Source organism: Glycomyces halotolerans, from assembly GCF_054779575.1.
Genome location: NZ_BAAGXZ010000003.1, coordinates 1 through 224,794, shown reverse-complemented (window position 1 = coordinate 224,794; position 224,794 = coordinate 1). Strand labels below are relative to the sequence as shown.

Genomic DNA, 224,794 nt, shown 5'->3' with positions numbered 1-224,794 from the left:
CATAGGCGGGCAGATGGCCCCAACTGGGGCTTCTCCGCCGAGTCCACGCCGAACAGCGGTGAGGCACGCATCGTGTATGATTTGCATCACTGCGTGAACCGGTTCAGAAATCTCCGCCGCAGAACCGCTGGGAGTGCCGCCGCTCGGCCCGTCTCGCGACCGGTCGGTATGGGCATCCGGGGCAGCCCTCCTCAGATTGTTGACCGCCATAAATATTTATGCTTGTCTATACTCAGGTTGGGATTAACCGATTCACCTCAGATCGAAGGATCCATAATGAGTACCGAAGAACCCACGGGCCGCACGGTCCGCGGCGGGCGCTCGTGGCGCCGTTGGCTGCTCGCCGCCGGCACCGCGCTCGCCGTCGCCGCCACCGGGATGTGGGCACTCCTGCCCGCCGGCGCCCAGACGAACGGCTTCTCCGTAGACGGCACCCGGCTCATCGACGCCAACGGCAACCCGTTCGTCATGCGCGGCTCCAGCCACCCGCACGTGTGGTACCAGAGCGAGTTCGACAGCTACGGGGAACTCAGCGATCTGGGCGCCAACACCGTCCGCGTCGTCCTCGGCTCCGGCCAGCGTTGGGGGCCGACCCCGGCATCCGAGGTCGCCGACATCATCGACGAGTGCAAAGCGCACCAGCTGATCTGCGTCCTCGAAGTCCACGACACCACCGGATACGGCGAAGAGGGCGCCGCCGCCACGCTCGACCAGGCCGTCGAGTACTGGAAGAGCGTCAAGAGCGCCGTGGACGGCCAGGAGGCCTACGTCCTCATCAACATCGGCAACGAGCCGTGGGGCAACCAGAACACCTCCGGCTGGACCGAGGCGACCAAGAGCGCCGTCCAAGAGATGCGCTCGTCCGGATTCGACCACACCCTCGTGGTCGACGCCCCCAACTGGGGCCAGGACTGGGAGGGCGTCATGCGCGACAACGCCCCCGAGGTCGCCGCCGCCGACAGTCACGGCAACACCGTCTTCTCGGTCCACATGTACGAGGTCTACGGCTCCTCGCAGAGCGTCACCGACTACTTCGACGCCTTCGCGGCGATGAACCTGCCGCTCATCGTCGGCGAGTACGGCCACACGCACAACGACCAGCCCGTCGCCTGGCAGACCGTCCAGAGCGAGGCCCAGGCCCGCGGCATCGGCTGGATCGCCTGGTCCTATTCGGGCAACAGCGGCGGCGCCGAGGACCTCGACCAGGTGCTGAACTTCGACCCGAACCAGCTGACCGCCTGGGGCGACGACGTCTTCAACTCGCAGTACGGCGCCGTCAACACCGGCCAGCGCGCCAGCGTCTTCGGCGACCCGCCGGACGAGACCACGCCGCCCGACGAGACGACCCCTCCGGACGAGACGACTCCCCCGGAGGAGACCACGCCACCGACCGGGGGCGACTGCACCGCCGAGATCACCGTCGTCAACGACTGGGGCTCCGGCTGGCAGGGCAACGTCACCGTCACCGCCTCCGGCGGCGCCCTCGACGGCTGGAACCTCAACTGGACCTGGCCCGGCGGCCAGACCGTCCAAAGCCACTGGAACGCCGACCTGACCCAGTCGGGCAACCAGGTCACCGCCGGCGACGTCGGCTGGAACGGCTCCATCGCCGGCGGCCAGAGCCGCGAGGTCTTCGGATTCATCGCCAGCAGCGGCGGCGTCTCCCCCGCCGTGACCTGCAACGCCGCTTAACCGAGCCATAGAGCGAACGGGCGGCGGGTTCTCACCCGCCGCCCGTTCTCATGCAACGCGGTCAGCCGTTCTTGGTCGGCAACTGGAACTTGCCGACCCCGCCGTTCGGCAGCTGCGAGCGGAAGTTCGACTTCTTGGAGCCGATCGGCTGCTTGCTCTTGCCGGCCTTGCCCTTCTTGCCGCGGGCCTGCGCACGGCGCTCTTCGCGGTTGAGCGGCTCGGCGGCCTCTTGCGGCTCCGCTGCCTCTTGCGGCTGGGAGGATTCGGCGGTCATGGTGGGATCCCTTCTGCAGTAGCGCTGAAATGACGGAGCGGGGCTCGACGTCGAAAAAACCGGGCATTCGGCGCGACGCGCGTCGGCGCTCGCAATGCCAACATATGGCTCGCCGTCGCCGTCACCAGGGAGGCGGCGCACACAGCGGCCGAATCATCTCTAAAGGATCATGTCCCACACTCTAGCGGTCCCGGCCGCCGAGGGCAACGGAGTTTGCGGCCCGGGCGCCGGTGACTAGGCTCGAGGCATGAGCGCTGCCCCACGGCGGGGCCCGCGAGCCGCCGGTGCCCCCCGCCTCGCCCGCGTCCGCACCATCGCCCAGGACGCCATGCGCGGAGGGCGCTGGTGGACGCTGCTGGACCTGGAGAAGACCCTCCGCGCCGACACCGACTTCTGGCGGGACCTGTGGGCCCCCAGCCTGGCCATAGCCGCCCACAAGGTCGGCCTGCCGAGCGCCCGCGAGCACCTCGACGAGGCCGTCGACGCCGGCTTCCACCAGCTCGACCTGTTCGAGCCCGAGCTGTCGGCGGCGTTCGGATCCGACGCCGACTGGCACCGGGTGCTCGAACGTGCCCGCGCCAACGTGCCCGGGCCCGCCCTGCGGATCACCTCCTGGCCCGAGCCGGGTCCCGCCGCGGCCCTCCGGCTCGAACGCATCGCGCCGCACCGCGAGGCGGCGCTGCGCCGGCGCCTGCCGCCGTCGAAGCCCAGCGCCTGGCAGACCGCCCGAGACCTGCTCGCCTGGACCAACGGGCTGTGGCGGCACGCCAACGCCTGCATCAACGCCGGCGACTCGCTCGACATCCTCGAACAGGTCGCCAACGGCGCCCGCTACTCGTGCGTGGAGTACGCCACGGTCCTGGCACAGGCCCTCAACGCCCTGAACATCCCGGCCAGGCGGGCCGACCTGCGGCGCGGCGACTACCACGACGGCGTCGGCAAGGGCCACGCCGTCGCCGAGGCCTGGATCGACGACCTCGACGCATGGGTGCTGCTCGACGGGCAGCACGGCTCCTACTGGGTCGACGAGCGCTCCCGGCCGCTGAGCCTGCCCGAGCTCCAGGAGCGGACGCGCCCGGCCCGACCGGTGAGCGTGGGACCGCGCGACGGGATCGACGATCCCGCCCTGTGGTCGGCCTACTTCGCGCACGCCTCGGTCACCGGCGCGGCGTGGGCGCCGGAGGGCTTCGTGCCGGTCTTCCAGGGCCGGTTCACGCTCGAGACCGAACGGCTCCTGCGGGACCCGGCCGACGCCTATCCGCGCCTGTCCGACCTCGCCGTGGCCGTCACCTCGATCGACGGCGCGCCGGCCGTCCAGGTCGAGCCGAGCCACCCGTACGCCGTCGGCGGCGCCATGGACGGCCAGACGAGCCCCAAGGGCGCCTGGCGGCTCGATCCGGGTCCCGGCGAGCACCGCGCCGACATCGCCGCGGTGACGCCCTACGGCGTCCTGGCGGCGCGCGAGCTGTGCTGGACCGCGAGTTAAGCACCCCGTAAGGCCAATTTGTGATCCCACTCACAGTCGGGGCCGTGACCGGCACGCAGAATGGGGCCATGCAGGAACTGCCCTTCGCCCTCGCGCTCGTCGCCGGAGCCGTGGCCGCGGTCAACCCGTGCGGATTCGCGCTCCTGCCGGTCTACGCCGGCTTCCTCATCGCCGGAGAGCGCGACGAGGAGGTCTCGCGGTGGCGGGCGCTGGGCCGGGCCGGGCTGTTCACCCTGGCGATGACGATCGGGTTCGTGGTCGTGTTCGGCGCCTTCGGGCTGCTGGTCTCCACCGCGGCGGTCGGCGTCACCTCGTTCCTGCCGTGGATCACCATCGTCGTCGGCATCGCGGTCGCCGGCGCGGGGGTGTGGCTGCTGCTGGGCCGGGAGCTGCCGACGTTCATGCCGAGGCTCGGCGGCCGTGAGGTCAAGCGGTCCATGGGCTCGATGACGATGTTCGGGCTGTTCTTCGCGCTGGCGTCGCTGTCGTGCACCGTCGCCCCGTTCCTGGCGCTGGTGGCCCAGACGTTCCGATCGGCCTCGGTGCTCGGCGGCACGGCGATGTTCCTCGCCTACGCGCTGGGGATGACGCTGGTCATCGGCGCGGTCTCGGCGGCGATCGCGTTCGCCCGCGAGGGGATGCTGAGGTGGATGCGGCGGCAGTTCCCGAAGGCGATGCGCCTCGTGGGCTTGCTGCTGGTCGTCGCCGGGGTCTACGTCGCCTACTACGGCTGGTGGGACCTGCGGGTCATCGGCGGCGGCGATCCGAGCGACCCGGTGATCGAGGCGGCCATGTCGGTGCAGCGGTTCTTGGAGGAGCTGGTCAAGTCGGGATTCGGGCGCTGAGGCGCCGCGTCCCGGCATCGGGCCGCGGCACTCGAGTCCTCAGAGCAGTGACTCGACGGCCTCGTCGAGGTCGCCTTCGCTGAGCGATCCGCTCTCGACGATCTCGCCGTCGGCGTCGAGCACGACGAAGGTGCTCTGGCTGACCACTCCGAAGGCGTTCCGGAGCTCATAGTCGCGGTCCTCGATGTGGACGATGTCGCCGGTGCCGGTCCGGTCGACGAAGGCCCTCCTGTCGTCGTCGCCGCCGGCGGCGTACTGGCCCGCCCCGGAGACGCCGACGATGTCGATCCGGTCGCCGTGCTCGTCGAAGAGGCCGGAGACGGTTCCGCCCTGGCTCTGGCAGATCGGGCAGTCGTACTCCCAGAACCACAGCACCGTCGGGTCGCCCGCCAGCACGGCGCCGTCGAAGTCGTCGCCGTCGACGGTGGCGGCGGAGAAGTCGAGCAGTTCGGGCACGGGCACGGCCTCCTCGGCGGGCGCCGAGGCCGCGGCTTCGGTCGTCTCCTCCCCCGCGGCCTCCTCGGTCGCGGGCGCCTCATCGGGCGGCTCCTGCTGGGAGCCGCATGAGCCCAGTACGACGACGGCGGCGATCAGACCGGCGCCGATGGCGATGCGTTTCAACTGACGATTCCTCCCAGGGGTTGCTGGCCTTGCCTCCATCGTCGCGCGAGGAGCCCGTCGCGAGCGCGTGAGCGGACCTTACAAGGCGGTGAAATCCGGACCGGTCGGGAATCGACATATGGCGATGTATTGACAGGCAAACGCTCGCTCGGTATGTTGGGCTTCAATTCCCTCGAAACCCTTCGATACCCGATCGGTCAACGAACCACGAGGCTCCCGTCTCCGAGCGGTTTGGGAGCGCTCCATTGTGGCACCGCATCGCAGATGCGGGACCGCGTCCGTGCCATCGGCACCCTCCGACCAGTGGTGGGGGCATCCGTCGACTCCCGGCTCGCCGGCGGGCCCTCACCACTCCCCTAGCGCAAGGCCTCGTCCAGCTTGTAGCGCTCGGCGTCCAGCAAACGCAGGTCGCGCGCCGGCCGCCGCAGGTGCCCCTTCTGCACGATCCGCTCGAAGGTCGGGTCACCGGCCTGCGCCATCCGCCTGATGCCCTCGATGTGGTCGACGATCCGCTTGCGGATCACCTTGATGAACCGCGACCGGTCCCGTTCGGACAGCCCGTAGGAGTCGGCGAACAGCCGCAGCCGGCGCGCCCGGTCCGGCTTCTTCCAGCCCAGAGTCATCGAATCGCGGTCGGTGAAGACCGGCACCCACGTCCACGCCGCATACGCGACGTCGTAGATCCGCGCGCCCGGACTGGCCAGGTCGAAGTCGATCAGCGACAGCGTCCCGTCGGGACGCCAGACCACGTTGTGCGGCGCCGCGTCGTGGTGGCAGATGACCTCCGTGTCCGGCGGCGGCGGCCCGAACGACCGCCACGTCGCCCCCGGCGGAGTCCGGAAACCGTACTGCGCGTCGTGGAACATCCGCAGCATCTTCCCGACCGCGACCAGCGTCTCGTCGGTGGTCCAATGCGGAGCCAGCGGGTACTTGCCCGGCTCGCCCTCGACGAACGACAGCACCTCCCGGTCGTGCTCGTCGATGCCCAGGGGCCGCGGAGCGCCGGTGAAGCCCGCCTGGTCCAGGTGACGCAGCAGGGCGTGGACCGCGGGAGTCCAAGGGCCGGTGTTGCGCCGGACCGTGTCGCCCAAACGGACCACAGTGCTCGTGTTGCCGCCGATCAGCGGAATCTCGTCTTGGCTCACCGGTCCCCGCCGTGCCCGAAGTGTCTCTGACCTCAGTCGCCCGCGCCATCGACGACGGCGTCGACGAACTCCCCTACCTCGAACGGGGCGAGGTCGTCAGGACCCTCCCCGAGTCCGACCAGCTTAACCGGTACCCCCAACTGCCGCTGAACCGCGATGACGATACCGCCCTTGGCGGTCCCGTCGAGCTTGGTGAGGACCACGCCGGAGATCTGGACGACCTCGCCGAAGACCTTGGCCTGCTGCAGGCCGTTCTGGCCCGTCGTCGCGTCGAGGACCAGCAGCGTCTCGGCCACCGGACCCTGCTTCTCGATGACGCGCTTGACCTTGCCGAGCTCGTCCATCAGACCGGTCTTGTTCTGCAGGCGGCCCGCGGTGTCGACCAGGACCACGTCCGCGCCGTCGTCGGCGCCGGCCTTGACCGCGTCGAACGCCACCGACGCCGGGTCGGCGCCCTCGTCGCGGCGAACCACCGTGGCGCCCACTCGCCCGCCCCAGGTCTCCAACTGGTCGGCGGCCGCGGCCCGGAACGTGTCGGCCGCGCCGAGAATGACCGAGTGCCCGTCGGCGATGAGCACTCGCGCGATCTTGCCGCAGGTGGTGGTCTTGCCCGAGCCGTTCACGCCCACGACCATGATCGTCGCCGGACCGTCTCCGGCGGGCGGCTCGGTCGCGATCGACCGGTCGAGATCCGGCTCGAGGGCGAGGGTCAACTCATCGACCAGCAGCCCGCGGAGTTCTTCGGGGCTGCGGGTGCCGAGGACCTTCACGCGCTCCCGGAGCCGCTCCACGATCCGGGTCGTGTCGGCCACGCCGACGTCGGCGGTCAGGAGGGTGTCCTCGACCTCCTCCCAGACCTCGTCGTCGAGCTTGTCGCTCGACAGCAGGGACAGCAGGCCCTTGCCGAGGGCGTTGTTGGACCGGGACAGGCGCGAGCGGAGCCGCACCAGACGCCCGGCGGTCGGCGCGGGGACCTCGACCGCCGGCGCCTCGGGTTCGGGCACCCTCTCCGGCTCGACCTCGGGCTTCGGCTCGACCTCCGGTTCGGCGCGCTCGCCGAGACGGGCGGACTTCGACCGGCGGTAGGCGATGAGCGCCACTCCGCCGACGGCCACCACCAAGGCGATGGCCACGATCAGCCAGACAGCCAGGTCGTTCACAGAACCCTCCAGTAAGTCGCAGTGCACCATCACTGTACTGGGAGCGCCTCAGTCCTCGTCGCGGGAGAACTTCTGGCTGATCACCTGTGTCACGCCCGAGCGCATCGTGACCCCGTACAGGGCGTCGCCGATCTCCATCGTGCGCTTCTGGTGGGTGATCACCAGCAGCTGCGAGTTCTCCCGGAGCTGCCTGAGCAGGTCGAGCAGGCGCCGGAGGTTGACGTCGTCGAGCGCGGCCTCGACCTCGTCCATGAGGTAGAACGGGCTCGGGCGGGCGCGGAAGATCGCGCACAGCAGCGCCAGCGCCGTCAGGGACCGCTCGCCGCCGGACAGCAGCGACAGCCGCTTGACCTTCTTGCCGGGCGGTCGCGCCTCGACCTCGACGCCGGTGTGGAGGAGGTCGTCGGGCTCGGTGAGGACCAGTCGGCCCTCGCCGCCGGGGAAGACGGTCTGGAAGACCTGCTCGAACTCGCGCGCGGTGTCGGCGTAGGCCTCGGCGAAGACGTTCTGGATGCGGTCGTCGACCTCCTTGACGACCGTGTGGAGGTCGGCGCGGGTCTTCTTGACGTCCTCGAGCTGCTCGTTGAGGAACTTGTAGCGCTCCTCCAGCGCCGCGAACTCCTCGAGCGCGAGGGGGTTGACCTTGCCGAGGAGCTTGAGCTCGCGCTCGCCGCGGGCGGCGCGCTTCTCGACGATCGCGCGGTCGAACGGCGCCGGGTCGGGCGCCGGCCGTCCCTTGTCCTCGGCCTTGGCGACCTCTTCGGCGCTGGGCGGGACCGGCCGGTCGGGGCCGTACTCGTTCAGCAGGGTCTCGATGTCGATGCCGAAGTCGGTGCCGGCCTTCTCCTCGAGCTGCTCGATGCGCAGCCGCTGCTCGGCGCGGGCGACCTCGTCGCGGTGGGCGGCGGAGGTGATGCGCTCGAGCTCGGCGGCGGTCATGCCGGCGCGTTCGCGGAGGTCGGCGAGCGCGGCTTCGCGCCGGGACTGCTCGGCGGCGATCCGGTCGCGCTCGATCGCGGCCGCTTCGAGGGACTCGGTGAGGCGGACTCCGGCGGTCTCGGCGGCGTCGAGCATGAGGCCGGCGACGGCGGCGCCGCCGGCGAGGGCTGCCCTGCGGGCTTCGGCGCGGGCGCGGGCGGCGCGCTCGGACTGGGCCTGGCGGTCGAGGGCGTCGGCGCGGCCGGCCAGCGCTGCGGCGCGCTCTTCGGCGGTCCGGACCGACAGGCGGGTCTCCATCTCGTTCTGGCGGGCGGCTTCGAGTTCGCGGGTGAGCCGGTCGCGTTCATCGGTGGAGGGCTCCTCGATCTCGGGTTCGGCTTCGAGGGCTTCGAGCCGGGCTTCGAGGTCGGCGAGGCCGGCGGTGTCGGTCTCGCGGGCGCTCTCGGCGCGTTCCTTGGCCTGGGCGAGCCGCGCGACCTCGGCTTCGGCGCCGCGGGCGGCGGCGCCGAGTTCGGCCAGCCGGCGGTTGACGGCGTTGTGGGCGGCCTCGGCCTGGCGCTTGGCGGCCTGGACCTCGTCGGCCGCGGCTTCGGCCTCGGCGTGGGCGTCGCGGGCGTGGTCGAGCTGCTCGCGGAGCTGCGCGGCCAGGGATTCGGCGGCGATCTTGCGGTCGCGGGCCTCGTCGACGGCGGCCTGGACCTCGATGTAGGACTGGCCTTTGGAGGAGCCGCCGTGGGCGGTGGCGGCGCTGAGGACGTCGCCGTCGCGGGTGACCGCGGTGAGCTCGGGGTGGGCGGCGAGGATGGAGCGGGCGGCGTCGAGGTCGTCGGCGACGACCATGCCGGCGAGGACGGCGCGGACGGTGCCGGTGAGTTCGGCGGGGGCCGAGACGACGTCGGCGACGGCCTTGTACTCGGGCGGGACGGCGACGTGCGGGGCGGGCGCGGCGATGTGGCCGTTCTCGACCAGGAAGGCGGCCTGGCCGCCGTCCTCGTCCCGGAGGACTCTGAGCGCGGCGGTGGCGCTGTCGGCGTCGGTGACGGCGACGGCGTCGGCCAGGCGGCCGAGCGCGGCGGCGAGGACGGCCTCGTAGCCGGGTTCGACGGTCAGGAGCGCGGCGACGGACCCGAGCATGCCGGGGAGTCGCTCGTCGCGGGCCAGGAGCGCCGCGGCGCCGTCCTTGCGGCGCAGTCCGACGGCGAGGGCCTCCTCGCGGGCGGCCTGCTGCGAGGCGTCGCGGTCGGCCTCGCGCTCGGCTTCGGTGAGGCGGTCTACTTCGGACTTGGCGGCGGCGATACGGGCCTTGGCCGCATCGAGCCGCTCGTCGAGTTCGGCGTCGGCTTCGACGGCCTCGCCTTCGGCCTCGGCTTCGGCGTAGGCCTCGGCGGCGGTCTCGGCGCGCTCCTTCGCTTCGGCCAGCGCGATGCTGGCGCGTTCGAGCTCTTCGGCGGCCGCGGCGGTGCGGCTGCGCAGGGAGTCGACGCGGCCTCGGAGGGTCGCGAGGTTCTCGCGGCGTTCGGCGGCGGCCTTGACGGCGCCGACGATGCGCTGCTCGGCGTCGGCGAGCGCCGCTTCGGTCTCCTCGCGGGCCTCGACGGCCGAGGCGAGGCGCTCGGAGTCCTCGGCGATGCCTTCGCGCAGTTCGATCTCCTGCTCGCGGATGCGCTCGGCCTCGGTCTCCAGGACCTCGGGGTCGCGTCCGGGGCGGTCGTCGCCGCCGTCCTCGGAGAGGTAGCGGCGGCGCTCGGCGGCGACCTGGGCGGTGGAGCGGAGGCGTTCGGCGACGGCTTGGAGCCGGTACCAGGTCTCCTGGAGGCGGGCGAGCCGCGGCTTGTCGGCGGCGTGCGCGGCCTCGATCTCGGTGATCTGCGCGGAGAGGCGCTCGTGCTCCTCGGCGAGCACGGCCTTGCGTTCGCGCAGGGCCTCCTCGTCGGCGAGGTCTTTGGCGATGTTGTTGCGCAGGCCGGTCAGGTCGTCGGCCAGCAGTCGCAGGCGGGCCTCGCGCAGGTCGGCCTGGATGGCCTGGGCGCGGCGGGCGAGTTCGGCCTGGCGGCCGAGCGGCTTGAGCTGGCGGCGCAGTTCGGCGGTGAGGTCGGAGAGACGGTCGAGGTTGCCCTGCATGCCTTCGAGCTTGCGCAGCGCCTTCTCTTTGCGCTTGCGGTGCTTGAGGACTCCGGCGGCCTCTTCGATGAACGAGCGACGGTCCTCGGGGCGGGCGTGGAGGTAGGAGTCGAGCTTGCCCTGGCCGACCAGGACGTGCATCTCGCGGCCGATGCCGGCGTCGGAGAGGAGGTCCTGGACGTCGAGGAGTCGGCAGCGGTCGCCGTTGATCTCGTATTCGCCCTCGCCGGAACGGAACATGCGGCGGGTGATCGAGACTTCGGTGTAGTCGATGGGGATGGCGCCGTCGGTGTTGTCGATGGTGAGGGTGACTTCGGCGCGGCCGAGGGCGGGGCGCCCGGTGGTGCCGGCGAAGATGACGTCCTCCATCTTGCCGCCGCGAAGGGATTTCGCGCCCTGCTCGCCCAGGACCCACGCGATGGCGTCGACGACGTTGGACTTACCGGAGCCGTTGGGGCCGACGACGCAGGTGATGCCCGGTTCGAAGCGCAGGGTCGTGGCCGAGGCGAAGGACTTGAAGCCCTTCAGCGTGAGGCTCTTGAGGTACAACGATCTACTCCCTGGCGCGGGTCTGCCTGGTCGGCGGGTCGGTCTAAGACTACAAGCCCGCACCGACCAGGGCTGACATATCGTGTCGGGCTCCGGCGGGGGCGGCGGGTCCGGTGGAGATTCCCCGCAGGGGGCGTGGGGAAACCGGCGAAAGGGCCCGAACACGACAATGCGCGCCGGCTGGCCTGCAGCTGGCGCGCGTGTTCTGCGGTGTGCGAGAGACGACTAAGTCAACGCGGGCTCGGACAGCCGCATCAACTCCTCGGCTTCATCGTGGTGAACCTCGTTCTCCCGAGCGCGGAGCTCGGCGAGTTCGGTCTCGAGGCTGCGTACTCGCGCACGTAGTTGGACCACTTCTTCGAGCAGGCGCTTGTTCGGCGCCTGGCCGATGTGGCCATAGAGGGCTTTCGCCATAGTTTCTCCTTGCGATCGCGTCGTTTGGTGACGGTGGTGTACGCACCATGAATAACGTCGCATCTACTGAGTGAATTTTTTGGCTTCCAGGGCCAGGTGCCCTGGCCGGGACCAGCGGAGCACGGCTCGTGAACACTGATCGCCTGTGAACATCATCCGCCCGCGCGGCCGTCCTCGTCAAGGTTTACACATCCTTTGTCCCCCGAATTCGACGGGGGTCACACCCGGCGGTCCACGTCACGTCTTCGCTGCTGATATGGTGCCCGACAAACCGGAATTACCATCATCTAACTCCCCGTGATGAGGCCGTTTCACTCCGATGAGCCGACCGAAGGGCGGGCGTCACCGCAACGCCGCCGACAGTCGTCGCCGGATGTTCCTCGCGATCATCCTGGCCTTCGCGCTCAGCGGCGCCGCCATCTCACTTTGGGCGCTCGACTCCCCACTCGATGACACCGCGGCCCCCGCCGGTGACCACCCCACCTCGAGGCTGGGCGACTCGGCCGCCGGCGACGACGCCCGCACGGACGTCCGGATCGACGACGCGTCAATCCGACCGCAGGAGGCAGAGGAAGCCCCCACCACCGCGGCGCCGAGAGAAGAGGAACCGACCGCCGACCCCGAGCCGGATCCGGAGCCGGAACCCGACCAGAACGGCGGCGGCGAGCCCGAGCCGGACCGCACCCGCGAGGACGCGATCGTGCAGCTGGTCAACGACGAGCGCGCCGAGGCCGGATGCGGGGAGCTGCGAACGGACGGCCGACTCGACGACGCGGCCCGCCTCCACGCCGAGGACATGGCGGCCAACGACTACTTCGCCCACGAGTCGCGTGACGGCCGCGGCCCGACCGACCGCGCCGCCGAACAGGGCTACGAAGGCGGCGTCGGCGAGAACATCGCCATGGGCTACCCGGACCCGGCCTCGGTCATGGACGCCTGGATGAACTCCGAAGGCCACCGCGCCAACATCCTCAACTGCGGATACAGCGTCATCGGCGTCGGCATCGCCGAACGCGGCGGCACGATCTACTGGGTGCAGAACTTCGGCTGAGGCACGAAGCCGAACGGAGGGTGCAGCGGCTGAGGTACGAAGCCGAACGGAGGGTGCAGCGGCTGAGGCACGAAGCCGAACAGGAAGCGCAGCGGCCGAGGTACCGGGTGGACTGGCATTATCCCAGCTCGGATTCGGTCGTAACCCCTTAGTGTCGGCCATCTGACTCAACGCTGGACTCGGCGATTACAAGCGGTCATCCTGGGATAGCCGCCTGAATGGGCGAGCGACTGGGGAGGCGTGCAAGAAACCTGAAGGACGAGGTGCCAACCGTGCGTGTGATGCTGTACGACCCCAATCAGGTGTTCTCAGCCAGCATTCGACCCTTGCTCCACCGGCGCGGCGACATCGCGGTCGAGGCCAAGAGCGCCAGAGTCCTCGCGTCCAGCGACGACCAAGTGGACTGCTGCCTGGTCGCTCTGGAGGCGGTCTCCCGGAATCGGGTCCTGACCGACTGCAGGCGACCGGTGTTCCTCATCACCGACCGCGACGACGGCTCGGTGCTCCGCAAGGCCGTCTCGGTGGCGGCCTGCGGCATCGCGAGCACCCACATACTGCCGAAGGACCTGCTGCACGCGATCGACCGGGGCCTGGCCGATCCTCCGTACTACGACCCCCAGCTGCTGCGGGCCGCGCTGCAGCCCGCGCCGCTGCTCGGGGCCCAGGACGCGCACGAACTGGCCGACCACCTGACCCCGCGCGAGGACGACGTGCTCCGCCGCATCGTGCGCGGCGAGGCGACCAGCCACATGGCCGCCGCGATGGGGGTCTCGGTGTCCACCGTCCGCTCCCACGTGCAGAACGTGCTCGGCAAGCTCGGCGTCAACTCGCGGCTGGCCGCGATCGCCTTCGCGATCAACTACGGCCTCGAACCGACGATCCGGGAGAAGCACGCCCAGTTGAACTGATTCATAATGGGTCGGTGCCCGAACTTCCCGAAGTAGAGACCGTCCGCCGCGGCGTCGACGCGGCGTTCCGCGGCGACCGCATCAGCTCGGTCGAGGTGTACAACCCGAGGACGGTGCGGCGGCACGCCCCCGGCGTCGACGATTTCACCGCCACTTTGAAGGGTCTGAAGCTCACCGGCAGCGGCCGGCGCGGCAAGTTCATGTGGCTGCATCTCGAGGACGGCCGCGCCCTGGTGTGCCACCTGGGCATGAGCGGCCAGTTCCGAGTCATGGACGCCGGCGACGAGCCGCACCGGCACCTGCGGGCCCGGCTGTGCTTCGGCGACCGGCGGGAACTGTGGTTCGTCGACCAGCGGACCTTCGGGTTCCTGGAGGTGGCCGAGCTCGAGGGCGCGGTCCCGGCGACGCTCGCGCACATCGCACCGGACGTGTTCGAGACGGCGTTCGATCCCGAGCTGACCGCGGCGCGGCTGCGAGCGCGGCGCATCGAGGTGAAGAAGGCGCTGCTGGATCAGACTTGGATCAGCGGCGTCGGGAACATCTACGCCGACGAGGCGCTGTGGCGGGCCGGGATCCGCGGACGCCGGCGCGGCGAGAGCCTCTCGGCCGCCGATGCCCGCGAGCTGCTCGACTGCGTGGCGGCGGTGCTGGCGGAGGCGATCGAGGCCGGAGGGACCTCGTTCGACGAGCTCTATGTGCGGGTCAACGGGCAGTCGGGGTACTTCTCGCGTGAGCTGGCGGTGTACGGCAGGGCGGGCCAGCCGTGCCGGCGGTGCGACACGGCGATCCGCCGCGAGGTGATCGGGGACCGCTCAGCGCACTACTGCCCGAGCTGCCAGCGCTAGCGTCTTCTGGGGCGTCGACCTCAGCGGGGTTCGACGCCGAGGCGTTCGGACAGGACGCGCCAGGCCAGTTCCGCGGCGATCTGCTCGGCGTCCTTCTTGGAACCGCCGGTGCCTTCGCCGAACTCCTCGCCGGCCACGACCGCCCAGGCGGTGAACTCCTTGGCGTGGTCGGGTCCGGACTCGCTGATCCGGTACTCGGGGACGCCGAGCCCGGAGTCGGCGGTGAGCTCCTGAAGGCTGGTCTTCCAGTCCAGGGCGGCGCCCTGGCCGGCGGCGCGCTCCATGAGCGGGTCGAAGTAGTGGTGGACGACGCGTTTGGCGGTCTCGACGCCGTACTGGAGGTAGACGGCGCCGAGCAGCGCTTCGACGGCGTCGGCCAGGATCGAGTTCTTGTTCCGGCCCCCTGAGGACTCCTCGCCTTTGCCGAGGTACAGGTGCGGGCCGATGCCGCCCTCGCCCATGCGGCGGGCCACGGTGGCCAGCGCCTTCATGTTCACCACCGACGCCCGCAGGCGCGCCAGCTGCCCCTCGGGCAGCTCGGGGTGCGTGCAGTAGAGGGCGGTGGTGACCACCAGGCTGAGCACCGAGTCCCCGAGGAACTCCAAGCGCTCGTTGGTGGGGATGCCGCCGTGCTCGTAAGCGTAGGAACGGTGGGTCAGGGCGAGACGCAGCAGTTCGGGGTCTATGTCGTCGACCCCGAACACCGCTTCGAAATGTTGTACTGCCTTGTCGCCCATAAGCCTCCCACCCGGGTTCGACACACGAAAAGGTCAGCCTGCCCCGGGTCCGAACGGACCTCGGGTCCGTTAGGCCTCGAGGACCTGGCGGCCCTTGTAGGTGCCGCATACGTCGCAGACCTGGTGCGGACGCTTCTTGGCGTGGCACTGCGGGCACTCGACGAGGCGCACGGGGGCAGCCTTCCACTGGGAACGACGGTGCCGGGTGTTGCTACGCGACATACGACGCTTCGGAACAGCCACTTTAGAACTCCATACTCATCGCTGTGCTACTCGGGCCCGTCTTCACCGTCGGCGTCGACGAACCGCAATTTGTCCAATGCCGCCCAGCGCGGGTCCACCGACTCGTGCCGGTGGTCCGCGGGCAGCTCGTCCCAGGGGACGCCGCATTCGGCGCACAGCCCCGGGCAGTCTGGCCGGCACAGCGGGGTGACCGGCATTGCCAGCACCAGCGCGTCCCGAACCGCGGGCTCCAGATCGAGCAGATCCCCCCGCAGCCGCAGAATCTCGTCGGCGTCGGTGGTCTCTTCGGTGACGGAGCCTTCATAAGCGTACAGCTCCTGGACCTGGACCCTGAGGGCGTCCTCGATGGGTGCGAGGCACCTCGCACATTCGCCCTCGACGGGGGCCTCGACCTCGCCGCCGACGAGGACGCCCTCGCTCACGGCGGTCAAGTGCAGGCCGAGTGACAGCGGCGCCGAACGCGGGACCTTGAACACCTCGAGTCCGAAGGACTCGGGCGCGGCGACCTCGCGCACGACCTCGGCGGTCGCGCCGGCGCTGCGCCCCAGCTCCGCGGTGTCGACCACCAGCGGCGCGGCGGGGTCAAAGGCGGTGTTCCTCATGGGTGAGCTGCTGTCCTTCGTCAGGGAGGCACGCCTCGATCGAGGCCGGCCGACAATGCTACCTCAGGCGCGACGGCCTGCCCAAACGAGCCCGCGGCGCGTACGGCGGCCCGACCGGACCGGTCCGCGGGGCCTAGAACTGCGGGAGGGGCTTCTCCTCTTCGGCGTGCTCCGGCGCCGAGAAGCTGCCGATCTCCCGCAGGGTGTGCATCTTGTCGCGACCGCGCTCGACACCGGAGAGGGCGCGGTGCAGGAACTGCTCGAAGTTGGCGAGGGTGGTGTCCACGTACTCGTCGACCTCGTCGCGCAGCCGCTGCGCCTCCCCTCGGGCCTCGCCGATGATGCGGTTGCCCTCGTGCTCGGCCGAGACGGTCACTTCGTGCCGCGAGACGAGCCGAGCGTGCTCGGCCTCGCCTTCGGCGATGATCCGTTCGGCCTCCCTCTCACCGGCCTCGATGATCTTGTCGCGCTCCTGCAGCATGGCTTCCGCGCGGCGGATGTCGGCGGGCAGCTCGCTCTGGAGCTCCTCGAGCATCGCGATCAGTTCTGCGCGGTCGACCTTGCAGCTGCGAGACATCGGGACGGCCTTCGCCGCCTCCACATAGGCGATGATCTCTTCGATCCTGTCGAGCGGACCCACCGATTTGCTCCCGTCGATATCTGTCATGGGGTTATTGTCCCGTATCGGGACAGGATTTACGGTCAATCCTGTCGCATACGCTCCACCAGTCGCCTTTGGACGACCTCGGGAACGTGCGGTGAAATGTCCCCGCCCCACTTGGCCGCGTCTTTGACCATGGAGGACGAAAGGAAAGAGTACAGCGGGTTGGTGGGCATCATCACCGTCTCGATGCCGGCCAACCCATAGTTCATCTGGGCCATCTGCAGTTCGTAGTCGAAGTCCGACACCGCGCGAACGCCCTTGACGATGACGCCGACCCCGTGCTCCCGGCAGAAGTCGACGACGAGCCCTCGGAACGAGGCCACCTTGACGTTCGGAATGTCCTTGGTGGTCTCGCGCAGCAGCTCCACTCGTTCCTCGACGCTGAACACCGCATTCTTGGAGGCGTTGTGGAAGACCGCGACCCAAGCTTCATCGTACAGCTCCGAGGTGCGGCGGATGATGTCGAGATGACCGTAGGTCACCGGATCGAACGACCCGGGGCACACAGCGTGCCGAGCTTCAGGTTTCACAGCCGGTGACCGTAGCAAAGTGCGGTGGTCCCGTACCGCCGGACGCGGTCCTCTGCGATCTCGGCGGGCCAGTGCACGGCCGCGTCCTTGCCGGACCGCTCGATCACCACGTCGGCGTCGGGAGCGAGCCAGTCGTAGGCCACCAGCGACTTCAGGAGCGAGGCGACGGCCTCGTCGGTGACCGCGTACGGCGGGTCGGCGAAGACGATGTCGTAGGGCTCGGCGGGAGGGTTCGTCACGACCTTCTCCACCGGGGCGCAGATCACATGGGCCTCCTCGACGGCCATATCGGCGACGTTGCGTCGCAAGAGCTTGGCGGTCACCGCGTGGGACTCGACGAAGAGCGCGTGGTCGGCGCCCCGGGAGAGCGCCTCGAGGCCGACCGCGCCGGATCCGGCGTACAGGTCCGCGAAGCGCAGTCCCTCCAGGTCGCCTCCGGGGGCGAGTGCGTTGAACAGGGCCTCGCGTACACGGTCGGAGGTCGGCCGGGTCCGGTCCCCCGACGGTGTCGCGAGGCGGCGGCCCTTGAGGGCGCCGGCGATGATCCGGGTCACCCGGCCCAGTCTAGTCCAGAGGGCCCGCCTAGCCCTTCTCCAGATATTCGCCGCGGTCGGACGCCAAGTCGTCGACGAGCGCGGCGAACCCGGGGTGGCTCGCCAGCTTCGGGTCGGCTTCGAGGAGTGCGAGCGCTTCGCGCCTGGCGGCCTCGATGATGTCCGCGTCGCGCAGCAGCGACAGCAGCTTGACGTGCGACTTCGTGCCCGACTGGATCGCGCCGAGCACGTCGCCCTCGCGGCGCTGCTCCAGGTCGAGTTCGGCCAGGGCGAAGCCGTCGGTGGTGGAGGCGACCGCGTCGAGCCGCTCCCGCGAGGTGGTGCCCTCGGCGGCCTCGCTGACCAGCAGGCACAGTCCCGGGTGGCTGCCGCGGCCGACGCGGCCGCGCAGTTGGTGGAGCTGCGAGATGCCGAACCGCTCGGCGTCGAGGACGACCATCGCCGTCGCGTTGGGGACGTTGACGCCGACCTCGATGACTGTGGTGGCGACCAGGACGTCGAGGTCCCCCGCGGCGTAGGCCCGCATGACGCGGTCCTTCTCCTCGGCCTCCAGCCGTCCGTGCAGCAGTCCCAGGCGCAGGTCCCGCAGCGGCCCGCCGCGCAGCTGCTCGATGGTGTCGACAACCGCCAGCGGCGGGCGGCGGCCGTCGGCCCCGCCGTCGTCGCCGTCGTCGCCGCCGACTCGCGGGCACACGACGTAGGCCTGCCGCCCGGCGGCGACCTCTTCGCGGATCCGCGCCCAGGCCCGGGCCATCCACCGCTGGTCGGTGTAGGGCACCACGTGGGTGGCGATCGGGCTGCGCCCGGCCGGCAGCTCGGTGAGGCGGCTGGTCTCCAGGTCGCCGTAGACGGTCATGGCGACCGTCCTCGGGATGGGGGTGGCCGTCATGACCAGGGTGTGCGGCGGACGTTCGGCCTTGGAGCGCAGGGCGTCGCGCTGCTCGACGCCGAACCGGTGCTGCTCGTCGACGACGACCAGGCCGAGGTCGGCGAAGTCGACCCCTTCGTAGAGGAGCGCGTGGGTGCCGACCACGATCCCGGCCGCGCCGCTGCCGATGTCCTCGAGCGTGGCGCGGCGCTGCGCGGCGGTCGCCGAGCCGGTCAGCAGCGCGACGCGGGTGGCCTCCTCGGGCGCGCCCAGCTCGCCGCCGCGCGCCAGGTCCCCCAGCATCTCGACGATGGACCGGTGGTGCTGGGCCGCGAGGACCTCGGTGGGGGCCAGCAGCGCCGCCTGGCCGCCGTGGGCGACCACCTGGAGCATGGCGCGCAGGGCCACCAGCGTCTTGCCGGAGCCGACGTCGCCTTGGAGGAGCCGGTGCATCGGAGGACAGGGTTCACTCCGGTCCGGGCGGTGGTGGGAGACGGGCGGGCAGTCGCCGGCCAGTTCGGCGGCGATCTCGTCGCCGACTCGGCGCTGCCCGGCGGTGAGCTCGAACGGCAGCCTCGACTCGAAGGACTCGGCGATCGCCCCGCCGCGCGGGTAGGGCGTGGCCGGCTCTACGGCGGCCTCGAGCTTGCGGCGCACCAGCGCCGCCTCGAGGACCAGCGCCTCCTGCCACTTCAGGCGGCGTTTGGCGGCCCCGAGCGACTCGAACGAGTCGGGCCGGTGGATCTGGCGCAGCGCCGTGGCGTAGTCGGCGAGGTTCCGCTCGGCGCGGATCGGGGACGGCAGCGGGTCGGGCAGGTCCTCGACCAGGTCCAGTGCGATGCGCACGCATTGGGCGAGCTTCCACGTCGGCAGGTCGGCGGTGGCCGGGTAGACCGGAATGAGGGCCCCGGCGAACTCCTCGACCGCGTCGGCCTCGTCGGCGGTCTCGTCGTCGAGCAGCTGGTACTGCGGCGAGTTGAGCTGGAGGCGGCCGCGGAACTGGGCGACCTTTCCGGCGAACAGCCCCCACCGGCCGGGGGTGAGCTTGCGGTCCTGCCACGGCTGGTTGAAATAGGTCAGGGCGAGGGTGCGCCCGGACTCGTCGGCGACGACGACCTCGGTGAGCATCCGCTTGGGCGGGCGCTTGCCGCCTTTGCCGGGCTTGCGCGGCAGTTCCCGAGTCAGGGAGCTGCGGACCTGCGCGAAGACGGTGACCTCCTCGCCGATCTGGAGCGCGCCCAGATCAGTGTGCTCGCCGCGCTGCGCGTAGCGGAACGGGTAGTGCCCCAGCAGGTCGCCGACGGTCTCGAGCCCCAGTCCCTTGTCGAGCGCGGCGGCGGTCTTCGCGCCGACGACGTCTCGCAGGCGGGTGTCAAGCCCAACAGTCAACGGTCACCTCTCAACAAGCGGCCTCTCGCGTACCGGATCGTCACTCGGCTCCGATGAGGAGCAGCGGGCGGTCCTGGCCGGCGGGGAGCTGCTGCAGTTCCACCAGCGGCCACGCCTTGCCCACATGATCGCTCAGAGCTGTGACAGTCTCGGGGTCCGACTCGGCTCCGGCCAGCAGCGTGATCAGTTCGGCGCCTGCCGAACAGAGCCGGTCGACCAGATCCAGGGCGGCCACGGCGGGGTCGGTTCCGGTGTGGACGACGTCGCCGTCGACCAGGCCGAGAACGGTGCCGCCGTCGAAGCGGACCTCGCCGACGCGGCACGAGGCGGCGGCCTCGGCCATGGCGATGACGTCATCGTCGAACCGGCGGTCGGGGTCGTGGACGGCGAAGGCCGCCAGGCTCTGCATGATCGATCCGGTCGGGATCACCGCGACGCGGTAGCCGTCGCCGCGCGCGGCGTGCGCGGCTTGCCGGACGGTCTCGACGGACTCGGCGTCGTCGACCAGCACCATGGCATTCGGGCCGCCGCCGGCGCGGATGGCCATGAGCACGTCGTCGAGACCGCCGGAGGCGGCCACGCGGCAGCCTTCGGCCTCGAGCAGGCCGCGCAGCTGCGGCAGCGCGGTCACGGCGACCACGGCGCGGTCGAGGTCGGCGCCGTGGTGGCGCGAGTAGGCGTCGTCGAACCTGGTGACCGAGATCCGGTGGACCCGGCCGCGCTCGATCCCGGCCTCGATGGCCGCGCCGACGTCGTTGACGTGCACGTGGACGTTGAAGGTGGTGACGTCCTCGGCCGCGCGCGAGCCGATGATGACCACCGAGTCGCCCACATCGGTCAGGCGGTTCCGCAGTTCCGCGGCGGACTCGGCCGACGATTCGAGCAGGTACTGGACCTCGTAGTCGTAGGCTTCCGAACCGGTCTCGCGCGGCACCTCCTCCACGGGTCCGTCGGTCCGGGTCCGTTGCCCGGCCAGCAGGTCGAGCGCACCGGTCGAGGCCGAGCCGGTCAGCGCCTCCACCAGGGCCTCCAGCAGCAGCGCCAATCCCAGTCCGCCGGCGTCGACGACTCCGGCGCGGGCGAGCGCGGGCAGCTGCCCCGGCGTGGCGGCGACGGCCTCGGCCACGGCCTTGGCGGCGGCGCGAGCGGCCGAGACGAGTCCGAACGGGGCGGCCTTCGCGGCGGCCGACGCCGCGGCTTCGGCGACGGTGAGGATGGTGCCGGCGGTGGGCACGGCGACGGCCGCGACGTCGCCGACGGCGGCCGAGCGCAGTCCGGCGGCGAAGCCCTTGGCGTCGACGGTCTCCGAAGTCCAGGCGTCGGCCAGGCCGCGGAGCATCTGGGCGAGGATCACGCCCGAGTTCCCGCGGGCCGACAGCAGCGCCTGACCGGCGGCCTCGTCGAGCAGCTCTGGCAGCGCGAGCCCGGGCGAGGCGCCGTTGAAGGCGGCCTGGAGGGTCGCGACCATGTTCGTCGCGGTGTCGGAGTCGGCGACGGGGAACACGTTGAGTTCGTCGACGCCGCGACGGTGACGGGTCAGCGTGTCGATGCCGCGGACGGTCCAAGCGCGGACCGCGGCGGCGTCGAGGGTCTGGGGGCCGTGCTCACGGATGTCTGCCACGGCCCACAAGGTTACGCGTCCGTCGCCGCCGCCGGGGTCACAGCTGCGGCTCCCCGAACTGGAGCGTGCCGCGGAAGGCCTCGAGCGTCTCGACGTGGTCGCCGGTGCCGAAGGCCGCGAAGCCCGCGAAGCTGCCGGTGTCGAGTTCGATGATCGCGGCGACGACGGTGGTGTCGCCGACCGTGAAAGTGCGGAACTGGGCGGGTCGGGCGTCGATCCAGTAGCTCTGGGCCTCGGCGTCGCCGGCCTCGCCGCCGAGGTGCTCGGCGAGCGCGGCGTCGAATCCGGCCGCGACATCGCCGAGGACGGAGTCGTCGTCCCCGCCGACGGCGGCCGTGTCGATCTCGCCGACGAACGCCGAGGCGCCGCCGTCTTCGAGGCTCACTCCGGCGGCGCTGGAGAACGCGGACGGGGCTTCGGCCGATTCGGACCATGCGGCGCCGTCGGCGATCACGAAGTTGAGGCCGGCGGCGGCGTCGCCGACGGCCGCGGGTTCGGGCGCGGCGGGGGTCTCGATGGTGCCGGTCTCGACGTCGGACGGCTCGTCGGACATGGGGCTGAACAGGATGAAGCCGCCCGCGGCCAGTGCGGCGGCGATGACGACGACGCCCCCCAGGAGGATCCACATGGGAGCCTTGTTGGACTTCTTCTTGCGCTGGATCTGGCCGGGCCGGCCTCCTCCCCACGGCTGCCCGCCGGGGGTCCCGGAGACCGGCACCAGTTGGCCGCCTTGGGGTCCGAACTGTCCCTGACCGGGCGAGACGGGGACTCCGGAGGCGGGCACCGAGGAGACCGGCGGCATTCCCGGGGGCGGCCCCGAAGGCGGCATGCCGCCGGGGTAGTGGGGCGGGGTGTCGAACGGGGAGACCGGCACTCCGGGGGGCGGTCCGAAGGGGGCCTGCGGTCGGCCGGGGCTGCCGGGGGGGTATTTGACGGTGCCGTCGACGTCTTCAACGGGGACCTGCCGGCTCGGCGGCGACACACGCTGGCTCTCTGGCGACCACGGCGCAGGCTCCTCGGCCGGCGGCTGCTCGTTCGGCCGATAGACCGGCGGCTCCGAGGGGGGAGACTGCGGCGGCTGCCAACCGTCGGCAGGCGGCTGCGGGGGGTTGCTCATGATCGACTCACCAAAGAACTTATGGGCATCGGCACACTCACTGTATGTGGGTAGCCTACGGGATCTGCACCAATCGTAGAGTGGTCGAGTGCGGCCTCCGGCGGCAGTGGCCACAGCGCACGGCCGCGTCGACGAACGCGCCCCGGCGGCGTCGCGAGGGCTGTGACGCAGGCCCTTGGACCTGGATGCGGCCTGACCGGCCAGGTCCGTTAGAATTGCCGGGTTGCCCGCCGTCGGAGCGGGCTCTCAAACGTCAACGCAGGAGTTTGGATTATGTCGAGCGTGTGTGAAGTCTGCGGCAAGCGCCCGGGCTTCGGCAACAACGTCCCGTGGTCCCACAAGAAGACCCGTCGTCGTTGGAACCCGAACCTGCAGACCATTCGCATCGCGACTGGCTCCGGTGACAACAAGCGCCGCGCCAAGGTCTGCACTTCGTGCATCAAGGCCAACAAGGTCAGCCGCTAGGCGTTCGACGACTAGGGCTGTCCGGCCGGACCGCAAAGGCCACGACGCCGCTGGGGCACCGCCCCGGCGGCGTTTCGTCGTCTCGGCCGCTCACGGCCTGAAGTGGTCCCAGCCGGCCGGCCCCTCCCAGGGCGCGCCGTCGACGGTGACGCCGCGGCCGTCGGCGATCGTGCCGATGCGCCGCCAGCCGTCGGGCAGGATCACATCGGCGGGGAAGGCGGCCGCGAGGGCGTGGTCCTCGCCTCCGGTCAGCAGCCATCTGCGGGCGTCGGCGCCGAGCGCCTCCGCGGCGTTGGCCATCGGCTCGGGAATGTCCATGGAGCCGGAGTCGACGTCGATGGCCACGTGCGAGGCTTCGGCCATGTGCCCGAGGTCGGCCAGAAGCCCGTCGGAGACGTCGATCATGGCGGTCGCGCCCATCAGAGCCGCGTCGCGTCCGGCCGCGTACGGCGGCTGCGGTCGTCGGTACGCCCCGACCAGCACCCCAGGGGAACGGAAGCCGCGCGAGAGGATCACCAGGCCGGCCGCGGCCCAACCGGTCTTGCCGGCCAGCGCCAGCACGTCGCCGGGCCGTGCCCCGGATCGGACGATCGGAGCGCGTCCTTCGAGGTCGCCGAGGGCGGTGACGGTGACCGTCAGCTGCGGGCCGCGGGTGGTGTCGCCGCCGATGACGGCCGCTCCGATGCTCGCGGCCTCGGTGGCGAGGCCGGAGGCGAGACCTTCGAGCCAATCGGCGGGCGTGTCCTGGGGCGCCGAGACCGCGGCGAGCAGCGCGGTGGGGCGGGCGCCCATCGCGGCGATGTCGGCGAGGTTCGAGGCGGCGGCGCGGTGGCCGACGTCGGAGGCCGAGCACCAGTCGCGTCGGAAGTGGTTGCCTTCGACGAGCATGTCGGTGCAGGCGACGACTCGGCCGTCGGGCGCCAGGGCGACGGCGGCGTCGTCGCCGGGGCCGAGCACGACCGCCTCGGTGGTGGTGAAGTGCCTGGTGAAGCGCTCGATCAGTTTGAACTCGCCGACTTCGGCGACGGTTTCGCTCACGAATGGCTCCAGTCCCGGAAAGTTGACGCTGGTGTCAGTACTGCGTAATCTTCGCTCAATGGCGATCGGGAGCCGGTCAGGCCCGCCGGTGTCGCTTTCGGCAGCCGCTCCCCCGAGATGCCACGAGCCTTGGGGAGACCTTCGATGGTGCAGGCGTACATTCTGGTGCAGACCGAGGTCGGGATGGCGCGGCAGGTCGCCGCCTCGGTGTCGCGGATCGACGGCGTGGTCCGGGTCGACACGGTCACCGGCCCGTACGACGTGGTGGCCCTCACCGAGGCCGACACCGTCGATGAGTTGGGGGCCTTCGTGGTGAGTAAAGTTCAGCGGGTGCCGGGCATCACCCGCACGCTGACGTGTTCGATTCTGCAACTCTGAGGAGCGCCCCGTGGGCAAGTCGAGGCTCCCCGCCGTGGTGGCCACGCTCGTGGCGGTGCCGGCGGCGGTCGTGGCCGGCGTCGTCGTGTTCAACCTGGTCGCGCCCGCGGCCGAGGAGCCGCGGTTCGACGGGGACCGGTCCGCGGTGACCGTGGAGGCGCCCGAGCTGTCGGACGACGAGGCGGTGGTGTGCCTGGCGGTGACCGCTTCGGCGCCCGAGGAGGTCGGCGGGCTGCCGGCCCGGCCGGTCGAGGGCGGTCCGCGCGCCGCGGAGTCCGTGCTGGCCTACGGTGATCCGGCGGTCGTGGCCACGTGCGGGGCCGAGCGGGTCGAGATCGAGGACACCGCGCCGATCTTCCTGCTCAACGGCGTCTGCTGGTTCACCGAGGAGGACGGCGACGGCCGCGAGTGGGTGACGATGGACCGGACCGTGCCGGTGGGGGTGTCGTTCCCCGAGGAGTACGAGCAGACTTCGGACGTCCTCAATGAGCTGTCGGTCGTCGTCGAGGAGAAGGTGCCGGTCGTCGAGGACGGCCCCTCCAACTGCTGATGCTCGATCGCTCGTTCTTCGCCCGGGATCCGGTGCGGGTGGCGCCGGAGCTGCTGGGCTGCCTGGTCACCGCGAACGGGGTGACGGTGCGGATCACCGAGGTCGAGGCCTACCGCGAGGACGATCCGGCCTCGCATTCCTTTCGCGGTCGCACGGCTCGGACGGCGGTCATGTTCGGCCCGCCCGGCCACCTGTACGTGTACTTCACTTACGGGATGCACTATTGCGGGAATCTCACCTGCGGGTCCGAAGGCCGTGGGGCCGGGGTGCTGCTGCGGGCCGGGGAGATCGTCGACGGCGTCGAGGCGGCGCGGGAACGGCGGGGGCGCCGGGTCACGTTCCGCGACCTGGCGCGCGGGCCGGCGCGGTTGGCGCAGGCGATGGGCTGGGACCGCGATGACAACGGCGCCGACATGGTCGGGTCCGTCGCGGCCGGCGACCGGGAACTGGCCGTCCAGGTGGGGCCCCGTACGGGCATCAGCAAGGCCGCCGAGGTCCCGTGGCGGTTCTGGATCGCCGGCGACAGCTTCGTCTCCCCTTACAAGCGGCACCCGAGGGCCCCGGTCGCTGATTAGGCCGCTCCTATTCGAGCTTGACGTCGAAGTGCCGGGAGGCCATGAGGTCGCGGAAGGCCGCCAGCGTGTCGGCGTCGTTGTCCACCTGGGAGTCGCGTCCCTCGGCGTCCGGCGAGGAGAAGTACACGACGGCCTTGAGCCGCGGGTAGTAGGCGAACTGCTCGGCGGCGGCGCGGTACACCGTCTCCTGGTGCCGCGGGTGGCCGTCGACGTCGAACACGCCCCATTCGGCGAGCATCACCGGCTTGTCGGGGTGGTGGAGGCCGGTCCAGTGGTAGAAGCCGGGCCAGCCGGCCGACTCCCTGCGCTGGTCGACGATCTCGGTGAAGTCGGAGTGGCCGTCGTCGTCGAGGGACTGGCCGTAGCCGGACAGCCCGATCCAGTCGACCACGTCGTCGCCGGGGTAGAGCTCGCCGTGCCAGGGCTTCTCGACCCATTTGAGGTAGCCCATGTAGTTCATGACGGTGACGAGGTTGTCCACGCCCTGGGAGCGCAGGAAGCCGACCACGTATCGGAACATCTCCGGGTAGTCCGAGGCCTCCATGCCCGAGCCGTCCCGCTGCACGACGTCGTTCTCGGGCTCGTGGTGGACGGTGAAGAGGAAGGGCCGGTCGAAGTTGGCCTTGATGTGGTCGGCCAGGCGCAGCAGGAACGCGTCGACCTCGGGGTCGCCGGCGGCGATTTCGGCCCAGGAGGCCATCCGCGGCTTCCAGTTGATGAACAGGGTCCGCGGCTTCGCCGAGTCGCTCGCCAGCTCGATCTGCTCGGGGGTCGGGAACAGCCGCCGGTCGCCCCGCTCGTAGGCGTGGTAGAGGTGCTGGGTGCGGCCGACGGTCTCCTCGAATTCGAGGAAGGCCCGTTCTTTGGACCGGTCGGTGTGGGCTCCGGCGGCGGCGCCGACCAGTGCGCCGCAGGTGGGCACGAGCCGTTCGCCGGTGCGGCAGGCGGCCAGGTTCGTCTCGGCCTGGCCGGCCTCGCCGCGTTCGGCGCCGCCGGCGGCGGGCACCTCGGAGGGCGTCGGGCGCGGTGACACGGGCGCGGTCGGCTCGGGTTCGGGAGCCGAGACGGTGCGCAGGACCGGGCCTCCCATGTCGACGCCTTCGAGTTCGAGGTAGGCGCCGCTGTCGGGCGTGGTGATCGCGAAGCCGTGGCGTCCGGGCGCGTCCAGGGCGCCGGTGACGTCGAAGACCACTTCGGTCGCGTCGGCGTCGACCACGACGGTGTCCCAGACCGTGCCGTAGGAGGGGGCCGCGTCGGAGGTGAGCGCGCACAGGCAGCCGACCGGCCGCACCGAGGCGACTTCGAGCATCGTCCCGTCCTGTTCGGGCCCGACTAGGACCGGCACTCGCAGTTCGGCGGTGTGCTCGGGCCTCACTGTGGACTCGTCGACGACGTACTGGAGGTGGGTGACGGCGATGCCCAGGCCCTCGGAGGTGCCGACCGGGAGCGCGGCGGACCGGTGCGGCGCGGAGCCGTCGACGCCGGTGGCGGTGTAGGTGGCGGCGACCGGCGGGTGGTCGACCGTGGTCGCGGTCGACCTCGAGGCGGGGTCGGCGCCGACTGCGCTGCCCCGGTCGAAGCCGACGCCGTACCCGACGGTGAAGGCGGCCAGCGCGAACGGGATGACCGCGAGGAAGGCGACGAGCCCTCGGCCGGTCCAGACCGGTTGGCCCTGCTGCGGATTCGGCTTGCCCATATTCCCCACCCCACGAGCGTCCGTTTGCGACTCGCGCTCAATTGCCGCGAATCAACATGATAACCCCACAGATGCTTTTTACTAGCTCGTCGGCACAAAGGCAACCCTCGTAACGTCGCTGTTCGCACTGGCGAGGAAGGGGCACCGTCACCTCAGGTCCCTTTCGATCGTTATCAACGCGGAAGCCCATGGATCAGAAAGGCATTCGCGTTGAGGACCCCCGCCGCCCGCACTCTCGCCGACTACGGCGCCATCGCCCGCCGCTCCTGGTGGCTCATCGCCGGCACCGTCGCCATCGCGCTCGCGGCCGGAGCCGGATACACGGCGGTGACCGACGAGGTCTACGAATCCACCACCTCGGTCCTGGTCATGTCCGTCCCCACCGATGCCGACGTCGCCGGAGCCCGCACCGCCGGACAGGTCAACCTGGACACCGAGGCCCAGCTCGTCAAGTCCACCGAGGTCGCGCAGGCCGCCGCCGAGCGCCTCGCGGCCCCGTCCACGTCGGAGCTCGCCGAGCAGGTGGCGGTGACCGTGCCGCCGAACACCTCGGTCCTGGAGATCAGCTTCCGCGCCGCCGACCCCGAGTCGGCGCGGGCCGGCACGATCGCCTTCAGCGACGCCTACCTCGACCACCGGCTCACCGCGGCCACGGCCTCGATCCAGCGGGCGATCGCCACCGAGGAGACCCATCTCGGCTCCCTGGAGTCGGAGGTCCTCCGGTTGGAGGCCGAGCTGGCCGACCTCGGCCAGTTCGACCAGGGCCGCGCCTCGCTCGAAGCGGGCCTGGACGACCTGTCGCGGCAGGTCGGCGAGGCCGAAGCCGAGATCGCGGCCCTCGAGGCCCGGCGGGACGCCATCACGCCGGGGCGGGTCATCAACCAGCCCGTCCTGCCCGACTCGCCGGTCACGCCCGACCCACTGCTGAACCTCGCCGGGGCCCTCGGCCTCGGCCTGCCGCTGGGGCTCGCGCTGGCCTGGGGCCGGCACCGCCTCGGCCGCCGGATCGCGATCCCCTCGGACCTGGTCGAGCGGTGCGACCTCGACGTGATCGGCGCGGTCCCAAAATCGGTCAGGTTCCAGCGCCGCGAGGTCTTCGGCGCCTACAGCCCCGGCGGTCGCGTCTTCGCGCAGCTGCGCAACGCCATCGCCTCCCAGCTGCCCGATGAGCAGCGGGTCGTGGTCGTCGCCGGGGTCGCTCCCGGGCCCGCCGCGAGCGTGGTGGCGGCGAACCTGGCCACCGCGATGGCCCGCGCCGGCGACCGCGTGAACGCCGTCGCCGCCAACCCCAGCACCACCGTCGGGCTGCCGGAACTGTTCGGCACCGAGTCGGTCCCGGGCCTGGCCGACGTCTGGTCGGGCCGCATCGACCTGTCCGAGACGGTGCAGTCGGCGCCGCGGCAGCCGAGCCTGTCGGTCGTCGGTCCCGGCGCCGCCGCCCGAGCGACCGGCCCCACCAGCGAAGCCGCCGCCGAGACGTTCGCGGGGCTCGCCGAGACGGCCCGGTTCGTCGTCGTGGACGCCCCGCCGCTGTCGTGCTCGGCCGACGCGCAGCTGCTGGCCGGGCACGCCGACGCGGTGATCCTGGCCGTCCAGGCCCACCGCGACTCGGTCGCCGAGACCGCGGACGCCGCCACTGCGATGCGTCAGATCGACACGCCGCTGCTCGGCGCGGTCCTCCTGCCGAGCTCGCTGGGTCCCATGGGCAACGTCACGGTGGCCGAGGAGCGGCGCGAACTGCCGGCCGCGCCCGCGCGACCGGCCGCCGCCCGGGCCGACGACACCCCGACAGAATCGCTCGACGTGGTCCAGGAACCGGCCGCGACCCGACCGGCCGAGACCCGATGACCTTCACCGGTGCGCGGGCCGCCGCCACGGGCGTCCGCGACGCCGCCTCGCGGGAGGGCGCGGCCCTGACCTGGCTCCTGGCCGCCTATCCGGTGTGGTGGGCCCTCGGCATGGGCGTCCTGGTCATACCGTTCGTCGCCGCCGTCGCCGCACTGCGCCTCGCACGAGCCCGCTCGGTCGCCGCGCCGCCAGCGTTCGGCTGGTGGCTGCTGTTCCTGCTCGCCGTCGTCCTGAGCACGCTGAACCTCGGGTTCGACCCGCCCGGCACCGTCGCCGGCACCTGGCTGTCGAACCTGCCCGGCGCCGCCTTCCGCATCGGCTTCTACGGCTGCGCCACCGTCATCGCCCTGTGGGCCCACCACCTCGTCACCACCGGCCGCTACCCGATCGAGCGCCTGATCCGGCTGCTGGCGTGGCTGTTCGTCGTCACCGTCGCCGGAGGACTGCTCGGCACCTTCGCCGGCGGCTTCGAGTACACCTCCCCGGTCGAGGCCCTGCTGCCCGCCTCGGTGGCCGGCGACGGCTTCGTCCAGTCGCTGGTGCATCCGTCGGCCGCGCAGACCATGGACATCCTCGGCTACGAGACCCCGCGCCCCTCGGCCCCGTGGGGCTACACCAACACCTGGGGCAACAACTTCGCCATCACCGTCGTGTGGCTGGTCGTCGCCGCGTTCTGCCTGCCGGTCGCGACCCGCTGGCGCGTCGCCGCCACCGCGCTGCTGGCCGTCTCCCTCGTCCCCGCCGTGTACTCGATGAACCGCGGCCTGTGGCTCGGACTGGCCGCCATCGCCGTCTTCGCCGCGCTGCGACTGCTGATCTCGGGCCGGCCCGCGGGGATGCTCGCCCTGGCCGGCGCCGGATGCGCCGCCCTCCTCCTGGTCGTCCTCACTCCCCTGGGGACCGTCGTGGCCGCGCGGCTCGACAACGGCCACTCCGACGACGGACGCGCCTTCTCATCCGAGCGCGCCACCGAGCTGACCCTCGAGCACTCGCCGGTGCTCGGCTTCGGCTCGACCCGCAAGACCCTCGGCTCGGGCGACTCGATCGCCGTGGGTCCCACGCCCGACTGCCCGCGCTGCGGTGCCCGGACTCTCGGCGGCAACGGCCAGTTCTGGCAGGTCCTGTTCGCCCACGGGCTCGCCGGGACGATCGCCTACCTCGGCTTCTGCGCCTCCGCGCTCTGGCGCTTCCGCTCCGACCACTCGCCGATCGGCATCGCCGGGTCGGCGGTCATCGGGCTGTCGCTGCTGTCGATGTTCTACTACAACGCCCTCGTGACCCCGCTCCTGCTCACGCTCCTCAGTTATGTCCTCCTCTCCGCCAACCAAACGAGAGTTCCAACGGAGTAGTCATGAGCAGAGCGCTGCACACCGCCGACGACCTGCGCCGGCGGGCGACCTACCTCGCCGAGGTGGTCCGTCAGCTCTATCCGGGGCCCGACCGGACGCGCCGGCCGCGTGCCACCGCGCCGGCCGAGCCGGAGACCCGCCCGTACATCGTCGTGCCCAACCGCCGCAGGCCGCGCGTCCTGATTCCCGCCGCCGACCGCAGGATCGCCGCCGGGGCCCTGGCGCGGTACTCCAGGCCGGCGGCCCGAACCGCGCGGGCCAAGCGCGACGCCGCCGTGTGGGCGCTGCGGCTCGGCCTCGACCGGCTGCTGCTGCCGCACCGCATCGAGGTCTCCTCCACCGAGGGCATCGACGACCACCTCAGTGCCGTGCTCGGGCACGAGGTCCACCTCAGCATCCACATCGGACCGGCGCGGGCGAATCGGAAGCCGGTGCTCCAGATCCTCGACGGGCACGGCCGCACCGTCGCCTTCGCCAAACTCGGCGTCAACGCGCTCACCCGCGAACTGGTCGAGGCCGAGACCGCCGCCGTCCGCCTCCTCGGCGACGGCTGCCGGTTCCGGCACCTGCGGGTGCCCGCGCTGCTCCACGCCGGGACCTGGCGCGGCCACAGCGTCATGGTCACCTCCGCGCTCCCGGCCTGGAACGAGCCGGTCGAGGGCTGCGAGACCCGCCGCATCGAGGCGATGCGCGAACTCGCCGCCGTCATGGGCGTCGTCCGCTCGCCGGTCGCCGAATCCGACTACGCCGCCCGGCTCCGCAGCCGCCTCAAAATGCTCGGCCAGCGCAGCGACAACGACGCCGGCACCCTGGCCGCGGCGGGGACGACCCTGCTGGACCGGTACTCCGGACTCGAACTGACCTTCGGGAGCTGGCACGGCGACTGGTCGCCGTGGAACACCTGCGAGACGGCCGAGACGATCTACCTGTGGGACCTGGAGCGGTTCGAGATCGGCGTCCCGTTCGGCTTCGACGCCGTCCACTACCGGCTCCAAGACGACATCGTCACCCACCAGGTGGACCCCACCACGGCGGTGCTGCTGCTTGTCGCCGGCGCGACGACGGTGCTGGCCCCCATGGGCGTCGGCCCCAAGGAGGCCGAGCCGACCGCGCTGCTGTACCTGGTCGACCTCGCCGCCCGCTACATGAGCGACCAGGCCGAGCAGGCCGGGGCCGCGCTCGGCGCGCTCGGGCGGTGGCTGCTGCCGACCCTGCTGCGGCACATCGCCAGGCAGTACGACTGACCGTTCCCCACCGAGCTATGCGGACTGTAAGGAGCTTCGTTTGAGCGTGCGAACACTGCGCGAACGCGTACCGGCCCCCGTCAAAGCGGCGGTCGGCCGCTCGGCCCGTACCTTCGGGCGCCTGACCGCGTCGTCGCGGATCCTGCCGGGCCTGCTGCTGTGCGGCGGGCAGCGGTGCGGCACCACCTCGCTGTACCGCGCCCTGGCGCAGCATCCGGCGGTCCTCAAACCCGTCTTCCACAAGGGCGTCCACTACTTCGACACCGCCTACGACCGGGGCCCGTCCTGGTACCGGGCCCACTTCCCCACCAAGGCCGCCGCCAGGCGCGTCGCCGAGCACACCGGGCTGGCGCCGATCGCGTTCGAATCGAGCCCGTACTACCTGTACCACCCGCTGGCGGCGCGGCGCTTCGTCCGCGACCTGCCCGACGTCAAGGTGATCGTGCTGGTGCGCGACCCGGTCGAGCGCGCCTGGTCCCACCACGCCCACGAGGTCGCGCGCGGATTCGAGGACATCACCGACTTCGCGGACGCCGTCAAGGCCGAACCGGACCGCCTGCTCGGCACCGAGGAGCGCCTGCGGATCGACGAGGGCCACTACAGCTTCGAACACCAGCACCACGCCTACATCGGACGCGGACGCTACACCGACTACCTTGAGCCGCTGGCGGAGCTGATCGGCCGCGACCGGGTCCTGGTGCTCGACTCCGGGGAGTTCTTCACCAGGCCCGAGGACGCCTTCGAGCAGGTGCTGCGGTTCCTGCGGCTGCCGTGGGTCGGCGAGTTCTCGTTCGCCCGGCACAACGCCCGCGGCCGGCCCTCGCCGATGTCGGCGTCGCTGCGGCGGCGTCTGACCGAGCACTTCGAGCCGTACGACGCGAGACTCGCCGACTGGTTGGGCGGTACGCCGAGTTGGCGACGCTAACGGTCGGTCCACCCGCCGAGACGGCGGGCGCGGAGCTGCGCGGCACCGCGCGCGGCGGCCTGGTCAACCTCCTCGGCGCGGCGGTCGCCGGCGGCGGCGGACTGGTGGTCACCTGGCTGGTCGCGGTGGCGCTCGCACCGGCGCAGGCCGGCGCGTTCTTCGCGGTGACCTCGGTGTTCCTGCTGGTGAGCGCGCTGGCGCGGCTCGGCACGCCGACGGGGCTGGTGTACTGGGTGGCTCGACTGCACAAGTCCGGCAGGGACGTGGCGATCGACTCGGTGCTGCGGATGGGGCTGTGGCCGGCCGTGATCGCCTCGTGCGCGGCGGCGTTCGCGCTGTTCGCGGCGGCGCCGCTGTTCACCCGGCCGGAGCTGGTGCGGCTGGTGGCCGGGTTCCTGCCCGCGGCGGTGGCGCTGGAGGCGTTCCTGGCCGCGACGCGCGGCTACCGGCTCATGGGCCCGACGGTCGTGGTCGACAAGTTCGGGCGGACGCTCGCGCAGTTGGCGGCGCTCGCGGTGGTGACCGTCGGCGGCGCGGCCTCGGCGGTGACCGTGACCGCGGCCTGGGCGCTGCCCTACCTGCCGGCCGCGGCGGCCGCGGGCTGGTACCTGCACCGGCACCACCGTGCGACCGCGCCGGTGCGGCCGTGGTTTCCCGACCGGGTCGAGGCGCGGGCGTTCTGGGGCTTCACCGCGCCGCGGGCGGTCGCCGCGGTGGCGCAGATCGGTCTGCAGCGGCTCGACATCATCCTCGTGGCGGCCCTGGCGGGGCTCGGGCCGGCGGCGGTGTACACGGTGGCCACGAGGTTCGTGATCGTGGGCCAGCTGGTCGCGGGGGCGGTGGGCCAGGCGGTGCAGCCTCGCGCCGCCGCGGCGATGGCCGCCGGCGAGTCGTTCTCGGCGCTGCGGCTGTACCAGGAGTCGACGGCGTGGATCGTGGTGCTCACGTGGCCGGCGTACCTGTCCGTGGCGCTGCTCGCCGACTGGTATCTGCGGCTGTTCGGCGCCGAGTACGCCGTCGCCGAGGCTCGCACGGTGGTGTGGCTCCTGGTGCCGGCCATGATGATCGGTTCGGCGTGCGGCGTGGTCGACTCGATGCTGGCGATGGCCGGGAAGCCGTCCTGGCAGCTCGCCGACGTGTCGGTTTCACTCGCAGTCAACGTGGCGTTGAACCTGGCGTTGATTCCGTCCCTCGGCGTCGTCGGCGCGGCGATCGCATGGTCGGCGGCGGTTCTCGTGAATAATCTGATTCCACTCGCGCAGTTGTGGCGGACGTTCGGACTGCATCCGTTCGGCGCGTCGGCGAGGCGGGCGCTGACGGCCACCGGGATCGGCTTCGGGGCGCTGCCTCTGGCGGCAGGTCTGCTGGGGGCGCCGTGGACACTCGCCGCGTTGGGGGCCGCCGCCGCAGCGTGGGCCGCCACGCTGCTGCGGTATCGACGCATGTTCTCAGGCTCCAGTTGAAGGGGAGATTCGTGGCCAGCAACTACACCGAGGTGTTCCAGGACCCGACGGCAGTGGAGAAGTACGCCGAGCGCATCTACGCGCCGGGCACGTTCTCGTCGATCGTGAGCTCGCGCCAGACCGGCTGGCTGCGGGGCTTCGTGCCGAGGGCCTTCAGCGTGCCGCCGGTGCACCACGACTTCGCCTGCGGCACCGGCCGGGTGGCGAGGATGCTGTCGGGTCTGGTCGAGGTCTCCCACGGTTACGACACCTCGGAGGCGATGCTCTCCAAGGGCCGCGAGCTGGGGACGCCGGGGTATTCGCACCTGGTCGGCCCGGGCGGGGCGGCGCCGGAGGTGGTGCCGGGCCGCCCGGCGCTGGTGACGGCGTTCCGATTCGTCCTCAATGTCGACGAGGAGCTGCGGGACCAGCTCATGGAGTTCGCCTCGGCGGCCCTCCCCGACGCGGACGCGGGGCTGCTGCTGGTCGAGAACCACGGCAATGCGTCCTCGCTGCGCCGCCTGCGGAAGACCTTCGGGCGGCTGGACGCGAGCATATGGTTCCAGGAGCTGTCGCACGAGCGGATGGAGGCACTGTTCGACCGGCACGGCTACGAACTGGTGGGCGTGCAGGGATTCACGCTGTTCACCCAGGGCTGCTACCGCCGGCCGGTGTCGTGGTTCGCGCGCGGGATCGACGCGGTCCTGGCCTCACCGCTGTCGAAATGGGCCACGGACGTCGTCTACGTCGCCAGGCGCCGCTGATCCGGAGCGGGTTCAGGCCGAGCGGCGCGTGCGCGCCGCCTCGGCCATGAGGCGCGCGACCTCGGGCACGTCGTCGACCAGGTAGCGGCGGGCCAGTCGACGCGGCTCGGAGCACAGGCGGAACAGCCATTCGGTGCCGCTGCGGCGCATCCACTGCGGGGCGCGCCGACGGTAGCCGGCGATGAAGTCGATGCTCGCCCCGCAGCCGAGGAACCACGCGCGCGGGGCGACGGCGCTCAAGCGCTCCATGACCCGCTCCTGCTTCGGGAATCCGAGTCCTACATAGACCAGATCGGGTTCGGCCGAGGCGAACCGGTCCACCAGTGCCCGCCACTGCGACTCGTCGCGGTCGAAGCCCATCGGCGGGCACCACGCGCCGACCACTTTCAGGCCCGGGTAGCGGGTCTCGAGCCGCTCCGCGGCCCGCTCGGTCGGCCGGGCGGCCCCGTCGGGCGTGCCGCCGAGGAGCGCGAGCCTCATGCCGCGATTCGCCGCCGCCTCGGCGAGGGCCCAGACCAGATCCGAGCCGGGCACCCGCGCGGGCAGCGCCGTCCCGGCGGCACGGGAGACCCACACCAGCGGAGTCCCGTCGGCGACCACGAGGTCCGCGGTCTCGACGAGCTCGCGCAGCTCGGGCCGGCGCCGCGCGGCGGCGACGATGTCGACGTTCGGAGTCACGATCCGGCCGCCCCGGCCGGACTCCACGGCGCCCAGGACCCGGTCCACCGCTTCGGGCTCGGTCACGGGGTCGAAGCCGATGCCGCCGAGTCGGATCCTGCGGGGCGCGGGGCTGTACGGGCGCGTCGGGCCGAAACGCTTCATGTCATCAGACGTTATGCGCCCGGATCGGCTTTTCCGGGTTTTTTCACTCCAGGGCGTGTCCTCGACCGTACCCAGAGTCGTTATTCAGACAGGAGAGACGATCGAGCAGAGCGGGAGAGGTATCAGTGAGCGTCAAGATCGCCGACACGGCCGAGCAGTCCGACGACCCCGTCCGGGTGGTGTTCATCGGAGGACTGGGTCGCAGCGGCACGACGCTTCTGGAGCGTCTGCTCGGGCAGCTGCCCGGCGTGATGCCGCTGGGCGAGATCACGCACCTGTGGGAGCGGGACCTGGTCGGCAACGAGATGTGCGCCTGCGGGGCGACGTTCTCCTACTGCGAGTTCTGGCAGCGTATCGGCAAGGCCGCCTTCGGTTCCTGGGAGAGCGTCGACGTCGAGCGGCTGTCCGCGCTCAAATCCACCGTTGACAGGACCAGGCACATCCCGGCGCTGGCCGCCAAGAAGCTCGCCCCCGAACAGCACCAGTTGATCCGGGAGTACGTCTCCTATTTCGAGCGGGTCTACCGGGCCGCCGCGGCCGACACGAACGCCCGCGTCGTGGTCGACTCCTCCAAGCACGCGTCGCTGGCCTACTGCCTGCGCTGGTCGCCCGACATCGACCTGCGGGTGCTGCACGTGGTGCGCGACTCGCGGGGCGTGGCTTATTCGTGGACCAAGCAGGTGCGCCGGCCCGAGTCGCAGTCGGGCGACCAGATGACGCGCTACTCCCCCGCCAAGGCCGCGATGCTGTGGAACGCGCAGAACGCGGCGTTCAGCCTGCTGGCGCGCCGCGGCGTCCCGGTGCGGCGGGTGCGCTACGAGCGGATCATCCAGCGCCCCCGCAAGGTCATCGCCTCACTGGCGCGCTTCTGCGACCTCGACCTGGCCGAGTCCGACCTGAACTTCATCGGCGAGGACTGGGCCGACCTCGGACCGAGCCACTCGGCGGCGGGCAATCCGATGCGCTTCACCGTGGGCCGCATCCCCATCAGGTCCGACGAGGCGTGGTCCGAGGACATGCCCGAAGGCACCCGCCGGATGGTCGCCACGCTGACCCGGCCGCTGCTGGGCCGCTACGGCTACCTGAACGAAGACGACGAGCCCGCTCCCGGGGCCGAGCCGGCGGACGGCGAGGCCTGCGGAGCGGTGAACGCGCGAGGAGGCGGCGAATGAGCGACTGGCCATCGGTCGGAGTGGTGATTCCGACCCACGACCGGCCCCGGCAGGTCCGCGAGGCGATCCGTTCGGTCGTGGGCCAGTTCTACCCCGGCAGGCTCGAGGTGGCGGTCGTCTTCGACCGCGCCAAGCCCGACGAGGCGCTCGCCGAGCGGGCGCCGATACGCGACGCCGCCGGCGAGGTCGTGGACGAGCGCCCGGTGCGGGTGATGAAGAACCGGCGCACCCCCGGCCTGGCCGGGGCGCGCAACACCGGCATCGCCGCGCTGGAGACCGACCTCATCGCCTTCCTCGACGACGACGACGAATGGCTCCACGGCAAACTCGTCGCCCAAGTCGCCGCGCTCGGCACCGAGGCCGAGATGTGCACCGCCGCGATCGAGGTCGACTACCGGGGACGCCGCAACCCGCGACTGGCGGGCCGGGCGACGGTGCGGCACGCCGACCTGCTGCGGTCGCGGATGATGATGCTCCACTCCTCGACGTTCCTGTTCCGCCGCTCGGCCCTCATGGGAGGCCTCGGACTGGTCGCCGAGGACGCGCCGGGCAGCCAGAACGAGGACTGGGACATGCTGCTGCGGGCGGCCCGGCGGCGTCCCATCGCGCACGTCGACACCCCCTACGCGCTGATCAACTGGGCCGGATCGCACTTCGAGACCCGTTGGGACACCAAGATCTCCTCGCTGCGCTGGATCCTGCACCGGCACCCGGAGATCCACGGCAGCCCCGAGGGCGCCGCCCGCGTCTACGGGCAGATCGCCTGCTGGCACGCCGCCGTCGGCGACCGCCGGGAGGCCCTGCGCTGGGCGGTGAAGGCCACGCGCGCGAACCCGGGCGAGCCTCGCGCGGCGGTCGCCGCGGCCGCCGCCGCCGGCGTCGTCGGCATCCCGACGGTCATGTCGGCGCTGCACCGCCGAGGCCGCGGCATCTGAGGCCGCGGCCGTGCGGTGTTGAGGTGGACGTCCACGGTCTTGTCGGCACCGCCGAAAGGCAAGTCCCACACGTCGGTCAGCAGCCGCCGTTTTGCGACGACCTCGCCTGCCCGGCCGGCGAGGTCGAGGGCGCGGGCGAGGAGGAGTACGACGTCTCGTGCGTCGACGGCCGGCCACGGGCCGGCGGGCCTTCGGACGATGACGATGGCGGCGACTACGACTAGACTTCCGGCAATCGGGAGGCCAGAACCGGGGCGAGGAACTCCGAATAGGTCGCGTTGATGTGGTGGGAGTCACGGAAGGCGAGCATGTTCCCCACGATCACCGGGCAGAAGCCGTCGGCGCAGAACCAGTCGGCGACGTCGATCGTGTGGACGCCCAGCTCCTCTGCCTGCTCCAAGACCCGGCGCTCCCGATCGGCGTTGCGGATCACCGAATCCGGCGGTCCGCCGCACACCGACGGGTCCTGCACATGCGTCGAGACGCACTCCGGGGGGTCCTCGCCGAACTCCGGCGGATTCGAGGGCAGCACGATCTGCGCCCCGCTCGCCTGGAGGCGCTCCAGGGTGGTCCTCCACCCGTCGAGCCAGGCCCGGTCGGGATCGCCGCCGTCCTCCACGATCGGCTCGACCTTCTCGCTCGAGCCGACCACCACCAGGTCGGGACGCAGTTCGACGATGTGGTCGAGGACCAGTTCGCGCCACTCCTCGCACTCGTAGTAGCGTCCGCCGATCACCGAGTTGCTCTTGATGATCGTCGGCGCCGAGCAGGCGCTCTTGGTGAGCGGACGGAGCTCCCATCCGCGCTCCTCCGACAGCCGCTCCAGCGCCGGGAACCACGAGGCGGCGTGCGAGTCGCCGAACAGGACGACCTTCGTGTCGCTTCCCTCCTCGCCGAATACGCAGTCCTTGAACTGGACGACCCGGATGTCGGTGTGGCAGCCGTCGTCGTAGATCGCCGGCAGGTCGCCGGTCGCCTCCAGCAGATTGGGGACCAGGTTCGACGGCGTCCCCTCGTAGGCGACACTCTGGGCGACCATGGCGTTCAGCTCGGCGACGCTGTCGACCGCAGTGGCCTCGACCGGCTCCCCGTCGCCGGCGACCTGCGGTGCGAAGAAGGCGCCGGCGGCGAACGCCGCGGCGGCCGACACGCCCGTCAGCGCCGCGCCGAGGCCGACCCCGCGCCAGGCGCGGCCCTTGAAGAACGACGCGAACCGCACCGGGTTCTCGACCGCCTCGTGGGTGACCGCGGTCAACCCGAGCGCCGCCGCCACGAGCACGAGGTTCATCCGGATCGTCGGATCGACCCCGAGGGCGGCCGGGCCGATCAGGAGGATCGGCCAGTGCCACAGGTACAGGCCGTAGGAGTACCTGCCGAGGACCTGGAACGGCGGCGTGCCCAGCAGTCCCCCGGCGCCCAGCCGCGGCGCGGCGCAGCCGCCCGCGATGACCGCGGCGGCGCCGAGGACCGGCACGGCCGCGGCGGTGCCGGGAAAGACGGTGCTCTCGTCGTAGGCGAAGGCCGACCACACGATCGCGGCCAGCCCGCCCCACATCAGCAGCGCCGCCGGCAGGTTCGGCAGTCGCGTCAGTCCGGCCGCGCCGACGGCCGCGAGGGCACCGATCGCCAGTTCCCATCCGCGCGTGTGCAGTCCGAAGTAGGACCACACCGGGTCGGCCTCGGAGAGCACTGCCGAGGTGGCGAACGTCCCGCCGACGATCGCGACGAGCAGCACGGTGAGACCGTCGCGGATCAGCTCGGGGCGGCGGCGCAGCAGCAGGGCCACCGCCAGCAGGAGCAGCGGCCAGACCAGGTAGAACTGCTCTTCGACCGCCAGCGACCAGTAGTGCTGGAACGGCGAGGGCGGCGCGTCGGCGTTGAGGTACTCGGTGCCCTCGGCGGCCAGGCGGTAGTTGACGAAGTACACCGAGCTCGCCAGTGCGTCGCCGACGACCGCGGCGAATCGAGTGGGCGCCAGCCACAGCCATGAGGCCACCAGGGTCGCGACGGTGACCAGGGCCGCCATCGGCAGCAGCCGGGTGGCGCGGCGGGCGTAGAACCCCGCCACGGAGATGCGGCCGGTGTTCGTCAGCTCCCGGAGCAGCAGCGAGGTGATGAGGAAACCGGAGATGACGAAGAAGACGTCGACGCCGATGTAGCCGCCTTCGAGCAGCGGGAAGCCGGCGTGTCCGAGGACGACGAGTCCGACCGCGATGGCGCGCAGGCCTTCGATGTCGGGCCGGAAGGCGGCCTTCGGCTTCGCCGGCTCCGCCGGCGGAGCCGCGTGCCTCGGTGAGGGCGGGGCCGCTTTCGGTGTCGTGGCAGTGCTGGACATGGTTCCTTCGGATCGCTCGATGTGGGTCTGGACCGACTGCCGCCGATCTCAGCCGCCGCGGGAGAACCTGGCGCGGGCCCTGCGGCCGACGGCCGCGAACAGCGATCCGCCCCGCTGCCGCTGCACCGGGATGTCCGCGGACGCGGCCTCACGCTCCTTCAGCGCCACCGTCATGCAGCCGAGGATCGCCGCGGCGGTCAACGCCGGGTCGAGGTGGAGGCCGCCGGGCGGCTCCGCCTCGACCTCGCCGCGGAGCAGCTCGAGGTCGCCGATGACGCGGACACCGGAGGCGGCGACGCCTTCGGCGATGGACGCGCCGATCTCCGCGGCCCGCATTCGAGCCCACTCCGGGGTCGCGATCCGGGCCTCGCCCGGGAGGGGCCGGCGGCCGGTCTTGATGCGCGGGACCGCGCCGTATCGCACGTATCTGCGGAAGAACTCAAGGCTCCAGCCGCGGCGCAGCCGAGCTTCGGCGCAGAGCCTGACCGCCTCGATCTCGCCGGCGGTCAGGGACCGGTTGGCGGCGTTGTCGGCCGCGACGAGCGTCCGCTCGGGGACGCCGAGCATCGCCTCGAAGTCGCGCAGCAGGCGATCGGGCCTGGAGTCGTCGACGACCAGGACGGTGACCCTTTCGGGCCCGGCCGCGTCGGCCCAGCGCCGGACGAACCGGTCGTGTCGGTGGCGGTGCCAGAACACTCTGGCGGCCCGATCGTCGGGGTCGTCCTTCAGCAGCTCGGTCAGCCAGTCCTCGTACTTGGTGGACATCCCGCTCTGGACGTGCTGCTGCCACTGGGAGGGAAGGATCTTGGTCAGGGGCCGCAGCGTGACCACCACGTGCGCCCGCTCGGCGCCGAGGTCCTCCACGACCCGCCCGGCGGCCTCCGCGTCGGCGTCGGCGAAGTACTCGCTGCTGACGACCTTCGTCTCGGTGCCGTCGTCTCGGGCGAAGGCCGCGGCCAGGCCGCTCCACGTGGGGCGGGCCGGGTCGCGGGGTGCCGGCGCGACGCCTTCGCCGACCTCGTCGACGGGGTTCCGCTTGGGGCTCGGCAGCCGAACGCCGTGCTCGGCGAGACGGTCGCGGGCGGCGTGGAGAGCCGCTTGGACCGCCGTGGTCCCGGTCTTGTGCGGGCCGACGTGAATGACGCTCGTGCCCGGCGGGAACGGTTCGACCCGGTCGTGCCCGCCCGGGTGCTCATTGGCGTCGCGCATCGCCAGAGATTAGCAGGGAAACTGCAGGTGAACGGGGACGCTGGGCCGACTGCGGCCACGACTCACCCGCACGGACGACCTCGAGTCCCAATCGCATGAGGATGACCAGAGCCGATACCCCGGCCCGGTCATCGCCGATAAGGGCCGACTCTTGACTGCCGCATCGAACACCAACGACAGGTCATCCGCATCTACCACTGCAGATCGAGCTCCTCGTCCACGGCGGGAAGATCGCCCGGGCCTGCGATCTGGCCCCGCATCATTTCGACCGCGCGACTGGAAGTGATATATCCGCCCTCATAAGCCTGCAACACTGCATGTGCCACCAATGGGCTCACGCGCAGCTTCTCAAGGTCGGGCTGCGGCACCCAACCGAGCGAGTCCATGAATTCAGCATGTGTCGGGCGACATCCGCCCCATTCCTTCGCCTGCGCCTCGTCCACGGCCCCGGCCAGTTCGGCCTGTCGGATCGCCAGGCTCCAGGAGACCTGGTAACCGGCGGCGATGCCTACCAGATCACTCCGCTTCAACGGCTCGGCCTTACGAGTGAGCACCCTAGACGGAAGGAGGAACTCCGAGGCGAACGCGTCGATCAGGGCCTCTTTCTCGTCCTTGGCGGTGTGCACGGCTATATCACTGGAGTACTCGTCTCCCAGAAAGACATGGCCGAGTTCATGGGCGGCGGTTGACCGGCGTCTTCCGAAGTCCTGTCCTAGGTTGACGACCGAGACCGCGTAATCACCGTTGATAACACTCGCTCCGTCGCCGTCAAGATCCACTACCGAGTACAGCACTCCAATCCGTTCGGCAATAGACATCAAGCTTCCGGTCGGCCCGGCTCCCATCCTGAGCTGGCGACGAAGCCACATGGCGGCGTCGCGAGCCGCTGACGGCGAGTCCACGGATCCGGCCGAGTAGGTGACCAGCTTCGGCATTCGGAGCACCCTCACCTCACACAGGTGGCGAACATCGTCGAGCCAGGACACGAGTGCAGTCTGTACTCTGAACGCCGCGCGTTCCCCGCGGGTGGTCTCTTCCGCGACGAGTCCGCTGCGGCGAGATATCACCTGAGGTGGGTCCTCTAGGAACTGATTGAGGGGCATGCGCAGAACTCTGGACAGCCTCGCGAGCTCCATCCCGTCGATACGGCGCTCGCCCCGCTCGATCTTGGAGACGACGGTCCGGTCGTCCAGGCCTATCCGCTGTGCGAGCTCCTGCTACGACAGGCCCTCTGCCACTCTGGCTCGCCTGACCCGCTCGCCGACAGCCGACCATTCCTGCTCAAGCTTCATGTAGCGATAATCGCACACATGGCGGCGCCGCATGGGCGAGGAGGGCGTTAGATGCGGGAGCTCTATGAGATAACTGTCGGCGTACCGGCGAAAACGTCCCAAACATGCTAAGGAATCAATTTCATCCCAGACAACCCAGATACCACATCTTGCCGGTGGAGCAGCCGGTCGTCCCGACGCACCACCGTTCGAGAATCACCGCGGCCCCCGGACCGGTGGTCCGGGGGCCGCGGTTCGGCGTTAGCCGGTCCTAGGACTTCTTGCGGAGCTCTTCTTCGTTCCGGTGAAGGTCGTCCAGGCCGCCGCACATGAAGAAGGCCTGCTCGGGGAAGTGGTCGTACTCCCCTTCGGCGATCTTCTTGAAGGCCTCGACGGTCTCCTTGACCGGCACGAAGGAACCTTCGACGCCGGTGAACTGCTTGGCCGCGTAGGTGTTCTGCGACAGGAACCGCTCGATCCGGCGGGCCCGGCCCACCGTCAGCTTGTCCTCTTCCGACAGCTCGTCCATACCGAGGATCGCGATGATGTCCTGCAGCTCGTTGTACTTCTGCAGGATCTGCTTCACCTGTCCGGCCACGGCGTAGTGCTCGCTGCCGACCACCTCGGGCTCGAGGATGCGGGAGTTCGACGCCAGCGGGTCGACCGCCGGGTAGATGCCCTTGTCGGAGATCTTCCGCTCCAGGTTCGTCGTCGCGTCCAGGTGGGTGAACGCGGTGAACGGCGCCGGGTCGGTGTAGTCGTCCGCGGGGACGTAGACCGCCTGCATCGAGGTGATGGCCTTGCCGCGGAGCGAGGTGATCCGCTCCTGCAGCTCGCCCATCTCGTCGGCGAGGGTCGGCTGGTAACCGACCGCCGAGGGCATGCGGCCCAGCAGGGCCGAGACCTCGGAGCCGGCCTGGGTGAACCGGAAGATGTTGTCGATGAACAGCAGCACTTCCTGGTTCTTGACGTCCCGGAAGTACTCGGCCATCGTCAGCGCCGACAGGGCCACGCGCAGACGCACGCCCGGCGGCTCGTCCATCTGGCCGTAGACCAGCGAGGTCTTGTCGAGCACGTCGGCCTCGTCCATCTCGAGGATGAGGTCGTTGCCCTCACGGGTGCGCTCGCCGACGCCGGCGAACACCGACGAACCGCCGAAGTTGTGGGCCACGCGGATGATCATCTCCTGGATGAGCACCGTCTTGCCCACACCGGCGCCGCCGAACAGGCCGATCTTGCCGCCCTTCACGTACGGCGCGAGCAGGTCGATGACCTTGATGCCGGTCTCCAGCATCTCCGTCTTCGGCTCCAGCTCGGCGAACGCGGGCGCGTGCCGGTGGATCTCCCAGTGGTCGTCGGCCTGGAGCTCCTCGCCCTCCTTGAGGTTGAGGCAGTCACCGAGGACGTTGAAGACCTTGCCCTTGATGCCGTCGCCGACCGGGACCTTGATCTGCGAGCCGGTGTCGCGCACCTCGGTGCCGCGGATCAGGCCGTCGGTGGGCGCCATGCAGATCGCGCGGACCTGGTTGTCGCCCAGGTGCTGGGCCACCTCCATGGTCAGGGTCTGCGTTTCGCCGCCGTAGTCGATGTCGACGTGCAGCGCGTTGTAGATCTCGGGCATGGCGTTGCGCGGGAACTCGACGTCGACGACCGGCCCGATGACCCGTACGACGCGCCCCACTCCATCAGTGTCAGTCATCGTCACTCTCTTCCTGCGGCGGAAAGGGCACTGGCCCCGCCCACGATTTCGCTGATCTCCTGCGTGATCGCCGCCTGCCGCGCCGCGTTCGCGCTCCGCCGCAGGGTCTTGATCATCTCTTCGGCATTGTCGGTGGCGGCCTTCATGGCTCGACGCCTGGACGCCGACTCGCTGGCCGCCGCGTCGATGAGCGCCGCGTAGATGCGAGTCGTCAGGTACTTCGGCAGCAGCGCGTCGAGCAGCGCCTCCGGGTTCGGCTCGAAGTCGTAGTCGGGGAGCAGCACGTGCTCGTCGAGCTCGTGCTCCTCCACTTCCTCGACCTCGAGGGGAGCCAGCTGCCGCGGTTCGGGGGACTGCGTCAGCAGCGAGACGAACCGGGTGTGGACAATGTGCAGTTCGTCCACTCCGAGGATACCGTCTTCTCCCGGGTGCTCGCCCTCGTCGTCGGCTCCCGACATGAACGCCGACAGCAGCGTCCTGGTGATCTCCTGGGCGTCCGAGACCTTCGGCTGCTCGGAGAACCCCGTCCACGACTGCTCGATCGGGCGGTCGCGGAACTGGTAGTAGGCCACGCCCTTGCGGCCGGCGATGTACAGCACCGGCACCTTGCCCTCCTCGGACAAGCGGGTCAGCAGCTGCTCGGCGGTCTTGATCACGTTGGCGTTGTACGCCCCGCACATGCCCTTGTCCGAAGTCACCAGCAGCACGCCCGCCCGCCGCACCTGCTCGCGCGGCTTGAGCAGCGGGTGGTCGATCGAGGCGTTGGACGCCAGCGACGTCATGACCCCGGTCATCGCGCGGGCGTACGGCAGTGACGCCTCCACCCGTTCCTGCGCCTTGGCGATGCGGCTCGTGGCCACCAGTTCCATCGCCTTGGTGATCTTCTTGATGGACTGGGTCGACTTGAGCCGCTGCCGCAGCACTCGAAGCTGCGCTGACATGGCTAACCCTTCTTGACGCGTTTGACGGTCTCGACGTCGACTTCGCCCTCGAGCGCTTCCTCGGGCTCCTCGTTCACGTTGACGTCGTCGGACGAGGCCTTGAACATCTGCTTGAACTTGGCGATGGCGCTCTTGAGGGTCTGCTCGATGTCGCCCTCGACCTTGGTCTTGCCCTCGCCGAGGGTCGCGATGACGTCGGCGTGGTTGGACCGCATGTAGGAGAGGAACTCGGATTCGAAGCGCCGGACCTCGCCCACGGGGATGTCGTCGATCCCGCCGGAGACGCCCGCCCAGATGGAGATGGTCTCCTCGCCCATCGGGAGCGGCTCGGCCACGCCCTGCTTGAGCAGTTCGACCATGCGCAGGCCGCGCTCGAGCTGGGCCCGGGAGGCCGCGTCCAGGTCCGAGGCGAAGGCCGAGAAGGCCTCCAGCTCGCGGTACTGGGCCAGGTCGAGTCGCAGCGAACCGGCCACCGAGCGCATGCCCTTCGGCTGGGCCGCGCCACCGACACGGGACACCGACGTACCGACGTTGATGGCCGGACGGACGCCCGAGTTGAACAGGCCCTCTTCGAGGAAGACCTGGCCGTCGGTGATGGAGATGACGTTGGTCGGGATGAACTGCGAGATGTCGCCGGCCTTGGTCTCGATGATCGGCAGACCCGTCAGGGACCCGCCGCCGAGCTCGTCGGACAGCTTCGCGCAGCGCTCCAGCAAACGGGAGTGCAGGTAGAACACGTCACCGGGGAAGGCCTCGCGGCCCGGGGGACGGCGCAGCAGCAGCGACACGGTCCGGTAGGCCTCGGCCTGCTTCGACAGGTCGTCGAAGACGATGAGCACGTGCTTGCCCTGGTACATCCAGTGCTGGCCGATGGCCGAACCGGTGTAGGGGGCCAGGTACTTCAGGCCGGCGGGCTCGTCGGCGTTGGCCGCGACGATGGTGGTGTACTCCATCGCGCCGTGGGCCTCGAGCATCGCCTTGACGCCGGCGACGGTCGAGCCCTTCTGGCCGATCGCCACGTAGATGCAGCGCAGCTGCTTCTTCGGGTCGCCCGACTCCCAGTTGGCGCGCTGGTTGATGATCGTGTCGATGCAGACCTGGGTCTTGCCGGTCTTGCGGTCGCCGATGATGAGCTGGCGCTGGCCGCGGCCGATGGCGGTCATCGAGTCGATGGCCTTGATGCCGGTCTCGACCGGCTCGGTCACCGGCTGGCGGCTCATGACGTTCGGGGCCTGCAGTTCGAGCTCGCGCTCGGTCTCGGCCTCGATGTCGCCCAGGTCGTCGATCGGGGCGCCCAGGGCGTCCACGACACGGCCGAGGAACTTGTCGCCGACCGGCACGGACAGGACCTTGCCGGTCCGCTTGACCGTCTGGCCCTCGGCGACCTTGACCGGGTCGCCCAGGAGGACGACGCCGATCTCGCGGACGTCGAGGTTCAGGGCCAGGCCCATCACGCCGCCTTCGAACTCGAGGAGCTCGTTGGCCATGGCCGAGGGCAGTCCCTCGACGAAGGCGATGCCGTCGCCGGCGCTGGTGACGGTTCCGACCTCTTCGCGCGAGACGTCCGGCCGGTAGGACGAGACGTAGTCGTCAAGCGCGCTACGGATCTCATCAGAGGAGATGGTCAATTCAGCCATCTGAACGTTTCCCTTTCTATGGTTACCGGCTGGATCTCAGCGTCCGGCCAAGGCTTGGCGGGCTTCGTCGAGGCGCCGGGAGACGGTGCCGTCCCACAGGTCGGAGCCGACCTGCACCCGGATGCCCCCGACGATCGCCGGGTCGACGGTGATCTTGACGCCGACCGGGCGGCCGTATACGAGACTGAGCTTGGCGGCGAGCTTGCGTTCGCCGGACTCGTCCAGGGGCTTCGCCACGGTGATGTAAGCCACCGCCTCGTCGCGGGCCGCCGCGGCGGCCTCGACGAGGTGCTCCAGCGACGCGTGGAAGCCGCGACCGCCGATGCCGTAGCAGGCGGCGGCTGCGAGCTTGACCGTCACCGGCTCGGCTTTGCCGTCGAGCAGGCGCTCGACCAGGATCGCCCGACCTTTGGAGTCGGACCCGGACGAGTCCAATACTGACGACAGTTCGGCGTCGCCGTCAACCAGGCGCCCGAAGCGGAACAGCTGGTCCTCGATCTCGGGCAGGGTGCCTTCCTTCGCTCCGGCTCCGAGCAGCGCCTCCACGGCGAGCCTCTCGCAGCCGTCGACGAGCTCGGCCGGGCTGCCCCAGCGGCCTCGCACCAGCGTGGCCACGACGTCGGCCGCGGCCTCGCCGACCTGGTCGGCGAGCAGTCGCCGGACCAGGCCCTCCCGGTCGTCCGCCTCACGGGCGGGGTCGGACAGGGCGCGACGCAGCCGAGGCTGGTCGACGAGGAACCGCGTCACGTCCAGCAGCTGATCGCCGCACTCGGTGAGCTGCTCGGCCGTGGCCCCGGAGGCGAACGCCTCCAGGGTGGCACGGCCGGCCTCGATGCTTTCGCGTCCAGTCGTCGACATCAGCGCGCTCCGCTCGCTTCGCTGGCCGCGTCATCGCTCATCTCGGCGAGGAACTGGTCGACGGTCGCCTCGGTGGCGGCGTCCTCGTCCAGTCGCTGCGCGATGATCTTGCCGGCCAGGTCCACGGCCAGGTTGCCGACCTCGCTGCGCAGCTCGCGGACGAGCTGCTGGCGCGAGGCCTCGACCTGCGCGTGGCCGGCCGCGATGATGCGGTTGGCCTCCTCACGGGCGGAGACGAGGATCTCCTCCTTCGAGGCGACCGCGTCGGCGCGGGCCTCGTCGCGGATGGCCGCGGCCTCTTCCTGGGCGGTGGCGAGCTTGCGGCGGTACTCCTCGAGCGTCTGATTGGCCTCTTCCTGAGCCCGCTCAGCCCGCTCGATCCCTCCTTCGATCGCGTCTACTCGTGCTTCGAAGGTCTTCTCCATACGCGGGAAGACGAACTTCATCAGCACGAAGCACAGCAGACCGAAGGCGATCGCACCTACGACGATCTCTTGCCAGACCGGGATGAGGATCCCGGCCCCTCCTTCGGCGGCGTGAATCATGATCGCTCCGTTTGTCGATTAAGAGAGGGCGAAGGCGAGGACCAGGCCGAACAGCGCCAGCACCTCGACCAGGGCGAAGCCCATGAACAGCATCGGGCGGGTGATGCCGGCCGACTCGGGCTGGCGGGCGGTGGCGGTGATCCACGCGGCGAAGATCAGGGCAACACCGATACCGGGGCCGATCGCAGCGAGGCCGTAACCGACGACGTTGAGAGTGCCTTCCATGGCGTTTTTCTCCTAGGTGTCAGCGTGGCGTGTCCGTCACGCGCACGATTTTTTCAATTCGAAACCTTGTTGGGGCGGACGCCCGTTCCGAGCGGGCGCTCAGTGCTCGTCCGCGAGGGATCCCTGGATGTACATGCCGGTCAGCAGCGTGAAGACGTAGGCCTGCAGGAGGATGACGATCAGCTCGAAGAAGGTCATGGCGATGCCCATGGCGAAGGAGAAGACCGACAGCCCCTGGATGAAGACGTTGCCGGAGTTCAGCAGCTCGAATCCGCCGAGGATGAACACCAGCAGGATGAGGTGGCCGGCGAACATGTTCGCGAACAGACGCAGGGCGAGCGTGACCGGGCGCAGGATGAGGTTCTGCAGGAACTCGATCGGGATCAGCAGCGGGTAGATGAACCACGGCGCGCCCGGCGGGACGCAGGTCTGCTTCATGTAGCCGACGAAGCCGTGCTTCCGGATGCCCACGTAGTTGTAGACCATCCAGGAGATGATGCCGAGTGTCGCGGGGAATGCGATGTGCGCGTTCGGGGAGATCTGGATGCCCGGGACGATCGCCCAGAAGTTCATGATCAGGATGAAGAAGAACAGCGTCGCCAGATAGGGCGCGAAGCGCACGCCGACTTTCTTGCCGAGCAGGTCGATGGCGACCGTGTCGCGGATGAAGCCGTAGGCGGACTCGGCCATCCACTGCCGCTTGGTGGGGACGATCCGCGGCTTGCGGTAGGCCCAGAGGAAGAACGCGACGAGAACGGCGACGGTGAGCCACACCGCGAAGGTGATCGTCGTGAACATGTTGGCGAGCGCAGTGTCGCTCAGACCCGTGAACCAGTCACGGAAGTCGAAGCTCCCGATCCCGGGAGGGAAGTGGCTCTCTTCAGCGGCCAGCACCTTGGCTGAGTCGGTCACCGAGTCACGCCTCTCAGTCAGTGTCGGTCAATTACGGCGACATCTGCTTGATCAGCAGGAACATACCTGCTGCAGCACCGACAAGCATCCCTACCAGGAGCCCGACTTTGGGCAGTCCGAGCCACAGGTCGACGAGATAGCCGACACCACCCCAGAAGATGATGCCGGACAAGAGATATCCCAGAGCTCGCCAGCCCATCTCCGAACCGTCGGGCTGAGGCTTGTCATCGGGGGAATTCCTGTCGGCCATGTCGCGATGAACTCTAACAGGACCTGCGTGGCAAGCGCCCGCCGGGCTCACTGGGGGTGAGCAGTGCCAGGGCGCTTTTGTCAACCTCAATGCAACCGGCGTGTAATGGAAATCAGGGCCGATCGTCAAGTTCGATATAGGGGATTTTCGCCCTGTATAGCCAAATACCTTGCGCGATGAGCCAGGCCAGCGCCCCCGCGATGATGCCGAAGGCCATCGGCCACACCACATCCCAGCCGGTGACGCGGACCGCCCACAGTGCAGTGCCGAATAGCGCCAACTTGACCATGTACGTGAGCAACGCCACGGGAAGAGTGAGACGAAGATCTATCTTTTCGGCCGCGGCGACGGCCCACACCGAGCCGGCGAAGCCGCCGGCGGCGAGGACGACGCCCGTCGCGGCCCCGACGGCGCCGCTCGGCCCGTCGGCGATCAGGGCCGCCGCCGAGGCGGCCGCGGCCGTGGCCGCCGACACGATCAGGCACGGTCCGAGGAAGCCGCGGGAGGCCTTCACTGGCGCCCTTCGAGTGCCTCGGCGACCGGTTCGAGCGCCTCCACGAGCTGGTCGGCTATGGCCGCGTAGGTCGGCCGGCCCAGGCCCCACGGGTCGGACAGGTCCGACTCGGGGAAGTCGCCGCGCCGTTTGGCGGCCGCGGCGACCAGCGCCGGCCCGCGCTCGGTCGGGCCGCCCTCGGGCAGCTCGTCGCGGCAGGCGGCGGCGATCTCGCCGAACTGGCGGACCAGGAAGGTCTTGTCGACCGCCTCGGGGAACCGGTCGGCGATGTACTCGACGTGACCGACGGTGGCGACCAGGACCAGGTCGGCGCTCTCGAGGTGGGCCCGCTCGATCTGCCTGGCGATGTGGCCGCCGGGTTCGAAGCCGCGGTCCTCGAGTTCGAGGCGCGAGTTCTCCTGCATCGGCTCGCCCTGGTGGTAGCTGGAGGTGCCGGCGCCGTGGTTGAGCACGTCGTCGCCGGTCAGGCCGTCGAGGATGCGCTCGGATATCGGCGAGCGGCAGATGTTGCCGGTGCAGACGTGCAGCACCGTGAACGGCGCGCTCATCCCTCGCCTCCCAGTTCGGCCTCTTCGAGGTCTTCGGTCCGGTCCTCGGGGCGCTCGCCGGGGCCGTAGCCGTCGGCGTCGAGGACCTCGGGCACGACCTTGCGGATCTGCTCGAGGCTCAGGGCTCCCCCGCGCAGGAGCTGCGGCGGCTCCGAGACGCAGTCGACGATCGTCGACGGCACGCTCTCTTCCGAGGGACCGGCCTCCAGGTACACGGTGACCGCCGAGCCGAGCTGAGTCTTCGCGTCGGCGGCGGTCGCGGCGGGCGGACGGCCGGTCTTGTTGGCCGAGGAGACGGCCATCGGGCCGGTCTGCTTGAGCAGTTCGAGCGCGAGCGGGTGCAGCGGCATGCGCACCGCGACCGTCCCGCCGGTGTCGCCGAGGTCCCAGGTCAGGGTCGGGGTGTAGGGCACGACCACGGTCAGCGGGCCGGGCCAGAAGGCGTCGATGAGCTCCTTGGCCGAATCCGAGATGTCCGAGGCGATGCCGTCGAGGGCGCGCTTGGAGCCGATGAGCACCGGCGGGGCCATGTCGCGGCCGCGTCCCTTGGCTTCGAGCAGCGCCCGGACGCCGTTGTGGGAGAAGGCGTCGCAGCCGATCCCGTAGACGGTGTCGGTGGGAATCACCACGAGTTTGCCGCCGGAGACGGCCCGGGCGGCGGACTTGAGTCCGGTGGCTCGGTCTTTGATCTTCCTGCAGTTGAACAGCCTCACGGCGTCAAGCCTAGCTTTCCGGTCGCGAAGCGCGGACGGCCCGCCAGGTCCGAGTGGTCGCGGACGTCGACGAACCCCGACATCCGCAGGATCTCCGGTGCGGCCTTCTCGTGCGTGTCGTCGTGCTCGAAACCGAACCAGCCGCCGGGCCGGAGCCAGCGCGCGGCGCGCGCGGCGAGCGGCTGGATGACCGCGAGTCCGGCCTCGTTGGCGTAGACCGCGCCGCTGGGGTCGTACGTGACCTCCGGGGCGACCTCGATGTCGATCGGCACGTACGGCGGGTTGGCGACCACCAGGTCGACGCTGCCGTCGAATTCGGCGAGCGTGGTCGCGGCGACCGCGTCGGCGAGGACGGCGGTCGCCCCGGTCTCGCTCAGGTTGGCCTGGGTCCACTCGAAGGCGTCGGGGTCGTGCTCGACGGCCCAGACCCGGGAGTCGGGCCGTTCGGTCGCGATGGCGTGGGCGATCGCGCCGGAGCCGGAGCAGGCGTCGATGACCAGGCCGCCTTCGGGCAGGTGCTCCAGCGCCCAGTCGACCAGCAGCTCGGTCTCGGGCCTGGGCACGAACACGCCCGGGCCGACGGCGATCTCGCCGTAGCGGAAGGGCGCCGATCCGGTCAGGTGCTGGAGGGGGACGCGCTCGCAGCGGCGGCCGATGAGGGTCTCGAACCGGGCGAACTGGTCCGGATCGGGCGCACCGGAGGCGAGCAGCATGCCGCGGGTGCGTCCGGTGACGTGAGCGGCCAGCAGCTCGGCGTCGACTCGAGGCGAGGGCACGCCGGCCCGTTCGAGGAGTCGGGCGGCCTCGGCGATGAGCTCGGGCCAGGCGCGGCCGGTCATCGGCCCCCGGCCAGTCGCTCGGCGCGGTCGGCGGCGGCGAGGGCGTCGAGGACCTCGTCGAGTTCGCCGTTCATGACGTGGTCGAGGTTGTAGGCGGTGAAGCCGATGCGGTGGTCGGTGAGCCGGTTCTGCGGGAAGTTGTAGGTGCGGATGCGCTCGGAGCGGTCGGCGGTGCGCACCTGCGAGCGGCGGGCCTCCCCGGCCGCCGCTTCGGCCTCCTCCTGCTGCTTGGCGAGCAGGCGGGCGCGGAGCACGCGGAGGGCGGCCTCCTTGTTCTGCAGCTGGCTCTTCTCGTTCTGGGAGGTGACGACGATGCCGGTGGGCTCGTGCGTGAGCCGCACCGCCGAGTCGGTGGTGTTGACCGACTGGCCTCCGGGGCCGGAGGAGCGGTACACGTCGATGCGGACGTCGTGCATGTTCAGTTCGACGTCGACCTCCTCGGCCTCGGGCATGACCACCACCGCCGCGGCCGAAGTGTGGACGCGGCCCTGCGACTCGGTGACCGGGACGCGCTGGACGCGGTGGACGCCGCCTTCGAACTTCATGCGCGACCACACGCCGTTGCCGCCTTCGGGCGTGCCCTTCGTGCGGACGGCGATCGAGGCGTCCTTGACGCCGCCGAGGTCGGTCGGGGCGTGCTCCAGGGTCTCCACCGTCCAGCCCTGCCGCTCGAAGTAGCGCAGGTACATGCGCAGCAGGTCCCCGGCGAACAGGCCGGACTCCTCGCCGCCGGCACCGGCCTTGATCTCGATGATCACGTCCTTGGAGTCGTCGGGGTCGCGCGGGATCATCAGCTCGGCGAGCTTCGACTCGAGCTCGGGGATGAGCACTCGCAGCCGCTCGGCCTCGTCGCCGAAGTCGGCGTCCTCGCCGGCGAGCTCCTCGGCGGTCTCCAGGTCGCCCTTGGCCGACTCGATCTCGGCGGCGGTCTTGGCGATCGGCGTCAGTTCGGCGTAGCGGCGGCCGACACGCTTGGCCTGCACCGGGTCGGCGTGGAGGGCGGGGTCGCCCATCTGCGCCTCGAGGTCGGCGTATTCGGCCAGCAGCGAGGCGAGGCGGTTGTCGGCGACGGTGGTCATGGTGGTCCCTTCGTGGGAGGAGGCGGTCGGCAGTCGGAGACGAAAAAGCGCAGCGCCCGTGCCGTTGACACGAGCGCTGCGCACTGAAGCTACTTGCCGGCCTTGGCTTTCTCCTGGACCTTGGCGTAGCGGGCCTTGAACTTGGCCACGCGACCGCCGGTGTCGAGGATGCGCTGCTTGCCGGTGTAGAACGGGTGGCACTTGTTGCAGGTCGCAGCCTGGATCTTGCCGCTGGTCGCCGTCGAGCGGGTGGTGAAGCTGTTCCCGCAGGAGCAGGTCACCTCCGTGACGACGTATTCAGGGTGGATCCCCTGTTTCATGGTGTCCCTCTCTTTCGGTCGCCGGGTCGGCCCGCGCTGGTCGGGCCGTGAACCGGTACCGCATCGTGCCCCAGGGCCGGGGCGCTTGGCTGGGCCGGTCGTGGACCGCGGGGCGCCCGGGGGCGGCCCGCGAACCGTGGACAGGCTCGGTAACGACAGGTGCGCGACCTGCGCACCGATAATCGATCTTAAGCCGTGAGGCCGCTCTCAACCAGAGCGGCCTCACTACTCGGAAGGCATCGACTTGACGATCCCCATGAGGAACTCGGCGTTCGTCTGGGTCTTCTTGAGCCGGTCGAGCAGGAGATCGATGGCCTGCTGCGACTCGAGCGAGCCCAGGACCCGGCGGAGTCGCAGCATGACCGCCTGCTCCTCGGTGCTCATCATGAGCTCGTCCTTGCGGGTGCCCGACTGGTGCACGTCGATGGCCGGCCAGGTGCGCTTCTCGGCGATCTTGCGGTCCAGGCGCAGCTCGGCGTTGCCGGTGCCCTTGAACTCCTCGAAGATGACCGTGTCGCCCATGGAACCGGTCTCGACCAGCGCGGTGGCGATGATCGTCAGCGAACCGCCGTGCTCGATGTTCCGGGCCGCGCCCAGGAACCGCTTGGGCGGGTAGAGCGCCGTGGAGTCGATGCCGCCCGACAGGATGCGTCCCGAGGCGGGCGAGGCGTTGTTGTACGCCCGGCCGAGCCTGGTGATCGAGTCCAGCAGCACCACCACGTCGTGACCGAGCTCGACCAGACGCTTGGCGCGTTCGATCGCGAGTTCGGAAACGGTGGTGTGGTCCGTCGGCGGCCGGTCGAAGGTCGAGGCGATGACCTCGCCCTTGACCGAGCGCTGCATGTCGGTGACCTCTTCGGGCCGCTCGTCGGCGAGCACCACCATCAGGTGGCACTCCGGGTTGTTGGTGGTGATCGCGTTGGCGATCGCCTGCAGCACCATCGTCTTGCCGGCCTTGGGCGGGGAGACGATCAGGGCGCGCTGGCCCTTGCCGATCGGGGCCACCAGGTCGACGATCCGAGTGGTGTACGCGTTCGGCTCGGTCTCCAGGCGCAGGCGCTCGTTCGGGTACAGCGGCGTGAGCTTGTAGAACTCGTCGCGGCTCTTGGCGTCGTCGGGGCTCATGCCGTTGACGGTGTCGAGGCGCACCAGCGGGTTGTACTTCTCGCGGCGCTGCTTGCCGCCGCCACCGCCGCCGCCGTTGTCATCGCCGCCGCGGCCGGGCTTGACCGCGCCGGTGATCGCGTCACCGCGGCGCAGCCGGTGCTTGCGCACCTGCGACATCGACACGTACACGTCGTCCGGGCCGGCCAGGTAGCCGGTGGTGCGGATGAACGCGTAGTTGTCGAGGATGTCGAGAATGCCGCCGACGGGGACGAGCTGCTCGTCGTTGCCGCCGCGTTCGAAGTCCTCGTTGCCGCGGTTGTTCGACGAGCGGCGCCGGTCGGAGCGGTCGCGGCGCTTGCGGCGCCGTCCGTTGCCCTCGCCCTGCTGGTCGCCGCGCTGTTCGGAGCGCTGCTCAGTGCGCTGGTCGGTGCGCTGCTCGGTCTCGGAGACGTCGGTGTCGGCGCGTTCGCCCTGCTCGGCGCGCTCCCCGCCGCGGACGCGGCGGCGGCGGACCGGGCGTTCCTCTCCGGACTCGTCGGTCGCGGTGCTCTTGCCGTTCTCGCCGGCCGACTCGCCGCTCTCGGCGGCCGGCTGGGCCGCTTCGCGGTCGTCGGCGCGGCGGCGCGGCTGGGGCGGCCCTGCCGGACGCGTGGCGCGGCGGGCCGCGTTGCTCTGGCTCTCGGCGCTCTCGGACTGCTCGGCCGCGGGCGCTTCGACGGCCGCGTCGGACTCGGTGGTCGATGTGTGTTCGGTGTCAGGCACTGGCGGGGCCTCCTGTTCTGCGCTGGCACCGCCGGGCTCCGAGCCGTCCGCCTGCCGCGTCTGGATGGCCGCGATGAGCTCGCTCTTGCGCATCCGGCCAACGCCGGTGATGCCGAGCGATTGCGCCATCTGCTGGAGCTCGGGCATCAGCATGGATGCCAAACCGGTTCCTGCCCGGCGACGCTTCTTGGTCTCCGGGAGAGTTCCCGGAGCCGACGCCGCACTGTTCCGGTCCGACGTCGTGCCGGTGGTGTCGCTCAATGGATTCCTTCCCTGGCGGATAACTTCGAACGATATTCGAGGAGTTTCCGCTTCTTTCAAATAGCCGCAATGCCGATGTTCTGGTTTGCGTCCCGCCATCGCGTCGCCCACCTCGCGCTGCCGGATTGGTCGCGGTGGTGGTGGTGCAACAGCTGGTACCGGGTACACCCGGGACGTCCCGCGATGCGGGCGGCCCCTGTTGAGGCGGCGCCTCAGGTTCTGCGACTCGACGGCCTGCGATAGATGATCGACGCGCACGGTGTGACACGTGATTGCGATCCTCACCAGAGCCGGGGCTCAAGTGCCACAAGTGGAACTTCACGGATGCGAAGTCGGAGCTGTGCCATGTCACGCTGGAGCTATGCAAAGTCACAAATCCATGATTGAGGGTGATGACCCAAACAAGAGATCAGGCGTGCGCTGGATGCGCCGCAGCTGTTGTGACTACTAGCATAATCAAGGCTTCAAGCAGTCACGACACCGGGTGGTCGTCTACGAGGAATAGTAGCGCACTCTCACCATTCTCACCAACGGACCCGAGGATCACTCGTTTTCCGGCCGTCACCTCGCCCGCGGAACCGTAAATCGGCCCTGGTGGGCACTATCGTAGCGCCTCCGGCGACATCGAGGCGGAGCGCCTCGAAACCGGCGGGTTCGACCGGCACGGCCGCACCGTCCACGCACAGGGCGATCACCGTCGGCCCCGCCCCCGAGATCGCCGCGGCGACCCCGGCGGAACGCAACCGGTCCAACAAGTCGGCGCTCTCGGGCATTCCCGCAGCCCGATACGACTGGTGCAGCCGGTCGGCAGTGGCCTCGAACAGGCGCGAGGGCTTGCGCGTGATCGCCTCGACCAGCAGCGCCGCCCGCGACAGGTTGAACACCGCGTCGGCGTGCGGGACCTGCTCGGGCAGCGCCGCGCGCGCGGCCGCCGTCAGCCCCTCCGAGGCGGGCACGAACACCCACGGACGGACCCGAGGCGACGGATCGACGCCGACCGCCTGCGCACCGTCCTCCGTGGTGTAGGCGATGGTGAACCCGCCCAGCAGGCACGGGGCCACATTGTCGGGATGACCCTCGATCTCGCTGGCCAGCGCCAGCTTCTCGGCGCGGCTCATGCGCCCCGCGGCGAGTTCGTCGGCCAGCAGGATCCCCGCGATGATCGCGGCCGACGACGAACCGAGGCCCCGCGCGTGCGGGATCCGGTTGCGGCACTTGAGCCGGAGCCCGGGAGCCTCGACGCCGAGCGTCTCGAAGGTACGGAGCATAGTGGAGGCGACGAGGTGCCGCTCGTCGGTGGCCACGGCGCCGGCACCGTGGCCCTCCACTTCGACCACGACGGCGGAGTCGGTGGCCTCGGCGGTGACCTCGTCGGTCAGGTCGAGCGCCAGTCCGAGCGCGTCGAAGCCGGGCCCGAGGTTGGCCGAGGTGGCCGGAACGCGCGCGGTGGCGGTCCGACCGAGGGGGACCGCCGACATCACAGCCCCAGCGCGGTCGCGGTCTGGACCACGTCGACCGGGATCGTCTGCGGCTGCGGAGCGGTGGAAACCGCCCAATCGGGGTCTTTCAGACCATTTCCTGTGACAGTGCACACAACGGTCTGACCTTTGCCGAGCCAGCCGGCCTCGGCCTGTTTGAGCAGCCCGGCCACGCTGGCGGCGCTGGCGAGCTCTACGAAGACGCCTTCGCTGCGCGCCAGGAGCATGTAGGCGGCGTGGATCTCGCGGTCGGTGGCGGCGATGATCTTGCCGCTGGACTCCTTCTCGGCGTCGAGCGCCTTCGTCCACGAGGCGGGGTTGCCGATGCGGATCGCGGTCGCGATCGTCTGCGGGTGCTCCACGACGTGCCCGCCTACGATCGGCGCGGCCCCGGCGGCCTGGACGCCGAGCATCCGCGGCAGCTTGGTGACGTTGCCGGCCTCGTGGTCCTCGCCGTAGCCGAGCCAGTAGGCGGTGATGTTCCCGGCGTTGCCGACCGGGAGGCAGTGCACGTCCGGGGCGTCGCCGAGGACGGCGGCGACCTCGAAGGCGGCGGTCTTCTGGCCCTGGATCCGGTTGGGGTTCAGGTGGTTGACCAGTGTGACCGGGTAGTCCTGGGAGAGCTTGTCGGCGATGGCCAGGCAGTCGTCGAAGTTCCCTTCGAGCTGAAGCAGCTTGGCGCCGTGGACCAGCGCCTGCGCGAGCTTGCCGAGGGCGATCTTCCCGGCCGGGACGAGCACGGCGCAGGTGATGCCCGCGCGGGCGGCGTAGGCGGCCGCGGAGGCCGAGGTGTTGCCGGTCGAGGCGCAGATGACGGCCTTCGAGTCGGCTTCGACGGCCTTCGACACGGCCAGGGTCATGCCGCGGTCCTTGAAGGACCCGGTCGGGTTGAGTCCTTCGACCTTGAGGTAGACGTCGCAGCCGGTGCGTTCGGAGAGCACGGGGGCGGGCACGAGCGGCGTGCCGCCTTCGTGCAGCGTCACCACGGGGGTGGCGTCGGTGACCGGAAGCCGGTCGCGGAATTCCTCGATGAGACCGCGCCACCCCTGGCTCATAGCACTCTCGGACATGTCGTCCTATTCTCCTTCGACGCGCATGACGCTGGTGACCTGGTGCACCGACGCCAACTGCGACAGTTCCTCTACGGTGTCCGACAACTGGCGGTCGGAGGCGCTGTGGGTCACGACCACGAGCTGGGCCTCGTCCTCGCGGCCCGACTGGTGGACGGTCGCGAGGCTGACGCCGTGGTGGGCGAAGGTGGCCGCCACGCGGGCGAGCACGCCGGGCTCGTCGACGACGTCGAGACTGACGTGGTACCTGGTCTTGGCCTCGCCGATGGGTCGCACCGGCAGGTCCGAGTAGGCGGCCTCGGGCGGGAAGGCGGTGATGCCGCCGCGCTTGTTGCGCGCCACGGCCACGATATCGCCGAGAATGGCCGAGGCCGACTCGGTCCCCCCGGCTCCCGCTCCGTAGAACATCAGCTGTCCGGCCGATTCGGCCTGGACGAACACGGCGTTGTAGGCGCCGTTGACGTTCGCGAGCGGATGCGTGGCGGGGATCATCGCGGGATGGACCCGCACCGACACGCCGCCGTCCTCTTCGCGGGTCGCGATGCACAGCGGCTTGACCACGCGCCCTTCGGCGGCGGCCGAGGCGATGTCCGCCTGGCCGACCGCGGTGATGCCCTCGCGGTGGACCTCGGAGAGGTCCACGTGGGTGTGGAACGCCAGCGAGGCGATGAGCGCGGCCTTGGCGGCGGCGTCGTAGCCGTCGACGTCGGCCGACGGATCGGCCTCGGCGTAGCCCAGCTCGGTGGCCTCGGCGAGCGCCTCGCCGAAGGTCGCGCCGGTCTGGGACATCTGCGTGAGGATGTAGTTGGTGGTGCCGTTGACGATGCCGAGGACCTGGTTGATCGTGTCGCCGTGGAGTGACTCGCGCAGCGGCCGCATCAGCGGGATCGCGGCGGCGGCGGCGGCCTCGTAGTACAGGTCCGCGCCGCCGGCCTTCGCGGCGGCGGCCAGGGCGGGCATGTCCTCGGCCAGAAGGGCCTTGTTGGCGGTGACCACGGACTTGCCTTCGCCGAGCGCGGCGGTGATCCAGTCGCGGGCCGGCTCGATGCCGCCGGCGACTTCGACGACGATGTCGACGTCGGCGCGCTTGATGAGCCCGAACGCGTCGGTGGTGAACAGCGACTGGTCGACCGGCAGGTGCGAGCGGTCGCGGTCGGTGCGCCGGACGGCGATGCCGGCGATCTCGACGCTCTCCCCCACTCGGGTCGCCAGCTCTTCCCCGCGCATTCGCATGAGGCGCACGACTTCACTGCCGACGGTGCCGCATCCGAGTAGCGCGAGTTTCATCGCTGGTTACCTTTCTGGTGGTTTCTAGCCCACGTCGAGACGCAGGAGGTCGTCTACCGTCTCTCGGGCGAGGATCACTCGGGCCTGGCCGTGTCGTACGGCGATGACGGGCGGGCGCGGAACGTGGTTGTAGTTCGAGCCCATGGACCTGCAGTAGGCGCCGGTGCCGGGCACGGCGAGCAGGTCGCCCGGCGCGACGTCGGCCGGCAGGAATTCATCTTTAACAACAATGTCGCCGGCTTCGCAATGCTTTCCCACTACGCGGGCGAGAACCGGCGCGGCCGAGGAGGAGCGCGAGGCGAGGGTGGCCGAGTACGAGGCGTCGTACAGGGCCGGGCGGATGTTGTCGCTCATGCCGCCGTCGACCGACACGTACAGGCGCGAGGCGCCCTGCGAGAGCCTGACGGGCTTGACCGTGCCGACCTCGTAGAGGGTGAAGACGGCCGGGCCGATGAGGGTGCGGCCGGGCTCGATGGACAGGCGCGGCGGCTCGATCCCGGCCGCGGCGCACTCGGCCTGGACGATCTTGCCGAGCGAGGCGGCGATGTCGGCCGGGGGCTGCGGGTCGTCCTGGCTGGTGTAAGCCATGCCGAAGCCGCCGCCGAGGTCGAGTTCGGGCAGGGCGATGCCGAACTCCTCCTGGAGCCGCAGCTGGAGGCGGACCGCTCGGGCCGCGGAGACCTCGAACGCGGCGGTGTCGAAGATCTGCGAGCCGATGTGCGAGTGGAGCCCGGCCAGTTCGAGGTGCTCGGAGGCGATGACGCGGCGGGCGGCCTCGTAGGCGTCGCCGTCGGCGAGCGAGAAGCCGAACTTCTGGTCCTCGTGGGCGGTGGCGATGTACTCGTGGGTGTGCGCCTCGACACCGACGTTGACGCGGACCATGACGTCGGGGCGGGCGCCGGTCTCGGCGGCGATGCGGTCGATCCGCTCGATCTCGGTGAACGAGTCGGCGACGATGCGGCCGAGGCCGAGCTCGACGGCCTGGCGCAGCTCGGCCGGGGACTTGTTGTTGCCGTGCAGGCCCAATCGGGCCGGGTCGATCCCGGCCGACAGGGCTACGGCCAGCTCCCCGGCGGTGCAGACGTCGACGTTCAGGCCCTCCTCGACGGCGGCGCGGAGCACGGCCTTGGAGCAGAAGGCCTTGGCGGCGTAGTACACCTCGGCGCCGTCGAACGCCTCGACCCAGGCGCGGCAGCGGGCCCGGAAGTCGTCCTCGTCGAGGATGTAGGCGGGGGTGCCGAACTCGGCGGCCAGATCGGCGACCGGGATGCCGCCGACGTGGAGGACGCCCTCGTCGGAGCGTTCGACGCCACGGGCCCACAGCTGCGGGAGCAGGGCGTTGACGTCGTCGGGCACGCTCAGCCAGTGCGGGCTCAGGGAGGAGAAGTCGCCGTGCATCGCACCGGCTTCGTGGATGCGCATTACATCCGCTCCGGGGCCGTGACGCCGAGCAGGGCGAGCGCGTTGGCGATGACCACGCGGGTGGCCTCGACCAGCCACAGGCGGGCCCGTCCGGTGTCGGTGAAGTCCTCGCCGGCGCGCGGCAGGACGCGGCAGTCGTTGTAGAACCGGTGGTAGGCCCCGGCGAGGTCCTCGGCGTAGCGGGCGATGCGGTGGGGTTCGCGCAGTTCGGCGGCGGAGGCCACGACGGCGGGGAACTCGGCGAGCGCCTTGAGCAGCTCGTTCTCGCGTTCGTGGGTCAGCAGTTCGGCGTCGTAGCCCTCGCCGCGGCCGAGGCCGAGTTCGGCGGCGTTGCGCAGGACTCCGGCGATGCGGGCGTGCGCGTACTGCACGTAGTAGACCGGGTTGTCGTTGCCGTGCTTGGTCCACAGGTCGATGTCGAGGTCGATCGGCGAGTCGGCGGAGTAGCGGGTGAGCGCGTAGCGGGTCGCGTCGACGCCGACGGCCTCGACGATGTCGTTGAGGGTCACCACGGTCCCGGCGCGTTTGGACATCCGCACCGGCGTGCCGTCGCGCAGGAGGTTGACCATCTGGCCGATGAGGATCTCGAGGGTGCCCGGCTCGTCGCCGAAGGCCCGGCTCATCGCCTGCATCCGGCCGACGTAGCCGTGGTGGTCGGCGCCGAGCATGAGCACCAGTTTGTCGAAGCCGCGCTCGCGCTTGTCGAGGTAGTAGGCGCAGTCGGCGGCGAAGTAGGTCCAGGAGCCGTCCGACTTCCTCAGCGGCCGGTCCTTGTCGTCGCCGAAGGTGGTGGTGCGCAGCCAGGTCGCGCCGTCGGCCTCGTAGACGTGCCCGTGCTCGGCGAGGCGCTCCACGGCGGCGTCGAGCTCGCCCTTGTCGTGGAGCTCCTTCTCGTTGAAGTAGACGTCGAAGTGGGTGCCGAACTCGGTGAGCGTCGTCTTGATCTCGTTGAACATCAGCTCGACGCCGGCGGTGCGGAAGACCTCGCGCGGGTCGTCGGACTCGAGGACCTCGGGGTGCCGCTTGACGACCTCGGCGGCGATCTCGTCGACGTAGGCGCCGCCGTACCCGTTCTCGGGGGTCGGCTCGCCTTTGGCCCGGGCCAGCAGCGAGGAGGCGAACCGGTCGATCTGGGAGCCGGCGTCGTTGAAGTAGTACTCGGAGACGACCTTCGCGCCGGAGGAGCGCATGATGCGCGCCAGCGCGTCGCCGACGGCGGCCCAGCGGGTGCCGCCGGCGTGGACGGGACCGGTGGGGTTGGCCGAGACGAACTCCAGGTTGACGTGGGCGCCTTTCATGGAGTCGTTGTAGCCGTAGGCGGTGCCTTCGGCGACGATCTCGCCGGCGATCCAGCCGGCGGCACCTGCGGCGAGGGTGACGTTGAGGAACCCCGGTCCGGCGATGTCGGCCTTGGCGATGCCCTCGGTGGTGGCGAGCCTGTCGGCGATCTCCTGAGCGAGCGCGCGCGGGTTCGTCCCCGCCCTCTTGGCGACCTGGAGGGCGATCGTCGAGGCGTAGTCCCCGTGCTCGGGGTTTCGGGGTCGCTCCACTGCCGTCTCGGGGGGCAGGACGGAGGCGTCGAGGCCGAGGTCGGCGAACGCCCCGCGCGTGGCGGACAGCACTTTCTCTGCGAGCGTCTCAGGAGTCACCAGGCAATGGTAGACGTCGCGAATCGGCGCATGCGAGTGAGAAACCCCGGTGTGGCCCGGATGTGACGGACCCGCAGAGTGTTATGAAGCTCTCTCGTCGTAGGCCTCCCGAGTCGACCGGGTATGGTGACCTACGCGAGCGCGATCAGCCGGTCAGATCCGGCATTGCGCCCGCGCCCATCCCGAAGTCGACGAATAAGGCTCACCGCGCGAAATGGCATCGAAGAAGAAAACCTCCCCGACGGCCGGCAGGAAATCAGGCGGCAAGGGCCGCGCCGTCCAGGTGAAGCAGCCCAAGCCCTGGGGCCTCATCATCACCTTCTCCGTCGTGGGCGTGGTCGCCCTCGGCCTGATCGCGGTCGCCGCGTTCGTCGTCTGGGACCGCAGCCGTCCGCCCGAGGGCGACGTCGTCAGCTACTACGCGCCGTACGAGGACTACGCGTCGGCGCAGGAGGCGCTGTCCTCCGGCGAGATCACCGCGGAGGACCTCGAGCACCCGTGGGTCCTGCAGCAGGGCCACGTGGACGCCGACGAGGATCCCGCGAACGACACGCCGACCTACGAGATCACCCCTCCGGCGGGCGGCAACCACCTCAGCGCCTGGCAGACCTGCAGCGGCGTCGTCTACGACGACCCGATCGCCGACGGCAACGCCGTCCACTCCCTGGAGCACGGCGCGGTCTGGCTGACCTACGACCCGGAGATCGCCGGCGAGGACGAGGTCGCCGAGCTGGCCTCGAAGGTCGAGGGCCGCGACTTCAGCTTCATGAGCCCCTACCCTGGGCAGGGCGTCAAGATCTCCCTGCAGTCGTGGGGCAACCAATACCAGACTGAGGACGTCGACGACCCTAATATTGACCAGTTCCTGAATCACTTCATCCAGAACGCCGACTACGCGGCCGAGATGGGCGCGACCTGCTCGGACGGGGTCACGACCACCACCGCCGACGCGGCCGGCGACACCCAGATGACCGAAGAGGAATACCAGGAACTGCTGGACCAGATGGAGGAGAGCGCCCCCGAGGAGGGCGCCGAGGGAGAGGGCTAGTACCGAATGGCTTTGTGGCGTCGACCCGCTGTGCTGGTGGCGATGACGGCGGTGCTGATGCTCGCCGCCGGGTTCGCGATCGGATGGGCGAGCGCCGCTTCGGCGCCGGGGAACGACTCGCCCGAAGCCGGTTTCGCCCGCGACATGCAGACGCACCACCAGCAGGCCGTCGAGATGGCCATGTACGAGTGGCTCAACGGCGAAGACGAGGCCATGCGGACGATCGCCTACGACATCGCCACCGCGCAGAGCGCAGAGATCGGGATGATGCGCTCGTGGCTGCGGGAGTGGGACGTCCAGATGAGCGCCCCCGACCCGATGGCGTGGGCCGGCGAGGAGCACGACCACGGCGGTGAGGGCTCTCGCCCCATGGCGGGCATGGCCACCGACGAGGAGATGGCCGAGTACAAGGAGCTCCAGGGCCGTGAGTCCGACGTCAGGTTCGCGGAGCTGATGATCGCCCACCACATCGGCGGCATCGAGATGGCCGAGGCGTACCTCGAGGTGGGCGACCATGAGACGGTCGCCGACGCCGCGCGGCGGATGGTGACCGTCCAGCAGAGCGAGATCACCAACATGGAGGGCCACCTCGATCGGATCCTCTCGGAAGTCGAGGAGTAGGGGCCGATGAGCTTCGGCTGGGGACCGGGCTACGGCGATCCGTCGCATCCGACCACCGGCGAGCTGCCCACGGTCGGCGACGGGGTCCGCGGTACCGGGGAGAACCACACCGTTCAGATCGACATCGCCCGCGACGCCGGTTCGCGCCACCGCGCCGACACCGGCGGCTTCGCCCGCGTCGGCGACGGCGTTCGGGGCACGGTCGGGCCGGTGACGGTCCAGATCGACCGCGTCCCGGCCGCCGACCCCGCGGGCGTCCGAGGCGACACGCAGCTGCTCCCCCGCCTGAAGCCGAAACGTGAGGCGCCCGCTCCGGCGGCGCGGTCCGAGCGGCCCGACATCACCGGCGCGTCGCGCAGCATGCCGGTCACGCGCCGCCAGCTGGGGCCGGACTGGACTCAGACGCCGCTGCGTCTGATGGCCGCCGCGATCGTCGCCGTGGGCGTGCTGGGCGTATCGGCGGCGAGTCTGCTCACCATCGCCGAGTGGATCAATCCTTAGCGGGACCCGGGGCCTGTCGTCTCGGGCCTCCCTGTCGCACCCGTGCGGGAGCATGGAGCTGTCGAAGGGAGCCCAGATGCCGACATGGAACGAGGTCGTGGCGATCGCCTGCCGGTACCCGGAGGTCGTGGAGACCACGAGCTGGCAGACCCCGTCGCTGAAGGTCAAGGGCCGGTTCTTCGCCCGATTGCGGACCGAGGCCGAGGGCGGCCTGGCGATCGTCTGCGATCCGAGCGAGAAGGCGGCCCTGCTCGCCTCCGGAGACCCGGCCTTCTACACCACGCCGCATTACGACGGCTACAACATGATCCTCATCGACCTGGAGCAGGTCGACCGGGACCGCCTGGCCGAGCTGGTCGAGGACGCCTGGTACCTGAAGGCCCCGGTGGCGGTCCGCAAGGCCTTCGAGCAGTCCGCCGGGCGGTAGCCGGGCCGGTCGCCGCGGTGTCCGAGGCGACCCGCTCAGACGATGATGCCGGCGCCGACGGTGCGGTGGTCCGATTCGTCGATGACGATGAAGCCGCCGGTCAAGCGGTTGCGGCGGTAGTCGTCGCACAGCAGCGGCTTGGTCGTCCGCAGCGTCACGCGGCCGATCTCGTTGAGCTTCAGCTCGCTCGCGGTCTCATCGCGGTGCAGCGTGTTCACATCCAGCTGGTACTGCACGTCCTTGACGATCGCCTTCACGTCGGCGGTGGTGTGCTTGATCGAGTACCTGCCGCGCAGCCGCAGCGGCTTGGTCTCGTCCATCCAGCACACCAGCGCCTCGACGTCCTGGGTGACGCGCGGCTGGTTGTGCGGGCGGCACAGCATGTCGCCGCGCGAGACGTCCAGCTCGTCCTCCAGCCGCACCGTCACGCTCAAGGGCGGGAACGCCTCGTCCAGGGGACCGTCGGCGGTCTCGATCGCGGCGATGCGCGAGGTGAAGCCGCTCGGCAGGACCATGACCTCGTCGCCGGGCTTCATCACGCCCGAGGCGATCTGGCCCGCGTAGCCGCGGTAGTCGTGGTTGTCGTTCGAGTGCGGCCGGATCACGTGCTGGACCGGGAAGCGCACGTCCACCAGGTTCCGGTCGGAGGCGATGTGGACCCGCTCGAGGTGGTGCAGCAGGCTCGGGCCCTGGTACCAGTCCATGTGCTCGGAGCGGTGGACGACGTTGTCGCCCTTGAGCGCCGAGATCGGGATGACCGTCAGGTCCGGCACCTCGAGCTTGGTGGCGAACGAAGAGAAGTCGCGCTCGATCCGCTTGAAGACCGCCTCGTCGTAGTCGACCAGGTCCATCTTGTTGACGCACAGGACCATGTGCGGCACCCGCAGCAGCGAGCACAGGAACGCGTGGCGCCGCGACTGCTCGACCAGGCCGTTGCGGGCGTCGACCAGGATCAGCGCCAGATCGGCGGTCGAGGCGCCGGTGACCATGTTGCGCGTGTACTGGATGTGGCCCGGCGTGTCGGCGATGATGAACTTGCGCTCGGGCGTCGCGAAGTAGCGGTAGGCCACGTCGATCGTGATGCCCTGCTCGCGCTCGCTGCGCAGGCCGTCGGTGAGCAGCGCGAGGTCGGTGTACTCGTCGCCTCGGCCGGCGCTGACGGCCTCGACCGACTCCCACTGGTCCTCGAAGAGGGTCTTGGTGTCGAACAGCAGCCGCCCGATCAGGGTCGACTTGCCGTCGTCGACGCTGCCTGCGGTGGCGAAGCGCAGCAGCTCGGCGGTGTCCTCGCCTTTCGCGGCGGTCATGGTGGCGGCGTCCGTCATCAGAAGTACCCTTCCCGTTTCCGGTCTTCCATCGCGGCCTCCGAGGTCTTGTCGTCACCGCGGGTCGCCCCGCGCTCGGTGATGCGGGTGGCGGCGACCTCGGCGATGATCTGCTCGACGGTGGTCGCCTCGGAGCGGACCCCGGCGGTGAGGTTCGCGTCGCCGACGGTGCGGTAGCGGATCTTCTCGGTGAAGACCCGCTCGCCGTCGCGAGGCCGGATGAAGCGGTTGACGGCGTACAGCATGCCGTCTCGCTCGACGACTTCGCGCTCGGCGGCGAAGTACACCGGCGGCAGCTCGATGTCCTGGTCGCCGATGTAGTTCCACACGTCCAGCTCGGTCCAGTTCGACAGCGGGAAGACCCGGATCTGCTCGCCGGGGTGGACCCGGCCGTTGTAGAGGTTCCACAGCTCGGGGCGCTGGTTCTTGGGGTCCCACTGCCCGAAGTCGTCGCGGAAGGAGAACACGCGCTCCTTGGCGCGGGCCTTCTCCTCGTCGCGGCGCGCGCCGCCGAAGAGGGCGCCGAACTTGTACTTCTCGGCGGCTTCCAGCAGTACCGGGGTCTGGATCCGGTTGCGGGTGCCGTCCGGAGGCTCGGTGACCAGGCCGCGGTCGATCGCGTCCTGGACGGAGGCGACGATGAGCTGCACGCCGCTCTCGGCGACGCGGCGGTCGCGGAACTCGATGACCTCGTCGAAGTTCTGCCCGGTGTCGACGTGCATGACCGGGAACGGGATCGGCGCCGGCGCGAAGGCCTTCTGCGCCAGGTGGAGCATGACGATCGAGTCCTTGCCCCCCGAGAAGAGCAGCACTGGGTGCTGACAGGTCGCGGCGACCTCACGGAAGATGAAGATCGCCTCCGCCTCCAGCGCGGCGAGATGGCTGACGCGGTAATCGCTCACCGGCGCAACTCTCCTCTCAGCTTGAACCCGGACGGGTTCGGTTCGTTTCTTCCGGGCCCGGTCCGCCGGGCCGCGCTCACTTCGCCTCGCGCACTGCCGTGAGCAGCGGCTCGGCCAGATCGGGCCGGCAGACCAGCAGGTCTGGCAGGTATGGATCGGGGTTGTTGTACCGCAGCGGGCCGCCGTCGATCCGCGTCGCATGCCAGCCGGAGGCGAGCGCCACCGCGACCGGGGCGGCCGAGTCCCACTCGTACTGCCCGCCGGCATGCACATAGGCGTCAACCTTACCCGTGACCACGGCCATGACTTTCGCTCCGGCAGAGCCCCATGGGACCAGTTCGGCGTCCAGGGCCTCGGCGGCGGCCGCGGCTTCGGCGGGCGGCCTGGTGCGGGACACGGCGATGCGCGGGCGAGACGGGCGTGACCCGGTGGGCCCGTAGCGCTCGTCGGTGCGCAATGTCACACCCTGTGCGGGCAGGGCGACGGCCGAGGCGGTCAGCCCGAGGCCGCGCTGCCACAGCCCGACGTGGACCGCCCAGTCGTCGCGACCGGCTTCGGCGTACTCGCGGGTGCCGTCGAGCGGGTCGACGATCCACACCCGGTCGGCGTCGAGCCGCTCGGTGCCGATGCGACCGGACTCCCCGGTGCCCTCCTCGGAGAGCACGGCGTCGTCGGGGCGCTCCGCGGCGAGGCGGCCGAGCAGGTAGTCGTCGGCTCGGCGGTCGCCCGCGTCCTTGAGCGCGCGGGGGTCGGCGAAGCCGAGCTCGTCGCGCAGTTTGAGCAGCAGCTCCCCTGCACCGGTGGCCAGCTCGGAGGCCAAGCGCACGTCGTCCGGAGAGGCGGACTGGGGCGTGGCCGTCGGTGCTCCGTCGCTCGCGGGGGCGTCGTTCATAGCGGGCAGTCTACGCTGAACGGCACCGTCGTCCAAATGGTGGGCGAGCCGATCCCGTCATTCGGGAGGACTGCTCAGGTTCTAGTAGGCGCCCTGGGGCCGGAGCATCGCCGTCACGGTGCGCAGCAGGATCACGAAGTCCAGCGACAGCGTCCAGTGCTCGACGTACCGCAGGTCGAGGCGCACCGCCTCCTCCCAGGGCAGGTCGGAGCGGCCCGAGACCTGCCACAGGCCCGTCATGCCGGGCTTGACGACCAGACGCCGGCGCATGTCGGCCTCGTAGGCGGCCACCTCCGTGGCCAGCGGCGGGCGCGGACCCACCAGGCTCATGTCACCGCGCAGCACGTTCACCAGCTGCGGGAACTCGTCGATCGAGAACCGCCGCAAGTACTTCCCCACCGGGGTCACCCGCGGGTCGTCCCGCATCTTGAACAGCACGCCGTCGCTCTCGTTGAGGTGCGCCACGTGCGCCAAGCGCCGCTCGGCGTCGACGTACATCGTGCGGAACTTCCAGATCGTGAACGGCTGCCCGTCCTTGCCGATGCGCTCCTGCTTGAACAGCGCCGGCCCCGGCGAGGTGCAGCGGACGAGGAACGCCGCGCCCAGCAGCAGCGGCGAGAGCGCCAGCAGCAGCGCCGCGGCCCCGAGGCGGTCCACCGTGTTCTTGGCCCAGCGCCTGACACCGGTCAGGTTGGCGTGGTCCAGGTGCAGCATCGGCAGGCCGTCGACCGGTCGGACGGTCGTGCGGTCCCCCGCGACGTCCACCAGCGCCGAGGCCACGATCAGGTCCACATCGGAACGCTCGAGCTTCCAGGCGAGTCGCCGCAGCGCCGGACCGTCGAGCTCGGGGCAGGACAGCACGATCACCGTGTCGGCCCGCTCGGCGGCCACGGCGTCCGCGACCCGGTGGAAGGAGCCGCGCACGCGGGTGTTGAAGTCCAGCAACGCACCCCGCGGCTCCTCAGTGGGCAGACACGCGGCCACCACGTCGAGACCGTGGTAGTGCTCCCGCCGAAGCTGCACGATCAGCGCCGCCACGGAGGACTCGTGCCCCACCAGCACGACCCGCTTCATGCACCGGCCCTGCCGACGCATCCGGTGCAGCCACTTGCGCCAGGCGAAGCGCCCGGCGATCGAGGTGAACGCGGCGGTGGGAATCGCGATGAGGACGAAGACGCGGGAGGTCGGCAGCTCGAGCCCGTAGGAGGCGAGCGCGACCGCGGCGGTCAGCCCGACGGCGGCGTGGACGACGCGCTGGTACTCCTCGGTGCCCACGAACAGGTAGCGCTTCTCGAAGGCGCGCGAGAGCCCGAGCGCGGCCAGCCAGACGGCGGGCATCGCGATCAAGGCGAGCGCGTAGACCTGGCTGTGGTCGTTGAGGTTGCCGAAGCGCGCGAAGAAGGCGACCGCCGCGCCGAAGACCCCCGCGGCGACGTCGCTGCCGATGATGCCGGCGAAGTACTTGCGCTGCCACGAAGGCGGTCCGCTGTAGCGGTGGCCCGGCCGGTTGATGGTGTAGACGTGCCCTTGCGCGCCGATCGGCGACCGCGGCTCGAACCGCTCGATGTCCCCACGTGCCTCTGTAACCGTCACAATCGATCTAACGACCGACAGAACGAACAGTGACGGCCGAATCACTGTGCGGCATCACGTGTCGCCGCCACGGGTGGGCTCAGTCGCGCTGGTTGAAGGTGTTCTGCGCCGCCTCGAGGCCCTTCTCGATGATCGCCTCGACCGCGTCGGCGGCCAGTTCGACGTTGAGGTCGAGATCGGCGCGTTCGGCCTTGGAGAAGTCCTTGAGGACGTAGTCGGCCGCCTCCTGCCGTCCGGGCGGGCGGCCGATGCCGAACCGCACCCGGGCGTAGTCCTTGGTGCCAAGCGACCTCGAGAGCGAGCGCAGGCCGTTGTGGCCGCCCTCGCCGCCGCCGCGCTTGAGCCGCAGCCGCCCGTAAGGAAGGTCCAGCTCGTCGTGGACGGCGATGACCGACTCGGGTTCGATGCCGAAGTACTTGGCCACCGGGGCCACGGCGTCGCCCGAGAGGTTCATGTACGTCATGGGCTTGACGAGAACGAGGCGAGGCCCGCCTACCCCCAAGCGGGCCTCGCTGATTTCGGCGCGGGCCTTGCGGCTCACGGCGAACTTGGCGCCGGTGCGTCCTGCCAGCGCATCGGCGACCATGAAACCGACATTGTGACGGTTCGCGGCGTACTTCGGCCCGGGGTTGCCCAGGCCGACCACGAGCGCGGGGGTGTCGGTCATGTCTTCTCGCTGCTTCTACCGCTACTCGGCGGACTCTTCGCCTTCGGCCTCTTCCTCGGTCTCCTCGGCGGCGGCCTCGGCGCGCGGGACCGTCACGGAGGCGAGCACGATCTCCGGGTCGGTCAGGACGGTGATGCCCTTGGGCACGGTCACCTCGCCGGCGGTGCGCTGCGAGCCGACGGCCAGGCCATCGAGGTCCACCTCGATGGACTCGGGAATGTGGGTGGCCTCGGCTTCGACGGTGAGGGTGTCGACCTCGTGCACGACGAGACCGCCCTTCTCGACTTCGCCGGTCCAATGGATCGGGACCTCGGTGGTGATCTGCTCGCCGCGGCGCACGATCAGCAGGTCGGCGTGGACGATGTGGTCCTTCAGCGCGTCGCGCTGGATGTCCTTCGGGATGACCAGTTCGCGACTGCCGTCGGTGACCTCGACCTCGATGAGCTGGTTCAGGCCGCCCTTGCGGAGGATCGCTGCGAACTCGAGCTGGGGAAGAGAGATGTGACGCGGCTTCTCGCCGTGGCCGTAGACCACGGCCGGAACCTTTCCAGCCCGGCGTGTACGGCGCGCACCGCCCTTCCCGAAGTCAGTGCGAGGCTCTGCGCTGATACGAACTTCGGACACGGAAATACTCCCTGGTTCTCAAGCAAAAAATTCTCACGGCGCTCGACGTTCACGTCGGCATCAGAAGGACAGATCAGTCCCGCATAAGACCTTCGCCCTCGCGTCGATAACGGCGTCCGTCTGGAGGACACCCTCGCCGTCGGCAACCCCACCAGCCTACACCGAGCACGGCCCTCGCCCGCGGTTGGGCGTCGGGGTGTGAGCCGCGCGGCCCGGCGGCCGTCCCTGGGGGCGAGCCGCGTTCGGGCGTGCGGGCCGGCCGCGCCGCACGGCGCGGGTCAGGACAGCCCGCCGAAGAGGGTGGTCACCGAGCCGTCGTTGAAGACCTCCCAGATGGCCTTGGCGACCAGGGGCGCGATCGAGAGGACGGTGACCTTGTCGAGCCGCGCGACCGAGTCGGGCAGCGGCAGCGTGTTGGTCACGATGACCTCGCTGACCGGGGCCGCGGCGAGGCGCTCCCCGGCCGGGTCCGACATGATCCCGTGGGTGGTGGCGATGACGATGTCCTCGACGCCCTCCTCCTTGAGGAGTTCGGCGGTCGAGCAGATGGTGCCGGCGGTGTCGATCATGTCGTCGATGACCAGGCAGGTGCGGCCGTCGACGTCGCCGACGACCTTGTTGGCGACGACCTGGTTGGGTTTGAGCGGGTCGCGGGTCTTGTGCACGAACGCGATCGGGCAGCCGCCGAGGCGGTCGGACCAGCGCTCGGCCAGCCGCACGCGTCCGGTGTCGGGGGAGACGATCGCCAGACGGCGGTCGGCGTACTTCTCTTCGACGTAGCGCGCGAGCGTGCCCATGGCGAAGAGGTGATCGACCGGGCCGTCGAAGAAGCCTTGGATCTGGGCGGTGTGCAGGTCGACGGTGAGGATGCGGTCGGCTCCGGCCGTCTTCAGCAGATCGGCCACGAGCCTGGCGGAGATGGGCTCGCGGCCGCGGTGCTTCTTGTCCTGTCGCGCGTACGGATAGAACGGCAGGACCACCGTGATGCGCTTGGCGGACCCGCGTTTGAGCGCGTCGACCATGATGAGGGTCTCCATGACCCACTCGTTGATCGGGCTGGGCATGGATTGGACCACGAAGGCGTCGCAGCCGCGCACCGATTCCTGGTAGCGGACGAACAGCTCCCCGTTGGCGAAGGAGTAGGCGCTCATGGGAGTCGGTGCGACCCCCAGGTGCTTTCCGATCTCCTCGGCCAGCTCCGGGTAACCGCGCCCGGAGAACAGCATGAGCATCTTGGAGTTGACAGCGGACATGCTCGCCATGGCGATGGATCCCCCATAGGTCGTCACCTGAACCTCGACGGTTCAAGTGTCCCCTGCCCGAACAGCGCGTGCTCGTCGGCGGGCCATTAAATGTGCCGTTACTCTCCAGACGCCCGCTCGTCGCCGAGCGCGCGGCGCGCGGCCTCGTCGGTCGCGGTGCCCGGGCGCCGGGCGGCGACCCAGCCGGACTTGTTGTCCTGCCGGGCGCGGGCGACGGCGAGGTCGCCGGGAGCCACGTTGCGGCTGACGGTGGAGCCGGCGGCCACGTAGGTGCCGTCGCCGACGGTGACCGGCGCGATCAGAACGGAGTCGCAGCCGATGAAGGCGGCCTCGCCGATCTCGGTGTGGTGCTTCGCCAGCCCGTCGTAGTTGGCGACGATGACGCCGCAGCCGATGTTGGCCTTGGCCCCGACGGTGGCGTCGCCGACGTAGGACAGGTGCGGGATCTTCGCGCCCGCGCCGATCTCGGCGTTCTTGGTCTCGACGAAGGCCCCGACCTTGGCGGTCTCGGAGAGCTTGGAGGCCGGGCGCAGGTGGGCGAAGGGGCCGACCGCGGCGCCCTCGCCGACGGTGGCCTGGTCGGCGTGGCTTCGCACGACCGACGCCTCGGCGCCGACGATGGTGTCGGTGAGGGTGGTGTCGGGGCCGATCTCGGCGCCCGTGTCGACGGCGGTGGCGCCCTTGAGCTGGCATCCGGGGTGGACGAGCACGTCGGGGGCGACCTTGACGGTGACGTCGATCCAGGTCGTGGCCGGGTCCTCGATGGTCACGCCCGTGCGCATGAGCTCGGTGTTGACGCGGTCGCGCAGGCGGCGGCGCAGGTCGGCCAGCTGCGCGCGGTCGTTGCAGCCGAGGACCTCCTCGGGGTCGTCGGCGATGACGGCGCCGATCTGCCCGCCGGCCTCCCGCGCCAGTTCGAGCACGTCGGTGAGGTACTCCTCGCCCTGGTCGTTGGCGGTGGTGAGCTTAGCGAGCTGCTCGCGCAGCGACTCGACCTCGAAGGCGTAGATGCTCGAGTTGATCTCGCGGATGGCCAGTTCGGCCTCGTCGGCGTCGCGGTGCTCGACGTTGCGCAGGACGTTGCCGTCGGCGTCGCGGACGATGCGGCCGAAGCCGGTCGGGTCGTCGACGACCGCGGTCAGGACCGTGGCCGCGTTGCCGGCCTTCTCGTGGGTCTCTACGAGCCGGTCGAGCGTGTCCGCGCGCAGCAGCGGCGCGTCGCCGGCGGCCACGAGCACGGTGCCGGTCAGATCCGGCACGGCCTCGAGGGCGATGCGCACGGCGTGGCCGGTGCCGAGCTGCTCGGCCTGGAGAACGGTCTCGACATCGGGCGCGTGCTGCTCGAGGTGGGCCGTGACCTGCTCGGCCGCCGCTCCGACGACGACGATGCGGCGGTCCGGGCGGATCGCCTTGGTGCTCCGCAGCACGTGGCCCAGCAGGGTCCGGCCGAGGAGTTCGTGGAGGACCTTGGGCTTGGCGGACTTCATCCGGGTGCCGAGACCCGCGGCGAGGATGATCGCCGAACGCTCGCTGCTCATGATCGGCAATGGTAGTCGGTTATGGAGCGGGCGGACCTCCATACCCCCGTCGCCCTCCATTACCAAATCGTTACCGGTGAAACGGCATTACCACCCCGCCGACACTTGTGCGGCCTGCGTCACGCGTCATATGTTGCTGTCAGCAACAAATACCGGAGGTACCCCTATGAAGATCCTCAGAACTGCAACCGGCTCGGCCGCCGCGGTGCTCCTCGCCCTCACCGCCGCGTGCGGCTCCGGCGACGACGGCTCCGGCGGCGACGACGACACGCCGTTCATCGGCGTGATCCTGCCCGACTCCGCATCCTCGGACCGGTGGGAGACCGCCGACCGGGCCTACCTCGAAGCCGCCTTCGACGAAGCCGGCGTCGAGTACGAGATCCAGAACGCCCAGGGAAGCCGCGAAGACTTCCAGACCATCGCGGACCAGATGCTCACCAGCGGCGTCAACGTCCTCATCACCGTCAACCTCGACTCGGGCACCGGCGCGACCGTCATCGAGAACGCCAAGGCCCAGGGCGTGGCCACCATCGACTACGACCGCCTCACCGAAGGCGGCGGCGCCGACTACTACGTCAGCTTCGACAACGAAGCGGTCGGACGGCTCCAGGGCGAGACCCTCGTCCAGTGCCTCGAAGGGGCCGACACGCCCCTGGTCGCCGAGCTCAACGGCTCCCCCACCGACAACAACGCCACCCTGTTCAAGAACGGCTACGACTCGGTGCTCGACCCGCTCTACGACTCAGGCGAGTTCGAGAAGGGCCCCGACGAGTGGGTGCCCGACTGGGACAACGCCCAGGCCGGCACCATCTTCGACCAGATGATGACCGACACCGGCGCCGAGATCGACGGCGTCCTGGCCGCCAACGACGGCCTGGCCCACGCCGTGATCACCGTCCTCGAGCGCAACGGCCTCAACGGCACCGTCCCGGTCACCGGGCAGGACGCCACCCTCCAGGGACTCCAGAACATCCTCACCGGAGACCAGTGCATGACCGTCTACAAGGCGATCGAGCAGGAGGCCGACGCCGCCGCCGACCTGGCGGTGGCCCTCGCCAACGGCGAGCGCCCCGAAGCCGACACCACCGTCACCGACCCGGTGACCGGCGACGAGGTCCCGTCCGTGCTGCTGGACCCGGTCGCGATCACCCAGGACAACATCCAGGTCGTCATCGACGACGGCTACATCGCCTACGAGGACCTGTGCAGCGGCGACTTCGCCGCCCTCTGCGGCGAATTCGGCATCAGCGAGTAAGGATTCAGGCGTGCTGCTCGAACTCTCCCGACTCTCCAAGAGCTTCGGCCCGGTGGAGGTCCTCTCGGAAGTGGACCTCGCCGTCGACGCCGGCGAGGTCTGCGCCCTCGTCGGCGACAACGGGGCCGGCAAGTCGACGCTGGTCAAGTGCATCGCGGGGATCCACGACATCGACTCCGGGACCATCGCCGTCGACGGCGAGGCCCGCGAGATCAACAGTCCCCGCGACGCCGGCGCGCTCGGCATCGAGGTCGTCTACCAGGACCTCGCCCTGTGCGACAACCTCGACATCGTCGAGAACATGTTCTTGGGGCGGGAGAGGCTCCGTGGCGTCGTCCTCGACGACGACGCCATGGAGCAGCTCGCCGCCGAGACGCTCGACTCCCTGGCGGTGCGCACCGTGCGCAATCTCCGCCAGACCGTGGCGAGCCTCTCCGGCGGCCAGCGCCAGACCGTCGCGATCGCCAAGGCCGTGCTCTGGAACTCGCGGCTGGTGATCCTGGACGAGCCGACCGCCGCGCTCGGCGTGGCCCAGACCAGGCAGGTGCTCGAGCTCATCCGGCGCCTGGCCGACCAGGGCCTGGCGGTCCTCTACATCAGTCACAACCTCAACGACGTGTTCGCCGTGGCCGACCGGATCGCCACGCTCTACCTGGGGCGTATGGCGGCGGTGCTCGACGCCGCCGACACGACTCAGGCGCAGGTGGTCGAGCTGATCACCAGCGGGCGGTCGAAGAACGTGGGTCTCGCCGAACCGAACGGAGTCCGGCCGTGAGCATCGATGTCAAGACCCGGCCCGAGGCCGGGGCCGAGAACGCGGGCGCCTTCCGCGCCGTGATGGACCATGTCCGCGACTACGCCGCCCGTGTCCGCGGCGGTGAGGTGGGGGCGCTGCCGGCCGTGGCCGGGATCATCGCGCTGTGCCTGTTCTTCGGCGCGGTGGAGCCGGTGTTCCTCTCGGTGGGGAACCTGGCGAACCTGTTCGGGCAGGGCGCCGCGGTGACCTGCATCGCGATGGGCCTGGTGTTCGTGCTCATCATCGGCGAGATCGACCTGTCGGCCGGGTTCGCCTCGGGCGTGTGCGCGGCGATCATGGCGGTGATCCTGACCGACTGGGGCATGCCCTGGCCGCTCGGGATCGGGGCCGCCATCGCCACCGGCGTGCTCATCGGGCTGACGCTCGGGACGCTGGTGGTCAAGCTCGGCGTCCCCTCGTTCGTGGTGACGCTGGCGGCGTTCCTGGCCTTCCAGGGCCTGGCGCTCATCATCCTCAAAGAGGGCACGAACATCTCGATCAACAACGAGACGGTCAAGGCCATCGCCGGCGGGAACCTCCGGCCGTGGCAGGGTTGGCTGCTGCTGGCGGTGACCATCGCCTGGTACGCGGCGATCCAGTTGTCGCGGTGGCGCAGGCGCCTGAACCGCTCGCTCGTCACCGAGCCGCTGCCGGTGGTGATCACGCGGATCACGGCGCTCGGCGCGCTGCTGACGGCGACGGTGTTCCTGCTGAACCTGGAGCGCTCGGCCAACCCGCAGCTGGTCTCGCTCACCGGTGTTCCGGTGGTCGTGGTGGTGCTCGGGGTCCTGTTCGTGGTGTGGTCGTTCGTGTTGCACCGCACTCGTTTCGGCCGCCACCTCTACGCGGTCGGCGGCAACCGGGAGGCGGCGCTCCGGGCGGGCGTCGCGGTCGACCGGGTCCGCATCTCGGCGTTCGTGATCTGCTCGTCGCTGGCGGCGGTCGGCGGCATCGTCGCGGCCTCCAGGGCCGCGTCGGTCGACCCGAACACCGGCGGCTCCAACGTCCTGCTGCTTTCTGTGGGGGCGGCGGTGATCGGCGGTGCTAGCCTGTTCGGTGGCAAAGGGTCGGTTCGTGCGGCCCTGCTTGGAGGTGCGGTTGTGGCGATCATCAACAACGGCATGGGCCTGATGGGGTTGAGCGCCGGTGTCCGCTTCGGAGTCACCGGGGCGGTGCTGCTGTTGGCCGCCGCCGTGGACGCGATGTCCCGAGGCCGGGGTGCCGTTTTCGGCAGGCATTAGGCCGTGGCGAGACCGGCTACGGAGGAGCTGCGGCGTCGCAACCGCAGCCTGCTGCTCGACCAACTCCACCGCCGCGGTCCGCAGACGCGCGCCGAGTTGACCGAGGCATTGGGCCTCAACAGGTCCACGATCGGCGCGCTCGCGGCCGACCTGTCGGAGTCGGGCTATATCCATGAGACGACGGGACGGCCGACCGGCTCCGCCGGCCGGCCGTCCACTTTGGTGGAATGTGTGGCCGGGGCCGCGACCGTGGCCGCCGTCGAGATCCGCGCAGGCAGCGTCCGGCTGGCTGTGGTCGGGCTCGGCGGGTCGGTCCTGCGGCGGTCCGATGCCTCGCTCGAAACCGACTCGGACGCGCCCGCCGCCGCCGCGGCCATCGCGCGCCTGCTGGGCGACGCCGACGTGTCCGACGCGGTCGCGGCGGTGCCCGGGCTCGTCGCCGGGGGCATCGTGGCGCAGTCGACCGAGCTGGGGTGGAGCGGCCGGGACTTCGCCGCCGACCTTCGGGCGGCCACCGGGCGCGCCTGGCGGGTGGTCGACACGGCCACCGCGGCGGCGGTCGGGGAATGGTCGCGCGGCGACGCCGGCGCTTCGACGAACCTGCTGTACCTCCACGGCGGCAGCGGGCTGACCGCCGGCATGGTCGTGGACGGCCGGCCGCGGCGAGGCGGGTCGATCGTGCTCGGGCACCTGGTGGTCGATCCGGCCGGACCGAAGTGCCGGTGCGGGCTGAACGGCTGCCTGGAGGCGGAGATGAACGCCTTCGACTACGCCGAGACGATCGAGACGACCACGACCGCCGCGAGGATGGGCGACACGGCCGCGCGCGAGAGCGTGCGCCGGTCCGGCGGGTTCCTGGGCCGCGCCCTCGGCGCGGTGGTCACCGCGACCAATCCCGACGAGATCCTGTTCGGCGGGTGGCTGCGGGAGCTGTACCTGTCGTCGGCGGCGACCGTGCGCTCGAGCCTGGCGGAGACGACGATCCCGCAGCTGCGGGTGCGGCTGCGGCTGCGCACGCCCGCGCTCGGGAACGAAGGACCGCTGCTCGGTGCCGCGGAGACCGGCTTCGAAGCGCTCATCGACGACATGCGCTGACAGCGTGCGATCATCGACCGGCTGGCCCACCAGGACTCGAACCTGGAATGGCTGAACCAAAATCAGCAGTGTTGCCTATTACACCATGGGCCATCGGCCCTGAGGGCCGCGTGAGGCCGCCGCCCGGTGTCGGACACGGCCCGGTCAAGAATAGCGCCATCGGTTCGACCACACGTGCCGGGGCGCTTGGGTGTACACCTCCACCAGGAAGTCCGCGTAGAAGCAGACCTCCTACATCATGCGAGGCGAACCTAGTGCGCGCCCGCGCCGGCGGCTCAGGGCCCGATGTCACGGGACCGCGGTCAGGGTACGAGCGCGTTCTCCACCGCCGCGACCAGTTCGGCGGCGACCGACTGGGCGACCGGTTCCTCAGAGGCCTCCACCATGACCCGGACCAGCGGCTCGGTGCCCGAGGGCCGCAGCAGGACGCGGCCGTCGGAGCCGAGCTTGCGCTGCCACTCGGCGACGGCGGCGCGCACCGGCTCGGCCTGGATGACCGACTTGTCGGCGACGCGGACGTTGACGAGGACCTGCGGGGCCGGGGTGAACACCGAGGCCAGCTCGGCCAGGCTCCGGCCGGTCGCGGCCACGCGCGCCAGCAGCATCAGCGAGGTCAGCGTCCCGTCGCCGGTCGTGGCGTGGTCGGGCAGCACGATGTGCCCGGACTGCTCGCCGCCGAGGGAGAACCCGCCCTCGCCGAGCCGTTCGAGGACGTAGCGGTCGCCGACCTTGGTCGTCTCCAGGTTGATGCCGGCCGCGCCCATCGCCTGATGCAGGCCGAGGTTGCTCATCACCGTGGCGACGAGCGTCTCGCCGCGCAGCTCGCCGGCGTCGCGCATCGCCAGTGCGAGGATCGCCATGATCGCGTCGCCGTCGACGAGGTGGCCCTCGGCGTCGACCGCGAGGCACCGGTCGGCGTCGCCGTCGAGGGCGATGCCGGCGTCGGCGCCGTGTGCGACGACGGCTTCGCGGAGCCCGTCGATGTGCGTGGACCCGCAGTCCTCGTTGATGTTGAGCCCGTCGGGCTCGGCGTTGATGGCGATGACCTCGGCGCCGGCGCGGCGCAGCGCCTCGGGGGCCGCCTGGTAGGCGGCGCCGTTGGCGGGGTCGACGACGACCTTGAGGCCGGCGAGCGAGTGGGGGCAGACGGCCACGAGGCGCTCGACGTAGCGGTCGACGGCGTTCTGGGACTCGGCGATGCGGCCGATGCCGCCTCCCTGCGGGAGCGGCGCCGGCTCGCCCATGGCGCGTTCGATGGCGTCCTCGACCTCGTCGGGGAGTTTCCGGCCTCCGGCGGCGAAGAACTTGATGCCGTTGTCGGGCATGGGGTTGTGTGAGGCGGAGATCATGACGCCGAAGTCGGCTCCGGTCACGGCGGTCAGGTGGGCGACCGCGGGAGTGGGGAGCACACCGAGGTCGATGACCTGGGCTCCGGCGGCGGCCAGCCCGGCGGCGGAGGCGGCCTGGAGCATCTCGCCGGAGGCGCGGGGGTCGCGGCCGACGACGGCGGTCGGGCGGCCGTCCTCGCGCGCGCCGAGGACTCCGGCGGCCGCGATGTTGAGTCGGAGCGCCAGCTCCGGGGTGAGGTCGTCGTTGGCCCGTCCTCGGACGCCGTCGGTACCGAACAGTCGTGACACGGTGCTTATCCCTCTTTGCCGAGCCATTGATTGGCGCAGGTAGTGCTTCGGTCGACATGAAAATCGGGGCTGCCGAGGATGTCCTCCTCGGCAGCCCCGTCGCAAGTGCAGACTAGCGCGTCTCCCTGGGAAGGGAAACCGGTGCTAGCGCTTCGAGTACTGCGGCGCCTTGCGGGCCTTCTTGAGGCCGTACTTCTTGCTCTCCTTCTCGCGGGCGTCGCGAGTGAGGAAGCCGGCGGCCTTGAGGGCCGGGCGCGTGTTCGGGTCGATCTCGACCAGGGCCCGGGCGATGCCCAGGCGCAGCGCGCCGGCCTGTCCGGTGGCGCCGCCGCCCTTGATGTTGACCAGGATGTCGAAGTTGTCTCCGGCCTCGACGGTCACGAACGGTTCGGCGACGGTCTGCTGGTGGACCTTGCTCGGGAAGTAGTCCTCGAGGGTCTTGCCGTTGATGACGTAGCGGCCGGTGCCCGGAACCAGGCGGACGCGGGCGATGGCGCGCTTGCGCCGGCCCACGGTCTGGATGGGGCGGTCGGCCGGGACGGCCGGGATGCTCGGCACGGCCGGGGCGGCGGCCACGTCGGCGGGCACCTCGACAGGGACCTCGGCGGGGGCCTCGGGGGCCGCCTCGGCGACGGCCTCGGGAGTCTCGTTGGTCTCGGGGACCTGGTTCTCTTCGCTCACTGTGGTTCTACTCCTTCCGCCCGCGCCTACTGCGCGATCTTCTTGATCTCGTACGGCTTCGGCTGCTGGGCGGCGTGCGGGTGGCCGGGGCCGGTGTACACCTTCAGCTTCTTGAACATGGCGCGACCGAGCTTGTTCTTCGGCAGCATGCCGAGGACGGCCTTCTCGACGACCTTGTGCGGGGCCTTCTCCATCAGCTCCGCGTAGGACTTCTCCTTGAGGCCGCCCGGGTAACCGGAGTGGCGGTAGGCCTTCTTCTGCAGCAGCTTGTTGCGGGTGAGGACGACCTTCTCGGCGTTGACCACGATGACGTAGTCGCCGGTGTCCGTGTTCGGAGCGAACATGGGCTTGTGCTTGCCCCGGAGCAGTTGGGCTGCGTGCGTCGCGAGCCGACCCAACACCACGTCGGACGCGTCGATCACGAGCCACTGCCGGTCGATTTCCTCCGGCTTCGGGCTGTACGTGCGCACAGGTTTACCTAGCTTTCGTTGTCGGTGTGGAACGAACCCCGCGCAGAATGTCGCGGGATCGCCTGAATCCCGCCGGGCCTTGCGAGGGCCGCTCTGGGACGGGATTCGTTGGACAGTGCCTCGTGACGACGGCACTCGAACAACAGCTACCGAGTTTACGCGGTCACGGGGGCCGCTTCGACGGCGGCCACCGTGACCTCGGATACAGGCGCTGGGCGGGCGGCGGCTACTGGGCGTCGACCACCGGCAGGTAGACCTTGCCTCCGGACTCGAGGAACTCGTCGCTCTTGTCGGCCATGCCCTGCTGGGCGTACTCCTTGAGCTCCTGGCTGATCTTCATCGAGCAGAACTTCGGTCCGCACATCGAGCAGAAGTGCGCGGTCTTCGCCGGCTCGGCCGGGAGGGTCTCGTCGTGGTACTCGCGGGCCCGGTCGGGGTCGAGCGAGAGGTTGAACTGGTCCTCCCAGCGGAACTCGAACCGGGCCTTCGACAGGGCGTCGTCCCAGGCCTGCGCGGTGGGGTGGCCCTTGGCGAGGTCGGCGGCGTGGGCGGCGATCTTGTAGGCGATGACCCCTTCCTTGACGTCGTCGCGGTTCGGCAGCCCCAGGTGCTCCTTGGGGGTGACGTAGCAGAGCATCGCGGTGCCGAACCAGCCGATCATGGCCGCGCCGATCGCGGACGTGATGTGGTCGTAGGCGGGGGCGATGTCGGTCGTCAGCGGCCCGAGCGTGTAGAACGGCGCCTCGCCGCAGATCTCCTGCTGCAGGTCGACGTTCTCCTTGATCTTGTGCATCGGCACGTGGCCGGGGCCCTCGATCATGACCTGGACGTCGTACTCCCAGGCGATCTTGGTGAGCTCGCCGAGGGTGCGCAGCTCGGCGAACTGGGCCTCGTCGTTGGCGTCGGCGATCGAGCCGGGCCGCAGGCCGTCGCCGAGGGAGAAGGCGATGTCGTACTTCGCGAAGATCTCGCACAGTTCGCGGAAGTTCGTGTAGAGGAAGCTCTCCTCGTGGTGGGCCAGGCACCAGGCGGCCATGATCGAGCCGCCGCGCGACACGATCCCGGTGACGCGCTCGGCCGCCAGCGGCACGTAGCGCAGCAGCACCCCGGCGTGGACGGTCATGTAGTCGACGCCCTGCTCCGCCTGCTCGATGATGGTCTCGCGGTAGACGTCCCAATTGAGCTTCACCGGGTCGCCGTCGACCTTCTCGAGCGCCTGGTAGAGCGGCACGGTCCCGATCGGCACCGGCGAGTTGCGGACGATGTGCTCGCGGGTTTCGTGGATGTGCTTGCCGGTGGAGAGGTCCATCACCGTGTCGGCGCCCCACTTGGTGGCCCAGGTGAGCTTCTCGACTTCGGCGGCGATGGAGTCCGAGACCGCGGAGGTGCCGATGTTGGCGTTGATCTTGGTCAGGAAGTTCTTGCCGATGATCATCGGCTCGATCTCGGGGTGGTTGACGTTGACCGGGAGGATGGCGCGCCCGGCGGCGATCTCGTCGCGCACGAACTCGGCGTCGAGGCCCTCGCGGACGGCCACGAACTCCATCTCCGGAGTCACGACGCCCTCCCGGGCGTAGCGCAGCTGCGTGTTGCATTTGCCGTCCCGGCCGCGCTCGTCGATCCAGGCCTTCCGCAGCGCCGGGAGCCCCTGCTCGGGGTCCGATCCCGGTCCCGAGGTGTCGTAGAGCCGCACCGGCGCCTCACCGCCGTCGAGCTCGACCTCGGTGAACGGCACGCGGATGTCCGGCCTGGGACCCTCCGCATAGACTTTCTTCCTCGCTGGCATGTCGTCTCCTCCTCTTGGTTGGCGCTCTCGCGGCCGTGGCGGACTGGTTGCAAGGTGGTACTTGTGCGGCCCGTCTCGGCGAAGCTCGCGAGCCGTAAATTCGCGCAGTGATGGTGGACCGGTCCGGGCCCCGCGCCCAGCCTCCAGTCGGCCGCCGCTTTCAGGGCTTCGGTGACGTAGGTCTTGGCGCCGGCGACGGCCTGCGGGAGCGGGTGGCCGAGCGCCAGGCGCGCGGCGATCGCGGAAGCGAGCGTGCAGCCGGTCCCGTGCGTGTTCCTCGTGCCGACGCGAGGGGCGGCGAGATCGAGCATCCGGCCGTCGCACCAGAGCACGTCGAGACTGACGTCGTCGCCCGCGGCGTGTCCGCCTTTGACCATCACGGCCCGGGGGCCGAACGTCGCCAGCGCGCGGGCGGCCTCGCGCATCTCGTCCGGGCCGTCGATCTCGCGTCCGAGCAGTTGCTCGGCTTCGGGCAGGTTGGGGGTCATCACCGTGGCGAGCGGGCCGAGCCTGCCGAGGTAGGCGCCGGGGTCGCCGGAGAAGAGCGATTCGCCGCTCGTGGTGACCATGACCGGGTCGACCACCAGTTGTGGCAGCCGGTCGGCGGCGCCGTATTCGGCGACCAGGTCGAGGATCTCGTCGCCGCCGAGCATGCCGGTCTTGACGGCGGTGACGTCGAAGTCGCCGAGGACGGCGTCGAGCTGGGTCCTGACCAGGTCGGTCGGCGTGGCGCCGGCGGCGGTGACGCCGACGGTGTTCTGGGCGGTGATCGCGGTGATGACGCTGGTGCCGTGGACGCCGTGGGCGGCGAAGCTGTGCAGGTCGGCTTGGATGCCGGCGCAGCCGCCGGAGTCGGAGCCGGCGATGGTGAGGGCGACTGGTGGTTGCTTCACAGGTCGGCGATCCCTTCGAAGCTGGTGGAGGCCTGCGCGAGGCCGCGTTTGGGGATGCGTCCGGCGAGGCGGGCGGCGCGGCCGGCGGCGACGGCGTCGCGCATGGCCGCGGCCATGAGGGCGGGGTCGGCGGCGCGGGTGACGGCCGTGGCCAGCAGGACCGCGGAGCAGCCGAGTTCCATGGCCTGGGCGGCGTCTGAGGCGGTGCCGATGCCGGCGTCGCAGATGACCGGCACGCTCGCCTGCTCGCAGATGAGGGCGAGGTTGTGCGGGTTGCGGATGCCCAGGCCGGTGCCGATGGGCGCGGCCAGGGGCATGACGGCGGCGCATCCGGTCTCTTCGAGGCGGCGGGCCAGGATCGGGTCGTCGTTGGTGTAGGGCAGGACGGTGAAGCCGTCGGCGACGAGGGTCTCGGCGGCGTCGAGCAGTTCGACCGGGTCGGGCAGCAGGGAGTCCTCGTCGCCGATGACCTCGAGTTTGATCCAGTGGGTCCCGAAGGCCTCGCGGGCGAGTCGGGCGGTGCGGACGGCCTGTTCGGCGGTGAAGCATCCGGCGGTGTTGGGCAGGACGTCGACGCCGCAGCGGTCGATGAGGTCGACGATGGAGCCTTCGGCGTTCGGGTCGACGCGGCGGAGCGCGACGGTGACCAGTTCGGTCCCGGAGGCGGTGATGGCCTCGGCGAGCTGGGCGAGGTTGGCCGCGCCGCCGGTGCCGAGGATCAGGCGCGAGCCGAACGTCTTGTCCCCGATCTTGAGTTCGGCGCCCGTTCCGGTTCGGGCAGCGGCGACCGGTGCTGGATTGTCCACTGTCAGCCTCCCTGTGTGGCGGTGAGGACTTCGACGGCGTCGCCGTCGTCGAGCGGGCGGTCCCATTCGGAGCGCGGGACGACTTCGCCGTTGACGGCGACGGCGATGCCGCGGCCGGCTTCGGTGACGGCGGCGACCGCGTCGGCGACGCTGCCGATGTCCTCTCGCGCTTGGCCGTTGAGTTCGATCTTCACGTGCCCTCCTTGAATCGCAGGGGATCGAAAGCGTCGGGGATGGCGGCGTCCTCGCCGGCGACCAGCGCCGCGATGCGGTCGGCGGTGGCCGGGAGGAGCGCGATGCCGTGCCGGTAGTGCCCGGTGGCGGCGACGGTGCGGCCGTCGATGCGGCCGAGGAGCGGCAGATTGTCGGGGGCGGTGGGCCGGAAGCCGACGGTGACCTCGTCGAGGTGGTACTCGGCGATCTCGGGCACGAGGTCGATCGATCGGCGCAGCAGGTCGTGGGCGGCGCCGGCGGTGCCGGAGGTGGGGTCGAAGCCGCGCTCGTCGCTGGTGGCGCCGACGACGACTTCGCCGCTCTCGCGGGCGACGATGTAGACCGGGTGGCCGGCGACCCGGCCGCGGACGGTGGTGCGCGGGATCGGCTGGCCGCTGCCGGCGCGCAGGCGCAGGACCGCTCCGCGGACCGGCCGGATCGGCAGGCCGAACGCGGCCGAGCCGCATCCGGCGGCGATGACGACCTGGTCGGCGTCGAGTGCAGCGGTGTCGGCGACCTGTTCTGTCAGGATGCTGACGCCGGCGCGGTCGGAGGCCGCCAGGAGCGCGGCGTGGACGGCCCGGGGGTCGACGGCGTGGTCGCCGGGGACGAGGACGCCGCCGCGGGCGCGGTGGCTGAGCAGCGGTTCGGTCTTGCGGGAGGCCCGGGCGAGCAGCGGGACGACTTCACGGCCGGTGGATCGGTAGAGCTCGGCCTGCCGGTCGATCTCGGCGCGGTCGCCGTCTTCGATGCCGACCAGGAGCGTGGGTACGTCCCGGTAGCCGAGGTCTATTCCGGACTCGCCTTGGAGTTCGGCGGCGAATCCGGGCCAGGCGTCGGCCGACGCGGACATGAACGGGATCATGTCCTCTTCGCCGAACTGGGCTTCGGTGACGGCGGCGATCATGCCTGCCGCGACGCGGGAGGCGCCCGAGCCCGGATCGGTGTCGTGCACGGTGACCTGTGCGCCGCTCTGGGCGGCCCGCCAGGCGATGGCGAGACCGACCGAGCCGGCGCCGACGACGGCGATGCGCATCACTGCTGCTCCCCTACGGCTTCGAGGAGTTCGGCGGTGGCGCGCACGGGGTCCTCGGCGGTCGAGATCGCGCCGACCACGGCGACGCCGTGCGCCCCGGCGGAGCGGCAGTGCCCGGCGCGTTCGGCGGTGATGCCGCCGATCGCGATGACGGGAACGTCGACCGCCTCGCACACGGCGGCGAGGCCGTCGAGTCCGATCGCGTTCGGCAGACCGGTCTTGGTGCCGGTGTCGTAGACGGGGCCGACGCCGAGGTAGGTGGCGCCGGCGCGGCGCGCGGCGCGAGCGGCCTCGGGTTCGCGGCAGGTGCCGCCGACGATCGCCGCGCGAGGCAGGAGTCGCCGGGCGACGTCGATGGGGAGGTCGTCGTCGCCGAGGTGGACGCCGTGGGCGCCGACGGCCTGTGCGATGTGGACTCGGTCGTTGACCAGGCAGAGCGCGTCGTGCTCGTCGCACAGCTCGGTCAGCGCGGCCGCGAGGTCGAGCGCGGCGCGGTCGGTGTAATGGTCTTCGGGGCGCACCTGGACGAGCCTGGCGCCGGCCTTGAGCGCGGCGGTGGCCGCGGCGATCGGGTCGGCCGTGTCGGGACGCGTGTCGGTGATGACGTGGAGCCGTGGTAGACGTGTAGCGCTCATATCTCCTTCTCCCTGCGCCAGCATGATCTGGATCAGGTTCGACGGTCGGGACTACCGAGTCCCCTCTCAGCCCGATGCATCGGGCTCCCGTGGGTGTTCGCTTACGCCGGATACGTTACGTCATCACACGGAGCGATGACAAGCCCGCTGTCACAATGCGGACTCGCGTCGTTCCGCACATGACCGGCTCATTCGGATCGCTCGACGCGGATCACCCTGTAGCCCTTGGCACTGGCGTGCTTGCCGACGCTCCAGCCCTTGCCGCTCAGCCAACGCGCCAGCGAATCCGAGCCCAGGTGCTTGGAGACGACGAGCCAGGCGATGCCGCCGTCCCCCAGTCGCGGCAGCCACTGATCGAGCATCTCGTGCAGCGCGTCCTTGCCGACCTTGATCGGCGGGTTCGACCAGATCTCGTCGAACCGTGTCTCCGGCGGCACCTCGTCGGGTGTCGCCACGCGCACCTTCCCGGGCATCCGCTCGGTGTTGCGTCGCGTCAGGTCCAGCGCCCGGCGGTTGACGTCGACGGCCCACACTTCGGCGTCCTCCCGCTGGGCCAGCACGGCGCTGATGGGCCCGTAGCCGCAGCCGAGGTCGAGGAACACGCCGCCGGCCTCCGGCGGCGCGACCTTGTGGAGGAGCACGCTCGTGCCGGGGTCAAGGCGCGTCCCGGAGAAGACCCCGGTCGAGGCGGTCAGCTCGTATCGGACGCCGTCGAGCTCGAAGTCGATGGTGCGCTCGCGGTCGTCGACGGCGGGCCTTTCGCTGAAGTAGTGCTCTGGCTGCTCGACTGGGCCTTCTGACATGCCACCATTGTCACCCGCCGTCCGCGACGGTCCGCACCGATCCCGGCGAACCGATCCGTCCGGTCGCGTGACACGAGTTGCGGTGCGGTACTCCCGTTTCGGCGGCGCCGTTCCGCATACCCCGGTCGGGGGAAGCTTTCCCGGTTCCGGACCGCCCAGGGACTATGCTGCGATCCATGGCACACGGCCCGTCTCCCTTCGGTGTTCCCCAGCGAGAGCATGGGCGTCACGCGAGGACCGATGAGGATCACGACCGGATCGACCGGGCGCGGGTGACCGCGCCGACGATGCGGCTCAGCCCCGAGGAGCAGTCGCCGCGCTCTCCGGAGGACGACCTCGAGACGCACCTGGAGCGCATCCACGCCTCGCGTCCGCTCCGCCGCGCCGCGCGGCGCGCGCGGCGGCGGACCCGGTGGTGGCTCATCGCGCTGGCGGTCGTGAGCGGCCTGGCCGTGGTGGCGGCGTGCGGCGCGGGCGCGTACATCGTCTTGCGCGAGAGCGAGTCGGCGCCCGTCGCGCAGCCGCAGACCGATCCGGGCGCCGGGGACGAAGGCGAGTCCTCTGAGGACGATGCCGAGGCTCCGGCGGTGGTCGACCCGATCGAGAGCCGGGAGACCGACGCCGAGCCGATTTCGACGGAGGAGCTGTTCGGTTCCGACTCCATCACGCCGAGCGGCGCCGGGTCCTACGCGGTACTGGGCACCGACGAGCTGGCCGACTGCGCCGAAGCCGGCATCGACGCGGTCGCCGACCTGCTGGCGGAGGCCGACTGCACGCAGGTCGTCCGCGCGACGGTGGTGAGCCCTGACGGTGAGCACGCGGCCACGGCGGGCGTGCTCAACCTCGGCGACGCCGCCGAGGCCGAGGAGCTGCGCGGCGCGATCGAGGAGGGCCTGGACGGCGGTTTCGCGGCCCTGCGCACCGACGGCGCGGCCTCGGAACTGGGACACGCCAAGACCATGCTCGGCTACAACGCCTACGGCCACTACCTGATGTACGTGGTCATCGGCCGCACCGACGGCGAGCCGCTCGAGGAGGCCGATGAACCGGTCCTGGCGGTGGTGAACGACGTGGTAGACGTGTGGCTGGTCGATCAGCTCAGTCCGCGGCGGGAGATCGAGTAGTCCTTGCGCGTCGCTAGGGGTTGCGCAGCATCGCCTTGATGCCCGGCGGAAGTTCGGGGTCAGATCGGCATTCGGACCAGTCCGTGATGCCCCTCCTGGCGGACCAGGCCTGATGGCACCAGAAGACGGCCAGTGCCGCGGGAACCCAGAGCACATGGACGTCGAGTCGAAGGCCCGCCCAGACGAGCACCGCGGCCGTGGCCGCGTACCCGGCCTCGGCCCATATGAAGTCCCTCAACGGCGTCCGGTGAATGTGGCTGCCGCTTTCGTAGAACTCGTTGATGCAGATCCAGTTCAATATCACCAGCCCCAACATCGACAGGAAGCCGGCGGACAGATCGAGGCTGTCGCCGGTGAGCTCGTCCATCCGAAGCAGCAGCACCAGTCCGGCGAACCCCAGGAAGACGAGGTATGCCTTGTACAGCACCCAGACGACCAGATTGAAGATCAGGTAGCCGAGTTTCAGGTCCGTGAATTTCACTAGGTGCCGGCAGTGCTCTTGTTCGGGGCCCGCCCCTTCGGTCTCGCTGGTATCGGGAGCCGGGGACGGGTGCGGGGGAGCCTGTTGACCGCGCTTGAGCATGTGCGCGACGTCCCAGGGAAGCCCGGGATCCGTCCGACAGGTCGAACGTCTGGTCAGCTTTGCACCGAACCGGACGAATACCTGAGCGAGAATCAGCGATGGGACGAGTACGAGCGACGTCCAGTACCGCTCTTCATTGATCGCCGACTGGAGTGCCAATAGGAAGGCGGGCGCGACGAGGCCAAGGCAGGCGAGCCAGAACGTCAGGCCTCCCGGCCGGTGAAGCCGGTTCCAGGTTCTGACGGTCATGACCACACCGGAGGCCATCATGCATGAGCCGACAAGCATCGCCGCCGCTTCGGCCACGGCCAACGCGCTGCCATCGTCGAGGACGCGCTCAAGGTCGATGAGGCCCCATACGAATCCGGCGGCCGACGCCGCGGCACAGTATGCCGCTATCGCGGCGAGGAGGGCGAACTGCAGCTTGTACGCGAGCTCCAGTTCGGACCATCGGACTCGGTGGGTGCAGGTGCGAGGATCGTAGGTCTTCGCGGCCGGGACCCAGCCGGCATCGGGGGCTCCCGAGGCGGAGCCGAGGTGCGTCTCGACGTTGATCTCGTGTCGGCCGCCTGCGGCTCCGTCGTCTGCTTTCATGGCGCGCGCATTCCTCTCGAGTGGGCGAATCGAGACACACGGCGCGGGCGCGGTCCGGGCGAGACCGAGGGCGGGCGTCGGGGGTTGCGGCCCGGCCGATTTCCCGTAATCCAAGCATGTCTGTCACGTAAACACTCGACCAGGGTATTGACCGAACCGATCATCCCATGATTCGCTCTATTTGAGTGACAGGACCGATACGTCCCTCATGCGGAATTGATCCCCGGAACGTCCGCATCCCCCGCAGTCCCCCGCAGGAGCAGAACAATGCGCATCGCAAGGCATCTGGCGCGCCGCGCCCTCGCATTGGCGGCGGCCTCCGCCGTCGCCCTGACCACCGCCCTCACCATCCACGCCTCCCCGGCCGAGGCCGTCAGGCCCCCGGGCATCCCGTCCGCCTCGGTCGCGCAGTCCGAGCTCAACGGGCTGACCGTCGCGCCCGAGTCCCACAACTCCAGCTACGACCGCAGCCTGTTCCCGCACTGGTCGAGCGTCGGCGGCGGCTGCACCGCCCGCCAGTACGTCCTCCTGCGGGACGGACGGAACGTCGAGACCGGCTCGGACTGCCAGCCCGACTCCGGCTCCTGGCAGTCGGACTTCGACAACACGTGGACCAGTAACGTCTCCAACGCCACCATCGACCACGTCGTGGCATTGCACGAGGCCTGGGGCTCCGGCGCCTGGGCGTGGAGCACCTCCCAGCGGCAGGCCTTCGCCAACGACGTCGACTCCCCGCAATTGTGGATCGCGAGCCGATCGGCCAACAGCTCCAAGAGCTCCTACGACCCGGCCGAGTGGATGCCGTCGAACTCCTCGGTGCGCTGCGACTACGTCAAGGCCTGGATCCACGTCAAGCATCTCTACGACCTCACCGTCGACTCGGCCGAGAAGAATGCGCTCCAGTCGCACATGAGCGACTACTGCGGCACGGGAAGCCCGGGATCGAGCCAGTGCTCCGGGAGCTACGACGGGCCGACCACGATCACCGAGGGCCGGACGCTGAGCACGAGCGTCTCGCTGTCGTGCTCGCGCCATGCCTCCGGCTCCAGCCAGGTGTCGGTCGACATCTCGCACCCTTACCGCGGCGACATCACCATCGCCCTGGTGGCCCCGGACGGCTCGGTCCGGACTCTGAAAGGCTCGAGCTCCGACTCCGGGAACGACATCGACACGACCTACTACGTCGACCTCTCCAGCGAGCACGGGTCCGGGACCTGGACACTCCGGGTGACCGACACCTACTACGGCGGCTCGACCGGGACCTTGCACGACTGGTCGATCAACATCTGAGCCGGCCGCGCCGAGCGGGGCCGGGCCCCGGGGCCCGGCCCCGCTCGGCGCTCAGCGAGTGCGCACGCGGCGGGTGCGGTCGATGCGGGCTCGCCACTGGTCGGGGTCATCCGGATAGGACACCTCGACGAGAGTGAGTCCTTGAGGCCCGACGACGTGGACGTCATTGGCGCGCTCGCCGAGCGTCAGGAGCGACGCGAGCCAGTCCTCGTCGCGGCGGCCGTCGCCGACGGCCAGCGCGGCCCCGACGAGGCTGCGGACCATGGAGTGGCAGAAGGCGTCGGCGCGGACGGTCGCGACCGCGACCCCTTCGTCGTCGCGGGCCCAGTCGTATTGGAGGAGTTCGCGAATGGTGGTGGCTCCTTCGCGCTGCTTGCAGAAGCCGACGAAGTCGTGTTCGCCGAGCAGGCGCCGGCAGGCCGCGTGCATGCGCTCGACGTCGACGGGCCTGGGCCAGGCGAGGGTGTCGCTGCGACGCAGGGGGTTGACGCCCCAGGTGGCGTCGGCGACGCGGTAGACGTAGCGTCGCCAGCGGGCGGCGAAGCGGGCGTTGAAGGAGGGGTCGACCGCTTCGGCGGAGGTGATGCGGACGTCCGGGGGGAGGATGCCTCGCAGGCGCCACAGCAGCCGTTCGGACAGGGACTGCCATCTGTCGGCGGGGACGTCGACGTGGACGACCTGGCCGGTGGCGTGGACGCCGGCGTCGGTGCGGCCGGCGACGGTGAAGTCCTCGAGCTCGCCGAAGAGGATCTCGAGGCCGCGGATGACTTCGGCGGCGACGGTGCGCCTTCCGGGCTGCAGCGCCCACCCGGAGAAGTCCGCGCCGTCGTAGGCGACGCCGAGCCGCAGCCTGGTCTTGTCCACTCCTGCCCCCATTCGCAAAAATCCTATAGGATATATCCTATTTCCTATAGGGAAAGCAAAACCGCGCGCAAAGCGTATGCCCTGCGCGCGGTTCGAGCCGTGAATCGGCTCGGCGTCGCTAGTCGACCAGCTCGATGATCGCCATCGGCGCGTTGTCGCCCTTGCGGTTCCCGGCCTTGATGATCCGGGTGTAGCCGCCGTCGCGCTCGGCGAAGCGGGGGGCGACCTGCTCGAACAGGTCGTGCGTGGCGTCCTTGTTGCGCAGCTTGGCCAGCGCCAGGCGGCGGTGGTGCAGGCTGCCTTTCTTGCCGTACGTGATCAGGCGTTCGGCGTACGGACGCAGCCGACGAGCCTTCGTCAGCGTCGTCGTGATGCTGCCGTGCTCGAACAGCGAGGCCGCGAGGCCCGCCAGCATCAGCTTCTCGTGTGCCGGGGAACCGCCCAGGCGCGGGCCCTTCGAAGGTTTGGGCATTGTCTTGCTCCTCTGGTGTTGGCGCGGCCGGCCGTTTCACGGAACCGACCGCCACTGTTTCGCTCAGCGCTAGAGCTGCTCGGTCTCGCGGAGATCCTCACCGTCGTCTTCGTACTCATCGGCCTCGGCGGACTCCTCGGACCCGTAGGCCACCGCGGCCTCGGACGGGTCGAAGGTGCCGGGCGAGTCCTTCAGGCTCAGGCCCATGCCGGCGAGCTTCATCTTGACCTCGTCGATCGACTTCTGCCCGAAGTTGCGGATGTCGAGCAGGTCGGCCTCGGTGCGGTTGATGAGTTCGCCGACGGTGTTGACGCCCTCCCGCTTGAGGCAGTTGTACGACCGGACGGTCATGTCCAGGTCCTCGATCGGGAGCGCCAGGTCGGCGGCCAGCTGCTGATCGGCCGGGCTGGGCCCGACGTCGATGCCCTCGGCCTCGGTGTCGAGCTCGCGGTAGAGCCCGAACAGCTCGACCAGGGTCGAGCCGGCGGAGGCGAGGGTGGTGCGCGGCGAGGTCGAGGCCTTGGTCTCGACGTCGACGGTCAGCTTGTCGAAGTCGGTGCGCTGCTCGACGCGGGTGGCGTCGACCGAGTACGCGACTTTGAGCACCGGCGAGTAGATCGAGTCGACCGGGATGCGGCCGATCTCGTTGGTCTCGGCCTTGTTCTGCGGGGCCGAGACGTAGCCTCGTCCGCGCTCGACCACGAACTCCATGTCAAGCCGGCCCTTCGAGTTGAGGGTCGCGAGCTTGAGGTCCGGGTTGTGGACCTGCACGCCGGCGGGCGGCTGGATGTCGCCGGCGAGGACGTCGCCGGGGCCTTCCTTGCGCAGGTACATGGTGGCCGGCTCGTCGTTCTCCGAGGAGACGCAGATCTGCTTGACGTTCAGCACCAGTTCCACGACGTCTTCCTTGACGCCGGGGATGGTGGAGAACTCGTGGAGCACGCCGTCGATCTTGATCGAGGTGACCGCCGCGCCCGGGATGGACGACAGCAGGGTGCGCCGGAGCGAGTTGCCGAGCGTGTAGCCGAACCCGGGCTCGAGCGGTTCGATGGTGAACTTCGAACGGGTCGGGTTGATCTGCTGCTCAGTGAGCGTTGGCCGCTGAGTGATAAGCACTTCGGTGTTTCCTTCGTTCAGGGCGCCCGCTATATGACGCCTGCTGATGCTTTCGGTGGCCGGAGCGGACTCCGGCGTGACGGATGCTCCGTCAGACCCGGCGGCGCTTCGGCGGCCGGCAGCCGTTGTGCGGCTGGGGCGTCACGTCGTTGATCGAGCCGACCTCGAGGCCGACGGCCTGGAGGGAGCGGATCGCGGTCTCGCGGCCGGAGCCGGGACCCTTGACGTAGACGTCGACCTTCCGCATGCCGTTGTCCATGGCCTTGCGGGCCGCGGCCTCGGCGGCCATCTGGGCGGCGAACGGGGTCGACTTCCGGGAGCCCTTGAAGCCCACCTGGCCCGAGGAGGACCAGGAGACGACCGCACCGGTCGGGTCGGTGATCGACACGATGGTGTTGTTGAAGGTGCTCTTGATGTGCGCGTGCCCGTGGGGCACGTTCTTCTTCTTTGCGCGCGGGCTCTTCGATCCGCCGCGAGTCTTCGGTGGCATGTATGCGCTCCTCTGCCTAACGTGCCTTCTTCTTGCCCGCGACGGTCTTCTTCGGTCCCTTGCGGGTGCGGGCGTTGGTCTTGGTGCGCTGACCGTGGACCGGGAGGCCGAAGCGGTGACGCAGGCCCTGGTAGCTGCCGATCTCGATCTTGCGGCGGATGTCGGCCTGCACCTCGCGGCGCAGGTCGCCCTCGACCTGGTAGTGCTCCTCGATGAAGTCGCGGAGGCTGACCAGTTCTTCGTCGGTGAGGTCCTTGACGCGCTTGTCGCGGTCGAGGCCGGTGGCCGCGAGCGTCTCGAGCGAGCGCGTGCGGCCGATACCGTAAATGTAGGTGAGTGCGATCTCCAGGCGCTTGTCGCGCGGGAGATCGACTCCGACCAGGCGTGCCATCTAGGCGTTGCTCCTAGCGTTGTCGGAGGTCTGACCGCTGCCTTCCCGCGGCTCGTCGCGAGCTCCGCGGGCCCCGGCCTCCGCACCGAGGGTTGTGACTTGTCCGATCACTGGCAGTGGTTTCCCCTGCTGGGGCCTTGCTTCTGTGGCGTTGAGATCTAGCCCTGACGCTGCTTGTGACGCGGGTCGGACGAGCAGATCACCATGACTCGTCCGTGCCGGCGGATCACGCGGCAGTTCTTGCAGATCTTCTTGACGCTCGGTTTGACTTTCACGAGTCCTACTTAGCTGTAGTCGTCAGGTCAGCGATAACGGTAGACAATCCGACCGCGTGACAGGTCATACGGCGAGAGCTCCACCACGACCCGGTCCTCGGGGAGGATCCGGATGTAGTTCTGGCGCATCTTGCCGCTGATGTGGGCGAGTACTTTGTGGCCGTTGGTGAGCTCCACCCGGAACATGGCGTTCGGGAGGGACTCGACGACCTTGCCTTCAATCTCGATGGCACCGTCTTTTTTCGGCATGTCCTCCGCTACCGTGACAACTCGGTCCTACACCGCGCACCTGTGACAGGTGTGAGGCGACTGACATTGCCTGCCCGCGAGAGCGGGCGGGCGAGAGAATGCAGCCCGTTTCAGCTGCGTCCGGGTCCGCCGGAGCGCGTGGGGGCCCGGAACCGGGGCTGCACCACTGCATGAGTCTACTCGCGCCCGGAGGCCGCCTACCAGGGGGTTGACCGTGACAGGCGGCACTCGGGGCGGGCTTGACCGCTGCTCGGCCCGCAGGCTTCGCCGCGGCGGCCCTACTTCGAGTAGTACTCGACGATGAGCTGCTCGTCGCAGATCACGGGGATCTGCTTGCGTTCGGGCACCGACAGGAAGCGGGCGATGAGCCCGTCGAGGTGCGACTCGATGTACGCCGGGGTCTGCTCCCCCGCCCAGGCGCCGGCCGCGGCCAGCTGGAACGGCGTCATCGACCGGGACTTCTTGCGGACCTGCACGAAGTCGCCGGGCTTGAGCCGGTAGGACGGGATGTCGACCTTGCGGCCGTTGACCGTGAAGTGCCCGTGGTTGACGAACTGGCGCGACTGGTAGACGGTGCGCGCGAAGCCGGCCCGGAGCACGAAGGCGTCGAGGCGGGATTCGAGCAGGCCGACCAGGACCTCACCGGTCTTGCCGGGCTTGCGCACGGCTTCGGCGTAGGTGTTGCGCAGTTGGCGCTCGCTGATGTTGTACTGCGCGCGGAGGCGCTGCTTCTCAACGAGCTGGTTCTTGTAGTCCGATTCCTTCTTGCGACCGCGGCCGTGCTGCCCCGGAGGGTACGGACGGCGCTCCATGTACTTGGCGGCCTTCGGCGTCAGCGCGATGCCGAGGGAACGGGAAAGCTTGACTTTCGCCTTCGCTTGCATGCAAACTCCAGTAATTCATCGTTCATGCCTCGAAGGAGGCACAGGTCGCCTCTGAGCTGCAGAGACGCGGGAGTGTAACGCGCTCGAACGGCGCGCACACGGGTATGCGGCGGGGCGGGCGCACGCGACACCGCGGGCTCGCCACCCGACTAATCTACGCTGCCATCGGGCCGGCATCAACGCCGGGCCGCCGCCAGAGTGACGAGGCGCTCCACCAGGTCGCCGTAGGAGAGCCCGGCGGCGGCGAAGGCCTGCGGAACGCCGCTCATCGGCGTCATCCCCGGCATGGTGTTGACCTCGTTGAGGTAGACCGTCCCGTCCGGGGTCAGGAAGCAGTCCACGCGGGCCAGGTCGCGGCAGTCGAGGAGCCGGAAGACCCTCCGGGCCAGCTCCTGGGCGCGCTCGGCGACGCCCTCGGGGAACTCGGGCTCGAGGTCGAACGGCTCGGGGCTGCCGAGGTACTTGGCGTCGAAGTCGAACCAGCCGTCCTCGCCCTTGGCGAGCACTTCGAGCGGGTAGGTGATCTCCAGGTCGCCGTCGAGGGTGGCGACGACGCCCATCTCGATCTCGCGGACGTTCTCGAAGGCGGCCTCGAACACGATCTTGTCGTCGACCTGGCGGGCCTTGGCGACCGCTTCGATCAGCGCGTCCTGCGAGCCGACCTTGCTGATGCCCAGGCTCGATCCGGCGCGGGCGGGTTTGACGAAGATCGGAGTGCCGAGCCGGTCGACGATCTCCCACGAGTCCAGTTCCTGACCGGGTTTGAGGACCGCCCAGTCCCCCTGCGGGACGTTCTCGGCGTCGAGGAGCCGCTTGCTGAACTCCTTGTCCATGCACAGCGAGCTGGAGAGGACCCCGGAGCCGACGTACGGCAGTCCGGCCATCTCGAACAGGCCCTGGATGGTGCCGTCCTCGCCGAAGGGGCCGTGTAGGACCGGGAAGGCCACATCGGCCACCGGGTGCGACCCGGCGCCCAGGTCGACGGCCACGGCCTTGCCGGCCTCGGCGGTGACCTCGGGGAGCGCGTCGCCCGACTCGAGGGCGAAGGCGGCGTCGTTCGGCAGCTGCACCCAGTCGCCTTCGCGGGTGATGCCCACGGCGGTGACCTCGAACCCGCGCTCGCGCAGGGCCTGGGCCACGCCGGAGCCGGAGGCGCACGAGACGGGCTGTTCGACGCTGCGACCGCCGAAGAACACGGCGACGGTTGGCTTAGACATTGTTAGACCTCAGAGTGTCGGTTTCGGGTTTGGTCTCGCGGCCCATGAGTTCGGCGACGGCGCCCCGGGGATCGAGTCCCTCGTGGCAGACGCGCTCGACGGCGTCGCAGATCGGCATCTCGACGCCGACTTTACGGGCCAGATCGGTGATGGAGCGGCAACTCTTGACGCCCTCGGCGGTCTGCTTGGTGACTCGGGCGGCCTCCTCCAAGGTAGCGCCGAGACCGAGCTGTTCGCCGAAGGTGTGGTTGCGCGACAGCGGCGATGAGCAGGTCGCCACCAGGTCGCCGAGACCGGCGAGGCCGGCGAACGTGGCCGGGTCGGCGCCGAGGCGGATGCCCAGGCGCGTGGTCTCGGCGAGCCCGCGGGTGATGATCGTGGCCTTGGTGTTGTCGCCCAGGCCCATCCCGGCGGCCATGCCGTAGGCCAGGGCGATGACGTTCTTGGTCGCCCCTCCCAGCTCGCAGCCGACCACGTCGGTGTTGGTGTAGGGGCGGAAGTAGGAGGTGATGACCGCGCGCTGGATGGCGACGGCCCGGTCGTGGTCGCCGCAGGCGACCACGGAGGCGGTCGGCTGCTCCTCGGCGATCTCGCGGGCGAGGTTGGGTCCGGACAGGACCGCGACGCGTTCGGGGTCGGCGCCGGCGACCTGGGAGACGACCTCGGTCATCCGGAGCGTGGTGCCCAGCTCGATGCCCTTCATGAGGCTCAGGAGGGTCGCGTCGGGTTCGATGAGGCCCGACCAGGCGCCGAGGTTCTCGCGGAGCGTCTGGCTCGGGATCGAGAGGACCACGATGCCGGCGCCGCGGAGGGCCTCGGCCGCGTCGGTGGTCGCCGTGATGCGCTCGGGAAGGGCGATGTCCGGGAAGTAGTCGGGGTTGCGGCGTTCGCGGTTGACCGATTCGGCGACGCTCTTCCGCCTGGCCCAGAGCGTCACGGGGGTTCCGGCGTCGGCGAGGATCTTGGCGAACACGGTTCCCCAGGATCCGGCTCCCATGACCGCTGCTCTCACTCTGTCGGCTCGCTTTCTTCAGGTCGGTTCCGCTGCTGGTCGCGTGGATCGAACAAAGGGGGCGGGGCCTGGCCGCGCAGTTCGGCGACGCCCGAGCGCAGCGACTCCATGACCGCGTCGGTGACCGCGGCGAGGCGCTCGCGGTTCACCTCGGCGCCCTCCCATTCGGAGAGGTCGACGGCGGGGCCGGCGGCGACGACGACGGGTTTGCGGCGGCCGAGCTTGAACTTCGGCTTGCGGTGGCGGTCGTGGACCGCCAGCGAGCCCCATTGGGAGATCGGAATGACCGGAGCGCCGGTCTCCAATGCGAGCCGGGCGACGCCGGTCTTGCCGCGCATGGGCCAGCGGTCGGGTTCCTTGGTGACGGTGCCCTCGGGTGAGATCAGGACGCTGCCGCCGCGCTCGAGGACGCCGCGGGCCGCCCGCAGCGAGTCGGCGGCGTCGCTGCGTCCGCGGTAGACGGGGATCTGGCCGGTGGACTTGATGATCGGTCCGACGACGGGGATCTTGATCAGCGAGTGCTTGAGCAGGAAGCGCGGGTGGCGGCCGGCGTTGTAGACGTAGTGGGCCACCGGGAGCGGGTCGAAGTCGGAGTAGTGGTTCCACACGAAGATCGCCGGGCCCCGGAGGGGGACGTGGTGCATGCCGCGCCAGGTTCGCTTGGTCAGGAGCACCATGCCGAACTTCACGAGGCCGCCGATGATGTGGACCCCCCAGGGGAGGCGGTCGCCGCCGGACCGGCGGAAGGTGTATTTGGCCTCGACCATATCCTCGGTCACCTGGTCGCTCCCTCCATGGCGAAGCTTGCGAGCCGCACTCGGGGCGCAGCTATGGGATCGTCTTTGGAGAGCACACTCTATAGGCCGCCCCGGGCCCGACGGGAGACGGGAACCGGGCCGTCGGACCGATACGGGGCGTGAGAGCACGTGCACGACCTCGCGCGCTTGCGCGGACAAACGAATGATGTCATGATGGAGTCAGAATGACATCTGCCATGCCGACCCTCGCGGCGGCAACCACCACAACTCGACCGGAGTGAATCACATGAACTGGCGTCTCCTCGGATGGCTCGCGGCCCTGTTCGGCGGCGCGATCGTGGCGGTGTGGCTCGTGGCCAGCCTCATCGGCTTCATCTTCGGTGCCCTCGGCACCCTCATCAAATTCGCGCTCGTCGTCGGCGTCATCGGCGGCCTGGTCTTCCTCGGCTGGAAGGCCAAGACCGCCATCACCGGCTCCGACCGCCGACAGCTCCGCAAGTAGCGCCAGTGCAGGGCACGGTCGCAAGCTTCGACGAGGACGCCTCCGGCGAGGTCGTCCTCGACTCCGGCCGCCGCGTCGCCTTCGACGCGGCGGCCTTCGACGCCTCCGGGCTGCGCTTCCTGCGCCCCGGCCAGCGCGTCCACCTCGACCTCGACGAGGACGGCGACGTGGTCATGGTGCGCATACCCACGATGCACCCCTGAGAGTGTGGTGGTACCCGAACGTGGGTGTGTCCCAGTACCGTATTAGGCGTGAGCGGGACACAGAGGCGGGTGGCCGCGGCCGGTGGGGTGCTCTGGCGCGCCGGTGACCGCGGGTGCGTAGAGGTCGTGGCCGTGTGGCGGCCGGGGGTCGGCAACTGGTCGCTGCCCAAGGGCAAGCTCGACCCCGGCGAGCACCTCCTGACCGCGGCGTGCCGCGAGGTCGAGGAGGAGACCGGGGTCCCGGTGATCCCGCAGATGTGGCTGTGCCGGGCCGCGTACGTGCTGCCCAATCCCGCCGGAGACGTGTACAAGACCGTCGACTTCTGGTCGATGCGCACTGACAGGCCCGACGCCCCCTTCGCGGCCGACGAGGAGATCGGGGAGCGGCGCTGGCTGTCGCTGGAGGAGGCGCGCGAGTATCTGACCCGGCCGCGCGATCAGCAGGCGCTCAAGGTGTTCACGGCGCTGCCGTCGGTGTCGTCGACGACGCTGCTCGTGGCGCCGGCGGAGATGGACCGCGATTTCGACGGCCCCGCGGTGGCCCGGCCGCTGAGCGAGCGCGGCAGGGAGCAGGCGGTCCGTGTGGCGGCCTTGGCGGCCCTGTATCGACCGGACCGGGCGTTGAGCGCCACGGGTCGGGCGTGCGTGCAGACGGTGGAGCCCGTGGCGCAGGCGGTGCGGTGCCGCCTCAGCGGCGACTCGGCGTTCGACACCGACGCCCACGGGCGCAATCCGGAGCGGTCGAGCGCCCGGCTGCGCGAGCTGGCCGCCGGCGGCGGCTGCCGGATCGTCTGCGCCGGGCCGGAGGTCATCAGCGACACCGTGGCGATACTGGCCGACGAGGACGGGATGGCGGCCGCCGACGTGTCGACCCGTGCCGGTGAGGGCTGGGTGCTGTCGTTCGCGGGCCAGCGCCTGGTGGGTCTCGAGCGGCTCTGACCGGGAGCGGTGAGGGCGGTTCGGGGTACCGTTGCGACCCGTGAGTCTGTCTACCAGCAGGGCGTCTGTTCCCCGCAATCGCATACAAGGAGGCATCGTGCCGCAGAGTGCTCCCCCTTCGCTGACGAACTGGGCCGGGAACGTCGTCTTCTCCCCCGAACGGTTCGAGCGGCCCTCGACGGTCGAGGCGGCGCGGGAGATCGTCGCCGCATCGGAGCGGGTCCGCGTGCTCGGCTCGGGCCATTCGTTCAACCTGATCGCCGATTCGGAGGCCGTGATGCTGTCGCTCAGCGGCATCGAGCCGGTCGTGGCGATCGACGCCGAGGCCGGTCAGGTGCGCGCCTCGGGCTGGATCACGTACGCCGCCTTGAGCCGGGCCGTCCACGATGCCGGGTTCGCGCTGCACAATCTGGCCTCGCTGCCGCACATCTCGGTGGCCGGTTCGATCGCGACCGGCACGCACGGGTCCGGTGACGCCAACGGGAGCCTGTCGACGGCGGTGGCCGCGTTGGAGTTCATTTGCCCCGACGGCGAGCTGCGCACCGTCAGGCGCGGCGAGGCCGATTTCGACGGCTCGGTGGTCCACCTGGGCGCCTTGGGCCCGGTCACGGCCGTCACCTTGGACCTGCTGCCGGGCTTCACGATGCGCCAGTACGTCTACGACGCTCTGGCCTTCGAGCGGGCCGTGGCGCACTTCGACGAGCTGACCGCGTCGGCGTACAGCACGAGCCTGTTCACTCGGTGGGGCCCGGACCCGGACTTCCAGTTCTGGGCCAAGCAGCGCGTGGCCGACCAGGACAAGCCGTTCCCGCCTTCCGAGCGGTTCGGGGCGGTGCTGGCCGACGGGCCGCGCCATCCGATTCCGGGCGCCGACACGGCCGCGTGCACCGAGCAGCTGGGCAGGACGGGGGCGTGGCATGAGCGCCTGCCGCACTTCAAGCCGGAGTTCACGCCCAGCGCCGGTGAGGAGCTGCAGTCGGAGTATCTGATCGACCGGGCCCACGCGGGTGCGGCGCTCGAGGCGCTGCGGGAGGTGTCCGATGTGATGGGGCCGGTGGTGCAGATCAGCGAAGTGCGCACCGTGGCCGCCGACGAGCTGTGGTTGAGTCCGTCGTTCGGACGGGACACAGTGGGCTTGCACTTCACTTGGGTGCGCGACTACGAATCGGTCGAGCCGGTGATGGGAGTCGTGGAGGAGGCACTGGCGCCGTTCGATCCGCGGCCCCATTGGGGGAAATTGTTCACGATTCCCATTCCCGAAGTACGCTCGCAATATCCTCGAATGGGTGACTTCGAAAAACTGCGATACCGCGTCGATCCAGAGGAGAAGTTCGGCAACGACTTCTGCGCGACCGCGCTCGGCGGAATCACGCGATTACGCGTAGTGCCGACCCATCCGGACAGCGGCGCACTCCCCCGGACATAATCGAGGGCATTCAGGTGGCTCCTGAATGCCCTCTGTTCCCGTGCGAGTGCAATGCCGTGCCGCTTCGCGACGCCCGGAGCGACTCCCGGGCCGGTGGCTTTCAGCGGCGCCCGCGCTTGGCGGTCTTGCGTGCCGGCGCCTTCTTCGCCGACGCCTTCTTGGCAGTGGCCTTGGTGGCCGTCTTGCGCGTGGCCTTCTTGGCCGTGGCCTTCTTGGCCGCGCTCTTGTTGCCCGAGACCCTGGCGGTGGCGCCCGAACGGGTCCTGCTGGAGGCCGCCCGCGACGTCTTCTTGGCCGACGCCTTCTTGGCGGTCTTCTTGGCCGCCGTCTTCTTGGCGGTGGACTTCTTCGCCGTGGCGAGTCTGGGCAGCTTCCGCTTTCCGGTCACCAGTTCTTTGAAGCCAGTACCAGGTCGGAACGCGGGGATTACGGTCTTCTTGACACGGACCGCTTCACCAGTGCGAGGGTTCCGGGCCATTCGCGCGGCACGCTGGCGCTTCTCGAAGACACCGAATCCGGCGAAGGAGACCTTCTCCCCTTTCACCACCGCCCGCTGTATCTCGTCGATGGCCACATCCACTACTTCCTTCGCGGCCTGACGGTCGCCTGTGCGAGCGGCTATCCGATCGACGAACTCTGCCTTGTTCACGAGTCCTTCCCTCCCGATAAGGTTGTCTAGCTAAACCAGCCGTTAAGCGCACGGTATGACGTTTCGAAAGCGAACGCAACTGTTTCGAGGAAAAAACCCCTTGTGTCGCAGGCTTATTTATTCGGAGGGACGAAATCGACGCTCAGAACCCCGTTGGGGCGGGCGGAAACACGTCTGGAGCCGGTAGAAGTACTACCGGCTCCAGACGTGAAGAATTCGATTATCGGCGCGGCGCGCCTTAGGCTGGCATCGGGAGAGTCTTAGGCCGCCAAGCCTCCCGGTTCGATTCGTAGGCCGCGATCCGGTCCTCGTCGCGAAGCGTCAGCGCCACGTCGTCGAGGCCCTCCATCAGGCGCCAGCGCGCGAAGTCGTCGAACTCGAAGTCCCAGGCGCGAGCGCCCGCACGGACTTCGCGCTCGACCAGGTCGACGGTGACCTCCAGGGCCGGGTCGGCCTCCACCGCGTCCCACAGCGCCTCGACCGCCTCGGCGGGCAGTTCCACAGTCAACAGACCGTTCTTGAGCGAGTTGCCGCGGAAGATGTCGCCGTAGCGGGGCGCGATGACGGCTTTGAACCCGTAGTCCTTCAGGGCCCACACCGCGTGCTCGCGGGAGGAGCCGGTGCCGAACTCGGTACCGGCGATGAGGATGGAGACGCCCTGGTAGGCGTCCTGGTTCAGCACGAATTCGGGATCGTCGCGCCATTCGGCGAACAGCCCGTCCTCGAAGCCGGTCTTGGTGACCCGCTTGAGGTAGACCGCCGGGATGATCTGGTCGGTGTCGACGTTGGATCGGCGCAGCGGTGCGGCGGTGCCGGTGTGCGTGGTGACTTTCTCCATGTCGCTGTCCTCTCTTACAGGTCGGCCGGGCTGGCCAGGCGGCCGGCGACGGCGGTGGCGGCGGCGACCGCGGGGCTGACCAGGTGGGTGCGCCCGCCCTTGCCCTGGCGGCCCTCGAAGTTGCGGTTCGACGTGGAGGCCGCCCGCTGGCCGGGCGTCAGCTGGTCGGGGTTCATGCCCAGGCACATCGAGCATCCGGCGAAGCGCCAGTCGGCGCCGGCCTCGATGAAGACCTTGTCGAGGCCCTCGGCGACGGCCTGTTCGCGCACGCGGGCCGAGCCGGGCACGACCATCATGTCGACCGAGTCGGCGACCTTGCGACCCTTGATGACCTCGGCGGCGGTGCGCAGGTCCTCGATGCGGCCGTTGGTGCACGAGCCGAGGAAGACGACGTCGACGCCGACCTCGCGCATCGGCGTGCCGGCCTCCAGGCCCATGTACTTGAGGGCGTTCTCGGCGGCGGTGCGCTCGACCGGGTCGTCGAACCGGTCGGGGCTGGGCACGGAGCCGGAGAGCTCGACGCCCTGGCCGGGGTTGGTGCCCCAGGTGACGAACGGGCTCAGCTCGGCCGCGTCGATGACGATCTCGCGGTCGAATTCGGCGCCGGAGTCGGTGCGCAGGCTCTTCCAGTACGCCACGGCCGCTTCCCAGTCCTCGCCCTGGGGGGCGTGGGGGCGTCCCTTGACGTACGCGAAGGTCGTCTCGTCGGGGGCGATCAGGCCGGCCTTGGCGCCCCATTCGATGGACATGTTGCACACGGTCATCCGGCCCTCCATGGAGAGCTCCTCGATCGCCTGGCCGCGGTACTCGACGATGTGGCCCTTGCCGCCGCCGGTGCCGGTGATCGAGATGATCTTGAGGATGAGGTCCTTGGCGGACACGCCTTCGGGCAGGGAGCCGTTGACGGTCACGGCCATGGTCTTCGGCGTGGACTGCGGCAGCGTCTGGGTGGCGAGGACGTGCTCGACCTCGCTGGTGCCGATGCCGAAGGCGATCGAGCCGAACGCGCCGTGCGTGGAGGTGTGGGAGTCGCCGCAGACGACGGTCATGCCCGGCTGCGTCAGTCCCAGCTGCGGGCCGACCACGTGGACCACGCCCTGCTCGGCGTCGCCGAGGGAGTGGATGCGCACGCCGAACTCCTCGCAGTTGGCGCGCAGCGTCTCGATCTGCTTGCGACTGGTCGGGTCCGCGATCGTGAAGAGGTTGTCGGTCGGGGTGTTGTGGTCCTCGGTCGCGATCGTGAGGTCGGTGCGGCGGACCTTGCGCCCGGCCTGGCGCAGGCCGTCGAAGGCCTGCGGGCTCGTGACCTCGTGCAGCAGATGCAGGTCGATATAGAGCAGGTCGGGCTGGTCACCGTCGGTGTGGACTACGTGGTCGTCCCAGACCTTCTCCGCGAGGGTCCGCGGGCGCGTCTCCTCGACTCCTTGTGGTGTACGTGACATCTCTTATCCCAGTCGTTGGACTTCTCGAATAATGGGAGGTAATGTTCAGCTCGTGAGAACGAATACTATCAGCGGAGTGGGCGTCCTCGACAAGGCGGTGCTCATCCTCACTGCGTGCACCAACGGCGCCAGCCTGGCTGAGCTCGTGCACGAGACCGGCCTCCCCCGGGCCACCGCCCACCGCCTCGCCCAAGCCCTCGAAGCCCACGAGATGCTGCAACGCGACCACGAAGGGCGCTGGCGTCCCGGTCCCAAGCTCGGCGAGCTGGCCGGCTCGACCGCCGACGTGCTCCTCAGCGCCGCCGAGCCGGTCCTGAACCTGCTGCGCGATCAGACCGGGGAGTCCACGCAGCTCTACCGGCGCCGCGCCGACGAGCGGATCTGCGTGGCCGCGGCCGAGCGCGCCTCGGGACTGCGCGATACGGTCCCGGTGGGCGCGGTCCTGCCGATGACCGCCGGGTCCGGCGCGCAGGTGCTGCTGGCGTGGGAGCCGCCCGAGGGCATCCTGCCGCTGCTGCCGAAGTGCCGCTTCTCGTCCAAGACCCTCGCCGAGGTGCGCCGAAGGGGCTTCGCGCAGTCGGTGGCCGAACGCGAGGCCGGCGTGGTCAGCGTGTCGGCCCCGGTGCGCGACAAGACCGGCAGAGTGGTGGCCGCGATCTCGGTCTCGGGCCCCCTCGACCGCCTCGGTCGCCGTCCCGGCGACCGCCTCGGCATGGCCGTGATCCGAGCCGGCCAGAAGCTCTCCGGCCTGTAGCGAGCCGGGTCCGATCCACCACCGCCGCATCGGCGGGGGGCGACCCCCGCTGCGGCGCCGGGCCGACGACTCGCTCGGCATGCGGTGGCACCCGGCACATGGCCGTATCCGAGCGAGGCCGAAAGTCGTTGGCCTGTCCATGAGCGTGCTAGATTATGGTCAGAATGGTCAGACCTTCCGGCTGTTCGGAGGTGGGACGATGCATTGGCAAGTTCAAGACGCCAAGAAGCGCTTCAGCGAGCTCATCCGTGCTTCCAAGACCGACGGCGCGCAGTTCATCACTCGGCACGGCGAAGAGGAAGCGGTCATGCTGAGCGTCGAGGACTACCGGCGACTGGCCGGAGTGCCGTCCTTCAAAGAGCTGCTTCGCGAGCCGCCGTATATCGAGGACTTCCCCGAGACCTCCGACCTCCGCGCCGAGATGCCGAGCGAGACCGGTCTGGGGCTCGATCAATGAAGCAACTGCTCGACACCAACATCCTCAGCGAGCTGCGCAAGCCTCGCCCGAACCGCCTTGTCGAACGCTGGTACGACGCTACGCCGGACTCCGACATGTATTTGAGCGTCATGACGATCGGCGAATTCGAGAAAGGCCTCGCCCGCCTGCGGCGACGCGACCCGGAACAGGCCGCGGGACTCGCGCGCTGGCTGGATCGCCTGCTGCGCCCCTACGAGTCTCGGATACTGCCGATCACGCCGGAGATCGCGCGCTGTTGGGGCCGACTCAACGATCCCGAACCGCTCCCGGTCATCGACGCCTGCATCGCCGCGACCGCCATCGTCCACGACATGGTGCTGGTGACGCACAACGTCAAGGACGTCTCCCGCACCGACGCTCGCATCCTCGACCCCTTCGAACCGCGCTAGCCGAAGCCCGTCCTCACACGCTTTCGAGCGACGTGCGGTCGATGAACACGCCGCGGGCCGCCAATTCCGGCGGCGAGGAAGCGAAGGTCAACGCAGCCAGACCGGGCGATGGACGTCCGATGACGTCTTCGACTACGAACCAGCACCATCGGAGAAAACGGCCCGGCTCATTCGCCCGGTCGGGGACCGGCTGCCCCACACGATTGCTGACGTACTCGGCTATCCCAGCGAGCAGCGCATCCCAGCGCTCGTCTCCCGTGCTCTCCGGCTCGTCGCGAATCGCCGATGGAACGAGATCCGCTTCAAGACGCTCGACTTCATCGATGAACTGACTCACCTGGCGAAACGCGTCGTCGACACCTCGCTCGATCAACGAGCGACGAATATCCGCTGCGGTGCGTTCCAATCACGGCATGACCTCGATTATCAGGACGGGCACCAGGTCCCCCGGATTCGGTGCGGCAAGAGCAAGGTTCGGGCCGCTCGAGCGAGTACGGCGGATAAGCGCAGACGGCCGACGGCGGTCTCGATCTCGGCCCTGAGCCCCGGGCCGGTCAGCAGGTCCTTCACCTGCTCGACGACCGGGGCCATGAACTGGTCAGGGCACGGCTCCCCGGCGATCGGCGCGACCGCCCTGATCGCCGCCCGCGCCGCCGGAGAACCCGTCAGGGGCCTGCGCAACTGCAGCCCCCGCACCGCCGCCAGCAGCTCGATCGCCAGCACACTGCCGAGATTGTCGATGACCTCCCGCAGTTTGCAGCCGGCCGACCAGCCCATCGACACATGGTCCTCCTGCATCCCCGAGGTCGGCACCGAACCGACCGAGGCCGGATGCGCCAGCCGCCGGTTGTCCTCCACGATCCCCGCGGCCGTGTACTGCGCGATCATCAGCCCCGAATTCACGCCCGGATCCGGACTGAGGAACGCCGGCAGGCCCCGCGAACGCGTCACGTCCAGCAGCCGGTCCACGCGGCGCTCGGCGATCGAGCCGACGTCGGCCGCGGCGATCGCCAGGAAATCGGCGGCGTAACCGAGCGGCGCGCCGTGGAAGTTCCCGGTCGACTCGACGCGGCCGTCCGGCAGCACCACCGGGTTGTCGACAACGGACACCAGTTCGCGCTCCGCGACGGTCCCGGCGAAGGCCAGCACGTCGCGGGCCGCCCCGGCGACCTGGGGCGCGCAGCGCATCGAGTAGGCGTCCTGCACCGCGTGCATCATGTCGTCGCGGTGCGAGTCCATGATCTCGGACTCCTGCAGCAGCCGGTAGATGTTCGCCGCACTGGCCTCCTGGCCCGGATGCGGCCGCAGCTCGTGCAGCTCCGCCTGGAACGGCCGGTCCGACCCGAGCATCGCCTCGATCGTCAGCGCCGCGCACACATCGGCCATCGTCAGCAGATGCTCGGCGTCGGCCAGCGCGAGGACCAGCATGCCGAGCATCCCGTCGGTGCCGTTGATCAACGCCAGCCCTTCCTTGGAGGAGAGGGCGATCGGCCGCAGCCCCGCGTCGGCCAGCGCCGCCGATGCCTCGATGCGCGCGCCGTCCTTGCCGACGGCCCAGCCCTCGCCGAGCATGACCATGGCGCAGTGCGCGAGCGGGGCCAGGTCGCCGGAGGCGCCGAGGGAGCCGTGCCGCGGCACCCACGGGGTGACGCCGGCGTTCAAGAGCGCGGCCAGTGACTGCGCCACCTCGGGCCGCACGCCCGAGCGGCCCATGGCGAGCGACCGGAGCCGCAGCAGCATCATCGCGCGCACGACCTCGTCGCTCATCCGCTCCCCGACGCCGGCGGCGTGCGAGCGGATCAGGGCGTGCTGGAGTTCGGCGCGGCGCTCGGGCTCGATGAAGGTGCCGGCGAGCGCGCCGAATCCGGTGGTGACGCCGTAGACGGGGCGTGCCTCTCGGTCGATCTGGTCGACGATGCCGCGGCTGGCTCGCATGACCTCGACCGCGTCGTCGTCGACGGCGACCTTGGCGCCGTCTCTGGCCACGGCGATGACGTCGGCGGCGGTGACGCCGGTCTGCTTGATGTGGACGACGCTCATCGGTGCTCCCGGTGCTTGATCTTCCCGTCTTGTACGACGGCCCTGACAAGGTGCGTGCCCGGCCGGTAGGCCAGGTGCGCGTGCGAGGGGGCGTCGAGGACGACCAGGTCGGCGCGGGCGCCTGTGGCGATGCGGCCGATGTCGTCGCGGCCCAGGGCCTTCGCGCCGCCGGCGGTGGCGGCGGTGACGGCCTCGGCCGGGGTCATGCCCGTCTCGCGCACGGCCAGCGCGATGCAGAACGGCATGCTGCTGGTGTAGGACGAGCCGGGGTTGCAGTCGGTGGCGAGCGCGACGGTCGCCCCGGCGTCGATGAGCCTGCGGGCGTCGGGGTAGGGCGAGCGGGTGGAGAAATCGGCGCCCGGCAGGAGGGTCGCGACGGTGGGGCCGGCGGCGAGCGCTTCGACGTCGGCGTCGGTCAGGTGGGTGCAGTGGTCGGCGGAGGCGGCGCCGAGTTCGACCGCGAGGCGCACGCCCGGTCCGGCGGTGAGCTGGTTGGCGTGGACTCGCGGGCGCAGTCCGGCCGCGATGCCGGCGGTGAGGACTTGGCGGGCCTGGTCGCCGTCGAAGGCGCCGTGCTCGCAGAACACGTCGATCCATTTGCTGTACGGGGCGGCTTCGGCGAGCATGTCGCCGCACACGAGGCGGACGTAGTCGTCGGCGTCCCAGCCGGTGGGGACGGTGTGGGCGCCGAGGAAGGTGGTCTCGTCGGTGAACGCGCGGGCGACGCGCAGCTGGCGGGCCTCGTCGGCGACGGTGAGCCCGTACCCGGATTTGATCTCCACTGTGGTGGTGCCGCCGCGGAGCATCTCGCCGACCAGGCGCGCGGCGGTGTCGTGGAGGCGTTCTTCGGTGGCGGCGCGGGTGGCGGCGACGGTGGTGCGGATGCCGCCGCCGGTGTAGGGCTTTCCGGCCATGCGGGAGGCGAACTCTTCGGTGCGGTCGCCGGCGAAGACGACGTGCGAGTGGCTGTCGACGAAACCGGGCAGGACGGCCCCGCCTTCGGCGTCGAGGCGTTCGTCGGCGGCCGGGGCGTCGGCTCTGGGCCCGACCCAGCCGATCCGGCCTTCGGCGGCGACGATCGCGGCGTCGGCGAGGATGCCGTCGCCGGTGGCGGTGAACAGTTCGCCGATGTTGTCGACCAGGAGGCTCATGCCCACAGCTCCTCGATGGCGGCGGCCAGTTCGGCGGGGACGTCGACGGCGGTGTGGCGGCCTTCGGCGACGACGCGGCGCCCGTCGACGATGACGTCGGTGACGTCGGCGGCGGTGGCGGCGTGGAGGAGCCCTTCGGGTGCGATCCCCGCGGTGCGCGGCGAGTCGAGGGCGACGGCGACGAGGTCGGCGCGCTGCCCGACGGCGATGCGTCCGGCGTCGGGCCAGCCGAGGGAGTCGTGGCGGGTCATGGCCGCGAGCAGTTCGGCGCTCGTGAAGCGGCCGCGCCGCTCGCTGACGAGGCGTTCGTGCATTTCGACGGCGCGGGCCTCCTCGAACATGTCGATGACGGCGCCGGAGTCGGTGCCGAGCGAGAGCGGCACGCCGAACTCGGCCAGCGCGCGGGCTGGTCCGAGCCCGTCGGCGAGGTCCCGTTCGGTGGTGGGGCAGAGGCACACGGTCGTGCCGGAGCGGACGAGCAGTTCGATGTCGCGCCCGGCCAGGTGGGTGGCGTGGACGGCGGTCAGGTCGGGGCCGAGCATGCCGCAGCGCTCCAGCAGTTCGGTGGGGGTGCAGCCGTGCACGGCGCGGCAGTCGTCGTTCTCGGCGCGCTGCTCGGAGAGGTGGACGTGGACGGGACGGCCTTCGGTGGAGCAGGCGAACGCCTCGATCGCGGTGTCGGGGACCGCCCGCACCGAGTGGACGGCGGTGCCGGCGACCGCGTGCGGCGGGGTCTCGAGTTTGTCGACGCGGGCGAGCCACGCTTCGAGGCTGCCGTCGCCGAACCGGCGCTGGGCGCCTTCGAGGGGCCGGTCGAACCCGCCGGCGAGGTAGAGGGTGTCGAGCAGGGTGATGCGGACGCCGGCTTCGGCGGCGGCGGCGATCAAGGCGTGGCCCATGGCGTTGGGGTCGGTGTAGGGGCGCCCGCCGGGTCCGTGGTGGAGGTAGTGGAATTCGCCGACGCTGGTGATACCGGCCAGGGCCATCTCGGCGAAGACGGCGCGGGCGAGCCGGTGGTAGGAGTCGGGGTCGAGGCGGTCGGCAAGGGCGTACATGCCTTCGCGCCAGGTCCAGAAGGTGCCGCCGCGGTCGTGGGTGCGGCCGCGCAGAGCCCGGTGGAAGGCGTGGGAGTGGGCGTTGGCCAGGCCCGGGACGGTCATGCCGCGCAGCACCTCGCGGCCGGCGGGCGCCGCTCCGGTCGCTATGGCGCTGATGCGGCCGTCGTCGACGTCGATGGCGACCGCTTCGGCGGGGCCGTCGTCGAGGCTGGCCCGTTCGGCCCAGTAGGTCAGCACGCGAGCTCCCCGAGCACGTCGGCGAGGGCCTCGACGCCGGCGGCGCAGTCGTCGTCGGAGGCGGTCTCGGCCGCCGCGTGGGAGACGCCGGTGGGGTTGCGGACGAACAGCATCGCGGTGGGCACGTGGGCGGCCAGGACCGCGGCGTCGTGGCCGGCGGCGGTCGGCACGATCGGGACGCCGCCGAGCAGGCGGGCGATCCGGTCGCGCAGCCCGGCGTCGAATTCGACGGTCGGCGTCTGGGATTCGGCCGTCACCGCGACGCTCGTGCCGTCGCGTTCGGCCCGTTCGGCGGTTTTGGACTCGATGGCGTCGACGATCTCGCCGAGGACGGCCTCGTCGGGGGCGCGGGCGTCGAGCCACGCGTCGACGCGGCGCGGGATGACGTTGGTGGCGCCCGGATCGATCTCGGCGCGGCCGACCGTGGCGACCCCTCCGGCGAGTCGGGCCTCCTTGCGGGCGGCCAGGACGGTGAACGCGAACGTCAGCATCGGGTCGCGCCGGTCGGGCAGCCGGGTGGTCCCGGCGTGGTCGCTCTCGCCGGTGAAGGTGAAACGCCAGCGCCCGTGCGGCCAGATCGCGCTGGCGACGCCGACCGGCGCGTTCTCGGCGTCGAGGGCGCGGCCCTGCTCGATGTGCAGTTCGATGAACGCGGCGAGGCTTTCGATGCGCGCGAGGTCGGGGCCGAGCAGACTCGGGTCGGCGCCGGAGGCCTCCATCGCCGCCGCGAAGGTGACGCCGTCGGCGTCGGTGAGTTTGCGGGCCTGCTCGGGTTCCACCGCGCCGGTCAGCAGCCGGGTGCCCAGGCACGGGATGCCGAAGCGGCCGCCTTCCTCTTCGACGAACGCGGCGACGCCGATGGGGTGGCGCGGTTCGGCGCCGCGTTCGCGCAGCAGGTCGATCGCCAGGAACGCCGAGGCGATGCCGAGGGGGCCGTCGTAGGCGCCGCCGCCGGGAACGGAGTCGAAGTGGCTGCCGGTCAGGACCGCGTCGCCGTCGTGCCAGGAGCCCCACCAGGCGTAGAGGTTGCCGTTGCGGCCGGTCTCGACGCTCATGCCGCGCCGCTCGGCCTGGGTGCGGAACCAGTTGCGGCAGGCCTGGTCGGCGTCGCTCCAGGAGAAGCGCCGGTAGCCGCCCCCGGGGGTCCGGCCGATGGGCGTCAGCTCGTCCCAGAGCCGTCTGAACTCGGACGCGTTCATCAATGCCTCCAACGGGTCAGGGTTCTGTGCTCGGTATGCGGATGCCGTGCCGCTCGGCTACCCGTTCGGCGTTCTCGTAACCGGCGTCGACATGGCGGATGACGCCCATGGCCGGGTCGTTGGACAGGACCCGTTCGAGTTTGCGCGCCGCCAGATCCGTGCCGTCGGCCACTGTGACCTGTCCTGCGTGGAGGGATCGTCCCATGCCGACGCCGCCGCCGTGGTGGAGGCTCACCCAACTGGCGCCGGAGGCGGTGTTGACCATGGCGTTGAGCAGCGGCCAGTCGGCGATGGCGTCGGAGCCGTCGAGCATGCCCTCGGTCTCGCGGTAGGGGCTGGCGACCGATCCGCAGTCGAGATGGTCGCGGCCGATGACGATGGGCGCTTTGAGGGTCCCGTCGGCGACCATCTCGTTGAAGCGGACTCCGGCGCGGTGCCGCTCGCCGTGGCCGAGCCAGCAGATGCGCGCCGGCAGACCCTGGAACTCGACGCGTTCGCGGGCCAGCTCGATCCAGCGCGTCAGCGACCGATTCTCGCCGAAGAGCTCGAGGACGGCCTCGTCGGTGGCGGCGATGTCGGCCGGGTCGCCCGAGAGCGCGACCCACCGGAAGGGGCCCTTGCCTTCGCAGAACAGGGGCCTGATGTAGGCGGGCACGAAGCCGGGGAAGTCGAAGGCGCGCTCGCATCCGCCGGCGAGGGCCTCGCCGCGGATCGAGTTGCCGTAGTCGAACACTTCGGTGCCGGCGTCGAGGAACCCGACCATGGCCCGGACGTGCTCGGCCATGGAGGCGCGGGCGCGCTCGGTGAACTCGTCGGGGCGTTCGGCCGCATAGGCGGCGGCCTCGCGGTGGTCGACGCCGTCGGGCACGTACGAGAGCGGGTCGTGCGCCGAGGTCTGGTCGGTGACGATGTCGACTTCGGTCCCTCGCGCCAGGATCGCCGGCACGACGGCGGCGGCGTTGCCCACCAGGCCGATCGACCTCGCCTCGCCGGCGGCTTTGGCGGCCTCGGCCTCGGCCAGCGCCCGGTCGAGGTCGGGCGCGACGGTGTCGAGGTAGCGGTTGTCGAGGCGGCGGCGCAGCCGTTCGGGGTCGACGTCGACGATGAGGCAGACGCCGCCGTTCATGGTGACCGCCAGCGGCTGGGCGCCGCCCATGCCGCCGCAGCCGGCCGTGAGCGTCAAGGTGCCTTTCAGGCTGCCGCCGAACCGGCGTTCGGCGACGGTCGCGAACGTCTCGTAGGTGCCCTGCAGGATGCCCTGGGTGCCGATGTAGATCCACGAGCCGGCCGTCATCTGCCCGAACATGGTCAGGCCGAGCGCTTCGAGGCGGCGGAACTCGGGCCAGGTGGCCCATTCGCCGACGAGGTTCGAGTTGGCCAGCAGCACGCGCGGGGCCCACTCGTGGGTGCGCATGACCCCGACCGCGCGGCCGCTCTGCACCAGCATCGTCTCGTCGGCCTCCAAGGTCTGGAGGGTCCGCAGGATGCGGTCGAGGTCGGCCCGGCTGCGCGCGGCCTTGCCGGTGCCGCCGTATACGACCAGGTCGTCGGGGCGTTCGGCTACCTCGGGGTCCAGGTTGTTCTGCAGCATCCGATAGGCCGCCTCGGTCTGCCAGTCGCGGCAGTGCAGCTCGGATCCGCGTGGTGCCCGCATCGTCTCCGCCCCCGTCACAGGTTGCCGCGCCTGGCCTGCTCCTTCTCCAAGGCCTCGAACAGGGCCTTGAAGTTGCCCTTGCCGAAGCTCAGCGAGCCGTGCCGTTCGATGATCTCGTAGAACACCGTAGGCCGGTCCTGCTGCGGTTTGGTGAAGATCTGCAGCATGTACCCGTCTTCGTCGCGGTCGACCAGGACGCGATGGGCCTTGAGCTCCTCGATCGAGACGCGGACGGTGCCGATGCGCTCGCGCAGTTCGGGGTCGTCGTAGTAGGCGTCGGGGGCCTCCAGGAACTCCACGCCGTTCGCGCGCATGGCCTCGACGGCGGCGAGGATGTCGTTGGTGGCCAGCGCGATGTGCTGGACGCCGGGCCCGCCGTAGAACTCCAGGTACTCGTCGATCTGGGACTTCTTCTTGCCGGCGGCCGGCTCGTTGATCGGGAACTTGACCTTGCGGGTGCCGTTGGCGACGACCTTGCTCATCAGCGCCGAGTACTCGGTGGCGATGGCGTCGTCGACGAACTCGACGATGTTGGTGAAGCCCATGACGCGCTCGTAGTACTCGACCCATTCGCGCATCCGGCCCTCTTCGACGTTGCCGACGATGTGGTCGACGGCCTGGAAGTAGCGTTTCTTCGGCGGTGCCACGATCGGGTCGTGGGCGGCGAAGCCGGGCAGGAACGGCCCGGTGTAGCCCGAGCGGTCGATCAGGACGTTGCGGGTGTCGCCGTAGGTGCCGATGACCGCGACGCGGACGGTGCCGTGCTCGTCGGTGACGTCGTGGGGCTCCTCGAGGGCGATGGCGCCCTGCTTGACCGCGTAGCGGTAGTTCTCGTCCACATCGGGCACTTCGAGGGCGACTTCGATGACGCCGTCGCCGTGCTTGGCATGGTGCCTGGTGGCCTCGGAGTCGGCGGTGACGCCGCCGGCGAGGACGAACGTCACGCCCCCGGACTTGAGGGCGTACTCGGCGTGCTCGCGGTGGCCGGTCTCGGGGCCGCGATAGGCGAAGCAGGTCATGCCGAAGGCGGTCGAATAGTAGTGGGCGGCCTGTTTGGCGTTGCCCACGTAGAACCTGACGTGGTCCCAGCCCTTGATGGGAAAGTCGTCCTCGCGGAGGTCATGCTCGACCGCGCCCACCAACTGGGCGTCGTTCTGGGTCACGTTGCCTGCGATGTCGACCATGGCCGTCTCCTTGTGGGTGATCGGGTGCTGTGACCACGATCATCGTCCGCCGGCGGCGATTGGGCAAGTCTGCGCCGATCTGCTGCTCATAATGCACAGAACGGGCTCTCGAAAGCGCTATAGACTGGGCAACATGACCACCGAATCGCCGATCGACGACCTCGACGCCCGACTCATCGCCCTGCTGGAGGCCGAACCCCGGATCGGGGTCCTGGAGTGCTCCCGGCGGCTGGGAGTGGCGCGCGGAACGGTGCAGGCCCGCATGGACAGGCTGTCCTCGCGCGGCGTGGTGCGCGGGCACGGGCCGCGCGTGGACCCGGCCGCGCTCGGCTACCCGGTGATGGCGTTCGTGACCTTGGAGCTGCGGCAGTCGACCGGGCACGACAGCGTGGCCCGGCATTTGGCCCGGGTCCCGGAGGTGCTCGAGGCGCACACCGTCACCGGGAGCGGGGACCTGCTGTGCCGGATCGTGGCGCGCACCAACGCCGAACTGCAGGGCGTGATCGACCGGGTGCTGGCCAACGAGGGGGTGCTGCGGGCGGCGACGGTGATCGCGCTGGCCGAGCAGATCCCCTACCGGACGCTGCCGCTGGTGCGCAAGACCGCCGAGACCGACCGCCGCTGAAGACCAAATAGGATATAGGATATATCCTATAGGATCGTGCCGGTGACTTCGCCGAGGCCCATCACCGTCCCGGCCACGCCCGGGGCCGTGGCGGTGATGGTGACCGTGTCGCCGGATTCGAGGAAGGTGCGTTCGGAGCCGTCGTCGAGTTTGATCGGCTCCTTGCCGCCCCAGGTCAGTTCCTGGAAACTCCCCCACTGGTCCTTCTCGGGGCCCGAGACGGTCCCGGAGGCGAACAGGTCGCCGGTGCGCAGGCTCGCGCCGTTCGCGGTCATGTGCGCCAGCTGCTGCGCGGGCGTCCAGTACATCTGCGCGAACGGCGGCCGGGAGACCTCGGTGCCGTTGAGCGACACCGACAGCGTCAGGTCGTAGGCGAAGCGGTCCGACTCGGCCAGGTAGTCCAGCGGCGGCGGGTCCTGCTCGGGCGCGACGGTCCGGGCCTCGACGAGCGCCTCCAGCGGCGTCACCCAGCAGCCGATCGAGGTCGCGAACGACTTGCCGAGGAACGGCCCGAGCGGCTGGTACTCCCAGGCCTGGATGTCGCGGGCCGACCAGTCGTTGACCAGGACGGCGCCGAACACGCGCTCGGCGAACTCGTCCGGCCCGGCCGCGGTGCCCAGCTCGGTGCCGGGGCCGACCACGAAGCCGACTTCGGCCTCGATGTCGAGGCGGCGGCTGGGGCCGAACTCGATCTCGCCGTCGGGCGTCCGCCGCTGCCCCGAGGGACGGCGGATCGGCGTGCCGGAGGGCACGACCGTGCCCGACCGGCCGTGGTAGCCGACCGGCAGGCGCTTCCAGTTCGGCAGCAGCGGTTCGCTGTCGGGCCGGAACATGCGGCCGAGGTTCGCCGCGTGGTGCTCGGAGGAGTAGAAGTCGACGAAGTCGGCGACCGCGAACGGCAGGTGGAGCGTCGCCGCGCCGACCGGGACGAGCAGGTGGCGGTACTGGGCGGCGCAGGCGTCGTCGACGAGCATCTCCACCAGACGCAGGCGCGCCGTCCGCCACACGGTCGGGCCGGCGGCCATGAGCTCGCCGAGGTCGGCGGCGTGGAAGACGGGCTCGATCGACGATGCGAAGAAGCGGCTCGAGGCCAGGCCGTGCAGGTCGAGCACGTGGTCGCCGATGCGGACGCCGATGCGCGGCCGGCGGTCGTTCGCGGTGGAGAAGACCCCGTACGGCAGGTGGTGCACGCTGTACGGGCCCTCGTCGGCCCCTTCGACCCAGGTCACCGGTGTCCTCCTCTGGTCAGCAGCGACAGTTCGATCAGATCCTCCAGCGGCTCGTCGATGCTGCACGAGCCGAAACCGGCCCACGCCGGGCGCGGGCGGTCGATCATCGCACGGGCCCGCTCGGTCAGATCACCGGCGTCGGTGGAGGCGAGGATCCCGGCCACTTCGGAGACGTCGGCGCCGCGCGAGGCCTCGGCCGCGGCGGCGAGGACGTTGAGGAATCCGTGGTGGACGAAGCCGGTCGCCTCGTCGCGGTGGCGCACGGCCCGATGCAGCCCGGCGGTGAGCTTGAACCGCAGGGAGCGGCGCGAGCAGGCGACGATGGACTCGGCCAGGACCTCCGGCGGCGGGAAGAACTCCGCCGAGGGGCCGCCGGTGCGGAACTTCGGGATGAAACCGGTCCCGACGACCGCCTCGACGGCCTCCTCGCCGTAGGGCAGTTCGGCGTAGACCCGGGCGTCCCAGGTCTTCGCGGCCTTCGCCAGGTGGTGGAGGGCCGCGCGGGACTCGAACTGCACGACCTTGACCAGCGGGTTCAGCGAGGCGACGACCTCGTCGACGTACTCGGGCTCGCAGTCGACGACCACGCCGACGCGCAGCTCCGACCGGCCCGGATCGAGATCGTGCAGGCTCGTGGCGGGCACCAGCAGCGGCCCGACCATGTCCGCGTACCAGGAGGCCCGGTGGCCGCGATGGGCCGGGACCGCCTCCTCCAGTGAAGCGTTGCCGGGCGGGAACACCGCCGCGTCGTCGACCAGGCCCTGCATCATCGCGGGAATCGCTCCAGACATGCCCCTGAGCGTACGGGCGCGAATCGGCGTTGTCGACAGAATGCGGTCCCGGCGCCCGGAGGCGAGACGCGGCCCGGAGGGTTAACCTGAGGGCATAGCCACACGCCGCGGGCGGCCCACCGGACGTCCCGCAACGACAAAGGAGTCGCCGTGCCGTTCTACCGATCGGTCGGGCAGATCCCCGACAAGCGACACACGCAGTTCCGACAGCCCGACGGAAGCCTGTACTCCGAGGAGCTGATGGGCCAGGAGGGCTTCTCCTCGGACTCCTCGCTCCTGTACCACCGCCACCGGCCCACCGCGATCAGCTCAAGCGCCGAGCACCGCCCCGACGCGGCCGCGCCGGTCCCGAATCACCCGCTGAAGCCGCGCCACCTGCGCACCCACAAACTCGACGGCGCCGGCGACGCGATCTTCGACCGGAACCACCTGCTGTCGAACGCCGACGTCCGGATCTCCTACTCCGTGGCGACCAAGCCGTCGCCGCTGTACCGCAACGCGATCGGCGACGAGTGCATCTATGTGGAGGACGGCTCGGCCCGCGTGGAGACCTCATTCGGCGCGATCGACATCGGACAGGGCGACTACCTGATCGTTCCGATGTCGACGATCTACCGGATCGTGCCGACCGGCGGTGACCCGCTCAGGACGCTCGTGGTCGAGTCGACCGGGCACATCACACCGCCGAAGCGGTACCTGTCGGTGCGCGGGCAGTTCCTGGAGCACTCGCCCTACTGCGAGCGGGACCTGCGCTCACCGACCGAACCGCTGCTGGTCGACGGCGAGGACGTCGACGTCTACGTCCAGCACCGCGGCCGCGGCTCTTCGACGGTGTGGACCAAGTTCACCTACGCCCACCACCCGTTCGACGTGGTCGGCTGGGACGGCTGCCTGTACCCGTGGGTGTTCTCGATCCACGACTTCGAGCCGATCACCGGCCGCATCCACCAGCCACCGCCGGCGCACCAGGTGTTCCAGGGCCCGAACTTCGTGATCTGCAACTTCGTGCCCCGGAAGGTCGACTACCACCCGGACGCGATCCCGGTGCCGTACAACCACCACAACGTCGACTCCGACGAGGTGATGTTCTACTGCGGCGGCGACTACGAGGCCAGGCGCGGCTCGGGCATCGAGCAGGGATCGATCTCGCTGCACCCGTCGGGCTTCACGCACGGACCGCAGCCGGGCGCGCCCGAGCGTTCCATCGGCGCCGAGTACTTCGACGAGCTGGCGGTCATGGTCGACACCTTCCGCCCGCTGGAACTGTGCGAAGCGGCTCTGGACTGCGAGGACGGCGACTACGCCTGGACCTGGAACCGCGACCCGAACCTCTAGACCGGGCCGGTCCAGGTCGCCGGCCGCAGCGGCGAATCCGTCTCCGGCGCTGAAGGAGGCGCATTCGCCGTCACGGTGCGGCTCGACGAGCGCAACGGGACCCGACTACATCGTGTTGACGATGAGACCGATGTGCGTGAAGTAGTTCAATGCTCCGAACAGGAGGAACACCAGACCGGCGATGAACCAGGCGACGAGCATGACGGTGCTGAGCGCGCGCCGACCGGGTTTCAGCGCCATCGGGAACAGGACCGCCCCCAGCCCGGTCAAGGCGTACAGACCGGAGATGAAGACGGCCTCGACCATCGGGTAGTCGGCGAACTCACCCGAGATCGGTTCCTGCGGCGGGGCGGCGAAGAGCGTGTAATTGACTCCGGCCACGGCGATGCCGAAGCAGGACAGCCCCATGCCGAGCACGAAGATCGACACCGGCCGTGCCGCTGCGGCGATCGCCTCGAACCGGCCCGCAGGAGGCTCGAGCACCGCGGCGCGCCGCCACAGGAAGAACGAGGCGAACAGCAGCAGCACGCCGAAAGCGAGCGCCGGTTCGCCGAAGATGATGTTGTCGAACGCGAAGCCGCCGGCGGCGAGCGGCCAGGTGAGGGTCATGTGGAGTCCGGTGACGGCCAGGATCGCGCCGACCGTCCCCAGACCCATGGCCCAGCCTTCGGCGTCGAGCACGCGGTCGCCGTCGCCGACGCGCCGGATCAGGCCGACCACCATGAGCAGACCGGCGCCCGCCGCGACCGACATGACGGTGTTGTAAGTCGGCATCTGCGCCCAGTCGATCGTGAGACCCTGTGCCAGCAACTCCCCCGTGTCCATATGCGGATACTAAGGGTGAAACGGCCGTCCGTCGCCGATTCGGCGAGGATCGCGGCCCGGCGGTCGGCCTCAACCGCCGGGACGCACGGCGATGCCGCGTACGACCATGTCGGTGCCGAGGTCGTCGGCGACGCCGTCGAGCTCCAGGCGCCAGTGTTCGGACCCGTTGCCGCGGTCGGCGCCGGCGATGACCACCGACTCGGCGCCGCCGGTCACGGTGGCGGTGACGATCTCGCCGTCGGTGAAAGCGGCGAGTGAGTACTCGGTCCCGACCGAGCGGGCGCCGGTGTCGCCGAGCCGCTCGGTCGCTCCCGAGCGGACGTCGGTGGACATGAGGTGGCCGTCCCGGTGCAACCACTGCAGGCGCTCGCCGGTCAAGGAGCGGGAGTCGTAGCGGGCCAAGGCGATGTCGTCGGTGTCGAATTCGCCGGTCAGCGGGTGCTCTTCGTACGCTCCGGAGTCGACGTTCCAATTGACGACGGCGGCCATGCGGTCGCCTCCTCGATCGGCGTACGAGGACAGGAAGGTGACGGTACGGTCGGCGCACGGCAGGTCGCGTCGGTTCTCGCTGAAGTCGAACGCGGGCCGGTAGGCGATGACGTGCTCGGCGCCGTCGCTGAGCGGGTAGAGGCGCGTGAGCATCTGCGGCTGCAGCGTCGGGTCCGCGGCCGAGACCATCGGGGCGTCGTCGCGGGTCTCGTCGAAGTACGGTCCCGACTGCGGCCCGATACCGAAGATCTCGTCGCCGCAGCGGGCGTTGGCGACGTGCCAGCCTTCGACCCGGTGCAGGTGCGCTTCGCCGTCGCGGGTCACGACGATCTGGCTGCTGTATCCGGCGGACGGGGTCTCGGCGAAGCCTTCGTTGAGAATGGACACGACCGTGCCGCCGCCGAGTACGTAGAAGCCGTCCTGAAGGTTCGTCTTGGGGCTCGGGACCTTGGTGAGGGTCTCGTCGAGGCGGTAGTCGAACTCCGTGTCCGAGAAGAAGAGGCCGTCATCGGTCCAGACGACCGAACCCTGGTCCATGACGGCGTGCTCGATGGCGCGCCACCGGCCGTCGGGCTCGGCCAGGATCACGTAGCCGGTGCCGCCGCCGTCCGGGTACGAGCCGGTCTGCGGGCTGAGGAACAGCGCGACGGTGGCCTGTCCCAGGGAGAGCTCGTCCTCGGGGACCACATGCTCGTCGAGGGAGGCGTCCGCGGTGGTGCACGCGGCCAGCGCGATGCCGGCGACCGCTGCCGTCGCCGTCCTTTTGAGCATGTGGTCCTCCTCGTATGGCTTGCCGCTGTGGCCGGTGAGGCTACAGGACCGCGTAGGTGACGGTGCGGTTGTTGTCCTTGATGTCGTACGGGTAGACGCCCCAGCCGCCGTTGCGGTCGAGGTCGATGCCGGTGGTGCGCTGGTAGGCGAGCCAGACGAGTTCGGAGCAGTTGAGCTTGCCGTCGCCGTTGCTGCGGTTGTTCCAGAACGCGTTGTCGTACGAGCGGTTCCGGAAGTTGGAGTGGGCGTAGTTGGCGGCGGCGTCGCGGTTCGCTTGCGTGGTGAGGACGTACTGCTTCACGGTCCCTTCGCCGACCAGGCGCGTGCTGGCGGAGATGCTCCGGCTGAGGCAGCAGTTGCCGGGCGCCTCGACGATGGTGGTCGTGGAGTAGTAGACGCCGATGTGGCCGTGCTGCACGAACATGGTGGACGAGGGCGATACGAACAGGTCGCCTTTGCGCTGGCCGGAGCCGAGGTGGACGGTCCCGTCGCCTTCCTTCATGGTCGTGAAGCCCGAGCCTTCTGCCGCGTCGCCGGCCGACCGCTCGGCTTCGGCCAGGACTTCGGCGAGGAGGTCGTCGTAGTCGGTCTTGGTCTTGGCGGCGGTCCGCTTGAGCTCGGTCTTCAGCTCGCGGGGGTCGACTCCGGGGTTGAGCTCGGCGATGCGGTCGAGCGCGGCGGCGTCCGGGCTTTCGGCGTAGGCGGTCTGGGCTCCGGCGAGCAGCAGCGCGGCGGCCGCGATGGCGACCGTGGTGATTCTCTTGACGTTCATGATGTTCCTCTGGTTGCGGGGGACACATGGGGCGGTCGACGCGCCGGGGTATCGGCGAACGTCGATGTTACTGGTCAGTTTAAGTTCGGGCGCAGTGAACAATCAAGATGCGAACGGAGAATAAGCCGGAAACACCCGCATAGACGGGCACTCCGGGGCGAAGCGCTCCGACCGGAGCACGGTGACGGTGGCGGGGGTCGGCCCGACAAGGGCCGGATACAAACGAACGGGCCTGCGGAGCAGACTCGTTGCTCGGAAGAGCACTATTTGGCTGGCCTTCTGGAGGCCTATGGGAACTTATCTCCCCAGGTAACGTCCCTGCACAACCACCTCACGGCCCTACCCGGGCCCGCCGCATGTGGCCTGACCGTCCGTGACACCGAAGACTCCTCGAACAAGTGATCCAATACCTGATGGTACGATTTTCCGTACAATCTATGTACAATATCTAGGTACCACAGTTGCGAGAGGAGGCGGCAACATGACCATCACTGCCAGTGAGGCCAGGAGAAACCTGTTTCCGCTCATCAAGAAAGTCAACGACGACCACGCCCCGGTCCGGATCTCCGCGAAGAGCGGCAACGCCGTGTTGATATCCGAGGAGGACTACGAGGCATGGCAGGAGACGATGTTCCTGCTCCGGTCGCGCCGCAACGCCGAACGCCTGATGAAGTCGATCGCCGACCTGGACTCCGGAGCCGGCACGGTCCGCGACCTCATCGAGGTGGAGGACGACTGAGTGAAGACGGTCTTTTCGGAAGTCGGCTGGGAGGACTACACCTACTGGGCCGAGAGCGATCGCAAGGTGACCAAACGGATCTACCGCCTGGTCAAGGAGATCAAGCGTGAGCCGTTCACGGGCATCGGCAAGCCCGAGCCGTTGAAGGGGCCTCTGTCGGGCTGGTGGTCGCGGAGGATTGATGAGGAACACCGCCTGGTCTACCGAGTGCGGGATGACACCCTCGAGGTTGCCCAAGCCCGCGGGCACTACAACGACTGAATTGCACCAAGCGTGCTGATCGTGGACAACCGCACGATGATCCACGCTCGTGAGCCATACACCGGCACACGTCGTATGGTTCGCTACCGGTACGACGATCCGCACTTCAGGACCGTCATAATCGCCAAATGAGATACATCCGCCTGCCCGCACCGGTTCTCCGCACGATCGCACCAGGGATGCGGTGGTGGCGGAAGATCCGCAGACCGGTGACGTTCGGGGTGAAAGCCCTTCTGCAGCATCCTGATGGATCCGGACGTATCCTCGTGGTTCGCCATTCCTACAGCGATCCAAGCCGCTGGGGCCTGCCCGGTGGCGGCTACAAACCGAAAGTGGAAACGCCCGAGCAGGCCATTTCTCGGGAGGTCGCTGAAGAACTTTCCATCTCGCTCCCTGCCGCAGCCTTCACGGCTCTGGAAACAGTGACGACAACGCTGGAAGGGAAACGAGACACCTTGACGATCTTGCGCGCAGTCGCTTCGGAGGAGCAGGTCTCGCTCACCCCCGAACTAGCTGAGGCGCGCTGGATCCTCGATGTCCAGGAGCTGGAACCAGCGCCGGTCTCACGCTGGCTCCTCGCCGCGGTCTCCCACGAAAGCTGATCGGCGGCCGAAAATGGTAGCGGCAGCAGCCCCCGCGAGCGAGGATCAGACAGTGGAAACTCTGCGACACGCGATCGAGGACTACCTCCACGGACTCGACGCCTACCTTGACCTGACCATGATCGCCGCACATGCACTGGCCTGCGGAATCGACTCCCCAGCGCTCGCCGAGCTGGCCGGTCTGTCGAAGGACTCGGCATACGAAATCCGTGAACTCGTACCAGCCGTCGTCGAGGAGCTCTCGATCGACATCTCGCCCCTCCCCGAAGCGGTATTCAGAAAAGCGCGCGAAGCCGCACACGCCTATCTGAACGGCGATCTTGACTTCCTCACAGCAGCCCGAAGTGTCACCAATCTGATGTTCGACACGGACTACCTGGACTTCGATGAGCGTCCTGACGTCGGACTCACGCCGCTCGACGACCTGTGGCTCCTCAACGAATGGATCTACGCAATCGCCCATGGAACGGAGGCGGACGGCTGGTACTACTTCAAGACTAGCGAGGACGCTGAGAGCTACTTCGAGTCGGTCGCGGCAGCGCTGGATGGTGCGCGGACCTGAAACCGCCGATGGGTGCTATTCGCAGCCGGGGCGCGACACCCACCCTCGAGTCTCAGGAGAAGCCCGAAGTCTTGATCGTTGAGACTTTGATCGATGCCGTGCTGGATTCGGAGCGAGCTGACCATGGGGAGTCCAAATCGGGGGACTCGGCGGGTCAGACCGAATCATCCAGTCGGAAGGCCGATCGATCATGAGTCAGGACATCAGGGCGAAGCGTGCCGTGCTCTATCTGCGCGTGTCCTCGCGGGGGCAGGTGGAGACCGATTACGACCCTGAGGGGAACTCCATTCCCGCGCAGAGGAAGGCATGCCAGCGCCGAGCCGAGGAGCTTGGGATGGAGGTCGTCGACGAGTATGTCGAACCGGGGCGTTCGGCACTCAACGTCGACGGGCGGCCGAAGTTCCTTGAGATGATGGCGCGCATCCGAAACGAGAAGGATGTCGGGGCGATCATCGTCTACGCGCGGTCGCGGATGCATCGGGATGCGGCCGATGCCGCGCTCACCAGGCGGGAGCTGAAGAATCTCGGTGTGCAACTCATCTCGATCATGGATTACACCGAGGACAGCTACATCGGCGATCTCGTGGCCACGATCCTCGATGGAGTGAACGAGTACCAGTCGCGGGCGTCGGGCCGCGGATGTGGCCTACAAGATGGGCGCGAAGACCGCCAACGGTGGAACTCCGCACCAGGCGCCCATCGGGTATCGGAACGTCGGGGAAACCGTCGACGGGCGCGAGATTCGGACGGTGGTCGTCGATGAGGAGCGGGCTCCGCTCATCCGGATGATGTTCGAGTTGTATGCGAGCGGGACGTACTCGCTCAAGGAGTTGCAGCGGGAAGTGACCGATGCAGGGCTGCGGACTCGGCCGAGCAAGCGGTGCCCTGCGGGACGGGAGATCCCGATGTACACGGTCGGGACGATCCTGCGGAATCGCTACTACCTCGGACGGGTCACGTTCAAGGGCGTCGAGTACCAAGGGCGGCATGAACCGCTGGTGAGCCAGGAACTGTTCGATCGGGTGCAGGAGGTGCTGGGACAGAAGAACGGCGGAGTTCGGAAGCGGGTCTACGACCACCCGTTGAAGGGCGTGATCTGGTGCGGGCGGTGCCGGACTCAGTACTACCTCGACGTGGTGACGAACGGTCGAGGGGTCAAGTACTCGTATTTCGTTTGCAGCGGCAGGGCCGACAAGACCTGTCGGAGCGAACGGGTGCCCGTGGCCGTTATGGAGGCGGAAGTGCGGGCGCACTACAGCAGGCTTCGGATTCCGTCGGGTCTTGCCGCTGAGTTTCGGGTGCAGCTCGACCGGGCGATTCAGTATCGTCAGCTGGTTGACGGGGAAGCGCGCGCCCGGCTGGCGGCTGAGCGTGATCGTTTGGAGCGGCAGCAGGGCCAGCTCTTGGAGGTTGTCGGTGATCCTGACTGGCCTCAGGCGAGGCTGAACGAAAAGGTTCGGGACATCCGGGATCAGCTTGCTCGGGTCACTGAGCGGCTGGAGCGGGTCGGGAACGCTGGATTGGAGGCCACTGGGCGAGCGGTCGGGCTGCTGTTGGAGTTGCTCGAAGATCCTCGGCGGTTCCTTGAGGAGTTGCCCGAGGCTCATCACCGGGCCGTTCACACCGGGTTCTTCGGGCGGCTCTTCGTCGCTGTCGAGGATGGGGATAGGGTGCCGAAGGTCATTGATGACCAAGTTGCGGAGCTGCTCGAACCGCTGGTATCCGCGGCGCGGGGAACTCGGCCGACTGGCGTGGGCAAAACAAAAGGCCCGCTGAGCGGGCCTGTCAGTTTGGAAAAGACCAAGTTGGCTGGCCTTCTAGAAGCTTACGCGATCCTATATTCGCAGGTCAGATCGCTACATACTCATCTCGTGGCCGAATCACGAGCGTCGAGACAGCTCTGAACAGTGGTCTCATTCGCCTAGCCGCCGATAGCCGGTGCTCCTGCCACGGCCTCCGATCTTTTCGATCAGCCCGTCCGCTCGCAGATTACGCAGTGCGTGCCGAATCGTCGGAGGTCGCAGTCCGAGCTCGGCTTCGAGTTGTGCCACCGTCTTTGGTTTGGCGGTGAGCGCGTCGTAAACCCTGGCGGTGGTTCCCTTCAGTCTCGCCCTCTGAACCGTACGTGCCTGTGACAGGACGGCTGTGAATCGAATCGCGGTGTCGGTGTAGCGAGCCTCGGGCAGGCCGGCTTCGGCCAGAGCCTCGGCGACTGTCGGTATGCCGGTGGCCAGGGCCTCGACGATACGTCCATTGGCTGGGGTTCGGAGATACTGGCAGATGTTGAGGAGCCGAGCGTTGCGGGCCGAGCTCACCGCATCCCTGCCGAGCCGGTCGACCGTGATGCCGTACAGGCCGCCCGGGTTGGACACGATGAGTCGGTCCGGTCGGAGGCGTACCTCCGTGACCATGCCGGTGGACCATGAGGACAGATCACGGTGTATCAATGCATTCGCCACCAGCTCGCGGAAGGCGACAAGCGGGTACGCGGTCCGATCGATCACCGATCCGTCAACGCTGGCCACGATATCGGTGGCGAAGTTGGTCCTGGCCCACTCCATCGCTTGATCAAGGAGACGCGGGATCGGCCCTGTGATCAGCCTCTGGTTGTGGGCACGCACGCCCTTTGCGCCGGCTCGACCGGTATCGACGGCAGCCTGGAGTGCGAAGCGCGGGAACCACTGTTGGGGGTGAGCGCCGAGCGCCAGAATTCCCGCGACCGTCGGGACCCCATCGGCATCGAGGACACCCGAACGCCGCAGCAGTTCGTCACGATCGGTGAAGCGTCCGAGCCCCTTCGGGTCACGTTCGCGCACGGTGCGAACGTACGACTCCGTGAGGCCCTCATCCAGGTCGTGGGAGGTCGCTCCCGTGCAAGCCTGGCGGTCGGAGACCGGGGCGGTTCGCTGGGCGAGGAATGCCTGCTCTTCCAGAGCGGACATTCGATAGTCACCTTCCCAGCCTCGAAGGTAGGCGGCTCCGGACTTCGCGGCGCGACACGGTTTGGCGGACGGATCGCACTCGTGAACGCGCGCCAGTACCACCGGAGATCCTTCCACCTCAGCGTCTTCAAAGGTCAACCGGACCGGTGGCTCGAAGTGCCGGGCCTTCGACGCCAACGCCTGCTTGAGTTCTTGCGGGTTCGGCAGGCTTACAGGACGGAACCCCGCTCGCTCATCGAGTCCCAGAATGATCAAACCGCCGCCGGGCAGGTTCGCGAGCGCGCTCAGCGTGGACGTCAGCGAGTCGGACAGCGGCTGCCTTGACCTCGATGGACGTGGTGTCCCCGCCCGCCTCGCGGAGCTCGTTCAGGATGTTGTCGATGTCCTCAGTCATGCAGTAAATGTAAACCCTAGAGCTTTACATTTCCGGGCACGACATTTACATTTGATCGATTCGCAGACGAGCTTCGAGGGCTCCGCGTGAACCACCCGGAGACGACGAACGGGCCCGCTTCGCCGCCCGGCGTTCGGAGACGGTCTGTTGGCTGGCCTTCTAGAAGCCTATGGGAACCTGTTTCCCCAGGTAGCCGCCCTGCACGCCCGCCTCACGGCCCTATTGAGACGCCAAACAGCTCCGCCGAAAGCCGGACTCTGAGCACCGGTGGCAGTCTGATCCGGTCCCAATCCCCCAACATTAGGAGTAATCAGCACTCACTCTGTCACGCTATTAGCTGAATGCCAATTATCTAGGATGCTCCGGTGGGATAAAGGCTGCCGACGACCGGTCCATCGAGACGTTTTCGAGGCTCCCGCAGCGCCTGTTCAACAGCTTGCATTGCGCCCACAATCAAGAACGACCAATTAGCGAATAAAATGGAGCAAGTGTATCCAAATCACAATATCCTAGAATCTGTTAACCAGTACTCTTTAGTCTATGCAAGCATATCAACCCATACTGCGAAATCTAGCCATAATTCGCTCTTAATACGATTAGACCGCAACTAGCGGCGCGCACCCACACTCCGCTTGCCTACAAGGAATCGATATACTGTCGCCGCGACCAAGGAGGATAACCATGCGCTCTACACAACAATATCTTCAGACCGTGGCAGAAGTCGCAGCGGCCCGTTCCACGGATACAACTAGACATAAGTGCTTCGTCTCATATCACGCCGCCGATGCCGATGAGGTGGAATCGTTCCTGGATGAATTCGGCGCGGCATTCATCCCGCGAGTAATTGGTGTGACTGACGAAGATCCATGGGTCGAGAGCAATGACACTGACTATATCATGGAAAAAATTCGTGAAAAGTATCTTACGGATTCAACTGTAACTATCGTGCTGCGCGGAAAATGCACCTGGGCGCGCAAATACGTAGACTGGGAGATCTACTCCTCTCTTCGAAACGACTCCCGCAATAAGCGTAGCGGATTGATGGGAATCTCTCTTCCAAGTTTCACGGAGAAACCCCGCAAGCTTCCTACACGACTCGACGACAATCTCGCCGATGGTGAATCATACGCCAAATGGTGGGTTATCCCAATAGTATAACCTCGCTTCGCCGCATGATCGATACGGCCTTTGAAGCTCGAGTTTCCAAGCCTCATCTGATCGATAACTCGGCTGATCGGAAAATATACAACTCATCTTGTAAATAAGAACAGCCCATCATCATACCGGGAATAATCTCAGGAAACTCGACCTCGAAGCTCGCCACATCTTGTGCTCTCGACTGATGGCCTCTTCGGCATCGCCAGCCTCCCGAGCCCAACTCTCCTCACTCTCGTCATCGAGTTGCGCAATAATTCGGTCTCCTATGATGGACAATTCATGGGACGCGAAAGCATAAGCCCGCTGAAGAGAACTGTATTGCCTTACCGCCATCCAGGATGAGCCAACGCCGATGACGCTCGCCACTATTCCAGTAAGGTCGATCCTAAGGACTTCAATGATCATTAGGATCGCCACAAGGATACCTACAATTTCGAGGAATAGGAGACATATTCTCCATTTTTCCGCTCGTTTTCGATTGTATTCGTATTTGTCCGAGTACCATTTCTGCTGATCCTTGATTCGCCCGTCCAGATATATCTGTTTCCGCTTCTTGAGGCTCATTCTCCGAGTTTCTCTAATCTTCTCGCTGACTGCCTCGTATGATGTTGCTGTAATGCTTATATCTGGCGCGTCAGTGAGGAGGCGAGCCAACTCTGCTCTCAGTCGATCAGAGCTCTCTGCCTCAGTACCGTCATCGAAATTGAACGGTGCTGCGCCCACGGCAAAACGCCATGCGATACTCTTCGCCGACTCGGCCAGTGCACGTCCGTCATACCAAGCTTGTTCAGGTTTCTGGTCGAGCAAGTACAGCTCTATCGCCAGTGCTAGTACAAATGCTACAACTGTTACAATTACAAAATTGGTGGATACAGCAGCAAGCATCCCAAATATAGCGGCGAGAATGATAGAGATAGATCGGATCTTGGTGGCTAGGAGGTAATTTGTTTGCCCCCGGCGCGCTGCACGGTCTGCAGAATGGAAAATTGAAGGGAGGTCTTGATCAATCAGCGGATTGTTCTCATTCAGCATTTGGCTATCCCAGGTTCTGGATCTGGAGTTCTTGATATCCAGATCATACGCCGCCGATGCTCGGAGCGCCAGAACTAATCTCTACCAGACCTGAACTTCGCAGGTTCCCTATTTGTCCTTTCAGGCCAGTTCGAGCCGACTCCCGAGAGAGCTACAAAACCACACGCGTTCATGCTGCTCACTCCGTCAGACGTCAATATAGACATATACCATCGTGGCGTAAGGAACCTATCTAGGCCGATGTTACACACACATACTTGACTTCACTCGATGGTAAGGTGAGACCGTTTAGTTCCATCACCTGATACTCCGGCGCTCAGGCCGCTGGCAGGTCTGGATCAGGTGACGAAGAACCGGAGGCCACTTCCGGCTCCACCGTTTCGATCAAGGATATCCACCCACGCATCACCGCAAGGCCATCAACAAACAGCGTGAGACCTTCACGTAGTGTACGCAGCGGCTTACGAAGATCTCGTGACAACTTTTCTACAGGCTCGATCTTTTCGATCATGTTGGCAACTGCACCAAGACCAGCCTCGGCCTGAATCATCATGTCGCGGAGTGCCTGGAAGAACGATAGAAACTGCTCAGTTGCCTCCGGATTCTTGTTTGCCTCTTCTGGTGCGCGTTCAATGATAAGGCGAACACCTTCATCAACTTCATTCAAGGAACTAGAAAAGTCGTTCCCAAGCGAACGAATCTGACCGGAAGGCTCTGACAAACTGGACGCCAATCCTCGCGCCACCCTAAGCCGTGTGGCAAGCACAGCTTTCGGATTCGTGTTGCTCCCGATTTCAGCAGTCGCTTCCCGCACAAGTTCACCGATTTCCTGAATCGCATCAGCGGCACCAAGCAGGATAGTGGTCATCTGGGGAAAGGATTCCTCCATAGACCCAAGTTTATCCAGGGCCCCTGGTTCATCCTGACCGTCAATCTCTAGGCCCTCGAGCGCTATGGTCGCAGTACTCTTTTCTGCAGCGGCATTCGCCAAGACCAGTCGTTTCGCGAGCTCACCAACCGCTTTCCGATACTGTCCGGACTCAATGTCCGCGAACCTATGTTCAGTCCAGTCGGACCACTGGAACCGACTTACGAGCGTTATAAGCTCATCAGCAGGATCTTCCTCACGCAAGCCAGGAAAATCCACCCACAGCAAGGGGAGTACTAGCTCCTCTAGTCCGAGTCGCTCAGTCTTTCGCCCGAAGAAGTGAAGCTCGCGGCGACACTGCTCACTCCTAAAGTACCGAGGGGTGATAACTGGAACGAAAAATGCGATCGTTGCCAAGCTAGAATCGATCTCTCTTTGCCAATCGTTACCCCATTCGAGTTCGTCACGGTCAAGGAAAAGCTTGATCGACTCCCCGGTGAGCATCTCAAATTGACTGCGCACATCCCGCGCGAGCTGAGCGATACGTCCGGACTCGGCCTCGTCATCAGCGTGGGCATAGGACCAGAAACCCTCGATGGCTGTCACGACGTTGATTGTACCGCCCTCAATAGTCGATACGCAAGGTACCCTTCCGAACAAGTAGCCACGACCACGCCGACGACTACTCAAACCGACCTGAAGCCCTAAGCCTGAGAGGGGGCTACAACACTTCTCAAACCAGGCTCTATGTCGCAGATTCTCTGGACTCCACAGAGAAGAGAACCGATAATGTTTGGGCGATGTTGCAGGTTCAGTTGGGTTTTCGACGAGGAGGTTCAGATGTGAGCCGGCGTGTTCCGGGCACCAACACCGGTAATTTCGACGAGATCGCCGGGCGGTTGACCGAGCGCGACTTCGCGATCATCGAGACGCTCGCGAAGCACAAGATCATGACGGCCGGGATGTTGGAGGCGTTGTTCTTCCCTTCGGCGCACTCGGCTGCCGCACGGCTGCTGACGTTGCACGAAATGGGGGTCTTGGCGCGGTGGCGAAGCCCTGCCAGTCGGGCCTACCGCTATGTGCTGGACTGGCGCGGGCAGTGCCTTCACGCGATGCGCACCGACGAGAAGCCGCCGACCAAGACCGCTGCGACGTTCAAGGCCCAGCAACTGTTCGTCTCCACTCAGCGTGCCCACACCGAGGGTGTGAACGCCTTCTACTACCGACTCATGCGCGCCGCTCGCGCCCGTGACGACGTCGAGATTGCCTGGGAGTTCGAGGACTACGGCTCCAGTGGTTCGAGCCGTTCGGACGCCAACGTGACCATCACCTGGCGCGACGGGCGTCGGCTCGCGTTCTGGTTCGAGCATGACCGTGGCACCGAGACTCTGGAACGCCTGGCCGACAAGGTGCGGAGATACAAGGGCACGGTCGAATACTTCCACCTCAAAATCAAAAAGCCTGTCCTGCTGATCGAGGTTCCCACGGCCGGCCGCCTAGCCAACCTGTTGCCTAGAGCGGCCGCCCACTGGTACGACGGCGACAAGTTGCCCATCCGACCGACAACGCTCACGGTCGCCGCCAGCGCGGCCACACAGGCCGAGCGGTCGTTCACTCGGGCCGAGACTTTCCTCGACCCTTTCGATGACCCACGCTGGCATGTGGTTGGCCGCGACGAAGTGGTCAGCCTCGGCCAGTTGCCGTCGATCGCTGACGAGATCGCGAACCGGCCGACGATCTGGGAATGACCCCTCGGAGGTCGACCCCCACTGGTCGACCCCGAGACAGGACCTCGGACAGCCCCAGCCGATGCCTATCCCCCGGTTACCCTACGTTTTCGCAGGTCGTCGGCGACTTCTGCGGCTACTGCCTCGCCAGACATATATACATATCCCCAAGGCGAAGTAGTTGAACGTGATGGGGAGACAACGTGTCGGGGCGGTGGCAGGTGACGCAATGAGCCAGTGCGGTTGGCTTCCCGCATGATGGGTCCATGACGAGCCCCAATGTCCTCCACGTCGCCGACTACGATCCTGACTGGCCCCGTCGGGCCGCCGCTACGATCGAGTCTCTCCGGTCGGCCCTCCCGCGTTGGTTCGTCGAACTCGAACACATCGGCTCGACCGCGGTCCCTGGCTTGGCGGCCAAGCCGGTCATCGATCTGATGGCAGCGGTCAAGCATCTCGAAGCGACACGTCAGCAGCAAGAAGCCCTCGCTGAACTGGGCTTTCACCCGCACCGGAACGGCATGAGCGATCGACTGCTGTACGTCCGTGTCGACTGCGGCGTCCGTACGAAGATCCTGCATGTCGTAACGCTCCAGAGCTGGCCCACCAGGAATCAGCGGATTCTGCGTGACTACCTGCGAACCCACCCCGCCGACGCGGCCAGGTACGCCGACCTCAAGCGCGCCGTCATCGCGGCCGGAGTCAGTCCCGGCGAATACTCCAGAGCCAAGACGGAACTGGTGCAGGAGCTCACCGACCGGGCGCGTGCGGAACTGGGTCTGGAGCCGGTACCCGTCTGGGAGAAGAGGTAACCGCGCCTGCCTTCGAATATGTCGGTGCAATCGCAGGGTAAGCGGCGGGTAAGTCGGGTAGCCGAGCAGGGAAACCGCTGGATTCAGAGGCACATCCAACTTCCTGGCTGTTCAGCTTGACGACCATGACCTCTACCCGAAGCGTGCGCGCATTCCGGAGTTAGGATCGGCGGGTGCAGACGAGCTTGGTGAGCGAAGCGCAGGTTCTCGCGAAGCGTGCGCTCGGCGAGGAACTGCCTCGTCGGTGGGGTCACGTCAAGGCGGTGGCGGCAAATGCCCAGCGCCTCGCATCGAATCTGGAGTCTGACCGTGACCGGGACGTGCTCGTTGCGGCCGCGCTCCTTCACGATGTCGGTTACGCTTCATCGCTCGCGGAGAGCGGGTTTCACCCGCTTGATGGTGGACGCTGGTTGCGTTCGATCGAGTTCGACGATCGCGTGGCCTCCCTCGTCGCGCATCACACGAACGCCGTGGTGGAGGCGGAACTGCGAGGTCTTGTCGGCGAGCTGACCAACGAGTTCGAGCGCGAGGAATCGGAGGTCGCTGACTTGCTCTGGTACTGCGATCTGACTACCGGTCCTGACGGACAGAACTTGAGCATCGACGAGCGAATCAAGGAAATCCGGGAGCGTTATGAGCCCGAATCGGTGGTGCGGCAGTTCATCGATCGGAGTGTCGGTACGTTCCATGAAGTCGCCAAGCGTGTCGAGAGCCGAATGCCGCCAACTCAGCCGATGTAGGGCTCCGGCTGATTCGCGAATCCGTGTTCTATCCGCATCCGCATCGATGGGTTGATTGAGAGCCGGTCGAGTTCATTCGCCCGGACCCAAGCAACCTGAACTGATTCGGCGCTCGTGGTGATCTGCCCGCCTACCGGCTTGGCTCGGAAGGCGATCGAGAACTGCTGGCGAACTTCGCCATCGCTGTATTCGATGAGGTGGCCGGGGTCGGTGTAAAGCCCTATGATTCCGGTGATTTCCACGTCAAGCCCGGTCTCCTCCCTGGTTTCACGGATCGCGGTGTCCGCGATGCGCTCACCGAGGTCGTGGCCGCCTCCGGGGAGTGCCCAGTCTCCGTTGTCCGAGCGCTGGATGAGCAGGACTCGACCTTCATCGTCGGTCACGAAAGCGACCGTGGAGGGCACGACGCTGTTCGGCTCAGGCGCCTCGGGATTGTTGATGTGATCGATGCGGCTCATGGCCTCACCTTCCCATGTTCGCCGGTCCAGGCGTCGCGAGAGGCCGACCAGACTCGGTCGAAGCTGTCAGCGTAGGAGTTGAACAAGGTTCCGCCGCCGAGTCGGCGGAGGTGCATAACAGGCGCGTGAGCTGCTGGGAAGCCGTAGAGGTGGTTGTTGACCAGCATTTCGTCGTCGTAGCGGTAGATGCTGTTGTACAGCGTCGCTGCGTGGAATCCCACGAAGACGCCTTCGGTTCCCTTGAGCTTCTCGTAGAACGACATCACATTGCGGATCTTCGCAGCGAGCGCGTCGCCGATGCCTTCTTCACGGCCACGGACCGCCACCGCATCGCAGTCAGGATCGCCGAGCAGGACCGTGATCTTGGTTCCTGCCTTCGCCTTTCGTTTCAGCGCATCGATCAGGTCGGGGTCATGTTCAGGTAGGAACAGCCCGGCGTACACGAGAATGCTGATCCGTTCGGTCGCGTTGTCGAAGAGCCGTCGCCACAGGTCAGGCGGGACCTGGAATCGGCGCGGGTAGGTGGAGATGACCTCGGACTGCGACACTTTCGCTTGCCGTTCGGCGGTATCGATGTTGGGCCACAGATACTCCTCGGTCTCGTCAAGCATCGCAGCGACAGACGAGCGGTGCCGGGGGTACGGTGTGCGGCCGGTGCTGATCCAGCGCCGGACTGTCTTGGCATCTACTTCGAGCTCCTCCGCCAGCGCCTCAGGGGTCATCCCGGCCGCTTGCAGGGCATCTTTCAATCTTTCATTCGGCATACGCGCTCTCCTACGGGGACGAGTTTGGAAATCGAGGACGTCTCTTCGCGTCCCATTGTGTAGTTCAAACGTCCCATTCTGTCAAGCACCATCCTTTGTATGCCGAATTTCGCCAGTGTCCTGGCGGATAGGGCGGGCAACCATCCGACCGGGCGAAAGGAGACTCACTATGGCTCAACCCCAGGTAAAGAGCCGATCATCCCAGCCTGAAGTACTGGGCGAATGGCTCACGGGCAAGGGGAACCGGCTCACTCTCATGGCACGCCGGTCCACTGGCTATGCCTCGATCTGGCTGGACCATCACGGGAATCCGGTCAAGATCGGGTACGCGCTCCACGGCGGAGGCGTTGTTCGCTCGGTCTGCTGGGACGAGCCTTGGCGCGACCAGACCGATGCTTGGAAGGCCCAGCAGCGCAGCCACATCGCCTCGCTCGTCGCGGGATGGCATGCCGGACAGCCTCCGACTCCCAAAGTTGAACTGCCGCCAAGCGTGGTCGGCACCTTCGACATCGACGGCTTCCGCTTCGCTCTGGAGCCCACGACCGCTAGTGAACATGCGGTCCTCAGCGTGGTCAACGTGACCGGCGGTCTGACTCCGGTCGCTGACCTCCTCCACGAGAACGGTCACGTCTGCGGCATGGTCTCCCGGCCGGGCTGGAAGTCAACGCCCGACGACCGCAAACGAACCTGGCGGCTCCAATCCGAAGCGATCCTCACCCGCGCGGCCGAGCACGGCCGCCTTTGACCTTTCCCTTCAGCGGGGCCGCCGGGTGGGCGGCGCGCCCCGCCCCTACCCCAGATAGACGGGGCGCGGCGGCGGCTGACCGTTGTTCCTCCAACCCGCCGCGCCCACTTCTAGCCTCCCCCGAAACTGAAGTAGGAGTCCCGCATGCTCACCCTCGCTCGCGCCCTCAACGACCTCTCCGAAGACCTGAACATCCGCGGTTACACCCTCATTCGCACCAACCCGAGTCAAGCCGCACTGACGACCGCAGCGGCGAGTTTCGCGGCGCACGTCGAGGCGAAATCGATGGGTGTAAAGGTCCTGGAGAGCCACGACTCGCCGGACTGGCTCCCGCGACACACGGAGAACCTCACCGACCCCGAACTCCTCGAGTACTTCGCGCTGGGTTGCCTTCAGGCTTCCGCGACCGGCGGGGCGACATGTCTCTACGACGGTCGAATCGCGGCTCATGCCCTGGCCTCTCGTCGTCCCGAACTCACCAAGGTGAGCATCACGTACGCGACTCACTGGCGCCCCAATACCGCAACGCACCCGCTACTCGCCGACGATCCTCAGCATGGACCTGTCTTGCGGTACCGCTCGGCGTTGGAGACCAACTCGGTGCTGGGGCCTCTGCCTTCCGGCATGACCGAGGCCGACATGTACGCCGCTGTCGAAGCCGCAGTCACGGAAGCGCTCGTCATCGCTCATCAATGGCGGCCTGGCGACCTGCTCATCGTGAACAACCGAACGATGATTCACTCCCGCCAGCCCTTCAAGGGCCTGCGGCGGATGGTGCGCTACCGATACGACGATCCGAACTTCCGGACCGTCATAATCAGCGAATGAAACCAGTCCGGCTCCCAGCGCCCGTGCTCCGAGCAGCCTCGCCGGTCGTGCAGCTCTGGTGGAAGATCCGCAAGCCGAAGACCTTCGGTGTCAAAGCGCTCCTCCTCCACCCTGACGGTTCCGGAAGGTTCCTCACAGTCAGGCACTCCTACGCCGACACCCGCCGCTGGGCGCTCCCCGGCGGCGGATACAAGCCATCTCGTGAGACTCCAGAAGAAGCGGTCTCACGGGAGATCGCGGAGGAGCTCGACCTCTGCGTCTCCCCCAGCCATTTCACGGTCCTCGACACCGTGACAACCACACTCGAAGCCAAGCGCGACACCTTGACGATCTTGACTGCGACCGCCACGACGCCTGACTACTTCCTCTCTCCAGAGCTTGCCGAGGCCCGCTGGGTCAAGGATGTGGCCGAGCTGGGCGAAGCCCCACTTTCCCGCTGGCTACTCGCCGCCCTCGCTCACAATCGCTAGACCCCTGCATAAAGCCTGTTCAGAGGAGCGAGGCACGAACATCAGCAGTGCGCATCGTAGCCGAGTATTGACATCCTGTGACGAATCGTGTAAAGTGAGTGGCCGTCTGGATTGCTTGATGCTCTGTGGGACCTATCTGACTTGCCGTTCCACCCAACTTTCACTTCCGCGCTGCCCTGGCCGGGGTCGATTCCAACCCTCTCGCCCTCCCGGCAGCTCACTCCGGCAACTCGTGCGAATCGAACGCACTTCGCCCAGGTAGAGGGCACTTCTCATGGCTTGATGGGTACGCGGAGTTGGCCTACCCTTTCCACGGCCCGCCGCGCCGGACAAGGGTGGCGACTCTGATGGGCACCAAGGACATTCGAGTCCGCGTCACCGGTGAACTCCGCAACGACGTTGACGTTCAGCTCATCGCCGCGACGATCGTTGAGATCGCACTGGAGTTCTCCGCTCAGGATGAGGAGCCCAAACGCCCTGAGTTGAGCCGAGCGGCAGGTCGAACGGACCATGACGATCGGAAGGCGGACGGATCATGAGCAAGGCGGCAGGAGCTAAAGGGGCCGTTCTTTACCTGCGGGTTTCTTCACGCGGGCAGGTGGAGACCGACTACGACCCCGAGGGGAACTCCATCCCCGCCCAACGCAAGGCGTGCCTGCGGAAGGCCGAGGAGCTGGGCATGAAGGTCGTGGACGAGTACGTGGAGCCGGGACGCTCAGCTCTCAGCGTTGACGGGCGGCCGAAGTTCCAGGAGATGATGGCCCGGGTGCGCAACAAGCGCGACGTGGACGCCATCGTCGTCTACGCGCGTTCGCGGATGCATCGCGACACCGCCGACGCGGCGATCACCAGGCGAGAGCTGAAGAAGCTCGGCGTGCAGTTGATCTCAATCATGGACTACACCGAGGACAGCTACATCGGAGATCTGGTGGCCTCGATCCTCGACGGGGTCAACGAGTACCAATCGCGCGCGTCAGGCGCGGACGTGTCCTACAAGATGGCCGCCAAGGCCGCCAACGGCGGCACACCAGGGAAGGCCCCTCTCGGATACCGAAACGTCGGCGAGACGGTCGACGGCCGCGAAGTACGGACAGTGGCGGTCGACGAGGAGCGCGCGCCGTTCGTCACCATGATGTTCGAGCTGTATGCCACCGGCAGGTACTCGTTCCGAGAGCTGCAGCGGGCCGTGACCGAGGCAGGTCTGCGGACGCGCCCGACCAAGAACTGCCCAGCAGGCCGCGAGCTGCCGATGTACACGCTCGGCAGCATCCTGCGGAACCGCTACTACCTGGGCCGCCTGACCTATAAGGGCGTCGAGCACCAGGGCCGGCATACTCCGCTGGTCTCGCAGGAGTTGTTCGACCGGGTCCAGGATGTGCTGCGCCAGAACAACGCCGGGACCCGCAAGCGCGTCCACGACCATCCGCTCAAGGGAATCCTGTGGTGCCGACACTGCGACACCCGCTTCTATCTCGACACGGTCAAGAACCGACGAGGCATCGCCTACTCGTACTTCCTTTGCAGCGGCAGAGCCGGGAAGCGCTGCCCGACACCACGGGTACCCGTCGCCAAGATGGAAACGGAGGTCGCGGCCCACTACGAGACGCTTCGGGTCCCGCCAGCGCTGGCCACGACGCTTCGGGAATCACTGGATCAGATGCTTGAGACGAAGCAGCAGTTCAACGACGACATTCGAGCGCGGCTGACCGCTGAGCGGAAGCGGCTGGAAGCCAAGCAGGATCACCTATTGGAGTTGGTCGGCGATCCCGACTGGCCGCAGGAGCGGTTGAACGAGAAGATGCGCGACCTTCGGGACCGGCTCGCAGGGATCGCTGAGCGACTTGAGCAGGTCGGTGTCGGGGACTTCGAGAAGGCTCGCGAGGCGGTGGAGCTGGTCCTGGAGCTGTTGGACGATCCTCGCCGGTTCCTGCGGACGGTTCCCGAGAGTCACCACAAGGCGGTTCACACCGCCTTCTTTGGACGGCTCTATGTTGTGGCCGACGAGGGCGGCCGTGAGCCGACGGTCGTTGACGATCAGGTGGCCGCACCACTGGCACCGCTGGTGGAGATGACTCGCGGTCCGGCGGAGCCCGGCGAAACTACCCAGAAAAACACGAAACGGCCCGGTTTCCGGGCCGCGTGTTCGGATAAGAAAAGTTTGGCTGGGGTACCTGGACTCGAACCAAGAACAACTGAACCAGAATCAGCCGTGTTGCCAATTACACCATACCCCAATGGTGCTCGGACGCTCCGAAGCTCGTCGCGCCGACGCGGAACAAGGTTACCGGATCGGCTCACGGCTCCGCAAACGGGCTCCCGTGACAGCGGCCACTCGGCCGCGGAGGCGTGTCCGACCTGAGGCCGGGCGCGGCGCGGCCGGCACGCTACGGGGTCGGCCACGGCCACCGAGAGGCCCCTGACGCCTCCGGCGGGCTCGAGAAATCCTCGTTCTCCGGACAACCCAGGCCGCTTCGCCCGCGTATTGATCTTTGCGGGCCGCCCCCGCCTCGCATGGCGAAAACCAGGCCGACCGTGCAACCCGAACCGCCGAGAGAGAGCCCCCGTGAGGAATGACAGCGACGAAGCCGCCTTCAGATCCTTCGCCCTGGACCAGCGCGACGGCCTGCGCCGCTACGCGTACATGCTGTGCGGCGACTGGCACGAGGCCGACGACATCGTCCAGAAGTCGCTGACCAAGCTCTTCCCCGCCTGGCACCGCATCGAGCCCGACGGCGCCGTGTCCTACGCCAGGAAGATCGTCACCAACACGTACCTGTCCCATCTGCGCCGCGGCTGGGTGCGTCGAGAACGGACGACCGCGCAACTCCCCGAGCCCGCGGTGCAGGGCAGTCCGCAATCGGCGGTCGACACCAGGATGGAGGTCCTCGCCGCGCTGGAGCGCCTGCCGGCGAAGCAGCGCGCCACGATCGTCCTGCGGTACTGCGAGCAGCTGACGGTCGAGGAGACCGCCGCGGTCATGCGGTGCTCGATCGGAACGGTGAAGAGCCAGTCATCCAAGGCCATCCGGGCGTTGCGGAAACTCCTGCCCGCGACGCCGCAGCCCGAATACCAGGGAAGGTGACACCGCCATGCACGAGGATCCCCATATCGCCCGGTCACTTCGCGAAGCCACGCCTGAGGCACAGCCTCCATCCGAATTCGACCTCGACCGGATCGTCGAGGGCGGGCGCCGCCTGCGGCGCCGCGGCAGGATCGCCGTCGGCGCCGCCGCCGCGGCGGGCGTGGTCGCGGCGGTGAGCGCGGTCGCGCTGGTCCTGACGCTCTCGCCGGGCACCGAACCGGCGCCTGCCGACGACGCCGAGACCGCCGACGCGCCGCCCGAGGAGGATCCCGCCGAGGAGGTCACCGATCCGGCCATGGCCGGATATCCGCACTCCCTGTACGACCAGTGGGGCTCCGACGAGGAGTCGGCCGCGCTCGAGGAGGCGGCGACGGCGGCGTTCAGCGGCCTGCTGATCGAGGCCGGGCTGGCGGAGGCCGAGGTCTTCGAGACGTCCACTCCCTCGGAGGAGGAGGTCCGGGCGCTGATGGAGGAGTTGGACGTCACCGAGGACGAGGCCGTGAGCTTCCTTGCCGGAGACCCGTCGCCGCTGCGGTTCAGAGCCGAGCAGTATCCCGGCAACGAAGGCCAGGTCTACCTGCGCCAATACCAGACCGGACTCGCCGACGAGGTCGACGGCCGGCTCCGGCCCACCTTCAGCATCGCGGCCGTCCTGCCGGGAGGCTGGACCGCCGAACCCGGGCCGGTGACCCAGCATGTCTTCCCGCAGCACCTCATCAGCGACGGCGCCCGCTACACCGACCGGGCACCCGAGTTCGATGCGACCGAGCTCGAGGACGGGCGCACTGTCATGGTCGCCGACCACGGCTGCGCCTACGACCTGGCGGTGGTCTACCCGAACGGGTCGGCGCTGAAGGTCTCCTGGGACGTGGACTGCACGGGACGGACCTACCCGGTCGATCTCGGCGTGCTCACCGACGCGGTGCTGTCGATGCCCGAGATCGACTTCGAAACCGGCGAGCTCGCTCCGATCGGCGTGCTCTGGGAGGTCCCGGCCGGATGGCCCTACGACCCCGAGTGGGAGGCCGAGGCGGCCGGCGACGCACAGGCCACCACGGATCTGGCACGCGAGGCGCTCTCCGAGGTCATGCCCGGCAGCACGGTCGGAGACGGCACGGCCATCGACCTGGCGCCGCTCGGTCGCGGTGAGATCGGCGAGCGCTCCTACGGGTTCAGCGGCACCCTGCCGTTCGAGACCACGGTCGACGCGTCCACCGGCCCGGTCTACTACACGATGCGGTATTACCTGCCCGGCGGCTGGATCCCCGGGTACGGCGAGGTCGGCAACCGCGGGGAGCCGTACCTCCTGGTGTGCCGGGCCAACGACGAGTACGACGACGTCTGCGACGAGACCGAGGTCGACGGTCGGCGCGTGGCCCGAAGTGAAATGGTCACCGAGTACGAGCCGTTGGAGGGCGAGCCCGCCGACTGGGCCTACACCGAGACCGAATACGAGGTGATCGTGTTCGACCCGGACGGCTGGGCGGTCGGCATCTGGCTGTCCTACCAGGGCGACATCGGCCTCGACCTGGAGCAGGTGACCGAGATCGCGGCGGCGATGCCGGCGCCGGTCTACGACGAGGACGCGCGGCCGGTCGTCCCGGCCGGATAGGACGAACGATGCGGTTCCGTCACCGTCAAGGCGGAACCGCATCCTATAGGATATACGGAAAAGCGCCGCGGCCCCGACTTTCCAGTCGGGGCCGCGGCGCTTTGCTACAGGCTAGGGCTCGCTAGCGCAGCACTTCCCAGTCGCGGGAGCCGAGGAACTCAGGCCTTGGTTCCTTCGCGCCGAAGGGCGCTTCGAGCGCGTTCTCCACGCTGTTGAACACGATGAACAGGTTCGAGCGCGGGAACGGCGTGATGTTGCCGTTCGAGCCGTGCATGCAGTTGCTGTCGAACCAGATCGCAGAGCCGGCGGCGCCGGTGAACTGCTTGATGCCGTGCTTGTCGGCCAGCAGCCGCAGCGAGGTCTGGTCGGGCGTGCCGATCTCCTGCTGCTTGAGCGACGACTTGTAGTAGTCGTCGGGCGTCTCGCCCACGCATGACACGAAGGTCTGGTGCGATCCGGGCATGATCATGAGCGAACCGTTGTAGTGGAAGTTCTCGGTCAACGCCAGAGAGAGACTCACCGCTCGCATCCTGGGCATGCCGTCCTCGGCGTGCCAGGTCTCGAAATCGGAGTGCCAGTAGAACGGATTGCCACCGAATCCGGGCTTGTAGTTCACCCGGCTCTGGTGGATGTAGACGTCCGATCCCAGGATCTGGCGCGCGGTTCCGGCGATCCGCTCGTCGCGGAGCAGCTCGGCGAAGAAATCCGAGATCTTGTGAACTTCGAATACCGAACGGACTTCTTTGGAGTCTTTCTCCCGGATCACCCGCTCGTCGCCGTCCAGCGAGGAGTCCTGCAGCAGCCGGTGCAGCTCCTCTTGCGCCGCCTCGAGCTTCTCGGGCTCCAGCAGCTGGGCGATGTCGGTGAATCCGTTCGCCTCATGAGCGTCGAGCTGCTCCGCCGAGAGGGGGCCGTCGTCGGGCTTGCCCCAGACGGTCGGGTCCTCGTTGCGGTAGATCAGCTGCGGCTCCTTGGCGACCCGCGTCGGATAGATGTCGCGGGGTGACATGGTTCCTCACTCCTTCATCAGTCGTCGTCTTCGGTCAACAGGGGGTAGACACCGTTTTCGTCGTGGACCTCCCTTCCGGTCACCGGGGGGTTGAAGACGCACACGCAGCGCACGTCGGTCTCTGCGACGAGCGTGTGCTGCTCCCCGCCGTTCAGCAGGTACATGGTTCCCGGTGAGAGCTCATGGACGTCGCCGGTCCCGTGGTCATGGAGCTTCCCGTTGCCCTCGATGACGTAGACCGCCTCGGTGTGGTTCGAGTACTGCATGGTCGTCGACGTGCCCGCGAACAGGACCGTGTCATGCATTGAAAAGCCGACCCTGTCCCTGGCCAGGAGCAGGCGCCTGGAGCGCCAGGTGCCCTTGGCCTTGTCGCGGTCGTGGCCCTCGATGTCGAACTCGGTTCCGACGAGGTCGGAGAGCCTGCGGACGATCATGCGTGCTCCTTCGCAATGGTCTTGACGGCGTCGCGCAGGATCGCGATGCCCTCTTCGAAGTCTTCGTAGGACGTATTGAGCGGAGGCAGGAACTTGACGACCTCGTCCTCGGCGCCGGAGGTCTCCATGAGCAGACCGTTGCCGAACGCCTCCTTGCAGGTCTTGCCGGCGAGCTCCGCCCGCTCGAAGACCAGTCCGCGGGCCAGACCGCGGCCACGGGTCGACAGGTTCAGCTCCGGGTGCGCCTCGACGATGCTCTTGAGCTCGCTGTCGAGCCACTCGGCCTTCACATCGACGGCCTTGGTGAACTCGTCGTCGCTCCAGAAGTGCTCGAGAGCGGCGGTGGCGGTCGCGAAGGCGGGCGCGAAGCCGCGGAAGGTGCCGTTGTGCTCGCCCGGCTCCCACACGTCGAGCTCGGACTTCATGAGCGTGACCGCGAACGGCAGGCCCAGACCCGACAGCGACTTGGACAGCGTCACGATGTCGGGTTTGATCCCGGCGCGCTCGAACGAGAAGAACGGCCCGGTGCGTCCGCAGCCCATCTGGATGTCGTCGACGATGAACAGCATGTCGTGCTCGTGGCAGACCTCTTGGAGCCCGCGCAGCCACTCGGAGGAGGCGACGTTGATGCCGCCTTCGCCCTGGACGGTCTCGACGATGACCGCCGCGGGCTGGTCCAGGCCGGAGCCCGAGTCCTCGAGCAGACTCCGCAGCCACAGGAAGTCGGGCGTCTGCCCGTCCATGTAGTTGTCGAAGGGCATGGTGTACGCGTTGTTCAGCGGTACGCCCGCGCCTCCGCGCTTCATGGAGTTGCCCGTGACCGCCAGCGCGCCCAGCGTCATGCCGTGGAAGCCGTTGGTGAAGGAGATGATGGTCTCCCTGCCGGTGTACTTCCGGGCGAGCTTGAGGGCGGCCTCGACCGCGTTGTTCCCGGCCGGGCCGGGGAACTGCACCTTGTAGTCGAGATCTCTCGGCTGGAGGATCGTCTCGTCGAAGGTTTTGAGGAAGTCCCGCTTGGCGACCGTGTACGTGTCCAGCGAGTGGATCACGTTGTCGTCGGCGAGATAGGAAAGGAGCGCCTCCTTGAGCACCGGGTGGTTGTGGCCGTAGTTGAGCGACCCCGCCCCGGCGAAGAAGTCGATGTACGACTTTCCGGATTCATCGTTGAGCCGGCTGCCCCGCGCGGTGGTGAACACCGTCGGCCAGCTGCGGCAGTACGAACGGACTTCTGATTCGACCTTTTCGAAAACCTGCATTGTCTCTTTTGGTCGGCCTGATTGGCTGCTCTCCGCTTCCCCGCGGTCTGACCGCAGGGCGCATACCCGGGCCGGCGCTTGTCGGTGCCAGGGTAGGGCCGGGCTCAGTCCTGCGTTGGACCACTGTGTCCATCGATCGGCCCGTCGAGCGGTCCGATCCGATGGAGCACCTCCGGCTCGTGGCCGGAACCGAGCTCCTGCTCAGAGAACAGCACGTCCTTGGTCAGTGTCGCATCATTCGCATCGGCGAACGACTCGAACAGACGCATGGACGCTTTATTGTCCGGAGTCACTGTCGTCTCCACGAAGCGAACCCCATGGGGGCGCAGAGCCCCGACCACGTGGTCGAGCATGCGCCGCGCCAAGCCCCGGCGACGGAACCCAGGGGAGACCGCGACCTGCCACGTGAAGTACGTGTCGGGTGCGCTGGGCCTCCGGTAGCCCGTGATGAAGCCCGCCACACGCCCTTCGGCGTCGCGGGCGACAACGGAGGTGTCCGCGAAGTCGCGGCACCACAGCAGGTAGGCGTACCTGCTGTTGACGTCGAGGTTCCCCGCCTCGCGGGCGAGGTCCCACAACTGCGATCCTTCGGAGGCCGTTGGAGGCCCGAAGGTGGGCTCCTCCGCTCCGTGGACCTTCGTACCTTGGACCTGGGTGGCAGGCTCCTTGGAACCTGAATCACTTGCGTCACCGGGTGGCATGAGCACAACGGTAGCAAAGATCGGCCGCATTGTTAAGCCGAGCCGAACGGTACCGTTAAGTCAGATGCGTTACTTTGTGGTGAACTCTCTCCTGCGAGATTCATCTGCCGGTCATTGTTCGGCCTGGTCAAGGCCCGCTTTCTCGATGAGTGAGCGGCGGAGCGCGAGCTCGGGCTCGACGCCCGCGGCTATGGCGGCGGCCACCGCCGCCAGCAGGAAGTCGCCGACCTCACTGGCCTCGGGGGCGAGTCCGTCGGGCAGGCGCGGCAGTTCCAGCGGCACGCCGGCGTCGGCGAAGCGGTCGATGACCTTCGAGGCGAGCGCGAGCGAGGGGAGCCGCCGGGACAGGCCGTCGGCGGGGTGCTCGCGGTCGGGCTTCTCGGCGGCCTTGGCCGTGTGCCAGTGCTCGTAGAGGCGGTCGGGATCGGCGTCGCCCCACACGTGCGGGTGGCGGCGGATGATCTTGTCGACCACGGCGCCGGCGACGTCGTCGATGTCGAACTCGTCGCGTCCGGCCGCGAGGCGGGCGTGCAGGACCGGCTGGAACAGTAGGTCGCCGAGTTCCTCTTCGAGTTCGGCGGGGTCGCCGGCGGCGATGGCGTCGAGGACCTCGTAGGACTCCTCGAGCAGGTACGGGCCGAGTGAGGCGTGGGTCTGCTCGCGGTGCCAGGGGCAGCCGCCCTCGTCGGCGTGGAGCCGGTCGACGGCCGCGACGAGGTCGAGCAGGCGGGCGCCGGGCGGGTCCCAGGACCCGTAGACGACCTCGAGTTCGATGTCGCCGTCGGCCACGTGCCGGGCCAGCGTCTCGCGGAGTTCCTCGTCGCCGTCGTCGCCGACGATCCAGACGCCTCCCGCTTCGAGGAAGGCCTCGGCGTCGTCGCGGAGCTCGACTTCGATGCCGGCGTCTCTGACCGCCTGGACGGTGGGCGAGTCGTCGGCGGCCGCGACCGCCTCGGCCTCGTGGAGGGCGTCCCATGCCTCGACGGTGAGCAGCCCGGCGGGGATGCGCGGCGAGGTCAGGAGCCAGACGACGGTGGTCAACGCTGCGGGATCTCCACCACGAACATGCCTTCGAGGCCCTCAGGGGAGAGGTTGAGGGAGTCGACGCCGTAGCGGGGGTTCACGCGGACGTCGTACTCGTCGATGTATCCCTGGAGTTCGGCGACCAGGCCCGCCCGGTTCATCAGGTCCACCTGGTTCTCGCGCGGCAGTTCTTCGAAGCCGAATCCGAGATCGCGCAGCTGGGCGTGCTGTGCTTCGTCGAGTTCGCGGGGCTCGACCTCCTGACCGATCGCGGTCAGGTAGCCCTGGGCGAGGAGGCACTGCTCGTCGAGGTCGCTGACCGCCTGCCCGGTGTCGGCGGCCTCCAGGTCGAGCGCTTCGCCGAGCTCGACGAGGACCACGCACAGCACCGCGGCCTCCCGGTTCTGCGAGTAGTCGATCTCGGCCATGGTCGAGCCCTGGTCGAGGGACCGCGAGACCGAGTCGTCGACGAAGCCGTCGAGCGTGGCCTCGGAGACCCGCTCGTCGCCGACGAACACCGCCGTGCCCTGCAGGCTGCCGCACGCCGTCAGCGCTCCCAGCGCCACCGCCGCGGCACCGGCCAGTTTCCCTATGCGCACTTTGCTTCCCTTCCACTCGCACAACTGCCTCTGTGAGGTTAGTCGCAAGCGGGTGCCGGTCGCCATCCGCCCACGCTCCTGCCCGGTCACGCCGCCGGCGCCGCCTCCGGGACGACGTCGGTGATGAGGTCGGCGCACCACTGCAGCAGCGCCAGGCCCTCGAGGGGCTTGCCGCCGATGCGGGAGGTGGTGGGCCTGGAGACGCTGATGAGCCGGGCCTGGGCCTTGAAGTTCGCCTCGGGGTAGTGGCGCCGCAGGCGCATCTGCTTGGAGTCGGGCAGCTCCACCGGGGACAGGCGCAGGTTCCGGCCCTGGAGCGTGACGTCGGTCAGGCCGTGGCGGCGCGCCAGCAGCCGGAACCGGGCCAGGTGGAGGAGGTTCTGGACCTGCTCGGGCGCCGGGCCGTAGCGGTCCTCCATCTCCTCGCGGACCCCGTCGAGCTCGGCCTCGTCGTGGACCTCGGAGATCTTGCGGTACATCTCCAGGCGGAGGCGCTCGACCTCGATGTAGTCGACCGGGACGTTGGCGTCCAGCGGCAGCTCGACCTTGACCGGCGGCGGGGGCTCCTCGCCGCCGCCTTTGAACGCCGTGACCGCCTCGCCGACCATGCGCAGATAGAGGTCGAAGCCGACGTCGGCGATGTGGCCGGACTGCTCGGCGCCCAGGAGGTTGCCGGCGCCGCGGATCTCGAGGTCCTTCATCGCCACGTACATGCCCGCGCCGAGCTCGGCGTGCTGGGCGATCGTGGCCAGGCGCTCGTGGGCGGTCTCCGAGAGCGGCTGCTCGGGCGGGTACAGGAAATAGGCGTAGGCGCGGTCGCGGCTTCGGCCCACGCGGCCTCGGATCTGGTGGAGCTGCGAGAGGCCCAGCAGGTCGGCGCGCTCGACGATGAGGGTGTTCGCGTTCGGGATGTCGATGCCGGACTCGATGATCGTGGTCGAGACGAGCACGTCGAACTCGCCCTCCCAGAAGCCCTGCATGATCTTCTCGAGCTGGCCTTCGCCCATCTTGCCGTGGGCGACCGCCACGCGGGCCTCGGGAATGAGCTCGCGGAGCCGGGTCGCGGCGCGGTCGATCGACTCGACGCGGTTGTGGAGGTAGAAGACCTGTCCGTCGCGCAGCAGCTCGCGGCGGATCGCGGCGGCGACCTGTTTGGACTCCCAGGCGCCCACATACGTCAGCACCGGGTGGCGCTCCTCGGGAGGCGTGGCGATCGTGGACATCTCCCGGATGCCGGTCACCGCCATCTCCAGCGTCCTGGGGATCGGCGTGGCCGACATGGTCAGCACGTCCACCGAGGCCCGGAGGGCCTTGAGCTTCTCCTTGTGCTCCACGCCGAAGCGCTGCTCCTCGTCGACGACGATGAGTCCGAGGTCCTTGAAGCGGGTCTCCGCCTGGAGGAGGCGGTGCGTCCCCACCAGGATGTCGACCTCGCCGTCGGCGATGCCCTTCTGGATCGCGGCGGCCTCGCGAGCGGACTGGAAGCGCGAGAGCTGCTTGATGCGCACCGGGAACTGGCCCATGCGCTCGATGAAGGTGTTGTAGTGCTGGCTCGCCAGCAGCGTGGTGGGGACGAGCACGGCCACCTGCTTGCCGTCCTGCACGGCCTTGAACGCGGCGCGAACGGCCACCTCGGTCTTGCCGTAGCCGACATCGCCCATCACCAGGCGGTCCATCGGCACCCGGGACTCCATGTCCTGCTTGGTGTCGATGATCGCCGAGTACTGGTCGGGCGTCTCCACGTACGGGAAGGAGTCCTCCAGCTCGCGTTGCCACGGCGTGTCGGGGCTGAAGGCGTGGCCCTCGGCGGCCTGGCGGGCCGCGTAGAGCCCGATGAGCTCGGCGGCGATCTCGCGGACGGCCTTGCGCGCGCGGCGCTTGGTCTTCTGCCAGTCGGCGCCGCCGAGCTTGTGGATGCTCGGCTGCTCGCCGCCGACGTACCGCGTCAGCTGGTCCAGCGAGTCGGTCGGCACGAACAGCCGGTCCCCCGGCTGGCCGCGCTTGGACGGGGCGTACTCGATCACCAGGTACTCGCGCTCGGCGCCGCCGATGTTGCGCCGCACCATCTCGACGTACTTGCCGACCCCGTGGGAGTCGTGCACGACGTAGTCGCCGGGGCTCAGCTCCAGCGGGTCGACCCGGCCGCGCCGCTTGGTGGCCTTGCCTTTGCGGGGTCGCTGGGCGGCCAGGGCCTTGCCGCCGGCGATGTCGGCGGCGGTGACGGCCACGATGCCGGACGCCTCGTCGACGAAGCCGACCGTCAGCGTGCCGACGCAGGCGGTGACCTCACCGCCCTCGAACGTCTCGGGCCGCTCGGCCAGGTGGGCGCCGATGCCGGCGCCGCGCAGCTGCTCGGCGGCCCGCTCGGCGCCGCCGAGCGCCGGGTAGACGACGGCGACGGCTCGCCCGGACTGCGACCAGGTCTTCATGTCGGCCGTGAGGCGGGCCGCGTCGCCGTGGTAGCGGGGAGCGTCGCTGATGCCGAGGTCGACGGTGACCGCGTCGTCGGCCACGTCCCCGCCCGGGCCTTCGCCGGTGATGGCGGCCAGCTCGGCCGCGACCGGGTCCTCCTCCGGGGCGGCGGCGAACGGGGAGACCGTCCACCAGCGCTGGCCGGCGTTCAGGGCGGTCACGCGCGCGTCGGCCAGCTCGCGGAAGATGCCGGCGTCCAGGTCGACCGGGGCCTCGGCTCCGGCGGCCGCGGCCGCCCAGGAGGCGGCGAGGAACTCGTTCGAGGTGGCCACCAGGTCGACCGCGCGGCTGCGGATGCGTTCGGGCTCGATGGCGACCACGAGCGTGTCGGCCGGGAGGGTCTCGCTGAACAGCTCGAGGTTGTCGGCCCCGACCAGGGCCGGCATGAGCGATTCCATCCCTTCGACGGGGATGCCCTCGCTGAGTTTGGCGCACATGTCGGCCAGCCCCGGGTGGGACTCGGCCAGCTCGGCGGCCTTGGCGCGCACTTGGTCGGTGAGCAGCAGCTCCCGGCAGGCGACGGCGCGCAGCTCCTCGGCCGGGTCCAGCGAGCGCTGGTCGGCCACGGAGAACTCGCGGATCGCGTCGACCTCGTCGCCGAAGAACTCCAGGCGCAGCGGGTGCTGCGCGGTGGGCGGGAAGACGTCGAGGATGCCGCCGCGCACGGCGAACTCGCCGCGCTTCTCGACCAGGTCGACCCGCTCGTAGGCGAGGGCCAGCAGCCGCTCGCTCAGCTCGGTCAGGTCGATCTCGTCGCCGCGGCGCAGGCGGATCGGCTCGAGCGAGCCGAGACCTTTGAGCTGGGGCTGGAGCGCGCCGCGCACCGGGGTGACGATGGCTCGCGGCACCTCGCCGGAGTGGATGCGGTGCAGCAGCTCCAAGCGGGCGCCGACGGTGTCCGAGCGCGGTGAGAGCCGCTCGTGCGGGAGGGTCTCCCAGGCCGGGTAGAGGGCGATGTCGGCCTCGGGGATGAACGAGGCGAGCGCGTCGGTCAGCTCCTCGGCCTCGCGGGAGGTGGCGGTGACGGCCAGGACCGGTCCGGGGGCGTGGCGGGCGGCCTGGGCGATGGCGGGCGGCCGGGCTCCGGGCACGGCGACGACGTCGACGGGCCGCTCGGAGGACGCGGCCAGCTCGGCGATGCGGGCCATCTTGGGCGAGGCCGCGATCGCGTCGAGCAGGCCGGTGAGCGGCGCGGCGCCGTTGTCGAGCTTGGAGGCGGCGTCGGTTCGGCCTTCGGACATGGATTTCCCTCACCCGGGTGCGCGCTGGGCATGCTGACCGGCCGGCGTCGAGCGCGAGAGCGGGCGACGCCGGCAACCGGACGAGTCTACCTCGCGGTCCCCGCGTCCTCCGCTGTCTTGGTCAGCGTCTCGCCGAAGAGCAGATCCTGGACCTCGGGCAGGTTGTAGAACATGCCGAGGACCACCACGCCGGTGAGGATCGGCAACAGGATCCGGTTCTCGCCCTTGCCGCCGGCGCGGAGGGCGATGTTGTTGGGCAGTCCGATGTCGTGCCAGCGGCGCTTCTTGATCGGGATCGGGAACAGCAGCGGCGAGCCCATCTTGGTGATCATGTCGCCGAGGACGTGGATGAAGCAGCCGATGCCCATGGCCAGGCCGAGGATCCAGTACCCGCGGTTCTCCGGCAGCAGGTGGTACATCCCGTACGAGCACGCCAGGGCGGCGGCCGTGGTGATGATCCAGCCCTTCTTGTTGACCGCGGACGGCAGCAGCCCGCGCACCGCGAGTCCGGTGAGGACGAACAGGATCGCGATCACCGCCGGTTTGCCGAACTCCGCGGCGAGGAAGCCGGTGCCGACGCCGACCAGTCCGGCGTGGACCGCCGTGTGCGTGAAGGTCCTATGGCCGTTCTTGCGCTTCTTGTCCTTCTTGGACTTGGTGAGGAGGTAGAACCAGTAGCAGAGTCGTTCGACGCACTCGGCGACGAAGAGCGAGACGACGCCGAACGAGCGGGCCACTGTGGAACCGCCCTTGTTCTCGGTCACTTTGCCGGCGCAGTCGATGTCGGGGTAGAGGGCCGCGCCCGAGGCGGCGATGGCGCCGACGACGAGCTCGGCTGAGGACTGGTCGAGGCCGAACGCGAGGTCGGCGACGGCAGATCCGGCGAGCCACAGGGCGGCGCCGGACATGGCGTGGGTCGGGCCCATGACCATAGTGGGGGTCTCCTTCTACAGGGCGGTTCCGGGGAGGCTGCTGCGACTATGCCACACCCCCGCAACGGGTCTCGATACACGGGTGAGTCCATCCTGCGGTTGCGACACCCGTCGGACACCGCCGAGCTAGGGTCTAGGGGTGTTCACCTCTGCACAGCTCGCCTCCTACCTCGAGCGGATCGGGCTCGCCGAGCCGAGGCGTCCCACGCTCGGCGCGCTGTTCGACGTCCACCGCGCCCACGTCGACTCGGTCCCCTACGAGAACCTCGAGATCCAGCTCGGACGCCCGGTCCGGCTGTCGGAGGCGGCGCTGTTCGAGAAGATCGTCGCCGGTCGCAGAGGCGGGTACTGCTTCGAGCAGAACCACGTGCTGGCGCTGGCGCTGGAGGCCATGGGCTTCACGGTGCGGCGCGTCCTCGGCGCCGTCGCCCGCGAGACCGAAGGCGACGGCAACTGGTACAACCACATGCCGCTCATCGTCTCGCTGCCTGAGGGCGAGTACCTCGCCGACGCGGGACTGGGCGTCGGCTTCCGCGACCCGCTGCCGATGCGCGAGGGCAGCCACCGGGTCGGCAAGTTCAACTTCGGCATGTGGAACGTCGAGGCCGACCTGTGGCGGTGCTCTATCGATCCGCGCATTCAGGACCTGTCGTTCGACTTCACCTTGGAGCGGCGCCGCATCGAGGAGTTCGCGCCCAAATGCCGCGAGCTGTCCACATCGCCGGAGTCCCCTTTCGTCAAGACACTCACCGTCCAACGGCCCGGCGCCGAGACGGTGCACCTGCTGCGAGGCCGGACGCTCAGCGTCCACGACCCGACGCTCCGCGAAGGCAGGACCGCGAGCGTCATCGCGAACCGCGAGGACTTCGGCGAACTGCTCACCGGCTTCTTCGGACTCGGCCTCGACGCCGGCGAGATCGACCGGCTCTGGGACAAGGCGCTGGAACAGCATGAGAGGCGACTCGCCGAGGACGCCGGCAAGGCGTCCTCGGCGAGCGGCGGCGCCTGAACGTCAGCCGGTGTTGCGCAGCCCGGCGGCGATCCCGTTGACGGTGATGAGCAGTGCCCGCTTGAGCTGCGGATCCACCTCGCCCTCGGCGCCGCCTTCGGAGCGGTAGCGCTTCAGCAGCGAGATCTGCAGGTGGTGGAGCGGCGCCAGGTAGCGGTCGCGGACCTCGAGGGTGCGCGCCAGCTGCGGGTTGTGGTCCAAGAGCCGGTCCTCGCCGGTGAGCGCCAGGACCTCGGCGGCGGTGCGCTCGTGCTCGGCCTTGATGACCTCGAAGATCGGCTGCAGGTCCTCGGGCACCAGCGTCGAGACGTACTGCGAGGCGATCTCGAAGTCGGTCTTCGCCAGCGTCATCTCCACGTTGGAGATGAAGTTGCGGAAGAAGTGCCACTTGCCGTACATCTCGGCGATCTCGTCGCCCAGGCCCGCTTCGCGGGCGGCGGCCAGACCGGAGCCGACGCCGAACCAGCCGGGCACGATCTGCCGCGACTGGGTCCAGCCGAACACCCACGGGATCGCGCGCAGGCCCTCCAGGCCCGCCTCGGTGTTCGGGCGCTTGGACGGCCGCGAGCCGATGTTGAGCGCGCCGAGCAGCTCGGTCGGGCTGACGGACCAGAAGTAGTCCGACAGGCCCGGCCGACCGGTCAGGTCGCGGTAGGCGGCCTTGGCGGCCTCCGAGGTCTGGTCCATCACGCCGAACCAGCGGCCCAGCACGTCGGGCCGGTGCCTCGGCTCGGTGTGCAGCAGCGTGGCCTTCAGCGAGGCGGCCACGGTCAGCTCCAGGTTCTCGCGGGCCAGCGCCGGCAGCGTGTACTTGTCGGACAGGACCTCGCCCTGCTCGGTGATCTTGATGGCGCCGTCCAAGGTGCCGGAGGGCTGGGCGAGGATCGCCTCGTGGGTGGGTCCGCCGCCGCGGCCGATGGTGCCGCCGCGGCCGTGGAAGAGTCGCAGCCGCACGCCGTGCTTGGCGGCGACGTCGCGCAGCTGCCGCTGGGCCTTCTGGATGTTCCACTGGCTGGCGGTGATGCCGGCGTCCTTGTTGGAGTCGGAGTAGCCGAGCATGACCTCCTGGATGTCGCCGCGCGCGGCCACGATCGCCCGGTAGGCCGGGAGGCTCAGCAGCCGGTCGAGCAGCGCGTCGGCGCCCGCGAGCTCCTGGACCTCCTCGAGGAGCGGCACGAGTCCGATGGCGGCTCGGCCGCGGGCGACGTCGATCAGTCCGGCGTCGCGGGCGAGGATGGCCGGGGCGAGGACGTCGGCCGGCTCGCGGGTCATCGAGATGATGTAGGACTCGACGATCGACGTGCCGAACTGCTCCTGGGCGTCGCGGATGGCGTGGAAGACGTCGAAGGTCTTGCGGTTGCGTTCGGTGAGCTCGACCTCGTGCGGGGCGAGCGGGCGGCGCCCGGACAGTTCGCGGGACAGCAGCTGGTCGCGCTCGTCGGAGGTCAGCTCCTCGTAGGGCTTGTCGAGTTCGCCGGAGGCGTCGTAGAGCTCGGCCAGGACCGCGTGGTGGGCCTCGGAGTGCTCGCGGACGTCCATGGTCGCCAGCTGGAGGCCGAAGGCCGAGACGGTGCGGATGACGCGGTCGAGCACGCCCTTGGCGGCGAGCTGGCCTCGCTGGCGGGACAGGGAGTCGCGCATGACCTGGAGGTCGGCGACCAGTTCGCGTCCGTCGGCGTAGTCGACGCCGGGCCGGTGGGACAGGCCCTCGGCGTGGCGGGCGCGGGTGTTGGCGAGCTTGGCTTCGATGGCTCGGGCCTTGAGCCGGTAGGGCTCTTCGGAATGGATGCGCTTGTAGCGGGCGGGGATGTTGTCGAGCCGTTCGAGGTCGGCGGTGACGGAGTCGAGCAGCTCCTGGGTGGCCGGGCGGACGGTCTGGGAGACCGACAGCTCGTTGATGAGCTGCGCGACCGCGCCCTCCGCGGCGGCGATGCCGTGCTCGTGCTGCATGACCAGCACCTGCTTGGTGACCTCGGGGGTGACGAACGGGTTGCCGTCGCGGTCGCCGCCGATCCAGGTGCCGAACCGCAGCGGGACGTTCCCGGGCCGGGGGGAGCCGCCCAGGTCGGTGAGGGTCGCGTTGAGGTCGGTGAGGACCCTTCCGGCGGCGTCGCGGTAGAGGTCGGTCAGGTAGTAGATGGCGTTGCGGGCCTCGTCGGTCGGCTCGGGCTTCTCGACGCGCAGCTCGTCGGTCTGCCACAGCAGGTCGATGATCTCGGCCAGCCGGGCGTTGACGGCGTCGACGTCCGCCGAGCCGAGGACGGCGTGCTCGGCGGTCTCGGCGTCGAGCAGGTCGGCGATGTTGCGGAGCTTGGTGAGGATGGAGCGGCGGGCGGCCTCGGTGGGGTGCGCGGTGAAGACCGGCCGGACCTCGAGCCGCTCGGCCGCGGCGGCGATCCGGTCGGCCGGGACGTTCTCGAGGGTGATCTCGGCGCGGGCCTGGGCGAGCCAGCCGCCTTCCTCGGCGCGGCTGCGGCGCATGTCGCGGGCGCGGTGTACCTGCTCGGTGATGTTGGCCAGGTGGAAGTAGGTGGCGAAGGCGCGCGCGAGGTCGACCTCCTCGTTCACTTCGAGCTTGGCCAGGCGCGCGGCGACCGCCTCGGGCTTGTCGCGCACTAGGCCGCGGACCTCCTCGACCAGATCGAGCAGCTGCGGTCCCTCTTGGCGGACCAGTGTCTGGCCCAGGAGGTTGCCGAGTCTGCGGATGTCGCGGCGAAGCTGCTTGTCGTCGGCTTCGCCTGAGGTCTCGAAGTAGTCCATGGAGTTCTCCAGTGGGTGGTGTGGGCAGACCGAATTCACGGCTCCGCGGGCGTCACGGTGACGCCGGTGCGGGGCCGCTCGCGCCGACGCCGATGTCTGCGGTCACTGCTAGTACTACTGCCGTTCCAGGCATTCACGGCGGCGCACGCGCGCCGCGAATCGCCCTCGGGCGCCCGTTCGCGGGTCGTGGTCGTCGCCCGCGGCGGCCGCTCGCGGGCCGTGAACGTTCATTCTCGGCAGAGCTTACGAGCCGTAAATTGGCGCTGCCAGCGTAACTTACCGGTAACGGCCACGCCACCCGCTCATCCGCGATGCGAGACGGAAAGTACGGCGCGCAACGGGCACTGCGGGTGAGGTGCGCGCTCACGGCGTGGAATACCCTGGTGCCACCACTGGAGCCGGATGCCGCCTTTCCGCCCGAGCACTGCGAAGGGATCGCGACCAACGATGTCTGACTGGGTACTGCCCGACGAGGTCCTCGCCGAGGCGCCGAGCCACACTCCGCTGCCGCACGAACTGGCTGACCTGGAGCTGCTCCTGTACGGCGCCTACGCGCCGCTGCAGGGCTTCATGAGCGAGCGCGAGTCCAGGCATGTGACGCGGACGGGCATGCTCCCGGACGGGACGGCCTGGCCGGTGCCGGTGACGCTGGACGTGCCGGTGGAGACCGCCCGGAAGCTCGACAATCCCGACCGGATGCGGCGCGTGCTGCGGATCACCGATCCCGAGGGGGCGCCGGTGGCGGCCGTCGAGTGCCACTCGCTGGACGCGCTCGGGCCGGACATGGTCCGCGTCGGCGGCCCCGTGCGGCGCATCGCCGACGCGGCCCACGGGGTGTTCATCGGGCTGCGGGCGACTCCCGAGCAGGCCAAGACGACCTACACCAAGCCGCGGGTGCTGGCGCTGGTCGCCGACCGGCCGCTGCACCGGCCCCAGTTGGCGCAGTTGGCCCGCGCGACGCACAATCTGGCCGCGCACGTGCTGGTGATGATCCCGACCGGCGACGAGACCAACGGTGACGGCGCGCTGCGGCTGCCGACGGCGGCGCTGGTGCGCAGCATCCTGGCGGCCAAGGACCGGCTGCCGACGGCGACGGTGCTGACGGTGCCGCTGTCCAAGCGCGGCGACCGCATCCGCGACGGCCTGCTGACGGCGAAGGTCGCCGCGGCCTACGGGGCCACCCACCTCATGACCGGTCCCGACGGGCTCGGCGGCGGCGACGGCATCCGCGCGATGGTGCCGCGCGAGCTGGCCTACGACACCCGCGACGGCCAGTGGCGACCGGTCGAGGACATCGAGCCGCCGTTCAGGCGCGCGGCCCTGACCGACGCCGAGATCGCCGACATGCTCGACCGCGGCTTCGGTCTCCCGGAGTGGCACACGCCGCCGAGCGTGGCCGCCGAGCTGCGCCGGGCCCGTCCGCCCAGGCGGCAGCGGGGACTGGTGCTGTTCTTCACCGGTCTGTCGGGCTCGGGCAAGTCCACGATCTCGCGCGGGGTCTACGAGGCGCTGCTGGAGGACGGCACGCGGACCGCGTCGCTGTTCGACGGCGACGTGGTGCGCCGGCTGCTCTCCAGCGGCCTGGGGTTCTCCAAGGCGGATCGTTCGATGAACATCCGCCGCATCGGGTTCGTCGCCGCGGAGGTGGCCCGCCACGGCGGCATCGGCGTGGCCGCGCCGATCGCCCCCTATGAGGCCGACCGGGCCGAGGCGCGCCGCATGGCCGAGGCCGCCGGCGCCGACTTCGTGCTGGTCCACGTCTCGACGCCGCTGGAGGTGTGCGAGGCCAGGGACCGCAAGGGCCTGTACGCCAAGGCCCGGGCCGGCCAGATCCCGGAGTTCACGGGCGTGTCCGATCCGTATGAGGAGCCCCAGGACGCGGAGTTGCGGATCGACACCTCCGACATGACCGTCGGCGAGGCCGTGGAGCAGGTCGTGGAGTACCTCTCCGAGGGGGGCTGGCTGGAGCCGACGGGCCTCAAGCTGGACTGACCGGCCTCACAGCAGGGTGGACCAGTAGTCCCAGAAGCCGGTGCCGACGACGGTCAGGACCGCGACGTACATCAGGGCCAGGCCGATCCAGTGGTGGCGCAGCAGGTCGTCGACCGGGCCGCGCCAGTCCTCGCCGACCTTGATCGCCCCGTTGCGGAGGTTGTAGACGGTGGTGAACCAGAAGATCGGCAGCACCGCGGCCCACACCGCCATGCACCACGGGCACAGGACGCCGATGCGGTAGACCGACTGGAAGATCAGCCACGCGACGAACGCGAGGCCGGCGAGCGTCCCGAGGTTGAACGTCAGCAGGATCCAGCGGGGCAGCTCCACGCGCGAGAGCAGCAGGACGCCGGTGAAGACCACCAGCGGGAAGGCGACGAGGCCGATGATCGGGTTCGGGAAGCCGAACGCCGAGGCCTGCGGGGTGTCCATGACCGTCCCGCAGGAGAGCACGGGGTTGAAGTCGCACGAGATGACGTGCCTCGGGTCGATCAGCGAGGCGATGCGCTCGTAGGTGAGGTCGAACGCGGCGGCGAGTCCCACCAGGCCGCCGAGGAGCAGCACCAGAGCGGTGGTGACCCGCCCCCGATGCTCGGTCGCGTTCTCGCCGAAGGTCTCGTCCATGGCCGCCGTCCGTGTCGCCGTCGCAAGTGCCTGCATGCAAATGTAACGACGGCGGCGCCCGCGGAGTTGCGGACGTAGGTCCCGGACGCTCCGCTCAGGCGCGGATGCCGGCGCCCCCGTCGACCACGAGAGTCTGGCCGGTGACATAGGAGGCCGAGGGCGCGCAGAAGAACGCGGCTGCCGCGGCGACCTCCTCGGGCGTGCCGGGCCGGCCCATCGGGCCGTCGAGGCCGCGCTGCAGCTCGGGAACGGTCGAGGAGCCGGTGCGTACCAGGCCCGGGGCGATCGCGTTGACCGTGACCCCGTCGGCGACCACTTCCGTGGCGAGGGCCTTGGTCAGGCCGGTGACACCGGCCTTCGCGGCCGCGTAGGCGGCCTCGGCGGGCACGGCGTTGATCACGCCGATGGCGGCGGCGATGTTGACCACGCGGCCCCAGCCGCGCTCGGCCATGCCCTGGACGAACGCCCGAGACACCAGGAAGGCGGTGTCGAGGTTCCGGTGCATCTCGTTCTGCCAGTCCGAATAGGGCAGTTGCGCGACCGGCTTGACCACCGCCGGGTCGGACTTCGAGGTCAGCCCGGCGTTGTTGACGAGGATGTCGACTTCGCCGACGGCGTCGGCGACCGCGTCGCCGAGACCGCCGACCTCCGCCTCGTCGGTCAGGTCCGCCACGAAGCCGACCGCGTCGATCTCCTCGGCGCGCTCGTGGATGCGCTTGGTGGTCGACACGATCGCCACCGACGCGCCCAGCAGCCGCAGCCGCGTGGCGATCGCGTAGCCGATCCCGTCCGGCGACCCCGCCCCGGTCACCAGTGCGACCTTTCCGGCCAGCGAGTCGAGTTCCTGGATGCGGCCGAGCCGGCTCTCCTGCTCCGCCGCGTCTTCGTTGGCGGGCAGGTCGATGACCTCGGCGAGTCCGCCGTCTCGGCCGTTTGACGCATGCCTGGGGCGCGGTGAGTTCATGCGGGCAGTGTCTCACGGGCAGATGACGAAACACAGCACCGCCGGGCGATTTCGCGCGAAGCCGCCGACGTACCGCCAACGGAGACGCCCGTGTCACCATCGAGGGATGGACCCCGAGACCGGGAAGGTGCTCACGGCGCTGGCGCGCCGTGCCTTGGAGACGAGCTTCGACGGCAGCCCTCCCCTTGCGGCCGAACTGATCGACGAGTCGACGCCGAAGGCGCTGCTGCCGAGGCTGGCCGCACCGGCGGCCACGTTCGTGACCCTCGAGGGAGGATCACGGCTGCGCGGGTGCATCGGCACACTGAAGCCCTTGCGGCCCTTGAGCGTGGATGTGGTCCACAACGCGCGCGCGGCGGCCCGTGACCCTCGTCTGCCGCCGGTGGAGCGACACGAACTGCCGGGCCTGTCCGTCACCGTCGCGGTGCTCTCCCCGCCGCGCCGGATCGGCGTCGACTCCTTCACCGCGCTGTTCGAGCAGCTGCGCCCCGGGACCGACGGACTGACGCTCGTCGGCCGGGACCGGCGGCGGGCGACGTTCCTGCCGTCGGTGTGGAAGGCGCTGCGCGAGCCGGAGCGGTTCGTCGCGGCGCTGCTGCGCAAGGGCGGCTGGCCGCGAGCACTGTGGACCGCGGACCTGCGCCGGGCCGTCTGGCCCGCCGACCTCGCCGCCGAGCGCTACACCGCCCGGTCGTTCACCGCGCCGCCGGCAGCGTGACCAGTTCGCCCTTGGCGACCGGGACGACCGTGCCGGTCACCGAGACCGAGACGGCCTTGCCGCCCTCGACGACGACTTCGCCGTAGAGCCTGGATGGGCGGCCCATCTCCTCGCCTTGGCGGATCTCGTAGGCGTGCGTGCCGTCACCGGCGATGAGGCCGTGCTCGACCAGGTAGACCCCGAGAGCGACGGCGGCCGAACCGGTGGCCGGGTCCTCGCCGGCGGTGTTGTGGAACAGGCGGGCGTGGACGGCGCCGGTCTCGGGGTCGAAGCTGAACGGGTAGACCAGGTCGAGCTCGCCGAGGTGGGGGCTCGCGGCCGCAAGGTCCTCGTCGGCGAAGCGCACGAAGTGGTGCGGCAGTCCGGCGCTGGCCGTCTGCGGGACGCCGATGACGCGCGCGGCGTCCAAGCCGCAGGCGCGGGCGGCGACGTCGGCAGGGATCGGTTCGCCCACCTCGATCGCGGTGGAGGTGAGCTTGCCGGAGGTGCCGTCGATGGCGACGGTCATGAGCCCGGCGGCGCACTCCTGGACCACCGTCCTGCCCCGGGGCGCGACCCGCCCGGACGCGACCGAGGCCAGCGCCGAGCCGACGGTGGGGTGCCCGGCGAACGGCAGTTCCTCCCCCGGAGTGAAGATCCGGCACCGGTAGTCGGCCGCCTCGACCGTCGGCGGGAGCACGAAGGCGGTCTCGGAGTACCCGAACTCGTTCGCGATGGCCTGCATCTGCGCGGTGGACAGGTCCCGGCCGTCGTAGACGACGGCCAGCTGGTTGCCGGTGTAGGCCGTCGGTGCGGCGTTGTCTCGGGTGGGCGCGGGTGACGGGACGGCGAAGACGTCGACGATCTCGAACGGCAGCATGTGCGGCAGCGTACGCCCGAATGGCGATTCGCGTCCAGGTGGCTACGATTGGGTCATGTCTGATACCGCCGCTGTAGTCGAGGCCGTCCAAGAGGCGCTCTCGCACGTGAACGACCCCGAGATCCGCCGACCGATCACCGAGCTGGGGATGGTCGACGCCGTTGAGGTCGACGGCGGCCGCGTGCGCGTGAAGATCCTGCTCACGGTCGCCGCCTGCCCGCTGAAGGACACGCTCCGCGGCGATGTGACCGCGGCGGCGCAGAGCGTCGAGGGCGTCGGGTCCGTCGAGGTCGACTTCGGCGTGATGAGCGAGGAGCAGCGCCGCGACCTGCAGGTCAAGCTGCGCGGTCCGGGCCAGTCCGCCGAGCCGGTGATCCCGTTCAACCTTCCGCAGAGCCGCACCCGCGTGTTCGCGGTCGCCTCCGGCAAGGGCGGGGTCGGCAAGTCGTCGATCACGGTGAACATGGCCGCGGCGATGGCGAAGAAGGGCCTGTCGGTGGGCGTGGCCGACGCCGACATCTACGGCCACTCGGTGCCGCGCATGCTCGGTGTCGACGGCTCGCCGACGCAGGTCGAGGACATGATCATGCCGCCGCAGGCGCACGGCATGAAGGTGATCTCGATCGGCATGTTCACCCCCGGCAACACCGCGGTGGTCTGGCGCGGCCCGATGCTGCACCGGGCGCTGCAGCAGTTCTTGGCCGACGTGTACTGGGGCGACCTGGACGTGCTGCTGCTGGACCTGCCGCCGGGCACCGGCGACATCGCGATCTCGGTGGCCCAGCTGCTGCCGACCGCGGAGCTGGTCGTGGTGACCACGCCGCAGCAGGCGGCGGCCGAGGTGGCCGAGCGAGCCGGCGCGATCGTCACCCAGACGCACCAGAAGCTCGCGGGCGTGGTCGAGAACATGTCGTGGATGGAGCTGCCCGACGGCTCCCACATCGAGCCGTTCGGCTCCGGCGGCGGCAAGACCGTCGCCGAGGCCCTGACCAGGGACGTCGGCGCCGAGGTGCCGCTGCTGGGGCAGGTGCCGCTCGACCCGAGGCTGCGTGAGGGCGGCGACGCCGGGGTGCCGCTGGTGCTCTCGGATCCCGACGCCCCCGCCTCGAAGGCGATCTCGGCGGTGGCCGAGCAGCTGGCCGTCCGCAAGGTCTCGCTGGCCGGCAAGCAGCTGGGCCTGACGCCCACCTCTTGATCTGAGCCCGCTCGGTTCGCTCGGTCCCGGAAGGGACGGGGCGGCCGCGGGCGAGCCGCCCCGTCCGGTCGATCCGCCGCCGGGGTGAGGGGCCCGGCGGCGGAGGTGATCACCGCGGGCCTATCGGGGCACGCTGTCGCAGCCGATCCGGCCGGGGATCTCGCTCGACCCGCCGGCGACGAATCCGAACTCGATGGATTCTCCGGCGGCGATGTTGCCGTTCCAGGCGAGGTTGCTCGCGGTCACGGACGATCCGGACTGCTGCCAGTCGGCGTTCCACAGGTTGCTGATCTGCTGCCCGCCGGACCAGTCCCAGCCGAGGTTCCAGGACCCGATCGATTCGAGGCCGGAGGTGTTGGTGACCCTGATGTTGGCCTGGAATCCCGATCCCCAGTCGTTGACGATCGTCATCTCCGCGGAGCAGGCGCCCTCTTCCTCGGGGAACTCGGTCGTGACGGTGACCGAGGCGCTGAAGGCGCCTTGGTTCTCTTCGGGCACGGCGGTGACCGTGTAGCGGTACTCGGTTCCCGAGTCCAGGCCCTCGTCGGTGTAGGCGGTGCTGCCGCTCGCGAGGACGGCGACCACCGTGTTGTCTCGGGCGATCCGGACCTGGTTGTCCCACGGCGGCGTGTCCCAGGTGAGGGTCACGGCCTCGGCGGTGGCCTCGGCGGTGAGGTTCGATACCGGTGGCAGGTCCCCGATCGGGTCGGGCGGCGTCGGGGTCGGCGTCGGCTCGTCCGGGTCGTCGGTGCCCTCTCCGGCGTGGTCGGACAGGAAGGCCGCGACCCACGCCAGCGGCGCGTTCCAGTTGATGGTGACCTCGTTGGTCGACCAGGAGTCGATGTGGTCGATGTAGCACTTCTGGGCGGCGCAGCCTGACAGGTGCTCTTGGGCCGTCTCGTCCTGGAGCGAGGAGTTGGGGCCGCCCGCGAGGGTGCCCGGCGGCGGGTTCGGGAACGAGGCGTCGGCCTGGTGGGCCCAGAACCGGTGGTGCTGGTTGTGGGAGTCCTTCTCGCCGTAGCCGGTGACATAGGACTGCCCGGGGGCGTTGCGGCCCAGGATGTAGTCCATCGCGCCGCTGACCGCGTCCAAGTAGGCCCGGTCGCCGGTGAGGTCGTAGGCGTAGGCGATGACGGTGGCGTTGTTGAGCACCTGGCTGTTGGAGCCCCAGGCGTAGTCCCAGCCCTCGGGCGCGTACGTGACCGGGTAGCCCTGGCCGGAGGCCGCCGCGACATAGCCGTCGGCGCCGGCGACGACCGCGTCGCGCACCGCCTGGCGCTCGGAGTCGGTCAGCCCGCTGGGCGCCAGGGAGAGCGTCAGGTCGGCCAGCGGGGCGGTCGAGGGCCAGGCGAAGCCGTGGTCGCTGAAGCCCTGGCCGTACCACCAGGACGACGAGGTCAGGTCCGAGCGGTACCGGGACTCGCCGGTGGTGGTGAACAGTTCGGCGGCGGCCCAGTAGAACTCGTCGCCGGCGTCGTCGTCGGCGTAGGAGCCGCCGCCGGTGCCGTCGCCGGGGTCGGGGTAGCGGTTCGGGTTGGCCTGCGCGGCGTCGTAGGCGGTGCGGGCGACCTCGAGGGTCTCGGCGGCGAAGGCCGGGTCGTGGTCCTCCCACAGGCGCGAGGCCTGGGCCGCGGCGGCGGCGAGGTTGAGCGTGGCGGTCACGCTGGGCGGGCTCAGGCGCCGCAGCTCCGGGTCCTCGTGCGGCGGCATCGGGTGGCCGGTCCAGTTCATGTCGTGGACCTTGTGGTGGGCCATGCCCGCGAGCTGCTCGCCGGCGGGCACCTGCATGCTCATCATGAACTCGAGGTTCCAGCGGGCCTCGTCGAGCAGGTCGGGGACGCCGTTGGAGGACTCCGGGACGGCCAGGGCGCCGTCGGCGAAGACGGCCGGGTCGGCGCCGGGGACGTGCAGGGCGCGCTCGTAGGCGTTCTGCAGCTGCCATGTCGAGATGCCGCCGTTGACGACGTACTTGCCGTGGTCGCCGGCGTCGTACCAGCCGCCGGTGACGTCGAGCGTGTAGTCGCAGCCGTCATTGAGGCAGCCGACGTCGCCGTCGCCGCGGTTGGGGGCGACGTCGACGTGCCCGGCGGGGCGGGCGTACTCGCTGCCGACGTACTGCGATTCGATCGCGATGCCGCTGCGCTGGTGGTAGAAGAACGCGAGCGCGTCGTCGCGGAGTTCGTCCCACGGGTCGGCGGCGATGTCGAACGGGTGGCTCTGCTGACCGGCGATTCGGACGCGGTATCCGGTGCCGGGCGTGTCGTAGTCGGAGAAGTCGATGTTGTGGACGCTGTCGCCGGAGGCATGGTCGTAGCCGTGGACGCTGGTCGTGCCGGAGTCGACGACGGCGCCGGAGGCGTCGACGAGCTCCCAGCTCTGGCCGGTGGAGGATCCGCTGACGAAGGTGGCGCCCTTGGCGCCGTCGGCGGTGTAGGCGTGCTGGTTGACGCGGATGTCGGGTCCGGGGTTCTCGTGGTCGGCGTGGGCCGGGATCATCGCCACGGCGCCGGCGGCGAGTGCCGCGGCCGCGCCGAGGGCGATGAGGACCCCGCGCGCGGGTCTGCGGCGGGCGGTTGGGCCGTTTCGCATTGGCTCTGCCTCTCAGGTGAGGGTGAGAAAATCGGTTGGAACGCTCCCACACCTAAAATAGACGAGCTTCAATGTATTGGCAAGGGCTCCGCCGTCGCCGCATGAGGCCGGAGCCGGATGTTAACGCGCACTTCAGCGGGTCCGTCCGCATCCGATCGGACGGACCCGCCGGATCGCTACTGGGCGCTGTGCAGCGCCTCGTTCAGCTCGCCCCAGGTGCCTTCGCGCAGACGCACCTCGAGCACCCCGGTCTGCGAGTTCGTCCAGAACTGCAGGTTGTCCCGGCCCGAGAGCATCGCCGCCTTGACCACCGAGCCGTCCGGCAGCGTCACCTTCGAACCGGCGGTCACATAGCAGCCGGCCGCCACGACGCAGTTGTCCCCCAAGGAGATCCCGATCCCGGCGTTGGCGCCCAGCAGGCACCGCTCGCCGATCGCGATGACCTCCTTGCCGCCGCCCGACAGGGTCCCCATGATCGAGGAGCCGCCGCCGATGTCAGAGCCGTCGCCGACGACCACGCCCGCCGAGATCCGGCCCTCGACCATCGAGTTGCCGAGCGTCCCGGCGTTGAAGTTGACGAAACCCTCGTGCATCACCGTCGTCCCCTCGGCCAGGTGCGCGCCGAGGCGCACCCGGGAGGCGTCGGCGATCCGCACCCCCGAAGGGGTCACGTAGTCGGCCATCGGCGGGAACTTGTCGACCGACTTGACGTGGAGTCCCCTCCCCTCGGTCCGCAGCCGCAGCCGCGCGGCGTTCACCTCGGCGGCCGGGACCGGCCCCAGGTCGGTCCAGGCGTTGTTCGGCAGCAGCCCGAAGACCCCCGACAGGTTGATCGTGTGCGGCCGCACGAAGCGGTGCGAGAGCAGGTGGAGGCGCAGGTAGACGTCGGCGGTGTCGACCGGCTCGTCGGCCAGCGACCCGATCGCGACCGTCAGGCCCTGCGACCGGGTGCCGGTCGGGTTCTCCGCGTCCGCCTTCGGCGCCTCCAGGCCCGACGGGGCCGCCCCGAGGCCGAGCTCGGAGAACCACACGTCGAGAACCGTTCCGTCGGCGCCGATCGTCGCCACGCCGGCGCCCCATGCTGCGTCAGTCAAGAAATCAGTCACACACAGAGCCTATCGGCGGTACGAGTATCGTCTGCCAATGTGACAGTTCTGAGTGAGGCAGTACTCGCCGACCCGGTGCAGCTGACCAGGGCGCTGTGCGACATCCAGTCCGTCTCCGGCGACGAGGCGGCGATCTGCGACGCCGTCGAGCACGCGCTCGACCGCGCCGGGCACCTGACCGTCCGCCGCGAGGGCAACACCCTGGTCGCGCGCACCGAACTGGGGCTCGGCCGGCGCGTGATGCTCGCCGGGCACCTCGACACGGTGCCGGTCAACGGCAATTTCCCCACCCACACCGAAGGCGACGTGATGTGGGGCCTGGGCACCTCCGACATGAAGTCGGGGACCGCGCTGGCGCTGTGGATCGCCGCGACCGTCGCGAAGCCCCGGTTCGACCTGAGCTTCGCGTTCTACGACTGCGAAGAGGTCGACTCGGCCCGCAACGGCCTCAACAAGCTGTCCAAGTCACGCCCCGAGTGGCTCGGATCGGACTTCGCGATCCTGCTGGAGCCGACCTACGGCATGGTCGAGGCCGGATGCCAGGGGACCATGCGCGCCAAGGTGACCGCCCGCGGCAGGCGGGCGCACTCGGCGCGGTCGTGGAAAGGTGAGAACGCCGTCCACAAGATCGCCCCGGCCCTCGAGCGGCTCGGCGCCTACCGCGCCCGCCAGGTCGAGGTGGACGGCTGCGCCTACCGCGAGGGCCTCAACGCGGTGGGCATCGGCGGTGGCGTGGCCGGGAACGTCATCCCCGACGAGTGCTGGGTCGAGGTCAACTACCGCTTCGCGCCCGACCGGGACGAGAAGGACGCCGAGGAGCACCTGCGCGAGGTCTTCGACGGCTTCGAGGTCGAGCTCACCGACTCGGCTCCGTCATGCCGGCCCGGCCTCGACCGGCCGGAGGCGGCCGAGTTCGTCGAGGCCTGCGGCGGCCGGGTCCGCGCCAAGCTCGGCTGGACCGACGTCGCCAGGTTCGCGACCCTCGGCATCCCCGCGGTCAACTACGGGCCGGGCGACCCGAACCTCGCTCACAAGCAGGACGAACGCGTCGAAGTGCCGCTCATCGGGCGGTGCGCCGACGCCCTGAGAGCCTATGTGGAGGGATCATGACGAAGCAGCGCCGCGTCACCGCCGACGAGCACCTGCTCGACCTTCGCCACCGCGAGGAGTGGAAGCAGAAGGCCGCCTGGCGGGTCATGAAGATCCAGGCCGAGTTCGTCGAGGGCTTCGAAACGCTCGAGGCGGCCGACCTCGGCGAGGGCATCGGCGTCTACGGCTCCGCGCGGACGCCGATCGACTCCGAGCTGTACAAACTCGGCGTCGAACTCGGCGGCAAGCTCGCCAAGGCGGGATTCACCGTCATCACCGGCGGCGGCCCGGGCGCGATGGAGGCGGCCAACCGCGGCGCCCGCGAGGCCGGCGGCGTCTCGGTGGGCCTCGGCATCGAGCTGCCGTTCGAGCAGGGCATCAACCCCTATGTGGACATCGAGCTGAACTTCCACTACTTCTTCGTCCGCAAGGTGATGTTCCTGAAGTACTCGCAGGGTTTCTGCGCGCTGCCTGGCGGCTACGGCACCATGGACGAGCTGTTCGAGTCGCTGACGCTGGTGCAGACCAACAAGGTCGGGAAGTTCCCGATCGCCCTGATCGGCACCGACTACTGGGGCGGCCTGGTCGACTGGCTCCGCGAGACCATGGTCGGCCAGGGCAACATCCACCCGGCCGACGTCGACCTGCTCCTGGTCACCGACGACGTGGACGAGGCCGTGGCCCACATGCGCGACGTCCGCTGAAGCGACGACTGTCCCTTTTCGACAATACGACGGCCGCCGTGTCGCAGTTCAGAGGCTCCGGTGGGGGTTCTTCGGGGGGCGCAGGCCCTGGATCGAGGCGACCATGTCGAGGACCTCGCGCGTCGCCGCCACATCGTGGGCCCGGAAGACCCTCGCCCCGTGCCAGGCCGAGACCGCGGTGGCGGCCAGAGTCCCGTTGAGGCGCCGATCCACCGGCAGATCGAGCGTCTCCCCGACGAAATCCTTGCGCGACAAGGCCACCAGCGTCGGCCAGTCGGTTCCGGTCAATTCGTCGAGCCGCCGCGTCAGCTCCAGCGAGTGGTAGGTGGTCTTCCCGAAGTCGTGCGTCGGGTCGATGAGGATCCCGTCGGCCCGCACCCCGGCGTCCACCGCGGCCTCGGCGCGGCCCACCAGTTCGGCGGCCACCTCGGCGACCACGTCCCCGTAGACCGGCCCGGCGGCCACCGTGCGGGGCTCGAGACCTCCGGTGTGGGAGCAGACCAGGCCCGCCCCGGTGTCGGCGGCGACCTCCACGATCTCCGCATCCCAGCCGGCCCAGGTGTCGTTGATGAGCTCGGCGCCCACCGCCACCGCCTCGCGCGCGACCGCTGAACGCCAGGTGTCGACCGAGATCACCAGCTCCGGATAGGCGTCGTGCACGGCCTCGATGAACGGCACCACCCGCCGGATCTCCTCGTCCACCGACACCTCGGGCCCGTCCCCGGCCTTGACACCGCCGACGTCGACGATGTCGGCGCCCGCGGCGACCGCGCCGCCGACCGCGGCCATCGCCGCGTCGAACTCGAAGGTCGCGCCCGAGTCGTAGAAGGAGTCGGGCGTGCGGTTCACGATCGCCATGACCGCGTAGTCGCCCTCACTGAACACCCTTCGTCCCAATTTCAACGCGCGCATTCATCTATGCTGTCAGCCGCGCCCGATTCCCGCCAGTGAAGGAGCCCCCGATGCCTCGGTTCGACCGGTCTCACACCGACGACCTCGCCGAATTCATCCGCCTCTCCCCCACGCCGTACCACGCCTGCGCCGTGGCCGGAGCGCGCTTGGAGGAGGCCGGATTCCGGCGGCTGCGCGAGACCGACGAATGGCCCCGCGAGCCCGGCGGCTACTACGTGATCCGCGACGGCTCGATCATCGCCTGGCGGGCCGGCGGCGAGAAGCCCAGCGGCTTCCGCGTCTTCGGCGCGCACACCGATTCGCCCACGTTCAAGGTCAAGCCGCGCCCGGACACCGGCAGGGACGGCTGGAAGCAGGTGGCCGTCGAGGTCTACGGCGGCGTGCCGCACCAGACCTGGCTCGACCGCGACCTCGGCGTGGCCGGCCGGCTGGCCATGCGCGACGGCTCCGAGGTCCTCGTCCACGTGGACCGACCGCTGCTGCGCATCCCGCGCCTGGCCATCCACCTCGACCGAGCCACCAACGACGGCCAGAAGCTCAACGCCCAGTCGCAGCTGACGCCGGTCTGGGGCCTCGGCGAGCCCCGCGACGGCGAGTTCCTGGAGTTCGTCGCGGGAGAGGCCGGCGTCGACGCCCGCGACGTGCTGGGATTCGACCTGTTCACCGCCGCCTGCGACCGCCCGTCGTACCTGGGCAAGGACGACGAGCTGTTCGCGGCCTGGCGGCTCGACAACCTGCTGAGCACGCACGCGGGGCTGGCCGCCGTCATCGCCGCCGACGACACCGAGCAGGTGCCGGTGTTCGTCTCCTTCAACTACGAGGAGATCGGCTCGATGACCTACTCGGCGGCGCAAGGCCCGTTCCTCGAGGGCGTCTTGCACCGGCTCATCGGCGACGACTTCGAGTCGTACGCCCGCGCCATGGCCGCCTCGGAGATGATGTCGGCCGACACCGGCAACGCCGTCCACCCCAACTACGCCGAGAAGCACGAACCGGGCCACAAGCCGGTCCCCGGCGGCGGCCCGATGATCAAGATGAGCGCGAACCAGCGGTACGCCACCGGCGCCGAGGAGCAGGCGATGTTCGTCCGCGCCGCCGAGCACGCGGGCGTCCCCTGGCAGTACTACGTCAACCGCAACGACATCCCCGGCGGCACCACCATCGGCCCGATCTCCGGCACGCAGCTGGGCATGCTCACCGTCGACGTCGGCGCGCCGATCCTGTCGATGCACTCGGCGCGCGAGCTGTGCGGCGCCGCGGACCCGCACTTCCTGGCCGACCTGGCGCTCGGTCTCTACACCCACGCCTGATCGACTCCCTTTTGACGTCCTCCCGCCCGAGGGCCGGGGTTTTCCTGCCACCCGCAAGGTTGCGGCTCCCGGTTGGTTCCTGCTTCGACCCCGCGGTAGCCGGCGGTGCTGGTCTTATGCCGGGTCCACGGGCATTGGAGCGGATCACAAGCATCCCCGTGGCAGGCATGCGATTCCAGCGATGCATGTGCATCTGGCCTTCGCGACCGGACACCAGCGCAGTGTCTTCGACGAGGCCGTGCTCGACCAGTGCGAGCGCGTCATGCGCAAGGTCTGCGAGGACTTCCGGTGGGGCGCGTTTCATCCCCGCCCTGAAGGACGGTGCTTCCACAGCAAGGACCGGTAAGCTGTCATGGGCGGCTTTTCGAGGGAGGCAGCGTTGAGTTGGCGGACCGAATTGGAGCGCGCGGCGCAGGCGCTGCGCCACGTCGCCGGAGCCGCCGATCGCGCCGAACGTCTTCTGGCCGAAGAGGAATCGCACCTCGCCGCCACTGACACCACACGGCGGCGCCGCGAGCTCGCCGAACGTCTGCGCGAGGCCGCGGGCCGGGCCGCGACCGGGTGGCTGGGCGAGGAGCTCCACACCGTCACCGGTGACACTCCAGTGTGGCTGGACGAGCCCCGTGGCGGCGCCGTCCGGATCGGCACCGCCGAACTCGACGGCGAGCCGGCGTTCCCGGCGCTGGTCGACCTCCTCGGCGGAGGCCACCTCGCGGTCGACACCGATGCGGCCGACACTCGCGTCGGCGGCATGCTCCAGAGCCTGCTGGTTCGCCTGGCGGCGGCCTACCCGGGGCTGGAGCTGAGCCTGGTCGACGGTGTCACGCTCGGACAGGTCTTCTCGCCGGCCGCGCCGCTGATCGACGCCGGCCTGGCCGAGCCGGTCGCCACCGACCACATGTCGCTGGGCCGAGTGCTGACCACGGCCGAGAAGCGGCTGTCGGAGATCCGCGACATCGCGGCGCGCGGCGGGTCGATCGCGAACCGCCCCTACCACCTGATCGTGATCGCGGGTTTTCCGCCGCAGGTCGGCAAGGCCGTCCGCGAACGGATCGCCGCGCTCGCCCACGCCGGTCCGGCCGCGCGCTGCCACCTGGTGGTCTGCGGTTGGCGCAAGCCGCCCGGCGCCGACACGCTGCCGGCGCTCGAGCACGCGACCCACCTGCGCTGCGGGGACGACGGCGCCAGGGTCGGGGGCCTGCCGCTGCCGGTCCGGCTCGACCAGACGCCGTCGCCGAGCCTGACCCGCGCGGTCTTCGACGCCCGCGCCGACCAGCGTCGCGAGTCCGCCACGCTCAGCGTCGCGGATCTGGTTCCGGCCGAGTTGTGGAACGAGTCCAGCCGGGACGGCCTGACCACGGTCATCGGCCGCGACCCCGGCGGCGACGTCACCGTCTCCTTCGACGACGCGACCCCGCACTGGCTCATCGGCGGGCGCACCGGCGCCGGGAAGACCGTGTTCCTGCTCGACGTCCTCTACGGCCTGGCCACCCGCTACTCCCCCGACGAGCTCGAGCTGTACCTCCTGGACTTCAAGGAGGGCGTCTCGTTCACCGAGTTCACGCCCAGCGCCGTCGACGAGTCGTGGATCCCGCACGTCCGCGCCGTCGGCGTCGAGTCCGACCGCGAGTACGGGGTCGCCGTGCTCGAGGCGCTGCGCTCGGAGCTGTCGCGCCGCGCTGGACTCATGAAGCGCGCCGGGGCGACCCGGCTGGCGCGGCTGCGCGAGCTGCGCCCCGAGGCGCGCCTGCCGCGCATCGTGGCCGTGGTCGACGAGTTCCATGTCCTGTTCTCCGGCAACGACCGCCTCGCCCGCGAGGCGGTCGCGCACCTCGAGGAGCTCGCCCGCAAGGGCCGCTCCTACGGCGTCCACCTGGTACTGGCCTCGCAGACCATCTCGGGCATCGAGGCGCTGTACGCCAAGAAGGACTCGATCTTCGGGCAGTTCCCGCTGCGGGTGGCGCTTCCCGGCTCCAAGCACCTGCTCGAGGACGGCAACGACGCCGCGGCGACGATCTCGGTGGGGCAGGCCGTGGTCAACGACTCCGGCGGCGCGCGCGGCCGCAACCGCACCTGCGCGTTCCCCGACTCCTCGGCGGCCGAGGACCTCCTGGCGGGCCTGCGGCGGAACCTGTGGGAGCGGCGCGAGTCCGACGCCGCGCCGGTGGTCTTCCGCGGCTTCGACGAGCAGCACCTCACCGACGACCCGTCCTACGCGGCCCTGAGGCCGAACCCGGCGCCGCGGGCGCTGCTGGGCCGGGCGGTCGACGTGGACGTCTCCACCGTCGGCTACCACTTCGACCGGAGCCCGGGCCGCCACCTGGCGGTGCTCGGGACCTCGCCGGTGGCCGCCGACGTCCTCGCCGCCGCGGCCGTGTCGCTCGGCAGGCAGCATGAGCCGGGATCGGTCGAGTTCCAGTTCGCCGCCACCGCCGTCGGAGCCGAAGATGTGGCCGACGGCGCGATCGCCGCCTTGGAGACCGACGGGCACCGGTGCCGCCGCCTGGCCCCCGGCGAGATCGTGGCCGCCGAACGCGACGTGCCGACCTACCTGGTGTGGTTCGGCGCCGACGGGGCCGACGGCAAGCCCATGGCGCTGCGGCGCCTGCTCATGCACGGGCCCGCCGAGGGCGTCCACCTCATCGGCTGGTGGCGCGGCGCGCGGCGCTTCCTCGACGACATCGGCGGCACCTCCGGCCGCGAGCACTGCTCGGGCGTGGTGGCGCTCAACATCGCCGCCTCCGACCTGGGCGCGGTCACCGGGGACGCCAACAACGGCTGGGAGGCGCGGACCAACCGCTGCCTCGTCATCGACCGCCACGCCGGTTCGCAGACGCTGGCGGTCCCGTACGTGCGGCCCGGGCGGCTCGACGAGTCCGGACCGATGCGGCAGTCGCGAACGGAGGGTCCTCGGTGAGCGGATTGAGCGCCTACAACGACCTGGTCCACCGGCTCGAACGGCTCGACGCCGACACCTCGGCCAGTTCCGAGCGGGCCGTCCAGCGGCTCGAGCGGGGCCGACGGTCGCTCGAGGAGCTCCGAAGCGCCCTCGACGAGGAGGTCGCCTCGCTGGCGGAAGGCTGCGCGGCGCTGCGTCGCCAGGTGCCGGACCTCGCGCCCGAACCGGTCGAAGGGGACGACTTCGCGACCGTCGTCAAGGACGCCCGGGTGCGCCTGCGCGAGGCGGCCGACGCGCGCCGGGACGCGATGCGCTCGGCGCAGCGGCCGACGTTCCTGCCGCGGGTCCACCACATCGTCCGCGAGCTGATCATCTACGGCGGCGCCATGGCAGTGTGCTTGGCGGGTCAGCTGATCTGGCTGAACGCCACCGGAGGCGGCGACTCGATCTGGTGGGTCGCGTTCATCGCCCCGGTGCTCGCCACGCTCGTCGGGTATGTCCTGGTAGGAGTCGCCAACAAGCCGCGCATGCCGATGGTCGACCGGGCCGGCAGGGCGATCAAGCCGGTCGTTCCCCACAACCCGCGTCTCGGCGTGACTTTGGCGGTCGTCACAATGGCGCTGTTCGCCTATCTCGCGTTCATCGCATAGTCACTGAGGAGGATGCAGTGGGCCGGTTGGTATCGGAACTCACGGACGTGGCGCTGCCGGTCGTCGTCGCGGCCGTCGGAGTGTGGATCGCCTTCTCGATCGTCGTGTGGGCCACCGGAGACAGCACGCTGCGGGACGACTCGACCGAGGACGAGCCCATCGGGCTGCCCGCCGACGGGCCGGTCGAGGAGTCCGACGTCGGCGCACTGCGCTTCGACACCGGTCCGCGCGGCTACCGCACCGAGCAGGTCGACGCGGCGCTGCGGCGCCTTGCCTGGGAGATCGGCCGACGTGACGAACGCATAGCCGAGCTGGAGGCAGCCCGTTCCACCGCGGAGTGACGTGGTGGGATAGGCGCATGCGTTACTGGCTGCTGGTGCTGAATGAAGCCGATTTCACTGAGCAACAGGCCTACGAGGTCGACTCCGTCGAGCCCGCCGCAGGCCTGCCGGCGGGAGCCCGGGACGGCGACGAAGCGGCCCTGGCCGGCCCCGACGGCGTCTACGCGCTCGGCGAGGTCCGCGACGGCGCGGTGGCCTACCGGCGCCGCCTGGAGAAGTTCCACGGCATGGTCGACGCCGCGGAGGGGTGGACCGAGCTTGAACCGCACGCCTGGGAGGCGCTGGTGCGCGCGCTGCCCGATCCCGAGCGGCGCAGCGACTGGCTGGTGAGCCTCTCGATCCCGGTGGAGGCCGCCGACCGGGCCGAGGCGGTGCGCCACTTCTGGTCGTACGTGCGCTCCCTGGGGCCGACCGAGCTGCCGACCTTCGTCGCGCCGTACGGGCGCGAGATCGAGGGAACCGCCTTTCTGCTCGGCGTCGAACACGAACAGGATCCCGAGGAGTAAGGCCCACTGCCAGGGACGATTCCGTTTGCCCCATATGTCGCCCATAGGCGTATTTCGCAGCAACTTTGTCACATAAGCGGAGGGGCGAGTTGGCTCTGCCGCACGTCATCGGGGAAACTTGATCTAGAAACGTCGAGTCGCAACCTGCGACCTTGGATCGAGGGGAGACGAATATGGCGGCCATGAAGCCGCGGACGGGTGATGGTCCGCTTGAAGTCACGCAGGAGGGCCGCGGCGTCATTATGCGAGTGCCGCTAGAAGGCGGCGGTCGTCTGGTGGTCGAAATGACTCCGGAGGAAGCCGAGACGCTTCACAAGGAGCTCCAAGGAGCCCTGGAGTAGCACCTCAGCGAAGCCACCCCCAACGGCGGATACCCCACGCCGGACCAGACAGAGAACGCTCGCCTCAGATGCACGTCTGAGGCGAGCAACCGTTCCGGGACCGACCCGATCCTCTCTCGGATCGGTGTGCCATTCTTGCGCGCGTGGGCGACAATCGAGAAATGAGCTACGGCACCGACCGACCCCGTTCCACGCCTGGCGCCCAACCGCCCCGGCACGAGTCGGAGGCGGTCAACACCGCGCGGCAGCACTCGGCCTGGTGGCACCCCGAAGCCGAATCCGACCCCTGGCGCGACCCCTACAGCCACGCGGTCATCGAGACGCGGCCGGCCCCCGCCGCTCCCCCGATCGAGCCGCTCCCGCCGCACCGGGAGACCGCCGCCCGCACCGGCCTGGGCGTCGTCATCGCCGTGTCCGCGATCGTCGCGCTCATCGCCGGCACCCTCGGCTCGGCCATCGGCATCTGGGCCACCCGCGCCGACGTCCTCGGCGGCACCATCACCGGCGCCGAGCCGCGGACCGACCGCGACCCCGACTCGGTCGCCGGCGTCGTCGAAGGCCTCATGCCCTCGGTGGTCACCGTCCTGACCGCCGGCGGCGGCAACGGCTCGGGCTTCATCGTCAGCGAGGACGGCTACGTGTTGACCAACCACCACGTCGTCACCGGCGGCGGCACCGAACCGGCCGAGCAGCTCAGGGTCCTGTTCAGCAACGGCGAGCTCGCGACCGCCGAGGTCGTCGGCTCCGACCCCGACTCCGACGTCGCCGTGCTCGACCTGGAGGGCGAGGACCACCCCGCCATGGTCCTGGCCGACTCCGACCTGGTCGCCGTCGGCGACCCGGTCCTGGCCGTCGGCGCCCCGCTCGGCCTCTCCTCGACGGTCACCGAAGGCATCGTCTCGGCGATCGACCGGCCCGTGCTCACCCAGAACTCCAGCGGCGAGGTCGAATCGGTCATGGCCGCCATCCAGACCGACGCGGCCATCAACCCCGGCAACTCCGGCGGACCGCTGACCGACATCGGCGGCCAGGTCATCGGCATCAACACCGCGATCGCCTCCACCGCCGCCGACAGCGCCGAGGCCGGCAGCATCGGCATCGGCTTCGCCATCCCCATCAACCAGGCCAAACGCATCGCCGACGAGCTCATCGCCACCGGAACGGCCTCCCAGACGGTCATCGGCGCCGAACTCGGCGACTCCGAGCTGGGCGTCGGCGTCACCCTCGAGCGGATCGTCCCCGGATCGCCCGCCGAGAAGGCCGGACTCCAGGACGGCGACGTGCTCATCAGCTTCAACGGCAAGACCGTCACCGACAACACCGAACTGGTCGCCCTGGTCCGCAAGCTGGCCCCCGGCGACACCGTGACCGTCGTGTACGAACGCGACGGCGAGGAGTCCAGCGCACAGGTGACCCTCGCCGCCTCCGGCGACTGACGGGCCGCCTTGCCATCCGATCAGGCAAGCGAATACTCTTGGCAGAGAATCTTCAGTTCCTGAGAGGTGGACGTGTTCGGAAACATCGGCGGGACGGGCTTCCTGGTCCTGATCCTCCTCGCCATCTTCCTGTGGGGGCCCGACAAGATCCCCCAGGCGCTGGCGAACGTCCGCAACTTCATCGCCAAGGCCCGCAACATGGCGTCGAACGCCGCCGCCGATCTGAGCCGCGAGACCGGCATCGACGTCAAGCCCGAGGACCTGAACCCCAGGACGTTCGTGCGCAAGCACGTCCTGAGCGAAGAGGACCAGGAGATGCTCACCAACCCGCTCAAGTCCACGATGAAGGACCTCGAGGACACCACCAAGCCCCTCAAGGAAGAGCTGGAGACGACCACCAGGGGCCTCGACGAGGCCCGGCGCTCGGTCAACGGCCAGCGCACCAGGAAGGCGCCCTCGAAGGCCGTGACCGGCGAGGCGGCCCCGAAGGAAGAGGAGGCGCGCCCGGCCGGCGCCGAACGCGCCGCCGGCTTCGAGGACGTCACCTGAGTCGAATCCGCTGACCGTCCGCGAGTGTCGGAGTGTTCTGCGACACTTCGGAGATGATCGGAACATGGCACGGGCTCATCATCGACTGCCCGAATCCCAAGGAACTCTCCGCTTTCTACCGCGAAATGCTCGGCATGACCGAGGTCCAGGACGACGGCGACTGGGTCGTGATCGGCGACGCGCCCGACCGGCCCGGCATCGCCTTCCAGCTCGCCGAGGTGTTCACCCCGCCGACCTGGCCGAATCCGTCGGTGCCGCAGCAGATGCATTTCGACGTCAAGGTCGACGACCTCGACGAGGGCGAGCGGCAGGTCCTGGAACTGGGCGCGCGCCGCCTCGAAGGCGGCGGCGAGACCTTCCGCGTGTACGCCGACCCGGTCGGCCACCCCTTCTGTCTGGTGACCATGTGAGACACGACAGCGGCGCAGACCTGCCCAGGCCTGCGCCGCTGATGTACGTCTGATCACATGGTCGTGCTCGAGGCGGTCAGTCCGACGGCCCCCCACCAGATCCAGGCGAGGATCGCCAGAGCCAGGGTGATGGCGCCGAGGATCACGCCGGTGAGGGCCATGCCCTTGTTGGTCGCCTCCCCGCGGTTGGCGCGGGCGACGCCGACGCCGCCGAAGCTCACCGCCAGGACCGCCAGGACGATGCCGACGATGCCGCACCAGGCGAGCACGATCCCGATGATGCCGACGACCATGCCGGCGGTGCCGAGACCGTTCTTCGGCTGCGGCGCGGGCATGCCGCCGTACTGCGGGGGCATCTGCGGCTGCATGCCGGGCTGCCCGTACGGCTGCTGCGGCTGCCCGTAAGCGGGCTGCTGCGGTGGCCCGTATCCGGGCTGCTGCGGCGGGGGCTGCGGGCTGTAGCCTCCGCCCTGCGGGCTCGGGGGCTGGGAACCGGGCTGGCCGCCGTACGGGTCGTACTGGAAACCACCCTGGCCGGGCTGCTCCGGAGGCGGAGGATATGACATCGCTTCAACACTCTCTGCTGGGGCGGGATCGACACAGGAGTTCACCATATCCAACCCCCGCAACATCGAAGTTGCGAGGGCTGCTCACTCAAACACGCCGGCCGTGTTTCGCCGACCCCTGGTTCAGGGGCGGAGCACCCGGCCGCGCAGGATGATCAGGGCCGGGTCCCGGACGGCCGCGAGGTCGACCCGCGGGTCGCGCTCGTAGACGACGACGTCGCCGAGATCGGCCGGGAGGCCGAGCCATTCGCGGGCCTTCCAGGAGGAGGCGGCCACGACATCGGCGGCCGGGATTCCGGCCCGCGTGTTGAGGAGTTCCATCTCGGCGGCGGCCAGCCCGTGGTCGATGCCGCCGCCGGCGTCGGTGCCGAGGTAGACCGCCACGCCCGCTTCCCAGGCCGCCCGGACCACGTCGGCGAAGCCGGCCTTGAGGCGGCGCATGTGGTCGGCGTAGACCGGGAACTTGGAGTCGGCGCTCGAGGCGATGTCGTCGAAGGTCTCGATGTTGATCATGGTCGGCACCAGCGCGGTGCCCTGAGCGGCCATGCGGTCGAGCAGGTCCGGGGCGAGCCCGGTGCCGTGCTCGACGGAGTCGGCCCCGGCCTCGACGACGCAGGCCACGGCCTCCTCGGAGAAGGTGTGGACGGCGACCTTGGCGCCTTCGGCGTGGGCGGCCGCGATGGCGGCGGTGAGGATCTCGGGTTCGAAACTGGGCGCCAGGTCGCCTCGGGAGCGGTCGATCCAGTCGCCGACGAGCTTCACCCAGCCGTCTCCGAGCTTCGCCTGGCGGGCCAGCGCGGCCACGGCCTCGCCGGGTTCGCATTCGAGTCCGATGCCGCGCAGGTAGCGCTTGGAGGCGGCCACGTGCTGTCCGGCGCGGATGAGGCGCGGCATGCCGTCTTCGCCGACCAGTTCGGGGTAGGGGTAGGGCGATCCGGCGTCGCGGATGGCGAGGACGCCGGTGTCGCGGTCGGTGCGGGCGAGTGAGCGGGCCTCGTCGACCGAGGTGATGGGCGAGGCGCCGCGCCTGATGCCGATGTGGCAGTGGGCGTCGACGAGGCCGGGCAGGGCGTAGCCGGACTCGGCGACGGTCATCGCTCCGGGGACCGGTTCGAAGGTGATGCGGTCGCCGTCGACGTACAGGTCGCGCACGGTGTCATCGGGCAGCCAGACCGCCCTCAGGTGCAGGGGCCCCATGATCGGTCAGCGTTGCTTCTTCTGCTGCTTCAGGAACTGTTCGATGTCGACGTCGGGCAGGTCCTCTTGGTTGAGCTGGGAGAGGTCGGGCATCTGACCGCCGGGCATGCCGCCGGGCAGCTGCGGCGCGCCCTGGGCGCGGCCGGGGCCGCCGCGGCGCACGACCTTCTTCTTGCCCTTCTTGCCTTTGCGCTTGACCTTGTTCGACTTGGTGGCCTTGCCGCCGCCCACGCCCATGGCGCCGGTCATCTGGCGCATCATCTTCTGGGCGTCCTTGAACCGGGTGAGCAGTTGGTTGACCTCGGAGACGGTCACTCCCGAGCCGTTGGCGATGCGCAGGCGCCGCGAGCCGTTGATGACCTTGGAGTTGCGGCGCTCCTCGGGGGTCATCGAGCGGATGATGGCGGTGGTCCGGTCGATCTGCTTGTCGTCGATGGACTCGATCTGGTCCTTCATCTGGCCCATGCCGGGCATCATCTTGAGGATGTTGCCGATGGGCCCCATCTTGCGGATGGCCTGCATCTGCTCGAGGAAGTCCTCGAGGGTGAAGTCCTCGCCTTCGAGGATCTTCTGGGTCATCTCCTCTTTCTGCTCGGTCTCGAACGCGGCCTCGGCCTGTTCGATGAGGGTGAGCATGTCGCCCATGCCGAGGATGCGCGAGGCCATCCGGTCGGGGTGGAAGACGTCGAAGTCCTCGAGCTTCTCGCCGGTGGAGGCGAAGAGGATGGGTTGGCCGGTGACCTGGCGGACCGAGAGCGCGGCGCCGCCGCGGGAGTCGCCGTCGAGTTTGGAGAGGACCACGCCGGTGATGCCGACGCCGTCGCGGAAGGCCTCGGCGGTGTTGACCGCGTCCTGGCCGACCATCGCGTCGATGACGAAGACGACTTCGTCGGGGTTGGTGGCGTCGCGGATGTGGCGGGCCTGCGCCATCATCTCCTCGTCGATGCCGAGGCGGCCGGCGGTGTCGATGATGACGATGTCGCGGCCGGCCCGCTTGGCCTCGTCGATGGAGTCGGTGGCGACCTTGACCGGGTCGCCGACGCCGGAGCCGGGCTCGGGGGCGTACACGCTGACCCCGGCGCGCTCGCCGAGGATGCGCAGCTGCTCGACGGCGTTGGGTCGTTGGAGGTCGGCGGCGACGAGCATCGGCTCGTGGCCGTCGCCCTTGAGCCACTTGGCGAGTTTGCCGGCCAGGGTGGTCTTGCCGGCGCCCTGGAGGCCGGCGAGCATGATGACCGTCGGCGGCTGCTTGGCGTAGTTGAGGCGGCGGGTCTCGCCGCCCAGGATCGCCACGAGCTCCTCGTTGACGATCTTGACGATCTGCTGCGCGGGGTTGAGGGCCTTGGAGACCTCGGCGCCTTTGCAGCGCTCCTTGACCTCGGCGATGAAGGAGCGGACCACGGGAAGGGCTACGTCGGCCTCGAGCAGCGCCAAGCGGATCTCGCGGGCGGTGGCGTCGATGTCGGCTTCGGTCAGGCGGCTCTTGCCGCGAAGGGACTCGAAGATTCCCGACAGACGGTCTGACAAGGCGTCGAACACGTGTGAACCTCTCGGTGGTCAGTGAAGGTATCCCTACGAGCTTAACGGCCTGGACCCGGGAGGCGAAAAGAGACGGCCGCCCAGCCTCGCGGCCGGGCGGCCGTCCCAGGGTAAGGCGATGGGCGCGCCTCGGGCGTGTGTCAGGCCTTGACCGTCTCGGGCGCGTCGGCCGAGGAGGTCGGGGCCGTGGGCACGGCCTCGCCGTTGACCGGCAGGTCGTAGCCGGCCTCGCCGTGCTGGGCGGCGTCGATGCCGGCCAGTTCCTCGTCCTGGCTGATCCGGACGCCCATGGTGACCTTGAGGATCAGGCCGATGACGAGGGCCACGACGAACGAGTAGGCGACCACGGCCAGGACCGCGAGGGTCTGGTTGGCCAGGAAGCCGAAGTCGCCGCCGTAGAAGACGCCGCTGGTGCCGTCGGTGATGTCGCCGTAGGCGAACAGGCCGACCGAGATCGAGCCCCAGATGCCGGCGACCATGTGCAGGCCGACCACGTCGAGCGAGTCGTCGTAGCCGAGCTTGTGCTTCAGGCCGATGGCCAGCGGGCAGATGACGCCGGCGACGGCGCCGAGCGCGATCGCGCCGAGCGGCGTGACCAGGCCGGCGGCCGGGGTGATGGCGACCAGGCCGGCGATGACGCCGGAGCAGGCGCCCAGCACCGACGGCTTGATGCCGCGGATGCGGTCGACGACGAGCCAGGCGAGAATCGCGGCGGCGGTGGCGACCTGGGTGTTGAGCAGGGCGATGCCGGCGATCGCGTCGGAGACGAAGGCCGAGCCGGCGTTGAAGCCGAACCAGCCGAACCACAGCAGGCCGGTGCCGATGACGACCAGGGGCAGGTTGTGCGGCGCGAAGTTGCCGTCCTTCCAGCCGACGCGGCGTCCGACGACCAGCGCGAGGGCGAGCGCCGCGGCGCCGGCGTTGGCGTGGACGGCGGTGCCGCCGGCGAAGTCGAGCACGCCGAGCTCGCCGATCCAGCCGTCGCCCCACACCCAGTAGGCGACGGGGGCGTAGACGAGGACGACCCAGGCGACCGAGAAGACGACCCAGGAGGAGAACTTCATGCGGTCGGCGACGGCGCCGGCGATGAGGGCGACGGTGATGATGGCGAACATCATGCCGAAGGCCGACATCGCTCCGGTGGAGACGCCGGCGTCGTCGACGCCGAGTTCGGTCACGTAGCGCAGGCCGAAGGCGGAGTCGACGTCCATGCTGAACAGCTGGTTGCCGCTGCCGTCGCCGAGGGCGATCGACTCGCCGACCAGGACCCACACGATCGAGGTCGTGCCGATGGCCACCAGGCACTTGAGCATCATGTTGACGACGCTCTTGGCCCTGGTCAGGCCCCCGTAGAACAGGGCAAGGCCGGGGGTCATGAGCAGAACAAGGGCGGCTGAGATCAGGATCCAGGCGTTGTTGCCGGTATCGAGCTCGGGCATGGCCGCCTCCTCTCTCCAGAGATAGGTAAATGCGTGCTTCAGGTCTGGTTCCGGCTTCGAGGGGAGCGACGCTGCTCGGGATAGGTGTCACGCGCCGACCCGGGCCGTCATGGCCCTGTCGAGCCGTCGCCCGGGGGCGGCGGCAAGCGGTCGGCGCGTGATTCTCCTACCTACCGGAGTCCTGTCAGCTTCACTGCGACGTGTTTCGTGACCCGAGCCTTCGTGTTAAGAAGTTGTCGCGAAAGATTTCGAATGTGTGAACTCCGGCTCACACGGGCCGTTTCGGCCGGTACCGCAGTCGACGGTGGGGCTCCAGCGGCTGCCGTGACGGCCCGGCGGCCTCGGCGGGCTTTATCGGTTCATGACCGCGTCGTTACCGGATTGCGCCCCGGCGTGCTTGACCGGTGTCGGATGTGATCGATAATTTTGGTTTTTGTGCCAGATCCCGCAACGCCGCCGCATACCGCTTCACCACGGCTTCGAGGCGTCGGCGGAGCGGTCGGCGCGCTCCCAGGCGGTCCGGTCTCGGGCGGCACTGTCCCGTGCGAGTGGCCCGAACCGATCTACCCTTGCATCAAGCACTCGGACCCGACCCGCCCGTGCCGCGTTCCGGCGCGCCCGCCGGAACGCACCGGCCGGGCGCGACGCGACCGGCCGGCGACCTCGGGCGCCGGTCGGCCTCGGCGACCGGGTCCGACGCCGGATGGCGACCACAACCGCTGAATAGAAGGTGACCGACCGCAATGACCGCTGAGAAGAAGGCAGCCAGCATCTGGGACGTGGCGAAACTCGCCGGCGTCTCGCACCAGACCGTGTCTCGGGTGGTCAACAGCTCGCCCCGGGTCGCCCCCGCCACGCGCGACCGCGTCCTGGCCGCCATCGACGAGCTCGGCTACCAGCCCAACAGGCTGGCCCGCACGCTCGCCGGCGGCGCGGCGCAGTCGGTCACCGTCCTCACCGCCGACACCTCCCTGTACGGATCGGAGGCCTCGCTGCGAGGCATCGAGAAGGCCGCCCGAGCCGCGGGCTGGTCGGTGTCGATCTCGGTGCTGGACCCCGAGGAGACCCACTCGGACGCCAGCATCGTCGCCCGCCTGCCGCGGGCGGGCGAACCGACCATCATCGTCGCCCACGACGAGGCCGGCATGCGCGCCCGCCGCACGCTCCTGGCCGCCCAGCCGCAGGCCATGGTCGCCATCGGCGAGTACACCGGCAAGGAGAACGACGAGCCGTGGCTCATCGGCCTCGACGACGGCGCCATCGCGGCCGAGGCCACCCGCTACCTGCTCGACCTGGGCCACCACACCGTCCACCACGTCGCGATCCCGACCGCGCTGGGCACCGAGGCCGACCGCAAGTCCCACCGCGCCGAAGGCTGGGCCGAGGCCCTCCGCGACGCGGGCAGGCCGGTGCCGCACATGGTCCACTCCGGCTGGACCGTCCCCGAGGCGTTCCAAGCCGTCCAGCCCCTGGTCAACGACGACTCGGTCACCGCCATCCTCTGCGGCAACGACGACCTGGCGCTGGCGGCGCTGCGCGCCGCCCACCTGCTCGGCCGCGACGTGCCCGGCGACCTCAGCATCATCGGCTTCGACAACTCGCCGTTCACCGCCTACACCACGCCCGCGCTGACCACCGTCAACCAGGACTTCGAGAACGTCGGCCGCGGCGCCTTCGAGCTCCTGCGCCACCGCCTCGACAGCTCCATCCCCCGGCCGCGGCCGATCTGGCAGGCGCCCGAGCTGGTCATCAGGGAGACGACCGCCCCGCCGAAGCAGCGCCGGTAGACCCCCGCAGGCGCCCTCTCGCGCGCGCTACTCACCCTGGAGGATGAAAACATCCCGGTAGCGCACCCGCGACGGGCGCGCCGGGCGCGTCCGGTGCCAGACTCTTGGCCATGATCCAAGGTTTCAAAGACTTCCTGATGCGCGGCAACGTCGTCGAGCTGGCCGTGGCCGTGGTCATGGGCGCGGCGATGACCGCACTGGTCGGCTCGTTCGGCGAGGCGTTCCTCAATCCCCTGATCACCCTGGTCACCGGCGGCGCGGAGACCGGCGGCAGCTTCACCGTCAACGACGTCGAGTTCCCGTACGGCACGTTCGTCAACGGGCTCCTGGTCTTCTTCTTCACCGCGGTGGCCGTGTACTTCGTGATCGTGGTGCCCTTCAACCGGCTCCGCGAACGGTTCGTGACCGCCCAGGAGGAGGCACACGCCGAACGCGAGGAGCAGATCGTGCTCCTGGAGCAGATCCGCGACCTCCTGCAAGAGCGGCAGCGCTGACTCGACCCGCGCCGGTTCGCGGCCACGGCACCGAACCGGCGCGGCCGGCGGACGCGAATCGGCCGAACCGCTGCGAACATCGGGGCCTCGTGCCAACGTGAGCTTGTCCGCACATGCTCACCCGCGAAGGAGCGGCCACCATGCCGACACCCGTACCCATCGGTGCTCCCACCTGGGCCGACTCCCTGTCGGCCGACATCGCGACCGACGCCGCGTTCTACCGGCGGCTGTTCGGCTGGACCGCGGCCGACTCCGGCGAGGACGGCTACCACTACCACACCTTCTTCAAGGACGGCCGGGCCGTGATGGGCGTGGCCCCGGCTCCGCCCGGCGAGGCGGCCAGCCGCACCTGGAACCTCCACTTCCGCATCGGGAACTGCGCCGAGGCCACCGCCGAAGCGGCCCGGCTGGGCGGCAAGGTGGCCATGGAGCCCACCGACTTCTCCGACCAGCTCCGCTTCTCGATGATCCTCGATCCCAACGGCGCCGCCTTCGGCCTGGTCGAGCCGGTCGACGCCGCGGCCGCCTTCGAGGCGTTCGGCGAGGTCGGCGCCGTCTCCTGGGCCGAATACGGTGTCGACGGCGTCCCGTCCGAGGCCATGCGGTTCTACGCCGACCTGCTGGGTTGGGAGGTCACGGTGCCGCCGTGGGAGTCACCGGACAACCCCCGACCCTATGCGGCCGTGCGCACCGCCGAGGGCGAAGGCGAATTCGGCGGCTGCCACGCCCTCGACGAGGGCGACGACGAACCGGCGCAGTGGTACGCGATGGTGCGGGTCGAGGACGTCGAAGCGCTGTGCGCCAAAGCCACCGAGCTGGGAGGCTCGGTACCCGGCCCGCCGGTGGAGGTGCCCGGCGCGAAGATCGCCGGGATCGCCACGCCGACCGACACGATCGTCAGCGTCACCGAGTACGTCGACTTCGCCGAGTGATCCCCGGCGCCCGGGCGTGCCGAGGGGCCGCCCCCGGCGGCTGGGGCGGCCCCTCGGCGCTGTGTCGAGTCCCGGGGCAGGGCTCTATCGCTTGTCTCGAACCCAGATCGCCTTGTCGGGGAAGTCGCTGAAGACCGCGTCGACTCCCAGCGAGTAGATCAACGCGAACTCGGCCTTGTAGTCGCCCCACTTGCCGGGCTTGGAGCCCTTGCGGAAGTCGGCCGGCAGGAACGTGTTCTCGGTGCGCAGGGTCCAGACGTGGACCTGCAGGCCCCGCTCGTGGGCCCGGTCGACCACATCGGTCGGCTCGAGCAGGAAGCCGTCGGCGTCTCGGGGAATGATGCGGTCCTTGGAGAGGCTGATCGTGTCCAACGTCGCGGCGTACCGGTCGAGGTCGGCGTCCGAGATCGGTCCCGAACCGCCGATGTTCAGGCCGATCGGGTTGTCGATCATGGTGTCGATCTCGATCAGGCTCGCGTAGTCGAACGACTGGACCCACACCGGCGAGTCGGCCCGGTCGAGGCCCCGTTCGGCGAGGGTCTCGGCGAGCGCGGCCTCGATGCTCAGGCCCATCGGCTCGTAGTAGGCCGGGTGCTTCATCTCCGGGTAGGTGACGACCTCGCGGTCGAGCCCTTCGACGTAGTCGAGGATCTCGTCGTAGGTCACCAGCTGGAACCGTCCGTCCCACCGCGCGCTCTTCGGCCGCAGATCGGGCAGCCGCTCCTCGGCGCGCAGCGTCTTGAGCTCGGCGACGGTGAAGTCCTCGGCGAACCAGTCGGTGACCAGGCGGCCCTCGACGTCCTTGGTGGTCTTGCGGTCGGCGAACTCGGGGTGGTCCTCGACGTCGGTGGTGCCGCCCAGCATCGGCTCGTGGCGGGCCAGCAGTTCGCCGTCGGCGGTGAGCACCAGGTCGGGCTCGATGACGTCGGCGCCCATGTCGACCGCCAGCGCGTAGGCCTCGAGCGTGTGCTCGGGGAGGTGGCCGCTGGCGCCGCGGTGGGCGATGATGATCGGGTCGGCGTCGGAACGGTGGTCGGGTTCGGCGGCGGCCGGGTCGGCGGCGAAGGCGATCGCGGCGCCGGCGGCGGCGATCGTGGCGAGGCCGCGCAGGAAGCCCTTGCGGGACATGCGGTCTCCCTCTCTTCCATGGTCTCGGGGTCGGGGAACTTCAGTCAATCGGCCCCGCCCGTCGAGGACCCTTCCCGGCTGTGAACGCCGCCTGAACAGTGCCCGAAATCACCTCGAAGGAGGTCCGGGACGTGCGGGCGACGGACGCGACGAGCCGCCGCGCCCCGCGGCACGGCGGCTCGATTATCGTTGCGGCCCTTACTCGGCGGCGGTCAGGAGCTGCTGGGCGGCCAGGTCTCGGTAGAGCTCGTCCCGGTCGACCAGCTCGGCGTGGGATCCGACCGCGCGGACCTTGCCGGCGTCCATCACCACGATCTGATCGGCACTGGTCACCGTGGACAGGCGGTGGGCCACGACCAGCACGTTCGTCTCCTCGGCGGCGTCGAGCATCACCTGCTTCAGCGCCGCCTCGTTGGTCGCGTCGAGCTGGGAGGTGGCCTCGTCGAGCAGCAGCAGGCGCGGCTTGCGCAGCAGGGCCCGCGCGATGGCCACGCGCTGGCGCTCGCCGCCGGAGAGGGTCGTGCCGCGGTAGCCGATCGCCGAGTCCAGTCCGTCGGGCAGCCGTCCGACCAGTTCGGTGAGCCTGGCGCGTTTGAGCACGTCTTCGATGTCGGCGTCGGTCGCGTCGGGAGCGGCCATGGTGAGGTTTTCTCGGAGTGTGCCGTGGAGGACCGGCGCGTCCTGTTCGACGTAGCCGATCATGCCGCGCAGTTCGGCCAGGGACCAGGAGGTCACCTCGCGCCCGTCGACCTTCACCGAGCCGCTCGTGACCGGATAGAACCGCTCTATCAGGGAGAACACGGTGGTCTTGCCGGCGCCGGAGGGACCGACGAGCGCGGTCAGGCCCTTGCCGCTGGATTCGAAGGTGACGCCGTGGTGGACCAGCGGGCCGTCGTCGCCGTAGCGGAAGGTGACGTTCTCGAACGAGACGCGGGCCGGGCCGCGGCGGTTCTCGGCGCGGGAGCCGTTCGCCGGCTCCTCGGCGTCGAGACCCGCCACGTCCTCGACGCGTTTCACCGCCGCCAGGCCCGTCTGCAGCTGCGAGAGCGAGGCGACCAGGCCGTTGACGGGCCCCATGAGGTAGAAGAGCAGCAGCAGGAAGCCGATCAGGGTGCCGACGTCCATCGCTCCGGAGGCGACGCGGGCCCCGCCGACGCCGAGCACCATGAGGAAGGCGATGTTGATCGGCAGCCAGGCGGCGACGCCGGCGAGACCTTCCCACAGGGAGGCGGTGACGCCTTTGTCGCGGGCGGTCTGCGCGGCCTGGTCGAGGCGGCCGATCTCGTGCTCCTCGGCGCTGGAGGCCTTGACGGTGCGGAAGGCGCTGAAGATCCGCTCCAGGAGCGATCCCATTTCCCCCAGGGCCTGCTGCGAGTCGACCGTGGCGTTCTGGATGCGCGGCATGATCACCATCATCGTGATCGTCACCAGGACGACCATCGCCATCGTGGTGCCGAACAGGACCAGGTCGAGCCAGGCCATGAGGGCGATGCCGCCGAGGATCATGAACGAGTCGGTGACGCCGCCGATCACGGTCGTGCTGGCGACGGTGCGCAGGAGGTTGGTGTCGGAGGTGAGCCGGGAGACCAGGTCGCCGGGGCGCAGCCGGTCGACTTCGGCGACCTGGAGGCGCACCAGCCGGCCGATGAGCCGCTTGCGCACGCTCAGGACGACGTCCTGGCCGGCGATCTGCATCAGATAGGGGCCCAGGGCGGTCAGGACGCCGCCGACGACGACCACGCCCGCCAGGAGCAGCAGCGGGTCACGCAGGGAGGTGTCGTTCGCGAGCGCGTCGATGACGTCCATCGCGATGAGCGGCTGGATGAGCCCGGTGATGCCGCCGGCGAACGAGAGCGCGCCGCCGATGAGCAGCAGGCGCAGGTGGTGGCGGGCGTACGACCACAGTCGGGTGATCGGCGCCTTCTCGGGTGGTGCTGGGGTCTCCGTGGCCGGGGTGGGAACGGCCGTGGCGGTGTCGGACATGTGGTTTCCTCGCTGGGTGTGGGCGGTCCTCTCAGACGCTACCGCGGGGCTGCGACGCCCGCGTCCCACCGAGGTCGCGGTCCGGTCTCCTCCGCTGGGCGTAGGACCCCGGTCAGGCGAGGCGGATGGCGAGCCGGCTGTGCCGCTTGGGGACCACGAAGCGTCCCTCGATCGGCGCGCCGGCCCCGGCGCGATGCGCCTCGATGCGGAGCCGGACACCGCCGCGGCACTCGCGGTCCCAGATCGCCATCTGCTCGGCGACCTTCCGGGCCAGCGCGGTGCCGCCGGGCCCGTGCCCGCGCACCCCGAGTTCGAGACCGCTCCCATCGGGGCCGCGGCGGCAGGCCACGTACGCGAAGTCGCGTCCGTCGACCACCGCCGGGTTGGCCCAGCGCAGCAGCAGCCGCAGCTGCCCGTGGTCGCCGAAGGGCGCGCTCATGCTCCCGTAGCCGGAGAAGGCGCAGGCGAGCCAGAGCGACAGCTGAGCGGTCTCCTCGCCGCCGCGGATCCGCACCGGGGTCCAGACCGTGGCGCCCCTGGTGTCGAGGACGCCTGCGGCGCCGGCGGCGTCGACCTCCTCGTCGGCGTGGAAGGTGATGAAGCGGCCCTGGGCCAGTTCGACGGTCTGGCTGTCGTGCGCGCCGATCCCGCGCATGGGCATGAAGCCGCAGCAGATGATCGAACGGCTCTGCATGGTCCCGCCGACGTAGTCGAACGCGATCGAGTGCTCGGAACTGCGGATCTGCAGGGGCGCGACGAGCCTGCCGCCGTCGACGAGCTGGTCCCACCACGCCGCGGGCAGGTCCCAGGTGCCGACCGTGGCGATGATCCTGTCGTAAGGCGCCGCTTCGGGCAGACCGAGCTCGCCGTCGCCGTGGGCCACGGTGACCCGCTCGCAGCCGAGCGAGTCCAATGCGGACCGGGCGCGTCGCACGGTGTCGGCGTCGAGGTCGACGGTGGACACCGACCCGGCCGGCCCGGTCAACTCCGCCAGCAGGGCGGCGTTGTAGCCGGTTCCGGCGCCGATCTCGAGCACGCGGTCGCCGGGGCGGACGTCGAGCTGCTCGAGCATCTGGGCGACGATGGCGGGCTGGGACGCGGAGCTGACGGCGTCGCCGTCGCTGTTGCGTTTGGTGACGATGACCTCGTCGGAGTAGGCGGTCTTGACCGGGACCTCGGGTATGAACCGGTGCCGGGGCACGGTGAGCATCGCCTGGGCGACCGCGTCGGACTTGACCGCTCCGCGCTCGCGCAGCCGCTCGACCAGGCGGATCCGCCTCGTCCGCGCCTCGTCACGCGACCGCCGACGCGCTTGGTCACCGGTGGTACCAGCGTGCTCACTCACATGCACCAGCCTACGTCCACCGACGTGTGGAGGGCCTCCCCCAGTTCAGTCCGCGGCGTTCCCCGGGGCCGGCGGATCCGAGCATCGGCACGAATCCGCGCCCGACCGACGCCCGTGCGCGCCTACACTTCCCAGATGACCACACCATGGATGACCGTCTTCTGGGACCTGCCGGGCGCCGGCTTCGAAGCCGGCGCCGAGTTCTGGCTCGACATCACCCGGTCGATCCTCTCGCCCCGCCGCGGCCCCGACGGCGAGTTCGCCACGCTCGTTCCCCCGGACGGCGACCCTTATATGAGGGTCCAGCGCATCGGATCCGGCGACGGCGGTGTCCACCTCGACCTCCACACCGAGGACGTGGAGGCCGAGACCGACCGGGCCCTGTCGCTCGGCGCGACGATCCTGAACCGGGACGAGGGCCTGTCGGTGATGCGATCGCCCGGCGGGTTCGTCTTCTGCGTCGTCGACTACCACGGCGAGACGGCCCGGCCGGTGCCGGCCCGCTCCCCCGCCGGCCAGCTCAGCATCGTCGACCAGCTGTGCATCGACATCCCGCCGCGGCACTACGAGAGCGAAATCGAGTTCTGGCCGGCGCTCACCGGCCACGAGCAGGTGGCCACCGGCAGACCCGAGTTCCAGCGGCTCCTTCGCCCTCCGGGAAGACCGATCGGATTCCTCCTGCAGCGGCTGGACTCGGCCGGCCCGGACGAGCCGACCCGCGCGCACATCGACCTCGCCTGCTCCGATGTAGAGGCGGAGACCCGACGCCACGTCCGGTTGGGCGCCACCGCGCTCGAGCGATTCGAAGGCTGGCAGGTCCTCAGGGACCCGGCGGGATTGACGTACTGCATCACCGCCAGGGACCCGCAGACGGGCCTGCCCTCAGGCGGGCAGTCGTTCTGACCGGCCGCCGTCAGTCCTTAGTAGCCAGGTAGACGGTGTTGGAGGCCTTTCCCTGTGTCAACGGGTTGTCGAACCAGATCCGTTCGGCCTCGACGTCGACGAAGGCCGTCTCCAGCAGGGCCGAGAACTCCTCGTCCGGCGGGTCGTCGGACCACATGGCGAACGTGCCGCCCGACTTGAGGTGCGCGGACATCGACCGCAGACCGTCCATGGTGTAGAAGGCCGCGTGCGGGTAGTGCAGGACCCGCCACGGCGAATGGTCGATGTCGAGCAGGATCGCGTCGTAGCGCCGGCCGGGCTCCTCGGGGTCGAAGCCCTCCTCGCTCATCGCGGCGGCGAAGAAGTCGCCGCACGTGAACGTCACCTGCGGGTCCGAGGCCAGACCGGCGGTGTCGGGGATCAGCTCGCGCTCGTGCCAGTCGATCACCGCCTCCGAATACTCGAAGACCGTGAGCGTCTCGACCTTCGGGTCCTCCATCACCGCCTTCGCAGTGTAGCCCAGGCCCAGCCCTCCGACGACGACGCCGAAGTGATCGCCGGGGGTGCGGGCGAGCGCCAGATCGGCCAACTTGACCTCGGCCGCGGTGAACAGGCTCGACATCAGAAAGTCCTCGTCGAGCTTGACTTCGTACACCTCGCCGCCGACCACCGGGTCGAATCGGCGCCGCAGGCTGATCTCCCCCATAGGCGTCGAACGCCAGTCCAGTTCCTCGATGCGGTTCATCCCCTCATCGAACCAGGCCCGAGATCACGGTCGTCGGCGACCCGGGAGACGGTCAGCAGGTGGTTGCTCGCGCCCAACAGCGAAGGCTCCCGCTCGATCACCCGCAGGCCCTCGAGCAGGTGCTCGCGGATCTCCTCGTCGTCGATGATCGCCTCCAGCTCGGGGATGTAGCCGGGGAATCCCTGGACCGCGTACTGGTCCGGTCCGGCCATGCCGGCCTTGGCGAACTCCGCGGCGATCTCCCCGGGGTGGTGAAAGTAGGCGGTGGTGAAGACGCCCTGGTCGAAGTAGCGCAGCTCCCCTTCGGCGAGGACGCGCAGGCTCGCCGCGGCCGACAGCGAACCGATCGTCTTCTGCGAGTTCCACAGGAGCCAGTCGCACCAGCCGGCGGTGCGGTTGATCGTCACCGCCGCGACCGTGCCGCCGGGCCGGGCCACGCGCGCCGCCTCGCTGAGAGCGCGGACGCGGTGCTCGGGATCGGTCAAGTGGTACAGCGGGCCCATGAGCAGCACGGCGTCGAAGGCGTCGTCCGGGCAGCGCAGATCGCGGGTGTCGCCGACCTCGGCCTCGACACCGGGCAGCCGCGCGGCTGCCGCCACGTGGCTCTCGACCGGATCGATCACGGTGACCCGGTGCCCGTCCTCGGCGAGCCACTCGGCGTGGACGCCGGTCGCGCCGCCGACGTCGAGCACGTCGAGCCCGTCGCCGGGCAGGATCCGCCGCAGCAGCTCCTGCATCCGCGTGAACTCCAGCCGGCCGCGGGCCTTGGCCCGCAGCCGCTCGCGCTCACCGCCGCGCTCGTAATAGGCCTTGATCTCCGGTTCGAGTTCCCACTTGGACATGGGACCGATTCTCGTCGAACGGGCCCCGAGCTGCGAGCGAGTTTCCGCGCCGACCGGCGGTGGCGACGGCGGCCGGTCGGTCCAGGCCGACGCGCTCCCGCAAGCCCGCCCTGCCATACGGCCAGCCGCCGTTCGAACATCTCACCTCATCGCTCATCGAGGCTGACGCGCGGGTCCGGGTCCAACGCGCCTTTTCGGCGGCGGCGCGCCACGAGCAGGGCGACCGGCACGAGCAGCAGCGCCCCGATCCACAGCACGCTCGGCGGCCCCGACGCGTCGACCACCGCGCCCCCGGCGAAGGAGCCGACCGCGATGGAGAGGTTGAACATCATGGTGTTCAGGCTCGTCGCGGCCTCGGCATCGCCCGGCGCCGCCTGCAGGTACCAGGTCTGGACCGCCGGTGACACCATGCCGTAGCCCACGCCCCACAGCACCAGGACCGCGGCCGCGGAGAACACGTCGCCGACCGCCAGCGCCATGAAGACCATGCCCAGCGCCATCGCCGCGGCCAGTCCGAGGAGCGTGCCGCGCAGGCGCCGCCCGATGAGCGCACCGGAGGCGACCGTGGCCGCCAGGGCCGCGATGCCGAAGACCATGAGCAGGCCGCCGACACTGCCGCCGTCGATGCCGGCGCTCAACAGGATCGGGCTGATGTAGGTGTAGGCGACGAAGTGCCCCGAGACGATCAGGAAGGTCAGCGCCAGCCCGGCGCGCACGCCGCGGTTGTCGCGGACCATGCGCGGCAGGGACGCGAAGCGGACGGTGCCGGTGGACGGCAGCGCCGGAACCAGGACGGCGATCGCGGCGAGCACGGCCAAGGCCAGGCCGCCGAGCACGGCCAGGGCCGCGCGCCAACCGAACAGGTCGCCGATGAAGGTCCCCGCCGGGACGCCCAGGACGGTCGCGGCGCCGATCCCGCCGTACACGGCGGCGGTCGCGCGCGGCACGTAGGCCCGCGGCACCAGGCGCAGGGCGATGCCGCCGGCCACCGACCAGAACGCGCCGATGCTGACGCCGACCAGCACGCGGGCGAGGATCATCAGGCCGAAGCCTTCGGCGACGGCCGAGCCGAAGTTCGCGGCGGCCACCAGCGCGGCCAGCGCGAGCAGGACCTTCTTGCGGTCGGCGCGGCCGGTGAGGACGGTGCTGACCGGCGCGGCGACGGCGGCGACCAGACCGGGGACGGTGATCATGAGGCCGGCGGTGCCGGCACTGACGCCGAGGTCGGAGCCGATCGGGGTGAGCAGGCCGACCGGGAGCATCTCGGCGGTCATGACGACGAAGACGCCGAGGGCGACGGCGGCGACCGAAAGCCACTGCCGGAGGGTGGGCCGCTCGTCGGTCCTGGAGGTGGAGCGGGCGCGTTCGAGGGTGGTCACGACGCTTGGGCCTTTCGTTCTCGGTTCTCGGCACGACCCGGGTCGGGTCTTCTCATGCCGGAACCGGTCCACCACTCGGTCCACGCGTCGGCCACGCGGGCGCGGTCTGCACAGGGGCCGGAGGTTCCTCGTCGGAGGAGGTCGGCCGGGGCAAGGGATCCTCACCCCTTGGCGGTGCGCAGTGCCGTCGCCCTGTCCGAACGCTGCGCGTCCGGGGCGTCGCCGCACCGCAACGGTAACACCGCCCGGCGACATGGACGGTCCCGAATGGCGCTCATGTGGCCGAGTCGTCGACGCCGATGTAGCGGCCGCATGCCACACTCGATCTGCGCGAGGCCGTGCCCGGTGGAACAGGGCCCAGCGCATCACCCCGACGGAAGGAAAGACCCGGACATGTCTGCAGAGGGCGGGACCAAGGCGATCCTGGCGGCGATGTTCGCCAACGCGGGAATCGCGGTCAGCAAGTTCATTGCGGCCGGGATCACCGGTTCGGCCTCGATGCTCGCCGAGGGGGTCCACTCGGTGGCGGACACGAGCAACCAGGCGCTCCTGCTGCTGGGCAAGAAGCGCTCCGAGCGGGAGGCGAGCCCGGCGCACCCGTTCGGCTACGGCCGCGAACGCTACGTGTACGCCTTCATCGTCTCGATCGTGCTGTTCACCGTCGGCGGTATCTACGCCCTCTACGAGGGCTACCACAAGCTCTCCGACCCGCACGAACTCAGCTCGCCGATGTGGGCGATCGGCGTCCTGGTGATCGCGATCGTCCTGGAGTCGTTCTCGCTGCGCACGGCCGTCCGGGAGTCGAACGCCGTCCGCGGCGGGCAGACGTGGGTCCAGTTCGTTCGAGGCGCGAAATCGCCCGAGCTGCCGACGGTGCTGCTGGAGGACATCGGCGCGCTCGTCGGCCTGGTGGCCGCACTGCTGGGCGTGGGCCTGGCGGTCCTCACCGGGAACCCCGTGTTCGACGCGATCGGCACCGTCGTCATCGGCGTGCTGCTGGTCCTCATCGCCGTCGTCCTGGCGATCGAGATGAAGAGCCTGCTCATCGGCGAATCGGCGACGCTGGCCGACATCGGCGCGATCGAGGCCGCGATCATGGCCGAGGGCGACATCGACCGCATCATCCACCTCAAGACCCTGCACATCGGGCCCGAGGAACTCCTCGTCGCCGCCAAGATCGCGATCGAGGACCGCCAGACCGGCGACGAGATCGCCGCCCACATCGACGGCGCCGAGAACCGCATCCGCGCGGCCGTGCCGAAGGCCACGCTGATCTACCTCGAACCCGACCTGTACCGCGCATCGGCCGAATAGGGAGGCGGACATGGCCAAGCTGGTCCTGGACCTGCACGACATCTACAACAAGGGCGCCCAGATCGACCGGGCGCTGCGGGACGTCATCGACGAGGCGATCGCCAAGAAGATCGACACCGTCGAGATCATCCCCGGCAAGGGGTCGGGGCAGCTGAAGAAGAAGGTGCTGCGGTTCCTCGACCAGAAGGAGATCAAGGCGCTCTACCACCGGGTCGACAAGGACTCGAAGAACTTCGGGCGCCTGTTCGTGTACTTCAAGCACAAGCGCCGCAAATGAAGACGAAGCGGCCGGCGTGCCGCCGCACCGGCGGCGGCACGCGCCCCTAGTCGGTGTCGGGTTCGGCGCCCAGCACCTCCAGCAGCCGCAGCACCGGCACCCGGTAGCTGTGACCGATCCGCAGCACCGGGACGGGGAACTGCCCGTCCTTGGCCAGCCGGTAGGCGACCGTCCTTCCGATGCCGAGGATCTGCGCGGCCGTCTCGACATTGGTCATCACACCGAGCGACTTGACCCGCTCGACGGTCCAGACCTCGTCTTCGACACTCGAAGGCTCCACCTTCGCTTCCGGCGTCATCGTCTTCCTTTCCCCTCGGCGGCGCTCGCGGACCGCGATCCGGTCGATCGGCCCGTCCGGCGCGGGGGGCGCCGGCTCACCGCCGTCTGGGACCAGTCGACCTCACATGTCACGCCAAGTCCAGAACGAGGGCCCGGATTCACCCGCACGCGTGGCATCGCGGACGCCGCCGCGCTCTTTTGGGGCACAGGACAACATGGGTTCACGCGGGAGTCACCGAGAGCATCGATCATCGGAGTGCTCCTCTCCCCGACCATTGGAGGCCCCCGTGCTCCCCCGTCTGTTCGGCCTGACCGCCCTCGCCGCCGTCGCGGTCCTCGCGGCCGCGTCGGCCGCTCCCGCGCATCACGATCCGGACGAGCCCGTCACCGCGCGGCTGGAGACCCCGCCGCTGTGGGACGAGGACGACGCCGACGCCGACGACCCGGCCATCTGGGTCCACCCCGAGGATCCGGAGCGGAGCCTGGTCATCGGCACCGCCAAGGAGGCGGGCATGTACGTCTACGACCTCGACGGCGTCGAACGCCAGTTCCTCCCGCCCAAGGCCCCGCCCTCCGAAGGCGACGAAGGCGGCCGGTACAACAACGTCGACCTCGTCTACGGATTCGACCTCGACGGCCGCACCGTCGACCTCGCCGTCGCCTCCGACCGCGGTCTCGACCGCATCGGCGTCTGGACCGTCGACCCCCAGACCGGCGTCCTCACCGAGGTCACCGACGTCGGCATGGAGCCGATCTTCAACGCCGACCAGGACCGGATCAACGAGGAGCGCACCGCCTACGGACTGACGACCTGGACCGACCGCACCGGCTCCTACGTCCTGGTCAGCCAGGCCTCCGAGACCCGCGTAGCGCTGCTGCGCCTGACCGCGACCGGTACCGGCGCGGTCGGCTACGAACCGGTCCGCACCATCGAGCTCCCCGCCGAGTTCGGCCTGCCCGACGGCACCTCCTGGACCCCCTGCACCGACCCCGGCGAAGGCCCGCAGGTCGAGGGCATGGTCGTCGACGCCGCGCGGAACGTCGCCTACCTCGGCCAGGAGGAGATCGGCATCTGGCGCGTCCCGGCCGACCTGACCGGAGAGCCGCGCCTGATCGACCGCGCGGTCGAATTCGGGCTGCCCGGCCGCTTCGACGAGGAGGCCGACGACTGCGTCCACGGCGACGACCCCGGGTTCGGCGGCGAGCGTCTGCGCACCGACATCGAGGGCCTGACGATCTACCACCGGAACGGCGGCAAGGGCTACCTGCTGGCCTCCAGCCAGGGCGACGACTCCTTCGCCGTCTACGCGACCGAGGGCCGCAACCGCTACCTCGGCTCCTTCTCGGTCGACGACGGGGACGCGGCCGACGGCGCCCAGCACAGCGACGGCGCCGCCGTGGTCAATGTCGGACTGGGCCAGTTCGACCAGGGACTCCTGGTCGTCCAAGACGGCGACAACACCCCCGAGGGCAGCGACGAGTCCAGCACCAACTTCAAGTTCATCGCCTGGTCCGACGTCGTCGACGGCGGTACGGTCAAGGGCCTGCGCTGACGGCTCCGAGCGAGGGCCCCGGCCGGCGCTCCGGCCGGGGCGTTGCGGGGCGCGGGCACGAAAAAACCCCGGCCCTTGCGGACCGAGGTCTTCGTTGGTAGCGGGAGGCGGATTTGAACCACCGACCTCCAGGTTATGAGCCTGGCGAGCTACCGAGCTGCTCTATCCCGCGTCGATGAATTAAGCGTACATGATGCCGGAAAGAGCCTGCAAGGGAGGGTTCGGTGAGTGCCGTCACTACGCAGCTGCGCGCGTTCGTGCGCAAACGATGCGCACAGGTGATCCGAACGCGGTCCGCCCGTGCGGTGCCCGCTCTCAGAAGCCGAGGCGCTCGAGCAGCTTCGGGTCGCGCTGCCAGTCCTTGGCGATGCGGACGTGCAGATCAAGGTAGACCCGCCCGCCGATGAGCTGCGCGATGCCCTTGCGGGCCTGCGTACCCACCCGCTTGAGCCGTTCACCGCGCTTGCCGATGATGATGCCCTTCTGGCTGGCGCGCTCGACGTAGATCTCGGCCCAGATCTTCTTGCGCGGGCCTCCCTCGCTCATCTCCTCCTCGATGTCCTCGATGACCACGGCGATCGAGTGCGGGAGCTCGTCGCGCACGCCTTCGAGGGCCGCCTCGCGGATGAGCTCGGCCATCATCACCCGCTCGGGCTCCTCGGTGATCATCCCCTCCGGGTAGAGCTGCGGCGACTCCGGCAGGTGGCTGGAGAGCACCTTGACCAGCGTGTCGAGGTTCTCGCCGGTCTTGGCCGACACCGGCACGACGTCGGCGAAGTCGGCCAGGTCGGCGACGTTCGTCAGGTGCCGGACCAGTTCGTCCTTGCTCACCAGGTCGATCTTGGTGGCCACGGCGACGACCTTGGCCCGCAGGTCCTTGATCTCCTGGGCGATGAAGCGGTCGCCGGGACCGGGCTTCTCGTTGGCCGGCAGGCACAGGCCGATCACGTCGGTCTCCGACCAGGTCTGGCGGACCAGCTCGTTGAGCCGCTCGCCGAGCAGTGTGCGGGGCCGGTGCAGGCCGGGAGTGTCGACCAGGATGAGCTGGGAGTCGGGCCGGTGGAGGATCGCGCGCACCACGTGCCGGGTCGTCTGCGGCCGCTTGGAGGTGATGGCGATCTTCTGGCCCATGATCGCGTTCGTCAGCGTCGACTTGCCCGCGTTGGGGCGGCCGATGAAGCAGGCGAAGCCGGCCCGGTACGGCAGGCCGCCGGAGGCGTCGTCAGGCAATTCGGGTCACCTCTTTGCGGACGACCGAGTAGACGAGCACGCTCTCGGCGAGCTCGCGGGCCGCCCGCATGCCCTCCTCGTCGGATTCGGACCCGAAGACGACGGCCGCCTCGAGCGTCTCGGCGCCGGCCGCGAAGGCCTGCGCGACCGCCGCCTGCAGCGCGGTCAGCTTCAGCGAGGGCAGGTCGACCGCCGCCGAGGCGTAAGTGCGGCCGATGCCGTCGCGGACGGCCGCACCCGTGCGCTGCTGGACTCGGCCCGCGGCGCCGCGGGCGAGCGTGACGAGCTTCGCGTCCTCGGCGTCGAGCGCTTCGACGGTCAGGTCAGACATTGATTTCGTGCCTCTCATCGTTGGTGGACTCCGCGCCGGTCGGGACGGTGTCGTCGGCTTCGGGCAGTCGGCTGACGCGCACCGTCTCGATGCGGTTGCGGCGGCCAACGGTACCCTCCGCGGTCAGCTCCAGGCCGGACAGTACGGCCCGGTCCCCGGCCAGCGGCACCTTCCCGAGCTCGTGGGCGAGGAGCCCGGCGACGGTGTCGACGTCGACTTCGGGCAGTTCGACCGCGAACAGCTCGGCCAGGTCGTCGATCGAGAGCCGGGCGGTGACCCGCGCGGACCGGTCGTCGAGCCAGGCCACCGGCGGCAGCTCGTTGTCGTACTCGTCGGTGATCTCGCCGACGATCTCCTCGAGGATGTCCTCGATGGTGACCAGGCCGGCGGTGCCGCCGTACTCGTCGACGACCATGGCGATGTGGATGCGGGCCTTCTGCATCTCCCGCAGCAGGTCGTCGACCGGCTTGGAGTCGGGCACGAACGAGACCGAGCGCATCACCTCGGCCACCGGCGGGTCGACCCCGTCGAGCCGGGCGAGGTCCTTGAGATAGGCCACGCCGCGGACGTCGTCGAGGTCCTCGCCGACCACGGGGATGCGGGAGAAGCCCGAGCGCAGTGCGACGCGTTTGGCCTCGCCGGCGTTCACCTCGGCCGAGACCCAGACCATGGCCGTGCGCGGCACCATCACCTCGCGGGCGACGGTGTCGCCGAGGGCGAACACCGACTCGATCATGTCGCGTTCGTCGTGGTCGACGGTACCGGAGGCCTCGGCGGCGTCGACCATCTCGCGGATCTCGATCTGCGAGGTCGCGAACGGGCCCTCGCGGAACCCGCGGCCCGGGGTGACGGCGTTGCCGATGAGGATCAGCAGCCGCGCGAGCGGGCCGAGCGCGACACCGAGCAGGTAGACGGCCCCGGCCGCGGCCAGCGCGATCGGGTAGGCGTGCTGCCGGCCCACCGTGCGGGGGCCGACGCCGATGACGACGAAGGACACCACCGTCATGATCGCGGCGGTGATGCCGACCGCGGCCCACGAGCCCTCCCAGGTGTGGAAGGCCGCGGCGGCCGTGAGCGCCACGGCGGTGGCCTCGCAGGCGACGCGCAGCAGTATCAGCAGGTTGAGGTGCTTCGGCAGGTCGTCGGTGATGCGGACCAGGGCGGGCGCGCCGCGGCGGTGCTGCTCGGCCAGTTCGGCCGAGCGGGCGGGTGAGACGACGGTGAGCGCCGAGTCCACCATGGCGGCGAGCCCGGCGACGAGTATGAGGGCGATCGCCGTGGCGAGAAGGGTGTAGACCAAGCCCATCGGGACCTAACTCTCCGCGCTCTGGGCGGCGCGCCGTCTGGCGCGCCAGGCTTCGAGCAGCCGGTTCTGCAGGCCGAACATCTCCTTGGCCTGCTCGGGTTCGGCGTGGTCGTAGCCGAGGATGTGGAGCACGCCGTGGACGGTGAGCATGTGCAGCTCCTCGGCGGTGGAGTGCCCGGCCTCCTGGGCCTGGGCCTCGGCGACGTCGGGCGAGAGCACGAGGTCGCCGAGGATCGGCGTGGTCGGCTCCACCGAGTCCGGCTTCGACGGCATGGCGTCGTCCATGGGGAACGACAGCACGTCGGTGGGCCCGCTGCCGCCCATCCAGCGGCGGTTGAGCTCGGTCATGTGGTCGACGTCGACGACCAGGATCGAGAGCTCGGCGAGCGGGTTCACGCCCATCTCCCGGAGCGCGAAGCCGGCCACGGCCGTGACCCCGACCTCGTCGACCTCGCGCCCGGACTCATTGACGATTTCGATGCCCACTGCCGCTCCGGTGCCTGTCGTCGGAATCGCCGCGCGCGGCGTCCCATTTCTCGTAAGCGTTCACGATATCGCTGACCAGCTGGTGCCTGACCACGTCCTGGGCCGAGAGGGTGGAGAACGAGACGTCCTCGACGTCGCCGAGGATCTCCCGCACGGCGCGCAGGCCCGAGCCGGTTCCGCGAGGAAGGTCGATCTGGGTGACATCACCGGTGACCACCATCTGCGACCCGAATCCGAGCCTGGTCAAGAACATCTTCATCTGCTCGGGCGTGGTGTTCTGCGCCTCATCGAGAATGATGAACGCATCATTGATCGTCCTTCCGCGCATGAAGGCCAGCGGCGCGACCTCGATGGTGCCGGACTCCATGAGTTTGGGGATGGAGCCGGGGTCGAGCATGTCGTGCAGCGCGTCGTAGAGCGGACGCAGGTACGGGTCGATCTTCTCCCCGAGCGTGCCGGGCAGGAAGCCGAGCTTCTCGCCGGCCTCCACGGCCGGCCGGGTCAGGATGATCCGGTTGACCTCCTTGGCCTGGAGGGCCTGGACGGCCTTGGCCATGGCCAGGTAGGTCTTGCCGGTGCCGGCCGGGCCGATGCCGAAGACGATGGTGTGCTCGTCGATGGCCTCGACGTAGCGTTTCTGCCCCAGGGTCTTGGGGCGGATGGCCTTGCCGCGACGGGAGACGATGTTGTGGGTGAGCACGTCGACGGGCCGCTCGGCGGGAGCGGTCTCGAGCATGTCCTCGGTGCGCCGGATGATGTCGGGATCGACGTTCTCGCCGTTCTCGATCAAGGCGAGCAGCTCCTTCAGGAGTCGTGCGGTGGCGTGGGCTTCGCCGTTGACGCCGGTGATGGTGATGGTGTCGCCGCGAACGTGCACGTCGACGCCGGGGTTGCGGCGTTCGATGTAGCGAAGGTTCTCGTCCGCATTGCCGAGCAGGGCCATGAGCGCCCGCTGGTCGGCGACGGTGATCGTCGAGGTGATCTGGCCGGATTGCGTGGAGCGGTCGGTCATAGGCTTCGCCCGTGCGGGCTGTTCGCCACCTGCTTCCCAATAGGAGATGTACGACGGACGTCGGCCGTCGATTGCGCTGCCTCAATGGTAAATCCCGCCACCGACCTCCGACAATGAGAAATCGGCTACGGCCGGAGGTTTCAGACCGACAGCATCGGGCCGAGCGGTTTGCCCCCGAACACGTGGAGATGGACGTGCTGGACCTCCTGCCGGGAGTCGGGACCGGAGTTGGCCAGCATCCGCCAGCCGCTCTCGGCGACGCCCTCGTCGTCGGCCACGTCAGCGGCCACGGCGAGCACCTCGGCCGCCAGGTCGGGGTCGCGGCGGACCAGTTCGGCCACGTTGGCGTGGTGGTCCTTGGGGATGATCAGCACGTGCGTGGGCGCCTGGGGGTTGATGTCGTGGAACGCCAGCACCCGCTCGGTCTCGCGGACCTGCTTCGAAGGGATCTGGCCGGCGACGATCTTGCAGAACAGGCAGTCGGAGTCGTTCATCCCCCGATCTTAAGCGCATCGGTCCTCACCACCGGCCCAGGCGCGCCTGCAGCACCGCCAGCGCGGCCGGCCCGGCGGTGGAGGTGCGCAGCACGGTCCGGCCCATGCGGATCGGTTCGCCGAACTCGGCGAGGGCGGCCAGTTCGTCGGGGCTGATGGACCCTTCGGGGCCGATGACGAGGGCGATCTCGCCGGTGCCGGCGAGTTCGACTCCGGACAGGGGCGCGGTGGCCTCCTCGTGGAGGACGAGGACCCGCGCGGCCTCGCGCAGCCGGGCGAGGAGCTGCTTGGTGGTGTGGAGCTCGGCCACGTGGGCCAGGTGGGCGCGGCGGGCCTGTTTGGCGGCTTCGCGGGCGGTGGCGGCCCATTTGCCGCGCGCCTTCTCGCCGCGCGGGCCCTTCCATTGGGTTATCGAGCGCGAGGCGGACCACGGGATGACCTCGTCGACGCCGATCTCGGTGAGCATCTGCACGGCCCGTTCGCCGCGGTCGCCTTTGGGGAGGGCCTGGACGACGGTGAGCTTCGGGTCGGGTGCGGGCACGGTGCGGCGTTCGAGGATCTCGAGGGTGAGGCTGCCGCGTTCGGCGGCGGTGACACGGGCTCGGGCGAGGCCGCCGGCGCCGTCGGCGAGGGTCAGCGTCTCGCCTGGGCGGATGCGCTGGACATCGGCGGCGTGGTGCCCTTCGGGCCCGTCGAGCACGCTGTGGGCGCTCTCGGGCAGGGCGTCGACGAGGAAGACCGGATCCACGGCGGCAGTCTAGGCCCGGCGGTCCGGCTCCCTTACCGCGGCTGGGGTCGGCGTGCTTGTGGGTGTCGGTGGCGCGTGACATGATCGCTCTCGTGACCAGCAGGACCACCGCGGAGCAGCATTTGAGCGATCTGGCGCGGCTGCGCCGCGTCCGCGACCGGATCGACCGGGAGTACGCGAAGCCGCTGGATGTGGAGGCGCTGGCGCGCGGGGCGAACATGTCGGCGGGGCACCTGAGTCGCCGGTTCAGGATCGCGTACGGGGAGTCGCCGTACTCCTATTTGATGACGCGGCGGATCGAGCGGGCGATGGCGCTGCTGCGGCGGGGCGACTTGAGCGTCACCGAGGTCTGCTTCACGGTCGGCTGCTCGTCGCTGGGCACCTTCAGCACTCGCTTCACCGAGCTGGTCGGGGTGCCGCCGAGCGTCTACCGGGAGCGAGCGGCGGGCGCGACGGCGGGGATCCCCTCGTGCGTGGCCAAGCAGGTGACCAGACCGGTCAGGAATCGAGAAGCGCCGGCTTCGGGCCGCGCATAGGGTGGCGTTCATGGACATCACGATTCACCAGGCGTTCCTGCCGCATGACGACGCGGACGCCGCTCTGGCCTTCTACCGCGACACGCTCGGCTTCGAAGTGCGAGGCGATGTCGGTTACGAGGGGATGCGCTGGATCACCGTCGGTCCGCCCGGGCAGCCGGGCACTTCCATCGTCCTGCACCCGCCGGGGGCCGATCCGGGGACGACGGACGAGGAGCGCCGCCTCATCGCCGAGATGATGGCCAAGGGCACCTTCGGGGCGATCATCCTGGCCACGCCGGATCTCGACGGCGTCTTCGAGCGGCTGCAGGCCGGTGACGCCGAGGTGGTCCAGGAGCCGACCGACCAGCCTTACGGGGTGCGCGACTGCGCCTTCCGCGACCCGGCCGGGAACATGGTCCGCATCCAAGAGCACCGCTGAGCGGTTCGCGAACGCCACCGCCGACATCCCGGGCCGCGGCCGGGACGCTCGTCTCGGTCGCGGTCGCACCAGGAAACCCCGATGGAGATCGCGCGGGCGGGCCCGCGTGACGGATGGAGACACGATTGAGCATGGCCGCGAGAACGAAAGCGCAGTCCCCTTCGGTGCACGTCGCCGACAGCCACGATCTGATCCGCGTGCACGGGGCGCGCGAGAACAACCTCAAGGACGTCAGCGTCGAGTTGCCGAAGCGTCGGCTGACGGTGTTCACCGGCGTGTCGGGCTCGGGCAAGAGCTCGCTGGTGTTCGGCACGATCGCCGCGGAGTCGCAGCGGATGATCAACGAGACCTACAGCGCCTTCGTGCAGGGTTTCATGCCGAACCTGGCGCGGCCGGAGGTCGACGTCCTGGACGGGTTGACGACCGCGATCATCGTCGACCAGGAGCGGATGGGTTCGGATCCGCGCTCGACGGTCGGCACCGCCACGGACACCGGTGCGATGCTGCGGATCCTGTTCAGTCGGCTCGGGGAGCCGCACATCGGGTCGCCGCAGGCGTTCTCGTTCAACGTCGCCTCGATCAGCGGGGCGGGCGCGGTCTCTTTCGAGCGCGGCGGGAAGACGGTGAAGGAGCGGCGCGACTTCAACATCACCGGCGGGATGTGTCCGCGCTGCGAGGGCCGCGGAGCGGTCTCGGACTTCGATCTGGGCGCGCTGTACGACGAGAGCCTGTCGCTGAACGAGGGCGCGCTGACCATCCCCGGGTACACGATGGACGGCTGGTACGGGCGGATCTTCCGCGGCTGCGGTTTCTTCGACCCGGACAAGCCGATCGGCAGGTTCACCAAGTCCGAGCTCGACGCGCTGCTCTACAAGGAGCCGACGAAGATCAAGGTCGAGGGCGTCAATGTGACCTATGAGGGGCTGATCCCGAAGATCCAGAAGTCGTTCCTGTCCAAGGACCGCGAGGCGATGCAGCCGCACATCCGCGCGTTCGTGGACCGGGCGATCACGTTCACCACCTGCCCCGATTGCGAGGGCACGCGGTTGAACGAGTCGGCCCGGTCCTCGAAGATCGACGGTGTGAGCATCGCCGACTGCAGTGCGATGCAGATCAGCGACCTGGCCGAATGGGTCCGGGATCTCGAGGCGCCGTCGGTGGCGCCGCTGCTGGAGAAGCTGCGGCACACGCTCGACTCGTTCGTGGAGATCGGGCTCGGCTACCTGTCGCTGGACCGGTCCTCGGGGACGCTGTCGGGCGGGGAGGCGCAGCGGGTCAAGATGATCCGCCACCTCGGTTCCTCGCTCACCGATGTGACCTACGTGTTCGACGAGCCGACCGCGGGACTGCACCCGCACGACATCCAGCGGATGAACGACCTGCTGCTGCGGCTGCGGGACAAGGGCAACACGGTGCTGGTCGTCGAACACGAGCCGGAGACGATCGCGATCGCCGACCATGTGGTCGACCTCGGTCCGGGGGCCGGGCACGACGGCGGGCGGATCGTCTTCGAGGGCACCGTCGAGGCGCTGGGCGCCAGTGACACCGTCACCGGGCGGCACCTGGACGACCGGGCCGAGCTCAAGGCGTCGGTCCGCAAGCCCACCGGCAAGCTCGCGATCCGGGGCGCCGACGCGCACAACCTGCAGAACGTCGACGTCGACGTGCCGCTGGGCGTGCTGTGCGTGGTCACCGGCGTCGCCGGGTCCGGCAAGAGTTCGCTGCTGCACGGCTCGATCCCGGCGGACGCCGAGGTGGTCTCGGTCGACCAGACGCCGATCAAGGGCTCGCGGCGGAGCAACCCGGCGACGTACACCGGGCTGCTCGACCCGATCCGCAAGGCGTTCGCGAAGGCCAACGGCGTGAAGCCGGGGCTGTTCAGCGCGAACTCCGAGGGCGCCTGCCCGGCGTGCAACGGCGCCGGGGTGATCTACACCGACTTGGCGATGATGGCCGGGGTGGCCACGACCTGCGAGGAGTGCGAGGGGAAGCGGTTCGGCGCCTCGGTGCTCGAATACCGTTTCGGCGGCCGGGACATCAGCGAGGTGCTGGGGATGTCGGTGGCCGAGGCGCACGCGTTCTTCGCCGACGCCGACTCGAAGGTCCCGGCGGCCGCGAAGATCCTCTCGCGCATGGAGGACGTCGGACTGGGCTATCTGACACTGGGACAGCCGCTCACCACGCTGTCGGGCGGCGAGCGGCAGCGGCTCAAGCTGGCCACCCACATGGGCGAGAAGGGCGGGGTCTACCTGCTCGACGAGCCGACCACGGGCCTGCACCTGGCCGACGTCGAGCAGCTGCTGGGTCTGCTGGACCGGCTGGTGGAGTCCGGCAAGTCGGTCATCGTGATCGAGCACCACCAGGCGGTCATGGCGCACGCGGACTGGATCATCGACCTCGGTCCGGGGGCCGGGCACGACGGCGGACGGATCGTCTTCGAGGGCACGCCCGCCGATCTGGTGGCCGGCCGGTCGACGCTCACCGGCGAGCACCTGGCGGCGTACGTCGGGGCCTGACCGCGGAGGCGGCGTGTGAGACGCGACGGGCCGCGACCCCTCGGGGTCGCGGCCCGCATCGCTATCCGGGTTCGTCAGGCGTGGCCGTTGAAGGCGTCACGCATCCGGGAAAAAAAACCCGAGCCGGTTTTGACCTCGCGAATCTCCTCGTCGCGGAGGGTGGCGAGCTTCTTGAGCAGTTCCTCCTGCTCGCCGTCGATCTTGGTGGGCGTGCGCACGTCCAGTTCGACGTACAGGTCGCCGCGGACGCCGCCGCCGCGCAGCTTCGGCACGCCCGCGCCGCGGACCTTCTTGACCGTGCCCGGCTGCGTGCCGGGAGCGACGTCGATCTCGACCTGGTCGTCGATGGTGTGGACGTTGAGCTTGGTGCCCAGCGCCGCCTGCGTCATCGGGACGCGGACGCGGCAGTGCAGGTCCGAGCCCTCGCGGGTGAAGATCTCGTGCGGCTTCTCGTGGACCTCGACGTAGAGGTCGCCGGCGGGGCCGCCGCCGGGGCCGACCTCGCCTTCGCCGGAGAGGCGGATGCGCATGCCGTCCTCGACGCCGGCGGGCACCTTGACGGTGATGCGCCGGCGGGAGCGGACGCGCCCTTCGCCGCCGCATTTGCGGCACGGGTCGTCGATGATGGTGCCGTAGCCCGAGCACGCCGAGCACGGCCGGGCGGTGCGGACCTGGCCGAGGATCGTGCGCTGCACGACCTGGACCTCGCCGGAGCCGCCGCAGGTGGTGCAGGTCTGCGGTTCGGCGTCCCCTTCGGTGCAGGTGCCGTCGCATTCGTCGCACTGGACCGCCGTGTCGACCGTCAGTGTCGACTCGGTGCCGAAGGCGACCTGCTCGAGGTCGAGGTCGAGGCGCAGGAGCGCGTCGTTGCCCGGTCGCCGGCGCGAGCGCGGCCCGCGGCGTCCGAAGCCGCCCATGGAGCCGCCGAAGAAGGCGTCCATGATGTCCTCGAAGCCCATGAACGGGCCGGCGCCTCCGGCGCCGCCGCCGGCCATGCGGTCGAACGGGTCGCCACCGGCGTCGACGATGGCCCGCTTCTGCGGGTCCATGAGGACCTCGAATGCGGCGTTGATCTCCTGCAGCCGCTCTTCGGCGTCCGGCTCGTCGCTGACGTCGGGGTGGTATTTGCGCGCCAGTTTCCGGTACGCCTTCTTGAGGTCGTCCTCGGTGGCGTTGCGTTCGACGCCGAGGATCGCGTAGTAGTCCTTAGCCACGTGCGTTCTCATAGCCCCTTGTCAGCGGTTCTGTTCCAAAATCTCGGAGACGTAGCGTGCCACGGCGCGGACGGCCGCGATCGTGCCCGGGTAGTCCATGCGGGTGGGTCCGAGCACGCCCATGTGCCCGACCACCGAACCTGGACCGTACCCGGCGGTGACCACCGCGGTCTCGCGGAAGTCGTCGATCTCGTTCTCGTCGCCGATGCGGACGGTCAGCAGCGGCCCGGTGTCGGCCCGGCCCAGCAGCTGCATGAGCACGACCTCCTCCTCGAGCGCTTCGAGGATCGACCGCAGCGACCCGTGGAAGTAGGCGGTGTGGCGGGTGAGGTTGGCCGCGCCGGCGACGGCGACGCGCTCGTCGGTGCGGGCCACGACCGTCTCGATCAGGACGCGCGCCAGCTCGGAGACGGCGGTCTCCAGCTCCGGGCGGGCCAGGTCGGCGAGCTCGCCGATGATCCGGGGGGCGTCGGTCAGCGGCTTGCCCTGGAGCTGCTCGTTGACGAGCCGGCGCAGTTCGAAGACGTCGTCCTCGCTGAGGTCGACCGACGGCTCGAACTGGCGCTGCTCGACGCGGCCGGTGTCGGTGATCATGACGATCATCGCCCGTCTGGGGCCGAGCGAGACCAGCTCGAGGTGGCGGACGGTCGAGCGGTTGAGGCTCGGGTACTGGACGACCGCGACCTGGTGGGTCAGCTGGGACAGCAGCCGCACCGTCCGGGTGACGACGTCGTCGAGGTCGATGGCCTCGGCCAGGAAGCGGTGGACCGCGCGGCGTTCGGCGGCCGAGAGCGGCTTGATCTTGCCGAGCCGGTCGACGAACAGCCGGTAGCCCTTGTCGGTGGGGATGCGGCCGGCAGAGGTGTGCGGCTGGTGGATGTAGCCGGCGTCCTCGAGGTAGGCCATGTCGTTGCGGACCGTGGCCGCCGAGACGCCCAGGCCGTGGCGCTGGGCCACCGCCTTGGACCCCACCGGCTCCTGGGTGGCGACATAGTCCTCGACGATGGCACGCAGCACTTCGAGCTTGCGATCGTCCATCGCTGCCACGTCCCTTCGTTCTCGCGGTTGCCTTTATCCGACCGGACTCAAGTTTGGCACTCCAAGCTTCAGAGTGCCAGTCTACGGTTCGGCTCAGACACCGGGGAGGATGAGCGCGCCGTCGTCGCCGACGGTGACGCCGGCGTCGCCGAAATCGGACGCCAGTTCGTTGAGCTTCTCGATCGCCGCGCCCTCGGGGTCCAGTTGCGGGTAGCCCCGGTCGTCCATGCGGCTGGGGACGATCCGGCCGCCCTGGAAGGAGCCGTCCTCGAGGAAGTCGACCTTGAGGATGCCGGAGATGCCCAGGGGACCGTCGGTGCTGAACAGGTTCTGGCCGCCGCCGAAGTTGCCCAGCGAGTAGGCGATGAGCTTGCCGTTGTAGAGCTCCATGCCCCGCAGCACGTGCGGTCCGTGGCCGACGACCAGGTCGGCCCCGGAGTCGACGCAGGTGCGCGCGAAGGCCCGGGTGTCACCGCGGTTCTCGCCGAGGTAGTTCTCGACGCCCTCGGGGACGTGCTGGTGGTCGGTGCCCTCGGCGCCGAGGTGGGCGGTGGCCACGACCAGGTCGGCCGAGGCCCTCGCGGCCGACACCAGCGAGGCGACCGCGTCGAGGTCGCGGACGTCGGTGTAGAAGTAGTAGGGCGCGAAGCCGACCACGGCCACGGTCAAGTCACGCGCTGGGGCGGTGACGACCTCGTCCTTCATGCCCGACAGCTCCATGCCAGCGCCGGTGACCGCCTCGAGGGTCTCCTGGGCGCCGTCGGGGCCGGCGTCCCAGCCGTGGTTGTTGGCGATGTTGAGCACGTCGAACCCGGCCTCGGCGAAGACCTCGGCGTACTCGCCGGGCAGCCGGAAGTACGTGCACGAGCCGCCGCCGCACTTGTCGAACTCCAGGGTCGAGAGCGCCCCTTCCATGTTGGCGATGACGACGTCGCCGGTGAGCTCGTCGACCACCCCGCTGAAGAAGCTCGCGCCGCCGTCGGAGGCCATCCGGTTCGGATACGAGCCCGGGAAGGTGTCACCGACGTGGGTGATGGTGACCGGCTGCGGCGGCTCCGGCGAGGGCGACTCGGACGGGGTCTCCTCGCCGGCGCCGGCGCCGCCGTCGTCGTCGACCGGGGGCGGCGGCTCCTCGGCAGAGCAGGCCGCGACCGAGGCGACGCCGGCGAGCGCGCCGGTCAGGAGGCCGCGCCGGGGAAGAGCAGCGCCTTGCAGGCCTCGCAGCGCGTGCGGCGGGGTGTTCTGGAGTGAGCTTTGCATGGGTGTGGGCTCCGGAATATGGGGGATGTCGTGGGCCGCCGATCAGGCCGTGAGATCTCTCACGACCGCGTCGGCGAGCAGTCGGCCTTTGAGGGACAAGCGGAGGCGACCGCCCTCGATGACGGCCAGGCCGTCGGCGACGACCTGCTTCGCGGCCGTCGCGCCGTTGGTACGGAGCCACGATACCGGCAGACCTGCACTGAGGCGAGTCCGCAGCATCACGCGCTCGAGGTAGGCGTCATCTTCGGAGAGCATCTCATGTCCGGCGACGGGCAGCTCGTGGGCGAGGGCCGCCGCATAGGTGGAGGGGTGCTTGTGGTTCCACCACCGCAGGCCCGGCAGGTGCGAATGGGAGCCCGGACCCGCGCCCCACCAGTGGCCGCCGTCCCAGTACAGCAGGTTGTGCCGGCACCGGGCCTCGGGAGAGCGGGCCCAGTTCGACACCTCGTACCAGGAGAAACCGGCCTCGCTCAGGACCGCCTCAGCCGCCAGATAGCGGTCGGCGGCCACGTCGTCGGACGGCCCGGGGACCTGGCCGGACCGGATGCGGCGGGCCAGCCGGGTGCCGTCTTCGACGATGAGGGCGTAGGCCGACACGTGGTCCACGCCCGCGTCGACCGCGGCGCGGAGGCTGGCCTCGAAATCGGCCTCGCTCTCCCCGGGCGTGCCGTATATCAAGTCGAGGCTCACGTGCTCGAAGCCGCCTGCGCGGGCGTGCTCGACGGCCGCCAGCGCCTTGTCCGGCGAGTGTTCGCGGTCCAACACCCGCAGCACGTGCGGGGCGGTCGACTGCATGCCCACCGACAACCGGTTGAACCCGCCGGCGCGAAGCTCGGCCAGATATGCGGCGTCGACCGACTCGGGATTGGCCTCGGTGGTGACCTCGGCGTCCGGAGCCAGACCGAACTGCCGGTCGATCTCGGCGAGGATCGCGGCGAGATCGGCGGCCGGCAGCAGCGTCGGCGTGCCGCCGCCGAAGAAGACCGTGTCGACCCGCGGCCGGGAGCCGGCACGATCGTCGAACACCGCGGCGGCGGCGCGGACCTCGGCGCGGACGATGCCCGCATAGGTCTCCCTCGAGACGCCGGCGCCCAGCTCGGAAGCGGTGTAGGTGTTGAAGTCGCAATAGCCGCAACGCGAGACGCAGAACGGCACATGGACGTAGAACCCGAAGCCCCGGCGAGCGGTCTCGGGCGAACTCGCTGCGGCGGCTATGACTGCTGACGGCACGCGGTCTACCGTACTGGCGTGGAACCTGATGACGCACCGATCGCCTACCGCGCCGACCGCGCGGTGGCGACCATTACGCTCAACGACCCCGACCGCCGCAACGCACTCTCGACCGCGCTGATCGCACGGCTCCGCGAGGCGCTCGAAGCGGCCGACGACGACGCCTCGGTCCGGGTCGTCGTCCTCGACCACGCCGGTCCGGTCTTCTGCGCCGGCGCCGACCTGGGCGAGTCGGCCGCCGCCCGAAGCGAGGCCGAACTGCCGGCCTCCCGCCTGGCCGAGGCGCTGGCCGACATCGCCGAGTCCCCCAAACCGGTGGTGGCCCTGGCCCGCGGTGCCGTTCGCGGCGGCGGGATGGGCCTGCTGGCCGCCGCGGACGTGTCGGTCTGCGGCGCCGACACCCGGCTGGCGTTCAGCGAAGTGCGCCTCGGCGTGGTCCCGGCCGTCATCGGCCCGGTCGTCGCCCGCCGGATCGCGCCGGGCCGGATGCGGGAGCTGTTCCTCACCGGCGAGACCTTCACCGCGGCCGAAGCCGCCGCCTGGGGACTGGTCAGCGCCGTCGACGCGGACCCCGACGAGGCCGCCGGAGCGCTGACCGCGGCACTGCTCAAGGGCGGCCCGTCCGCGCAGGCCGGCATCAAGGAACTCACCGCCGAGCCCGAGCTGCGAGCGCGGCTGCGCGAGGCCGCGGCCCGAACGGCCGAGTACTTCTTCTCCGCCGAAGGGCGCGAAGGCGTCCGGTCGTTCCTTGAGAAACGCGCCCCGGCCTGGGTAGATTAGGGCGCGTTCAACAGCCCCGGCCGGGGCTGTTGAACGCGCCCTGAGTGGCTCCCACCCGGATCGGAGGTACGTTGCGCCCCCTTCGCGTATGCACCGCGGCCCTCGCCGTCGTATTCGCCGCCGGCCTCACCGCCGGTTGCGGCGACGAGGTGCGGGACATGCTCTCCCCCAAGCCGACCGGCTGCTACATCGGCCACGGCGAGGAACCGCTGCACCTGACTTCGGAGCAGACCTACCACGCGGCGACCATCGCCGCGGTCGGCCAGCGCGACGGGATGGGGGAACGAGCGGTGGCCGTGGCGATCGCGACCTCCTTCCAGGAGTCGGGGCTGGCCAACATCGATTACGGCGACCGCGATTCGGTGGGGCTGTTCCAGCAGCGGCCCAGTTCCGGTTGGGGCACCGAAGAGGAGATACTCGACCCGGTCTACTCCTCGTTCAAGTTCTACGAGAAGCTGCGGCGGATCGAGGGCTGGGAGGAGATGGAGCTGGGCGACGCGGCGCAGGCGGTGCAGGTCAGCGCGTATCCGGACGCCTACGACCAGTGGGAGGACGAGGGGTTGACGGTCGCGGCGGCCTTCGCCGGCGGCCAGGAGGCCGGGGTGTCGTGCATCGCCGGGACGAGCGAGGAGCTCTCGACCGATGCCGCAGCGCTGGCCGAGGCGTACGCCGAGCAGTGGGGCGCCGAGGCGCCCGCTGTGGACGGTTCGGTGGTGTCGATCGCGGTCGGCGACGAGGCGTCGGGGTGGACTCGGGCCGCGTGGGCGGTGGCGAAGTCGTACGAATTCGACTTGGCGTCGGTGTCGTTCGCAGGGCTGCGTTGGGAGCCGGGGGAAACGGGCTGGGTGGTGCCGGACGGCGAGGTCGCCGAGGTCGCCGCCACCGATGTGTCTATTGTGACCATATCCTTGAATGCTCCGCGATAGCCGTTGTAGGACGTTTCACTCCGGTTACCGGTAGTCGGTGCGGCCGATGAGTGTTCGGCCGCGGTTCATTCGTCCGCTATCGACGTTTTGTGACGCATGCAACTGCGCTTGGTGGGCTGAGGGAGTCAGACTCCCTCCCCCGCAAGCGAGGTTCCCATGCAGCTCTCACGCCGAATACTGCTCGCCTCCTCGGCGGCCACGGCCGCCGTCTCGATCCCCACGGCGGCCTGGGCCGACGACCGCCGCGACCAGATCCGCCAGGACCCGTTCACCCTCGGAGTCGCCTCCGGGGACCCGACCCCGGACGGGGCCGTCCTGTGGACCCGCCTGGCTCCCGAACCGCTCGCCGAGGACGGCATGGGCGGCATGCCGAACCGCGCCTTCGACGTCAAATGGGAGGTGGCCGGCGACGAGCGGTTCCGCCGCCGCGTCGCCTCCGGCTTCCAGCAGGCCCGCCCGGAGTGGGGCCACAGCGTCCACGTGGAACTGACCGGCCTGGAACCGGGCGCCGACTACTACTACCGCTTCAAGGTCGGCCGGTGGGTCTCGCCGATCGGCCGGACCCGCACCGCACCGGCCGCCGGCGACATGCCCGAGTCGCTGCGGATGGCCTTCGCCTCATGCGCCCAGTACGAGCACGGCTACTTCACCGCCTACCGCCACCTCGCCGAGGCGCGGCCGGACCTGGTGCTCCACTTGGGCGACTACCAGTACGAGTACCAGGCCGGGGTGTACGTGGCCCCGGGCGGGAACGTGCGCGACCACGACGGGCCGGAGACCGAGACGCTCGCGAACTACCGCCAGCGCCACGCGCAGTACAAGACCGACGCCGACCTGCAGGCCGCGCACGCCGCGGCCCCGTGGCTGGTGGTGTGGGACGACCACGAGCTGGACAACAACTGGGCCGACGAGGTCTACGAGCACCCCGACACCGAGCAGCCGCGGTTCCTCGAGCGCAGGGCCGCGGCCTTCCAGGCATATTGGGAGAACATGCCGTTGCGGCGCTCGTCGGTGCCCCAGGGGATCGACATGCAGCTGTACCGGCGGATCGAGTGGGGGCGGCTGGCGCGCTTCCACATGCTCGACACCCGCCAGTACCGCGACGACCAGGCGTGCGGCGACGGCTGGAACCGCGACTGCGCCGAGGCCTGGGACGAGAAGCGCTCGATCACCGGCGACGCGCAGGAGGCGTGGCTGCTGAACGGCTTCCAGTCCTCGAACGCCCGCTGGGACGTGCTCGGCCAGCAGGTGTTCTTCACCCAGCGCGACTCCGACGCCGGCCCGGTCAAGCGGACCAGCATGGACGCCTGGGACGGCTACGTGGCCTCGCGCGACCGCATCGTGCAGGGCATGCTCGACCACGACGTCCGCAATCCGGTGGTGCTCACCGGCGACGTCCACACCCACTGGGCCTCGGAGATCAAGACCGACTTCGACGACCCGGACTCGGCGTCGGTGGGCGTGGAGCTGGTGACCAGCTCGATCACCTCGGGCGGGAACGGCGCCGACTCGGTGCCCGAGGACAACGCGATGCTGGAGATCAACCCGCACATCAAGTTCCGCAACGCCCAGCGCGGCTACGTGCTGGCCACGATCACCCCCGACCAGATGGACGTGGACTTCCAGGTGGTGCCGGTCGTGACCGAACAGGACTCACCGGTCTACACGCGACGGTCGTTCAGCGTCACCGACGGTGAGCACCTGCTGCACCAGACCTACGATCGTCCCGTGGACGCCACCGTGTCCGCCAGGTCGACCAACCCGTTCGCGCACTCAGACGAGAACGCCGACGACAGCCTCCGATGAGCCGCACGGGCGGGGCGGCCCCGGGGTCGCCGGGGCCGCCCCGCCCGTGTCCCACTACTTGAGAACGCTCGCGCCGATTTCGCTTCTGATCTGGCGTGAATTGCGATGTCAGGCAGGGAAATGTCGCGAATCTCCGTGCAGCGCGATGCGCTTCGAGCCGCTACAGTGTGCAGGGAAATCTTGCCCGACTACTTCACCGGAGACGTCGATATGACACATCCCCCTCAGCAGCCGCCGCCCGGCGCGGCCGGCAACGGTCCGCAGCAGCCCCCGGCCTCCGACCCCCTCAGCGAATGGGGAGCCAAGCCCCACCCGGGACGGCCGCAGAAGGTCAACTGGCTGACCCAGGCGCTGTGGGCGTACATGGCCGCATCGGTACTGATGCTGGTGTTCTCGATCATCGCCCTGATCACGGTGCCGTTCCTCGGCGGATTCGTCGTGGCCAGCGGGATCGTCGGCCTGATCTTCTACAGTCTCTCGATCGTGATCGTCTGGTTCATCGTCAAGGAGAAGCTGGGCGTCTTCGGCGCGTCCGATCCGCGCACGCCCCTGCTGATCGGCTTCGGCATCCTCGGATTCTTCGCGCTCTTCGGCGTCTTCGGCGGCTGGGGCCTGGGATGGATCGCCATTTTCAACGTCCTGCTCGGACTGGCCAGGCTCGCGGCTGTCGGAGCGGTGTTCTACCTGGTATTCCAGCCCGAGGTGCACCAGTGGCTGCTCTCGAGGCCCGGCAACCGGCCGAAGAACCCGCCGGCGCCGCCGCAGGGCTACGGCCAGCAGCCGCCGGCCCCCGGCTACCCACAGCAGCAGGCCCCGCAGGCCCCTGGTTACCCGCAGCAGCAGCAACCGCCTGCCGGACCGCCCCAGCAGCAGCCGCCGGCTCCCGGCTACCCGCAGCAGCCCGGCCAGGGCCAGCCCCCGCAGCAGTAGACAACGAGTCAGCGGGCGCCGGATCGATCGATCCGGCGCCCGCCGTCGTTTGGGCCGCGTTCGAAGACCCCGGCCGGGGTCATCGAACGCGGCTTAGTCCTCGTCGGTGCGCAGGGCCGCGATGAAGGCGTCCTGCGGGACCTCGACCCTGCCGACGGTCTTCATCCGCTTCTTGCCCTCCTTCTGCTTCTCCAGCAGCTTGCGCTTGCGGGAGATGTCGCCGCCGTAGCACTTGGCGAGCACGTCCTTGCGCAGCGCCCGGATGTTCTCGCGGGCGATGATGCGCGAGCCGATCGCGGCCTGGATCGGCACCTCGAACTGCTGGCGCGGGATGAGCTTCTTGAGCCGCTCGGCGAGCCTCACCCCGTAGGAGTAGGCCTGGTCGCGGTGCACGATCTGGGCGAAGGCGTCGACGCGCTCGCCCTGGAGGAGGATGTCGACCTTGACCAGGTCGGCGTCCTGGGATCCCTCGATCTCGTAGTCCAGGGAGGCGTAGCCCTTGGTGCGGGACTTGAGCTGGTCGAAGAAGTCGAAGACGATCTCGGCCAGCGGCAGCGTGTAGCGGATCTCGACCCGGTCGGTGGAGAGGTAGTCCATGCCCTCCTGGACCCCGCGCCTGGTCTGGCACAGGTCCATGACCGGCCCGATGTACTCGGTCGGGGTCAGCACCGTCGCCTTGACGATCGGCTCGGTGATGCTCGAGACCTTCCCTTCGGGGAACTCCGAGGGGTTGGTGACCTCCACCTGCTCTCCGTCCTCCATCGTCACCTGGTAGACGACGTTCGGAGCCGTGGAGATCAGGTCGAGGTCGAATTCGCGCTCGAGTCGCTCGCGGATGATCTCCAGGTGCAGCAGCCCGAGGAAGCCGACGCGGAACCCGAAGCCGAGCGCGGCCGAGGTCTCGGGCTCGAACTGGAGCGCGGCGTCGTTGAGCTGCAGCTTGTCGAGCGCTTCGCGCAGGTTCCCGTAGTCGGAGCCGTCGATCGGGTAGAGCCCGGAGAACACCATCGGCTTGGCCTCGGTGTACCCGGGCAGCGCCTCGGCGGCGGGCTTGCGCTCGAAGGTGACCGTGTCGCCGACCTTCGACTGGCGGACGTCTTTGACGCCGGTGATGAGGTAGCCGACCTCACCGACCCCCAGGGCCTTGGAGGGCACCGGCTCGGGGCTGATGACGCCGATCTCGAGCAGTTCGTGGTCGGCCCTGGTCGACATCATGCGGATGCGGTCGCGGGCGTTGAGCTTGCCGTCGACGACCCGGATGTAGGTGATCACGCCTCGGTAGACGTCGTAGACGGAGTCGAAGATCATCGCCCGGGCCGGCGCCTCGGCTTCGCCGACGGGCGGCGGGATCTGCTCGACGATGGCGTCGAGCAGCTCGACGACGCCCTCGCCGGTCTTGCCGGAGACGCGGAAGACGTCCTCGGGCTCGCATCCGATGAGGTGGGCCAGCTCCTCGGCGTAGCGGTCGGGCTCGGCCGAGGGCAGGTCGATCTTGTTGAGCACCGGAATGATCGTCAGATCGTTGCCCATGGCCAGGTACAGGTTCGCGAGCGTCTGCGCCTCGATGCCCTGCGCGGCGTCGACCAGGAGGACCGCGCCCTCGCAGGCCGCCAGGGAGCGGGAGACCTCGTAGGTGAAGTCGACGTGGCCGGGCGTGTCGATCATGTTGAGCACGTAGCCGTCGCCCTCGTGCTCGCCCGAGCGGGTCTTCCAGGGCATGCGGACGGCCTGCGACTTGACGGTGATGCCGCGCTCGCGCTCGATGTCCATCCGGTCGAGGTACTGGGCGCGCATCTTGCGCGCCTCGACGACCTCGGTGATCTGCAGCATGCGGTCGGCCAGCGTCGACTTGCCGTGGTCGATGTGCGCGATGATGCAGAAGTTCCGGATCAGCTCCGGAGCAGTCGAACCTGGCGCGTTCGTCACGTTGGCCTTCCTTCTCGGCGAAGCTCGCGAACCGTGCATTGGAATCGCTCGGCTCGGGGTGGGCGAGACAATTCTGCCTTACCGATCGGCGCCGACCCGAACCCCCGAGCGCAAAAGCGCCCCACCACCCCGAACCGGCCCCCTATAGGAAATATCCTATAGGATATGGGATCAGCCCGACGGCGAGGCGTTCGATCACACCGACGCGCCGACCGGCTCGCACTGTGGCCGCACGGCCAATGCTCGACCATCCCGCTCGAGCTCTCATGCTCGGAGTTCGTCATCAGCGGCGAGCTGCCGGACGAGTCGATCGAGGAGATCGTCGACACGGTGTTCCCGCCCGCGCTCAAGGCCACCGCGCGTTAGTACGGCGACAACAGGCGGCGGCCGCGGCATCGCCGTTCACGACCTGGTGTAACCTGGCTCGCGGTCAGGAGTCCAAGCCGTGTGCGTCGCTCGGCTCCTGGTAACGTTGACAGTCGCGCGGAGCGCGCCCTGCGCCCGACGCGGTTTGTAAGGAACCAAGTAATCACGAGACTGAGGCTTCACGCGTGGCGAACATTAAGTCCAAGGAAAAGCGCAACCGGCAGAACGAGAAGCGCCGGCTGCGCAACAAGGCCGTGAAGTCGTCGCTGAAGACCGCCGTCCGGAAGTTCCGTGAATCGGCGGCCACCGGCGACGTCGCCGCCGCCGAGACTCACCTGCGGGCCGCCTGCCGACAGCTGGACAAGGCCGCCTCCAAGGGAGTCATCCACAAGAACCAGGCCGCCCAGCGCAAGTCCAAGCTGGCCGCGTCCTACCAGAAGCTGGCCGACGCCTCCTAAGGCCGGCCGGCGGCAACAAGCTTCAAGGCTCCGTAGGGCATCGCCCGACGGAGCCTTCGGCGTGCCTAATCACTCCGGTCGACGGCCCCCGCGATGACGTCGTTGAGCTTGACCATGACCGCGACCGCCACCGGCAGGATCGGGACGATCCACCACGAGACCAGCTCGGTCAGCGCCATGAGCACCCCGAGGGCGATCGATCCTTCGAAGAAGACCACGCACCAGGCGTTGGACGGGTAGAGGTGCCGCAGGCCCAGCGCCCGCGCGTACCAGGGCCGCCGGAGGCGGACGACACGGCCGTGACGGTACTCAGACACCGCGACCGGCTCCGCTGAGACTCGTGATCTCGAGGATCGCGTGCTCCAAGGCCCACGCCCGGTCGTCGGCGCCGCCCTTGACCTCGCCGTTGAGACGGGCACAGACGCGCATGGCCTCGGCCAGGCTGTCTGCGGTCCAATTGCGAGCCTGCCGGCGGGCCTTGTCGATCTGCCACGGGGCCATGCCCAACTGGCCGGCCAACTGCTGCGCACCGCCGCGTTCGGAGGCGACACGGGAGAGATTGCGCACCGCCATCGCCAGCGCGTCGGCGATCGGAACGGGGTCGACCCCGATCTGCATGGCCCAGCGCAGGGACCCCAGCGCCTCGCCGGCGTTCCCGGCCACGACCGCATCGGCGACGCTGAACCCGGTAACCTCGGCCCGGCCCGAGTAGTAGCGGGCGACGCTCTCGACGGTGATGTTGCCCTCGGTGTCGGGGACCAGCTGCGCGCACGCCGAGGCCAGCTCCCGCAGGTCGGAGCCGACGGCCTGGATGATGGTCTCGGCGATCTCCGCCGAAGCCGAGCGCGGTGACGCCCCGGCCGCACGCAGCTCTCCGCGCACGAACGCGACGCGGTCGGCCTGCCGTTTGATCTTGGAGACTCGCACGATCTCCGTATCGAGCTTCTTCAGGCCCTCGGACAGTGCCTTGCCCTTGTTGCCGCCGTTGTGGCAGACCGCCACGAAGATGCCGGGAGCGGGTCGCTCTGCGTACGCCAGGAGCGCGGCGATGGTGTCCTTGTCGACCTCCTGGGCTCGCTCGACGATCACGACGACCGCCCCGCCGAACAGTGTCGGGCTGGTCAGCGATGCCAGCGTGCTGGCGTCCAGTTCCGAGCCCGAGACGCGGTTCACGGCCGTGTCGGGGTCCGAGGAGGAGGGATCGGCGCGGACCGCCGCCACGTACTCGGCGGCGGCTCGCTCGGCGAGGAATTCGTCATCGCCGAGCACCAGTCGGATGGGTTGGAGTGCAGCCACGGGATACATACTTCCACGTTCGCATCGCGACTCCCAGATTCCACTGCCCCCGAACGAACGCCGGCGAGCCGACAGCCAGGTTTTTCGCATTACCGTCGAACAAAACAAACGACGCCGCATCACCCGTTCGAGTGAGTCGCGCATGGGGAGCTCACTGCGCTCGCCGTTCGGTCGTCACCTCGAACCGGTCGCCGTCGCGGGCGACGGTGATCGCTCCGGACCGGTCGGTGCGGAAGACCAGGCACCCTCGTTCCTCCAAGAGCGCCAGCGCACCCGGATCGGGGTGACCGTACTCGTTGTCCTCGCCCACGCCGACCAGCGCCACCGTCGGGTCGGTCGCCTCCAGGAAATCGGGGATCTGGAACGAGGACCCGTGATGCGGCACCTTCAGCACGTCGACGTCCAGGTCCCATCCGGCGTCCAGGAGCAGCCGCTGCGCCTCCAGCTCCACGTCTCCGGTCAGCAGCACGCTGCTGCCGGCCACCTCGGCGCGCACCGACACCGAGTTGTTGTTCGGGTCCGACCGGGTGCCGGACAACGGGTCCGCACGCGGCCACAGCACCTCGAGCCGCGTCCGGCCGAACTCGTACACCTGCCCCGGGGCCGGGTCCAGTCGCGGAACGCCTCCGGCCGCCTCCTCGACCATCTCGAAGCCGTAGGTCGCCTCGCCGGGCGGTGGGGCCAGTATCGCTTCGACCTGCCTGCCGCGCATCACCCCGCTCATCCCGGCCGCATGGTCGATGTGGAAGTGCGACAGCACCAGCAGCGCGATCCGGTCCACGCCGAGGCCGTCGAGGCACTCGTCGACCGCCGCCGGATCGGGACCCGCGTCGACCACCACCACGCCCTCGCCCGCGGGCAGCACCAGCGCATCCCCCTGGCCGACATCGCACATCGTCACGACCCACCCGGACGGCGGGTCGTCGCTCAGGAGGCAGGCGGGGACCGATCCGAGCGCCACCGCCGCACCGCCCGCCAGCAGCGGCCTGCGCAGCCGCCGCACGTGGAGCAGCCCTATGAGTGCCGTCAGGGCCAGGGCCGCGAGCAGGCCCCACCCGACGCCTGTGGGCCACGAGAGCGTCCCGCCGGGGACCTCCGCGCCGGTCCGGGCCAGCCACACCAGCCAGCGCGCGGGGATCGCCGCCAGGCCGGCGCACCACTCGCCCGCCGGCAGCCACACCGTCGCCGCCACGGCCGCGATCACGGACAGCACCACCACCGGGGCCGCCACCAGCGTCGCCAGAAGGTTCACCGGGATCGAGACGAGACTGACCTCGCCGATCCAGGCCGCCAGGAGCGGTGTCACCGCCACTTGCGTGGCCACCGGAATCGTCACGGCGAGCGCCGCGGCCTGCGGCCAGCCGCGGTGCTCGAGCGGACGGGCCCACCGGAACGCCAGGAGCAGCAGTCCCGCGCAGGCGGCCACCGACAGGGCGAAACCAGGCCGCGCCGCCATGTCCGGGTCGATGAGCACCAGGACCAAGACCGCGGTGGCCAATGCGGGCATCGCCGCCGTCGGGCGGCCCGCGGCCAATGCCAGCAGCATCATCCCGGCCATGACCGCCGCTCGAAGCACGCTCGGCTGCGGACCGGCGACGACCACGATCCCCGCGACCGCGAGCGCCCCGATCATCACCCGGGGCCTCGGCCCGGCCCGCAGCGCCAGCGCCACGGCCAGCACCGCTCCGACGACGAGGCTCAAGTGGTAACCGGAGACCACCACCAAGTGCACCAGCCCGGTGCTCCGGAAGTCCGCCGCCAAGTCCGGGTCCATTCCGGAGGTGTCGCCGACGGCCAGCGCCGGGATCAGGCCCGACTCCGGTGACGGGGCCGCAGCGGATGCTTCGGACAGCCGGTCGCGGACATACGAGGCGGCCCGATGCGCGATCGAGGGCCGGCCGAGCGACTCCGGCGGCCCGCGGGCACTGACCACCGCGGCGGTCAGCCGGCCCGGCTCGGCCTGCTTCAGGACGGCGTCGGCCGACACGCGAGCCCCAGCGTCCACCGCGGCCCATTCGTCGCCGCTGGCTATGAGGAACACCCGCCAGTTCCCGCGGACGCCGAGCGCATCGCTGGAGAAGGACCGCAATCGCGCGTCGGCGGTGTAGACGCTCGGATTGCGCGCCGACTGCTTCGGCGCGGCGGCGACCACGAGTTCAGCCGCTCCCTTCGCTTCGGCGGCGACGAGGCGGCCGAGGTCGGGGGCGTCGCGCGCGGCCACATGCACGGCGGTCACCGACGATGCGAGCATTCCACCGAATGCGAGAGTCGCCATCGCCGCGGCGGCGTCTCGGTGTCCGCTGTGGCCGAACCAGACCGCTCCCGCGCACACGACCGCGATCAGCACGCAGGTCAGCGCGTTCCCGTAGAGACCGGCCAGGGTTCCGGCCCATGCCCCGGCGGCCGCCAAGGGCAGCCGGAGATCGCGACGGACCACCGCCGAGGGCTCCGGTCTGCGTTCTCGGGTTGCGCTTTTCACAACGTCACCTGCTCGCGGATCTGGTCGAGCAGGTTCGGGCCGATGCCCTGCACTTCGGAGAGTTCGTCGATCGACTGGAAGCTGCCGTTGGTCTCGCGGTAGGAGACGATGCGTTCGGCGAGCACCGGTCCGATGCCGGTCAGCGAGGCGAGGTGCTGGGGATCGGCGACGTTGAGGTTGACCAGGCCGGCGGCCGAGCCTCCGGCTCCGCCGGCGCCCTGGGCGGCAGCGGCGTCCGGCACCGCTACGAGGTCGCCGTCCGAGACGACTCGCGCCAGGTTGAGGAACCCGGGGTCGGCTCCGTCGGCGAGGCCGCCGGCGGCCTCGATGGCGTCGGCCACGCGCGCCCCCGCCTCGAGCTCGACGATGCCGGGGCGTTCCACCGCTCCGGCGACCGACACCACGATCGTCTCGGGCCGCGCCGAGGTCGGGGGCGGCGCCTCGACCGGAGCGGTGGCCGCCGGTTCGCTCCGCGGCCAGGACAGGACCGTGACGAACAGGCCGGCTGCGGCCACGGCGATCGCGATGACGGCGAGGACCCACCGGTTGAGGTGCGAGAGTCCCAGCCGGGCTTGGAGTCGTTCGGTGCGTGCGGTGAGGCGTTGGCGGTTCGATGGCCGCGAGAGCGGCTCATCGTCGACTTCGCCGCTGGCGACTTCCACCGTTTCCTCGCAGACTCGCCGCGGCTGCGCCGAACCGGCGAGTTCGAGCTGCAGTCTCGCGGCCAGCGCTTTGGATTCGGTCCGGTCTTTGACGTCCATGCACGGCTCAACGAGCGCGGGTCACGGCCGTGACTCAAGAATTTCGGGGCCTGTGGACAACCCGGTCACCCCTGTGGACAACTTCGATCGGTGTGGACGCCGCCGGCATCGCCGGGCATAATGCGGCGGCGCGTTACTCGAGCCTGCGAGTGATGACGCCGACCAGTCCGGGACCGCAGTGAGCCCCGACGGCGGCGCCGACTTCGGCGACGTCCATCCGGCGGAGCCGGTCTCCGAACCGCTCCCGCAACCAGTCCGCGAGCGCTTCGGCTCTGCGCTCGGCACCGAGGTGGTGCACGGTCATCTCGACGGCGGCGTCGCCGGCGTCGCCTACGGCGAGCGCCGCCAGCCGCTGGAGGCCGCGCGTGGGTGTCCTGACCTTCTCGATCATGTCGATGCGTCCGTCGTCGACGCCGAGGATCGGTTTGACCGACAGGGCGGTGCCGACGAGCGCTTTCGCGGCGTTGATCCTCCCGCCGCGTCGCAGGTGTTCGAGCGTGTCGAGGTAGAAGTAGGTGGTGGTGCGGCCGATCGTCCGCAGCGCGGCTTCCGCCGCGCCGAACACGTCAGCGCCTTTGTCGGCGGCGTCCAGGGCCGCCAGCGACGGGTATCCGACCCCCATCCCGGCGCCGAGGGAGTCGACCACCGCGACCCGTCCGCTGAAGCCCACTGCCGCCGCTTCGGCGGCCGCCACCGTCCCGGACAGTTTGCTCGAAAGGTGCACCGAGACGATGCCCGTAGCGCCTTCGTCGAGCAGCCGCTGGTAGGTGCCGCGCAGCAACTCCGGGGAGAGCCGCGAGGTCGTCACCGACGTTCGGGGCTCGCGCAGTGCTTGGAGGATCCGTTCGGAGTCGATGTCCTCGCCTTCGCGGTACTCCTCGTCTCCGATCAGCACGGGGATGCCGAGCACTCGCAGGTTTCCCCTCCCGGCGCGCAGATGCTCGGGCAGAGCGGAGGTGGAGTCGGTTACGACGGCAACGGTCACCCGGCCACATTACCTAACCGACTGATTCGGCTTCCTCCACCACGAACGGGGTTCCTTGCTGGCAGAACGACATCATGTCCGGTTCGAGATGACCGTGGAGCTCGACCTCGGCGCCGGCGTAGACGACCGACTTGTCGTAGTCGCCGAAGATGCCGTACACCGTGCCCTTGTAGTCGAGGATGAGGCATCCGGACTCGACGCCGGATTCCACGGTGCCGGTGATGGTCATCTCGCTGGTCGAACCAGGCTTGTCGGAGCCCAGGGACGGGTCGAGGTAAGGGGTCTCGTCCGGCATCGGTTCGCTCTCCTCTGCGTCGGTCGGCTCGGGCTCGGAGGATTCGGTCGGCTCGGCGGTGTCGGTGACCGGTCCGGTCGTCGGGACGACGATGCTCGGTGACTCGTCGTCGGCCCCGTTGCCGCCTGCGCCGCAGGCGACGAGCGCGGCCAGGAGGAGTCCGGCGGCCATCATGGTACCGACCGGCCTCGTGAGCCGGGTGGTGCGAAGGTTCGGTGCGTCCATGGGGGTTCGACGCCGCGGAGGGGGTTCCGGTTGCACCGCTATGCGTGCCCTCCGGCGAGCTGGCCCTTGGACAGCAATGCGGTGCCGATCGTGTGCGGTGGAGTGACGCCGAGGTTGTAGCCGTACATCCGCCATTTGCCCGACTTCATGCGCCGCAGATCCGCCCAGTGCACGTTGTCCATGCCGGACAGGCCGCTGGTGGGATCGTGGTCCCAGCCGAGCACGCCGCCGACGATCTGCCGGGCCGAGCCGCCGTGGCACACCAAGATCGCCGTCCCGACGCCTCCGGCCTCGACCAGGTCGTGTACGGCCTCACCCGTGCGGCGCTTGAGTTCCCCCCAGGTTTCGATCTCGCGGTTGAGGAGCGGCTCCTGCGCCCGCCAACGCCGGTGGTCGTCCGGGAACTGAGCGGCGATCTCGGACATCGTCAGGCCCTCCCACGGCCCGTAACCGCGTTCTCGGAGACGCTTGTCGAGCTCGATCTCGATGCCGGTGATCTCCGCGATCGGCTTGGCGGTGTCCACGGCCCGGCGCAGGTCTGAGGAGATGATCCGGACCGGTTCGTAGGCGGCCAGGGCGGCGGCCGCCGCGGCGGCCTGAGCTCGACCGGTCTCGTCGAGACCGATGTCGGAGGAACCCTGGATGCGGCCTGAGAGGTTCCATTCGGTCTGCCCATGCCGCAGCACGAGGAGTCGGTTCACTGCTGGTCCTCCGCCTTCTCGTCCTGCGAGGGTGCGGTGGCGCCGTCCTCGAACGGGATCTCGGGGCAGTCCTTCCAAAGCCCGTCGAGGCCGAAGTACTGGCGTGCCTCCTGGTGGAACACGTGCACCACGAGCTCCCCGTAATCGACGAGGACCCACGACTCGCCGCCCTTGCCTTCGCGACGCAGCGGCCGAGTGTCGTGCTGCTTGATGAGTTGCTCTTCCACCGCGTCGACGACTGCCTTGACCTGCCGCTCGTTCGACGCCGATACGATCACGAACACATCGGTGAGGGCGATCTTGTCGGTGACATCCCTGATGTTGACATCGTGGGCCTTCTTGTCGGCTGCCGCCTGCGCTGCAGAGAACGCCAAGGTCATGGCGGTGTCGGTTGCGGTCACGTACTCCCCTTACGACGATCATCCTGCCGGGATTGCCCGGCCATGGCTCTAGTCTTACACGCACGGACCGACGACGCCCTCCGCATTTGGCCCGTTCGGGCGTGGGACACGTCGCCGGCTCAATCCCGGTAGAGGCGGTGCTCGTCGATGTGGTCGACGACGGGGTCGGGCACGAGGTATCGAATCGGCTCGGCGTCGCGCACTCGCCGGCGGCATTCGCTCGACGAGACATCGACCCCGGGCATGTCGACGAATTCCACGTCGATGCCGAACGAGGTGTCCACTTCCCGCCGGGAGTGGCCGAGCCGGTTGAGGGCTATGAATTTCACTGCCTTGCAGAGCTCGTCGAGACGGTGCCACGTGTGGAGGTTGGCGAGCGAGTCGGCACCGAAAATGAAGTAGAGGTCGACCGGATGGTCGTATTCGGCCCTGATGTCGGTGACGGTGTCGACCGCGTACGTATGCCCCGGACGATCAATATCGCAGGTACTGACCCTGAATCTGGAGTCCGCCTCTACGGCGAGCCGCGTCATGGCCAGACGATCGGCGGCTCCGGTGATGTCGCGGTGGCTCTTCTGCCAGGGGTCTCCGGTGGGCACGAATACCACCTCATCGAGGGCGCAACGTGCCGCGGCCTCACTGGCGGCGACAAGGTGCCCGAGATGAAGAGGGTCAAAGGTGCCCCCGAAAATTCCCACTCGGCGAAGCGGCAAGTCTTCCACAGCACCGAATCCTACAGGCACGTCCGCTCGGTCCCTGATGCCAATGAGCGGCGACTATTCGCCGATGGTCGGGACCGGGATGTCAGGTGGTGTTTCGGGATGGTCGGTGGGTACAGGGAAACGGCCTCCGCTGACGCGGAGGCCGTTTCTTCTCATGTATATGTTTGGCGGTGTCCTGCTCTCCCACACCCTCGCGAGTGCAGTACCATCGGCGCTGGAAGCCGTAACGACCGGGTTCGGAATGGGACCG

General features: G+C 69.5%; 220 protein-coding genes, 3 tRNA genes, 1 rRNA gene, 7 pseudogenes and 1 riboswitch. Of the genes and pseudogenes, 86 read left to right on the top strand and 145 right to left on the bottom strand.

The annotated features are described in order from the left end of the window. Window positions 1-276 precede the first annotated feature (276 nt). Window positions 277-1,692 carry a cellulase family glycosylhydrolase gene (locus ACYVL2_RS04580; protein ID WP_460540636.1) on the top strand — a complete coding sequence of 472 codons (1,416 nt, stop codon included), beginning with the start codon at window positions 277-279 and terminating at the stop codon, window positions 1,690-1,692. Window positions 1,693-1,753: 61 nt separating this feature from the next. Here the strand turns inward: ACYVL2_RS04580 and ACYVL2_RS04575 are convergent, their stop codons facing one another. After that, a complete protein-coding gene (locus tag ACYVL2_RS04575) occupies window positions 1,754-1,966 on the bottom strand; it encodes a hypothetical protein (RefSeq protein WP_460540633.1) in 213 nt (70 codons plus the stop codon). A 247-nt stretch (window positions 1,967-2,213) separates the two neighbouring features. On the opposite strand from ACYVL2_RS04575, the gene ACYVL2_RS04570 reads away from it, so the two are divergent. Then, the gene (locus ACYVL2_RS04570; protein ID WP_460540631.1) at window positions 2,214-3,452 is read left to right on the top strand and encodes a transglutaminase domain-containing protein; all 1,239 of its coding nucleotides are present in this window, start codon (window positions 2,214-2,216) and stop codon (window positions 3,450-3,452) included. 44 nt (window positions 3,453-3,496) lie between these two features. Beyond that, window positions 3,497-4,297 carry a cytochrome c biogenesis CcdA family protein gene (locus ACYVL2_RS04565; RefSeq protein ID WP_460540628.1) on the top strand — a complete coding sequence of 267 codons (801 nt, stop codon included), beginning with the start codon at window positions 3,497-3,499 and terminating at the stop codon, window positions 4,295-4,297. Window positions 4,298-4,336: 39 nt separating this feature from the next. Here ACYVL2_RS04565 and ACYVL2_RS04560 read toward each other — a convergent pair whose 3' ends face one another. From ACYVL2_RS04560 to ACYVL2_RS04540, 5 genes are all read right to left on the bottom strand, one after another. After that, window positions 4,337-4,918, bottom strand: a complete 582-nt coding sequence (locus ACYVL2_RS04560; protein WP_460540626.1) for a TlpA family protein disulfide reductase — start codon at window positions 4,916-4,918, stop codon at window positions 4,337-4,339. A 356-nt stretch (window positions 4,919-5,274) separates the two neighbouring features. Further along, on the bottom strand, window positions 5,275-6,099 hold the full coding sequence (locus ACYVL2_RS04555) for a phosphotransferase enzyme family protein (RefSeq protein WP_460540757.1): 825 nt from the start codon (window positions 6,097-6,099) through the stop codon (window positions 5,275-5,277). Further along, a complete protein-coding gene (gene ftsY / locus ACYVL2_RS04550; RefSeq protein WP_460540624.1) occupies window positions 6,096-7,253 on the bottom strand; it encodes a signal recognition particle-docking protein FtsY in 1,158 nt (385 codons plus the stop codon). Before ftsY ends, ACYVL2_RS04555 begins: the two co-directional genes overlap by 4 nt. An 18-nt stretch (window positions 7,254-7,271) precedes the next feature. After that, window positions 7,272-10,832: a coiled-coil domain-containing protein gene (smc, locus tag ACYVL2_RS04545; RefSeq protein WP_460540622.1), complete on the bottom strand. Its 3,561-nt coding sequence runs from the start codon at window positions 10,830-10,832 to the stop codon at window positions 7,272-7,274. 225 nt (window positions 10,833-11,057) lie between these two features. Further along, window positions 11,058-11,246, bottom strand: a complete 189-nt coding sequence (locus tag ACYVL2_RS04540) for a hypothetical protein (RefSeq protein WP_460540619.1) — start codon at window positions 11,244-11,246, stop codon at window positions 11,058-11,060. Between the two features lie 319 nt (window positions 11,247-11,565). Between ACYVL2_RS04540 and ACYVL2_RS04535 the strand changes: the two genes are divergently transcribed. The 3 genes from ACYVL2_RS04535 to mutM all read left to right on the top strand — a co-directional run bounded on the left by ACYVL2_RS04535 (window position 11,566) and on the right by mutM (window position 14,050). After that, the gene (locus tag ACYVL2_RS04535) at window positions 11,566-12,297 is read left to right on the top strand and encodes a CAP domain-containing protein (protein WP_460540617.1); all 732 of its coding nucleotides are present in this window, start codon (window positions 11,566-11,568) and stop codon (window positions 12,295-12,297) included. Window positions 12,298-12,623: 326 nt separating this feature from the next. Further along, the gene (locus ACYVL2_RS04530) at window positions 12,624-13,205 is read left to right on the top strand and encodes a helix-turn-helix transcriptional regulator (protein WP_460540615.1); all 582 of its coding nucleotides are present in this window, start codon (window positions 12,624-12,626) and stop codon (window positions 13,203-13,205) included. Window positions 13,206-13,219: 14 nt separating this feature from the next. After that, window positions 13,220-14,050, top strand: coding sequence for an Fpg/Nei family DNA glycosylase (gene mutM / locus ACYVL2_RS04525; protein WP_460540613.1), 831 nt, complete (start codon window positions 13,220-13,222; stop codon window positions 14,048-14,050). 20 nt (window positions 14,051-14,070) lie between these two features. Here mutM and rnc read toward each other — a convergent pair whose 3' ends face one another. From rnc to ACYVL2_RS04480, 9 genes are all read right to left on the bottom strand, one after another. Beyond that, on the bottom strand, window positions 14,071-14,787 hold the full coding sequence (rnc, locus tag ACYVL2_RS04520) for a ribonuclease III family protein (RefSeq protein ID WP_460540610.1): 717 nt from the start codon (window positions 14,785-14,787) through the stop codon (window positions 14,071-14,073). 69 nt (window positions 14,788-14,856) lie between these two features. Next, complete coding sequence (rpmF, locus tag ACYVL2_RS04515) at window positions 14,857-15,030, bottom strand: large ribosomal subunit protein bL32 (RefSeq protein WP_460540608.1); 174 nt, start codon at window positions 15,028-15,030, stop codon at window positions 14,857-14,859. 26 nt (window positions 15,031-15,056) lie between these two features. After that, window positions 15,057-15,632, bottom strand: a complete 576-nt coding sequence (locus ACYVL2_RS04510; RefSeq protein ID WP_460540606.1) for a YceD family protein — start codon at window positions 15,630-15,632, stop codon at window positions 15,057-15,059. Between the two features lie 133 nt (window positions 15,633-15,765). Beyond that, on the bottom strand, window positions 15,766-16,272 hold the full coding sequence (locus tag ACYVL2_RS04505; RefSeq protein ID WP_460540755.1) for a hypothetical protein: 507 nt from the start codon (window positions 16,270-16,272) through the stop codon (window positions 15,766-15,768). Between the two features lie 62 nt (window positions 16,273-16,334). After that, complete coding sequence (gene coaD, locus ACYVL2_RS04500) at window positions 16,335-16,826, bottom strand: pantetheine-phosphate adenylyltransferase (RefSeq protein WP_460540604.1); 492 nt, start codon at window positions 16,824-16,826, stop codon at window positions 16,335-16,337. Beyond that, window positions 16,823-17,380: an RsmD family RNA methyltransferase gene (rsmD, locus tag ACYVL2_RS04495; RefSeq protein ID WP_460540602.1), complete on the bottom strand. Its 558-nt coding sequence runs from the start codon at window positions 17,378-17,380 to the stop codon at window positions 16,823-16,825. Before rsmD ends, coaD begins: the two co-directional genes overlap by 4 nt. Before the next feature lie 28 nt (window positions 17,381-17,408). Then, window positions 17,409-19,637 carry an ATP-dependent DNA helicase RecG gene (recG, locus tag ACYVL2_RS04490; protein ID WP_460540600.1) on the bottom strand — a complete coding sequence of 743 codons (2,229 nt, stop codon included), beginning with the start codon at window positions 19,635-19,637 and terminating at the stop codon, window positions 17,409-17,411. 40 nt (window positions 19,638-19,677) lie between these two features. After that, a complete protein-coding gene (locus ACYVL2_RS04485; RefSeq protein WP_460540598.1) occupies window positions 19,678-21,258 on the bottom strand; it encodes a DAK2 domain-containing protein in 1,581 nt (526 codons plus the stop codon). A 37-nt stretch (window positions 21,259-21,295) separates the two neighbouring features. Continuing rightward, window positions 21,296-22,240, bottom strand: a complete 945-nt coding sequence (locus tag ACYVL2_RS04480; RefSeq protein ID WP_460540596.1) for a hypothetical protein — start codon at window positions 22,238-22,240, stop codon at window positions 21,296-21,298. 408 nt (window positions 22,241-22,648) lie between these two features. Here ACYVL2_RS04480 and rpmB point away from each other — a divergent pair, with 408 nt between their 5' ends. Next, window positions 22,649-22,840, top strand: coding sequence for a large ribosomal subunit protein bL28 (rpmB, locus tag ACYVL2_RS04475; RefSeq protein ID WP_460540594.1), 192 nt, complete (start codon window positions 22,649-22,651; stop codon window positions 22,838-22,840). Between the two features lie 90 nt (window positions 22,841-22,930). Here the strand turns inward: rpmB and ACYVL2_RS04470 are convergent, their stop codons facing one another. Continuing rightward, window positions 22,931-23,878, bottom strand: a complete 948-nt coding sequence (locus ACYVL2_RS04470; protein ID WP_460540591.1) for a thiamine-monophosphate kinase — start codon at window positions 23,876-23,878, stop codon at window positions 22,931-22,933. 144 nt (window positions 23,879-24,022) lie between these two features. Here ACYVL2_RS04470 and ACYVL2_RS04465 point away from each other — a divergent pair, with 144 nt between their 5' ends. Genes ACYVL2_RS04465 through ACYVL2_RS04455 form a run of 3 tightly spaced genes read left to right on the top strand, consistent with a single transcriptional unit; the run spans window position 24,023 to window position 25,381 of the window. Beyond that, window positions 24,023-24,256, top strand: coding sequence for an Lrp/AsnC family transcriptional regulator (locus ACYVL2_RS04465; RefSeq protein ID WP_460540590.1), 234 nt, complete (start codon window positions 24,023-24,025; stop codon window positions 24,254-24,256). 10 nt (window positions 24,257-24,266) lie between these two features. After that, complete coding sequence (locus tag ACYVL2_RS04460; RefSeq protein WP_460540588.1) at window positions 24,267-24,806, top strand: DUF3515 family protein; 540 nt, start codon at window positions 24,267-24,269, stop codon at window positions 24,804-24,806. After that, the gene (locus tag ACYVL2_RS04455) at window positions 24,806-25,381 is read left to right on the top strand and encodes a DNA-3-methyladenine glycosylase (RefSeq protein WP_460540586.1); all 576 of its coding nucleotides are present in this window, start codon (window positions 24,806-24,808) and stop codon (window positions 25,379-25,381) included. Before ACYVL2_RS04460 ends, ACYVL2_RS04455 begins: the two co-directional genes overlap by 1 nt. Before the next feature lie 7 nt (window positions 25,382-25,388). Here ACYVL2_RS04455 and ACYVL2_RS04450 read toward each other — a convergent pair whose 3' ends face one another. Next, entirely contained in the window at window positions 25,389-27,077 is a 1,689-nt protein-coding gene (locus ACYVL2_RS04450; RefSeq protein ID WP_460540584.1) for a glycoside hydrolase family 26 protein, read from the bottom strand. 210 nt (window positions 27,078-27,287) lie between these two features. Between ACYVL2_RS04450 and ACYVL2_RS04445 the strand changes: the two genes are divergently transcribed. From ACYVL2_RS04445 to ACYVL2_RS04420, 6 genes are read left to right on the top strand one after another with little or no spacing between them, the layout of a single operon-like run. Further along, window positions 27,288-28,925 carry a Wzz/FepE/Etk N-terminal domain-containing protein gene (locus ACYVL2_RS04445; RefSeq protein ID WP_460540582.1) on the top strand — a complete coding sequence of 546 codons (1,638 nt, stop codon included), beginning with the start codon at window positions 27,288-27,290 and terminating at the stop codon, window positions 28,923-28,925. Further along, window positions 28,922-30,274 carry a hypothetical protein gene (locus ACYVL2_RS04440; protein WP_460540580.1) on the top strand — a complete coding sequence of 451 codons (1,353 nt, stop codon included), beginning with the start codon at window positions 28,922-28,924 and terminating at the stop codon, window positions 30,272-30,274. The genes ACYVL2_RS04445 and ACYVL2_RS04440 overlap by 4 nt, the downstream gene beginning before the upstream one ends. 2 nt (window positions 30,275-30,276) lie before the next feature. Further along, window positions 30,277-31,518 carry a hypothetical protein gene (locus ACYVL2_RS04435; protein WP_460540578.1) on the top strand — a complete coding sequence of 414 codons (1,242 nt, stop codon included), beginning with the start codon at window positions 30,277-30,279 and terminating at the stop codon, window positions 31,516-31,518. Between the two features lie 40 nt (window positions 31,519-31,558). After that, window positions 31,559-32,443, top strand: coding sequence for a sulfotransferase (locus ACYVL2_RS04430; RefSeq protein ID WP_460540576.1), 885 nt, complete (start codon window positions 31,559-31,561; stop codon window positions 32,441-32,443). Next, window positions 32,431-33,906 (top strand): MATE family efflux transporter, encoded by a 1,476-nt coding sequence (locus ACYVL2_RS04425; RefSeq protein ID WP_460540574.1) that lies wholly within the window; start codon window positions 32,431-32,433, stop codon window positions 33,904-33,906. Before ACYVL2_RS04430 ends, ACYVL2_RS04425 begins: the two co-directional genes overlap by 13 nt. Before the next feature lie 11 nt (window positions 33,907-33,917). After that, window positions 33,918-34,649 (top strand): SAM-dependent methyltransferase, encoded by a 732-nt coding sequence (locus ACYVL2_RS04420; protein ID WP_460540572.1) that lies wholly within the window; start codon window positions 33,918-33,920, stop codon window positions 34,647-34,649. Between the two features lie 12 nt (window positions 34,650-34,661). Here the strand turns inward: ACYVL2_RS04420 and ACYVL2_RS04415 are convergent, their stop codons facing one another. Then, window positions 34,662-35,471 carry a WecB/TagA/CpsF family glycosyltransferase gene (locus ACYVL2_RS04415; RefSeq protein WP_460540570.1) on the bottom strand — a complete coding sequence of 270 codons (810 nt, stop codon included), beginning with the start codon at window positions 35,469-35,471 and terminating at the stop codon, window positions 34,662-34,664. Window positions 35,472-35,596: 125 nt separating this feature from the next. On the opposite strand from ACYVL2_RS04415, the gene ACYVL2_RS04410 reads away from it, so the two are divergent. Both ACYVL2_RS04410 and ACYVL2_RS04405 read left to right on the top strand, forming a co-directional pair. Beyond that, the gene (locus ACYVL2_RS04410) at window positions 35,597-36,643 is read left to right on the top strand and encodes a sulfotransferase family protein (RefSeq protein WP_460540568.1); all 1,047 of its coding nucleotides are present in this window, start codon (window positions 35,597-35,599) and stop codon (window positions 36,641-36,643) included. Beyond that, complete coding sequence (locus ACYVL2_RS04405; protein WP_460540566.1) at window positions 36,640-37,578, top strand: glycosyltransferase family 2 protein; 939 nt, start codon at window positions 36,640-36,642, stop codon at window positions 37,576-37,578. The genes ACYVL2_RS04410 and ACYVL2_RS04405 overlap by 4 nt, the downstream gene beginning before the upstream one ends. Window positions 37,579-37,586: 8 nt before the next feature. Here the strand turns inward: ACYVL2_RS04405 and ACYVL2_RS04400 are convergent. The 24 genes and pseudogenes from ACYVL2_RS04400 to argS all read right to left on the bottom strand — a co-directional run. Next, window positions 37,587-37,700, bottom strand: a pseudogene (locus ACYVL2_RS04400) (winged helix-turn-helix domain-containing protein); the annotation flags it as partial. Window positions 37,701-37,798: 98 nt separating this feature from the next. After that, entirely contained in the window at window positions 37,799-39,913 is a 2,115-nt protein-coding gene (locus ACYVL2_RS04395) for an acyltransferase family protein (protein WP_460540564.1), read from the bottom strand. A 48-nt stretch (window positions 39,914-39,961) separates the two neighbouring features. Continuing rightward, window positions 39,962-41,122: a hypothetical protein gene (locus ACYVL2_RS04390; RefSeq protein ID WP_460540562.1), complete on the bottom strand. Its 1,161-nt coding sequence runs from the start codon at window positions 41,120-41,122 to the stop codon at window positions 39,962-39,964. A gap of 191 nt (window positions 41,123-41,313) precedes the next feature. Further along, the gene (locus ACYVL2_RS04385; protein WP_460540560.1) at window positions 41,314-42,057 is read right to left on the bottom strand and encodes an ImmA/IrrE family metallo-endopeptidase; all 744 of its coding nucleotides are present in this window, start codon (window positions 42,055-42,057) and stop codon (window positions 41,314-41,316) included. A 607-nt stretch (window positions 42,058-42,664) separates the two neighbouring features. Beyond that, a complete protein-coding gene (atpD, locus tag ACYVL2_RS04380) occupies window positions 42,665-44,092 on the bottom strand; it encodes a F0F1 ATP synthase subunit beta (RefSeq protein WP_460540558.1) in 1,428 nt (475 codons plus the stop codon). A 2-nt stretch (window positions 44,093-44,094) separates the two neighbouring features. After that, complete coding sequence (locus ACYVL2_RS04375) at window positions 44,095-45,033, bottom strand: F0F1 ATP synthase subunit gamma (RefSeq protein ID WP_460540556.1); 939 nt, start codon at window positions 45,031-45,033, stop codon at window positions 44,095-44,097. Window positions 45,034-45,035: 2 nt separating this feature from the next. Further along, window positions 45,036-46,670: a F0F1 ATP synthase subunit alpha gene (gene atpA, locus ACYVL2_RS04370; RefSeq protein WP_460540554.1), complete on the bottom strand. Its 1,635-nt coding sequence runs from the start codon at window positions 46,668-46,670 to the stop codon at window positions 45,036-45,038. Window positions 46,671-46,706: 36 nt separating this feature from the next. Continuing rightward, the gene (locus ACYVL2_RS04365; protein ID WP_460540753.1) at window positions 46,707-47,531 is read right to left on the bottom strand and encodes a F0F1 ATP synthase subunit delta; all 825 of its coding nucleotides are present in this window, start codon (window positions 47,529-47,531) and stop codon (window positions 46,707-46,709) included. Next, a complete protein-coding gene (locus ACYVL2_RS04360) occupies window positions 47,528-48,076 on the bottom strand; it encodes a F0F1 ATP synthase subunit B (RefSeq protein WP_460540751.1) in 549 nt (182 codons plus the stop codon). The genes ACYVL2_RS04365 and ACYVL2_RS04360 overlap by 4 nt, the downstream gene beginning before the upstream one ends. A gap of 15 nt (window positions 48,077-48,091) precedes the next feature. Continuing rightward, on the bottom strand, window positions 48,092-48,298 hold the full coding sequence (locus ACYVL2_RS04355) for an ATP synthase subunit c family protein (RefSeq protein ID WP_091030826.1): 207 nt from the start codon (window positions 48,296-48,298) through the stop codon (window positions 48,092-48,094). A gap of 99 nt (window positions 48,299-48,397) precedes the next feature. Next, entirely contained in the window at window positions 48,398-49,210 is an 813-nt protein-coding gene (gene atpB, locus ACYVL2_RS04350) for a F0F1 ATP synthase subunit A (protein ID WP_460540552.1), read from the bottom strand. A 31-nt stretch (window positions 49,211-49,241) separates the two neighbouring features. Further along, complete coding sequence (locus ACYVL2_RS04345) at window positions 49,242-49,460, bottom strand: AtpZ/AtpI family protein (protein WP_460540550.1); 219 nt, start codon at window positions 49,458-49,460, stop codon at window positions 49,242-49,244. Window positions 49,461-49,572: 112 nt separating this feature from the next. Beyond that, window positions 49,573-49,974, bottom strand: coding sequence for a hypothetical protein (locus ACYVL2_RS04340; RefSeq protein ID WP_460540548.1), 402 nt, complete (start codon window positions 49,972-49,974; stop codon window positions 49,573-49,575). Further along, on the bottom strand, window positions 49,971-50,522 hold the full coding sequence (locus ACYVL2_RS04335) for a low molecular weight phosphatase family protein (protein ID WP_460540546.1): 552 nt from the start codon (window positions 50,520-50,522) through the stop codon (window positions 49,971-49,973). Before ACYVL2_RS04335 ends, ACYVL2_RS04340 begins: the two co-directional genes overlap by 4 nt. Continuing rightward, window positions 50,519-51,235 carry an L-threonylcarbamoyladenylate synthase gene (locus tag ACYVL2_RS04330; RefSeq protein WP_460540544.1) on the bottom strand — a complete coding sequence of 239 codons (717 nt, stop codon included), beginning with the start codon at window positions 51,233-51,235 and terminating at the stop codon, window positions 50,519-50,521. Before ACYVL2_RS04330 ends, ACYVL2_RS04335 begins: the two co-directional genes overlap by 4 nt. Beyond that, window positions 51,232-52,074: a N5-glutamine methyltransferase family protein gene (gene prmC / locus ACYVL2_RS04325; protein WP_460540542.1), complete on the bottom strand. Its 843-nt coding sequence runs from the start codon at window positions 52,072-52,074 to the stop codon at window positions 51,232-51,234. The genes ACYVL2_RS04330 and prmC overlap by 4 nt, the downstream gene beginning before the upstream one ends. Then, a complete protein-coding gene (prfA, locus tag ACYVL2_RS04320) occupies window positions 52,071-53,153 on the bottom strand; it encodes a peptide chain release factor 1 (RefSeq protein WP_460540540.1) in 1,083 nt (360 codons plus the stop codon). Before prfA ends, prmC begins: the two co-directional genes overlap by 4 nt. A gap of 89 nt (window positions 53,154-53,242) precedes the next feature. After that, a complete protein-coding gene (gene rpmE / locus ACYVL2_RS04315) occupies window positions 53,243-53,473 on the bottom strand; it encodes a 50S ribosomal protein L31 (RefSeq protein WP_460540538.1) in 231 nt (76 codons plus the stop codon). A gap of 225 nt (window positions 53,474-53,698) precedes the next feature. Continuing rightward, on the bottom strand, window positions 53,699-55,603 hold the full coding sequence (gene rho / locus ACYVL2_RS04310) for a transcription termination factor Rho (protein ID WP_460540536.1): 1,905 nt from the start codon (window positions 55,601-55,603) through the stop codon (window positions 53,699-53,701). Between the two features lie 524 nt (window positions 55,604-56,127). Further along, window positions 56,128-57,081, bottom strand: a complete 954-nt coding sequence (gene thrB / locus ACYVL2_RS04305) for a homoserine kinase (protein WP_460540534.1) — start codon at window positions 57,079-57,081, stop codon at window positions 56,128-56,130. Next, window positions 57,081-58,151, bottom strand: a complete 1,071-nt coding sequence (gene thrC / locus ACYVL2_RS04300) for a threonine synthase (protein ID WP_460540532.1) — start codon at window positions 58,149-58,151, stop codon at window positions 57,081-57,083. The genes thrB and thrC overlap by 1 nt, the downstream gene beginning before the upstream one ends. Before the next feature lie 6 nt (window positions 58,152-58,157). Continuing rightward, window positions 58,158-59,438, bottom strand: a complete 1,281-nt coding sequence (locus ACYVL2_RS04295) for a homoserine dehydrogenase (RefSeq protein ID WP_460540530.1) — start codon at window positions 59,436-59,438, stop codon at window positions 58,158-58,160. 24 nt (window positions 59,439-59,462) lie between these two features. After that, a complete protein-coding gene (gene lysA / locus ACYVL2_RS04290) occupies window positions 59,463-60,860 on the bottom strand; it encodes a diaminopimelate decarboxylase family protein (RefSeq protein WP_460540529.1) in 1,398 nt (465 codons plus the stop codon). After that, the gene (gene argS / locus ACYVL2_RS04285; protein ID WP_460540527.1) at window positions 60,860-62,509 is read right to left on the bottom strand and encodes an arginine--tRNA ligase; all 1,650 of its coding nucleotides are present in this window, start codon (window positions 62,507-62,509) and stop codon (window positions 60,860-60,862) included. The genes lysA and argS overlap by 1 nt, the downstream gene beginning before the upstream one ends. A 214-nt stretch (window positions 62,510-62,723) precedes the next feature. Between argS and ACYVL2_RS04280 the strand changes: the two genes are divergently transcribed. From ACYVL2_RS04280 to ACYVL2_RS04265, 4 genes are all read left to right on the top strand, one after another. Further along, a complete protein-coding gene (locus ACYVL2_RS04280) occupies window positions 62,724-63,557 on the top strand; it encodes a DUF3105 domain-containing protein (RefSeq protein WP_460540525.1) in 834 nt (277 codons plus the stop codon). A 42-nt stretch (window positions 63,558-63,599) separates the two neighbouring features. After that, window positions 63,600-64,178, top strand: coding sequence for a DUF305 domain-containing protein (locus ACYVL2_RS04275; RefSeq protein WP_460540522.1), 579 nt, complete (start codon window positions 63,600-63,602; stop codon window positions 64,176-64,178). A gap of 6 nt (window positions 64,179-64,184) precedes the next feature. Next, window positions 64,185-64,679 carry a hypothetical protein gene (locus ACYVL2_RS04270; protein WP_460540520.1) on the top strand — a complete coding sequence of 165 codons (495 nt, stop codon included), beginning with the start codon at window positions 64,185-64,187 and terminating at the stop codon, window positions 64,677-64,679. 76 nt (window positions 64,680-64,755) lie between these two features. After that, entirely contained in the window at window positions 64,756-65,106 is a 351-nt protein-coding gene (locus tag ACYVL2_RS04265) for an MmcQ/YjbR family DNA-binding protein (RefSeq protein ID WP_460540518.1), read from the top strand. A gap of 35 nt (window positions 65,107-65,141) precedes the next feature. Here the strand turns inward: ACYVL2_RS04265 and ACYVL2_RS04260 are convergent, their stop codons facing one another. The 8 genes from ACYVL2_RS04260 to glmU form a co-directional block, all read right to left on the bottom strand. After that, on the bottom strand, window positions 65,142-66,431 hold the full coding sequence (locus ACYVL2_RS04260; RefSeq protein ID WP_460540516.1) for a sulfate adenylyltransferase subunit 1: 1,290 nt from the start codon (window positions 66,429-66,431) through the stop codon (window positions 65,142-65,144). Beyond that, the gene (gene cysD / locus ACYVL2_RS04255) at window positions 66,431-67,333 is read right to left on the bottom strand and encodes a sulfate adenylyltransferase subunit CysD (protein ID WP_460540514.1); all 903 of its coding nucleotides are present in this window, start codon (window positions 67,331-67,333) and stop codon (window positions 66,431-66,433) included. The genes ACYVL2_RS04260 and cysD overlap by 1 nt, the downstream gene beginning before the upstream one ends. A gap of 76 nt (window positions 67,334-67,409) precedes the next feature. Further along, window positions 67,410-68,225 carry a 3'(2'),5'-bisphosphate nucleotidase CysQ gene (locus ACYVL2_RS04250; RefSeq protein WP_460540512.1) on the bottom strand — a complete coding sequence of 272 codons (816 nt, stop codon included), beginning with the start codon at window positions 68,223-68,225 and terminating at the stop codon, window positions 67,410-67,412. Window positions 68,226-68,306: 81 nt separating this feature from the next. Then, the gene (locus tag ACYVL2_RS04245) at window positions 68,307-69,818 is read right to left on the bottom strand and encodes a sugar transferase (RefSeq protein ID WP_460540510.1); all 1,512 of its coding nucleotides are present in this window, start codon (window positions 69,816-69,818) and stop codon (window positions 68,307-68,309) included. 79 nt (window positions 69,819-69,897) lie between these two features. Next, window positions 69,898-70,485, bottom strand: coding sequence for an aminoacyl-tRNA hydrolase (gene pth / locus ACYVL2_RS04240; RefSeq protein WP_460540508.1), 588 nt, complete (start codon window positions 70,483-70,485; stop codon window positions 69,898-69,900). Between the two features lie 21 nt (window positions 70,486-70,506). Further along, entirely contained in the window at window positions 70,507-71,109 is a 603-nt protein-coding gene (locus tag ACYVL2_RS04235; RefSeq protein WP_460540506.1) for a 50S ribosomal protein L25/general stress protein Ctc, read from the bottom strand. 278 nt (window positions 71,110-71,387) lie between these two features. Further along, window positions 71,388-72,371: a ribose-phosphate diphosphokinase gene (locus tag ACYVL2_RS04230; protein ID WP_460540504.1), complete on the bottom strand. Its 984-nt coding sequence runs from the start codon at window positions 72,369-72,371 to the stop codon at window positions 71,388-71,390. 98 nt (window positions 72,372-72,469) lie between these two features. Next, window positions 72,470-73,909, bottom strand: coding sequence for a bifunctional UDP-N-acetylglucosamine diphosphorylase/glucosamine-1-phosphate N-acetyltransferase GlmU (gene glmU, locus ACYVL2_RS04225; RefSeq protein ID WP_460540502.1), 1,440 nt, complete (start codon window positions 73,907-73,909; stop codon window positions 72,470-72,472). 172 nt (window positions 73,910-74,081) lie between these two features. Here glmU and ACYVL2_RS04220 point away from each other — a divergent pair, with 172 nt between their 5' ends. From ACYVL2_RS04220 to ACYVL2_RS04205, 4 genes are all read left to right on the top strand, one after another. Next, complete coding sequence (locus ACYVL2_RS04220; RefSeq protein WP_460540749.1) at window positions 74,082-75,164, top strand: sugar ABC transporter substrate-binding protein; 1,083 nt, start codon at window positions 74,082-74,084, stop codon at window positions 75,162-75,164. 10 nt (window positions 75,165-75,174) lie between these two features. Next, entirely contained in the window at window positions 75,175-75,939 is a 765-nt protein-coding gene (locus ACYVL2_RS04215; protein ID WP_460540500.1) for a sugar ABC transporter ATP-binding protein, read from the top strand. 62 nt (window positions 75,940-76,001) lie between these two features. After that, window positions 76,002-77,201, top strand: a complete 1,200-nt coding sequence (locus tag ACYVL2_RS04210; protein WP_460540747.1) for a sugar ABC transporter permease — start codon at window positions 76,002-76,004, stop codon at window positions 77,199-77,201. A 3-nt stretch (window positions 77,202-77,204) separates the two neighbouring features. Then, window positions 77,205-78,296 (top strand): ROK family protein, encoded by a 1,092-nt coding sequence (locus ACYVL2_RS04205; protein ID WP_460540498.1) that lies wholly within the window; start codon window positions 77,205-77,207, stop codon window positions 78,294-78,296. Window positions 78,297-78,317: 21 nt separating this feature from the next. On the opposite strand, the gene ACYVL2_RS04200 is transcribed toward ACYVL2_RS04205, so the two are convergent. The 11 genes and pseudogenes from ACYVL2_RS04200 to ACYVL2_RS04150 form a co-directional block, all read right to left on the bottom strand. Then, window positions 78,318-78,389, bottom strand: a tRNA-Gln gene (locus ACYVL2_RS04200). Window positions 78,390-78,598: 209 nt separating this feature from the next. Further along, complete coding sequence (glmM, locus tag ACYVL2_RS04195; RefSeq protein WP_460540496.1) at window positions 78,599-79,933, bottom strand: phosphoglucosamine mutase; 1,335 nt, start codon at window positions 79,931-79,933, stop codon at window positions 78,599-78,601. Window positions 79,934-80,077: 144 nt separating this feature from the next. Next, window positions 80,078-80,614, bottom strand: a complete 537-nt coding sequence (gene rpsI, locus ACYVL2_RS04190; protein WP_460540494.1) for a 30S ribosomal protein S9 — start codon at window positions 80,612-80,614, stop codon at window positions 80,078-80,080. Between the two features lie 26 nt (window positions 80,615-80,640). Next, window positions 80,641-81,084: a large ribosomal subunit protein uL13 gene (gene rplM / locus ACYVL2_RS04185; RefSeq protein WP_460540492.1), complete on the bottom strand. Its 444-nt coding sequence runs from the start codon at window positions 81,082-81,084 to the stop codon at window positions 80,641-80,643. 226 nt (window positions 81,085-81,310) lie between these two features. Beyond that, window positions 81,311-82,870, bottom strand: a complete 1,560-nt coding sequence (thiC, locus tag ACYVL2_RS04180) for a phosphomethylpyrimidine synthase ThiC (protein WP_460540490.1) — start codon at window positions 82,868-82,870, stop codon at window positions 81,311-81,313. 119 nt (window positions 82,871-82,989) lie between these two features. Beyond that, a pseudogene (gene thiD / locus ACYVL2_RS04175) lies at window positions 82,990-83,763 on the bottom strand (bifunctional hydroxymethylpyrimidine kinase/phosphomethylpyrimidine kinase); the annotation flags it as partial. Continuing rightward, on the bottom strand, window positions 83,760-84,569 hold the full coding sequence (locus ACYVL2_RS04170) for a thiazole synthase (RefSeq protein ID WP_460540488.1): 810 nt from the start codon (window positions 84,567-84,569) through the stop codon (window positions 83,760-83,762). The pseudogene thiD and the gene ACYVL2_RS04170, both read right to left, overlap by 4 nt. A 2-nt stretch (window positions 84,570-84,571) precedes the next feature. Next, window positions 84,572-84,763, bottom strand: a complete 192-nt coding sequence (gene thiS / locus ACYVL2_RS04165; RefSeq protein ID WP_460540486.1) for a sulfur carrier protein ThiS — start codon at window positions 84,761-84,763, stop codon at window positions 84,572-84,574. Then, entirely contained in the window at window positions 84,760-85,818 is a 1,059-nt protein-coding gene (thiO, locus tag ACYVL2_RS04160) for a glycine oxidase ThiO (RefSeq protein ID WP_460540484.1), read from the bottom strand. Before thiO ends, thiS begins: the two co-directional genes overlap by 4 nt. Further along, complete coding sequence (gene thiE / locus ACYVL2_RS04155) at window positions 85,818-86,453, bottom strand: thiamine phosphate synthase (protein ID WP_460540482.1); 636 nt, start codon at window positions 86,451-86,453, stop codon at window positions 85,818-85,820. Before thiE ends, thiO begins: the two co-directional genes overlap by 1 nt. Beyond that, window positions 86,444-86,554: riboswitch (TPP riboswitch) on the bottom strand. (Overlaps the previous gene by 10 nt.) Window positions 86,555-86,641: 87 nt before the next feature. Next, window positions 86,642-87,256 carry a class I SAM-dependent methyltransferase gene (locus ACYVL2_RS04150; protein ID WP_460540480.1) on the bottom strand — a complete coding sequence of 205 codons (615 nt, stop codon included), beginning with the start codon at window positions 87,254-87,256 and terminating at the stop codon, window positions 86,642-86,644. Window positions 87,257-87,528: 272 nt separating this feature from the next. Here ACYVL2_RS04150 and ACYVL2_RS04145 point away from each other — a divergent pair, with 272 nt between their 5' ends. Then, window positions 87,529-88,380: a hypothetical protein gene (locus ACYVL2_RS04145; protein WP_460540478.1), complete on the top strand. Its 852-nt coding sequence runs from the start codon at window positions 87,529-87,531 to the stop codon at window positions 88,378-88,380. Window positions 88,381-88,393: 13 nt separating this feature from the next. On the opposite strand, the gene ACYVL2_RS04140 is transcribed toward ACYVL2_RS04145, so the two are convergent. After that, a complete protein-coding gene (locus tag ACYVL2_RS04140; RefSeq protein ID WP_460540476.1) occupies window positions 88,394-89,557 on the bottom strand; it encodes a hypothetical protein in 1,164 nt (387 codons plus the stop codon). 267 nt (window positions 89,558-89,824) lie between these two features. Between ACYVL2_RS04140 and ACYVL2_RS04135 the strand changes: the two genes are divergently transcribed. Beyond that, entirely contained in the window at window positions 89,825-90,847 is a 1,023-nt protein-coding gene (locus ACYVL2_RS04135) for a proprotein convertase P-domain-containing protein (RefSeq protein ID WP_460540474.1), read from the top strand. A gap of 51 nt (window positions 90,848-90,898) precedes the next feature. Here ACYVL2_RS04135 and truA read toward each other — a convergent pair whose 3' ends face one another. From truA to ACYVL2_RS04080, 11 genes and pseudogenes are all read right to left on the bottom strand, one after another. Continuing rightward, a complete protein-coding gene (gene truA, locus ACYVL2_RS04130) occupies window positions 90,899-91,723 on the bottom strand; it encodes a tRNA pseudouridine synthase A (RefSeq protein WP_460540472.1) in 825 nt (274 codons plus the stop codon). Between the two features lie 112 nt (window positions 91,724-91,835). Next, window positions 91,836-92,183, bottom strand: a pseudogene (gene rplQ / locus ACYVL2_RS04125) (50S ribosomal protein L17); the annotation flags it as partial. A 69-nt stretch (window positions 92,184-92,252) separates the two neighbouring features. Beyond that, window positions 92,253-93,299 carry a DNA-directed RNA polymerase subunit alpha gene (locus ACYVL2_RS04120; protein WP_460540470.1) on the bottom strand — a complete coding sequence of 349 codons (1,047 nt, stop codon included), beginning with the start codon at window positions 93,297-93,299 and terminating at the stop codon, window positions 92,253-92,255. Window positions 93,300-93,390: 91 nt separating this feature from the next. Continuing rightward, on the bottom strand, window positions 93,391-93,789 hold the full coding sequence (gene rpsK / locus ACYVL2_RS04115; protein WP_460540468.1) for a small ribosomal subunit protein uS11: 399 nt from the start codon (window positions 93,787-93,789) through the stop codon (window positions 93,391-93,393). A gap of 16 nt (window positions 93,790-93,805) precedes the next feature. Next, complete coding sequence (rpsM, locus tag ACYVL2_RS04110) at window positions 93,806-94,180, bottom strand: 30S ribosomal protein S13 (protein WP_460540465.1); 375 nt, start codon at window positions 94,178-94,180, stop codon at window positions 93,806-93,808. 158 nt (window positions 94,181-94,338) lie between these two features. Continuing rightward, entirely contained in the window at window positions 94,339-94,455 is a 117-nt protein-coding gene (gene rpmJ, locus ACYVL2_RS04105; protein ID WP_081687242.1) for a 50S ribosomal protein L36, read from the bottom strand. Between the two features lie 27 nt (window positions 94,456-94,482). Then, on the bottom strand, window positions 94,483-94,704 hold the full coding sequence (gene infA / locus ACYVL2_RS04100) for a translation initiation factor IF-1 (RefSeq protein ID WP_026929479.1): 222 nt from the start codon (window positions 94,702-94,704) through the stop codon (window positions 94,483-94,485). A 278-nt stretch (window positions 94,705-94,982) separates the two neighbouring features. Then, a complete protein-coding gene (gene rpsD / locus ACYVL2_RS04095; protein ID WP_460540462.1) occupies window positions 94,983-95,588 on the bottom strand; it encodes a 30S ribosomal protein S4 in 606 nt (201 codons plus the stop codon). A 176-nt stretch (window positions 95,589-95,764) separates the two neighbouring features. After that, complete coding sequence (locus ACYVL2_RS04090; protein ID WP_460540460.1) at window positions 95,765-96,805, bottom strand: D-alanine--D-alanine ligase family protein; 1,041 nt, start codon at window positions 96,803-96,805, stop codon at window positions 95,765-95,767. Then, window positions 96,798-97,802, bottom strand: a complete 1,005-nt coding sequence (locus tag ACYVL2_RS04085) for an NAD(P)H-dependent glycerol-3-phosphate dehydrogenase (protein WP_460540458.1) — start codon at window positions 97,800-97,802, stop codon at window positions 96,798-96,800. The genes ACYVL2_RS04090 and ACYVL2_RS04085 overlap by 8 nt, the downstream gene beginning before the upstream one ends. A gap of 11 nt (window positions 97,803-97,813) precedes the next feature. Further along, window positions 97,814-98,596, bottom strand: coding sequence for a lysophospholipid acyltransferase family protein (locus ACYVL2_RS04080; RefSeq protein ID WP_460540456.1), 783 nt, complete (start codon window positions 98,594-98,596; stop codon window positions 97,814-97,816). A 265-nt stretch (window positions 98,597-98,861) separates the two neighbouring features. Here ACYVL2_RS04080 and ACYVL2_RS04075 point away from each other — a divergent pair, with 265 nt between their 5' ends. The 4 genes from ACYVL2_RS04075 (at window position 98,862) to ACYVL2_RS04060 (ending at window position 101,645) form a co-directional block, all read left to right on the top strand. After that, window positions 98,862-99,077, top strand: coding sequence for a hypothetical protein (locus ACYVL2_RS04075; RefSeq protein WP_460540454.1), 216 nt, complete (start codon window positions 98,862-98,864; stop codon window positions 99,075-99,077). Window positions 99,078-99,082: 5 nt separating this feature from the next. Continuing rightward, complete coding sequence (locus ACYVL2_RS04070) at window positions 99,083-99,280, top strand: cold-shock protein (RefSeq protein WP_460540452.1); 198 nt, start codon at window positions 99,083-99,085, stop codon at window positions 99,278-99,280. A gap of 48 nt (window positions 99,281-99,328) precedes the next feature. Beyond that, entirely contained in the window at window positions 99,329-100,219 is an 891-nt protein-coding gene (locus ACYVL2_RS04065) for an NUDIX domain-containing protein (RefSeq protein WP_460540450.1), read from the top strand. 97 nt (window positions 100,220-100,316) lie between these two features. Then, window positions 100,317-101,645: an FAD-binding oxidoreductase gene (locus tag ACYVL2_RS04060; RefSeq protein ID WP_460540448.1), complete on the top strand. Its 1,329-nt coding sequence runs from the start codon at window positions 100,317-100,319 to the stop codon at window positions 101,643-101,645. Between the two features lie 100 nt (window positions 101,646-101,745). Here the strand turns inward: ACYVL2_RS04060 and ACYVL2_RS04055 are convergent, their stop codons facing one another. The 3 genes from ACYVL2_RS04055 to leuC form a co-directional block, all read right to left on the bottom strand. Continuing rightward, window positions 101,746-102,294, bottom strand: coding sequence for an HU family DNA-binding protein (locus tag ACYVL2_RS04055; protein ID WP_460540446.1), 549 nt, complete (start codon window positions 102,292-102,294; stop codon window positions 101,746-101,748). A gap of 238 nt (window positions 102,295-102,532) precedes the next feature. Then, window positions 102,533-103,132, bottom strand: a complete 600-nt coding sequence (leuD, locus tag ACYVL2_RS04050; protein ID WP_460540443.1) for a 3-isopropylmalate dehydratase small subunit — start codon at window positions 103,130-103,132, stop codon at window positions 102,533-102,535. A 14-nt stretch (window positions 103,133-103,146) separates the two neighbouring features. Beyond that, window positions 103,147-104,574: a 3-isopropylmalate dehydratase large subunit gene (leuC, locus tag ACYVL2_RS04045; RefSeq protein WP_460540440.1), complete on the bottom strand. Its 1,428-nt coding sequence runs from the start codon at window positions 104,572-104,574 to the stop codon at window positions 103,147-103,149. Between the two features lie 67 nt (window positions 104,575-104,641). On the opposite strand from leuC, the gene ACYVL2_RS04040 reads away from it, so the two are divergent. From ACYVL2_RS04040 to ACYVL2_RS04030, 3 genes are all read left to right on the top strand, one after another. Then, the gene (locus ACYVL2_RS04040) at window positions 104,642-105,328 is read left to right on the top strand and encodes an IclR family transcriptional regulator (RefSeq protein ID WP_460540745.1); all 687 of its coding nucleotides are present in this window, start codon (window positions 104,642-104,644) and stop codon (window positions 105,326-105,328) included. 199 nt (window positions 105,329-105,527) lie between these two features. Continuing rightward, the gene (locus ACYVL2_RS04035; protein WP_460540438.1) at window positions 105,528-105,785 is read left to right on the top strand and encodes a type II toxin-antitoxin system Phd/YefM family antitoxin; all 258 of its coding nucleotides are present in this window, start codon (window positions 105,528-105,530) and stop codon (window positions 105,783-105,785) included. After that, window positions 105,782-106,195, top strand: a complete 414-nt coding sequence (locus ACYVL2_RS04030; protein ID WP_460540436.1) for a PIN domain-containing protein — start codon at window positions 105,782-105,784, stop codon at window positions 106,193-106,195. The genes ACYVL2_RS04035 and ACYVL2_RS04030 overlap by 4 nt, the downstream gene beginning before the upstream one ends. A 13-nt stretch (window positions 106,196-106,208) precedes the next feature. On the opposite strand, the gene ACYVL2_RS04025 is transcribed toward ACYVL2_RS04030, so the two are convergent. The 7 genes and pseudogenes from ACYVL2_RS04025 to hppD all read right to left on the bottom strand — a co-directional run bounded on the left by ACYVL2_RS04025 (window position 106,209) and on the right by hppD (window position 114,718). Then, window positions 106,209-106,601: a hypothetical protein gene (locus tag ACYVL2_RS04025; protein ID WP_460540434.1), complete on the bottom strand. Its 393-nt coding sequence runs from the start codon at window positions 106,599-106,601 to the stop codon at window positions 106,209-106,211. A gap of 101 nt (window positions 106,602-106,702) precedes the next feature. Then, window positions 106,703-108,235 (bottom strand): annotated as a pseudogene (gene hutH / locus ACYVL2_RS04020) (histidine ammonia-lyase); the annotation flags it as partial. Then, window positions 108,232-109,386, bottom strand: coding sequence for an amidohydrolase family protein (hutI, locus tag ACYVL2_RS04015; RefSeq protein WP_460540432.1), 1,155 nt, complete (start codon window positions 109,384-109,386; stop codon window positions 108,232-108,234). The pseudogene hutH and the gene hutI, both read right to left, overlap by 4 nt. After that, window positions 109,383-110,681 (bottom strand): formimidoylglutamate deiminase, encoded by a 1,299-nt coding sequence (locus ACYVL2_RS04010; protein ID WP_460540430.1) that lies wholly within the window; start codon window positions 110,679-110,681, stop codon window positions 109,383-109,385. Before ACYVL2_RS04010 ends, hutI begins: the two co-directional genes overlap by 4 nt. After that, on the bottom strand, window positions 110,675-111,880 hold the full coding sequence (locus tag ACYVL2_RS04005; RefSeq protein WP_460540428.1) for a Zn-dependent hydrolase: 1,206 nt from the start codon (window positions 111,878-111,880) through the stop codon (window positions 110,675-110,677). The genes ACYVL2_RS04010 and ACYVL2_RS04005 overlap by 7 nt, the downstream gene beginning before the upstream one ends. Before the next feature lie 16 nt (window positions 111,881-111,896). Beyond that, entirely contained in the window at window positions 111,897-113,534 is a 1,638-nt protein-coding gene (gene hutU / locus ACYVL2_RS04000; protein WP_460540426.1) for a urocanate hydratase, read from the bottom strand. A 14-nt stretch (window positions 113,535-113,548) separates the two neighbouring features. Next, a complete protein-coding gene (hppD, locus tag ACYVL2_RS03995) occupies window positions 113,549-114,718 on the bottom strand; it encodes a 4-hydroxyphenylpyruvate dioxygenase family protein (RefSeq protein WP_460540424.1) in 1,170 nt (389 codons plus the stop codon). A gap of 133 nt (window positions 114,719-114,851) precedes the next feature. Between hppD and ACYVL2_RS03990 the strand changes: the two genes are divergently transcribed. Continuing rightward, window positions 114,852-115,343: an Lrp/AsnC family transcriptional regulator gene (locus tag ACYVL2_RS03990; RefSeq protein WP_460540422.1), complete on the top strand. Its 492-nt coding sequence runs from the start codon at window positions 114,852-114,854 to the stop codon at window positions 115,341-115,343. Between the two features lie 26 nt (window positions 115,344-115,369). On the opposite strand, the gene fahA is transcribed toward ACYVL2_RS03990, so the two are convergent. Next, on the bottom strand, window positions 115,370-116,572 hold the full coding sequence (gene fahA, locus ACYVL2_RS03985) for a fumarylacetoacetase (protein ID WP_460540420.1): 1,203 nt from the start codon (window positions 116,570-116,572) through the stop codon (window positions 115,370-115,372). Then, on the bottom strand, window positions 116,569-117,363 hold the full coding sequence (locus ACYVL2_RS03980) for a hypothetical protein (protein WP_460540418.1): 795 nt from the start codon (window positions 117,361-117,363) through the stop codon (window positions 116,569-116,571). Before ACYVL2_RS03980 ends, fahA begins: the two co-directional genes overlap by 4 nt. Before the next feature lie 150 nt (window positions 117,364-117,513). Here ACYVL2_RS03980 and ACYVL2_RS03975 point away from each other — a divergent pair, with 150 nt between their 5' ends. Then, a complete protein-coding gene (locus ACYVL2_RS03975) occupies window positions 117,514-118,698 on the top strand; it encodes a homogentisate 1,2-dioxygenase (protein WP_460540416.1) in 1,185 nt (394 codons plus the stop codon). 105 nt (window positions 118,699-118,803) lie between these two features. Here ACYVL2_RS03975 and ACYVL2_RS03970 read toward each other — a convergent pair whose 3' ends face one another. The 3 genes from ACYVL2_RS03970 to ACYVL2_RS03960 form a co-directional block, all read right to left on the bottom strand. Beyond that, window positions 118,804-119,523 carry a DUF981 family protein gene (locus ACYVL2_RS03970; RefSeq protein ID WP_460540414.1) on the bottom strand — a complete coding sequence of 240 codons (720 nt, stop codon included), beginning with the start codon at window positions 119,521-119,523 and terminating at the stop codon, window positions 118,804-118,806. A gap of 69 nt (window positions 119,524-119,592) precedes the next feature. After that, entirely contained in the window at window positions 119,593-120,783 is a 1,191-nt protein-coding gene (locus tag ACYVL2_RS03965) for a hypothetical protein (protein WP_460540412.1), read from the bottom strand. A 40-nt stretch (window positions 120,784-120,823) separates the two neighbouring features. Next, complete coding sequence (locus ACYVL2_RS03960) at window positions 120,824-121,555, bottom strand: hypothetical protein (RefSeq protein ID WP_460540410.1); 732 nt, start codon at window positions 121,553-121,555, stop codon at window positions 120,824-120,826. A gap of 481 nt (window positions 121,556-122,036) precedes the next feature. Here ACYVL2_RS03960 and ACYVL2_RS03955 point away from each other — a divergent pair, with 481 nt between their 5' ends. The 6 genes from ACYVL2_RS03955 to ACYVL2_RS03930 all read left to right on the top strand — a co-directional run bounded on the left by ACYVL2_RS03955 (window position 122,037) and on the right by ACYVL2_RS03930 (window position 125,623). Then, complete coding sequence (locus ACYVL2_RS03955; RefSeq protein ID WP_460540408.1) at window positions 122,037-122,294, top strand: type II toxin-antitoxin system Phd/YefM family antitoxin; 258 nt, start codon at window positions 122,037-122,039, stop codon at window positions 122,292-122,294. After that, the gene (locus ACYVL2_RS03950) at window positions 122,295-122,555 is read left to right on the top strand and encodes a type II toxin-antitoxin system YoeB family toxin (protein WP_460540406.1); all 261 of its coding nucleotides are present in this window, start codon (window positions 122,295-122,297) and stop codon (window positions 122,553-122,555) included. Between the two features lie 128 nt (window positions 122,556-122,683). Next, window positions 122,684-123,157: an NUDIX domain-containing protein gene (locus ACYVL2_RS03945; protein WP_460540404.1), complete on the top strand. Its 474-nt coding sequence runs from the start codon at window positions 122,684-122,686 to the stop codon at window positions 123,155-123,157. Between the two features lie 52 nt (window positions 123,158-123,209). Further along, the gene (locus tag ACYVL2_RS03940) at window positions 123,210-123,719 is read left to right on the top strand and encodes a hypothetical protein (protein WP_460540402.1); all 510 of its coding nucleotides are present in this window, start codon (window positions 123,210-123,212) and stop codon (window positions 123,717-123,719) included. A gap of 190 nt (window positions 123,720-123,909) precedes the next feature. After that, a complete protein-coding gene (locus ACYVL2_RS03935; protein ID WP_460540400.1) occupies window positions 123,910-124,482 on the top strand; it encodes a recombinase family protein in 573 nt (190 codons plus the stop codon). Continuing rightward, complete coding sequence (locus tag ACYVL2_RS03930) at window positions 124,469-125,623, top strand: recombinase family protein (RefSeq protein ID WP_460540398.1); 1,155 nt, start codon at window positions 124,469-124,471, stop codon at window positions 125,621-125,623. Before ACYVL2_RS03935 ends, ACYVL2_RS03930 begins: the two co-directional genes overlap by 14 nt. A 9-nt stretch (window positions 125,624-125,632) precedes the next feature. Here ACYVL2_RS03930 and ACYVL2_RS03925 read toward each other — a convergent pair whose 3' ends face one another. Together ACYVL2_RS03925 and ACYVL2_RS03920 are read right to left on the bottom strand one after the other, a co-directional pair. Beyond that, window positions 125,633-126,661, bottom strand: coding sequence for an ATP-binding protein (locus ACYVL2_RS03925; RefSeq protein WP_460540743.1), 1,029 nt, complete (start codon window positions 126,659-126,661; stop codon window positions 125,633-125,635). Between the two features lie 60 nt (window positions 126,662-126,721). Further along, window positions 126,722-126,916: pseudogene (locus ACYVL2_RS03920) on the bottom strand (ATP-binding protein); the annotation flags it as partial. Window positions 126,917-127,766: 850 nt separating this feature from the next. Here ACYVL2_RS03920 and ACYVL2_RS03915 point away from each other — a divergent pair. Next, complete coding sequence (locus tag ACYVL2_RS03915) at window positions 127,767-128,213, top strand: TIR domain-containing protein (RefSeq protein ID WP_460540396.1); 447 nt, start codon at window positions 127,767-127,769, stop codon at window positions 128,211-128,213. A 120-nt stretch (window positions 128,214-128,333) separates the two neighbouring features. Here ACYVL2_RS03915 and ACYVL2_RS03910 read toward each other — a convergent pair whose 3' ends face one another. After that, entirely contained in the window at window positions 128,334-129,245 is a 912-nt protein-coding gene (locus ACYVL2_RS03910) for a DUF4231 domain-containing protein (RefSeq protein ID WP_460540394.1), read from the bottom strand. A 316-nt stretch (window positions 129,246-129,561) separates the two neighbouring features. Continuing rightward, a complete protein-coding gene (locus tag ACYVL2_RS03905) occupies window positions 129,562-130,719 on the bottom strand; it encodes a TIR domain-containing protein (protein WP_460540392.1) in 1,158 nt (385 codons plus the stop codon). A gap of 236 nt (window positions 130,720-130,955) precedes the next feature. On the opposite strand from ACYVL2_RS03905, the gene ACYVL2_RS03900 reads away from it, so the two are divergent. The 3 genes from ACYVL2_RS03900 to ACYVL2_RS03890 all read left to right on the top strand — a co-directional run bounded on the left by ACYVL2_RS03900 (window position 130,956) and on the right by ACYVL2_RS03890 (window position 133,392). Further along, the gene (locus ACYVL2_RS03900; protein ID WP_460540390.1) at window positions 130,956-131,861 is read left to right on the top strand and encodes a replication-relaxation family protein; all 906 of its coding nucleotides are present in this window, start codon (window positions 130,956-130,958) and stop codon (window positions 131,859-131,861) included. A gap of 245 nt (window positions 131,862-132,106) precedes the next feature. Further along, a complete protein-coding gene (locus ACYVL2_RS03895) occupies window positions 132,107-132,652 on the top strand; it encodes a GrpB family protein (protein ID WP_460540388.1) in 546 nt (181 codons plus the stop codon). Window positions 132,653-132,825: 173 nt separating this feature from the next. After that, window positions 132,826-133,392 carry an HD domain-containing protein gene (locus tag ACYVL2_RS03890; protein WP_460540386.1) on the top strand — a complete coding sequence of 189 codons (567 nt, stop codon included), beginning with the start codon at window positions 132,826-132,828 and terminating at the stop codon, window positions 133,390-133,392. Here ACYVL2_RS03890 and ACYVL2_RS03885 read toward each other — a convergent pair. Next, a complete protein-coding gene (locus tag ACYVL2_RS03885; RefSeq protein ID WP_460540384.1) occupies window positions 133,380-133,850 on the bottom strand; it encodes an NUDIX hydrolase in 471 nt (156 codons plus the stop codon). The two genes, ACYVL2_RS03890 and ACYVL2_RS03885, sit on opposite strands and share 13 nt — an antisense overlap. Then, entirely contained in the window at window positions 133,847-134,614 is a 768-nt protein-coding gene (locus ACYVL2_RS03880) for an XRE family transcriptional regulator (protein WP_460540382.1), read from the bottom strand. Before ACYVL2_RS03880 ends, ACYVL2_RS03885 begins: the two co-directional genes overlap by 4 nt. Window positions 134,615-134,783: 169 nt before the next feature. On the opposite strand from ACYVL2_RS03880, the gene ACYVL2_RS03875 reads away from it, so the two are divergent. The 5 genes and pseudogenes from ACYVL2_RS03875 to ACYVL2_RS03855 all read left to right on the top strand — a co-directional run. Further along, window positions 134,784-135,359 carry a hypothetical protein gene (locus ACYVL2_RS03875; protein WP_460540380.1) on the top strand — a complete coding sequence of 192 codons (576 nt, stop codon included), beginning with the start codon at window positions 134,784-134,786 and terminating at the stop codon, window positions 135,357-135,359. A 144-nt stretch (window positions 135,360-135,503) separates the two neighbouring features. Continuing rightward, a complete protein-coding gene (locus ACYVL2_RS03870) occupies window positions 135,504-136,187 on the top strand; it encodes a Fe(II)-2OG oxygenase family protein (RefSeq protein WP_460540378.1) in 684 nt (227 codons plus the stop codon). Beyond that, entirely contained in the window at window positions 136,184-136,657 is a 474-nt protein-coding gene (locus ACYVL2_RS03865) for an NUDIX domain-containing protein (RefSeq protein WP_460540376.1), read from the top strand. The genes ACYVL2_RS03870 and ACYVL2_RS03865 overlap by 4 nt, the downstream gene beginning before the upstream one ends. Before the next feature lie 347 nt (window positions 136,658-137,004). Further along, a complete protein-coding gene (locus ACYVL2_RS03860) occupies window positions 137,005-137,196 on the top strand; it encodes a hypothetical protein (protein ID WP_460540374.1) in 192 nt (63 codons plus the stop codon). Further along, window positions 137,193-138,194 (top strand): annotated as a pseudogene (locus tag ACYVL2_RS03855) (recombinase family protein); the annotation flags it as partial. The gene ACYVL2_RS03860 and the pseudogene ACYVL2_RS03855, both read left to right, overlap by 4 nt. Before the next feature lie 207 nt (window positions 138,195-138,401). On the opposite strand, the gene ACYVL2_RS03850 reads toward ACYVL2_RS03855, so the two are convergent. Both ACYVL2_RS03850 and ACYVL2_RS03845 read right to left on the bottom strand, forming a co-directional pair. Then, window positions 138,402-138,623: a hypothetical protein gene (locus tag ACYVL2_RS03850; RefSeq protein ID WP_460540372.1), complete on the bottom strand. Its 222-nt coding sequence runs from the start codon at window positions 138,621-138,623 to the stop codon at window positions 138,402-138,404. A 193-nt stretch (window positions 138,624-138,816) separates the two neighbouring features. Next, window positions 138,817-138,891: transfer RNA gene (locus ACYVL2_RS03845), tRNA-Gln, on the bottom strand. 329 nt (window positions 138,892-139,220) lie between these two features. Here ACYVL2_RS03845 and ACYVL2_RS03840 point away from each other — a divergent pair. Then, complete coding sequence (locus tag ACYVL2_RS03840) at window positions 139,221-139,739, top strand: SigE family RNA polymerase sigma factor (RefSeq protein WP_460540369.1); 519 nt, start codon at window positions 139,221-139,223, stop codon at window positions 139,737-139,739. 7 nt (window positions 139,740-139,746) lie between these two features. Then, window positions 139,747-141,351, top strand: a complete 1,605-nt coding sequence (locus ACYVL2_RS03835) for a hypothetical protein (protein ID WP_460540367.1) — start codon at window positions 139,747-139,749, stop codon at window positions 141,349-141,351. A gap of 121 nt (window positions 141,352-141,472) precedes the next feature. On the opposite strand, the gene thpD is transcribed toward ACYVL2_RS03835, so the two are convergent. The 8 genes from thpD to ACYVL2_RS03795 form a co-directional block, all read right to left on the bottom strand. Then, a complete protein-coding gene (thpD, locus tag ACYVL2_RS03830) occupies window positions 141,473-142,360 on the bottom strand; it encodes a 2OG-Fe(II) oxygenase family protein (RefSeq protein ID WP_460540365.1) in 888 nt (295 codons plus the stop codon). Between the two features lie 17 nt (window positions 142,361-142,377). Further along, a complete protein-coding gene (locus ACYVL2_RS03825; protein ID WP_460540363.1) occupies window positions 142,378-142,794 on the bottom strand; it encodes an ectoine synthase in 417 nt (138 codons plus the stop codon). Next, window positions 142,791-144,050, bottom strand: coding sequence for an aspartate aminotransferase family protein (gene ectB, locus ACYVL2_RS03820; RefSeq protein WP_460540361.1), 1,260 nt, complete (start codon window positions 144,048-144,050; stop codon window positions 142,791-142,793). Before ectB ends, ACYVL2_RS03825 begins: the two co-directional genes overlap by 4 nt. A 104-nt stretch (window positions 144,051-144,154) precedes the next feature. Further along, window positions 144,155-144,751, bottom strand: a complete 597-nt coding sequence (gene ectA, locus ACYVL2_RS03815) for a diaminobutyrate acetyltransferase (RefSeq protein ID WP_460540359.1) — start codon at window positions 144,749-144,751, stop codon at window positions 144,155-144,157. A 111-nt stretch (window positions 144,752-144,862) separates the two neighbouring features. Next, window positions 144,863-145,792 (bottom strand): MazG nucleotide pyrophosphohydrolase domain-containing protein, encoded by a 930-nt coding sequence (locus tag ACYVL2_RS03810; protein ID WP_460540357.1) that lies wholly within the window; start codon window positions 145,790-145,792, stop codon window positions 144,863-144,865. Further along, on the bottom strand, window positions 145,789-146,373 hold the full coding sequence (locus ACYVL2_RS03805) for a hypothetical protein (protein ID WP_460540354.1): 585 nt from the start codon (window positions 146,371-146,373) through the stop codon (window positions 145,789-145,791). Before ACYVL2_RS03805 ends, ACYVL2_RS03810 begins: the two co-directional genes overlap by 4 nt. 86 nt (window positions 146,374-146,459) lie before the next feature. Then, entirely contained in the window at window positions 146,460-150,086 is a 3,627-nt protein-coding gene (mfd, locus tag ACYVL2_RS03800; protein ID WP_460540353.1) for a transcription-repair coupling factor, read from the bottom strand. A gap of 86 nt (window positions 150,087-150,172) precedes the next feature. Continuing rightward, window positions 150,173-151,018, bottom strand: coding sequence for a metal-dependent hydrolase (locus tag ACYVL2_RS03795; protein WP_460540351.1), 846 nt, complete (start codon window positions 151,016-151,018; stop codon window positions 150,173-150,175). A 139-nt stretch (window positions 151,019-151,157) separates the two neighbouring features. Between ACYVL2_RS03795 and ACYVL2_RS03790 the strand changes: the two genes are divergently transcribed. Next, the gene (locus ACYVL2_RS03790; protein WP_460540349.1) at window positions 151,158-152,027 is read left to right on the top strand and encodes an arylamine N-acetyltransferase family protein; all 870 of its coding nucleotides are present in this window, start codon (window positions 151,158-151,160) and stop codon (window positions 152,025-152,027) included. A gap of 3 nt (window positions 152,028-152,030) precedes the next feature. Here the strand turns inward: ACYVL2_RS03790 and ppc are convergent, their stop codons facing one another. Further along, window positions 152,031-154,787, bottom strand: a complete 2,757-nt coding sequence (gene ppc / locus ACYVL2_RS03785; protein ID WP_460540347.1) for a phosphoenolpyruvate carboxylase — start codon at window positions 154,785-154,787, stop codon at window positions 152,031-152,033. Window positions 154,788-155,234: 447 nt separating this feature from the next. Here ppc and cysC point away from each other — a divergent pair, with 447 nt between their 5' ends. Beyond that, a complete protein-coding gene (gene cysC / locus ACYVL2_RS03780) occupies window positions 155,235-156,779 on the top strand; it encodes a bifunctional sulfate adenylyltransferase/adenylylsulfate kinase (protein ID WP_460540345.1) in 1,545 nt (514 codons plus the stop codon). Between the two features lie 6 nt (window positions 156,780-156,785). Here the strand turns inward: cysC and ACYVL2_RS03775 are convergent, their stop codons facing one another. Then, entirely contained in the window at window positions 156,786-157,406 is a 621-nt protein-coding gene (locus tag ACYVL2_RS03775; RefSeq protein WP_460540343.1) for a vitamin K epoxide reductase family protein, read from the bottom strand. A gap of 94 nt (window positions 157,407-157,500) precedes the next feature. Further along, window positions 157,501-158,370 carry an SDR family NAD(P)-dependent oxidoreductase gene (locus ACYVL2_RS03770; RefSeq protein ID WP_460540341.1) on the bottom strand — a complete coding sequence of 290 codons (870 nt, stop codon included), beginning with the start codon at window positions 158,368-158,370 and terminating at the stop codon, window positions 157,501-157,503. Window positions 158,371-158,476: 106 nt separating this feature from the next. Between ACYVL2_RS03770 and amrA the strand changes: the two genes are divergently transcribed. Then, on the top strand, window positions 158,477-159,088 hold the full coding sequence (amrA, locus tag ACYVL2_RS03765) for an AmmeMemoRadiSam system protein A (RefSeq protein ID WP_460540339.1): 612 nt from the start codon (window positions 158,477-158,479) through the stop codon (window positions 159,086-159,088). Here the strand turns inward: amrA and ACYVL2_RS03760 are convergent. After that, the gene (locus ACYVL2_RS03760; protein ID WP_460540337.1) at window positions 159,066-159,947 is read right to left on the bottom strand and encodes a PhzF family phenazine biosynthesis protein; all 882 of its coding nucleotides are present in this window, start codon (window positions 159,945-159,947) and stop codon (window positions 159,066-159,068) included. The genes amrA and ACYVL2_RS03760 overlap by 23 nt on opposite strands. Before the next feature lie 55 nt (window positions 159,948-160,002). On the opposite strand from ACYVL2_RS03760, the gene ACYVL2_RS03755 reads away from it, so the two are divergent. Beyond that, a complete protein-coding gene (locus tag ACYVL2_RS03755; protein ID WP_460540335.1) occupies window positions 160,003-161,142 on the top strand; it encodes an Mrp/NBP35 family ATP-binding protein in 1,140 nt (379 codons plus the stop codon). Between the two features lie 120 nt (window positions 161,143-161,262). Here ACYVL2_RS03755 and ACYVL2_RS03750 read toward each other — a convergent pair whose 3' ends face one another. Then, on the bottom strand, window positions 161,263-163,731 hold the full coding sequence (locus tag ACYVL2_RS03750) for a glycoside hydrolase family 9 protein (protein WP_460540333.1): 2,469 nt from the start codon (window positions 163,729-163,731) through the stop codon (window positions 161,263-161,265). A 176-nt stretch (window positions 163,732-163,907) separates the two neighbouring features. Next, window positions 163,908-164,837 carry a DapH/DapD/GlmU-related protein gene (locus ACYVL2_RS03745; RefSeq protein ID WP_460540331.1) on the bottom strand — a complete coding sequence of 310 codons (930 nt, stop codon included), beginning with the start codon at window positions 164,835-164,837 and terminating at the stop codon, window positions 163,908-163,910. A 39-nt stretch (window positions 164,838-164,876) separates the two neighbouring features. Here ACYVL2_RS03745 and dapE point away from each other — a divergent pair, with 39 nt between their 5' ends. Next, complete coding sequence (gene dapE / locus ACYVL2_RS03740; protein ID WP_460540328.1) at window positions 164,877-165,947, top strand: succinyl-diaminopimelate desuccinylase; 1,071 nt, start codon at window positions 164,877-164,879, stop codon at window positions 165,945-165,947. Continuing rightward, window positions 165,944-166,630, top strand: coding sequence for an LOG family protein (locus ACYVL2_RS03735; RefSeq protein WP_460540326.1), 687 nt, complete (start codon window positions 165,944-165,946; stop codon window positions 166,628-166,630). Before dapE ends, ACYVL2_RS03735 begins: the two co-directional genes overlap by 4 nt. 48 nt (window positions 166,631-166,678) lie before the next feature. Here the strand turns inward: ACYVL2_RS03735 and folP are convergent, their stop codons facing one another. Further along, window positions 166,679-167,542, bottom strand: a complete 864-nt coding sequence (gene folP, locus ACYVL2_RS03730; protein WP_460540324.1) for a dihydropteroate synthase — start codon at window positions 167,540-167,542, stop codon at window positions 166,679-166,681. Window positions 167,543-167,592: 50 nt separating this feature from the next. On the opposite strand from folP, the gene ACYVL2_RS03725 reads away from it, so the two are divergent. From ACYVL2_RS03725 to ACYVL2_RS03680, 10 genes are all read left to right on the top strand, one after another. Next, window positions 167,593-168,852: a M18 family aminopeptidase gene (locus ACYVL2_RS03725; protein ID WP_460540322.1), complete on the top strand. Its 1,260-nt coding sequence runs from the start codon at window positions 167,593-167,595 to the stop codon at window positions 168,850-168,852. A gap of 181 nt (window positions 168,853-169,033) precedes the next feature. Further along, on the top strand, window positions 169,034-169,198 hold the full coding sequence (locus tag ACYVL2_RS03720) for a hypothetical protein (protein WP_460540320.1): 165 nt from the start codon (window positions 169,034-169,036) through the stop codon (window positions 169,196-169,198). Between the two features lie 33 nt (window positions 169,199-169,231). Then, window positions 169,232-171,769, top strand: coding sequence for an FtsK/SpoIIIE domain-containing protein (locus tag ACYVL2_RS03715; protein WP_460540318.1), 2,538 nt, complete (start codon window positions 169,232-169,234; stop codon window positions 171,767-171,769). Continuing rightward, window positions 171,766-172,401 (top strand): GtrA domain-containing protein, encoded by a 636-nt coding sequence (locus tag ACYVL2_RS03710; protein ID WP_460540316.1) that lies wholly within the window; start codon window positions 171,766-171,768, stop codon window positions 172,399-172,401. The genes ACYVL2_RS03715 and ACYVL2_RS03710 overlap by 4 nt, the downstream gene beginning before the upstream one ends. A 17-nt stretch (window positions 172,402-172,418) precedes the next feature. Further along, complete coding sequence (locus ACYVL2_RS03705) at window positions 172,419-172,742, top strand: DivIVA domain-containing protein (protein ID WP_460540314.1); 324 nt, start codon at window positions 172,419-172,421, stop codon at window positions 172,740-172,742. A gap of 17 nt (window positions 172,743-172,759) precedes the next feature. After that, window positions 172,760-173,248, top strand: a complete 489-nt coding sequence (locus ACYVL2_RS03700; RefSeq protein ID WP_460540313.1) for a hypothetical protein — start codon at window positions 172,760-172,762, stop codon at window positions 173,246-173,248. A gap of 173 nt (window positions 173,249-173,421) precedes the next feature. Beyond that, complete coding sequence (locus ACYVL2_RS03695; RefSeq protein ID WP_199036980.1) at window positions 173,422-173,589, top strand: DUF3117 domain-containing protein; 168 nt, start codon at window positions 173,422-173,424, stop codon at window positions 173,587-173,589. Between the two features lie 161 nt (window positions 173,590-173,750). Continuing rightward, window positions 173,751-175,025: a S1C family serine protease gene (locus tag ACYVL2_RS03690; RefSeq protein ID WP_460540310.1), complete on the top strand. Its 1,275-nt coding sequence runs from the start codon at window positions 173,751-173,753 to the stop codon at window positions 175,023-175,025. Between the two features lie 66 nt (window positions 175,026-175,091). Then, window positions 175,092-175,574, top strand: a complete 483-nt coding sequence (locus ACYVL2_RS03685; RefSeq protein ID WP_460540308.1) for a Sec-independent protein translocase family protein — start codon at window positions 175,092-175,094, stop codon at window positions 175,572-175,574. A gap of 53 nt (window positions 175,575-175,627) precedes the next feature. Further along, on the top strand, window positions 175,628-175,984 hold the full coding sequence (locus ACYVL2_RS03680; protein WP_460540306.1) for a VOC family protein: 357 nt from the start codon (window positions 175,628-175,630) through the stop codon (window positions 175,982-175,984). Between the two features lie 53 nt (window positions 175,985-176,037). On the opposite strand, the gene ACYVL2_RS03675 is transcribed toward ACYVL2_RS03680, so the two are convergent. The 4 genes from ACYVL2_RS03675 to ACYVL2_RS03660 form a co-directional block, all read right to left on the bottom strand. Beyond that, the gene (locus ACYVL2_RS03675; RefSeq protein WP_460540304.1) at window positions 176,038-176,550 is read right to left on the bottom strand and encodes a DUF4190 domain-containing protein; all 513 of its coding nucleotides are present in this window, start codon (window positions 176,548-176,550) and stop codon (window positions 176,038-176,040) included. Window positions 176,551-176,673: 123 nt separating this feature from the next. Continuing rightward, the gene (locus ACYVL2_RS03670; protein ID WP_460540302.1) at window positions 176,674-177,747 is read right to left on the bottom strand and encodes an amidohydrolase family protein; all 1,074 of its coding nucleotides are present in this window, start codon (window positions 177,745-177,747) and stop codon (window positions 176,674-176,676) included. Between the two features lie 6 nt (window positions 177,748-177,753). Next, window positions 177,754-179,286, bottom strand: coding sequence for a signal recognition particle protein (gene ffh / locus ACYVL2_RS03665; protein ID WP_460540300.1), 1,533 nt, complete (start codon window positions 179,284-179,286; stop codon window positions 177,754-177,756). A 140-nt stretch (window positions 179,287-179,426) separates the two neighbouring features. Further along, window positions 179,427-180,725: an ammonium transporter gene (locus ACYVL2_RS03660; protein ID WP_460540298.1), complete on the bottom strand. Its 1,299-nt coding sequence runs from the start codon at window positions 180,723-180,725 to the stop codon at window positions 179,427-179,429. Window positions 180,726-181,468: 743 nt separating this feature from the next. Here ACYVL2_RS03660 and ACYVL2_RS03655 point away from each other — a divergent pair. The 3 genes from ACYVL2_RS03655 to ACYVL2_RS03645 all read left to right on the top strand — a co-directional run bounded on the left by ACYVL2_RS03655 (window position 181,469) and on the right by ACYVL2_RS03645 (window position 183,938). After that, window positions 181,469-182,512: a LacI family DNA-binding transcriptional regulator gene (locus ACYVL2_RS03655; RefSeq protein ID WP_460540296.1), complete on the top strand. Its 1,044-nt coding sequence runs from the start codon at window positions 181,469-181,471 to the stop codon at window positions 182,510-182,512. Between the two features lie 110 nt (window positions 182,513-182,622). Next, entirely contained in the window at window positions 182,623-183,006 is a 384-nt protein-coding gene (mscL, locus tag ACYVL2_RS03650; RefSeq protein ID WP_460540294.1) for a large conductance mechanosensitive channel protein MscL, read from the top strand. A gap of 140 nt (window positions 183,007-183,146) precedes the next feature. Continuing rightward, window positions 183,147-183,938 carry a VOC family protein gene (locus tag ACYVL2_RS03645; RefSeq protein WP_460540292.1) on the top strand — a complete coding sequence of 264 codons (792 nt, stop codon included), beginning with the start codon at window positions 183,147-183,149 and terminating at the stop codon, window positions 183,936-183,938. A gap of 84 nt (window positions 183,939-184,022) precedes the next feature. Here ACYVL2_RS03645 and ACYVL2_RS03640 read toward each other — a convergent pair whose 3' ends face one another. The 3 genes from ACYVL2_RS03640 to fxlM form a co-directional block, all read right to left on the bottom strand. Further along, complete coding sequence (locus ACYVL2_RS03640) at window positions 184,023-185,066, bottom strand: PI-PLC domain-containing protein (protein ID WP_460540291.1); 1,044 nt, start codon at window positions 185,064-185,066, stop codon at window positions 184,023-184,025. A gap of 198 nt (window positions 185,067-185,264) precedes the next feature. Continuing rightward, the gene (locus tag ACYVL2_RS03635) at window positions 185,265-187,049 is read right to left on the bottom strand and encodes an ABC transporter ATP-binding protein (RefSeq protein ID WP_460540289.1); all 1,785 of its coding nucleotides are present in this window, start codon (window positions 187,047-187,049) and stop codon (window positions 185,265-185,267) included. A 112-nt stretch (window positions 187,050-187,161) separates the two neighbouring features. Next, the gene (gene fxlM, locus ACYVL2_RS03630) at window positions 187,162-188,394 is read right to left on the bottom strand and encodes a methyltransferase, FxLD system (RefSeq protein WP_460540287.1); all 1,233 of its coding nucleotides are present in this window, start codon (window positions 188,392-188,394) and stop codon (window positions 187,162-187,164) included. A gap of 135 nt (window positions 188,395-188,529) precedes the next feature. On the opposite strand from fxlM, the gene ACYVL2_RS03625 reads away from it, so the two are divergent. Next, window positions 188,530-189,297, top strand: a complete 768-nt coding sequence (locus ACYVL2_RS03625) for a VOC family protein (protein ID WP_460540285.1) — start codon at window positions 188,530-188,532, stop codon at window positions 189,295-189,297. 10 nt (window positions 189,298-189,307) lie between these two features. On the opposite strand, the gene ACYVL2_RS03620 is transcribed toward ACYVL2_RS03625, so the two are convergent. The 3 genes from ACYVL2_RS03620 to ACYVL2_RS03610 form a co-directional block, all read right to left on the bottom strand. Next, window positions 189,308-190,021, bottom strand: coding sequence for a polyamine aminopropyltransferase (locus ACYVL2_RS03620; RefSeq protein ID WP_460540283.1), 714 nt, complete (start codon window positions 190,019-190,021; stop codon window positions 189,308-189,310). Beyond that, complete coding sequence (locus ACYVL2_RS03615) at window positions 190,018-190,863, bottom strand: class I SAM-dependent methyltransferase (protein ID WP_460540281.1); 846 nt, start codon at window positions 190,861-190,863, stop codon at window positions 190,018-190,020. Before ACYVL2_RS03615 ends, ACYVL2_RS03620 begins: the two co-directional genes overlap by 4 nt. A 146-nt stretch (window positions 190,864-191,009) precedes the next feature. Continuing rightward, complete coding sequence (locus tag ACYVL2_RS03610) at window positions 191,010-192,242, bottom strand: MFS transporter (RefSeq protein WP_460540279.1); 1,233 nt, start codon at window positions 192,240-192,242, stop codon at window positions 191,010-191,012. Window positions 192,243-192,635: 393 nt separating this feature from the next. Between ACYVL2_RS03610 and ACYVL2_RS03605 the strand changes: the two genes are divergently transcribed. Both ACYVL2_RS03605 and ACYVL2_RS03600 read left to right on the top strand, forming a co-directional pair. Continuing rightward, a complete protein-coding gene (locus ACYVL2_RS03605; RefSeq protein WP_460540276.1) occupies window positions 192,636-193,556 on the top strand; it encodes a cation diffusion facilitator family transporter in 921 nt (306 codons plus the stop codon). A gap of 10 nt (window positions 193,557-193,566) precedes the next feature. Beyond that, complete coding sequence (locus ACYVL2_RS03600) at window positions 193,567-193,833, top strand: Smr/MutS family protein (protein ID WP_460540274.1); 267 nt, start codon at window positions 193,567-193,569, stop codon at window positions 193,831-193,833. 46 nt (window positions 193,834-193,879) lie between these two features. On the opposite strand, the gene ACYVL2_RS03595 is transcribed toward ACYVL2_RS03600, so the two are convergent. Then, complete coding sequence (locus ACYVL2_RS03595; RefSeq protein WP_460540272.1) at window positions 193,880-194,131, bottom strand: helix-turn-helix domain-containing protein; 252 nt, start codon at window positions 194,129-194,131, stop codon at window positions 193,880-193,882. Window positions 194,132-194,399: 268 nt separating this feature from the next. Here ACYVL2_RS03595 and ACYVL2_RS03590 point away from each other — a divergent pair, with 268 nt between their 5' ends. Further along, window positions 194,400-195,665 carry a phytase gene (locus ACYVL2_RS03590; RefSeq protein WP_460540270.1) on the top strand — a complete coding sequence of 422 codons (1,266 nt, stop codon included), beginning with the start codon at window positions 194,400-194,402 and terminating at the stop codon, window positions 195,663-195,665. A gap of 95 nt (window positions 195,666-195,760) precedes the next feature. On the opposite strand, the gene ACYVL2_RS03585 is transcribed toward ACYVL2_RS03590, so the two are convergent. The 8 genes from ACYVL2_RS03585 to ACYVL2_RS03550 form a co-directional block, all read right to left on the bottom strand. Then, window positions 195,761-195,837 (bottom strand) — tRNA-Met (locus ACYVL2_RS03585). Window positions 195,838-195,980: 143 nt separating this feature from the next. Continuing rightward, entirely contained in the window at window positions 195,981-196,895 is a 915-nt protein-coding gene (era, locus tag ACYVL2_RS03580) for a GTPase Era (protein ID WP_460540268.1), read from the bottom strand. Next, window positions 196,888-197,226, bottom strand: a complete 339-nt coding sequence (locus tag ACYVL2_RS03575; RefSeq protein WP_460540266.1) for a cytidine deaminase — start codon at window positions 197,224-197,226, stop codon at window positions 196,888-196,890. The genes era and ACYVL2_RS03575 overlap by 8 nt, the downstream gene beginning before the upstream one ends. Next, window positions 197,219-198,532, bottom strand: coding sequence for a hemolysin family protein (locus ACYVL2_RS03570; protein WP_460540264.1), 1,314 nt, complete (start codon window positions 198,530-198,532; stop codon window positions 197,219-197,221). Before ACYVL2_RS03570 ends, ACYVL2_RS03575 begins: the two co-directional genes overlap by 8 nt. Window positions 198,533-198,538: 6 nt before the next feature. Next, on the bottom strand, window positions 198,539-199,018 hold the full coding sequence (gene ybeY / locus ACYVL2_RS03565) for an rRNA maturation RNAse YbeY (protein WP_460540262.1): 480 nt from the start codon (window positions 199,016-199,018) through the stop codon (window positions 198,539-198,541). After that, window positions 198,996-200,030 carry a PhoH family protein gene (locus ACYVL2_RS03560; protein ID WP_460540260.1) on the bottom strand — a complete coding sequence of 345 codons (1,035 nt, stop codon included), beginning with the start codon at window positions 200,028-200,030 and terminating at the stop codon, window positions 198,996-198,998. The genes ybeY and ACYVL2_RS03560 overlap by 23 nt, the downstream gene beginning before the upstream one ends. A gap of 140 nt (window positions 200,031-200,170) precedes the next feature. Further along, the gene (locus tag ACYVL2_RS03555; RefSeq protein ID WP_460540258.1) at window positions 200,171-200,524 is read right to left on the bottom strand and encodes an HIT family protein; all 354 of its coding nucleotides are present in this window, start codon (window positions 200,522-200,524) and stop codon (window positions 200,171-200,173) included. A 25-nt stretch (window positions 200,525-200,549) separates the two neighbouring features. After that, window positions 200,550-201,272, bottom strand: a complete 723-nt coding sequence (locus ACYVL2_RS03550; RefSeq protein ID WP_460540256.1) for an RsmE family RNA methyltransferase — start codon at window positions 201,270-201,272, stop codon at window positions 200,550-200,552. A gap of 80 nt (window positions 201,273-201,352) precedes the next feature. Between ACYVL2_RS03550 and ACYVL2_RS03545 the strand changes: the two genes are divergently transcribed. The 3 genes from ACYVL2_RS03545 to ACYVL2_RS03535 all read left to right on the top strand — a co-directional run bounded on the left by ACYVL2_RS03545 (window position 201,353) and on the right by ACYVL2_RS03535 (window position 204,745). Further along, window positions 201,353-201,808: a helix-turn-helix transcriptional regulator gene (locus tag ACYVL2_RS03545; RefSeq protein WP_460540254.1), complete on the top strand. Its 456-nt coding sequence runs from the start codon at window positions 201,353-201,355 to the stop codon at window positions 201,806-201,808. Between the two features lie 10 nt (window positions 201,809-201,818). Continuing rightward, window positions 201,819-202,229 carry a VOC family protein gene (locus tag ACYVL2_RS03540; protein WP_460540252.1) on the top strand — a complete coding sequence of 137 codons (411 nt, stop codon included), beginning with the start codon at window positions 201,819-201,821 and terminating at the stop codon, window positions 202,227-202,229. Between the two features lie 131 nt (window positions 202,230-202,360). Further along, entirely contained in the window at window positions 202,361-204,745 is a 2,385-nt protein-coding gene (locus ACYVL2_RS03535) for an excinuclease ABC subunit UvrA (protein WP_460540250.1), read from the top strand. Window positions 204,746-204,819: 74 nt separating this feature from the next. Here the strand turns inward: ACYVL2_RS03535 and dnaJ are convergent, their stop codons facing one another. The 4 genes from dnaJ to hemW form a co-directional block, all read right to left on the bottom strand. Then, window positions 204,820-205,959, bottom strand: coding sequence for a molecular chaperone DnaJ (dnaJ, locus tag ACYVL2_RS03530; protein ID WP_460540740.1), 1,140 nt, complete (start codon window positions 205,957-205,959; stop codon window positions 204,820-204,822). A 21-nt stretch (window positions 205,960-205,980) separates the two neighbouring features. Then, a complete protein-coding gene (hrcA, locus tag ACYVL2_RS03525; protein WP_460540248.1) occupies window positions 205,981-206,997 on the bottom strand; it encodes an HrcA family transcriptional regulator in 1,017 nt (338 codons plus the stop codon). 93 nt (window positions 206,998-207,090) lie between these two features. Further along, complete coding sequence (locus ACYVL2_RS03520; protein WP_460540246.1) at window positions 207,091-208,257, bottom strand: CapA family protein; 1,167 nt, start codon at window positions 208,255-208,257, stop codon at window positions 207,091-207,093. Window positions 208,258-208,299: 42 nt separating this feature from the next. Further along, window positions 208,300-209,487, bottom strand: coding sequence for a radical SAM family heme chaperone HemW (gene hemW / locus ACYVL2_RS03515; protein WP_460540245.1), 1,188 nt, complete (start codon window positions 209,485-209,487; stop codon window positions 208,300-208,302). Between the two features lie 18 nt (window positions 209,488-209,505). On the opposite strand from hemW, the gene ACYVL2_RS03510 reads away from it, so the two are divergent. The 4 genes from ACYVL2_RS03510 (at window position 209,506) to ACYVL2_RS03495 (ending at window position 213,929) form a co-directional block, all read left to right on the top strand. Next, window positions 209,506-210,267 carry a Clp protease/crotonase-like domain-containing protein gene (locus ACYVL2_RS03510; protein WP_460540243.1) on the top strand — a complete coding sequence of 254 codons (762 nt, stop codon included), beginning with the start codon at window positions 209,506-209,508 and terminating at the stop codon, window positions 210,265-210,267. Window positions 210,268-210,338: 71 nt separating this feature from the next. Beyond that, a complete protein-coding gene (locus tag ACYVL2_RS03505; protein WP_460540241.1) occupies window positions 210,339-211,193 on the top strand; it encodes a hypothetical protein in 855 nt (284 codons plus the stop codon). A 156-nt stretch (window positions 211,194-211,349) separates the two neighbouring features. Beyond that, window positions 211,350-212,999, top strand: coding sequence for an alkaline phosphatase D family protein (locus ACYVL2_RS03500; protein WP_460540239.1), 1,650 nt, complete (start codon window positions 211,350-211,352; stop codon window positions 212,997-212,999). Between the two features lie 210 nt (window positions 213,000-213,209). Beyond that, on the top strand, window positions 213,210-213,929 hold the full coding sequence (locus tag ACYVL2_RS03495; protein WP_460540237.1) for an energy-coupling factor transporter transmembrane component T family protein: 720 nt from the start codon (window positions 213,210-213,212) through the stop codon (window positions 213,927-213,929). Between the two features lie 93 nt (window positions 213,930-214,022). Here ACYVL2_RS03495 and lepA read toward each other — a convergent pair whose 3' ends face one another. Then, on the bottom strand, window positions 214,023-215,894 hold the full coding sequence (gene lepA / locus ACYVL2_RS03490; protein ID WP_460540234.1) for a translation elongation factor 4: 1,872 nt from the start codon (window positions 215,892-215,894) through the stop codon (window positions 214,023-214,025). A gap of 126 nt (window positions 215,895-216,020) precedes the next feature. Between lepA and ACYVL2_RS03485 the strand changes: the two genes are divergently transcribed. Then, window positions 216,021-216,221 (top strand): hypothetical protein, encoded by a 201-nt coding sequence (locus ACYVL2_RS03485; protein ID WP_460540232.1) that lies wholly within the window; start codon window positions 216,021-216,023, stop codon window positions 216,219-216,221. Between the two features lie 185 nt (window positions 216,222-216,406). After that, window positions 216,407-216,679, top strand: coding sequence for a 30S ribosomal protein S20 (rpsT, locus tag ACYVL2_RS03480; protein ID WP_460540230.1), 273 nt, complete (start codon window positions 216,407-216,409; stop codon window positions 216,677-216,679). A gap of 71 nt (window positions 216,680-216,750) precedes the next feature. Here the strand turns inward: rpsT and ACYVL2_RS03475 are convergent. The 10 genes and pseudogenes from ACYVL2_RS03475 to rrf form a co-directional block, all read right to left on the bottom strand. Beyond that, window positions 216,751-216,996: pseudogene (locus ACYVL2_RS03475) on the bottom strand (hypothetical protein); the annotation flags it as partial. After that, window positions 216,989-217,975 (bottom strand): DNA polymerase III subunit delta, encoded by a 987-nt coding sequence (gene holA / locus ACYVL2_RS03470; protein ID WP_460540228.1) that lies wholly within the window; start codon window positions 217,973-217,975, stop codon window positions 216,989-216,991. The pseudogene ACYVL2_RS03475 and the gene holA, both read right to left, overlap by 8 nt. Before the next feature lie 151 nt (window positions 217,976-218,126). Continuing rightward, window positions 218,127-220,454 (bottom strand): ComEC/Rec2 family competence protein, encoded by a 2,328-nt coding sequence (locus tag ACYVL2_RS03465; protein WP_460540226.1) that lies wholly within the window; start codon window positions 220,452-220,454, stop codon window positions 218,127-218,129. Next, window positions 220,451-221,215 carry a helix-hairpin-helix domain-containing protein gene (locus ACYVL2_RS03460; RefSeq protein WP_460540224.1) on the bottom strand — a complete coding sequence of 255 codons (765 nt, stop codon included), beginning with the start codon at window positions 221,213-221,215 and terminating at the stop codon, window positions 220,451-220,453. The genes ACYVL2_RS03465 and ACYVL2_RS03460 overlap by 4 nt, the downstream gene beginning before the upstream one ends. Window positions 221,216-221,348: 133 nt before the next feature. Further along, window positions 221,349-222,200 carry a DegV family protein gene (locus ACYVL2_RS03455; RefSeq protein WP_460540222.1) on the bottom strand — a complete coding sequence of 284 codons (852 nt, stop codon included), beginning with the start codon at window positions 222,198-222,200 and terminating at the stop codon, window positions 221,349-221,351. Window positions 222,201-222,213: 13 nt separating this feature from the next. After that, window positions 222,214-222,720 (bottom strand): hypothetical protein, encoded by a 507-nt coding sequence (locus tag ACYVL2_RS03450; protein WP_460540220.1) that lies wholly within the window; start codon window positions 222,718-222,720, stop codon window positions 222,214-222,216. 38 nt (window positions 222,721-222,758) lie between these two features. Then, complete coding sequence (locus ACYVL2_RS03445) at window positions 222,759-223,421, bottom strand: histidine phosphatase family protein (RefSeq protein WP_460540218.1); 663 nt, start codon at window positions 223,419-223,421, stop codon at window positions 222,759-222,761. After that, window positions 223,418-223,822 carry an RsfS/YbeB/iojap family protein gene (rsfS, locus tag ACYVL2_RS03440; RefSeq protein WP_460540216.1) on the bottom strand — a complete coding sequence of 135 codons (405 nt, stop codon included), beginning with the start codon at window positions 223,820-223,822 and terminating at the stop codon, window positions 223,418-223,420. The genes ACYVL2_RS03445 and rsfS overlap by 4 nt, the downstream gene beginning before the upstream one ends. A 119-nt stretch (window positions 223,823-223,941) precedes the next feature. Next, window positions 223,942-224,544 (bottom strand): nicotinate-nucleotide adenylyltransferase, encoded by a 603-nt coding sequence (gene nadD / locus ACYVL2_RS03435; RefSeq protein ID WP_460540214.1) that lies wholly within the window; start codon window positions 224,542-224,544, stop codon window positions 223,942-223,944. Between the two features lie 162 nt (window positions 224,545-224,706). Further along, a 5S ribosomal RNA gene (gene rrf, locus ACYVL2_RS03430) occupies window positions 224,707-224,794 on the bottom strand; the annotation flags it as partial.

What these genes read in the sequence shown, in the direction of transcription:
- ACYVL2_RS03880 (WP_460540382.1), bottom strand. Translation starts at nt 134,614, where the DNA reads ATGCCGAATGAAAGATTGAAAGATGCCCTGCAAGCGGCCGGGATGACC.
- thpD (WP_460540365.1), bottom strand. Translation starts at nt 142,360, where the DNA reads ATGTCACCCCGCGACATCTATCCGACGCGGGTCGCCAAGGAGCCGCAG.
- ACYVL2_RS03960 (WP_460540410.1), bottom strand. Translation starts at nt 121,555, where the DNA reads ATGAACGTCAAGAGAATCACCACGGTCGCCATCGCGGCCGCCGCGCTG.
- ACYVL2_RS03660 (WP_460540298.1), bottom strand. Translation starts at nt 180,725, where the DNA reads ATGCCCGAGCTCGATACCGGCAACAACGCCTGGATCCTGATCTCAGCC.
- ACYVL2_RS03895 (WP_460540388.1), top strand. Translation starts at nt 132,107, where the DNA reads ATGACGAGCCCCAATGTCCTCCACGTCGCCGACTACGATCCTGACTGG.
- ACYVL2_RS04335 (WP_460540546.1), bottom strand. Translation starts at nt 50,522, where the DNA reads ATGAGCGCGCCGTTCACGGTGCTGCACGTCTGCACCGGCAACATCTGC.
- ACYVL2_RS04580 (WP_460540636.1), top strand. Translation starts at nt 277, where the DNA reads ATGAGTACCGAAGAACCCACGGGCCGCACGGTCCGCGGCGGGCGCTCG.
- ACYVL2_RS03645 (WP_460540292.1), top strand. Translation starts at nt 183,147, where the DNA reads ATGCCGACACCCGTACCCATCGGTGCTCCCACCTGGGCCGACTCCCTG.
- ACYVL2_RS04440 (WP_460540580.1), top strand. Translation starts at nt 28,922, where the DNA reads ATGACCTTCACCGGTGCGCGGGCCGCCGCCACGGGCGTCCGCGACGCC.
- ACYVL2_RS03965 (WP_460540412.1), bottom strand. Translation starts at nt 120,783, where the DNA reads ATGCTCAAAAGGACGGCGACGGCAGCGGTCGCCGGCATCGCGCTGGCC.
- ACYVL2_RS03545 (WP_460540254.1), top strand. Translation starts at nt 201,353, where the DNA reads ATGATCGCTCTCGTGACCAGCAGGACCACCGCGGAGCAGCATTTGAGC.
- ACYVL2_RS03725 (WP_460540322.1), top strand. Translation starts at nt 167,593, where the DNA reads ATGCCTCGGTTCGACCGGTCTCACACCGACGACCTCGCCGAATTCATC.
- ACYVL2_RS03520 (WP_460540246.1), bottom strand. Translation starts at nt 208,257, where the DNA reads ATGCAAAGCTCACTCCAGAACACCCCGCCGCACGCGCTGCGAGGCCTG.
- ACYVL2_RS03690 (WP_460540310.1), top strand. Translation starts at nt 173,751, where the DNA reads ATGAGCTACGGCACCGACCGACCCCGTTCCACGCCTGGCGCCCAACCG.
- ACYVL2_RS03935 (WP_460540400.1), top strand. Translation starts at nt 123,910, where the DNA reads ATGAGTCAGGACATCAGGGCGAAGCGTGCCGTGCTCTATCTGCGCGTG.
- ACYVL2_RS03720 (WP_460540320.1), top strand. Translation starts at nt 169,034, where the DNA reads ATGCATGTGCATCTGGCCTTCGCGACCGGACACCAGCGCAGTGTCTTC.
- ACYVL2_RS03735 (WP_460540326.1), top strand. Translation starts at nt 165,944, where the DNA reads ATGACGAAGCAGCGCCGCGTCACCGCCGACGAGCACCTGCTCGACCTT.
- ACYVL2_RS03535 (WP_460540250.1), top strand. Translation starts at nt 202,361, where the DNA reads ATGGCCGCGAGAACGAAAGCGCAGTCCCCTTCGGTGCACGTCGCCGAC.
- ACYVL2_RS03575 (WP_460540266.1), bottom strand. Translation starts at nt 197,226, where the DNA reads ATGTCTGACCTGACCGTCGAAGCGCTCGACGCCGAGGACGCGAAGCTC.
- ACYVL2_RS04540 (WP_460540619.1), bottom strand. Translation starts at nt 11,246, where the DNA reads ATGGCGAAAGCCCTCTATGGCCACATCGGCCAGGCGCCGAACAAGCGC.
- ACYVL2_RS03495 (WP_460540237.1), top strand. Translation starts at nt 213,210, where the DNA reads ATGACACATCCCCCTCAGCAGCCGCCGCCCGGCGCGGCCGGCAACGGT.
- ACYVL2_RS04270 (WP_460540520.1), top strand. Translation starts at nt 64,185, where the DNA reads ATGAGCTTCGGCTGGGGACCGGGCTACGGCGATCCGTCGCATCCGACC.
- ACYVL2_RS04395 (WP_460540564.1), bottom strand. Translation starts at nt 39,913, where the DNA reads ATGTCCAGCACTGCCACGACACCGAAAGCGGCCCCGCCCTCACCGAGG.
- ACYVL2_RS04575 (WP_460540633.1), bottom strand. Translation starts at nt 1,966, where the DNA reads ATGACCGCCGAATCCTCCCAGCCGCAAGAGGCAGCGGAGCCGCAAGAG.
- leuC (WP_460540440.1), bottom strand. Translation starts at nt 104,574, where the DNA reads ATGTCACGTACACCACAAGGAGTCGAGGAGACGCGCCCGCGGACCCTC.
- ACYVL2_RS03870 (WP_460540378.1), top strand. Translation starts at nt 135,504, where the DNA reads ATGCTCACCCTCGCTCGCGCCCTCAACGACCTCTCCGAAGACCTGAAC.
- thrC (WP_460540532.1), bottom strand. Translation starts at nt 58,151, where the DNA reads ATGTCCGAGAGTGCTATGAGCCAGGGGTGGCGCGGTCTCATCGAGGAA.
- mfd (WP_460540353.1), bottom strand. Translation starts at nt 150,086, where the DNA reads ATGTCCGAAGGCCGAACCGACGCCGCCTCCAAGCTCGACAACGGCGCC.
- ACYVL2_RS03925 (WP_460540743.1), bottom strand. Translation starts at nt 126,661, where the DNA reads ATGTCCGCTCTGGAAGAGCAGGCATTCCTCGCCCAGCGAACCGCCCCG.
- thrB (WP_460540534.1), bottom strand. Translation starts at nt 57,081, where the DNA reads ATGTCGGCGGTCCCCCTCGGTCGGACCGCCACCGCGCGCGTTCCGGCC.
- thiO (WP_460540484.1), bottom strand. Translation starts at nt 85,818, where the DNA reads ATGCGCATCGCCGTCGTCGGCGCCGGCTCGGTCGGTCTCGCCATCGCC.
- ACYVL2_RS03655 (WP_460540296.1), top strand. Translation starts at nt 181,469, where the DNA reads ATGACCGCTGAGAAGAAGGCAGCCAGCATCTGGGACGTGGCGAAACTC.
- ACYVL2_RS03640 (WP_460540291.1), bottom strand. Translation starts at nt 185,066, where the DNA reads ATGTCCCGCAAGGGCTTCCTGCGCGGCCTCGCCACGATCGCCGCCGCC.
- ACYVL2_RS04390 (WP_460540562.1), bottom strand. Translation starts at nt 41,122, where the DNA reads ATGCGCGACGCCAATGAGCACCCGGGCGGGCACGACCGGGTCGAACCG.
- ACYVL2_RS04355 (WP_091030826.1), bottom strand. Translation starts at nt 48,298, where the DNA reads ATGGAAGGCACTCTCAACGTCGTCGGTTACGGCCTCGCTGCGATCGGC.
- ACYVL2_RS04250 (WP_460540512.1), bottom strand. Translation starts at nt 68,225, where the DNA reads ATGAACGACGCCCCCGCGAGCGACGGAGCACCGACGGCCACGCCCCAG.
- ACYVL2_RS03700 (WP_460540313.1), top strand. Translation starts at nt 172,760, where the DNA reads ATGCGTTACTGGCTGCTGGTGCTGAATGAAGCCGATTTCACTGAGCAA.
- ACYVL2_RS03825 (WP_460540363.1), bottom strand. Translation starts at nt 142,794, where the DNA reads ATGATCGTCCGCAGGCTCTCCGACCTCGTCGGAACCGAGTTCGACATC.
- ACYVL2_RS04140 (WP_460540476.1), bottom strand. Translation starts at nt 89,557, where the DNA reads ATGAAAGCAGACGACGGAGCCGCAGGCGGCCGACACGAGATCAACGTC.
- ectA (WP_460540359.1), bottom strand. Translation starts at nt 144,751, where the DNA reads ATGCCACCCGGTGACGCAAGTGATTCAGGTTCCAAGGAGCCTGCCACC.
- rnc (WP_460540610.1), bottom strand. Translation starts at nt 14,787, where the DNA reads ATGGGCGACAAGGCAGTACAACATTTCGAAGCGGTGTTCGGGGTCGAC.
- prfA (WP_460540540.1), bottom strand. Translation starts at nt 53,153, where the DNA reads ATGACCACCGTCGCCGACAACCGCCTCGCCTCGCTGCTGGCCGAATAC.
- ACYVL2_RS03860 (WP_460540374.1), top strand. Translation starts at nt 137,005, where the DNA reads ATGGGCACCAAGGACATTCGAGTCCGCGTCACCGGTGAACTCCGCAAC.
- ACYVL2_RS03595 (WP_460540272.1), bottom strand. Translation starts at nt 194,131, where the DNA reads ATGACGCCGGAAGCGAAGGTGGAGCCTTCGAGTGTCGAAGACGAGGTC.
- ACYVL2_RS04435 (WP_460540578.1), top strand. Translation starts at nt 30,277, where the DNA reads ATGAGCAGAGCGCTGCACACCGCCGACGACCTGCGCCGGCGGGCGACC.
- lepA (WP_460540234.1), bottom strand. Translation starts at nt 215,894, where the DNA reads ATGCACGGTTCGCGAGCTTCGCCGAGAAGGAAGGCCAACGTGACGAAC.
- ACYVL2_RS04210 (WP_460540747.1), top strand. Translation starts at nt 76,002, where the DNA reads ATGGACCATGTCCGCGACTACGCCGCCCGTGTCCGCGGCGGTGAGGTG.
- ACYVL2_RS03865 (WP_460540376.1), top strand. Translation starts at nt 136,184, where the DNA reads ATGAAACCAGTCCGGCTCCCAGCGCCCGTGCTCCGAGCAGCCTCGCCG.
- ACYVL2_RS04570 (WP_460540631.1), top strand. Translation starts at nt 2,214, where the DNA reads ATGAGCGCTGCCCCACGGCGGGGCCCGCGAGCCGCCGGTGCCCCCCGC.
- leuD (WP_460540443.1), bottom strand. Translation starts at nt 103,132, where the DNA reads ATGGAGAAAGTCACCACGCACACCGGCACCGCCGCACCGCTGCGCCGA.
- ACYVL2_RS03680 (WP_460540306.1), top strand. Translation starts at nt 175,628, where the DNA reads ATGATCGGAACATGGCACGGGCTCATCATCGACTGCCCGAATCCCAAG.
- ACYVL2_RS03450 (WP_460540220.1), bottom strand. Translation starts at nt 222,720, where the DNA reads ATGGACGCACCGAACCTTCGCACCACCCGGCTCACGAGGCCGGTCGGT.
- ACYVL2_RS03620 (WP_460540283.1), bottom strand. Translation starts at nt 190,021, where the DNA reads ATGAACCGCATCGAGGAACTGGACTGGCGTTCGACGCCTATGGGGGAG.
- ACYVL2_RS03555 (WP_460540258.1), bottom strand. Translation starts at nt 200,524, where the DNA reads ATGAACGACTCCGACTGCCTGTTCTGCAAGATCGTCGCCGGCCAGATC.
- ACYVL2_RS03955 (WP_460540408.1), top strand. Translation starts at nt 122,037, where the DNA reads ATGACCATCACTGCCAGTGAGGCCAGGAGAAACCTGTTTCCGCTCATC.
- rpmB (WP_460540594.1), top strand. Translation starts at nt 22,649, where the DNA reads ATGTCGAGCGTGTGTGAAGTCTGCGGCAAGCGCCCGGGCTTCGGCAAC.
- ACYVL2_RS03460 (WP_460540224.1), bottom strand. Translation starts at nt 221,215, where the DNA reads ATGGACGTCAAAGACCGGACCGAATCCAAAGCGCTGGCCGCGAGACTG.
- ectB (WP_460540361.1), bottom strand. Translation starts at nt 144,050, where the DNA reads ATGCAGGTTTTCGAAAAGGTCGAATCAGAAGTCCGTTCGTACTGCCGC.
- ACYVL2_RS03485 (WP_460540232.1), top strand. Translation starts at nt 216,021, where the DNA reads ATGGGATCAGCCCGACGGCGAGGCGTTCGATCACACCGACGCGCCGAC.
- ACYVL2_RS03760 (WP_460540337.1), bottom strand. Translation starts at nt 159,947, where the DNA reads ATGCTGCCGTTCGAGATCGTCGACGTCTTCGCCGTCCCGTCACCCGCG.
- ACYVL2_RS04295 (WP_460540530.1), bottom strand. Translation starts at nt 59,438, where the DNA reads ATGAAACTCGCGCTACTCGGATGCGGCACCGTCGGCAGTGAAGTCGTG.
- ACYVL2_RS04135 (WP_460540474.1), top strand. Translation starts at nt 89,825, where the DNA reads ATGCGCATCGCAAGGCATCTGGCGCGCCGCGCCCTCGCATTGGCGGCG.
- ACYVL2_RS03990 (WP_460540422.1), top strand. Translation starts at nt 114,852, where the DNA reads ATGACCACCGAATCGCCGATCGACGACCTCGACGCCCGACTCATCGCC.
- ACYVL2_RS04465 (WP_460540590.1), top strand. Translation starts at nt 24,023, where the DNA reads ATGGTGCAGGCGTACATTCTGGTGCAGACCGAGGTCGGGATGGCGCGG.
- ACYVL2_RS03615 (WP_460540281.1), bottom strand. Translation starts at nt 190,863, where the DNA reads ATGTCCAAGTGGGAACTCGAACCGGAGATCAAGGCCTATTACGAGCGC.
- ACYVL2_RS03795 (WP_460540351.1), bottom strand. Translation starts at nt 151,018, where the DNA reads ATGGTCATGGGCCCGACCCACGCCATGTCCGGCGCCGCCCTGTGGCTC.
- ppc (WP_460540347.1), bottom strand. Translation starts at nt 154,787, where the DNA reads ATGGACTACTTCGAGACCTCAGGCGAAGCCGACGACAAGCAGCTTCGC.
- ACYVL2_RS03755 (WP_460540335.1), top strand. Translation starts at nt 160,003, where the DNA reads ATGTCTGATACCGCCGCTGTAGTCGAGGCCGTCCAAGAGGCGCTCTCG.
- ACYVL2_RS03540 (WP_460540252.1), top strand. Translation starts at nt 201,819, where the DNA reads ATGGACATCACGATTCACCAGGCGTTCCTGCCGCATGACGACGCGGAC.
- lysA (WP_460540529.1), bottom strand. Translation starts at nt 60,860, where the DNA reads ATGCGCATCCACGAAGCCGGTGCGATGCACGGCGACTTCTCCTCCCTG.
- ACYVL2_RS03775 (WP_460540343.1), bottom strand. Translation starts at nt 157,406, where the DNA reads ATGGACGAGACCTTCGGCGAGAACGCGACCGAGCATCGGGGGCGGGTC.
- ACYVL2_RS03625 (WP_460540285.1), top strand. Translation starts at nt 188,530, where the DNA reads ATGACCACACCATGGATGACCGTCTTCTGGGACCTGCCGGGCGCCGGC.
- ACYVL2_RS04075 (WP_460540454.1), top strand. Translation starts at nt 98,862, where the DNA reads ATGAACTGGCGTCTCCTCGGATGGCTCGCGGCCCTGTTCGGCGGCGCG.
- ACYVL2_RS04510 (WP_460540606.1), bottom strand. Translation starts at nt 15,632, where the DNA reads ATGAGGAACACCGCCTTTGACCCCGCCGCGCCGCTGGTGGTCGACACC.
- hppD (WP_460540424.1), bottom strand. Translation starts at nt 114,718, where the DNA reads ATGGTCGACATCGCAGGCAACGTGACCCAGAACGACGCCCAGTTGGTG.
- ACYVL2_RS04085 (WP_460540458.1), bottom strand. Translation starts at nt 97,802, where the DNA reads ATGGGAGCCGGATCCTGGGGAACCGTGTTCGCCAAGATCCTCGCCGAC.
- thiC (WP_460540490.1), bottom strand. Translation starts at nt 82,870, where the DNA reads ATGCCAGCGAGGAAGAAAGTCTATGCGGAGGGTCCCAGGCCGGACATC.
- ACYVL2_RS03970 (WP_460540414.1), bottom strand. Translation starts at nt 119,523, where the DNA reads ATGGACACGGGGGAGTTGCTGGCACAGGGTCTCACGATCGACTGGGCG.
- ACYVL2_RS03600 (WP_460540274.1), top strand. Translation starts at nt 193,567, where the DNA reads ATGGCCAAGCTGGTCCTGGACCTGCACGACATCTACAACAAGGGCGCC.
- ACYVL2_RS03910 (WP_460540394.1), bottom strand. Translation starts at nt 129,245, where the DNA reads ATGCTGAATGAGAACAATCCGCTGATTGATCAAGACCTCCCTTCAATT.
- ACYVL2_RS04030 (WP_460540436.1), top strand. Translation starts at nt 105,782, where the DNA reads ATGAAGCAACTGCTCGACACCAACATCCTCAGCGAGCTGCGCAAGCCT.
- ACYVL2_RS03885 (WP_460540384.1), bottom strand. Translation starts at nt 133,850, where the DNA reads ATGAGCCGCATCGATCACATCAACAATCCCGAGGCGCCTGAGCCGAAC.
- ACYVL2_RS04090 (WP_460540460.1), bottom strand. Translation starts at nt 96,805, where the DNA reads ATGTCTAAGCCAACCGTCGCCGTGTTCTTCGGCGGTCGCAGCGTCGAA.
- ACYVL2_RS03875 (WP_460540380.1), top strand. Translation starts at nt 134,784, where the DNA reads ATGGCTCAACCCCAGGTAAAGAGCCGATCATCCCAGCCTGAAGTACTG.
- ACYVL2_RS04405 (WP_460540566.1), top strand. Translation starts at nt 36,640, where the DNA reads ATGAGCGACTGGCCATCGGTCGGAGTGGTGATTCCGACCCACGACCGG.
- hutU (WP_460540426.1), bottom strand. Translation starts at nt 113,534, where the DNA reads ATGCGGGCACCACGCGGATCCGAGCTGCACTGCCGCGACTGGCAGACC.
- hrcA (WP_460540248.1), bottom strand. Translation starts at nt 206,997, where the DNA reads ATGGACGATCGCAAGCTCGAAGTGCTGCGTGCCATCGTCGAGGACTAT.
- ACYVL2_RS04385 (WP_460540560.1), bottom strand. Translation starts at nt 42,057, where the DNA reads ATGCCGAAGCTGGTCACCTACTCGGCCGGATCCGTGGACTCGCCGTCA.
- ACYVL2_RS04230 (WP_460540504.1), bottom strand. Translation starts at nt 72,371, where the DNA reads ATGGCGAGCATGTCCGCTGTCAACTCCAAGATGCTCATGCTGTTCTCC.
- ACYVL2_RS03750 (WP_460540333.1), bottom strand. Translation starts at nt 163,731, where the DNA reads ATGCGAAACGGCCCAACCGCCCGCCGCAGACCCGCGCGCGGGGTCCTC.
- prmC (WP_460540542.1), bottom strand. Translation starts at nt 52,074, where the DNA reads ATGACCGGCCGCGCCTGGCCCGAGCTCATCGCCGAGGCCGCCCGACTC.
- ACYVL2_RS04535 (WP_460540617.1), top strand. Translation starts at nt 11,566, where the DNA reads ATGAGCCGACCGAAGGGCGGGCGTCACCGCAACGCCGCCGACAGTCGT.
- ACYVL2_RS03670 (WP_460540302.1), bottom strand. Translation starts at nt 177,747, where the DNA reads ATGGGGCCCCTGCACCTGAGGGCGGTCTGGCTGCCCGATGACACCGTG.
- ACYVL2_RS04345 (WP_460540550.1), bottom strand. Translation starts at nt 49,460, where the DNA reads ATGGCCGACAGGAATTCCCCCGATGACAAGCCTCAGCCCGACGGTTCG.
- ACYVL2_RS04265 (WP_460540518.1), top strand. Translation starts at nt 64,756, where the DNA reads ATGCCGACATGGAACGAGGTCGTGGCGATCGCCTGCCGGTACCCGGAG.
- ACYVL2_RS03945 (WP_460540404.1), top strand. Translation starts at nt 122,684, where the DNA reads ATGAGATACATCCGCCTGCCCGCACCGGTTCTCCGCACGATCGCACCA.
- rpmE (WP_460540538.1), bottom strand. Translation starts at nt 53,473, where the DNA reads ATGAAACAGGGGATCCACCCTGAATACGTCGTCACGGAGGTGACCTGC.
- ACYVL2_RS04150 (WP_460540480.1), bottom strand. Translation starts at nt 87,256, where the DNA reads ATGTCAGAAGGCCCAGTCGAGCAGCCAGAGCACTACTTCAGCGAAAGG.
- glmU (WP_460540502.1), bottom strand. Translation starts at nt 73,909, where the DNA reads ATGAGCAGCGAGCGTTCGGCGATCATCCTCGCCGCGGGTCTCGGCACC.
- ACYVL2_RS03500 (WP_460540239.1), top strand. Translation starts at nt 211,350, where the DNA reads ATGCAGCTCTCACGCCGAATACTGCTCGCCTCCTCGGCGGCCACGGCC.
- rpsD (WP_460540462.1), bottom strand. Translation starts at nt 95,588, where the DNA reads ATGCAAGCGAAGGCGAAAGTCAAGCTTTCCCGTTCCCTCGGCATCGCG.
- ACYVL2_RS04280 (WP_460540525.1), top strand. Translation starts at nt 62,724, where the DNA reads ATGGCATCGAAGAAGAAAACCTCCCCGACGGCCGGCAGGAAATCAGGC.
- ACYVL2_RS04005 (WP_460540428.1), bottom strand. Translation starts at nt 111,880, where the DNA reads ATGAACGCGTCCGAGTTCAGACGGCTCTGGGACGAGCTGACGCCCATC.
- cysC (WP_460540345.1), top strand. Translation starts at nt 155,235, where the DNA reads ATGTCTGACTGGGTACTGCCCGACGAGGTCCTCGCCGAGGCGCCGAGC.
- ACYVL2_RS04455 (WP_460540586.1), top strand. Translation starts at nt 24,806, where the DNA reads ATGCTCGATCGCTCGTTCTTCGCCCGGGATCCGGTGCGGGTGGCGCCG.
- ACYVL2_RS04450 (WP_460540584.1), bottom strand. Translation starts at nt 27,077, where the DNA reads ATGGGCAAGCCGAATCCGCAGCAGGGCCAACCGGTCTGGACCGGCCGA.
- ACYVL2_RS03770 (WP_460540341.1), bottom strand. Translation starts at nt 158,370, where the DNA reads ATGAACTCACCGCGCCCCAGGCATGCGTCAAACGGCCGAGACGGCGGA.
- ACYVL2_RS04275 (WP_460540522.1), top strand. Translation starts at nt 63,600, where the DNA reads ATGACGGCGGTGCTGATGCTCGCCGCCGGGTTCGCGATCGGATGGGCG.
- rpsK (WP_460540468.1), bottom strand. Translation starts at nt 93,789, where the DNA reads ATGCCACCGAAGACTCGCGGCGGATCGAAGAGCCCGCGCGCAAAGAAG.
- truA (WP_460540472.1), bottom strand. Translation starts at nt 91,723, where the DNA reads ATGGGGGCAGGAGTGGACAAGACCAGGCTGCGGCTCGGCGTCGCCTAC.
- ACYVL2_RS03695 (WP_199036980.1), top strand. Translation starts at nt 173,422, where the DNA reads ATGGCGGCCATGAAGCCGCGGACGGGTGATGGTCCGCTTGAAGTCACG.
- ACYVL2_RS04415 (WP_460540570.1), bottom strand. Translation starts at nt 35,471, where the DNA reads ATGAAGCGTTTCGGCCCGACGCGCCCGTACAGCCCCGCGCCCCGCAGG.
- ACYVL2_RS03560 (WP_460540260.1), bottom strand. Translation starts at nt 200,030, where the DNA reads ATGACCGACCGCTCCACGCAATCCGGCCAGATCACCTCGACGATCACC.
- folP (WP_460540324.1), bottom strand. Translation starts at nt 167,542, where the DNA reads ATGCGCGCGTTGAAATTGGGACGAAGGGTGTTCAGTGAGGGCGACTAC.
- ftsY (WP_460540624.1), bottom strand. Translation starts at nt 7,253, where the DNA reads ATGGTGCACTGCGACTTACTGGAGGGTTCTGTGAACGACCTGGCTGTC.
- mscL (WP_460540294.1), top strand. Translation starts at nt 182,623, where the DNA reads ATGATCCAAGGTTTCAAAGACTTCCTGATGCGCGGCAACGTCGTCGAG.
- atpD (WP_460540558.1), bottom strand. Translation starts at nt 44,092, where the DNA reads ATGACTGACACTGATGGAGTGGGGCGCGTCGTACGGGTCATCGGGCCG.
- ACYVL2_RS03605 (WP_460540276.1), top strand. Translation starts at nt 192,636, where the DNA reads ATGTCTGCAGAGGGCGGGACCAAGGCGATCCTGGCGGCGATGTTCGCC.
- pth (WP_460540508.1), bottom strand. Translation starts at nt 70,485, where the DNA reads ATGACCGACACCCCCGCGCTCGTGGTCGGCCTGGGCAACCCCGGGCCG.
- amrA (WP_460540339.1), top strand. Translation starts at nt 158,477, where the DNA reads ATGGACCCCGAGACCGGGAAGGTGCTCACGGCGCTGGCGCGCCGTGCC.
- ACYVL2_RS04375 (WP_460540556.1), bottom strand. Translation starts at nt 45,033, where the DNA reads ATGTCAGCGCAGCTTCGAGTGCTGCGGCAGCGGCTCAAGTCGACCCAG.
- atpA (WP_460540554.1), bottom strand. Translation starts at nt 46,670, where the DNA reads ATGGCTGAATTGACCATCTCCTCTGATGAGATCCGTAGCGCGCTTGAC.
- ACYVL2_RS04035 (WP_460540438.1), top strand. Translation starts at nt 105,528, where the DNA reads ATGCATTGGCAAGTTCAAGACGCCAAGAAGCGCTTCAGCGAGCTCATC.
- ACYVL2_RS03835 (WP_460540367.1), top strand. Translation starts at nt 139,747, where the DNA reads ATGCACGAGGATCCCCATATCGCCCGGTCACTTCGCGAAGCCACGCCT.
- ACYVL2_RS03980 (WP_460540418.1), bottom strand. Translation starts at nt 117,363, where the DNA reads ATGTCTGGAGCGATTCCCGCGATGATGCAGGGCCTGGTCGACGACGCG.
- hutI (WP_460540432.1), bottom strand. Translation starts at nt 109,386, where the DNA reads ATGAGCCTCCTGGTCGACAACATCGGCGAACTGTTCACCGCCACCGGC.
- ACYVL2_RS03570 (WP_460540264.1), bottom strand. Translation starts at nt 198,532, where the DNA reads ATGGGCTTGGTCTACACCCTTCTCGCCACGGCGATCGCCCTCATACTC.
- ACYVL2_RS03635 (WP_460540289.1), bottom strand. Translation starts at nt 187,049, where the DNA reads ATGTCCGACACCGCCACGGCCGTTCCCACCCCGGCCACGGAGACCCCA.
- rpsM (WP_460540465.1), bottom strand. Translation starts at nt 94,180, where the DNA reads ATGGCACGCCTGGTCGGAGTCGATCTCCCGCGCGACAAGCGCCTGGAG.
- thiE (WP_460540482.1), bottom strand. Translation starts at nt 86,453, where the DNA reads ATGAGCGCTACACGTCTACCACGGCTCCACGTCATCACCGACACGCGT.
- ACYVL2_RS04260 (WP_460540516.1), bottom strand. Translation starts at nt 66,431, where the DNA reads ATGACGGACGCCGCCACCATGACCGCCGCGAAAGGCGAGGACACCGCC.
- infA (WP_026929479.1), bottom strand. Translation starts at nt 94,704, where the DNA reads ATGCCGAAAAAAGACGGTGCCATCGAGATTGAAGGCAAGGTCGTCGAG.
- ACYVL2_RS03675 (WP_460540304.1), bottom strand. Translation starts at nt 176,550, where the DNA reads ATGTCATATCCTCCGCCTCCGGAGCAGCCCGGCCAGGGTGGTTTCCAG.